Genomic DNA, 204,396 nt, shown 5'->3' with positions numbered 1-204,396 from the left:
GTTTAATGGTAAAACCTCAGCCTTCCAAGCTGATGACGAGGGTTCGATTCCCTTCACCCGCTTACCAAAAAAGAGCAATGTGTCGTTTTCGCTGACACCTTGCTCTTTTTGTTTAGGAAGGAATCTTAACAGGAAAGGAGTGAGTCGTGATGGATGGTGTACAATTGAAACTGGCTTTACAAGAGTACGCAGCAGAGATTGGGATCGATGAGCTGAAGGTGACGACGGCTGATCCATTTCTTGTCTTAAAACGTCGCTTGCAAGCGCAACAAGAAAAAGGATTCGCTTCTGGTTTTGAAGAGCCCGATCTCGATCTTCGAACGACACCGTCTCTACTCGTTGAAGATGCTGCTTCGATCATTGCCATTGCGGTAGCGTATCCAAGTACTCTCAAAAATGCACCTCGTGGTAAGGAAGGGGAGCGACGGGGAATCTTTTGTCGATCGTCCTGGGGACTCGATTATCACCAGGCGTTGCGACAACGCTTAACGTTACTTGAAGAAAAAATTCAAGAATTGAGTCCAGGTGCAAGGACGCGCTCGATGGTCGATACAGGAGAACTCGTCGATCGTGCAGTAGCAGAACGAGCAGGTATCGGATTCAGTGGGAAAAACTGCTCGATCATCAGTGAGGAGCACGGATCCTATCTCTATCTTGGTGAACTGATTACAGATATCGTCCTACCGCCGGATCAGCCAGTCGAAGAATTGTGTGGGACATGCAATAAGTGTATCGACGCTTGTCCGACGGATGCGCTTGTTGAACCTGGCGTCATCGACGCTAAACGGTGCATCTCGTTTTTGACGCAGACGAAAACATTACTGCCAGAACCATTCCGAATGGCGCTTGGGAACCGTCTATACGGTTGTGATACGTGTCAGCAAGTATGTCCGTATAACCGGAAGAAAAATGCGACACATCACGCTGAACTGCAGCCGGATCCAGAGCAAGTCAAACCGCTCTTAGTTCCACTCTTATCTATGAGTAACCGTGAGTTCAAGAGCCGGTTCGGGACGTTGTCTGGCGCATGGCGTGGAAAGAAGCCGATTCAGCGTAATGCGATTTGTGCGCTCGTCCATTACCGAGACAAGAGCGCGATTGAAGCGTTACGGTTAATGACAGAAACGGATGCCCGGGAAGACATGCGGGCACTGGCACTCTGGGCAGTCGGCCGGATTGGCGGAATCGATGAGAAGTCGTACATCGAATCACGTCTTTTAGCCGATATTGCAGTGGATGTGCAAACCGAAGGACAACGGTTACTTGAGGAGTGGGGGGAAGCAGATGCCATTTCAACAGCTCACTTATGAGTTTGGTACGTTGCTCGTCGCATGGGAAAAAGAGCACATCGTGTATCTCGATTTTGGATTGAATGAAGAGCGTGCTCGAACCTATTTGCAAAAAGAAACCGACGACGGTGAATTACCGAATGCTTGGCGCATGGCGTTTGATCGTTACGCAGTAGGCGATCGACAAGCGCTTGATGCACTTCCTTGTCATTTGCGTGTCACGCCTTTTGCAGAGCAAGTATTGCACGCTTTACGAACCGTTCCGTTTGGTCAGACGATCAGTTACGGTGAACTGGCTCGAATGATTGGGAAACCAAAGGCAGCACGAGCCGTTGGCGGTGCCTTGAACCGGAATCCGATCGCGCTAATTTATCCGTGTCACCGTGTCATCGGGGCGACTGGTAAACTGACGGGTTTTGCAAGTGGGATTGCCCATAAAGAAGCGCTTTTAGCGCATGAGATAGGAGAGAATTAAACCATGGCTATTCATGTCGTTATGTATCAACCGGAGATTCCTCAAAACACAGGAAATATTTCACGAACATGTGCAGCGACGCATTCCGTCCTTCACTTGATCCGACCGCTCGGCTTCTCGACGGACGATAAGCAGCTTAAACGTGCGGGTCTCGATTACTGGGAATTCGTCGATGTCCGTTATCATGATTCGTTAGAAGAACTGTGGGAGAAGCATCCGGAGGGGATTTTCTACTATATTACGAAATATGGAGAACAGTACCCGAGCCAGATCGACTTATCGGACGTCGAACAGGATTATTTCTTTGTCTTTGGTCGGGAAACAAAAGGATTGCCGCTTGAAGTCATCGATGCGAACGCGGAGCGTTGTATCCGTCTCCCTCAATCGAACCTCGTTCGTTCACTGAACGTCTCGAACACGGCAGCGATCATCGTCTATGAAGCATTGCGTCAGCAAGGATATGCAGGTCTTCTATAAAGCAAAAGCTCCATCCTGATTCAGGATGGAGCTTTTATGAATTATTCGTTACCTTCAGGTTTTTTGTTGTAGCCTGCAGTGAAGATTGCTGTCAAAAACGCAAGACTTACGCCGACCATTAAGATAAATGCCATTTTTGTTTCCCCCTTCAGTCTCTTGAACCGATATAATCTATTATAGTATACCTGTAAGTGAAATTGTGTGCTACATATGAATTTTCTATGAATGGAGACTCCACATGCGTACGAATGTTTACCTGTTAAGTTATGCCCCGCTGATCAGCATCTTGTTATTTAGTACATCCCTTGCAATTGCAACGACAGAACTCGCATTACATTGGCTCGATCAAGTTGGTGTGTACGATGAACTACTGCAACTCTTGACGGCACGCGATACGAAGCTCGTCGTTTGGCTCGGCTTTTTGATCGTCTACTTCATGATCTTCAGTTCATTGAAGTTATTATCGGATACGATCAATCAACTCGGTTTCGCCTTTTTCATCAAGGAACAAGAGGGAACGACACTCGGCATGTTACGTCCGGGTAGTATTCTGTTACTTATCGGAGGTTGTGTCAGCTTTGCCTTCATGACGTCCTTCTTACATGTCGGAATCGTGTTGCTTGCGTCCTTCCTCATCTATTTTATCTTTTATACAGTACAAATCAGTAAGATGACGAGTGCAGCAGGAGCCGTCGGATTGATCATCTTCTCCTTCTTGGCCTGGGGCGTTCTACTTGCTGGTCTATCATGGGTCGGTTTGACTTTATTTAATTCCTTCGGGGAAGCAATTTTATTTCCGAGTTGACTCAAGGGCGTAAAATCGTTGCCCACGTCTTAACCTGTAGCGTTGCATTCGCTTCGACAGGGAAAGGACGCGGGCGATCTGCCCCTAGCCAAATCCCTCCGATATGTTGATTTTTGATGCCAACGAACCACATATCCTTATTGTCGTTCGTTGTTCCTGTTTTTCCTCCAATATAACGAGCAGAGGAGTCAAATCCTTTGCGTCCCGTTCCATACGTCATGACATTTTTCAAACCAGCCCGTAATTCCCGGTTCGTCTGACTGGACCAAATCCGTTGTTCCTTTTCTTGTGGTCGTTCGACCGTTCCATTCTTAAGCGTAATACTTTTAATCATCGAAGCCGGTCGATAGATCCCGTCATTGACGAATACGGTATAGGCATTTGTCAGTTCATATGGACTGATCCCGTACTGTAAACCGCCTAGAGCACTCGTAAACGCATCATCTTCCCGTGTCCATTGACTGAACTGAAACGGACGGATGGACTTCAATCCTTCCCGGAAGGAGACCGCGAACGCGCGAATCGCTGGTGTGTTGTAGGAATAGGCAATTGCGTCGGCAATCGTCACTCGTCCAAGTATTCGATTTCCGCTATTTGAAGGGCAGTAGCCATCGATACAGACGGGACTACCGTCTAGCGTACTGGACAAGCGGGCTTTCGTCTTCTCGAGATAAGGACCGTAGACAAGTAACGGTTTGATTGCTGAACCAGGCTGTCGGTAGGATTGTACAGCCCGGTTGAATTGACCGGTCAATTCGGATTTATAGCCGACAAGAGCGGTGACTCCGTGTGTTTGTCCGTCGATGCCAACATAAGCACCCTCAATCGGGTTGGGTAGATTGCGAAGAGCTTCTTTAGCCCGTCGTTGTTCTGCTGAATCGAGATATGTCGAGATGACCGCCCCTTGTTGATGCAGATATTCTGCAGCATGCTTCTCACTCCAACCCTTTTTTTGAGCGGTCATCCGAACGGCAGCTTGAACGGTGGCATCGATATAGTCCGGATAAGGGACACTCGGTTTATAGGATCGAGGCGACACACGAGAAATAGCAAAATCTTTCGTCAGTACACGATCGCGTATTAACGCTTGAACGATTCGTTGCTGACGTTTTTTTGTGTTTTCAGGAAAGCGCAGCGGGTCATAAAGAGAAGGATTATTCGGAATTGCTGTCAAAAAGCTGACTTCTGACCAATTTAACTCGCGTGCCGGCTTATTGAAATACGATTTTGCGGCAAGTTCGATGCCATAAATATTATTCGCGAAATAGGCTTGATTGACATACGCTGTCATCAGTTCTTTTTTCGAATATTTTTGCTCCAAAGACACAGCAATTAACAACTCTTTTATTTTTCTAGTATATGTTTTTTCGTTTGTTAGATATGTCATTCTTGCTAGTTGTTGTGTGATCGTACTGCCACCTTGAGATTTAGAATCAGACTGGTTTTTCGTAAACGCGCGTAAGATTCCTGTGATGTCATATCCGTCATGTTGATAGAAACGCTGATCTTCGATTGCCACAAACGCTTGCTCGACTTTTTTCGGCAATGTTCGAGGTGTTAAGTCATCCCGTCGCAATCCGTCATAGAGCTCGACCCGTTTGTTTTCATAGGTTACGGTGATTGGTTGGTAGGAGGTCAGTGGATGTCGTGTCGTCTGTTCATCGGCCCAGAAAAAAAGTGTGCGTGCTGTTTTTAACTCATCTTTAATTGAAAATAAGGAAAACAGAAGCATCATTGTAAGACCAAGTAAGACGAGATATCCTGTCGTAATTCGCATGAGAACTCCTTTCAAAAAGCCATTTCATTCCTATTATCGGTCTTTTATGGAGAAATCAATAGATTTTTTTTCGATTTTTGTATTTTAATAAACCTATTTTGCAGGAATGTTATATTAAAAAGAGAAAAGATTGGGTATATAGAAGTATCTGTGGATTTTAGAACGCGAGTCATCTGAAAAAAAAGAGCATAAATGGAGGGGACGAAATGGCTAAAAAGAATGTCGTTGCGATGTTACTTGCAGGCGGAGAAGGGAAACGTCTGGGAGCTTTGACGAAACACACTGCGAAACCAGCTGTTGCATTTGGAGGAAAATACCGGATCATTGATTTCCCACTTTCGAACTGTACGAACTCAGGAATCGATACAGTTGGCGTGTTGACGCAATACGAACCATTAGAGTTGAATCGATACCTTGGCATCGGAAGTCCATGGGATTTGGATCGTCGTAATGGCGGATTAACGATTCTTCCACCATACCAAGCACAGAACGGCAAAAACTGGTATGAGGGCACAGCAAATGCTATTTATCGAAACATGAGTTATATCAATCAATTTGACCCTGAATATGTTCTTGTTCTATCAGGCGACCATATTTATAAAATGGACTACGAAAAGATGATTGAGGAGCACCGTGTGACAGGTTCTGATGTCACGATTTCCGTACGTGAAGTACCATGGGACGAGGCACCGCGATTTGGTATCCTCAATACGGACGATGACTTACGAATCAATGAATTCGAAGAAAAACCAAAAAATCCGAAATCAAATCTTGCATCGATGGGAATCTACGTCTTTAACTGGGATGTATTAAAACGCCATTTAATTCAAGATGCTGGCGATGCTGAATCAAGCTTTGACTTCGGTAAGAACATCATTCCGAACATGCTTTTTGAAAATCTCAATATCCGTGCGTATAAATTCAAAGGATACTGGAAAGACGTCGGGACGATTCAATCCCTTTGGGAAGCGAACATGGATCTATTGACGGCAGAGCCTGAATTCGATTTGTACGAACCGTCATGGAAAGTACATTCGGTCAACCCGAATCAGCAACCACAATACATTGGAAACGCTGCGACAGTCGAGACATCGATCATCAACGAAGGATGCCACATCGAAGGAGAAATCAATCATTCGGTTCTCTTCTATGGTGTCGATGTAGCAGAAGGATCACTCGTCAAAGACTCGGTCATCTTCCCGAACGTCAAAATCGGACGAGACGTCACGATTCACCGGGCGATCTTAGCAGATGGCGTGATCGTAGAAGATGGTGCAACGATTGGTTCTCCAGACGGAGAAGTTTTCGTCATCGAAGCAGACAGTATCGTCAAGAAGAACGAAGTCATCAAAGAAGCGATTCAATAAGGGGGATATTCGAATGAAGGTCGATTTATTAGGTGTCATCAATCTGAGTGGGGAAGAAGGCTTTTTCAAGGAATTGACGGAGCATCGTAACTTAGCGGCAGTTCCATTTGCAGGGCGTTATCGGTTGATCGATTTTACATTAACGAACATGGTACAAAACGATATCGCGAACATCGGGATTTTTACGCTCGAGAAATATCGTGGCATGATGGACCATCTTGGATCTGGTAAAGAGTGGGATCTTGACCGTTCAAACGGTGGACTCTATATCTTCCCACCTGCATTGTCACAAGATGCGAACGAGTTCCGTGGGGATCTATCGAACTTCCACCTTCACCGTGATTTTTTCCTTCGCAGTAAGGAAAACTATGTCGTCGTCTCTGGTTCAAACATCTTATCCGCGGTGGATTATCGCGATGTATTACGTGAACATAAAGAATCGAATGCGGATATTACGGTCGTCTATACGAAGCGTGAACTACCTTGTAAATACTGCCGCCCGATCCGTTTTGGTGAACAGAATCGCGTGACAGCGATTGGATCACGCGGATTCCAGCCGACGGATGAGACGTTCTACATGGAGACGGTCGTTCTATCGAAAAATCTCTTTGTTCGTTTAATTGATGAAGCGATTGCTCGTGGTGAGTACGATTTACTTCAGAGTATCATTCGTTCACAACTGAACCGTCTACACGTGCACGGTTATGAGTACAGTGGTACATCACAAGTCATTCACTCGCTTCGTTCATACTATCGTGAGAGCATGCTGTTGCTTGAACAATGGGGAGCAATCAATGACTTCCAGCACGTCTATACGAAAATCAAGCATGAGCCCCCGACACGTTATCTACCGGGCTCTGACATCAAGAACTCACTTGTCGCGAACGGCTGTAAATTAGAAGGAACGACAACGGACAGCATCTTGTTCCGTGGTGTCAAAGTCGGTAAACACGCTCGCATCAAGAATTCGATCATCATGCAAAAATCAGTCATTGAAGAAGGCGCGGTCGTTGAGTACGCGATTCTCGATAAAGAAGTCACCGTCAAACGCGGTCAAGTCATCCGCGGTACCGCTGAAGAACCAATCGTCATCAAAAAACAAACAATCGTTTAAAGGAGATGTCATTCATGAAGGTATGGTTTGCTGCCACGGAAGCGACACCCTTCATCAAGACAGGGGGGCTAGCTGACGTCGTCGGCTCGCTCCCTTTAGCGCTTGCTGAGGAAGGGGCAGACGTTTCGGTCGTCTTACCCAATTACGGTCAAATCAAGGAACAATACAAATCAGAGATGGAGTTTTTATTCGACTTCATCGTACCGGTCGGCTGGCGCCAGCAATTTGGTGCTGTCCTCCGATTGAAACAAGATGGTGTGACGTTCTATTTCATCGATAATGAGTACTACTTCAAACGGGATGGCGTCATTTATGGACATTACGATGATGCGGAACGGTTTGCGTATTTCTCACGTGCTGTCCTTGAAATGATCCAACATCTAGATCGAAAGGAAGTACCGGATGTTATCCATTGTCACGATTGGCAAACAGGTGTGATTCCAGCGTTCTTACGCATCCATTATCAGCATCTTGAGCGCTATCAAGATATTAAAACGGTCTTTACGATCCACAACTTACAGTACCAGGGAGTCTTCCCGGAAGAAGTGCTCGGTGACTTACTTGGTTTGAGTCATGAACATTTCACAGCGGATGGGATCGCTCATAACGGTCTCGTCAATTACATGAAGGCAGGACTTGTCCACTCCAATCAAATCACGACAGTCAGTCCATCGTACCGTGATGAAATCATGGATCCGTATTACGGTGAGACACTTGAGCCGGTCTTGCAACATCGCGCTGTCGACGTGCGTGGCATCTTGAACGGAATCGACTATCGTCAATTTGATCCTGCTCATGATACGCATCTCGTTGAGACGTATTCCGTTGATACCGTCACGGAAGGAAAAGCAAAAAACAAGGCTGCCTTACAAGAGGAATTAGGTCTCCCGATCAATCCGGACGTACCACTGTTCGGTTTCGTTTCTCGTCTTGTCGACCAAAAGGGAATCGATTTACTCGCGCATATCTTACCAGACTTGTTCGAACTCGATGCGCAGTTCATCATTCTCGGATCGGGTGAAGCGGAATATGAAGGGTTGTTCCATCATGCGACATCGATTCGTCCAGACAAAATCGCTTCTTATATCGGATTTGACGTTGGTCTCGCACAACGGATCTATGCAGGAAGTGATGCTTTCTTGATGCCTTCGCGTTTTGAACCGTGTGGTCTCAGTCAGTTGATTTCGATGAAGTATGGCTGTTTACCGGTCGTTCGGGAAACAGGTGGGCTCCGTGATACGGTTAAACCGTTCAATCAGTTCACGTTAGAAGGAAATGGATTCTCGTTCGCGAATTATAATGCACATGAGTTTTTAGAAGCGATTAAACGTACGATTGAGGTTTATCATGATCGACCAGTCTTTGAGCATTTGATTGAGACAGCGATGAATGAGGACTTCAGTTGGTTGCGTTCAGCCGACGAATACTTGGCTTTATATCGTTTGATTGCACCGTCCGCCACTTGATCGTATCACTGGGAAAAGGGGTTACGTCATGTTCAAAGATAAAGAGAAGTTCAAGGAGAGGTTTACGGAACGATTCGTTTCGATGCATGGCAAGGCAATAACGGAAGCAACAGAAAACGATATCTATCAGACACTTGCCTATCTGGTACGTGAGACGGTCACGACCGACTGGTTACGGACGAAGGAAACGTATATCCATAAAAAAAGTAAGCAAGTCTATTACTTTTCACTCGAGTTTTTACTCGGACGTTTCCTGCATAATAACTTATTAAGTCTTGATGTCTTAAAGGATGTGGAACGGGGACTTGACGAACTCGGATATCAGCTCAGTGATTTGACAGAAGAAGAGCCAGAACCTGGACTTGGGAACGGAGGGCTCGGTCGTCTCGCGGCGTGTTTCCTCGATTCCCTGGCTGCGCTGGGTCTGCCTGGACACGGGAACGGGATCCGGTATCAGTACGGTCTGTTTAAGCAAAAAATCATTGATGGTTATCAAGTCGAGTTACCGGATAACTGGCTGAAGAACGGGAACATGTGGGAAATCAGACGTTCTGATAAAGCGGTCGATGTTCCATTCGGTGGACATGTCTGGCTCGAAGAAGTCGGTGATGGATATCGTGTCCATCATGAGCCGGCTGAAATCGTCCGTGCTGTTCCGTACGATATGCCGATCGTCGGCTATCAAAACAAGGTCGTCAATAACCTGCGACTCTGGAGTGCTGAGTCTCCACTTGATGATGATGAATTACTTAGCCAATACCGTGGGAACTATAAAGATTTACTGGCACATAAACAATCGATTCAGACGATTTCAGAGTTTCTGTATCCGGATGATACGACGTATGAAGGAAAAGAGTTGCGTTTGAAGCAACAATACTTCTTTGTCTCTGCCGGATTACGGAGTATCTTGACGTCCTTTAAAAAGCGAAATCATTCATTGAAGCAACTCGGCAACCATATCGCTATCCATATCAACGATACACATCCGGTCGTCGCGATTCCGGAGTTGATGCGGATTCTTGTCGATGAAGAAGGATTTGGATGGGAAGAAGCATGGCGGATCACGAAGAGTGTCATGTCGTTTACGAACCACACGTTACTGTCAGAAGCACTCGAGCGCTGGCCGATCGATTTGTTCCGTCGCTTGTTACCGCGCATCTACCTCATCATCGAGGAAATCAACCGACGCTTCTGTAAGGATGTGCTTGCAAACTATCCACACATGGAAGCGCATATGCGAGATATCGCCATCATCGCGGATGACCGGATCAACATGGCGAATCTGGCTGTCGTCGGCACGCATTCGACGAATGGTGTCGCTCAGATTCATACTGAGATTCTGAAGCAGCGCGAGATGCGACTATTTTATGAGATGTTTCCGCTTCGCTTTAATAATAAGACGAACGGAATTACACATCGTCGCTGGTTCCTCTCATCGAATCCAGCACTGGCAAATCGTGTGACAGAAGCAATCGGGGATAGTTGGATTCAGCATCCGTCCGATTTGCAAAAGTTGACGAAATGGGCAGAAGATTCAGCATTACAGAAGGACATCGCCGAGATCAAACTTCAGCGTAAAGAAGAATTAGCGTTGCTCATTGAAAAAGAAACCGGGATCGTCGTGGACCCGACCTCGATTTTTGATGTTCAAGTCAAGCGATTGCATGCGTACAAACGTCAACTCTTGAATGCGTTACACATTCATTCACTTTACTATCGTCTGAAGGAAGACCGTTCCTTCACGATGACACCGCGGACATTCATCTTTGGTGCAAAGGCGGCGCCAGGCTATCATTATGCAAAAGAAGTCATTCGTTACATTAATGCATTGGCACGCTTGATTAACGATGATCCAGACGTCAGTCCATACTTGAAAGTCGTTTTCCTAGAAAACTATCGTGTATCGCTTGCTGAGAAAATCTTCCCGGCAAGTGACATCAGTGAACAGATTTCGACTGCAAGTTATGAAGCCTCTGGAACCGGCAACATGAAGTTCATGATGAATGGTGCACTGACAATCGGAACGCTCGACGGAGCGAACATCGAAATTCGAGACGAGGTCGGGGATGCGAACATCTTCATCTTCGGCTTAACACCGCAGGAAGTCATGAATTATAAGCAGTACGGTGGTTACAGTGCATACGATCAATACAGTGCCCAACCCGAGCTACGACGAATCATCGATAGTCTCGTTGATGGAACATTATTTGCTCCAGGTGAATTCCAAGCGATTTATGATTCATTATTGACGTATAATGATGAATATTTAATTTTAAAAGATTTCTTATCCTACCAACAAGCGCAGGAACGAATCGATCGGATGTATCAGCAACCAGAAGAATGGTATAAACGCGTCATTCTTAATATTGCACGGTCAGGTGTGTTCTCAAGTGACCGAACGATTAAAGAGTATGCGAATGCGATCTGGAACATCAAACCGATTCAACTCTGAACAAAAAGACACTGACAGATGTTTCTGTCAGTGTATGATGCTTACGAACGGGAGACATCTTCACCACGGCTGACCCAATCACTATAAGAGCCGGCGTAAAGCCGGACATCGGTTTTCCCGAGTGAATGGAGAGCGATGACATTGACACACGCTGTCACACCACTTCCACAATAGAGGATAGGGGCTTTGACCGGTAGGATGTCGGCGTACAGTTCTTTCAAATCTTCCGCGTCCCGTAAGCGACCATCTGGTGAGAGTGCTTGTTCGAAGAAACAATTCACGGCACCTGGAATGTGGCCGGCGACGTGATCGAGTGGTTCGATTTCTCCACGGTATCGATCGGGTGCACGGGAATCGATGACCATCGTTTCTGTCAGCTGATCTTTCAACTCTTCGAACGAGACAAGCATCTCATCTTGAAAACGAGGCGTGTACTGAGACGGTTCATAAGTAGGAACGTCGTCCGTGACCGGAAGATCGAACGCTAGGTAAGAGGAGAATCCGCCCTCAAGGACGACGACACGCTCATGTCCGATCCATTTAAATAACCACCAGGCACGAGCGGCATACGGAAAACCATCGTCGTACAAGACGACGAAGTCTTCTGGTGTTACACCATGCTGTTCCAGTGTGTGTTGCCACGCTTCTTTTGAAGGAAGCGGATGCCGACCACCGACCTCATCGATGGGACCGGAAAGGTCAGTCGTTAAATCCAGGTGCTGTGCACCTTCGACGTGTTGTTCCAAGAAAGCATTCCGTCCATATTCAGGTTGTTGCAAGTCATATCGGCAGTCAAACCAGCGAATCTGATCCGTTCGGACGAGCTGTTGAAGATCTGCCATTTGAATCGTAGGAAACATGCCTCATCACCTTACCCTTTCTAGTGTTAATCATATGAAAGGTATCGCTTCATCGCAAGTCTTACCCTCATTCAAAAAGGAGTCGATTTACCATGTCATGGAAAGAAACCTATCAAAAATGGGATCAGTTCGCTGATTTAGATAGCACATTAAAAGAAGAGTTAGTCACGTTAGCAACGGATGAAAAAGCAGCCGAAGAAGCATTTTATAAAGAACTCGAATTCGGAACAGGTGGTATGCGCGGGGAAATCGGTGTCGGAACGAACCGGATGAACGTATATACGGTCCGAAAAGCATCACAAGGGTTCGCAGCATTCATTAAGGCATCGGGGGAAGAAGCGGCAGCAAAAGGAATCGTCATCGCACACGATTCACGCCATTTCTCACCAGAATTTGCGTTAGAGGCGGCACGGACGCTCGCAAGTAACGGCATCAAAGCGTATCTGTTCGACGGTCTACGTCCGACACCGGAACTTTCGTTTGCGGTTCGGTCTTTACAAGCGGCGGGCGGGATCGTCATCACGGCGAGTCACAACCCACCAGAGTACAATGGCTATAAAGTATACGGGGATGACGGTGGACAACTTCCGCCAAAAGAAGCAGATGAACTCGTTTCGTACGTCAGCCAAATCGAAGATGAGCTATCGATTGAACTGGAGCAAGAAGAAGTCCTTCGCGCGAACGGTTTGATCGTCCGTGTCGGAGAAGAGCTCGACGAGGCGTATCAAGAAAAATTACAAACGATTCGTGTCTTACCTTCGATTCAATCGGAATTAGCGAATCCACTTAAAATCGTCTTCACACCACTTCACGGAACAGGTCTTGTGCCGGTAACAGAAGGCTTGAAACGGTATGGATTCGAACAGGTAACAGTCGTCAAGGAGCAAGCAGAACCAGACGGTGCGTTCCCGACCGTGACGTCACCGAACCCGGAAGAACATGCTGCCTTTAAACTGGCGATCGAATATGGTGACCGGACAGATGCCGACATCTTGATTGCGACGGATCCCGATGCTGACCGTGTCGGAGTCGCAACACGTGATGCAGACGGAGAATGGACAGTCCTGACAGGGAATCAGACGGGAGCGTTATTGCTCGACTACATCCTTTCACAAAAAGCGGCGCAAGGAACACTGCCAGCGAACGGATTCGTCGCGAAGACGATCGTTACGTCGGAACTCGGCGCGTTGATTGCACGTCATTATGATCTCCATGTCGAGAATACATTGACAGGCTTTAAGTTCATCGGGGAAAAAATCAAACAATATAACGCATCGGGTCAATATGAGTATCTCTTCGGATACGAGGAGAGCTATGGTTACCTTATCGGTGACTTCTGCCGAGACAAGGATGCCGTCCAAGCGTGCTTGTTAGCCGCTGAGATGGCTGCGTACCATAAGAAAGAAGGACGGACGCTCTATGAGGCATTACAGGCGATTTACGAGCAGTTCGGGTACTTTGAAGAGTCACTCCGCTCTCTGACACTCAAAGGGAAGGATGGCGTGGCACAGATCGGGCGTATCATGGATACGTTCCGTGAGAATCCGCCAAAACAAGTGGCTGGAGAACAGGTCGTCTTATTCGAGGACTATGATGCGAGCATCGCCCACGATTTGAAGACACATCAACCTTCACCGATCAACCTGCCAAAATCCAACGTACTGAAGTTTACGCTTAGCGATGGATCATGGTTCTGCCTTCGTCCATCGGGTACGGAACCAAAAATCAAATTCTACTTCAGCGTCACGTCACCCGATGCTGCTGAGACGACACGGAAACGTCAGCAGATCGAAGATGAAGTCATGCAAGAAGTCGAACAAATTCAATAAGTCCTATGCAGGATCACGTCATCGACGGGATCCTGTTTTTGTCTGAGAGCATCAAAAAGTGAAATCCGTGCAACCGGTACCATTTTGAGGTACAGTAAACGAGATAGAGTTTATACGATAGAGGAGTTGGAAGACAGATGGAACGGATTCAACTAACAGAAGATTTATCATTCTCACGCATTATTCATGGTTTATGGCGATTGAATGAATGGGAGATGACGAAAGAAGAGCGGCTTGAATTGATTGAAGCATGCCTTGCTTTAGGAATTACGACATTTGATCACGCGGATATCTATGGTGACTACACGAATGAACGCTTATTCGGAGAAGCGCTTGCTTTAAAACCGGAGTTACGTGACCGAATGGAGATCGTTACGAAGACGGGGATCAAGATGAAAGGGAACCATTTCTCGGATCAGTCGTTATCATTCTACGATACGACGAAAGAGCATATCATCAAACAGGTGAATCGTTCTCTTCAAGAACTCGGTGTCGAGTACGTGGATACGTTGTTGATTCACCGTCCAGATCCGTTGATGGACCCGAACGAGATTGCTGAAGCGTTCGTAGAGTTGAAGAACGCAGGAAAGGTACGGACATTCGGTCTCTCGAACCATACACCTGCGCAACAAAGTCTCATTCAGTCGCGCTTACCATTCATGCTCGTGACGAACCAACTCGAGTTGTCGGTTTCGGAACTGAAACATTTCGAGGATGGATCCGTTGATCTCTGTCATGAAAATGAGATGCCGTTGATGGCATGGAGTCCGCTTGCAGGCGGTCATCTCTTCAAGGAAGAGCAATATGCACCGTTACGCGAAAAATTAGCTGAGATCGCAGAGACGATCGGGGCAGAAGAAATCGATGAAGTCGCATATGCATGGTTGCTCAAACATCCAGCACGTATCATGCCAATCGTTGGTTCTGGTAAGATTGAACGTATCGAATCTGCTGTTCGTTCGACGAAATTGTCTTTGACACGCGAGCAATGGTTTGAGATTTTAAAGGCATCACGTGGTCGTGACGTCGATTAATTGGTTTCAAGATAGAAGCGGATCAATGCGCACGTTGTCCGTTAGCGAAATAAAGTGAGAGGATCGTTTCCGATATATCATCTGGAGGCGATCCTCTCTTTCGTTTACGAATAGAGTGTTCCTCTCATTTAAAAGTAAATAAAAAAAGCCCCATCTCAAGGGGGAGGAGAGATGGGGGATCTATGAGGTTAAGCTTCTAAGCGAAGCATCTCCTGACGATATTTATCTAAACGATCTTTACTTGCTGACATGGCAGCTTGGTCATTGGCTTGAATCGCATCGAAGAGCGTACTGAGCTCATAATCGATTTCGAGACGTAGCACTGGAATTCGCTGCTCTGCATCTTGTCTACGGAAAGCTTCAATTACTTGTTTCATCTAGGCCACGCTCCTTTGTAAGTTGTCAGATAATTCTGATTTTTATTAGTATACTTGATTATTCCCGGATTGCCTAGTGCTAAACCTAAAAAAATCTAAAAAAACACACTTGAAATCCTGACGGTTCCAAGTGTGGAAAATTCATTCTGGAATGCTGAATCGTGCCTCTAAGCGATGTTGAACACTTTGAATGAGTGTCGACATGATCCAGTAAATTGCAGCTGAGAATAGCAACAACGGCATGACGAGATACGTCGTTGCTGAAATCTGGTCAGAGACGTATGTCAATTCCTCAACAGCAACAATCGTACCGAGTGATGTCGATTTGATGATATCGATGACAGAGTTCGAAAGTGGTGGAATCGCCCGAGATAGTGCTTGCGGCAAGATGACGTCCTTGAATGTCTTACGGCGCGGAATACCGAGCGAGTCAGCGGCTTCCCATTGTCCACGATCGACAGAGGAGATGGCAGCCCGGAACGATTCAGAGATATACGCAGAAAAGTGAAGCGATAAGCCGAAGGCGAGAGCTTGGAATCCAGTCAATTGAAGGACAACGAGACCATTGTATAAAATCAGGATTTGTAACAGCAATGGTGTTCCTCGGAAGAAGGAGACGTATAAACGTGCAAAACCGCTAAAGACGGCAAGACGGCTATCACGCATGACGGCAAGAATCAACCCGAGAATAAGCGCAAAGACGATGGCGAGACCACTTGCTAGAAGGGTCGTACCAATCGCCTTTGCGTAGACGTCCGAGTTATCCCGGACGATCGTTAGTAATTCACTCACTTACTGATATCCTCGTTGAAATACTTCTCACCGATTTTTGCAAGAGTGCCGTCTTCTTGCATCTCAGAGAGTGCTTTATTGAAGTCTTCTGTATACTTGCTGTTTTTTGCCATCATGAAGCCTGATTCGTTCTTGTCGAACGTCTCACCGACCGCTTTGACTTTATAGCCTGCTTTCTTCAGCTCCGTCAAAACGAAGAGACGATCGTTCATAGCAGCATCAACACGACCTGCTTCAAGATCTTTTAAGACTTGGTTCGCACCTTTGTAGTATTTCACTTTCGCGCCAGCTTCTTCAGCCGTCTTCGCGTAAAGTGAACCTTGTGTCGAACCGACTGTCTTTCCTTTTAAGTCGTCGAGTGTTTTGATGTCGTTCGTTTTATTGTTGACGATGATCGTTGAACCAGAGACCGTATACGCATCAGAGAAAGCGTATTTTTCTTGGCGCTCAGGCGTGATTCCCATTTGGTTCGCGATGACATCGATTCGTTTTGAATCGAGTGCTGGGATGAGTCCTTTGAAGTCCATCGCTTTGTAATCGACTTTATAGCCGGCACGTTTTGCGACTTCGTTCATGACGTCTACGTCATAACCTGTCAATTTTCCTTTTTCTTTATACGTGAAAGGTGGGTACGTTGCTTCTGTACCGACTGTAATGACTTTTGACTCTTTATCAGAACCTGCGTTGTCGTTCGAAGCGCCGCATGCTGCAAGCACCCCCGCTGTCGATAATGCTGCTACAGCTAATTTCAAACCGTGTTTCATAGCGCTCTCTCCTTTATAAATGAATGATTTCAATTCCTAGTTTTCGAATAGGATTAATTTTAAGCTACAAGCAGTATCATACAAAGTTACAGGAACGTCTGTCAATAAAAAAGACTGCCCTTAAAAGGACAGTCTGAAACATCGTAACTGATCGATGATGCGATTAACGGATCGTTGCTTCCGTCGCAGAGTCGAAGAAGTGTGCTTTTGTCATATCGAAGAAGAGATCAAGCTGCGATCCCATCTCGACGTGTGAGCGTGAATCAACACGTGCCGTGAACGCTTGTTGTCCGACTTTTGAGTAGAGGTAAGACTCTGCACCCATCAATTCGGATACTTCGATATGTGCTGGGAAGCGGTGTGCTGTTTTCGTGTCTTGGTAGATCAATTCCGTATGGATGTCCTCTGGACGAATTCCGAGGACGAGATCCTTGTTCGTGTAACCACGGTCGCGGAGAACTTTCATTTTTCCTTCTGGTACTTCGAACTTCTCTTCTGTTCCTGAAACGTGGAAGAGACCGTCTTCCGCTAATTTACCTGTCAAGAAGTTCATCGATGGTGAACCGATGAATCCGGCAACGAACATGTTATCTGGGTGATCATAGACTTCTTTCGGCGTACCGACTTGTTGAATGATACCCGCTTTCATGATGACGATTCGTGTCGCAAGCGTCATCGCTTCCGTCTGATCGTGCGTAACGTAAATCGTCGTCGTCTCAAGACGTTTGTGTAGCTGAATGATTTCCTTACGCATTTGTACACGCAATTTAGCATCTAAGTTCGAGAGCGGCTCATCCATCAAGAAGACTTTAGCATCACGAACGATGGCGCGACCAATCGCTACCCGTTGACGCTGACCACCAGAGAGTGCTTTTGGCTTCCGCTCGAGGTATTCTTCAAGACCGAGGATACGAGCTGCGTTATCGACGCGTTGCTTGATTTCATCTTTTGGGAACTTCCGAAGCTTTAATCCGAACGCCATGTTATCGAAGACGTTCATGTGTGGATACAGCGCGTAGTTTTGGAAGACCATCGCGATATCGCGATCTTTTGGCGCTACATCGTTCATGCGTTTGCCGTCGATGATGAAATCCCCACCTGAGATTTCTTCAAGTCCAGCAATCATCCGGAGCGTCGTTGATTTACCGCAACCTGATGGTCCGACGAAGACGATGAATTCTTTATCTTTAATGTGAAGGTTGAAGTCATCAACCGCTTTTGCATCACCTGAGTAGATTTTATCGATATGTTCAAGACGAATTTCAGCCATGTGTAGTTCCCCCTAATGTAAATGATGAAATAATAACGCTTACAAGATTTAGTATAAAAGAAGTCAGGGAGTCTGCCTATGGACAACCTGACTAAATGCAAACGTTTTCAATTAGGCATCATGCTACAAGAAGTAAGGTATAGAGGAAAGTAGCGCCTTCAAATGAGCGAACATCGATTCCAGTCTGCTCCGTCAACCGGTCGAGTCGATACTGGAGGCTATTTCGATGTAAGAATAGATGTTTTGCTGTCAGGGAGACGTTCAAATTAGCTCGACAAAAAGCAAGGATCGTCTCACGAGACTCTGGCTCGAGTAAACGGATGAACTGATCGACGAGTGTCGCGCGGTGCCGGTCATCTAGACTTGCAAGACGGATCATGGCAGGCAAGAAACGTTCGATTTGCATCGAAGGAACGAAAGCAAGCGCTGCTTGTTCGAGTTGGAACTGAACGGCGATATCACCTGCAGCACGTTGTTGACCAAGCAATACCTTACCGTCGAGTACAAAATCAGATTGTAATGCAAAAAATAAATCGGATAGTTCGGACTCGATGACAAACTCTTCGCGTTCAACGACCGTGAAGCGGTGTGTGCTAAAAGGAATAAGGATGCTCGTCTGCGAAAAGAAAGAGGAGAGCAATTGTTGAATTTCTTCACTTGTCCGTTCATCGGTTGGATTGAACAAAAAATGGACAAGTCGGAACGACTGATCTTCGAGGGCATGAGCAGATTGGATACGCTCTCGCCATAGATCGATATCAGACCGCGACGTCGTGATGATGCGTTCAGCGAATACATCAAGCAGTTGTTGTTCGCGGTCAGAGATGGCAGTCGCCTTGATTCCAAAACAGAGTCCATCTTCAAGGCGATATACGCTATACTGTTCCTGGCAATAAACATTCGGATCGGTCGTAAGCTGGTCATTGAATACAGTCATCAGTTGTCGTAACACACGGCATCACTCCTAAATCGTACATAACTATCTCGACTTTACCATAAGTCGAAAATCGGAAGGAATGATAACTTATGTCAGATACGTTTTTACTCGTATTGAAACTTGTCGGAATCATTGTCATTGGGGCCCTGATTGGCGCAGTCACGAATCATCTAGCGATTCGGATGTTATTTCGACCACTTGAACCGAAATACATCGGAAAATTTCGCGTGCCGTTTACGCCGGGTCTGATTCCTAAACGGCGAGATGAACTAGCAGCGAATCTCGGACGGACGGTCGTCAAGCATCTCTTGACGCCAGAAGGGATCGGGAAACGTCTCGCATCACCAGCTGTTCGTGGAGCTGTCACACGGCTCGTCGAACATGAAGTCATGAAATGGACACGTTCAGAAGAGACGACGGAAGCGTGGATTAGTCGATTCATCGATGAACCCAAACAACGGATTCAAGGAAAAATCAGTTATCACTTGGAGCAGGAGTTTTCACTCCTCATGGGTAAATGGCGTGAGCAGTCCGTGCGCGAGTTGATCGGGGAAGCCGGAGAACAAAAAATCGAAGAGGTCATGCCAAGACTCGTCACATCCGTATTGCACCAAGCAGAGGAATATTTTGATGGACCAGAAGGACGTCTACAACTCGAGGAAACTGTTGCTCGTTTCATCCAACAGCGTCTCGGAGGTGGGATGTTCGGGATGTTGCTCGCGAACGTCAACGTCGTTGATATGATTCAGCCGGAGCTGAAACGGGTACTTCAATCAGAGTCGACGTCTCAGTTCATCCTTGCCTTATTACGTCAGGAATGGCAAAAGGGACTAGATCGTCCACTGTCGTCTTATATGACAGAAGAGACGGAGTCACGGATTCGACAGACCGTCAAAGAACAAGTCTTGGCGCGTTTACCGATTGAATCGATGCTTGCTACACCATTACGCGTCTGGTTGAATCCCCTCGAGTCACAATTACTCGAGCAACATGTCCCTGTCGTCATCGATCATCTATTCGAACGGACGACGAATCAAATCGGGCAAATTCTACAAACGCTTGATCTCGAAACGATTGTTCGAGAAGAGGTCGGTTTGCTGGATACTGCGTATCTCGAGGAAATCGTCTTATCGATTTCCAAGCGAGAATTCCGGGCTATCACTTGGCTTGGAGGGTTGTTAGGTGGTTTAATTGGATTGATACAGGCGGGGCTTTATCTCGTCTAAACAAATTGGAGGTTTTACTCATGGCAGAAACAAACTTATATGATCACGCGTACACACTGGAGCGTGCATTACGTGAGACTTCGGAGTACACGACATTAAAAGATTTGTACACGCAAGTTAACGCGGATCCGGAATCAAACGAATTGTTTGCATCGTTCCGTAACATCCAACTCGAATTACAACAAAAGCAGATGCAAGGTGAAGAAATCACACCAGACGATATGGCGTCTGCCCAAACAAAGATGCTTGAAGTCCAAAACAACCCACTAATCAGTCAGCTGATGCAAGAAGAGCAACGGATGCACACGATGCTGACGGAAGTCACACAAATCATCATGAAGCCGTTAGAAGAACTCTACGCGCCAATGATGGAGCAACAAGACGACGTTCAATAAGTCATCAAAAAGGAAGACGCGCCATTATGGCCGTCTTCCTTTTTTGTATAGCTCAAGATGAAGTAGGGACGATCCGTGGCAAGTAAGCGCGCTCGAAATGAATCAAACGACCTGAACGTGTGACACGAGCTGCATGATGAGCGTACCCACTCTCATTGAGACGCCGAATCCCTTCTTCTCGTGCCTGTCCATCTGCTTCTGCTTCAAAAACGTCATCGAGTAACGTTTCACCACGATCTGAAAAGACTGTAATCGTATACTGCATACTTGTTCCTCCCTTGTCTGATCGGTCTTGTACTTAGTATAATGAATAGCTATTCATTTTACAAGCGCAGGTCTAAGTCTTGCCACGTCAACTGTCGCGCAGCGGGAGGAGTAGTCAGGTGACTGACCGTCATACCAATCAAGCGGATCGGTCCGTCGAAGGTGATACCATTGAACAATTTCGTTGTTTCCTCAAGTAAGCGTTCTTCGTCCGCCGTTTCTTCTGAAAATGTATGCCGTTTCGAACGTGACTGGAATGTATCGGTCTTCCACTTGATCGTGATCGTCCGGCAAACGAGTTCTTTTTTTTGAAGACTCGCAATGACGGATTTTGATTCTCGAATCAACGTCTCGAATATCGTATCGATATCCTCCGTATCTTCTTCGAAGGTCGTCTCAGAACCAATCGATTTTCGCTCGCGTTCCGGACGAACCGGACGCTCGTCGATCCCGTGTGCCATCGCATGCAGTTCCGTTCCGCGATCGCGTCCGAGCAATGCTCGTAATTGTTCGACCGGCATTGCTTGGACATCTGCGACGGTTTCAATTCCTTGTTTTCGTAACGCTTGTTCCGTGACTTTTCCGACGCCGTGTAAATCTCCAATTTTTAATGGAGACAAGAAACTGAGGACGTCCTCTGGAGGAACTACCGTCATCCCGTTCGGTTTCTCGTATCCGGATGCGACCTTCGCGACGAGCTTAGAGTTCGAAACACCAGCAGAGGCCGTCAGACCTGTCCGTTCTTTAATTTGCTGAAGAACATATTGCGCGATATAGGTCGCACTTTTTTGATCAAAATAATTTTCCGTGACGTCAAGATACGCTTCATCAAGCGAGAGAGGCTCGACGAGCGGTGTCACTTCTCGAAAAAGCGCCATGATTTGCGCACTGACAGCTCGGTAGACGTCAAAGCGGGGACGAATGAAGACCGCACGGGGGCAGAGCTGGAAGGCACGTCTTGACGGCATCGCGCTATGGATACCGTATTTCCGTGCTTCATAGGAACAGGTCGCTACGACACCACGTGCATGAGGCGGTCCACCGACGACGACGGGAACACCTTTTAATCGAGGACGATCGCGTTGCTCGACGGAAGCGTAAAAGGCGTCCATATCAATATGAATGATTTTTCGTTCCATCGTACAAGCGTCTCCTTTCAGTAGATATGATACAATTAGTATAACGAACTTATGTTCTGATATCTATTTTTTTGGTCGACTGTTCTTTGGCATTCGAACAAGAGCGCCTAACCATCCACGCCAGCGCATCCAGTAGAAGATGCCACCGGTCGAGAGAAAAATTAGACCAAGGGATAGGGCGTAACCGTATTTCCATTCTAATTCCGGCATGATTTTAAAGTTCATCCCCCAAATCGCACCGAGAGCCATCGTTGGTGTCGCGACGGCAGTAAAGATTGTTAATGCCTTCATGATTTCGTTTCCACGGAAGTTCGAGACGGTCGTCGATAAGTCGAGCAGGACCTCAATGTCTTTTTGATAATGTTCAATGAGCATCAACAGACGGCGGACACGTTTCGTAGCTAGTTTCAACGAGAGATCCTCGAGATACGCGTCCTCGTCGAGAAATGATTCTTCACCAGCCATGACGAGCTCTTGAAACGGAACGATTAAATCGGACCAGTTCTCGATCGTGTCGCGTAAAGCGAAGATGCTATCGAGCGAATCTTCATTGATGCTGCCACGTAGTTCATCTTGTCTTGAGAATAGTTCCGTCTCAAACTGATCGATACCGGCAAAATACGTGTTCAGCTGTAAAGCAAGAATCGTATAAAAGGCTGCGAATGGATGCGCGGGAGAATAGGGAGCGACCAGGGACACGATTGAATCCGACAATCCAATCGTGATCAGTTTTTCTTTCGTTACATAAAAGCAAATCGAGCGGCGGTCACTTTTGTCGACAGGATTTTGCCAGGTGACGACAGCGCCATAGAGAACCCCTTTTTCCGAGCGGGTGAAGTTCATGTCTTTCGATCGCAGCTGCGTCACCCAGTCCATTTCGGATTGATCGACGGCAGCCGTCGGAAAGGTTTGTTCATAGTCAGCTAAATCGAGATAGCGAGACCAATTAAATTGAGGTTCCAGTTCCATGTTCATGACTCCCATATAGTAGAATGAAATAGTATATGCCTTAAGTGTAGTCAATGGAATATAAAAAAGACACCTATTTTACAGATAAAGGACGTGTTTCAAGTATGAAAGGAATTGGTAAATTAGCAGTTGGAGAAACGCTCGATCAACGAGCGATGATCAAGCAAGCGGTCAAAGGAATTGCAGCGAATGGGAAACCATACTTGACGCTCATCTTGACGGATAAGACAGGCGAAATCGAGACGAAGATGTGGGATACGAGTGATCTTGAAAAATATGCGCCGAAATCAATCGTCCATGCTGCTGGAGAAGTCATGGACTATCGAGGGCGGACACAACTCAAGCTCAAACAAATCACGGTTCTAGAGGAGACGAATGTCGAGGACTATGTCCAATCCGCACCGATTCCGCGAGAGCAAATCGAGACGGAAGTCCTCGCGTTCGTAGAATCGATTCAGAACAGTGATATGAAAAAGCTCGTTAAACATTTGATTACTTCGCGATTCGACGCTTACTTCACGCATCCGGCAGCGGTCAAGAACCATCATGCTTTTTACTCGGGGCTGTCATACCACGTCCTTTCGATGTTGCGTCTAGCGGATCAAATCGCTCAACTCTATCCGACCTTAAACCGTGACGTGCTAATCAGTGGCATCATTCTGCACGATTATGCGAAAATCAAGGAGTTATCCGATCCGGTTGCACCAGAATATACGTTGCCTGGTAAACTCGTCGGTCATATTACGATGATGGTAGCGGAACTTGAAAAAGTCGGAGCAGAATTACAAATTGACGCAGAAGTACTGACGGTCTTGCAACATCTCGTCTTAAGTCATCACGGACGACCGGAATGGGGTTCTGCTGTCGCACCACAGATGCGCGAGGCAGAAGTTTTGTTCTTGATCGATAACCTTGATGCACGGATGACGATGATGGATCGTCTCCTTGAATATGTCGAGCCAGGACAGTTCTCGGAACGATCATTCGCACTAGATAATCGTGCTTTTTACCGTCCGAAGCTATAAGGGGGAGAAAAGATGAAGACGAAGTTGTTTGATACGGTTCAACTCGGAACGTTGACATTCCGAAATCGGGTCATCATGGCGCCGATGTGTATGTACAGTGCAAAAGAAGATGGACTCGTTACGGATTGGCATGTCACGCACTATGCAACCCGTGCGATGGGTGGTGTCGGTGGCGTCATCTTAGAAGCGAGTGCTGTTACGCCAGACGGTCGCATTTCAGCCGGTGATCTTGGAATTTGGTCAGATGCTCATATCGAAGGCTTACAACGGATCGCAGAGCAAGTCAAAGCAGCGGGTGCAAAAGCAGGCATTCAACTGGCCCATGCCGGGCGCAAAAGTACGACGGCAGAACCACCCGTTGCACCGAGTGCTTTACCGTTTGATGATACGTATACACATCCACGAGCATTAACGCTTGAGGAAATCGCGACGATCAAACAACAGTTCATCGATGCAGCACTGCGTGCGGAACGAGCAGGGTATGATTTCATTGAAATTCATGGGGCTCATGGTTACTTACTGAACACGTTCCTCTCTCCGTTATCAAACGTTCGTGAGGACCAATACGGTGGATCGGTTGAAAATCGGATGCGCTTGTTGCTAGAGATCATTGATGGCATTCAAGCCGTTTCCAAGCTCTCGATCTGGGTCCGGATTTCAGCAGCCGATCACGCAACAGGGGGAATGACGGCGACGGATTATATTCCACTCGCGAAAGAACTAGCTGCACGTCACATCGATCTACTCGATTGCAGTTCAGGGGCTGTCGTCGCTAATGCCGTACCGGAAGTGTATCCAGGCTATCAAGTGAGCTATGCAGAAGAGTTGAAACGAGAGACGGGTATTGCAACAGGCGCGGTTGGATTGATTACGACAGCTGCCCATGCAGAAGAAATCGTCCGTAACGGTCGAGCAGATATCGTCCTGCTCGCACGTGAACTACTTCGCCAACCTTATTGGGTCTATCATGCGGCAGCCGAACTAGGAGATACGGTAGCCTTGCCGAAACAATACGAACGGGCACCAATCCGGACGGTTCGTTAACTATCGCTCATATGAATGAAAAACGACACGAAAAAAGGAAGCCTTCGCGGCTTCCTTTTTTGATTACTGCTGTTGTTGTTGCATCATTTGTTGTTGCATTTGTTGTTGTTCTTGTTTATCTAAATCAAAAGCATCCTTGAAGTCTTTGTTTTCGATTTTAACATCGTATTCTTTCATGAGTGAACGGTAGATATCGTTCGGGTTGACTTGTGCTGCTTTTTCTTCAGCAAGTGCTTTTTTGATGCGTGCTTTTTCTTTATCAAGCGTAAAGTCTTTCTTTTCTTTACGATCGACTACTTTGATGATGTGGTAACCGAATTGTGTTTTAATTGGATCGGAGATTTTACCTTCAACGCCATCCTTGAACGCATAATCTTCGAATTCCTTGACCATTTTACCTTTTGTGAAGTATCCAAGGTCTCCACCTTTTGCACCGCTACCTGTATCTGTTGATTTCTCTTTTGCCAGTTTCGCGAAGTCCGCGCCGTCATCCAATTGTTTTTTGATGTCTTTTGCTTCTGACTCTTTCGCAACGAGGATATGGCTTGCTTTGACTTCGACTTTTTCTTGGTCAAAACGCTCTTGGATTTCTTTATCTGTTACTTTTGATTTCGCAGATTTTGCTTCCGTTAAGAGCATTTGTGTGCGAAGAACTGTCTCGAATTCTTTTTCGTTCTTGATTCCAGCAGATTTCAATGTTGTATTGAACTGCTCTTTATCCGGGAACTGGTCTTTTGTCTTCTTGACTTCTGCTTCGACTTCTTTATCCGTGACTTCTTTGCCGTATTTCTTCTCAAGCAATTTGTTCATTGTTTGCTGGAAAGCGATTTGAGCACCAGCTTTTTCGTATGCTTCTTCTTGGACGTCAGCCTTGTTGACTTCGCCACCTTTGTAATTGATGACGGCTTCGTCATTTGATCCACATGCTGCTAACGTAAATACACTTGCGACTGCTGCTGCGCCTAACAATTTCTTTTTCATACATACACCCCTAATTTACCATTTATTTCAACCGTTTTATCATATCATATTCTCGTCTGGTTGACAGCTGTATCTTGTCATGCCAAGAGATACTTGCTCTTTTCCATGCTATCACATCCAAGTAGTCGGTTGAGGATAATTTTTATGGGAAATTGTGAGGGAAATAACGCTCTTGAGACATAGTAGTAATGTCCTTGTCATGAGGAAAAAAGACCTAAAAAAAGCATTCTAGCTAGAGGCTAAAACGCTTTTGGTAAGGTTATGCTTTTTTGATTGAGTCCATGACTGGATCTTGAGGGCGACGATCTGCTTCTTCTGTGATCATCTTTGATGTCTCAGCGAATATGTCCATGAAGCTGTCGCCATACAAGCGACGTACGATCGCAGAAATGTCCGTTAATTCCGGGAACTTCCCGTACAATTCCTGAAGAGGAAGTGATGCACGGAAGACACCGTTTTCTTCAGGGCGGAACGCTTGAATCGTCTCAAGCAAGAGTGATTCGCCCTCTGGTGTCAACTGGACGTAGGTATTTCGTTTATCTGTTTCCTTTTTCGAGAACGTCAACAATCCGCGGTCTTCTAACTTCTTCGAGAAGTTGAATGCCGTCGAGACGTGCATGACACCATATTTCGCGATCTCTGAAATCGAGGCACCGCCTAGCGCGTGCGAAATCCACAAGATATGATGTTCATTGATGTTCAGATCAAAGGGCTTGATCCAATTTTGCCAATCTTTTTCTACCGTTTTCCATAGTGCTTTGCTTAACTGGACAATCTTGTGGCTATACAACAAAGCCTCTTGTCCAGGATATAACTTTTCGTGTTCCATATCTGACTCATCCTTTCGAAAGGTGACAATGGCTCAAACGCGCAAAATGCAAACTATACAAAAACAAATCGAAGCAACGGATCTTACTTTTGTGGAGAAAGCTGGTCTGCTTCCTGTTTCGCTTCATCAGCGAGAGACTGGATCTTCGTGAGCGATGCTTGGACTTCCGTTTGGTATTCCGAGACGCTCTGCATGACTTCTTCTTTAAAGTGCATACCAGACGCTTTTGCTGTCTCTACTAAGTTCTTGCCCTCCTGGGTCAAATCCTGCACATTCGTTACGATTGTAGAATAAGAATTTCGACGTTGATGACCGTTCGAAGAGTCGCTTTTCGTACCTTGGCGAAGCGCCTTCAGACCGTAAAAAGTCACAAGTGTTAGCGTAGCACCAAAAGCGACCCAGTTACGGGCGGGACGCTTCGACATATTGAACCTCCTTTTTAATATTAAAATATTTGTTTCATATTATTTTACCGAAAATCGAATGAAAGAAACCTATTTCGGCAATATTTTTCTAAGAATAGAAGAAAAAGAACAGACTTAGATGCGAGAAGCGATCGAGTTAGCGAGTTCAGCTAATTCCTCTGCCGTGTAATCGTCATTATGAACTTCCCATTTTGCACCGAAACCGTCTTGTTTATCGTGACGCGGAATGAGGTGCAGGTGGAAGTGAGAGACCGATTGACCCGCTACTTTTCCTGTATTCGATAAGAGATTCATGCCAGCTGCCTCTGTCTCTTGTTGAAGCGCACGACTGATTTGCGGGATCGTCGCAAATACGTCTTGTGCTTGTTCAGGAGAGAGATCATACAAATTATCGGCATGTTGTTTTGGGATGACGAGCGTATGTCCTTTCGTCACTTGTGACAGGTCAAGGAAAGCGAGAACTTGTTCGTTCTCGAATACGATATGACCAGGGACTTCTTTGCGAGCAATTTTACAGAAGATACATGACTCTTTTTGCATGGAACGTTCACTCCCTTGGGTAAGATAATATTAGTATACGGAAAGTTTCCGACTTCCGCACGATTGACAGTCAAATTGAACCCGATACACTTAGAAACATACAGCTACTGAAGGAAGGAGCGAATTGCATGGCATCACGAGTAGCCTCGACGGCACAAAAAAAACGAAAACGGCGCCTGCTCGTCGGTAGCGTCATCATCGTCGGTCTTTTCTTATTCGTTGCCTTTTGGTTTGGACGTAACATGCAAGAAGCGGCGAGAATGGAGAAAACAGACGAGCGTCTTGCTACCTTGTTAAAGGAAAAGGATCAGCGTGGATTCCAACAACTCGTCACGATGAATGGTAAGTCACTACCGATGAGTGAAGCGACGCGACTCGTTAATTGGTTGACGGCTGACTCAGAACGGACGGACCGGGTCATCGCACAAGTCAAACAGGATCAAGGCGCAGGGAAGCAAGTGAAGACACATCTGTTTTCGCTTCAAGAAGAAGATGGATGGCTTTGGTATGACCGGTACTCTCTCGATGTGAATCCTCAGCGGTTAACCGTTTCAAGTGATTTACCGGGAACGAAGATTTCATTAGATGGAGAAGAAGTCGGGACGATTGATCAGAAATCCCTTGAACTCAAGCGATCTCCTGGAGAGTACGATGTTCAAGCAAGTGTGGAACAATCCGGACAGACCGTCCAGGAATCAAAGACTGTACAACTCGGAGATGAACCGAACGCGACAGTCGACTTTAAATTGGCTGATCGATTCAATACGATCGTTTCGAACGAATATGCAGTCGATATCAAAACGTTACTTGAGACGGAAGTGAAAGCCCGGACTGGAAAAAGTATCGATACGATGACTGGCTATCTCGGACGTTCGCGTGACTCGTTCGAGAATACGTTCGGCACGCCTGATTCGACCGTTGCCAATCGAGCACGATACGATGGATATGAAGTGACCTATCAATCGGGGCAGGTGGAAGAATTGCTAATCCGATTAAATAAGACTCCAGATGAGTTAGAAGCCATCGCTGGAAAACCAGAACGAAAGAAGCGCGAGCAAGTCGGTACCGTTTGGGAATATCCGTCTAGTTTTCTCGAAGGTGTGTTCGAATGGTTGAACTTACGAGCAGAAAAACGAGTCGTCGAGCGAGAGGACGGTATGTGGTTACAATTAAAAGACTAAAAAAATCCTCGGACTAGAACGTCCGAGGATTTTTGGTTATCGTTTATTCACCGCACGGAGAATGAACGATACGATAAGGATAAGAATGATAGCTCCGAGTAAAGCAGGAACGATTGCGAATCCGGCAACCATTGGACCCCAGTTTCCGAATAATGCTTGACCGATCAATGCACCAACAAAACCAGCGATGATGTTACCAATGATACCGCCTGGAACATCCTTACCTAAAATCAAGCTTGCTAGCCAACCAATAATACCACCGACGATTAACGCCCATAAGAATCCCATTTAAAACACTCCTTTTCAATTTAAGATCTATGATTACTTACGTACTGCCCGGAGAATAAGTGAGACGATGAAGATCAAGATGACTGCTCCGAGAATAGCCGGAATGACTGCGAAACCAGCAATTTTTGGTCCCATTGAACCAAAGATGGCTTGACCGATCATCGAACCGATGAAACCAGCGATAATGTTACCGATGATGCCACCCGGTACGTCTTTCCCGATAATTAAACTTGCGATCCAACCGATGAGACCACCAATGATGAGTGCCCATAAGAAACCCATTTCTAAACATCTCCTCTACATATTAGTTTTACCTGTTTTCAGGCAGTTATAAACACGTGCGAAAATGAAAAAATCTGAAATCGTTCATTCTTTAGTTCATTCTTTAAATGACTAGACGATTAGACCACTTGATAGAGAATGAATAGACGATTCATTGATTTCACTTTCAATTTACATGTAAATCGTTTTCATATATTGATGTAACGATTACACTTAGAGTAATTGCCGAAAAAACAAGTATTAAAACATTATATTTTAAAAAACTAGGCGTTACGCTAGAAAAACGAAGCGAGTCTACTTTACGATGAGCCTAAAGGGAGTGGCAGATATGTTATTAGACATTAAAGATTTGTCAGGAGGATACGGATCAAAAACCGTTCTGCATGACATCAATATCGAAGTCGACCGAGGTGAACTCGTCGGTCTAATTGGGTTGAACGGTGCCGGAAAATCAACGACGATCAAGCATATCCTTGGTCTTTTACCGGTCAAGACGGGATCGGTTCGAATCAATGGATTGGATTTAACGACGAACGAAACCGAGTATCGTCGCCAAGTGGCGTATATTCCGGAGCAGCCGATGTTATATGAACAACTGACGTTACGGGAGCACCTTCGTCTGATGGCGCAAGGATATGACGTCGAAGAAGCAATCGCGACAGAACGCGCGCAACATTATGCTGAACGACTTCGAATGACGAAGCAACTCGAATGGTTTCCAAGTGTCTTCTCAAAAGGGATGAAGCAAAAAGCGATGATTTTATGTGCACTCGTCACAGGCAGTGAACTGTTGATCGTCGATGAACCGTTCGTTGGACTTGATCCACTGGCAATCCGAGAGTTACTTCAGATTTTTAGTGAACTGAAGCAGGACGGTAAGGGGATCTTAATGTCGACGCATATTCTTGAGACAGCCGAGCGTCACTGTAACCGATTCGTGCTCTTACATGAGGGGCACATTGCAGCAGAGGGAACGACAGCTGCTTTACGCGCACGATATGGACTGCAAGATGGAACGCTGGATGATCTGTACGTTGCCGCGATCGAGGAGGCGGAACGATGAACAGCCAGTCCTTATGGAAGGAACGCTACCAGGCGGCGATGACGGAAACGGTGAAATATACAAGGTACATGGCGAATGGCGGACTGTTATTTACCGTTTACTTCGTTATTTTGTACGGTTTAGTCGTCTACGGACGTTTCCTCGACCAACTCGATCCATCGTTTCCAGGTCGATTCGTCATGGCAGCCTTGTTTCTGATTTTACCGCTCTATCGGACGAGTCGGACGTTTCTCGTTGAGGCGGACCAAGTGTTTCTATTACCGGTGTTAGCGAAGTTATCAAGTTTCATGCAACAAGTACGAGCGTACAATGCGGTCTTTGGTATCATCCGTGCCGTGATTCCGTTTTTAGCTGTCGTTGTTCTCTATGTTCGAACGGAACAGACGACACCACTTGAACTTGTTTTACTTGGGGTAGCGCTTGCTTTGTTCGGAGCTGCTGCGAATTTATCAAAGCTTGAAGGCATTGCACATCGGACGGTGTTACTGTATGCGTTCGGAGCGGCGCTACTCGTCATCATCGATATGGCGTGGATGACAATCGTCGTCGCACTTCTCTTAATGGTCGTACTCCATTTAAAGCGTCAGGACCATCTTCCTCTACGCGAATGGATTGCGCTCGAACAGGAATCGCGTGATCGTTTTTATCGATTAGCGAACTGGTTCGTCGATGTGCCGCATTTATCGGCAACATATAAACGCCGTCGTCTCTTGAGTAACATGGTCGAGCGGATTCCATATCGAGCGCAAACGACATTCGATTACTTGTATGTCAAACAGTTCATCCGGAGTGGAGACGGGATCGGATTGATTGTTCGTTTGACGCTGATCGGGGCTGTGTTCATGTGGTTAGCGAGTGGCAACGAGTTGTTCGTTGCGCTTGCAATCCCTGCGTTTGCAGGATTGACAAGCTTTCAACTAGCACCGTTCACGAAGGCAGTGGACCAACATCTATTGACTCGTCTATTACCGTTTGGAAATGCTGTACAGGCGAAACGAAAAATCATCCGCTTCGCAGCAATCAGTCAATGCATCGTCTTGACGCTACTTGGATTCTTTTTAAGCGGATCCATCTATGTCGTTGGTGGGGCAGCCTTGGCGCTTGTGATTGGTGAATACTACGCTCGAAAATAATAAACAAGAAAGAGCCTACGCGATGAATCCATCGTGTAGGCTCTTGTTCTTTTTATTAATTGACGCGTTCGTTTGAGAGATCTTCTTCTTCGACCATACGCAATTCTTTGCTGACAGGAGCAGGGAGATCGTAAGAAGATTGACCATGTTCCGCAACGTCCAGTCCGCGGAGTTCATCTTCGCGTGTGATCCGAAGACCAATCGTAAGGTCGAGAACTTTTAAGAATGCATAACTCAAGACACTGACGATGACGACGGCAAAGACCACACCAAGTGCTTGAACACCGAGTTGCGTAAAACCGCCACCATAGAAGAGACCAGCTTGTCCGATCCCTGTGATTTCAACGAGTCGTGGTGAAGCGAAGAATCCAGTTGCGAGTGTACCCCAGATACCAGCGACGCCATGAACGGAGAAGGCACATAATGGATCATCGACACGGCTTGCGAGAAGAATGCTCGTTCCATATGTGATCACACCAGCGAGGAAACCGATGACGACAGCTGCCCACGGTTCGACGAAGGCACAGGCTGCTGTGATGGCAACGAGTGCAGCTAAGACACCGTTGATGATCGAAGGGATATCTGCGACACGACGGTGCCAGAATGAGATGGCAAGAGCACCGAGGGCACCTGCTGCAGTCGCAAGTAACGTCGTCAAGGCAACGTAACTAAAGAATCCATCGGCAATCGTTAGTGTCGAACCAGCATTGAAGCCGAACCAACATAACCAGAGGATGAAGGCACCAACGACAGAATAGATGACGTTGTGTCCGAGTAACGGTGTTTTTTCAGCACCGATTCGTTTCTTGAGCAGTAAAGCAGCAACGAGTGCAGCAATCCCACCTTGTAAGTGAACGACCGTTGATCCAGCGAAGTCTTGCATCCCGAGCGAACCAAGGAATCCACCTGCCCAAACGGAACGTGCAATGATCGGATAGATGATAGCAACGAAAAACGTTCCGAACAACAGGTAGACGGATAATTTAGCACGTTCTGCGAATCCGCCCCAAGCGATCGCGAGGGAGACAGCGACGAATGAGAGTTGGAAGAGGAACTTCACATCAATCGTGATGTTCGACCAATCAAGACTGCTGAATCCTCCTTGTAAAAAGAATCCTTCCGTTCCGATGATAGAATTGCCATCACCAAACGTCAATCCGAATCCGATGGCCCAAAAGGCGAGAGCGGCAACCGAGAAGCTGATGATTTGTTTGACGGCGACGTGCCCCGCGTTCTTCGCCCGTAACATCCCTGTTTCTAGAAGTAAGAATCCGATTTGCATCGTAAAGACGAGCAGTGCTGCGAATAAGACATAAAACGTATCGACTGAGATAGCGAGTTGTTCCAGTTTCATTGTCGTTCCTCCTTTATCCATTTAAAGTATGTGTTTACTTTAGACGGAAATACTTTCAAAGAAACGTGTTGTGTCAGAAAATCTGACATGGTATTTTTGTGGAAAGGAGTGACGAAGATGAACTACCGTGAAAAAAAGGTGATGTCGATCGGAATCGTCTGTGAATTGACCGGCTTGTCAGAACGTCAGATTCGTTACTATGAGGAACGGAAGTTGATCTTTCCAGAACGGACAAATGGAAAAACACGAAAATATTCGTTTACGGATGTCGAGCGACTCGTCGAAGTCGCGGAAAAAATCGAGGATGGCTGGCGTACGCACGAAATTCGAGAAAAAGAACGTAAGGTAACGGAACAGCAACGTTCAGACTTGATCCGCGGTCAGTTAAACGCTGCGTTCGGTCTTTACAAGAAACAGTGAACATTTCATGAACTGGTAACAGAACTGTCATTTTGTAAACGATTTATTGGCACAGACTTCTTAATTTCAGATATAATGTTTCTGTGTTCACAAACTTATCGTACGTTTTTTTGGGGCGTTAGAACGAGTATAAAGGGGTAGTTATGATGAAGAAATTCAATGATACGTTTTTGCGGGCGATCCGTGGCGAGCAGATTGATCACGTTCCCGTCTGGTACATGCGACAAGCAGGTCGTTATCAAGCGGAATATCGTGAAATCAAGAAGACGCGGACGCTTTTCGAGATCACACATGACTCGGAACTAGGCGCATATGTGACAGAACTACCTGTAAAACAATTAGGGGTCGATGCAGCGATTCTGTATAAAGACATCATGACGCCACTTCCATCGATGGGCGTTGACGTCGAAATCAAGAGTGGTATCGGTCCAGTCATCGCGAACCCGATTCGCACGATGGCAGATGTCGAAGCATTACAACCATTCAACCGCGAAGATATTCCATATATCTATGAAACGATTCGTTTGTTACGAGAACGACTCGAAGTACCGTTGATTGGTTTTTCCGGGGCACCATTCACGCTTGCGAGCTATATGATTGAAGGTGGTCCTTCGAAGGGATACCATAAAACGAAAGCATTGATGTATGGACAACCTGAGGTATGGCATGCCTTAATGGAGAAACTAGGTGACATGGTCATCGATTACATCAAGTCACAAGTGGATGCAGGAATCCAAGCGTTCCAAATCTTTGATTCATGGGTCGGAACGACAAGCCGGAAAGATTATGTCCGTTACATCAAGCCAACGATGGAACGCATTTTCACGGAATTAAAAGATACAGGCGTGCCGATGATCATGTTCGGTGTAGGAGCGAGTCACTTGGCAGAAGAATGGCACAGTTTACCGTTAGACGTCGTCGGACTTGATTGGCGTTTGTCGATTGACGAAGCACGTGAGCGTGGATTGACGAAACCTGTCCAAGGAAACCTCGACCCGTCTTATCTGCTAGCACCGTGGGATATCCTTGAAGCAAAAACGAAGGAAATTCTCGACATGGGAATGAAGCAACCAGGATTTATCTTTAACCTCGGTCACGGCATCTTCCCGGAAGTCGATCCAGAAGTATTGAAACGTTTGACTGCATTTATCCATGATTATTCGAAAGAAAAAATGGAGGTAGGAAAATGAAGACGTTAGGACTACTTGTTATGGCGTACGGTACGCCATATAAACCAGAAGATATCGAGCGTTATTATACGCACATCCGTCGCGGGCGCAAACCGTCTCCAGAAGCATTGGCAGAGTTGACGGAACGTTACGAAGCCATCGGTGGTGTCTCACCACTCGCACAAGTCACGATTGATCAGGCTGAAGAGCTACACCGTCAACTGTCTGAGAAATATGCTGGTGAAATCGAGTTCAAACTCTATCTTGGTCTGAAACACATCGAGCCATTCGTTGAGGATGCTGTCGAGCAAATGGCAAAAGACGGCATTACGGAAGCGGTCACGGTCGTTTTAGCACCACACTATTCAACGTTCAGTATCCGTTCATATAACGGTCGTGCGAAGGAAGTCGCGGACCAACATGGTATTCGTCTCGCATCCGTCGAATCGTGGTACAAAGAAGAAGCGTTTCTCGATTGGTGGGGGAAAGAAATCCGCAAGACGTTCGACGCTTTACCAGTACCTGAAGAGAAAGCCGTTCTCGTCGTTTCAGCACACAGTCTACCTGAGAAAATCATTGCAAACGGTGATCCATACCCAGAGCAATTGAAGGAAACAGCCGAATTGATCGCGCAACGTGCTGGTGTACCGCATATGATCACAGGCTGGCAATCGGCTGGACAAACGCCAGAACCATGGCTTGGACCAGATGTTCAGGATTTGACACGTGACGTCTACGAAGAAAAAGGATATGAAGCATTCGTCTACGTACCCGTTGGTTTCGTTGCCGATCACCTAGAAGTATTGTTCGATAATGATTACGAGTGTAAAGTCGTCTGCGACGAACTCGGAATTCACTATGCGCGACCTGTCATGCCAAACGCGGATCCAGCTTTCATGAAAGCTGTCACGGAAGCCGTCGCGAAACAGGTGGGTAGTTATGTCCAGTAAACGTCTCGTCATCGTGGGCGGTGGTATATCAGGACTTGCAGCCGCCTATTATGCAGAGAAGCAGTTTCCAGAGATGAACATCACGTTACTCGAGGCAGAGGGTCGTCTCGGTGGTAAGGTGGCGACATATCGGGACGAAGGATTGACGATCGAGCGGGGACCGGATTCATACGTCGCACGGAAACACGTGTTGACGGATCTCATCGAAGAGATCGGATTAGGGGAGCAACTCGTTCGCAATAACACGTCGCAAGCGTATATCTTGGATGCGCGCGGTCTCCACCCGATTCCAAAAGGTGCCGTCATGGGCATCCCGACCGATTTAGAGTTATTCGCAGAGACGTCTCTACTGACGGAAGAAGAAAAGGCAGAGGTGACAGAACGCTTGCTTCACCCTGCTCCTGATTTGACGATTCCGGAAACAGACATCCCATTAGGGGAATACCTGCGTCCGCGTCTTGGAGATGCGCTCGTCGAGAAGTTGATCGAACCGCTTCTTTCAGGCATCTATGCGGGTGATATCGACCGGATGAGTACGTTCGCGACCTACCCGCAATTCGTTGCGAATGAGCAAAAGGCTGGAAGCTTGTTCGAAGGGATGCGCCTCATGCGTCCGCTTGATCAACAACAAGGTCCGACGCTCAAAGCGACAGGTCAATTCCTATCACTTGCTACTGGACTCGAGTCTCTCGTCGAGCGTTTAGAAGAGGTGCTCGAACGGACAGAGATTCGTCTAGAGACACCACTTCGTTCCATCGAACGGGAAGAAGACGGGCGGTATCGTCTCGAAACGGATCATGGTCCAGAATATGCTGATGATATTTTGTTGACGATTCCGCATCGCCAAGTCGTGTCCCTGTTACCAGATGCGACGCTTCCAGGGCTTGCGAACCTTTCAACACACTCGACGGCGACGGTCACGTTGATTTTCGATAAGGAAACAGCGTTACCGATTGATGGAACGGGATTCATCGTCAACCGTCGGGCGCCGTATTCAATTACAGCATGCACGGCGATTGATCAAAAGTGGAATCATGCAGCACCGAATCATACCGTGCTCCGTGCCTTCATCGGACGCCCCGGAAAAGATGCACTCGTTCGTGAATCTGACGAAATGATTGAACGCGTCGTCTTAGAAGATCTTGAAAACATCTGTGGTCGTCCCTTGCAACCGGAACGTGTCGTCATCAGTCGTCTCTTAGACGGCTTACCGGCCTATACGGTAGGACATGCACAGCGGATTCAAGAAGTGCGAGAAATCGTCGCTTCTCATTATCCGCACATTCATTTAGCCGGACTCGCCTATGATGGTGTTGGATTGCCAGACTGTGTAGCAGGTGTCAAAGCGACGCTTGAACAAATGGCGTTACAACAACCGGAACCATGTAAAGAATCATGACACACCTAAACCTTTTTGAAGCTAGCCGTGCTTCAAAAAGGTTTTTTTGTCTTCAGAAGAATGACACGGAAGGAAACGGGAATAAGAGACAGAGGAATCAAAATTGAAGAATACCGTTGAAGCGGGAGGGAATCGTATGGTGGAAGTATGGAGTACGTTCACGATCATCATCGTCTACGGATTGCTTATCATGAATATCTTGGCTGTCCTGACGGTTATTTTTCTTGAGCGGCGCGATATTGGTGCGACGTGGGCATGGGTATTCATCTTGTATTTCGTTCCGCTCGTTGGGTTTCTCGTCTATCTGTTTTTCGGAAGACTGTTGAAAAAAACGAATTTTTATCGTGTCACGGATGAAGAACAACTGGAACAGGATAGACGGATCGCCTTACAGAAAAAAGAACTTGTAACGATGGGACGGCACCCGATGATTCAAAAGCACCGGGATATGATTCGGATGAACCTGATGTCGAACGGTTCCCTGCTCAGTCTCTCGAATCAACTGCAGATTCTTTCGGATGGCGAGCAGAAGTTCAATCGGATGATTCAAGATATCCGCCAGGCAGAGCATGAAGTGAATATCCAATATTACATCATTCAGAAAGATCGTCTCGGGTTAGCGTTGATCGATACATTGACCGATTGTGCCCGTCGTGGGATCAAAGTACGTCTATTGTATGATGCTGTCGGATCACGAAGTCTCAAACGGACGGATTTTAAGGATTTACTCGCACACGGAGGAGAAGTGTTCGCCTTTTTCCCGTCGACGATTGGTTTCGTTAATTTTCGATTGAACAACCGGAATCACCGTAAATCCTGTATCATCGACGGTCGAATCGGCTACATTGGTGGGTTCAACGTTGGTACGGAATATCTCGGGATCGATGAAAAGTTCGGCTACTGGCGGGATACACATTTTCGCTTGGAAGGTGACGTCGTTCACGATCAACTCGACCGCTTCATTCTCGACTGGAACCAAGCAAGTGACGTCTATACGGAAAAATCTTTGTTTTACTATGGAACGCACAGGATTCAGGATATATTACCGATGCAAATCGTCACATCGGGTCCGGATTCCCGTTCAGAGTATTTGAAGCTTGCCTTGATCAAGATGATCAACGAAGCAAAACGGACAATTTATATCCAATCGCCTTATTTCATTCCAGACACGAGTTATTTAGATGCATGTAAGGCAGCCCTTCTGTCCGGAGTGGAAGTCCGTATCATGATTCCGAACAAACCGGACCACCCATTCGTTTACTGGGCAACGACTGCTGCTGTAGGAGAGTTGTTATCGTACGGAGCTAAAGTCTACACGTATGAACCTGGATTTTTACATGCGAAGACGATCGTCGTTGATGGCGAGATTGCTTCAGTCGGGACGACGAATATCGATGCGCGAAGTTTTCGGTTGAACTTTGAAATGAACACGATCGTCTATGATCAGGCAATAGCGATTGAACTAGAACGTCTTTTCCTCGCTGATTGTGAGGTATCAAAGCTCATGACGGTCGAGTCGTATGCCGCGCGTTCAAGAACGATCAAATTCAAGGAAAGTATTTCGCGTTTGTTGTCACCGATTTTGTAAACCGCGTTTACGACCAGTCAAAATGTGAAAAATGGTATAGTGGTATGGAAATAGAAAAAGAGGAGAGTGAAGACGATGGCAAATCCAATCAAGCTACTCGTATCAGACATGGATGGAACCGTTCTTTCGGGCAAGCAACGAATTGAACCGGAGACGATTCAGGCAATTGAAGCGGCACGCGAACAAGGTGTCGAATTTGCAATCGCGACAGGACGTAACTACTTAAATGCAAAAGAATTAACAGATGCAGCAGGAATCCACTGTCCGATCATTGCTTCAAACGGGGCACGTGTGATGACCGTAGATGGAGAAGAGTTGAGTGCGACGACGTTGACGACGGAACAAGCACAGCAAATTTACGGTATCATCAGTCAATATGAAGTTTTCTTCGAGATGTTCTGTGATCGAGGACTCGTGACAGCACAAGGAGCGACGATCGACGCAGCCTATGATTCGCTGAAAGAGTTGAGTGAAGAAAGTGATCGGGCGAAACAAGTGCTTGATTTCTTCCACGATCGTTATTATGTCCACGAAGACGTCAAGATGATTGATGGATTCCGGTCGTATATCCGTAACCAAGCGGGACAAGTATTTAAATTCATCTCATTCTCGTTTGATCAAGAATTAATGAAAAAAATCTGGCAGGAAATCGAGCAGAAGGTCGACGGTGTCTATGTCACGTCGTCAGGACACGATAACATCGAAGTCATGGCAGTCGGTGCCGATAAAGGAACGGCAGTTAAAATCCTCGCAGACCACCTCGGTGTGCCAATCGAACAGGTTGCTGTCATCGGTGATAACCTGAATGATCTTCCAATGTTCAAAGTTGCCGGCAAGGCGATCGCGATGGGGAATGGTCATGATGAGGCAAAAGCGATTGCCCATCACGTGACGAAATCAAATGACGAGCACGGCGTCGGATATGCGATTCAGCAGTTGGCGTCCCGCGCTTGGTAAGGGGGACGTTTCATGTTTAAGGCATTCAAGGAGTTTGCCTTTCGAGGGAATGTGATCGATTTAGCGGTCGGGGTTATTCTGGGTGCTGCGTTTAGTGGGATCATCAAATCCCTCGTCGACAGCGTCTTTATGCCACTGATCGGTATCATCATCGGGGGCATTGATGTCAAAGGATTATCGGTCATGGTCGGAAATGCAGAGTTGCAGTACGGTCAATTTCTTCAAGCGAGTATCGAGTTCTTGTTGATCGCCTTTGCACTGTTTATCTTTGTCAAAGGAATCACTTCATTCCGGAAGAAGGAAGAAATCATCGAAGAAGAAGCGGTACCAACGACAGAAGAAAAATTATTGACAGAAATCAGAGATGCCTTGATTCATCAAAATGAGTCATCGACGAAAAATTAACGGATACAACAAAGGCTGACTCAAAAGTCAGCCTCTACAAAGATAAAGGTGGCAGAATAAAAATCTGCCACCTTTATCTCGTAACAAAAAGAATGGCGCGTCACACGCCACTCCTACAGGAAAAAGCGCATTATGCGCTGTCAGAGACAAACAAGACCCGCTTTCCTGCTTGAATGAAGCAGGAAAACTGGCTTGTGTCTTGCCTGAGGAAAGGTCGTGAAAAGACACGTCATTCTTTTTTTGAGTCAGGTCCATTCTGAATCATAAAATTTCGAGTAACGCATTTTCAGAGCAGACTTGTAACGAAAGCTGTTTTTTCATTCCTTGATCAAATGAAATTTCCAGCACATCGTCAACCAGGTGCAAGACAGTTCCGGGACCAAATGCTGTATGCGAGACACGCATGTTCTCAGTGATCGGAAGTGGAGGAACGCTAGCTCGCGCTGTAACAGCAGTTCGCTTGCGCTCTACTTTTCGTTTTGCAGCATCAGGCGTGACGAGGCGATGGACGTCTTCGACGAATGGTGAGACATCAAATGATTTCGATTTAAAACGATAGGACAGGAGATGTAGTTCGTGTCGCGCCCGTGTCATGCCGACGTAAAACAAACGTGCAGCTTCTTCCATATCATCGAGTTGTCCATTCTTGTACGCCTTGATCGTATCAGCTGATGGAAGAATCCCAGAAACGAGATCAATCATGAAGACGCGATCGAATTCAAGTCCCTTCGCACTGTGAAAGGTCGAAAGGGTGACCGCATTTTGATTTTTATTTTGTTTCGCATCACGCATCAATTGTTCGAGATGCGTGATCCGTTCACGAAAGGCGAGTAGTGTCGGTACATCACTTGCGATGTTATCGATCGTATTCAATGTTTCAAGCAGGTGATCGAGACTAAAACCGAGACTCTCACTCATTTTTCGCAAATTCTTTTCGTAACCCAGTTCATGACGAATCAGAGAGAGGGCGGCAGAGGGGCGAACGGTTTGGATGGAAGCGAATGTGCGCTTCATTTGTTGAAGTTGTTTCTTTTGATAAAACTTCATCTCGATTTTGTTTATGAGTAGATCAAATACAGATTCACCCGTACCGAACTGTTGCAATTGAGAAAGTTGCGCTTTTGAGATATACCCGGCGAATTTCGTATGAATAGTTGCTAGCACATCGATATCTGTCGGATCTTGTGCGAATGTCATGAAGTTTAAGATATCCTTCAAAATCCAATGACTGAAGAATTTATGATCGACATCCTTAATATAAAACGGAATATTTGCTTGATCCAAAGCATTCATCACATTGATCGATGAGGCATTGTTGCGATATAAGATGGCTACTTCGCGGTAATTCGTCTCTGTCCGTAGTTGATTCAACAGATAGCGGGTCTGATCCTCGTAAGTTGGTAACGTCTCTAAGATAATCGGACGAACAGCAGCGTTCTCCGTGAACATCTGTTTCGGATAACGTGCTTTATTGCGCTGAATGAATTGGTTTGCGACGGATACGATGTCTTGAGACGAACGATAATTTTGTTCCATGTAAAGAATCGTCGCATTCGGATACGTATCTTTGAAGTGCAAAATTTTAGAGGCATCCGCGCCACGCCAACTGTATAGCGTCTGATCATCATCTGCAACGACACAAAGACGGTTATGCGGTAAGGCTAACTTCTCGACCAATTGATGCTGGACGAGCGACGTATCCTGACTTTCATCCGTTAGGATATAGTCGAAGCGTCGCTGATAATGTTGCAACAGACGACGGTCTTGCTCCAAAATCGTATTCGCATACGTCAACATATCATCAAAGTCGAGTAACGGATGTAAGGGATCACGCGACTTGAATTGTTCATATGCCACATAGATATCAGGGAAATGTTTGATCGTCGTCGGTACTGCCTTGATCTCCTTTAAAGAAAGAAGACGGTTCTTGACGAAGGAAATCATCCGCAATAACTCATCCATCTGGTCGTCTGTAATGACACTCCGATTAATTTCCTGGAAAATACGCCGGAGTAACATGCGTTTATGTGGCACATTCGGATGTTGTTGATCCATTGGTCCCTCAATGATCGTATAGGAGAGACGTTGCTGGGATGTATGATCCCGAACGACTTGAAAAGCAAAGCTATGAATCGTCGAGAATGCCGCTGTTGTTCCAATTAATTCGTGAAATAGATGATAAAAACGATCCGCCATCTCGCGAGCTGCTGCCTTACTGAAGGTCAGCCCTAAAATACGATGTGGTTCAATCTTTTTTTGTAAAATCAAATAGGCAATCTTAAAATTAAGCGTCGTTGTTTTTCCAGAGCCGGGTGAGGCGAGTAACAGCAACGGACCATGGTCATGTTCGATTGCCTGTTGTTGGACAGGATTCAGTTGAATGCCGGTCAATCGCTCCATCTGTTCGAAAAAATCTTCATGCATGATACAGTTCACCTCGAGCGTATTTATTTCGCGTTCAATAATCGAACTTTCCCTAGTGTATCATTTTTAGTGTCAGGATTGGATTACGGAAAGAAGAACCGTGGAATAAAGAGACAAGAGCCTATTGGATGTTATGTAAGACGAGTACCCTAAAAGACTAGGCAAATGGACACAAAAACATTAAAATGGGAATAGATGTAAGAGAGTACTCTCTTGTCCTGTACAAAGAGGGAAGGCGGAATGAGAATGTCTGTAGTGAAATTACACATGTATACGAATGAACATTATGAACAATGTGATGCGTTCATTCTTCCGGAAGAACAAGTCCAGTTTACTTCTTTTCCGACGGATGTCGTCACAGATGCAGTTGCCCATCCAGATAAATTCCCGGTTGTCATCAAAAAAGACGAGCTCGTCGTCGGATTTTTTATTCTTCATCTTAATCCCCCTAAAACACATCGAACACATGAACACAGTGTCCTGTTACGTGCCTTTTCCATTGATGTACGCCATCAACACCAAGGATATGCGAAAGAGGCAATGATGCAGTTGCCAGAGTTCGTGCATCATCATTTTCCAGAAGTCACAGCGATCACACTAGCGGTCAATAAAAAGAATATTGCTGCAAAATCACTGTATTTCAAAACGGGATACGTTGATACGTTACAGTCCGTCATGGGTCCAATTGGGGAGCAGCACATCCTTGCATTTGATCTAGAAAAAGAATCACGATTGAAGCATTGAAGCAAAAAAGCATTTTCCTGATTCTATTCAGGAAAATGCTTTTTTATTTAAGATAAATCGTAGAGTGATAAATGCGCACCTGCTTCACCAGAGAAGACAATACCTCGACTGGATGTTTTCGGGAAAATCCGTCCAGATGCAACGGCTTCTCCGTCATTTAGAAAAAGTTCAAACGAAGAACGATCCACGAACAGACGTAATGTATGCAAGTCCTTCGCAAGAATCGTCGATCGCGAAGTGCCGAATGATTCAGCAGGGACTTCTGCACCTGATCGGCTTCGATCGATCGTAAATTGACGTGATACAGCATCGTAATGGAATACGGTTTCTTCTGTGGCGTCTTGACGAATCGAGAAGCGGAACGAGTCCGACGACAGTTTTAAGTCTGTCATCACGAGCTCGAAAATCTCAGCTTCCGCAATTGTCACGTCTTGTTCGAAAAGAATCGTTTCGTCAAACAGCGTCTCTTTTCGTAGCTGTGTCAGTTCACGGACAGGTCGTTGACGAAGTCGTCCCTGTTCGATCGTTAATTCACGTGGCAATGTTAAAGCATGTGCCCAGTTATAGATGTCAGAAGGATAACTGATATCCGGTAGCCCCATCCAACCAACAAGAATCCGTCGACCATCTGCCGCCTCAGTTGTTTGTGGCGCGTAGAAGTCAAATCCGAAATCGAGTTCTTGGAACGATTCGTGTGTGAATGTTAAGTCGGGTAAAGCTAACGGTTCGCCGATGAAATAACCGGACTGGAAAATGTTTTGATAGTTCGGACCATCTGGTTCAATCCCTTGAGGGCTAAAGAGGAGGATCCCTTTTCCATCCAGCTCGAAATAATCAGGACATTCCCACATATAACCGAATGTCGAGTAATTCGTCTGTAACTCACCGAGGAATGTCCAGTGCTCTGCATCTTGAGACTGATAGATGACAGTACAACCCGTCAAGTCACTACGCTGTGCACCAATGATGCAGTACCAAATGCCCGATGCATCTTGGAAGACTTTCGGATCACGGAAATGTTCCGTATATCCTTCAGGAACGTTTGGAATAGCAGGTGGTAAATGTTTTTCGATTCGTCCATCCGAGCGGAGATGACCGACGATTTGGCTCGTATGGCGATTCCAATCCGCATCCCGTTTATTACCGGTGTACATGATGTGCACTTGATCATCTTTAATGAAGCCGCTACCGGAATAAGCACCGTGTGAATCAGGATCGTCATTTGGGATCAAGGCAGCTCCTTCATCGAACCAATGTACAAGATCTTTTGATGTCATGTGATACCAGTACTTCAGCCCGTGTACGGGTCCGAGTGGAAACCATTGATAAAACAAATGATAGAGACCGTCATGATAGACGAAGCCGTTCGGATCATTCAAAAGTCCGGTCGGAGGTTGAATATGGTAAGAAAATCGCCAAGGAGATGTTCGAACTTCTTCCTTCATCGCTTGGTAGACGCTCGGATCGACATCCGAGAGGGGACGGTATCGTGCTTCACGTGTCCATTGATTCATGTTGACAGCTCCTCGTTGAAAAATTATACGCTTCTCTCGTTCACCTTACGGAGGAGAGCTGCGCTTGTCAATCCTCCGTCCTGAATGGTCAATGAACGGACATACATCCTCTGCCATTTTGCTTCGAACGATAGAGCGCTAAATCAGCGCGATGCATGACTTGTTCGAGTGATTCTCCTGTCACCTGTTCGGCGACTCCGATACTCATCCCGATGTGGACGGTTTGTTCTTCTAAGTGATACGGCATCGAGACGTGAGCGATCCATTGTTCACCTAAGTATCGTGCTTCTGTTAAGGATTGAGTCGTCAAGACGATGATGAACTCATCGCCGCCCAGACGAGCTACGAATCCACCAGGTGGAAGCAACTGTTCGAGACGTTGACTGACCTCGATCAGCAGGAGATCACCTAGCGCGTGACCATACGTATCATTGACTGCTTTAAAGCCGTCTAAATCAAGGCAAAGATAGATAGAATGCGTTTCTGCAGGCAATTGTTCGATGTATTGAGCGAGACCGTTGCGGTTCGCGAGACCCGTCAGGCTATCGCGTTGTGACAAGCGTTCAAACGTTAATTTCTCTTGTTCGGTATGTAGCAAGCGATGAATCAGTCGTTGTAAGGCATCCGTCAGTGTCTCGATTTCTCGGATTCCACGATGATTCGGGAGTGATTTTGAGGGATCATCCTGCATCTGTTGGGCGGCATATGTGATTTTTAATAATGGTCGTGTCAATAACTTCGCTAACATCCATCCGAGTACGGCTGTGATGAAAGAGGCAATCAATCCGGCGATAAAAATCGTTTGACGTAAAGCGTCGGCATCAGCGAAGGCAATCGAAGTCGGTTGACGCACGAGAACCGTCCAACCTAATCCATCGTAATCCTTGTAACCTCGGCTTGTACTTTGACCAGAGACGAATTCTTTCCCTTGCCAAGAAGCGGTCGCAGAAGCATTCGAAGTCAGCGTTACGCTATCAGGTAATGTTTTACCGCTCCATCCGTTCGGTCCAAGCAAAATCGTCTTTCGATCTTGACTAATGATGAAGACATCGACTTGTTGGAGAGAGGACGTGGCGCTCTGAAAACTTTGTTCGATCGCTTTTGCCCATTCGAAGCTGAGATGTGTCGCAAGGACACCAGAAAATCGCCCCTTATCGTACAAAGGTGTACTAATATCGACGAATTGTAACGGTTCACCGCTTGGGTTTGGCAATAATTTTGCGAGTAGAACAGCTTCATGGACATCCCCGATGAATGGTTGTGATAAGGCTTGTTGGAAGACGGGGCGTTCCTTGATCGATGTTCCTTCAAGAATCTGATTCGTTGACGCAACGACTTTGCCTTTCGCATCTAAGCGACCAATCCAAGAAAAGTCAGGAATCTGTCGTTGTAACTCTTCGAGTGTCTGCCGTGTTTCTGCTTTTTGTTCTGTTTGTTGAATCGTTGATAAAGAACCCAGCAATTTTACTTCGGCATAACGTGACCACATGTAATGATCAAGCTTATCAGACAGTTGGTGAGCAGTCGTTGACAGATTCATCCCGACTTCCGATTGGAGTCGGTTTGTTGCATGTTGACTAATGAAAAAAGTTAATCCGAGCGTCATGCTAAAAAATAGCAGGGAAATCAATCCCGCTAACAAAACATCAAAGCGAAGTGAGAGTCTGAACATTGTGCGATACTCCATTCATGCGTTTTCATTTTTTTTACTTACATCATACACGTAGACGTCTACCTGTTGTTCGCGGTTCGAGATACTCGTTCGTACATATCGAAATTCGTGTTTTTCCCAAAAACGACGGGCTCTTAAATTATCGGGTAAGACCGCGAGATGAATGTGAGGTTCCTGACTTAGAAACTGATCACAAAAAGCAGATAGTAACCGACTGCTAGTTCCCGTACCGTGCTGAGAAGCATCCAGTAAAAATAGACCGATCCAAGGTGTACCGTCTTTTGGATGCTTCGGTAGGTAATCAATCAGTAAGACGGGTTCTCCGTCTACATACCCAATCAGCGATACGGTATCGGGATTTAAAAACTCTTCCTGTAAGGTCGAATCAGAGAGCGGAAGCACTCGTTCTTCTAAGAGCGCATATGCAGGAACGCTCGCGTACAACGATTGGATGATCGGAAAGTGATCATGTGTTACTTGTTCAAAGCGAATCATCTAGCGACTCCATTCTTTATTTTTAATATAAAATTTCTGTTGTTACGCCTTTTTAATTGGAATCAGATTACATATTTGTAAGAAATGAAACTTATCCTTTAAAATCACGTACACTAATAGCATAGACAAAATATGAATGAGGAGGAAGAGCAGATGTTAAAGATTGAAAATATCTCAAAGCGTCTCGGAAAAGAGCAAATTTTAAAAGACGTCAGTTTTGAGGTATCCCCAGGAGAAGTGTTCGGCTTCCTCGGACCGAATGGAGCAGGGAAGACGACGACGATTCGGATCATCACGGGACTACTCGAGCAGGATGCAGGGAAAGTCACAGTCAATGGATTTGATGTCGTAGAAGAGCGTTCGAAAGCGCTGACGCAAATCGGAGCAATCGTTGAAAATCCAGCGTTTTATCCTTATCTGACAGGAAAACAAAACTTAGTTCATGCAAAAAATCTCATTCCGGGACTCGGTCAAGTGGATTATGATGCACTAGCACGACTCGTTGGTCTTGAAGGAAAGCTTTCAAAAAAAGTCGGAGAGTACTCACTCGGAATGAAGCAACGACTCGGAATTGCTCGTGCCTTGCTACATAACCCGCGCGTCTTGATTTTAGATGAACCGACGAATGGTCTGGATCCATCCGGAATTGCAGAGCTTCGTGAATATTTACGCCAAATGGCGCGTGAGCAAGATATCGCGATTTTAATTTCAAGCCATATGTTGAGTGAGATGGAACAAATCAGTGATCGTTATGCGATCATCGATCAGGGTGTCATCAAGTCGGTCGAGTCCGTTCGTAATGAAACTGGAGCGAAAATCGCTCTTCGTGTCAATGCAGAAGCGATGACAGAGGTACTCGATGCCCTTCGCGTCGCGAACTACCCATCAGAAGTACTCGAGAATAAAATTATTATCACCGCACCGGAAAGTGAATGTCCAGCTATCGCTCGACTCGTCGTGCCGATTGCCGATTTACATGAACTGACCGTTAAACGTTTGACGCTTGAGGAACAATTCCTGCAAGTAACGAAAAAAGAGGGGGATTCACATGCTTTCGCTCATACAAAATGAATGGATGAAATGGTGGACGACTAAAAAAGCGAAAATCGTTTTAGCACTATATGTCGTTATTGCAGTTGGTATTATCATCGTTGCAAAGACGAATGATTTTGAGTTCACACGTTATGATTATTATTCATCAACGTTCCTTTTACTGACATCTCTATTAGGAATCATCACGATTGTCTTCACGGCAGAAGCCATCGGGAATGAAGTACGTTATGACACGATGAAACACTTATTAATGAGTCCGTATTCCCGAATGACGATTTATTTCTCGAAACTTATCTTTTCGATCTTGATCATGTTGTTCCAATTCGTGTTCATCGCTGCGATCGTCTACGCAGGCTCATTTGCGTTTTCAGAGGCAGGAGATCCAATTCTGTTCCGCGATACGATCGTCGAAGTTGTCAGTCCGATTTTTACAATATTCATGACGTTATTCTTCTCATTGTTGTTCCGTTCTGTTGGAATGATTATCGGCTTCACCGTACTAGCACAGTTCTTTACGAGCATTGCGGGTAACTTACTGGTTGGTTTCAAACCAGCAATCGCTAAGTGGATCGTATTCATGCATTTAGACTGGTCAATGTATTTCAAGGATTCTATGACCTATGGTACGAGTGAAGCGATGGGAACAACTTTGACGTTCTCCGCCTTGTTCGTATTGGCTCATATCATCGTCTTGTTAGGTGCATCGATTCTTGTCTTCCAAAGAAAATCATATACGTAAATGAAAGAGCTGCTATTGATAGATGAATTTGTCTATCAATAGCAGCTCTTTTACAGTATTCAAGAACTTGTCCGTTTAGGTGGACGTGCTGTAATCGGGAACAATCGCTGAAACCATTCGATCAGTGGACCGTTCAATAAGAGAAAAATGAAAGTTCCGACTCCGATGCCGATCAGTTCGCGTTCAATCAGTGAAAAGAGACAAGCAATCAAAAAAGGAATGCCGAGGCTGATCGTTGCCCCGAGCGAGGTACTTTTAAAGCGACTGATCAGTGACTTCATCAAGTAATCCGGTGGCATCAATACGAATCCGATTTGTAGATAGAGAGCGAGTCCAAGTGAAATCAATGGCATGCCGATCAACATGTACACAACGCGCATCCAAAGTCCCTGTGGTGTATAAATCAATTGATGGATCGATAAGAAGAAATCAATCGCAGCGCCGAACAGGACGACGAGTGCGAAACTGAGGACGATCGTCCACCAACTAAATCGACTCCCAAGAGAGAGTGCCGCAATCAAAGCGAGCACATGTAAGACGATGATCGCTAGTCCGACAGTTAAAGGGGAGATGGCCGCAACGGCTTCACTCGCTGATGTCCAAGGTGCACTCCCGATCGAGGCGGTCACCATGAAGCTGTTTCCTAAGGCGTTAATTAAAATAGAGAATAAATAGATGACAATCCGTTTTTGCTGACTCATTGACGTGCACAGACGGTAGGACTGCGCGTTCACCTCCTGAAAAGAAATCGTTTCGTTAAGCTATACCCTAATCGTAGCGCTCTTTTCACTTATTTTCATGAAAAGAGCATTGCCTATTCCTTATGTTTCACGACATACTTAGGACACATTACGAATCAGGGGGAGAACATATGACATATTTTGGACAGAAGATCCTGCCTTCCGTTAGAAAATTAGAAGACTTTGAAAAGATGCTGAAGAGTCCATATGAATATGGGGTCTTACTCGAAATGCATGTATCGCGTTTAAAAGCGGTCTATGAGATGGCGCATCGTTACGACAAAAAAATGTTTTTGCACATGGATCTCGTTCAAGGGTTAAAAAATGATGAATATGCCACAGAATACGTCTGCCAAGAATTGAAGCCGTATGGTGTCATTTCGACGAAGGCGAGCGTCATCTTGAAAGCACGTCAAAAAAAGGTCAAGACGATGCAACGCATGTTCTTACTTGATTCCAGTTCACTCGAAAAAAGTTATCAACTCATGGAACGGACGCAACCTGATTACATCGAAGTGTTACCAGGGTTAATGCCAAAGTACATTCAAGAAGTGAAAGAAAAGACAGGGCGTCTCGTATTCGCCGGTGGACTCATCGATACGGTCGAGGAAGTGGAACAAGCGATTGAAGCAGGTGCCTCAAGTATCACAACATCGAATAAGGACTTGTGGCGTCATTTTGAACCACGCTCTTAAGTTGATTGTGAGGAAAATCATTCGGATTATTTGACAGCGTTTTCACTGATTGTTATAGTGATATCAAGTTGATACAAAGTGACGGAGAAAAGGGAGATTCACGTGTGAGTCCTGCTTGAAGAACATTCAAGTATGAACTGACGTGGATCTCCTTTTTATGTTGCTTTTTTCACATAACCAAAAGGAGGAACACATATGTCACCCATTTTAGCGGAATTTTTAGGCACAGCTTTGCTTGTCGCGCTTGGGAACGGTGTTGGTGCAGGCGTTAGTTTGACGAAATCGTTTGCGAAGGATGCAGGTTGGATTGTCATCACGTTTGCATGGGGTTTTGCCGTGGCGATTGCAGCGTATGCCGTCGGTCAATTCAGTGGAGCACACCTTAACCCAGCAGTAACGCTTGGTTTAGCCTTTGACGGTTCATTTGCATGGGCAGACGTACCAGGCTATATCGTCGCTCAAATTGCCGGCGGGATACTTGGTGCAAGTCTTGTTTTCGTCCATTACTTACCACACTGGGCGGAGACGAAAGACCCAGCAACGAAACTCGGCGTCTTTGCGACGTCACCAGCGATTCCACATACATTTGCCAATCTAATGAGTGAAATGATCGCGACATTCTTGCTTGTCATTGGGTTGTTATCAATCGGAGCAAATAAGTTCTCAGATGGTCTAAATCCATTGATCGTCGGTTTCTTGATCGTCAGCCTCGGTATGTCATTCGGAGGAACGACAGGATATGCGATGAATCCGGCGCGGGACCTTGGTCCACGTATCGCCCACTTCATCCTACCGATTCATGGAAAAGGATCATCGAACTGGGGGTACTCTTGGATTCCGGTTCTCGGACCAGTTCTCGGTGGAAGTCTTGGCGGATTGTTTTATCGTTCGGTCTTCACAGGGAAAGATACACCGGCTTTTTGGATTGTAGGACTTGTGACAATCGTCATATTAGGCTTATGCTATAGATTCGGTGTTCGTCCGAACAAAACAACGTCAGTGGAGTCAAAGTCAGCTTAACTTATTTAGATACAAAAGGATGGGGAAGAGATGGAGAACTACATTTTGTCATTGGATCAGGGAACGACGAGTACACGTGCGATCCTGTTTAATCGTGCCGGCGAGATCGTCCATTCAGCACAACAGGAATTCACGCAGTATTTTCCGAAACCAGGTTGGGTCGAACACAACGCAAACGAGATTTGGGGAAGTGTCCTTGCTGTCGTGGCGACTTGTCTGACGGAGGCGAACGTAAAGCCGTCGCAGATTGCTGGTATTGGAATCACGAACCAACGTGAAACAGCTGTCGTCTGGGAAAAAGAAACAGGGAAACCGATTCACAATGCAGTCGTGTGGCAATCGAGACAAACGGCTGAAATCTGTGAAGCGCTTCGAGCAGCCGGTCATGCCGAGCTCTTCCGTGAGAAGACAGGTCTATTGATTGACGCTTATTTCTCTGGTACGAAAGTCAAATGGATTTTAGATCATGTCGAAGGAGCACGGGAACGTGCTGAACGTGGTGAACTGTTGTTCGGTACGATCGATACGTGGCTCATCTGGAAATTATCCGGCGGAAAAGCACATGTGACCGACTATTCGAATGCAAGTCGTACGTTGATGTATAACATTCATGAATTAAAATGGGATGACGAGTTACTCGACATCTTAGATGTCCCGAAAGCGATGCTTCCAGAAGTACGACCATCTTCTGAAGTGTACGCAGAGACAGCAGGGTATCACTTCTTCGGAGAATCAGTTCCGATTGCTGGAGCAGCGGGCGATCAGCAAGCCGCATTGTTTGGTCAAGCGTGTTTTGATACAGGAATGGCGAAGAACACATACGGTACAGGCTGCTTCATGTTGATGAACACAGGGGAAGAGGCTGTTAAATCAGATCACGGATTGCTGACGACGATCGCGTGGGGCGTCGATGGAAAAGTGGAGTATGCTTTAGAAGGAAGTATCTTCGTCGCAGGATCTGCGATTCAATGGTTACGTGACGGATTACGTCTCATTGATGATGCCAAAGAATCAGAAGGATACGCAACACGCGTCACGTCTTCAGACGGTGTCTACGTCGTACCAGCATTCGTTGGTCTTGGTACACCTTACTGGGATTCAGACGTTCGTGGTGCCGTCTTCGGTTTGACACGTGGTACGGAAAAAGAACACTTCATCCGCGCGACACTTGAATCACTCGCTTATCAGACACGCGACGTCCTATCTGCGATGGAGCAAGATTCAGGCATCGAGATCAAAACGCTCCGTGTTGATGGTGGAGCAGTTAAAAACGACTTCTTGATGCAGTTCCAAGGTGATATCATCCAAGCACCAGTTGAGCGTCCGGAAATCAATGAAACGACGGCATTAGGTGCAGCGTACCTCGCAGGTCTTGCTGTTGGATTCTTTGAGAACCGTGAACAAATTGCGACGCAATGGAAAAAAGAACGTCGCTTCGAGCCGAGCATGGCAAAAGAAGAGACGGATGCGCTCTACGGTGGATGGCAAAAAGCTGTTCAAGCTACGATGTTGTTCAAATGATGTGACGTATGTTATAGTAAGGTCAAGTTAATAAATCGGTCGGAGAATATGGAGAGACCACAGCAGCAGTTGACATAGTCAGCGTGTTTGTTGTGGTCTCTTTTTTTTCGAACCTAAACAGGAGGAACTATTCATGGCTAACCAACCATTCTCAAGCAAAAACCGTGCAGATGTCTATAATCGATTAACACGTGAAGAACTCGATCTACTCGTCGTAGGTGGCGGTATCACAGGTGCGGGGATTGCCCTCGATGCAGCGTCACGCGGTATGAAGATTGGCCTCGTCGAAATGCAGGATTTCGCGTCCGGTACGTCTAGTCGTTCAACGAAATTAGTCCATGGTGGTCTACGTTATTTAAAACAATTCGAAGTTCAAATGGTCGCGGAAGTCGGTAAAGAACGTGCGATCGTTTACGAAAACGGACCACACGTCACGACACCAGAGTGGATGTTGCTTCCGATGCACAAAGGCGGTACGTTCGGACCGTTCAGTACGTCAATCGGTCTTCGTGTTTATGACTTCTTAGCAGGTGTTAAACGTTCGGAATGGCGTACGATGTTATCTGCGAAAGAAACATTAGCGAAAGAACCACTCGTCAAACAACAAGGTCTCAAAGGTGGCGGTTATTACGTTGAGTACCGTACAGATGACGCCCGTCTAACAATCGAAGTTATGAAAGAAGCGGTTGAACACGGTGCACGCGTCGTCAACTATACAAAAGCGGAAGAAATCATCTACGATGCTGGAAAAGTCGTCGGCATGCGTGTGACAGACCTCTTGACAGGTGACGTACATGAAATCCGTGCGAAAAAAGTCGTCAACGCGACAGGTCCATGGGTTGATGAATTACGTGAAAAAGATGGCTCTAAAGTCGGGAAACAACTTCGTTTGACAAAAGGTGTCCACGTCGTCATCGATCAATCGAAATTCCCACTTAAACAAGCGGTCTATTTCGATACACCAGACGGTCGGATGATCTTCGCGATTCCACGTGATGGAAAAGCATACGTTGGTACGACAGATACGTTCTTCGATAAAGATACTGCACATCCGAAGTTCACAGTCGAAGACCAAGACTACGTCTTAGACGCGATTCACTATATGTTCCCAGAGGTTAAAGTGACAGCAGAAGACGTTGAATCAAGCTGGGCTGGTGTACGTCCATTGATTTATGAAGAAGGAAAAGACCCTTCTGAAATCTCTCGTAAAGATGAAGTATGGCAGTCTGAGTCAGGTCTCATCACGATTGCGGGTGGGAAATTGACTGGATACCGTAAAATGGGTGAGCACGTCGTTGATCTCGTCGCTAAACTTTTGAAAAAAGAAGAGAACGTCGCGTATGCACGTTGTTCGACGAAAAACATGCCAATGTCTGGTGGACACGTCGGCGGAGCAAAAGGATTTGCTGAATTCTTAAAAGCTCAAACAGCAACGAACGGTCTAACGACAGAAGAAGTTCAATTCCTAGCAAAACGCTACGGTTCGAACTTACCGAAAGTACTGGAATATGCAGCAGCATTCGATGCAGCAACGACAGCTCTTCCACGTTCTGTCTATGCACAACTCCATTACAGTATCGAACATGAAATGGTCGCTCGTCCAATCGACTTCTTCATCCGCCGTACAGGTGCTGTCTTCTTCGACATCGCTTGGGCTCGTGCGCACAAAGATGCCGTCATCGAAGAAATGAAATCTGTCTTGAACTGGACAGCAGAACAAACAGATGCTTATACGAAAGAACTCGATATCGAAATCGAAGATGCAGCACATGCACTCGTGACAGAATAAGCTCTCTAACTCATCAAGGAATCAAGATCAATATGATCTTGATTCCTTTTTTGCATATTCGTATTGGCGCGGGCGGAAAGATTGCAACTCTGTCTAGAGGCGACTATGCTTAATGTATGAAATTACACAAAAGGAGAGAACACAGATGAAAGTAGAAGTATGGTCGGATTACGCATGTCCGTTTTGTTATATTGGGAAGCGTCGCTTAGAACAAGCGATTGCGAACGAAAAGTTAGATGTCGAGGTCGAATTCAAGAGCTTTGAACTCGATCCAGATGCACCAGCAGTACCGACACAAGGCTTATACGAAATTCTTGCGTCAAAATATGGAACGACTCTCGAGCAAGCACGGAATATGTCGCAAGGTGTCGTTGATACGGCACGTCAGGAAGGTTTGCACTACGAGATGGATCGTGTCATCCCAGCCAATACATTCGAGGCTCATCGCTTGACTCAATTCGCTAAAAAACATGGTAAGATGAATGCAGTATCAGAAGCCTTGTTTACAGCGTATTTCATGAACGGAGAAGATTTGAATGATTCAGCCATTTTGACACGGATCGCAGTAGATGCTGGACTTACTGAAGCAGACGTCACAGCGTTTCTTGCGTCAGAAGAGCTGGCGACAGATGTTCGAGAAGAAGAAGCGATGGCACAACAACTCGGAGTTCGTGGTGTACCATTCTTCGTCTTCGACCGGAAATATGCGATTTCAGGCGCACAACCAGTAGAAGCATTCGAACAAGTCTTCGCGAAGATCCGCCAAGAACAAACACTTGAAGTCATCGCTGAAGGTGATGCGTGTGGTGTTGACGGCTGTAACTGATCACATTATGATTCCATCACAAAGGAGCACGAAACCCTTATGAAATTCATCTTCCATCCTGAGATTCGCGATGCGCGAATCAATCTCGCTGTCGAAGAATTCATCTTGAACAACCTGAACGTCAATGAAGAAGACTATTTCTTGTTTTATATCAACGGTCCATCGATCATCGTCGGAAAAAACCAGAACACGAACGAAGAAGTCAATTTGAAGTATGTTGAGGAAAACGGCATCCACGTCGTCCGTCGTCTTTCAGGTGGTGGCGCGGTGTATCATGACGAAGGAAACTTGAACTTCAGTTTCTTGACAAAAGATGACGGTGATTCGTTCAACAACTATAAAAAGTTCACGGAGCCAGTCGTACAAGCGCTGCATAAACTCGGTGTCGAAGCGGAGCTATCCGGACGAAACGATATTCATGTCGGAAGTCGGAAAATCAGTGGGAATGCCCAGTTCACGACGAAAGGACGGATGTTTAGTCACGGTACATTGATGCTCGATTCGAACATCGAAGAAGTCGTCAATGCGCTTGTCGTCAGTGAAGAAAAGATGCGCTCTAAAGGCATTAAATCGGTCCGAAGTCGTGTCGCGAATATCTCGGAATTCCTGTCAGAACCGTTGACGATGGAACAATTCGTCGATCATCTCCTTGCTTCGATCTATGAAGGAAAAGAGATTGAACGGTATATCTTAACCGAAGAGGACTGGGATAAAGTACGTGCCATCTCAGCAGAACGTTATGGCAACTGGGAGTGGAATTTCGGAAAATCGCCGAAATTTGATGTCATTCATAAAAAACGCTTCCCGATCGGTACGATTGATTTCCGGCTGAACGTCAAAAAAGGCATCATTGAAGAAGCGAAGATTTATGGCGACTTCTTTGGTGTCGAGGATGCAGAAGAAATTGCGCGGGCGCTCGAAGGTTCACGCTATGATCGCGCGTCTCTTCGCGAAGTGCTCGGTCGGTACGAATTGAAAAAATACTTCGGCGCTGTCGAACTAGATGAAGTGCTAGACGTTTTAGCGTAAGTCTTTATGGGAAAACTCCTTCTATCAACTGCATAGGGGGAGTTTTTTTCATGGGCTATAATAAAGATAATTTTTTAGAAGGTTCGTTAACGGACTTTATTGATTTTGAACGGATTTCAGAAGGATTACCAAAAACGGAGGATGAACAGCCGTTACCATATTATGAGCGTGATGATTATAAGGCAGCAGGAAAATTAGAAGGAAAAGTCGCGATCGTCACGGGCGGCAACTCTGGAATCGGGCGTGCTATCTCAATTGCTTATGTCCGTGAAGGAGCAAAAGTCGTCATCGCCTTCTACGGTGATCAAGAAGGAGCGGAAGAAACAAAAGCACGACTTGAGGAATTAGGCGGCGAAGTCCTACTTTCTAAAGGGGATATCGGAGATGCAGATTACTGTGAAACACTCGTCCAAAAAACAATCGATCGTTTCGGTCGCTTAGATATCATCGTCAACAATGCGAGTATGCAAAAACCAGAAGATAGTCTGAAGGACATCACAGACGAGTCGATGGAAAAGACGTTCAAGACGAATATCTTCGGAATGATGCGTCTTGCCCGTGCCGCGCTCCCGCACCTTTCACTCGGTTCTGCCATCATCAATACGACATCGTCGACGGCATACGAAGGAAACGCGCTTTTGATTGACTATTCTGCGACGAAGGGTGCAATCGTCAGCTTCACACGAAGTCTTTCGATGAACTTAGCGAAGGAAGGCATTCGTGTCAATGCTGTCGCACCGGGTCCGATCTGGACGCCGCTCATCACGGAAACGTTCCCGCATGAATCAGTCAAGACATTCGGGAAAAATACACCGATGGATCGCCCAGGGCAGCCGGCTGAGATGGCATCAGCATATGTTTTCCTCGCGTGTAACGATTCAAGTTATATGACAGGACAAGTCCTTCACTTAAACGGTGGCGTCATCGTCAACGGTTAAAAAGAAACTCTGTGAAAACGTTTCCAAAAAGTGTTACACTATCCATACGGTCGCTTTTGACTACGTATGGATTTTTTTTACGTAAAAAATGAATAGTCATTCATTCGAAAGGGGAATTTTGCTCATGCTTGGATTGATTCAATCCGTCGAAGAAACTGCTCGAACACATCCGGATTCAACGGCGTATGTGTTTGAGGACACGCAAGTCAGCTATCGTGAGTTTGTCGAGAAGTTTCACCGGGCAGCCGGTGCGCTTGAAGCGAACGGGATCCGAAAAGGCGATCATGTCGCGCTGATTTTAGGGAATAGCCCAGCATTCCTAGTGGCATATTACGCCATCATGAAACAAGGGGCAATCGCGATTCCGATCAACCCTACATACACACCGGATGAAATCGGGTATATCCTGATGAACGGTGATGTGAAGGGGATTTTAGGGATTGCACCGCTCGTCGAAGCTGCAAAAGATCGTCTCGTGCATTTACCGAATCTTAAGATTGTCGTCTCTGTTCCTTACGCGGATCAAGAAGGACCAAACGAAACACATCAACAAGTGACGTTCATCACGCTCGATCGCTGGCTCGAAATCGAACATCCCTTGACCGAAGTGACGAATGAACTGGACGACATCGCTGTCATTCTCTATACGAGTGGAACGACAGGAAAACCAAAAGGTGCGATGTTATCCCACCGTAATCTGACGTCGAATGCGCGCTCGATTGGGGATTATCTACATGTATCCAGTAACGACCGGACACTTGCCGTATTACCGATGTTCCATGTCTTTTGTTTGACGGTCGTCGTCAATGCGTCACTCGCACATGGAGCGTCAATCATCATTGCTTCACGTTTTTCACCACAAGAGACGTTTGAGTTAGCGAAAAAAGAACAGGTGACGATTTTTGCGGGTGTACCGACGATGTATAATTTCTTACTTCAAACCGTGAAGGCTCATCCGGAATATGCGACCTATTTTGAATCAACACGTTTGTTCGTCTCAGGGGGAGCGAGTCTTCCAGTGCCGCTTCTTGAATCATTTGATCGAACATTCCAATGTCATATCCTCGAAGGATATGGTTTATCGGAAGCATCACCCGTCACTTGTTTCAATCCGGTCAATGGTGTTCAAAAACCAGGCTCGATTGGAACATCGATCGTCGATGTCGAAAACAAAGTCGTCGATGAACTCGGACAAGAATTACCAGATGGTCAAGTCGGAGAATTGATCGTTCGGGGACCAAACGTCATGACCGGTTATTACAAGATGCCGGAAGAGTCGCAAGCGACGTTACGCGATGGCTGGTTATATACGGGTGATTTGGCTCGTCGAGATGAAGACGGGTATTTCTATATCGTCGATCGCAAAAAAGATATGATCATCGTCGGTGGGTACAACGTCTACCCGCGTGAAGTCGAAGAAGTCCTCTATCAGCATCCGAACGTCATCGAAGCCGCCGTCATCGGTATACCGGATGAGGAGATGGGCGAAGCCGTCAAAGCATTCGTTGTTGCTCGTGAGACGATGACGGAAGAGGAAACGCAGGCATTCTGTGCTACATCACTCGCGAAATATAAATGTCCGACACAGATTGAGTTCATCGATCAATTACCTCGTAATACGACCGGAAAGATTTTACGGACCGTGTTGAAGAAACAACCGACGAATTCATGACTGTCTCAAGAACTTCAGGTTTCTGAAGTTCTTTTTCTGTGCATAGACAAGAAGGAGGGGATACGAATGAATATCGCATTGATTGCACATGATGAGAAAAAGGATGAGATGATGGGCTTTACACGGGCTTACGCCGCATTCTTTAAGAAAAATACATTATACGCGACAGGAACGACCGGGCAACGGATCATGGAAGCAACCGATCTGCACGTCCATCGCTGTAAGTCAGGTCCACTCGGCGGGGATCAGGAAATCGGAGCGCTGGTAGCACAAGGAAAAATCGATATCGTGATTTTTTTACGCGATCCACTGACGGCCCAACCGCATGAGCCGGACGTCTCGGCACTCATTCGATTATGTGACGTATACGATTTGCCGCTTGCGACGAATGTCGGAACTGCTGAAATTTTAATTAATGGACTCGAACAAGGACAATTTGATTGGAAGGAAATCATTCGAAAACGCCATGAACTGGAACAACAAAAGTTTTTAGACGATTAATTTCATGAGAACGCTTCTCATTTTCGTTTGAGCATGATATAGTCAGTTTGAGGATGATACTGATTATCAATTGCGATGGAAAAGGTGGCGAAGAAAATGGAGATTCTATTAATGACGGGTGTAACGGTATTGCTAGGAGGCGGCGTTGGATTTTTGACGCACGTCGTAAAAATGGAACGTCGTCAACAGGCAACACCTGTGACTTCAAAGAACGAGCAAGTAGCTTATCCAGCGCTCCGTCTCGTCAAATAATAGAAAATTTATGACTTCGCCTTTCTTTTCTTTTGAAAAGAAAGGTTTTTTTGAATTATTATCCACTCTCCCATAATTTTGCGGAATTCCTTTGATACACTGAAACAAAGCACATTAGTCGAGGAGTGAGAGCCATGCATACAATCTATTTAGTTGATGATGAAGTGAACTTGAACCGTGTACTCGTGAAATATTTGGAGCAAGAAGGATGGCAAGTGAAATCATTTACGTCTGGTGAGGCAGCGGCCTCTGCCATCGTTGAAAAGCCTGACTTATGGATTTTAGACATCATGCTACCGGATATGGATGGTTTTCAATTGATTAAACGGATCAAGGCACATGATGAGACGACACCTGTCATCTTCATCTCGGCTCGGGATGAGGACATCGATAAAATCATTGGTCTTGAGATGGGATCAGACGATTACATCGCAAAACCATTCCTTCCGCGAGAACTCGTCATCCGCGTCAAAAAGATTTTGGCACGAACGTATGCGACACCAAAGAGTGGTGTCATCCAATACGGCGATTATATGATTTATCCAGAGAAACGAATCATCGAAGAGAATGGTCAAGAAATCGATTTGACGTCGAAAGAGTACGATTTGTTGATTTTATTCGCTACACAAATTGGGACGCCGATGTCACGCGAGCAGATTCTTGTCAGCGTCTGGGGTGACGATTATTTCGGTTCAGACCGAGTCGTCGATGATCTCGTTCGTCGCGTCCGTAAAAAATTATCGAAGCTTGAGCTCGAAACGATTTACGGCATCGGTTATCGCTTGGTGTCTGCATGAAAAACCGCAGTCTCGGATTCCAGATTTGGGCGATGTTTCTGCTCGTCATCGTCACGCTTTCTGCGGTCATTCTCCTGGTCATCCGTTCATCGATTGGAAATTTCATCGATGAACAGGTCTATGCGACACTTGAGAATAGTGAAGTCTTCTTCTCGAAAGATGCTTCTGTCATCGAGATGTTACAGGATAATCCGATCGAATTCGACCGCCGAAAACAGGAGTCTCGTTCTGTTAACATCTTACTCCTTTCTAAAAACGGCAAACTCTACTACGGTGGAGCGCCACAACAACTGATCAATCAGATGTACCGTGATGCAATTGATCAAAAGACCGTTACAGCAAAGTATACAACTCGTCTTGATAAAGAAGACGTCTATTACAGTATTCGAAAAATCGAGGTTAGCGGCGAAACCTATTATCGTGTCTCTTATGTTTGGGATGCGTATCGGCAAGAACTGATTACACAGTTGTTCTCGAAAATCGGATTCGTCGTCATCATTGGGAGTATCTTTACGTTATTCATTGCCTTTTGGTTAGCGCGACGTTTGACACATCCACTCGTTGAGATCGAGGGAGCGGTTGGGAAAATTGCGGCTCAAAAGTGGGATACACCACTTCCGCTTGACCGTGGGGATGAGATTGGACGACTCGCACGATCGGTCGATGCGATGCGAATGGATCTTGAAAAACAAGATAAGGCACAAAAATCATTACTTCAAAACATCTCCCATGATTTGAAGACGCCGATCATGGTCATCCGAAGTTATGCCCAGTCTATCTCAGACGGGATTTATCCTGATGGTGATTTGACCGGATCCGTATCCGTCATTGATGAAGAAGCGGAACGATTAGAGAAAAAAGTCGCGGCTTTACTCTACGTCACGAAGCTCGACTATTTCGAGCTCGATCGTTCGACGTGGGACAATGTTGACATCGACCGGATGGTGCATCTGTTGAAAAATCGCTTTTCCGGGACGAAGTCACTCGAGTGGCATGTCAGTGGGGAAGCAGGAATCGTTCTTGGTGAAGGAGAGCAGTTGCGTGTTGCGCTCGAAAATGTCATGGACAATGCGATTCGTTATGCCGAAACACGAATCGATATCCGATTGTCCGGAACATCGGATCATGTTCATATTGAAATCGAAAATGATGGACCACCGCTTGACGCCTCCTCACCACTGTTCCATCAATTCTCACGTGGTAAGGAAGGGAAGTTCGGTTTAGGTCTTTATATTGTCAAACGGATCGTCGAGCGTCATGACGGGACGGTCGCAATCGAGAATCGCTCTGCGGGAAATGGAGTCGGAAAAGTTTGTGTGATTTTTAATTTTCCAAGGCACTTCATCGAACAAATGGAGAATCAAAATGAAAGTAAGACAGAGAAATATTAAAAACGGGATCTTTGGATCTCGTTTTTTTCATTAGGAAATAACTAGCAGGACTAAACAACATAACTGATTATTTGATATAACCAATGTAGTCCAGGAAGGGAGCGAAGAATATGTCATACCCAGTTACGGAAGAAACGTTAGCCTTGATCCCGCAATATGGTCAGTACGGAGAGCCGCAGACACTCGTTATTAAGGAACATTCTGAGAGCATTTTAGATGGTCATCCGATTAAATTAATTGAAGAATCCTGTTTGTATTTTGGTTCGTCGATGCGTGGAAGAATTGAAGCAGCGCGGCATATTCTTGGTCCGAACCGAAAGACACCTGTTTTAGTGGATTGGCAAGCACAGACGATTTTCTTTCCAACGACCGCAAAAGAAAAGGCAGAATGTATTTGGATTAATTTTAAACAGATGAAGACTGTTCAGAAAAAATCGGGAAAAGTACAAGTCGAATTTCAGACCGGGCAATGTATCGATACGGATGCCTCGGCATACAGCATCGAGCGACAACGGATTAAAACGCTGGAACTGGCGTATGAAATGCAACGTCGTTTTCAATTGCCGGAGTTTAAGAATCGGTGAAAAGTGGAAACACATAACAGGAATCTTACTTACGTAAGGAGAAACAGTAGAGAGAGAAATCATAGGGAGGTGAAGCGGTAACTTTTACCGCGACACGATGAATGAATCATACGAATGGTTAAATCGCCGAAAACTACAGCCTGGATTTGGTGCGACTGGAGGCAGACGCTTTATCAGTTCCCGCATCGTACGTCCGGAAAATACACCGGGTAAACGAATCAAAGGAATTAAACGGGCACGACAATTGGTCGTCGATGATGCTGGAAATCGCCGTTGGGTCACGAAACGTATCGTTGTGACGGATGCTGCGAAACACGTCACGATGAACCGTCGGACATCTATCGCCTTGAAGGAGACGAATGAGTCGCGCCTAGAGCAAGTCAAACAAAAACTAGCATCTAACAAAAAGGTCTTATTACCGATCTTAGCGGCAACAGGGATCGCTGTCGCAGGTGGGGTCCTTGCTTACGTCCTTCGTCGGAAGAAAAAACAATCTGATCAATAAAAATAAGCCGTTCTCCAATCGGAGGACGGCTTATTTCATGCATTACAAGAATCGTTTTCGTAAAGAAGTCGAGAGTGCTTTTTCTGCGATTTCTTCTAGTTCCGTCAAGTTTGTCGGATCAAAGCTATCATTGTAGAAACGACCTACGAAGTCGACACGGTCGTAATCGAGTTCCTTGAAAATCAAGTGTTTATGGTCGTCATAAAAAACGACACGATAGTAATCAGATCCGCGTTCAAGGGTTACGAGACCTTTGATGTGATCCAATTTTTTTTGTTCTTCGGTTTGCTCTTCCTCGAGCGTGTCATCCTCGTTCGTCGATGCTTCGGCTTGCTCGATCGCATTCTTTACGAGTTCAGGTCGTTGTTCTTGTTCTTCCGTCATGTTTTATCGCCTCCATTTATTATTTTACATGGAAATGGACAGATGAGAAAGAAAAATCCCTCAGTCCATCTGGTGTGCTTCACAAACGCGTAGTACATTCATCGCGCCAATTCGTAATCGATCGAGTAGTTGAAGTCGTGCTTCTTCATTTGGAATTGTATCAAGAGCAGCTACTTCCATCAGTTCCAACCAACGGATGGCATGTTCTTTTTGAATCGGTAATAACCGGTGAATCATCGCTAAACTCGCCGGCGGTTGATCCGGGTCGCGCGGTCCCCCTGTCAATTGGGTCAAGAAGACGAGTTGTGCCTGTTCGACACGTTGTCGATCGTCAGGGAACAACGGTCGCAACAGTGAATCATGGTAGACTTGATGATAGAACGAGCGAACCAAGGATGTGAGTACATGCTCGCCTCCGATGGTTTCGTAAAGTGACAAGGAGCATCACCTGCCTTACATAGGATGTGTCCTGATTATAGCAAATTTATACGTAGAAGACATGCGCCAAAAACAGTACATTTGTTCTTGTTTGTGAGATACTAAGAGTAAAGAAAAACGAGGAGGAGGTTTTCTTGATGAACCATATGCATATTGGTCGTGCCGGTAGTGGGAAAACGACACAATTGATCGAGCGCGTCGTACAAGAACTCGAGCAACGACCATTAGGGGAGAAGATGTATTTCATCGTTCCAGATCAGATGTCATTTGAAATGGAGCGGCGGATTGCGACAGATGAACGGATAGCAGGTCTTGTTCGTCTTGAGGTCATGAGTCTACGGCGCTTTGCGTTTCATATTTTACGCGATTACGGGAATCAAGCGATTCCATTTCTTGATGAGACGGGGACACAGCTATTACTGCGACAGGTCGTTGAGGAATCAGAAGACGAACTGAAGATTTTTAAACGAACTAAAAACATGCCAGGATTTTTCCAAGGACTTGATGAGCTCATTGCGTCGTTTAAACGTTCGTTGATTGAGCCAGACATGTTGCGTCAAGTGAGTGATCGCTCTCTCGAACGGTCACCGAAATTAAACGACCTTGCGTTGATTTATGAGCGCTTTACGGAACGAATTGTCGATAAAGCACTCCATGCAGACGATTACTATACGACGTTACTCGAATTACTTCCCAAAGCGCGACTGGATCAAGCGACGATCATCGTCGACGGATTTTATGAATTTTCGCTCCAGGAACAACAAGTTTTACTCGCCTTGATGCAACAAGTGGCTGAAATGCATATTAGTTTTACAATGGACGCAACGGATCCTTATGCGAAACAAACTTCTTTTGGTGTGTCTCAGCGATGCTACATGCAGTTGATCGGTCAAATGCAGGAGCTGTCGATTCCATACGAAGAAATCTTGTATGATCAACCAATCAAGTTTCAATCAGAAGGGCTACGACATTTGGAGCAGGCCTTGTTGAAGCCGGGATATCCTCCTGTCGATCATGACATTGACGGCTTTCAGATGACAGCTGCAGTTAACCGTCAAGTTGAAGCAGAATCAGCCGTGCGGAAAGCGATTCAACTCGTTCGACAAAAAGGGTATCGCTTTCATGAGATGGCATTCGTCGTGCGACATCTTGAGCCGTATGCGGATCACTTGGAACGAGCCTTCCACATGTATGATGTTCCATATTTCTTGGATCAACGTGAGTCGATGGTTCATCATCCGCTTGTTGACTTGATTCAATCCGCTTTAGACATCGTGACATCGGGTTATCGGGAAGAAACAGTCTTTCGTTTACTGAAGACGGAGCTCTTGCCGATTCCAGCAGAAGATGCGCGTCTAGCGCTCGATCGTTTCGAGACGTTCGTGCTCGAACGCGGCATCAAAGGATCGATGTGGCAACAACCGTGGCAATTAAAGCGACGCTTAGCAGAGGAAGTTCGCTTAACGGAAGAGGAGTTTGCGCAAGAAGAAGAACTGAACCATTTACGAACATTCGTCGTCGACTTGATTGAACCGTTGCACCGTAGGTTAAAGCAGGCGAAGACGATGAGCGCGTATACGAAAGGTCTTTATCAATTCCTCGAAGAACAAAAAATTGCAGAGTGTTTAATGGAATGGCGTAAGCAGGCACTAGAGCAGGATCAATTACTTGTTGCGCGCGAGCATGATCAAGTATACGAAGCGATACTTCATCTATTCGAGCAGCTAGAAGCTGCTGCACCTGAGCATACGTTATCGACGGAGCTGTTCGTTCAGATGGTCGAGACAGGACTTGAGAGCCTTCGTTTTGCACTTGTTCCGCCATCGCTCGATCAAGTGATCGCGACGGACTATGTCCGTGGACGATTACAACGAGTAAAAGTCGTCTTTTTACTGGGAGCGAATGATGGTCTGATTCCGTTCGTTCAAGATCAATCAAAGTTACTGTCCGAAAATGATCATGACTTTTTACATGAACATGGTATTCCGGTTGGGAAAGCGTCTCTTGATGTGTTTGATGATGAGCTGTTTTACCTGTATCAAGGGATGATGGCTCCAAGTGAAGCCTTGTATGTCAGTTACGCACTTGTCGATGAAGAAGGAAAGGCGCTTCAGCCGGCAGCGATCACCAAACAATTAAAGCGACAACTGTTGCTCGATCGTCCGATCAAAACACACTTTGCAGAAGCTGGGGAACACGCACCGCAAGAACAACTTGATTTCGTGACGAGTCCAGATCGCGCGGCAGCAGCGACAGCGATTGAACTCCGGCGTCTTCAACGACGTTATCCGATTCAGCCGATTTGGTTCGAAGTGTACAACACGCTTCTCGAAAATGGACAGGGACGTGAACGGATGGGGTTATTCTCGAGTGCCTTGTTCTATCAAAATAAAGCGGAAGCCTTGCCGGAAGGGTTGGCGCATCGTTTATATGGTGATTCACTGCAAGCGAGCGTTTCGCGTTTTGAGACCTATAACGCCTGCTCGTATAAGCATTTTGCTCGATACGGACTTCGCTTACGCGAGCGAAAGCTGTATAAATTTGAAGCACCAGACATCGGAAATCTGTTCCACGGTGCATTAAATGATCTGTCGCTCAGTATTAAAGCTTCCGGACGACACTGGCGAGAGGTCGATGGCGAGACGTGCGGGACACTTGCGAAGGAAGCTGTCGAAAAGGTGACACCGGAAATTCAGAATGCGATTTTGATGAGTTCGAGTCGGTTCGGGTATATCAAGAAAAAATTGACGGATGTCGTGGAGCAAACAGCTAAAATGCTTGTGGAACAAGCAAAACGAACAGATTTTGAACCCGACTTATTTGAAATCAGTTTTGGGAACGCGACGTTCCCACCATTACGCTTTACGTTACCGGATGGAACAGAAATTGAATTCACGGGTCGCATCGACCGGATTGATCAGGCGACGATCGGTGATCAGCTATACGTTCGAATCATTGATTACAAATCGAGTGCTCGAGGACTGGATTTTGCGGAAATCTATTATGGGCTTGCGATTCAGATGTTGTTGTATTTGAAGACTGTCGTGGAGCAGTCGGAGTTGCTCTATCAACAGCAGGCGAAACCAGCTGGTGCGTTATATTTCCACGTCAAAAACCCGATGTTACGGGGCGATTTATCGGCTGACGAAGAAGAGCGCAATCAACTGTTACTCGAGTCCTATCAAATGCAAGGCGTCATTCTCGAGAATGACGAGGTACTACGAGCGATGGATCATATTGCGTACGATGAACGAAAAAAATCACCGCTTGTCAAAGTGACATTCACAAAAAACGGACTGCATAAGACGCAGACGAAAGGTGTCGTACAAGAGGAAGATTTATCAGCGCTGATGGATCATGCATGGGAGGCATTAAAAGACAGCAGTCAAGATATCTATGATGGGGATATCGCCATCAATCCATTCGATTATCAGGAACGGACACCGTGTAGTTTTTGTGAGTATCGTTCAGTCTGTCAGTTCGATGAATCGCTTGGGAATCAGTATCGCCCATTAAAACCGATGTCTGAAAAAGAGGTACTGGAACGGTTGAAGGAGGAAGAAGAATGAGCGTGCGTTGGACGGAAGAACAACAACAAGCCATTTCAGCTAGAGGTGGACATATCCTCGTCTCAGCGGCAGCGGGATCAGGGAAGACAGCGGTCCTCGTTGAACGGCTGACGCAACGATTGATTGATCCCGAAGATGAGCTGTCGGCTGATCGGATTCTCGTCGCTACCTTTACGAATGCGGCAGCACGTGAGATGAAGACGCGGGTCATCGAGGTCATGGACCAGCGCATCAAAGAGGCACCTGATGATTTGTATTTGAAAAAACAGCGTCAATTGATGAACCGGGCACAAATTACAACGATTCATTCGTTCTGTTTGTCGATTCTGCGCGAGAATTATTACCGGATTGGTTTAGATCCTGCGTTTCGAATTGCCGATGAATCTGAATTACTGTTGTTACAAGACGATGTCTTAGAAGCGGTCTTTGAGTCCTTTTATGCTTCTGAGGACCCGGGATTCTATGATTTGATTGATAGTTATACGTCAGATCGCGATGATCAAGCGATGCTGACACTGATTTCGAATCTCTATCGGTTTTCCCGTTCCTTACCGGATCCGGAAGCTTTTTATGCACATTTAATCAGTCAGTACGATCAGCCGATTGACCCGGATGATTCTCCACTCATGCAACGACTAGTCGAATTAGAGTGGGAAAGTCTCTCGAATGTATTAGGACGTTACCGAGAACTTGCTTTTGAGCTGGAGCAGTCTGGTTATACGGAAATGGGACAGATGATGCTTCAGGACATTGCTCCTTTTACCTCGCTTGAGACGTCGGCACGCCACTGGTCGATGGTTGCGCTTGCTTTTCAAGCAGTAGAGTTCGGTCGCTGGAAGAGTCCACGCGGGGATGAAGGAATCAAACCGTTTCAAGCAGAGCGGACGCGACTCGTAGCGGAGTTCAAGAAAATGAAAGAGCTGTTCGTCCAAAAGACTGGTGTTGATTACTTGGAGGACTTGCGGTCGCAGCTTCGACACGTGGAGACGATCGTGACACTCGTACGTCAATTTGCAAGCGATTATCTCGAAGCGAAACAACAACGTGGTATCGTCGATTTTTCGGATCTTGAACATTTTGCATTAGAGATTTTGACGGACGAAGGACAACCGTCAGACGTGGCAAAACTTCTGAAGGAACGCTTCGTTGAAGTACTGGTCGACGAATATCAAGATACGAACGAGGTTCAGGAACGCATCATCCAATTGGTCTCGAAAACGGATGAGGCGACAGGAAATCTATTCATGGTCGGTGATGTCAAACAATCCATCTATAAATTTCGTCATGCAGAGCCAGGATTGTTCCTTGAGAAATTCAAACGATTCCAACAGACCGACGTTGGAACACGGATCGATTTAACAAAAAACTTCCGGAGTCGTCTTGAGGTGCTGGATGGAACGAATCAAATCTTCCGCCAAGTGATGGATGAGACGGTCGGGGAGATTGATTACGATGAAGCCGCGCACCTTCGACTCGGGAATCTGAGTTATCTCGAATCGGAGCAAGTGGCGCCTGAATTACTCTTGATAGATCCACTTGATAGTGAAAAGGAAGAGGTTGAAGCACGAGCGATTGCGACGCGAATTTTAGAACTCGTTGATTCGAAGCATCCACATCTGATTTACGATGCGAAAGCGAACCGATTCCGAACGTGTGAATACCGCGATATCGTCGTCTTAGCACGGTCGCGTGGTAAGCGTGTCCAAGCGCTTGTCGAAGTGCTCGAACAGTATGAGATTCCGGTCTATGCGGATACGACGGGCGGATACTTCCAAGCGACGGAAATTCAAATCATGATGGCATTGCTCAAGACGATCGATAATCCGCTTCAAGACATCCCATTCGCGAGTCTGTTACGATCGCCGATTTTTGGGGTGGCGGATCGAGATTTAGGACGGATTCGAGCAAAACAAAAAGAAGGAAGCTTTTATGAGGCAGCGCTAGCAATGGCGGCAGAGGAATCATCACTCGGAATTCGAATGGATGAAATCATCCGTCAGATTCAATCATGGCGAACTGAAGCGCGTGGGAGTGCCCTACCTGCCTTCATTCGATCGCTCTTTGATCAGACCGGCTATTTTGAGTACGTCGGCTGTCTCGCCGGAGGAAAAAGTCGTCAAGCCAACTTGAACGCCTTATATGAGCGAGCGAAGCAATATGAGACGTCCGGTTATCGTGGACTCTATCGTTTCCTTCGTCTGATCAATCGATTAATTGAACGAGGAGAAGACTTCGCAGAAGCCCGTTCGCTTGGAGAAGACGAGGACGTCGTTCGCATCATGACGATCCACCAATCAAAAGGACTCGAGTTCCCCGTGACGATCGTCAGCCAATTGACGAAGCAATTCAACAAACAGGATCAAATGCAGGCGATTCAGTTGCATAAGACGTATGGTATTGCCCTGGATGCGATTGATCCGATTCGTCGTTTGCGATCTGGGACACTCTTAAAAGAAGTCATCCGCCGGGAAATGGATCGAGAGATGAAGGCAGAAGAGATGCGCGTCTTGTATGTTGCGATGACTCGAGCGAAGGAAAAGTTGATTCTCGTCGGGACAGTCAAGGATTTAGAAAATCAAATGGCGACCTGGCAGATGACGCCACCAGATGAAGTCTTACTTCCTGAAAATGACCGGCGCCAAGCGAAGAGTTATGCGGAATGGGTCGTTCCGGCAGTCTTACGCAGCAGTTTACTACGTCCGGATGAGACGGATTGGTCGATTCGCGTGATGTCTTTAGAGGAGTTAGCACCGTATCAAGAAATCTCAACACTCGTGGAGCAACTCGAACATGTTCAGAAGCTTGAAAAAATCGATGTGCCGGTTAATTCGCAAGTCAAAGAAATCGTCGAAGCGGCATTTTCGTATCAGTATCCGCATGCGCTTGCGACAGAGACGGCAGCAAAACAGACCGTCACGGAACTGAAGCGGGCGGAACAGCTAGAACGTGCAGCATTCGAAACGACATATCGCCAGACGACGTATTACCGTACGCCACAATTCCTCGGACCTGTTTTAAGTGGAGCGGAACGAGGGACGGTCTTACACTTAGCGATGCAATTGTATGAACCGGACGAATCAATTTCGCAACAAATCAATCAGTGGGAAGCAACGGAACGCATTACGCCGATTGAAGCGACGACGATGCGGGAAGCAACAGCACAGTTACAAGGGTTCCTCGACTCTGAAATCGGACAATTGTTTAGCGAACGATTACGGACGAACCACGTCTATCGGGAATTGCCGTTCACATATAAGATCGGGGCATCGCGTTTCCGGAAAGACTGGATAGGTCCAGTGGATGACGCAGTCATGCAAGGAATCGTCGACTGTTTGATTCAGGATGGGGAGTCATATATCTTGCTCGATTATAAATCGGATCAAATCGTCACGACAGAAGTCGGACAGACACCTGCTGATGTGTTACGGGATCGATACGCAACTCAGTTGAATCTGTATCAAGAAGCGTTAGAAGCGATTCTTCATATTCGAATTTCACGCAAGGTCATCTATGCGTTTGCTTTAGAAGAAACGATTGATTTAATTTAAATTACTGAGACCTTCCTCATCCTCCTACTTTAGGTAGAGATGAGGGAGGTTTTAGTATGGGTCGAAAGAGGGATGAAGAAGAAGGAGGTAAAATCAGTTTCTGAAGTGATTTCCGTTTCTTATTGTGAAGGAACTGTGTAAAATAAAGAAGATATGTCACTTTGATGATGGATAATTTTGGGAGGTTTTAATAGATGGCGCGTATTTTATTAGCAGAAGACGAAGATGTCTTACGCATGTTAGTACTCGATACACTAGAAGATGAAGGATATACGATTGACGAAGCGACGGACGGTGACGAAGCGTATCAAAAAATCATGAACGCTGAGTATGATCTCGTTTTACTCGATTACATGATGCCTGGAATGACAGGGATTGAAGTCATCGAAAAAGTCCGACAACATCCAGATAAGCAACACTTAAAAATCATGATGTTGACGGCTAAAAGTCAACAATCAGACCGCGAACGAGCAGAAGAAATCGGAGCGAATTACTTTTTCTCGAAGCCCTTTAGTCCGTTAGAACTGATTGATGTCGTGGGAGGAATACTGAGTGATCACCAAGTGGATTAATCGAAAAATCGGACGTCAACTCATGGCCTCCTTTTATGTCGTATTAGCTACATTGATGATTTCATCATTGATCGTCTACAACTACACCGATACGAAACTGCAGGCGACTCGGGCGAAATTAGAAGATATCCGTGACCGGAGTGCACGTGCGGGTGCTTTATGGGAAGAGTGGCAGGATGTCCAGTTCAACATGCGCGGTTATGCCTTGATGGGGAATGGTGATCTATACAATCAAGTCATGGCTCAACAAGATAAGATTGATCAGCAAACAGAATGGTTCGAAAAAAATGCGATTTATGATCAAGGAAAGGCATTCGCCCAGTCCTCGAGAGAATTGTATGGTTATTATTTCGATGCGATTTTGCCGCTTATTCAATCGTATGTCGAAGCGAAAGAATCTGGAGATGTCACGGAATCCTTCTTAAAAGGAACAACACTTGCTGAACTGCCACTTGGTCAGCGATTATTAGCTGAAGGTAAGATTCAATTAGATGCTCAAGGAAACATTGATGTACTCTCGGAAATCAATAAGAGCGAGCTAGCACTCGGCGGTTATCGTGAATTTTTAGAGGATTGGGCACAACGGACGAGTGACCAACTGGAACGGGAAATCCGGACGACACAGCTGATTTGGTTAGCGAATATCGTCGTCTTACTTGCCGTCTTGATTTTCTTTATTTATCCGTTTATCCGCCGCATCACGATGGAATTATTATCTCTCGTCAAGAACAGTCAACGGCTTGCGAACGGTGAAGATGTTTCGAGCGTCAAAGTACCGAATCGTAAAGATGAAATCGGAATTCTGGCGTTATCCTTCAATCAGATGGCAAGTTCGATTTCCGAGAACAAGCAGCATTTATTAGCGAAAAATGAAGAATTACAAGCGCAACAGGAAGAATTGCAAGCACAGCAGGAAGAATTACAAGCACAGCAAGAAGAACTCGAAGAAGCATTAGAGCTGACGATGCGGAATGAGCAACATCTGCAGTATCGGAATGATTTGACAGAAACGCTCGCGGCGCGTGAGTCGTTGACTGCTTATCCGGAAATCATCGAGAAGCTCGTCACGATCACGGATTCTGAGATTGGTGCATTAGTATTTGTTGATGAAGAAGATAGTTATTCTGTCGTTACGTATGGAATGACGGATGAATTGGCAGAACAGCTGCTTCAAAACGATGCGTCTCTCTTAAAACGAGCTGAGTCACTAAAGTCACCTGTTCATTCTTCTAAACAAGTCGCAAGCAATCATCCATTGCCATATCCGTACTATATGTACGAAACAGCTGTACCGATTCTCGACCCCACTGCAGATGACATCATTGCGTACATCTACCTTGTCCGTTACCGCGATCAGTTTACGAACGAACAGATGCGTGATGTCATGTCCTTCTCCCGCCAATTATCGCTATCGCTTTTACGGATGCGGCTGTTTGACGAGATGACGAAAGAGAAAACGAAGACGGAGCGGATTCTCGATTCGATTCGAGAGGCCGTCATCTATCTTGAACCGGGTAAAGAAGAGGTCTTCGTCAATCGACCATTATACGATTTATTCCCGGAGTTGCGTTACGATGTCCAGACTGAACAGGAGACATTGCAAACGTGCTTAGAAGTCATTCGATCCGTCGTCGACGAACCAGAAGTCTTTAGCCGTTATGTTGATGCAGTTCTGCGTGGAGAATTACCGACTGATAGTTTACAGTTCTCGATTCGAAACGAAACGGTATTCATTCAATTTTATGTCGAGGTGATCCACATCCATCACGTACATAAAGGAACGATGCTCGTCATGCGTGATGTGACGAAAGAGACTGAAATGGATCGTTTGAAATCAGAACTCGTTTCAACTGTCTCTCATGAACTTCGGACGCCACTCTCTTCGATTTACGGATTTACAGAACTCATGCTCAACCGAGACATCGAAGAGTCGCGCCAAGATCGATATTTGCGGACGATCCATTCCGAAACGGAACGTCTTGCGAATCTCGTCAATGATTTCTTAGATGTCCAGCGCATGGAGTCGGGCACACAATCGTATAAAAAAGCATCCGTGAACATCTATACGATTGCTGAAGAAACGACACAATTTTATGCGGCTTCGACACAGGCTCATCGGATTACGTTCCGTCACGAGGGAAATCAGTTGCCTGTCATTGAAGCAGACGAAGAAAAAATCAGACAGTTGCTCAATAATTTATTGAATAATGCGGTGAAATATTCACCATCTGGTGGTGCGATCGATGTCGTACTCACGACATCACTTGATCAAGTCATTCTTCAAGTTCGAGATGAGGGAATCGGGATTCCAGAACAATCGCTGAGTCGTCTATTCGAAAAGTTCTATCGCGTCGATAACTCGGATAGTCGAAAAATTGGTGGGACTGGTCTAGGACTAGCTATCTGTAAGGAAATCGTCACGGGTCATGGTGGAGAAATTCATGTCGAGTCAGTCGTGAAGGAAGGTAGTCTTTTTACCGTCAAATTCCCACTTGTCCAGTCTACACATGTGACAATCTCCTGAAAAAACCATATATCAACAAAATAACACTAGGTGTTCGTCCTGAAATCAGATACGATGAAATAGGAAAAGAAAGGAGGAAATGAAATGCCAATCACAGCATTCGTTCACACACACGTCTTACTTTGGGTACTTTTATTGGTTACGTTCTTCATCGCTTTTTCGATGTACAAGAACAACAAAAAAGCTGCAAAAGGGATTCATATGGCGTTCCGTCTGTTGCTCTTATTGACGTTCGCGACAGGTCTTTATCTGTACATCAAAATTATGGGGATGTCTGAAAATCCAGACCCACTCTACCATGCGAAGATTACACTTGGCTTATTGTCGCTCATCTTCGGAGAGTTGACACTTGTTCGACTTAAAAAAGGAAAAGCTTATTCCGGTTTCGTCATCGGATTCATCGTGCTCGTCCTTGTGACAGTATTCCTAGGCTATTCACTCCCATACGGTATGAAATTCTTCTAAGTTCATGCGGGATCAAAGAGTCCTTTTCGACCTCATAGGTTGAAAAGGACTCTTTTTGTCATGTTCGTTAGTAATTTTTGTTTACAAGTGGTTGTTATTTGGGAAAAGGGATGTATTAAACAGTAGAGAGGGGAACGCTTGTGGCACAGTTGAAGGAATGGACGAAAGTTTTCCGAGCACGAAAATGGATGAAACGCGCAGAACCGGTGTTACCACTTTGGCATGGGTATATCGGTTATAAATATGGATTATTCGATGCTCTTCAAACAGGAGCAACACAAGCAGAGGCACAGCTACGGATGCAGCGTCCGCTGACACAGGAAGCGTTATCCCGCTGGTTCGAAGTCGGCGTTGCAGTCGGTCACTTGAAGAAAAAAGATTTACGCTATACAGCGACTCGCCATGTTCTTCCGGAACTCTCTCAATCAGACGATCGGAGTATCGGATTCATGTTATCGGAAATGATGGAGTTGCACTTGCCAGCATTATTCTCTTATCCTCAATTTTTAGAAGAGGGTCAACAAAAGACTTTTAATGGAGAGGAACATGGAGACATCGTAGCTGAAACTTCAGCTCTCGTTGAGACTGTTGCTTTCCCAGCAGTACGCCATATCATTCGGAGTCGTAATCTGACCTCACTACTTGATATTGGTTGTGCTTATGGTGGGTATCTCCGTAAAATCCATGAGGCATTGCCGGACTTACGACTTGCCGGAATCGATATTGAAGAATCCGTCATCGCAGAAGCAAAACGACGAGATACGAGCGGAGAGATTGATTTTGTCGTTGGAGACATCAAAACGTTTGATGTGAAAGAGACATATGACGGTGTCATGATGAATAATATTTTGTATTACTTCCCGCAACCGGAACGCCTTGCACTATTAAAAGGAGTTCGTCGTTTCGTCAAGGATGATGGAACAGTCATTCTCGTCACACCATTACGTGACAGTTCACATGGTGCACCTTTCTCAGCAGCATTCAATGCCTTCATGACGTTGCATGAGAATCTGTATCCATTACCAAGTAAGGAAGAATTGAAAGAAGATCTAACGAAAGCTGGGTTTGAAAACATTTCGATCACACCATTCTTAAAAGAAGGTGCCTGGTATATCGTCACTGCAAACGCCACTTCCTAAGCGAAGTCTGGCGTTTTTACAGTTGGAAGACAGTTTAAATTTGTTGCTTTTACTATGTGCTTAGTATAATAGTTGAAACGATGAGAGATAAAAAGGAGAGATTTGGGTGAAGCGACGCGTAGCAGTGATTGGAGCAGGACCTGGGGGACTTGCATGTGCCTTGTTATTAGCAGGAAAAGGAGTAGACGTCACCGTTTACGAAAAACAAACGCAAGTCGGTGGACGAACTTCTGCCGTCAAGCTAGGTGACTATACGTTCGATCGAGGACCAACATTCCTTAATATGCCGCATATTTTAGAAAACGTTTTTCACGAAGCCGGTCTTCGGTTAGAAGATTATTTAGATTTAAAGGCACTTGATCCGATGTATACACTCTATTTCAAAGGAGGAACAGAGGAGTTTACGATGACGACGGATCGGGACCGGATGAAAGAGGCAATCGAACGACAATTTCCTGGAAACGGAGAAGGGTACGATCGATTCATGGCAGAGCAAGCACTTAAGCTTGGAAAACTCATGCCAATCTTACAGACACGTCACGATCGGCTGACGGATTACTTATCACCGCGTGTCTTAACGGCACTGCCACGCCTATCGCTCGGACGATCGCTTTATGATGTTTTATCCGATTACTTCACGAGCGAAGAATTGAAGTATTCCTTTACATTCCAAGCGAAATACTTAGGCATGTCAGCTTGGGAATGTCCGGGTGGTTTTTCGATCTTGTCTTACATGGAACATGCTTACGGTGTCCACCATCCGATTGGTGGGATGCATCAAGTACCGCTTGCAATGCAACGTGCGATTGAGGAGCTAGGCGGAACCGTACAGTTGGGTGCGGGCGTCGAACAATTGATTTTAAACGGAAAAGCTGTCGAAGGAGTCATCCTCGAGTCAGGTCAACATGAGTTATTCGATGAAGTCATCATCGGCGCCGATTTCGCACATGCGATGAATCATCTGGTGCCGGAAGGGGTTTTGAAAAAATGGTCCCGACCAAAAATTGACCGCAAAAAATTCTCGTGTTCGACGTTCATGTTATACCTTGGTGTCAACCGGACGTTCGATGCACCACACCATACGATTTACTTTGCAGAGGATTATGAGAAAAACGTTCGCGAGATGACGCAGACTTTAGAATTGTCGGATGACTTTTCATTCTATGTCCAAAATCCATCCGTGATTGATTCAACGCTAGCACCTGAAGGCAAGTCTGCTATGTATGTCCTAGTGCCGGTACCGAACAATTACTCGGAACTTGATTGGTCGATCGAAGGACCGAAGCTACGTCGCCGTGTTCTGGACGCTCTTGAAACGCGTTCACCATATCAAGGGATTGAAGCGGCAATCGAAGTCGAAGAGATGTTCACGCCAGACGACTGGGAAGCGATGGGGATTCATCAAGGCGCGACATTCAATCTCGGTCATCAGTTGACACAGATGATGTATTTCCGACCGCATAATCAATTTGAAGAGCTCGATCATCTGTATCTCGTCGGAGGTGGCACACATCCGGGTAGCGGATTACCGACGATTTTCGAATCCGCGCGTATTACGGCAGAACTCGTGCTCAAAAAAGAAGGGGTGCGGACATGAAGATAGGATTCGTAGGAGCCGGTGTCGGTACACTGCATGCAGCGCTTTTGCTGACAGCAAGACATCCTGGAGTCGAGATTACGATTTTTGAAAAAGAAGCGCATGTCGGTGGTCGATTACGATCCGTCGATTTTGAATCGGGTGGCCGCATCGATGAAGGTCCGACGATCGTTCTGATGCCAGGCAAGTTAAAAGAGCAGTTGGCAGAAGCCGGAGTTACGGGAGTAGAACTTGAACGGGTCGATCCATTGTATGACCTTCACTTCGACGATGGTACGGTCGTTACGAAAGTAGCCGATGTCGTGGATCAAGCGATCGCGATCGAACGTCAATTCGGTGAAGGTCGTGGATTTTATGAATTCATGCATCAAAAAGAAAAGGATTATGAGACGAGTGTATCGAAATTTTTAGAACGTGGTTATCGTCGGAAGACGGAGTTGTTGCACCCAGACATGATGCGTCCATTATTACAGATGCATGCTCTAGAGACTGCACATGACCATTTGAAGCGATACTTCAAGAGTAAATATTTGCGCATGGCATACAGTTTTCCGACATTTTATATCGGCGGAAACCCTTATACAACACCATCGATTTACGGTTTGATTCCGTACCGGGAACAAGCAGAAGGTGTCTGGTATGTAAAAGGTGGCTATTTCTCGCTTGCTGAACGCATGTACGACACATTAGTCGAACGTGGTGTCCGATTCGTCTTCGAAGCACCCGTTGAACGAATCGTCATCGACCAAGGACAGGCGAAGGAAATCGTCTTACAAGATGGCACACAGGAAGCATTCGATCAAATCGTATTAAACGGAGAGTTTCCATTGATGGAACGTCTTGTAGAAGGTAAACAACCTAAGACCTATACGCCTTCAGGCGGTACGCTACTGCTGTATTTCAAGATGAAAGGGAAAGTCGATTTACCGGTGCATCGCTTTTTGATGCCAAACGACTTGGAACCGCTCATGACGAATATCTTTAAAAAAGGACGATTACCAGAACATCCGGCAGTCTATCTGTTCCATCCGAGTCGGATTGACCGTAGTTTAACAGGAACAGACGATAGTGTCGTCTACTCATTAATTCCTTCTCCGCGAGGCTATGGTGTAGAAGATTATGAAGAAGTAGACTTCATTGAGACTGTACTTGAAAAAATCGAGCATCATCATCCGGGATTCCGGGAAAAGATACAAGAAATGAAGATTCGTACACCGAATGATGCACAGGCCTTTGGATTATATCAGGGAGGTAGTTTTGGGATTGCGCCGACGATTCGCCAATCGGCTGCCTTAAAGACACAGGCAAAACCGTATCCGGATATCGATCGATTATATGCCGTCGGTGCATCGGTGCATCCGTGTGGAGGAGTACCAGTCGTCATGATGGGCGCAACGATACTCGTAAACCGAATGGAACAAGAGATGGGGTGGAAACATGAATTCAGTGACGATCCAGAACGCGTATATCAAATGTGAGGAAGTCATTCAGTCCGGATCTAAGACGTTCTATAAAGCCTTTTCACTCTTACCAAAAGCAGATCGACAAGCTGTTTATGCCATCTATACATTTTGCCGGTTCCTCGATGATACCGTCGATGAGTCGGATACGCCGAAAGAGAGTTTACTAGCTTTCTTGAATGAATTCAAACGATTCCGTGATGGCGAAGTATTAGATAAACCGTTATGGATTGCGTTGGCAGACGTATTTGAACGTTATGAAATGGATGAGACACCATTCCTTGAGCTCGCGGAAGGGATGCGTTGGGATATCGAGAAAAATCGTTATCAGACGCTTGAAGAGACAGAGCAATACAGCTACTACGTAGCGAGTACGGTCGGTTTGATGCTGTTGCCCATCCTTGCACCGCAACAGCCTGATCTCCGTAAGTCTGCTATCGATCTTGGAATCGCGATGCAATTAACGAATATTTTACGAGATGTTGGTGAAGATGCAAAACGCGGCCGTATCTACTTGCCTCATTCATGGATGGAGACATACGGTGTCACAGCGGAGTCGTTACTCGCTGGTCGTCCTTCAGGAGACTTCATCGGTCTCTGGGAAGAGGTTGCACTTCGAGCAGAGCATCTGTATGACGCGGCGATTCCATCGTTTGAACGGTATCCACGAGAGAGTCGGCGTGCTCTTAAGGCTGCTGCCTTCCTGTACCGTGGTATACTCGATGCAGCGCGGGATAATCACTATGACGTCTTTACAAAACGGGCATACGTCAGCCGTTGGCAAAAAATGAAGTTACTTGCTACGATTTAATACATGACCATAGAAAAAAGACCTTGGCGGGGACCAAGGTCTTTTTTCTATGGTCTGAGACCGGGGAGTCTCAGATTACTTCTACACCAGAGCGAACATCTGGACTACGAGATAGGTCTGTTTCGACCACGGGGATGGTCTTTTCTTTATCGAGCTATCTGTGGACCAAACGGATGAGACGATCTAAGGGGGAACGTCGTAAGTCATGCGAATGGACACACGATGAGTCACGTGATGAAATGGGTGGGTCCCATTTGATTTCGCTGGTTAGAAAAAGTAAGTTCTTCAACGCTCTTGACTCGGGGAAGTCACCTTGCGCTTGATTGAGGATGTGGGGTCAATCACTACCTCTTGAACTCGAAGTAATCGTATCAAATCTTAGTTGTCCGTACAAGTGATTGATATGCAATTCACATAACGTTCACAGGGTAGCGGCGACAGCAGAGACGATTCGTTCACTTGCTAGTTTTCCTGAAAGCGTCACCATTGGACTACCACCACCAGGATGCGTTGATCCACCGGCAAAAAACAAATTGTGAACATTCTTTGAACGGTTGCTCGGACGGAGGAAAGACGACCGGATGCCATTGGATGACAAGCCGTACAATGAGCCGTGATAGGCAAAGAAGGTTTGTTCGATATCCTGTGGCGTGACCCGTTGCTCGAAGACGACATCGGACGAAATATCAATCCCAAAGGACTGCAATCGTTGATTGATCAGTTGATCATACGTATCAAAATCAATCGCATGTCCAGTATCCGTTGCAGGTGCATTGACGAGCACGAATAAGTTATCACCCGCTTGTCCCATTTCTGGTGCTGTGACGGAAGAATTCGAGATATAGATCGTCGGCTCCTCAGCGTAACGTTTTTCATCAAAGAGTGCCTTGAACTCAGCTTCGTAATCTGAAGAGAAGAAGACGTTATGATGAGCCAGCCCTTCGATCCGACGTGAGAGACCGATACATCGAACATAGGCAGAAATCGACGGTTCGACTTGAGCAGGTGTCGGATTTTTAAAATCAGGTCGTGCCGTTTCTGAGATCAGACGTGGATATTGTGTCAACAAATCACCGTTCATGACGACGAAGTCAACCGGTAGATATTCCAAGTGATTCAATTCAATTTCCGTTGCTTGTCCATCGACGACTTCGATCTGTGTCACTTCATCGCCAAGACGGAAGACGACACCTAGTTCTTTTGCACGTCGGGCGAACCCTTCTGCGATTGCTGTATTACCGCCATTTGTGAAGTAGACACCGTCATTTAGTTCTAAATGAGCGATTAAACTGAAGGTAGCGGGTGTTTGATACGGACTACTCCCGATATACGTCGCATAACGATCGAGTCCCTGAATTAACCCTTTATCCTTAAAGTAGTGCTTATGCAACCCATGAAGGTTTTGAAAGGGATGCACTTTCAACATGTCTCGCCAGAGGGAGGGGCGGATATACGAATCAATATTCGTAAAGAATTGTTGTTTTGCGATCGTATGCAACTTCGCCACTTCTTCTTGGTAACCTGTAATATCGTTCTTCGCCAACTGACCGTTCGTGAAACGATCTACTTCTGTCCGCATCGCTTCGCGTCCAGACGAGAATGTTAATGTTCTTCCGTCGGAAAAGTGATTGACCGTATGACGCTCAAGTTTCGTGAATGTAAAGTACTCATCGGGATCCGCACCGGATTCAAGAATGACAGACTGAAAAACTTCCGGCATCGTGATCGTGTTCGGACCAAAATCGAAGCGATGTCCTTCTGTGACGATCGGCATCATTTTGCCGCCGATATGTGTATTGCGCTCGATGACCGTGACGCGAAATCCTTTTGCTGCTAATGAGATAGCAGCGCTGAGTCCACCAAGACCGGCTCCGATGACAGCTATATGTTTCATGCTACTGATTCCTCCTTATGAATAGGTCCTACCCTTCCATGTGATTTCCCGTTTCCTAAAGCTTCGAATCATCGCACTTGCTAGCAAGATGACATAAAGGAATACCGCCAGTGGATGGAGCCACCAAACATGTCGGATTCGTGCCGCACGATCGATCCGGAATCGTGCTAAATAAAGAAGAATCAGTGCGAAACCCATCTGCCAGGATGGGTGGAGGATGAGATAAGGTAGGACACTTGCTTGAACCAAGTAAAAGAGTAGAAAGTATGATCCGACGATATAAGAATCGTTCATCCCACGAAAGACATTCTTTAGAAAACCTTGCCAGACTTCTTCGTTCGTGGCGTACATATCACAAGAGACTGCTGGGGCGACTTCGACGAGCGTCGTCGTCAACCCATGTCGTTTAAACGTACGACAAAGTTCTAAATCGTCAACGAGAGCCGATTGGATGCTTTCATGTCCACCGACTTGGTCATACGCGTGTCGTTCGACGAGAACGACCATGCCGTTGGCTGCAGCAAAAGCTGGATGCTTCACTTTGCGAAACGGAATCGGAAGATGTTGCGCGATAAGAACATGTTGCATTGGAATCAAACACTTTCCGAGAAACGTCGGTACAGGAAAGGACGGGAAACCGGAAAGGAAAACGGCTCGTTCTGTTCGTAACGTTCCGTATAAGCGACAAATCGCATCAGGTGTCAGTGTTACATCAGCATCGAGAAATAACAGATAGTCCTCTGTCGTTCGTTTCGCGAGTTGATGACATGCATGAACCTTTCCTGCCCAGCCTGCTGGTAAGGGAAGACCATCAATCACTGTAAAACGGTCGTCTTGACCAATCCGATCGAGCAATAACTCACGCGTCCGATCGGTCGAGCGGTCTTCATATAAGTAAACGTGCATCCCTGGTGTCAGAGCAGGTTCTAATGCGTCTAATAATTTTCGTACATTACGTTCCTCATTCCGTAACGGGATACAGATTGCTAGACTATCTGGTTGAACGGGATCCGTTAATCGTGGTAGAAAAGCTAAATTGATCCATGTATAGAGACAGACAGCTAGAGCGAAGAAGAGAAAGAACCAACTCATGAGCGGAGTGCCCGTAACCAGCGCTCCGTTCGTGCAGGAAGTGGTTCCCTTCGGGTAGAGATACAGCGATACAAATCAACACGTTCCGCAATTGCATCTGCTCGAATGTCGTCGTATAAATCAGTTAGTTCTGCTGTCAGTCGTTTTGCCTGAGCACTTGACCGTTCGTCAGGTAATGGATGAAAGCGACGCGTCCGGATATAGACGTCCGGTTGCTGTTCATGACCATATGAATAATAAAAGGCGACGAGAGACACGTGATCCGTATGACGCGTCAAATGTGTGGCACCACTTGCTAAGCGAAGCGGACGGTCCTCTTGATGACGTTCTTCGCCTTGAGGAAACATCCAGACGCTGCTGCCATTTTGAAGTCGTTCTTTTGCATAATGAAGACTTGTCTTGATATCAGCGAATGATGTCCGGTCAACAGAGAAAGCTCCGAGACGGGAGAAAAACGGGAAACGAGCAAGCCCTGCTTGATCAATCATGACATAGGGGTCGTGATGGAAGCAGGTCTGATCCAAATGAAAAAGAATCATACCGTCCCACCAAGAACTGTGTGTAGCAAGCATGAGACCCGGGACAGGTAAATCGTCTGCTCGATATAAGACACGGTGGAAATGACGTCGGATCAAAGCATGATCGACATACGTATGAAATACGGATTCAGCTAATTTGCTTTTGTTTGCTTCTTTCAACGATAACCCCTCGTTTCACAATGAAATAGACGATGAATGCACTTAAGCTGACCAAAGTGACGCCATAGAGACCAGCAACTCCTGCTGTTACACCGAATAAAGTGTGCAACATTAAAAAGAGATACTGATTGTTTTGTTCGAGTGCGGCATCCGTCGCCTTGACTTGATATCGATTGATGAAAAAGGAAAAGACGAGCGCCGTTCCATACCACCCGAAGAAATTCTGTGTCGGAATATCGTAATACCAGCCACCGTCTTGCCAAAGCCAATACGATTTCACGTTAGCAGCAACAGGATCGATCGCTAAATCGAGCCAGACGGCAAACAATGGAACGAGAATCAATGTACTATAGCGAAACGAGAACAAACGGGAGAAAGCGAGACTCGCCCCCATGACCGATAGCCATGCAGCCCCGATCGTAATCGGTACACCTAATAATTGGACACCGAAATCCGACTCGTAACGATATGTTCCGAACGGCCAACCGGTATGGACCCCAATCGACTCAATGATGATCGAACCAAAGAAGATGAAGGGGATGACAAGACGCCCCTTCGGTAAGACATGCCAAAAATAGAGAGCTGCGTATAAGCCGGAAGCGAATAAAAAGACGGCATTGGCCCACTCGAGCCAAGGGGGAAGTAACGAAAAACCGACTAAGATCAAGCCGATGGTGAACCAAATCGAAAAGAAAATCCAAAGACGTTTATGAAACTGCTCCATGCGTGACATTCCTCCATTTCCAAAATAGCTTCTGTCATAAGTATACCCATATATCTTGAAAACGAGCGAGGGAGAAGCGGTCTTATAAAAAAAGTGGTCCGGCTTCTCGTAAGAGAAACCGAACCACTTCCTATCATCATCCGTTTGAATGTTGTTTTTGCTTCTTCTTTTTGATGAACGAGAAAAGGAGAAACGCGATATACAACGGAACAGCAACGAACCAAAACGTCGACCACTCATTGCTACGCGCAATCATGACATACGTCACGTATAGCAACGTAAAGGTGATGACGAACGTATGGCGCGGAACGGGAATGTCTTTAAAACTTGGAATCTTGACACGACTGACCATCAAGAAGGCAAGACCTGTAAAGACGAGTGGGACCATCAAGTCGTTCATTCGTCCGCTAAACAACGTGACGACGGCCAAAATACCACCTGCCGCTGTAATCGGTACACCTGAAAAATAAGCAGATGCCACATTCGTTGCCGATAAATTAAAACGAGCAAGACGAAATGCGCCGAACAACGGGAACAGAGCAGAGATTAGTAAACCAACTTCTCCGAATTCATAGAAATACGTATAGTAGGCCATCATTGCAGGTGCGACACCGAATGTCACGATATCTGCTAATGAGTCCAGTTCTTTTCCGAAGTCGCCTGCTACACCAAGCATCCGAGCAAGACGTCCATCCAGACTATCAAGCATCATCGCGATGACGATTAGTAAGGTGGCATTTTGAAAATCACCTTTTGCTGCCATGACGATGGCTAAAAAACCACAATACAGATTTCCGAACGTAAATAGGTTGGGTATTGAATTACGAACACGATCTTTCCACAAAATGATTCCTCCTGCCACTTCATCGATACTACTCATCATACCATAATTAGGAGATGGAATTCAGCCGTTCGTAAAGAGAATCCCCTGAGTGAAAGATAAAAAATCATGAGGATTCAACCGAACTTGATGTCCACGTTTTCCAGCGGATATGATGATGAATGGTTCATGGATAGCACGATCCGATAAGAGAACCTGAAAATTCTTCTTAGCACCGATTGCAGAGACACCACCTCGAATATAGCCAGTCAGGTCTTCTAAGTCCTTCATCGGAACAAGCGCGACTTTTTTCGAATGCAATGCTTTGGCCGCTGCCTTTAGAGAGAGTTCTTCTTCCCCCGAAATGACGACGAAGACATATTTATTTTCGACCATTTTCAAAACAAGGGTTTTAAAAATGGTAGAAAGGGGGTAATTAATCTTTCTAGCGACGGCTTCAGCAGATAAATCATCAAGATCAACAGGATAATTGAGGGATTCGAAGTCAATCTTAGACTGCTTCAGAAGCCTCTCGACGTTCGTTTTGCTCATGTGTTTCTCCTTTGACGAGTGAGTATTGGACCCATTTCCGTCCATGCCAACGCTTCATGGCGAAAATGCCACGGAACCATTCGTCAGCAGAGAAGGCAATCCAGATTCCAAGTAATCCAAGACCGAAACCAAGACCAAGCGTATAACTGAGGACGACCGCGATTCCCCACATCGATAGAATACCGATGGCGACAGGGAAACGAACATCTCCTGCCGATTTAAGAGTTCCCATGAGCACGATGTTCATCGCGCGACCTGGTTCAAGAATGACGCTTGCCCAGAGTAGTGGGATACCGATTGCAATGATTTCAGGACTCGATGTGAACACTGATAGAATCGATGAACCGAATGAAGCAAGAGCGACAGCTGAGATGAAGCTTGCGAAAACAGCAATCTTCAATGTTTTCACAGCACGTCCATATGCTTGTTCAAATTGTTGCGCACCAACTTGGCGTGCGACGAGTAACTGCGTTCCTTGAGCGATGGCAAGCGTGAATAGGAAACAAAGCATCGTGATGTTTGATACATAAACACGAGCAGACAACGCTGCTTCACCAATTGTTGCGATGAATCCTGTGATGATGAGTTGTGAGAATTGATAGGAGATCCCTTCACCAGCAGATGGGATTCCGATGTTCATGATTCGTTTCACATCTTCACGATTAAAATGAATCAAGTCTTTTACTGTAAAACGTAAAGAAAGTTTGCGGTAAACGACAAAGAACAACACAAGGACAGCGATTGTCCGGGCGACGACAATCGACCAAGCGACACCAGCAACACCGAGAACGGGAATGCCGAAGAGTCCAAGAACAGCGATGACGTTACCAAAAGCACTAACGAAATTCATGAGTAGCGTGACGTACATAGCATTTTTAGTGAATCCATGACTCCGGAGAATCGCACCCAGTGTCAATGAGATGGCTTCTAAGAAAAGGAATAGACCAACGATCTTAATGAACGTTTCGCCATAGACGAGCGTCTCTCCTTCTAACGAGAAAAATCCAAGAAGTTGTCTTCCGAACAACACGACGGTCAGAGAAACGATGAGACCGGTATACAAGTTAATCGCAAAAGCAGAACGAGCCGTTTGACGAGCGTTTTGCGTCTTTCTTGCACCGAGGTACTGACCAATGATGATCGTTGCACCGACCGAGGTGATGTTAAAGAGAATAATGAAGATATTCAAAATTTGATTGGATACACCGACTGCTGCAGCAGCGCTATCCGAGTAATAACTTAAAATCAACGTTGCAATGATCCCGAGGCTCATATGCAATGCAATCTCAATGAATAATGGCCACGTAATGTGGAATAAGCTTGGTTGCTTGACTGTTTTCATAAATAAATCCCCTTTGTTTCATAAAACGAATAGTGTTTCTTTATCTTTTTGAAACTATACGCCTTCGATTTTCATAATGAAAGAGAGTTTTTTGTCTTTCATCGAAAAAAAAGAGATTTAAAAGGATTTTCATAAAATATCACGAATACATCATAATGAACAATCATTCATTTTTTAAAGGTAGGGGAATCCGATGAAACGAGAAATGCATTATGTCGTCAAGGATCAAATCGCAACGCTAACGCTAGCTCGACCCAAACAACTGAATGCATTAACGTCGAATTTACTAGAAGAGTTGGCAGACGCTCTAGAAGAAGCGAATCAGGATGAGGAAGTACGTGTCATCGTCTTGACTGGTGAAGGACGTGGTTTTTGTGCAGGACAAGATTTGAAAACCGTCTCGCCTGAGCTCGATCATGGTGAATATCTACAACAGTATTATCATCCTGTCGTTCGGGCACTCGCTAAATCGAAAAAACCGACGATCGCTGCCATCAATGGTGTAGCGGCAGGTGCCGGTTTGTCACTAACGCTCGCCTGCGATTTCCGGCTCGTCCACGCTGAAGCGAAATTATCGCTCGGATTTATCAATATCGGTCTTGTCCCGGATGCAGGAGCGCCGTATTTCTTACCCCGGCTAATCGGTGCGGCAAAAGCAACGGAGCTTGCGTTACTCGGTGACACGATTTCAGCAGAAGAAGCCGTTTCGCTCAACCTAGCAACACGAAGTATCGAATCAGAGAAATTTGTAGAAGAGGTCACAGCGTTTGCTCGTCAGCTGGCAGATCGTCCGACAAAAGTGATCGGGTACATCAAGCAGCTGCAAGCAGCGAGTTATGAAAATAACTTGGAGGAAATGCTTGCTCAAGAAATCATCTATCAGTCACGTGCTGGAAAAACGGAAGACCATCGCCATGCTGTTGAATCCTTCATCGAAAAAAAACGCCCTGTTTTTGTCGGACGATGAATCGAGCATACTTTATAGAAGAAAGACGTCGGAAACGCACGATGCGCCGACGTCTTTTTAATTCAATTTCTTTTTGATTTTTCGTGCGGTCGCATGTGTACGGTTCGTCAATCCTGTAGAGATACGGAATAGTAGAATTCCAAGAAAAGCAGAAACAAAAATGTATATCCCGGTCAACGTCACGAATGCACCACTAGCGAGCGTGATGAAAAGTATCGAAAATTCACCACGTGGACCCAGACAAAAGCCAGATTCGATCGCATGATAATTCGATAAACCAAAGGACCTTCCGCCGAGGTAACCGACTAAAAATTTAGAGACGACTCCCCAAATGACAAGAGCGAAGAAAAATAGATCAATCGGTAATCCGTCAGTCAACTCGAATGACATTCCGAACGTGATAAAGAACAATGGTAATAATAAGTCTTGGAACGGAGTGACTAGTCGTCTAAGATAACGCGTCTCATCCAGTTCGGTTAACAGAATACCGATGATGAAGGCGCCAAGTACTTCTGACAATCCGAATAAGATACCGATACCGGAAAATAACAAGATTAACCCGATGATTCCGATGCCGGCATCAGGATGACGGTAGAGTGAATCGACGAGACGTTTCCGTCTTCGGATGAATAACGTCATGATGATTAAAGCAATGAAGAAGAAGCCAAATCCGAGAAAGATGATGCTGATTTTTGCTACCGAGAACGTCTCAGTCCCTAAAACGAACGGGGCCGTCGTCAGTAGGATTGGTGCCATCAAATCTTCGAAGACGAGTAAGGACAGCACGAAGCGATTCACATCCTGATGTTTATCCGGTTCCCGATCGAGCAGCCGAGCAGAAATCGAAGAACTCGTCGCATATAAGACACAGCCAATCAAAAACGATTCGGCGACTGAAAAGCCAAACGATAGGGTCAACAGGATAGTCCCACCAAACGAAAGTAGAATATCGATGACTCCTGCTTTCCAAATGGAACGGAGCTGAATCAGCAAGTCCGCCACTGAAAATTTTAGACCAAGTAAAAAGAACAGGACGATGATGCCCGCTTCTCCTCCGAGTTTCAGCTCTTCGGGAGGGTCATAATAAAATCCAAGGACGATTCCGATCAAGATGAAGGCCAGAATACTCGGAACATGGAATCGTTCACTCAAATAACTGATCGTAAATAAGCCGATGAGGATGAGACCGGCGTAAAAGAAAATTTCCATGGAGGATGTCCTCCTTTCTGTACCCTATACCCTAATTCGCTGGCATTCATTAACTCGTTTCTCTCCTGGAGAACGGATACAGAAAAAAGCCTGGACACAAAACTTCTTTTTCAGAAGGTGAGTGTACAGGCTTTTAAATGGTTATAAGACTTGAACGATCGTTCCAGAATACGCAGGGAGAGAGACATCAAGCGTCTGCTGGTGCGTGTTCGTCAATAAATCAAGCCCCCGACCAGCTTGTGGAGCGGTCAACGAAACGGGAGCATCTGAATTGTTGAAGTAGATATAATATAATCCTTCCGGGCTCATGCGACGCATGATGATTGTATTCGTCTCATCATTCGCGTGAACGAAAGAGATATGTCCTTTGTTCGCAAGCGTCTTATGTTGCTTTCGAAGCTGTAGCAAGTGTCGTGTATAGGCGAATAACTCCTGATCCTGCTCCTCTGGATCCCACGGCATACATTTTCGGCAGCCTGGATCTTGATCGCCATCGAGACCGATCTCATCACCATAATAGATGACGGGACTACCCGAGAACGTCAACATCGATAACAAGAGAAGACGAAGCTTCTGTTTGTTATTCCCAGCACGTGTCAACGCACGCGGTGTATCGTGTGATCCGATTAGATTGAAGGTCACTTCATTGACATTCATCGTGTTTGAGAACAACACATGCGACATATCGTTCGCATACGAGCTTGCTTTAGTCTTATCTAAGGCAAAGAAGTTCAAAGCGGCATTCGTAAATGGATAGTTCATGACGGCGTCAAACTGGTCACCGAGCAACCATTCCTGTGAGTCATGCCAAATTTCACCAAGGATATACGTGTCAGGGTTGACTTCCTTGACGACTTGACGGAAATCACGCCAAAATGCGTGATCGACCTCGTTGGCGACGTCGAGTCGCCAGCCATCGATTCCGAATTCTTCGACCCAGTAGCGGGCGACATGGAGCAAGTAAGACTTTACTTCATCATTCTCGGTGTTGAATTTCGGCATTTCAGGTACAAAAGCAAACGTATCATAGTTCGGCAATGGTTCTGTCACGAGCGGGAAATCACGCAGATGGAACCATTCTTTATAGGTTGAATGACTACCATGTTCACGGATGTCAGCGAATGCTTTATGGTGGAAGCCGGCATGATTGAAAACGGCATCTAGCATGATACGAATGCCATGTGCGTGTAACAAATCGACCATTTCCTTGAATTTCTCTTTCGTACCGAACTGTGGATCAATTTCTAAGTAATCGATTGTGTCATATTTATGATTCGATTTCGCCAAGAAGATCGGGCAGAAGTAAATACCAGTGATACCAAGTTCAACGAGATAATCGATGTGGTCGATGACGCCTTGGAAATCTCCACCGAAAAGATTCGTCGTCGTCGGTGCTGTACTATTCCATGGGAGTGTACCAGCTGGATCATTCGTCGTATCGCCATTTGCGAAGCGATCTGGGAAGATTTGATACCAAACCGTATCCTGGACCCAATCTGGTGCAGTGAATACGTCGACTGCATTAAGAAAAGGAACGCAGAAATAGTAGCCAGTATCATCGAGCGGTTTTTCGTCGAACCATCCACGTTCCGTGAATACATGACTCGTTGAACCGTCATGGAGACGGAAACCATATCGTAGACGACGGAAGGGAGGTACGACATCGATGAACCAATAATCGTATAACTCATCTGATCCACTTCGCTTCATCGGTGTTTCAAATGTATTCCAGTAGTTTGATTTTGAGGGATCGAAGTTCCAATCGGCAGCATCCGGATTTTCAGTATGCCAATCGTATGGATCGCCCCATATCAAATCGACGCGATCAACGTCATTTTTTTTCGTTTGTAAACGGATGTGGATTGTTCGCTCATCATATTTATAGACGAACGGAGACATCGCACGGTGAAACACAGCTTCTTTGAACATGGCAGTCACTCCTTAACGCAATCGCTTGCATCATATTGATTATGTCTTCGACCTAAGAATAGTAAAGCGCTTTCTTAAAGTCAATTCCAATCCCGTGAAATCAAGGATTCCTGATAAAAGTCGAGAGTATGATGCAATCGTTTGCATCATGTTGTGCAAACAATAAAAATGAAAACGTTTTCTTTTTATGCACTTATTCTATCTAGCATTTGATTCAAATAATGAAATCAAAAATAAAAAGTTTTTGAAATGTAAGAAAATAATTGAATAAAAGGACTTGTCAAAAGGATTTTAGATTGTATAATAAAAATGTAAAGGTGATGCAAACGTTTTCATAAAACGCTTACAACCACTCGGTTGTTATCATGAGAAAATGGTTGTGCCTTTATGCAAACGTTGTGCATTAAAACTTATCATTCATAAGTTAACTTGGGGAGGAAATTTCAATCATGGAAATGAAAAAATTCGTAGCAGGTCTCTCTGTATCTGTCATGGCAATCGGTGCACTTGCAGCATGTGGCGGTGGATCAGACTCTGAATCATCATCTTCAGATTCAGGTAGTAAAAAACCAAGCAAGATCGTCATCTGGGAAGACACTGAAAAAGCTGAAACGACTAAAGCAGCAGCTAAAGCGTTCGAAGAAAAAGAAGGCGTCAAAGTCGAAGTCAAAGAAGTTAAGATGACAGATCAGCAGAAGAAAGTAGCACTTGACGGACCAGCAGGTAAAGGACCGGATATCATGCTTCTTCCACACGACCAAATCGGTACAGTCGTTGACCAAGGCTTGATCGCAGAGCTCAAGGATGGCGAAAAAGCACTTGAGCCATTCATCGATACAGCGAAATCAGCAGTAACGTTTGACGGTAAAGTCTACGGATATCCGAAAGCAGTTGAAACACCAATCCTCCTCTTCAATAAAGATGAATTAAAAGAAGCACCAGCTTCAATGGACGATCTGTACAAGATCTCAACAGAGCAAAAGAAAGACGGCAAATACGGATTCCTCGCGCTTTGGGATAACTTCTACTTCGCACACGGTCCAATTGGTGGCTACGGCGGATATGTCTTCAAAGACAACGGTGGCAAATTGGATCCAGCAGATATCGGCTTGAACAACAAAGGTGCTGTCGAAGGTATGGATTACATCGGCAAGTGGTACAAAGAAGGTCTCTTCCCGAAAGGTCTTATCGGTGGTGGCGGTGGTCAAGCACTTGACCAACTCTTCGGCGATAAAAAAGCTGTTGCTGTCATGAACGGTCCATGGGCAGTTGCGAGCTATAAAGAAAAAGGCATCAACCTCGGAGCTTCAGCTCTTCCGAAACTTCCAAACGGTGAGCCGATTAAAACATTCGTTGGTGTAAAAACATACGCGATTTCAGCATACTCGGAAAATGCAGAGTGGGCTGAGAAGTTCTTGGCATCACTCACTGGTGAAGAGAACGCGAAAGCAATGTTCGAAAAATACAATGAGATCCCACCAGTCACTGCGCTTCAAGAAGATGCAGCAATCAAGGATAACGAAGTCGCAGCAGCAGTCTTCGCACAATCACAAAACGGTGTGCCAATGCCGAACATCGCTGAGATGGGTCAAGTTTGGGAACCAATGGCAGCAGCACTTCAGCTTGTTGCAACAAACAAACAAGACGCACAAAAATCAGCTGATGATGCTGTCAAACAAATCAAGCAACAAATCGAAGCTAACAATCAATAAGCGTAAATGGAACGCGTGAATCCATGAAAAAGAGATAAAGAGAGGGGGATCTTGGATTCCCCCTCATCTTTATGGTTGGAAGAGAAGCCTGAGGTCAGACATGACCTTTGGAAAGGAGAACGGACGATGGCTGCGATTGCAACACCACACCCGACGAATCCAACGCCTGAAAAAAAGACGAACCACCGCACGATTGCGGCGCTGATGTCGATCATTCCAGGAGTAGGACAACTATACAATAAACAATTCCTTAAAGGCGCGACATTTTTTGTCGTCGTACTATCATATTTTCTCGTCAACTTTGAACTGTTCTTCAAAGGAGCCGGAAATGGTCCTGGCGATCGCGGAGCGATCTGGGGCTTGATTACACTCGGTGAGGTACCAGGCGTAAGGGGGGATCACTCGATCTTTCTAATGGTCGAGGGCATCATTGCCTTGATTTTACTTGTCTTTGGTATCGCCATTTACGTCTGGAACTTTATCGATGCGTATCGAATCGGTAAGTTGCGCGACATGAACCTCGAAGTACCTTCCTTGAAGATGCAACTACGGAACTTCCGCGATAATGGATTCCCGTATGCGATGTTGATTCCTTCATTAGTACTTTTAGTGTTCACAGTCGTCTTACCGTTGATTTTTACTTTCTTGATTGCTTTTACAAACTATAAGTTCAACAACTCTCCTCCAGCGAAATTGGTCGACTGGATCGGGATTCAAAACTTCTTGAATATCTTCACGGTTGATATTTTCCGCGACACATTCGTCAGCGTTCTTGGTTGGACGCTTGTCTGGACCGTCGCTTCGACGACAGGTGTCATCGCGATCGGTATCGGACTGGCAGTCTTACTGAACCAAAAGGGACTCAAAGGAAAACGGTTCTTCCGTTCCATCTTGATCCTGTCATGGGCAGTACCAGCCTTCATCACGATCTTGATCTTCCGCTCGATGTTCAATGAGACATTCGGTGTCTTCAATACGACGTTATTACCAGCAATCGGTCTTACTGACGGTGTCGACTGGATGACAGATCCGACGTATACGAAGCTTGCCTTGATCGGGATTCAGTGGTGGTTAGGTTTCCCATACATCATGACACTGACGACGGGAATCTTGCAGTCGATACCAGAAGATCTTTATGAGGCAGCAACAATCGACGGAGCGACAGCAGGAGAGAAGTTCCGCTTGATTACATTGCCGATGATTCTTTTCGCAACAGCACCGATCTTGATCACGCAGTATACGTTCAACTTCAATAACTTCAATATCATCTATCTCTTCAACAACGGTGGACCGGCAGTACCAGGTCAATCGGCTGGTGGAACGGATATCTTGATTTCGTGGATTTACAAATTGTCGCTTGGTGCGAACCCGCAGTATGGATTCGCAGCAGCGATCACGCTTGTGTTGTCGTTCTTCATCATGACGATTGCCGTCATTCAGTTCAAGCGTTCAAAATCATTCAAAGATGAGGATATGATCTAATATGAGAAAACAAAACCGAATCAACATGGCGTTGTCATATCTCATTTTGACGGTCGCCTCCATCATTATCGTCTATCCACTCCTTTGGGTCGTTGGTACTTCACTTAACCCAGGGAAAAGTATTACATCGGATATCTTCCCAAGTAATCCGACTTTGATTCACTACTTCGATTTGTTCGATCCATCAAAAACGGATTATGGCATGTGGTATTTAAACACAATCAAGATTGCCGTCATCACGATGGTCGTCTCCGTCGCTCTAATCACGTTAACAGGATACATTTTTTCACGCTATCGCTTCGTCGGTCGGAAAAATTCACTGATCTTGTTCCTCGTGTTGCAGATGGTACCGCAATTCGTTGCCATTATTGCGATTTATGTCTTGCTTAATATGTTAGAATTGTTTGATACGCATCTGGCGCTTATCCTACTCTACTCGGGTGGAGCGATTCCAATGAATACGTATCTTGCAAAAGGATATTTTGATACGATTCCAAAAGAACTCGATGAGGCGGCACGGATGGATGGTGCCGGTCACTTACGAATCTTCTGGCAAATCATCTTACCGCTCGCAAAACCGATGGTCGCCGTCATCGCGTTGTTCAACTTCATGGCACCATTCAACGACTTCATTTTAGCATCGCTCGTCCTGCGTTCTCCTGAGAAACAGACACTTGCGGTCGGGTTGTACAACATGGTGTCGGAGCAGTTCGACAATAACTTCACGTTATTTGCGGCAGGTGCCGTATTATCAGCAGTTCCAATCGTTCTTCTCTTCTTCGCATTCCAGCGCTTCTTCGTGTCTGGATTGACGGCTGGTGGAACAAAAGGATAATCATAAGGGGGAAATCAGCGGCATGAGACGAGGCATAATGCTTCTCCTCTTGCCGCTTCTCTTGTCTATCGGGCTTCAACCGATGACGGGTGAAGCAGCAGGTTGGGAAAAAGAACGAATGTATTTCATCATGGTCGACAGGTTCGAGAATGGCGATCCGAGTAATGATAAAGAGGCGGATCCTGAAAATCCAAAAGCGTTCCAAGGTGGCGATTTAGCAGGCGTGACGAAACGTCTCGATTACATCAAGGAAAAGGGATTCACTTCGATTTGGTTAACGCCGATCTTTAAGAACCGTCCGAACGGTTATCATGGATACTGGACGGATGATTATTACGAGATTGATCCGCACTTCGGAACAAAGGAAGAGTTTAAACGTCTCGTCAAAGAAGCGCATAAACGGGATATCAAGGTCGTCCTTGATCTTGTCGTCAATCATTTAGGACCAAATCATCCGATGGTGAAAGAAAAACCAGAGTGGTTCCATAAAAATCAACCGATCAAGAATTGGAATAACCCGTCGGAAGTCGAGAATAACTGGCTGTTCGATTTACCGGACTTCAATACGGAAAATCCAGAAGTCGTCGATTATTTAGTTGATGTCGCGAACTACTGGGTCGATGAAACGGGTATAGACGGATACCGGCTCGATACAGTTCGCCATGTGCCAGCCTCATTTTGGGAAACGTTTATCCCAGCAGTCAAAGAAAAGCATCCAGACTTATTCTTGTTGGCTGAAGTATTCGATGGAGATCCGCGAAAAATCGCGTCCTATTCGAAATTAGGTTTTGATTCCGTGACGAACTTCCCGTTTTATTATGGAGTCAAGGATCAGTTTGCCCGCAAAAATGGTTCAGCGGAAGAGCTCGATTCAGTTTATAATCGAGATACTACGTTTAATCCGAATGCCAAGGGACTTGCAACCTTCATTGATAATCATGATGTCAAACGCTTCATCACGGAAGCAAAGATTGGTGGAGCAGACGAAGAGGAGCGGCAGCTTCGGTTGGCGCTGTTCGCACTCTATGCTGCCCCGGGGATGCCAATCGTCTACCAAGGAACAGAGGTAGCGATGCCAGGTGGCGAGGATCCTGGAAACCGGATGATGATGACATTTGATCAAAACAAGAAGATGCAACAGTACGTAAAAACGTTGAACGAGATGCGTCAGGATTACCCAGCGTTTGCAACAGGGAAGCAACGCTTGATCGCAAAAACCGATCATATGGCAGTCTACTCACGGGAGACGAAACAACAACAAGTCGTTTACGCGATCAATCTTGGAGAAAAAAAGACGAGCTTACGCGTGTCTGCGAAAGAAATCGGTGATGACCAGCGTTTAAGAGGACTTTTATTCTCAGACTTGGTGCGTCAAGATGGTGACGCCTATGAGATCACACTTGATGCAAATAGTGCGAATAGCTATGTCATCGAAAAGTCACAAGTCAACTGGTGGTCGATCATTGCCATTGGTGCGATCGCTCCGATTTTAGCGCTCATACTTCTTCTCGTTCACCGTAAACGCATGCAACGTCAAACAAAATAAAATACTTAACTAGGGGAAATGTGAGGTGAAGGGGATGCAGGTAACAATCAAGGATGTAGCACGGGAAGCGAATGTCGCACCCTCGACGGTATCACGCGTCATTGCGAATAGTTCACGCATCAGTCAAAAGACGAAGGAACGGGTGCGCCAGGCGATGGATGAGCTCGGATATTATCCGAACGTTCATGCTCGCAGTCTAGCGAATCGAACGACACAAGCGATCGGTCTCGTCATGCCAAGTGCTGCAACAAAAACGCTACAAAACCCGTTCTTTTCGGAGGTCATTCGAGGAATCAGTACAAAAGCGCATCAAAATGGATATTCGCTCTATATGACGACAGGTGTCTCGGAAGAAGAAGTATATGAAGGTGTCGTCTCGATGGTTCAGGGCCGTCGTGTCGATGGTGTCGTCGTACTGTATTCCCGTACGGATGACAAAGTCGTTCAATTTCTACAAGACTCGAAGTTTCCGTTCGTTGTCGTCGGAAAACCATTCAGTGATTCATCACATGTCACGTATGTCGATACGGATAATTATCTAGCCGGTCGCGAAGTGACGAAGTACTTGCATCAACTTGGGCATGAGTGTATCGCATTCGTAGGAGGCGCACAGGACCTAGCTGTGACGCAAGAGCGTGTCGGTGGCTACAAGACGGCTCTCATGGAAGAGGGCATTCCGATTCAAGAATCCTACATCGTCAGTGCACCATTCATGACGACAGGAGGAGCTGAGGCAGTCAAGCGACTGATGTCGCTTGAACATCCGCCTACGGCTGTCGTCGTTAGTGACGATATGATGGCACTTGGTGTCATGAGTACACTGAATGAGATGGGTATCGGTGTGCCGGATCAAATGGCCGTCGTCAGTTTCAATAACTTGTTCATCGCAGAATTCTCAAGCCCACCGTTGACTTCTGTTGAAATCAATATTTTTGGACTTGGTTTTGAAGCGACGAATTGTTTGATTGAACAAATCAATGAAGATGCGACCCCTTATGGAAAACGCGTCATCGTTCCGCATTATCTCGTCGTCCGTCAGTCTTGTGGCGGAAAATCTGAAGCATGAAATGATAGTCTATTTTTAAGCCGATTGGTTTGAAAATAGACTTTTTTTGATTCAAATGGCTATCGATTTCTAGTAAAAGGAAGCGGTTGCAGAAAAAGAAATTTATTTTCGTGCAAACGATTGCATTGATGCTTTTTATGTGTACAATAAAGAATGTATAGTATAGATGAAACGCTTACATGATCAGGGTGACCGACATGCGTAGCATAAAAAGGAGCGACTTGACGATGAAACGACTTTTTGAGGTCAATGAGTGGAAAATTACAGAGCTTGGTTTTCATCCAGAAGATAATCGATTGGCAGAATCGATGACATCGATCGGAAACGGTCATATGGGAATGCGCGGGACGTTTGAAGAAGAATACACAGGGGACACGCATCAAGGCATGTATGTCGCAGGTGTTTACTATCCGGATAAGACACGTGTCGGCTGGTGGAAAAACGGTTATCCGGAGTACTTCGCGAAAGTACTCAATGCTGTCAATATCATGGGATTGAAAGTATCCGTCAACGGAAAAGCTGTTGACTTGAACACGTGGGAAGTCATCGACTTCAAACGCGAACTTGATATGCAACACGGTGTGTTGACACGGACGATGCTATTGAAGAATGGTGTAGAAGAGACCAAGATCGAATCCAAGCGTTTCTTCTCGATCGTCGATAAAGAAATCGCTGCCTTGCAATATACGGTGACGCCTGTCAATTTTGAAGCAGAAATCGTCATTGAATCGTATCTCGATGCAGATGTTGAAAATGAAGACTCGAACTATGACGAGAAGTTCTGGCTTCCTGTCGAACACGGAATTGAAGAACGGTTTGGTTATGTCACATCAAAAACGAAAAAGCTCGATTGGCATGTGACGGCAGCGATGATCACGGACGTCGAAGGCGCACGGTGTGAGGTCGTCGATGGCAATACGCAGTACGTCGCGAATCGTTTCACGAAACAAGCCGCAGTAGGTGAGGGTGTCACAGTCGAAAAATTCGTCGCACTCGTAACGAATCGTGACCATGACATCGATGCGTTACTGGAGCAAGCGATGAAACGGGTTCACGTCGCATTCGAATCAGGCTTTGAACCATTGCTTGCGACACATGAAGCAGCGTGGTTGCACCACTGGGAAGAAGCGGACGTGAAAATTGAAGGTGATGTCGAGGCACAGCAAGGGATTCGTTTCAACATCTTCCATATGTTCCAGACCTACACAGGTGAAGATTCACGCCTGAATATCGGACCAAAAGGATTCACGGGCGAGAAGTATGGTGGTGCGACGTATTGGGATACAGAAGCGTACTGCTTGAACTTCTACCTTGCGACGTCGAAACCGGAAGTGGCTTGGAATTTACTCAAGTATCGCCACAATCAATTACCGCAAGCAAAAGAAAATGCGGATAAGAATGTCGGCATGAAGGGTGCACTTTATCCGATGGTAACGATGAACGGAGAAGAGTGTCACAACGAGTGGGAAATCACACATGAAGAAATTCACCGGAACGGTGCAATCGCGCATGCGATTTATAATTACACGAATTACACGGGAGACACATCGTACCTCGGACAATACGGATTTGAAGTATTAGTCGAGATTTCTCGCTACTGGGCAAGCCGTGTCAATTACGTCGCGCATAAGGACGTCTATATGATTCTTGGCGTGACGGGACCAAACGAATACGAGAACAACGTCAACAACAACTGGTATACGAACCTGATTGCGGCATGGTGTCTCGAATATACGCAGACCGTCCACCGTCATTTGGCACAAGAAGAGCCAGAACGTCTGCAAGAACTTATGCATCAATTAGCGTTGACGGATGAGGAACTGGCGAAGTGGGCAGATATCGACGCGAAGATGTATTATCCAAAAGATGAGGCAGCACCAGGAATCTTCATGCAACAGGATGGTTTCATGGATAAGGAACAAATCTTGGTCGCTGACCTCGATCCAAAACATCTTCCGCTAAACCAGAATTGGTCATGGGACCGGATCCTTCGCTCTGTCTTCATTAAACAAGCAGATGTCTTACAAGGTCTTTACTTCTTGACGGATCGATTCAGTGTAGAAGAGAAAAAAGCGAACTTCGATTTCTATGAACCACGCACGGTTCATGAATCGTCATTATCACCATGTATCTACTCAATCATTGCGGCGGAAGTCGGTTATGAGGAAAAAGCGGTCGAACTGTACCAACGCTCAGCACGACTTGATCTTGACAACTACAACAATGATACGGAAGACGGGTTACACATCACGTCGATGGTTGGATCATGGATGTCGATCGTCCACGGATTCGCTGGATTACGGGTGGCGAACGATACGTTATCCTTCAAGCCGATGTTGCCAAAAGGCTGGACGAGCTATACGTTCCGGATGCAATGGCGCGGTCATCATATCCATGTCCATGTACAGCCAAATGCCGTCGAAATCGCCCAAACAGAAGGCGAAGCATTCAGCTTAAACGTTCATGGAACAACTGTTGAAGTTCCGGCAGGAGGACAGATTACAGTTCCTGCTTCGATGACAGTATAAGAGAGAAAAAAGAACCGATTTTTGAGTCGGTTCTTTTTTTTGTGTGTAACAAGAAGCAGGACACCTTTGTCACAAATGAAAACGCCATCATGAAAAAGAACATCAATCTTTGGAAATCTTGACTATCCGACGACATTTGAATGTGCTAAAGTGTTTCAAGATAGTTATGAATGAGAGGAGAACGGCGTGTGACAGCAGTAGTAAAGGAAAGTATGTTAAAAGTGATCGTGGCTTCGATTGGGGGATTCGTCATTGCCGTTGCCATGAACTGGTTTTTGATTCCGAGTGGTGTCTATTCGACTGGATTTACAGGACTTGCCCAAATCTTGACGCAAGTCCTTCAAAATACAGCATTTGCGTTTGGTGAAAACGTCTGGTTCTTGGCGTTGAACATCCCTTTGATCGTGCTCGCATGGATCATGTTAGGTCGGAGTTTTACAATCATTACGTTGGTTTCGGTATTGGCAACGACGATTTTCATTGGTCTTATTCCTCAATATGCTGTCATACCAGGTGATCAAACACTGAATGCAGTGTTTGGAGGGGTCTTGCTTGCGATCGGTACCGGTATAACGATTAAGTTCGGTGCTTCGACAGGTGGTTTCGATATCGTTGCCCTCATCTTTGCTCGTTTCTCCGATCGTAGTGTCGGCTTGTATCTGTTCGTCTTGAATTTCTTAATCGCATTATTAGCAGGCGCATTGTTCGGTTGGTCGACTGCTTTATACACGATCGTCTTCATCTACGTGACGTCTAAGGTCGTCGATGAGATTCATACGAGCAATCAGCGTCTGACGATCTTCATCGTCACGAATCATGCGGATGACATCACGACGGCTTTGCATCAGCATATCATCCGAGGAATCACGCAAATTCCTTCGATTGGAACGTATTCGCGAGCTGAAAAAGCGACGTTGATGATGGTCATCGAGCGTCACGAATTGCGGGACATTGAACGAATTTGCCGGGAAGCGGACGAGACAGTATTCATCAACGTCGTCGCAACGGACTCGGTCGTCGGATACTTCCGAAAAGGATAATGAAAAAGGCACTTGCTCTGCGATATGCAGCAAGTGCCTTTTATCTGTTATCATGCGAGTCCAAGAACGTGTCTCAAGTAATACGCGATCCCGTCATCCTCATTTCGCTTCGTCGTGCCGTTTGCCAGATGCTTCAGCGCGGGGATGGCATTACCCATCGCGACACCATGTCCAGCATACTCGATCATCTCTAAATCGTTTTCCTCATCACCGAACGCAACGATCTGTCGCGAATCAATTCCAAGGTGGTGTGCGATATGAGCAAGACCGACCGCTTTGCTTGTACCTTTTCGCATCACTTCGACCATGAATTCAGGCTTCACCCATTGACGATTGAGTACCGTCTCAGCATGGATACCAGATAGTTCGGAGCGGATCTCGTCGACGTGTTCTCCTTTGGCGTGAATCAAGAGAGACGTCGGTTCGTGAAGAAGCAGCTTTCGTAAATCTCCGGTCGTGACAGATAAGGCATGGTCGGTATAAAATTCGTAAATGCCGACTGGGTCATATTGAAAATAGACATGATCCGTGACTTCGCAGACAATATTTTGTGTTTTCGTCTCAGCGACGGATTCTAAAATATGTTGAACAGTTTTTAATGGAATCGGATGATGCTGGACTTCAAAGTGATTATCTTGCGGGTGATGAACGAGACCACCGTTAAAATTAACGATCGGTGTCGTCAAACCGAGCTGTTCGTAATATTTCCTGGCGTGACGAAATGGTCGTCCAGTTGCGATGACGACTTCGTGACCGTTCGCACGCGCACGCTGGAGCGCAGCGATATTCGCAGCGCTGATTGTCTTATCATCTTTTAAAAGGGTGCCGTCGAGATCGACAGCAATTAAGTGACGGGTCATAATGAAATCCTCCGCTTTCTTTTCGTTAATTCTACTGTAGCATATGAAGCGATTGTCCTTCGTATGAAACGATTAAGTTTTTCAAGGAAAAGAAAGCGCTTGAAAAAATTAGAGAAAAGCTGTTGCTTGGATTAAAAAATGGTATACTACAAATCGTAGGATAACTCTATAGTACGTTATGGAAACGGAGGGGAAATCATGCGTTTTCTCGTTACATTCTTTTGGTCATTCTTACTCGTGAACACGGCTGTGTTCATCGTATCGGCAGTTGATGCAGTAACGTATAGCTTCGGATTCGCGACAGCTATGTCTGTCGTCACTTCACTTGTCGTCTTCGCACTCGATGCCGTCAATGAAGATTTAGGTCTTGGTCAAGGGACTAAGGCAGAATAAGGAAAAGCGAGATGTCGTCATATGGGCGATAGGCTCGCTTTTTGTCTTAAGGAGGAATGATTGATGATCGTCATCGAACAGGTTCTGTGGCAAGAGATGCCGCAAAATGTCTACATCGCAGGAAACCAGATCATCGGAATCGGTTCCTACACCATAGATGAAGCACTGATTACGCACCGGATTGATGGTCGCAACAAACGGCTAGTCCCCGGATTCATCGACGGACACTTACATCCGATCGGTGGAGGAGGAGAAGGCGGATTTGCCACGCGAACGGCACCGTTGACTGTTCGCGACATATTCGAAGGTGGTGTCACGACGGTTGTCGGATTGCTCGGAACGGACGGCTGGACGCGAACTGGAATCGATCTACTGGCACATATACGGGGATATGCTGCATCTGGTATCCGTCCCTTTCTATTAAGCGGAAGTTATATGGTTCCGCCGGTCTTCCTGACGCAATCGACAGGACATGATATCGTCCTCATCAATGAAGTGATTGGCATCGGAGAGATTGCCATCAACGATCACCGATCGACACAACCGACGGCTCATGAACTCGCGCGATTAGCGTCAGAAGCCCGAATTGCCGGCATGGTCAAAGGAGTGTCGGGAACGATGAACGTCCATATCGGAGACGGGAAACAAGGGCTCGATCTGTTACATGAGGTGATTGATACGACGGACCTCCCCATCGGACAATTCCTTCCGACGCATATCAACCGAAGTGAACGAATCTTTGAAGCGGGACTTGCCTGGGCGAAACGAGGAGGACGGATCGATTTCACGACGTGTACGACGGAAACTTTCATTGCGGAAGGCGAGATTCCAGCAGGACAGGCTGTCGCCCGTGCTTTAGCAGCGGGAATTCCACTCGAGCAGATCACGATATCGAGCGATGCTGGCGCAAGTCTTCCGGCGTTTGATGAGGCAGGTCGATTAGTGCGAATTGATACAGGAAAACCCTCTTCCTTGATGCAAGCCGTACGCGATGCAGTGGAGCAGGGTGTTGCTTTTGATCAGGCAATCGCGACGATTACGCGGCATGTCGCGGATGCATATGGTATACCGGGCGGGCGAATCGCGGTTGGAGAACGAGCGGATCTGTTACTGATTGATGACGCTTTGCAAATCGATACGATTCTTGCGAATGGTCATGCTATAATGATTCAGAAAAAATGGCTAATACCAGAATGACGGAGGGATAGACGTGTCAAAGAAGTCGAAACGAAAAAACACGAAAAAACCGCAATCCAAGGCGAATTGGATTACAGCGGGAGTCATCGCCTTGATCGTATTGGTTGGGGGGTTACTGCTCGTCTTCACGGATCGAGAAGATTCTGCATCGAAGAATGGCAATCTAACGGCTACACAAGTCGCAGATAAAGTGAAATCCGGTGATGAATTCTATACGTATTTCTATCAAACGGGATGCGTCCACTGTGAAAAAGTAAAACCATATCTCGTTCCGCTTGGTGAAAAACAAGACATTCCATTCGAACAGATCGATCTTGCTGTCGAACAGTCGGCTTGGGACACGTTTGGCATCGAGGGTACACCGACGGTCGTTCACTTTAAAGACGGTAAGGAAGTCGGACGCGTAGCAGGTGAACAAACAGAAGACAGCTATAAAGAGTTCTTCGCTGGAAAAGACGTAAAGGACTCAAAAGAAGAATCATCTGGTGATCTCAATGATTAAAAAATGGTTTTACTCTCGCGTGTTCGAATTAAATGGACACCCGCTTGTTGCTAAACAACTGAAACGGTTTGCGATGAGCCGTATCAGTCGTCCGTTCATCCGTCCGTTCGTTCAGGCATACGATTTAAATATGACAGAAGCGACTCAGAATTTAGAAGCGTATTCGAGTTTACATGACGTTTTCATTCGTCATGTCAAACCGGAAATGCGACCGATCGATCAAGCAGAAGGTGCATTCGTCAGTCCGTGTGACGGTGTATTGTCTGTCGTTGACGATTTGACGGCTGATAGCCGCTTTACTGTCAAAGGACAATCGTATACGGTATCCGAGTTACTCGGTTCCCATCATGAAGCACAGCAATATGTTGGTGGACGTGTGATGATCTTTTACTTAAGTCCGCAAAACTATCACCGGGTTCATGTGCCGATGGATGGCACAGTCCGGACGAGCTATACGCTCGGTCGCGATTCGGCACCGGTGAATGAGATTGGTCTTACACATGCGCTTCGCCCGTTGACACGTAATTACCGTCGCGTGACGCGCATCGTCCAAGGGAAACATGCACTTGAACATGTCATGGTCGGTGCACTGAACGTTAACTCGATCGTTCGGACGAACGAGTCGAAGGACCTTCGTCGCGGGGATGAGTTTGGATACTTCTCATTCGGTTCGACGGTCGTCCTGATTTGTCCGAAAGATGCATTGACGTTAGACAGCCAAGCGATTGGACCGGTTTTAATGGGGCAACGCCTCGGACAATGGCATTCATGATAGCGAGGCGCCCGTTATGGGCGTCTCCTTACATTTAGGAGGAATGAATCATGCCGGCACTGGCATTAGCAGAAATCGGAAGTACGCAGGTCCAAACGTATATCGCACTCATTATTTTTTTAGTGACCTATGGCTTCATCATCAGTGAAAAAATTAGTCGAGCAATCGTTGCCTTACTTGGAGCGCTCGCGATGGTCATCATCGGCATTGTGGATCTCGAGACTGCATTGTTTGAATATATCGAGTGGGGAACAATCGTCTTATTGATTGGGATGATGATTCTCGTCACGATTGCCAATCAATCTGGCTTGTTCGAATACATCGCGATCCGCGCTGCGAAGACGACAAAAGGTGATCCGATCAAGGTATTGGTTTTACTGTCCGCATTGACAGCACTCGGATCTGCATTCCTTGATAACGTCACGACGGTTCTATTGATCGTTCCAATCACGTTTTCGATTACGAAGATACTGAAGATCGCGCCGTTTCCATTCTTGCTCGCAGAAGTCCTATTTGCGAATATCGGTGGAACAGCAACGTTGATCGGGGATCCACCGAACATCATGATTGGTGCTGCGAATCCACACTTGACGTTCAATGCCTTTTTAGTGAATCTCGCACCAATCATCCTCGTCATCACGGTCGTAACGATCGGCATTCTTTACTTCGTCTTCCGGAAGCAACTACATGTTGAAGCGGAAGATCGGCAGAAACTGATGGAAATCGATGAGAAGAGTTATATCGTCAGTCGAAAATTGGTCGCACGAAGCAGTATCGTCCTCGTCAGTACGATTGCGCTGTTCGTACTGCATCCGGTGCTTGATCGCATCGGACTCCATCTCGAAGCACCGGCGATCGCGATTCTTGGAGCGACAATCCTGATGTTGCTGACGATTGAAAACGATCATCAGCTAGAAGGAATCTTTGCTCGTGTTGAATGGACGACGATCTTCTTCTTCGCTGGACTATTCGTGCTCGTCGGCGGGATTCAAGAAGCAGGTATCATTCGCTACCTTGCTGAAAAGACGATTGATTTGACAGGCGGTGACATTCAGACGACAGCGACTGCTGTTCTTTGGTTGTCTGGTATCGCCAGTGCGACGATCGATAATATCCCGTTCGTTGCGACGATGATTCCACTCATCAATGATGTAGCTGCTGGAATTGGATTATCACCAGCAGATGCGAAAGTGGACGTATTATGGTGGTCCCTCGCACTCGGTGCCTGTCTCGGTGGTAACGGAACATTGATCGGTGCATCGGCGAACATCATCGTCGCGGGTCTCGCGACACGACAAGGTGAAAAATTCACCTATATGCGCTTTTTGATTTACGGAGCACCGATCACGATTGTGACGTTGATTCTATCCCAACTCTATTTGTGGATTCGGTATTACTAAGAAAACGGAAGGTCCGCCTTCCGTTTTCTTTTGTGCGTCGCTCTTACTACCTGATTGTGCTATAATCGAACGATAAGAGCATAACTGTTTCTTAAACTTAACTATAGAGCTAGACCATTATCTGGAGGTTTTATTCTTGTTCAAACGACTTTATCCGAAACATTTCGTGGCTTCGATCTACGATATCGACCTTGAAATGCTCAAACGAAACGGTGTCAAAGCGATTTTGACCGATCTTGATAATACGCTCGTCGCATGGAATATCGCAGATGCTCCAGACGAATTGGTTGCTTGGCTGGATATGGTGAATAATCAATATGGTTTCGACGTCATCATCGTATCGAACAATAACGGAGACCGCGTCAAGAAGTTTGCGGATCCACTCGGATTGCATTATATTGCGCCTGCTCGAAAACCGCTTCCTATCGGGTTTAAACGGGCATTGACGGAATTCGGTTATCACGCGAAGGAAGTTGTCTTCTTAGGAGACCAACTCTTCACGGATGTACTCGGTGCAAACTCCGTTGGAATCGAAGTCATCCACGTTCAACCTGTCGTTAAGACGGACGGTGTCGTCACGAAATTCAATCGCCTGATGGAACGTGTCATTTTCCGCCGGATGAAACGCAAAGGAATCTATAAATTGACACAACGCGTCAAGGAAGATCCTTCTGCACTGGAGCATCCGATCGAAACACTTCGTCAGGATAAGCAACAATAACCCTGTCAGATCGGTAGATGAAAGGGAAGGCAGCAGTCGCAACATGTACGGCGAGAGGTCGGAAGTTACGCTCTTGGAGTAGCGAGCAGGGCGCTACGGTGAAAAGAGAAGGGATATCGTTCCCGCATGCGGCTCAACATAATATGATCGAAGAAATCCACTGCGCTGGCTGTGGTGTCGCCATTCAAACGGAAGACACGAAAGCACCAGGATACGCACCTAAATCTGCACTTGATCGTGAAATGGTCATTTGCCAACGTTGCTTTAAATTAAAGCACTACAATCAAATTCAAGATGTATCGTTATCGGACGATGATTTCGTTAAAATCTTAGACGGAATCGGTCAAAAAGATGCACTTGTCGTTAAAATCGTTGATATCTTCGATTTTAATGGAAGTTGGTTACCGGGCTTACATCGGTTCGTCGGTAAAAACGATGTCTTACTCGTCGGGAACAAAGCCGATTTATTACCGAAGTCACTCAACCCGAACCGCCTCATGAACTGGATGCGTCAAGCATCGAAAGAACTTGGATTACGTCCAGTCGACGTTCATCTGATCAGTGCGAAAAAAGGGCACGGAGTCGATGAACTCGCTGAAAAAATCGATTATTATCGAAAAGGTCGCGACGTCTATGTCGTTGGTTGTACGAACGTCGGGAAATCGACACTGATCAACCAAGTCATCAAACGCTTCGGTGAAGAAGATGAAGCCGTCATCACGGTCAGTCACTTCCCAGGAACGACACTAGACTTGATCGACATTCCACTCGACGATAACTGTAACCTGTATGATACACCGGGGATCATCAATCATCACCAGATGGCTCACTATGTTGATGCAAAGGACTTGAAGCTGATCACACCGAAAAAAGAGATCAAGCCACAAGTCTTCCAAATCCATCCGCAACAGACACTCTTCTTCGGAGGTCTTGCACGATTGGACTATATGGAAGGGAACAAGCGTTCATTCGTCATCTACATGTCGAACGAATTGAAAGTTCACCGGACGAAGCTTGAAAAAGCAGACGATTTATACGCGAACCACAACGGTGAGCTGTTGTCTCCGCCAAACGAAAAGACGCGGGAGATGCTACCGCCGCTTGTCCGTCATGAATTCAGCCTCCGCGACAACATGAAGACGGATATCGTCTTCAGTGGACTCGGGTGGGTTGCGGTTCACGGAAAAGGTGGACGTGTCGCTGCTTATGCCCCGAAAGGTGTCGCTGTATCCTTACGTGAGGCGCTCGTCTGATGCGCTTTGCCGTCATCGGTCATCCGATTGCCCATTCACTTTCACCTGAGCTGCATACAGCTTGGCTGGAAGCGGCTGGGCTTTTCGGCTGTTATGACCTCATCGATGTAACGGAGCAGCAATTGCCGCAAATCATTACAAAATTACGCACACATCAGCTAGACGGAATCAATGTGACGATTCCACATAAAACAGCAATTATCCCGTATCTGGATCGGCTAGAGCCGGCAGCTCAAAAAGCAGGCGCCGTGAATACGGTATATCGGCAGGATGGGCAGTTGATTGGTGCGAATACAGATGGAATCGGATTCGTCCGCGCATTGATAGAACGTCGTCCGTCATTTCAAAAGACGCTCGTTCTTGGTGCGGGCGGTGCGGCGCGAGGCATCATTGCTGCGTTGCCCGGAGATGTGACGATCACGAATCGTACAGAAGAACGCTCTAAGGCAGTTGCCGATGAATTCGGAGCAACCGTTCTACCATGGCAAGAAACATTTGATTTAACGAGTTACGACGTCATCATCAATACGACTTCTGTCGGGATGGCGCCACATATCGAGGCACGTCCGATCGAATTGACGGAGACGCACGCCTTGATTTGTGATATTATTTATCGACCGACGCCGACCCGTCTATTGCGTGAAGCGACCGAAAAAGGTCTCGACACACTTGACGGCGTCCCGATGTTCGTCTTACAAGCGGCTGAAGCATTTGAACGCTTCACCGGACAAGCACCTGACCTTGCACTTGGCGAGCAGGTGATACGAAAGCAATTGGAGGAATTTTAATCATGTTAACAGGTAAACAAAAACGTTTTTTACGCGCGACAGCTCATGACTTAAACCCGATTTTCCAAGTCGGTAAAAATGGAGTCGGCGAAGCGATGTGCGCTGATTTGATGGATGCGCTCGAAAAACGGGAACTCTTGAAAGTACAAGTATTGCAAAATTGTGCGGACGCACCAAAGGATGTCGCACAAGAACTCGTCGCAGGAACGAATGCTGAACTCGTTCAAGTCATCGGAAAAGTCATCGTTCTCTATAAAGAATCAAAAGAGAACAAGACGCTCGAATTGCCACGATGAAAATCGGACTGATGGGCGGAACGTTCGATCCTCCGCATATCGGTCATCTCCTGATTGCCGAACAAGCGCAGGAACAACTCGAACTCGATGCGGTCTGGTTCGTACCAGCGAATGTGCCACCGCATAAACAACGTACAGTCACAGACGCAACCAAGCGTTTACGCCTTGTAGAAGAAGCAATTGCATTGAATCCTGCTTTTTCCGTCTCAGCAATCGAGTTTGAGCGCGAAGAGCCTTCTTATACGTATGATACGATTCGTGCACTCAAGCACCGGTACCCGGAGCATGAGTTTCTGTTTCTCGTTGGAGCAGACTCACTCGTGAGTCTCGATACGTGGTATCAAGCCGAACGGTTATACAAGGAAGTCGTCTTTGGTGCCGTCGCTCGACCGGGCAGTCGGTATCTGATTCCGCGTGGTGCCCGTGTGAAAGCGGTCGATATGCCATTGCTAGAAATTTCTTCGACGGATATCCGGCAACGGGTCGCGCGCGGACGGAGCATTCGCTACCTTGTACCGGAAGCCGTTCGACAACGGATTGAGGAGTGGAATCTATATGCGCCTTGAAGAAGCACGTCAAATCATTGAGCGTACGTTGCCTGAGCGACGCTATGTGCATACATTAGGTGTCGTCGAAACAGCGCGACACTTAGCTCTTAAATATGGTGTTGACGAAGAAGAAGCAACACTTGCTGCTATGCTTCATGATTATGCGAAATACCGCGATACGAATGAAATGCGTTCGATTGCCGTTGAATTGAATCAACGGGTTTTACTCGATTATGATGACGAACTGCTTCATGCGCCAGTAGGTGCGGAGCTTGTCCGTCGAGAACTTGGTCTTGATTCAGATGTAATTTATCAGGCCATCGCAAATCATACGACGGGGGCACCCGGTATGCCGTTGCTCGATCAAATCATCTTCGTCGCGGATGCGATTGAACCAAATCGCAGTTATCCAGGTGTCGAAGCGCTTCGTGAAGTAGCGGAGCAGGATTTGACGGACGCCGTCATTGCAACACTCAGTCAGACGATTCATTTTTTATGTAAAAAACAAGCCATCATCTTTCCGCGAACGATTGAGACTTATAATGCCTTCGTCGCGGCCAAACGAAAGGGGACCGTCCTATGACAGTCGAACAAGAATTACAATTAATCGTAAATGCCATCGACGATAAACGCGCTGAAGATATCGTCGTCCTGAATATGTCGAGCATCTCACCAGTTGCCGACTACTTCGTCATCTGTGAAGGGAATTCAGAAAAACAAGTACAGGCAATCGCACGTGAACTCAAAGAAGTCGCGCACGAACATAACCTGCCGATCAAACGTCTCGAAGGATTCGATGCGGCACGTTGGGTGTTAGCGGATCTTGAAAACGTCGTCGTTCACGTCTTCCACCGTGACGATCGTGATTACTATAATCTCGAAAAACTCTGGGCAGATGCTCCAAAGGTTGAAGTCGAGGTCAACTAATGGCATACGAACAGTTCGCCTACATCTATGATGAATTGATGCAAGACGTCCCATACGATCAATGGGTCGACTGGGTCAAAGCATACGTTCCGACTGGCAGTACGATTGCTGATATCGGATGTGGAACGGGTACGGCGACGCTTGCATTAGCGGCACACTATAAGATGCTCGGAATCGATTTATCGGAAGAGATGCTCGAAGTCGCGCAGGAAAAAGCGATGGAAGAGGGATTACACATTCAATTCTGGGCGCAAGACATGCGCGAAATCGAATTGCCGACACCTGTCGATGCCGCGACGATCCTATGCGACTCCTTGAACTATCTCCGGACGGAAGAGGATGTCAAACAGACGTTTACACATGTAGCAGCAATCCTCAAAGAGGGTGGACGTCTCTTATTTGATACACACTCTCCATACAAGATGGAAACATTGTTCAATGGAAAGACATATGCGACACATGCGGAGCAAAGTTCGTATATCTGGTTCGCGGATCCTGGTGAAGCACCGCTTTCTGTCGTCCATGAACTGACTTTCTTCATCGAGGAAGAGGACGGTCGCTATGAGCGTGTCGATGAAACGCATCATCAGCGGACGTATCCTCCAGCACAGTACGTGACGTGGTTACGCGACGCCGGATTCCGGGTTCTTGCGGTCACAGGCGATTTTGGACCGGATGCTCCTTCTGAGACAGCCGAGCGGATTTTCTTCGTTGCTGAAAAAATGTAAAAGTGATCTCATCCGTCTTCTTTAAGCGATACACGTTCGTGTTGCTTGAAGAAGACGGATTTTTTGTTCGTCAAACAGATGCTAATTCAAAGTAACGGTATGGATGATATGACCTTTATCCGACATAACACACCGTATCATGTTGTAAAAGAGTGGTTAGTACGTATTCCTTCGTTTCCTGAAGTCCGTAGCGACCTGTTAGAGTCGTGGAAAAAGGAGGGATTCGTCTTGACCGTTCCACGTTTGCAACAGATCGCAGGTCTCGTCGTCGTCCTGCTACTCATCATTTTATTGTTCGTACCATTACCCTCTTGTTCGAATGAAGCGATGGTCGATCAACCGTCCTTAACGGATAAACAACAAGAGGCAAAAGCAGAGCCAGCAGAAAAAGATACCTCGATTCGTGACAAACTCATCATGGTCGATGTGAAAGGGGCGGTAGAAGCACCTGGACCCTATCAATTTCACCTCGGTGATCGAGTGAAGGATGCAATCGAAAAAGCAAAGACGACTGAGAAAGCTGACATTCGACAAATGAATCTCGCGGCACGTCTCATTGATGGACAGGAAGTCATCGTGCCGGTAAAAAAGACGAAAGATCAGCCGAAACTAACGAAACGCTCAAAAGCAGAGATACCAAAAGGACTGATTGACCTCAATGCGGCAACGGCGGAACAGTTGATGGAGGTTCCGGGAATCGGTCCTGCCAAAGCAGAAGCGATCTTAGCCTATCGTGAGGAGAAGGGGGGATTTGCGACGTATGAATCACTCGGAGATGTGAAGGGCTTTGGGGAAAAGACGTTAGAATCGCTTAAATCCTACCTGATCGTCTACTGATGCCACTTCATGCGCTGTTCGTTCTCTTACTCATTGTCGCCATTAAAGAATCGATCTGGTGGTTAGTGACGCTGATGCTATTTACTGTCATGAAGTCATGGTCTTTTTCAATCGGTCGTCTTTTCTTTTTGTTCATTCTGAGTTGTCTATTCATCGGAATGGGTCATCTGTCACCTGAACCGCACGACGTCTCGTCTGTTGACATCTTATCAGGTAAGCGTAATGGGGATCGAATTCGCTATGAGGCGGAGAGCAACGGTCAATCGATTCTATTGACGGCAACGATTGCAGAAGATGAGACAGGATACGAACGAATCGGTTACTCCTGTCACGTCGATACGGAACCGCTCGATGTCCGTCAACAATCGAATGCGGGAGGTTTTGACGAACTGCAATTCATGCATACGAATCGTTACGCTGGAAAGTGGGAAGTACGTTCGTTTGATTCCTGTCATCCGACACTTGGATATGCGGCAGAAGGAAGACGGGTACGTGAAGCATGGTTGAAACGGATAGAAGACTTGTTACCACAAAAGCAAGCATTCTACGTCGAAGCACTTGTATTTGGTGAGGATCGATTAATGGATCAAGTGACGCTCGAACGGTTTAAGAAATTCGGCTTATTACATGCGATCGTCATCTCAGGATCACATATCGCTTTTTTAGTGTTTAGTCTGCTGTACGTCTTACGAAAAATCAGGATGACAAAAGAAAAACGACTTGATATCGTTCTGATTTTACTGCCGATGTACGGATGGTTGACGGAGTGGAGTCCTCCAGTCACTCGGGCTGTGCTCGTCGCGATCATTCTGTTGCTCGGTCGTCGTTTCCACAAACCGTTAGATCCGGTCGAGGTCATTGCGGGGGTCGCGGCTTTTCAATTAGCGATTCAACCAACTGTCATTTACGATATCGGATTTCAATTGACAGTCGGACTGACGCTGTTTCTTGTGCTGTCGAGACGACTCATGGGTTCGGTTCGTCGTCCTTGGAACTGGCTACTTATCAGTGCGTGGGCACAATTCGGAACCCTTTTGTTTTTACAGGGGATTGAACAAACAACGGTTTCAATCTGGTCTCCGTTGTTGAATTTATTAATTGGTAGCTGGATTGAGTGGGTGATTCTGCCAGGATCGTTCCTCCTTGCGACGCTTCCATTTTTACCGCTCAGTTCGACGTTTCAGATTGCGCATCAGTACGCGATTCAATGGATGGACCAAGCATTACAGCTAGCGGAACATCTGCCGTTAGCAATGGTTGCCGTTCCAACATTTTCTCCGATCGTCTTGACAATCGTCGTTGTCGGAACGGGAATCGCTTGGTTCATTGCTGAACGGAGATGGTGGGGGCATGCTCTCCCATTGGTTCTTTTGCTTACGGCATGGGGTTACACGGAGTGGCACGTACCTGAACAAATCACGTTTTTAGATGTCGGGCAAGGGGATAGTATCGTACTTGAGAAAGCAGGAGAGACGTTCGTCGTAGACACAGGTGGTGTTTATCAGCAAACGACGCATCCACTGCTTCGTCCGTTTGATCCGGGTGGTCATATCGTCGCGCCCTTTTTATTCACACGAGGAGAAGCAGAAATCGACGGTCTCATCGTGACACATGCTGATCACGATCACGTCGGTGGACTGCTAGGATTACTGCGTCAAGTTCGTGTGAAAACCATTTATTTAGGGGCGTATGACAACACGGATGAGAAGCGAAACGATTTGATTCATTCGATCGAAGCAACTGGAACGCATGTCAAGTTCGTTCAAAAGGGACAAACGATTCGTCCTTGGTTACATGTACTTGCACCGACTGGACGAGAAGAAGAAGAGAACGATCGGTCTATTATATTACTTGCACAGATTGCCAAACAACGTGTTTTACTGACGGGTGACGCTGGCCTAGCAATCGAGGACGAATTAACGATTGGTCCGATCGATATTCTAAAAGCAGGTCATCATGGTTCGAACACGTCGACCGGTGAAGAACTCTTGCAGAAGACAAATCCGAAGATTGTCATCTTATCAGTCGGACGAAAAAATCGATACGGGCATCCGCATCCGGACGTGCTTGAGCGGATCGGGACAGATCGGATCGTCTTTCGAACGGATGAGGACGGGAGTGTAACTTGTTCTTCAGCGGGCTGTGAACCTATGATAAAATAAAAAAACAGCAACCCCCCAAGGTTGCTGTTTTACTGATTATAGACTTAAGAACTTAATTGCGACACCGATGATGAACAAGACTGCGAAGAAGCCAAATGATGCACCAAAACCAACGGCAGAGTCGAGCGCATCGTTGCGTTTTGATTGAATATCGTTCTCGAACGCGTTTTCACTTGGTGGGCGTACTGAATGTGCCATGCTGCATTCCCCCTTAATAGATTCCGCTTCTAGTATAGCGGAATAAAAGAGGATTATCTATGATGAAGTTAAGAACAAACTGTGAAATGTGGTGGGAATGATGAAAACTCCTTGGCTCGTCAATGGAAAATTAGCGAATTTATACTTATTATATGGAACAGAACGACACTTGTTAGAAGAATGGGAACGTGAAATCGTAAAAGCGGCTCTTCCGGACGGAGAACGCTTTGATTATATGAAAATCGATTTGAACGACCAACCGCTTGATGCGGTACTCGATGAAGCGGAGACGGTACCCTTTTTAAGCGACTACCGTGTCGTCGTTGCAAAACCTGCAACGTTTCTGACAGGAGCGAAAGATAAAAAACAACATAATCTCGAACGGTTAGCAGATTATATCCTACAACCGGCAGACTACGCGGTGGTTGTCTTGATCGTCGAAGCAGAAAAGCTCGATGAACGAAAAACCGTCGTCAAACGATTGAAGGAGCGCGCGACTGTACTAGAGGCAAAAAAACCGACGACCGAAGAGTTGTTCCGCTTCGTTCTGGATGCTGTCAACGACAAAGGATATCGGATGGAACGTCCAGCAATCGAGCGACTCATTTTCTTGACTGCTGAGATGTGGGGGACATTAGCCCATGAACTTGAGAAGTTGATGTTGTTTGCAGGGGACCGACCAACAATCGAAATCGAGGATGTCGATTTGCTTGTTCCGCGGACATTAGAGGACAACGTCTTTCAATTAACGGACTACTTGATGAAGCGTCAACTCGAACCAGCGATCCGCTTGATTCGCGACCTTGAAAAACAAGGACAGGAAGTGTTGGCTCTCCTTGGACTGATGGCACGCCAATACCGGATGATGTTGCTGTCGAAACGATTAGCAGAACAAGGATACGGAGAACGACAAATCGCATCAAAAGTCGGAGCTCATCCGTATGCGATCAAATTGGCACTCCAGTCTGCCAAACGGTTTACGTTTGCGCAGCTCGAGCAAGCACTCATCGCCATCACGACGACAGATGAAGGTATGAAAACAGGACGCGGTGATAAGAAGATTCTATTCGATGCGTTGATTGTTCGCTTAGCGACGCTATAAGAGGAGGCAAACGATGATGGAAGTCCAGATCATTACAGCAGAAGAGGTCATCCCATTACGGCATGATGTGTTACGTCCCCATCAACCACGTGAAGCATGTATCTACCCAGACGATGCGCTTGCATCGACGTTTCATCTCGGCGGGATAAAAGCACAACAAATCGTCGCAATCGGTAGTTTCTCGGAACAATCTCATGCACAAGCGCCAGGAGCGACGTATCAGCTTCGTGGTATGGCGTCGAGTGAAGACGTGCGTGGTGAAGGGTATGGTCGGGCGCTGATTGAAGAAGCCCGTCGTCTATTGAAAGAACGACAAGTGACAGCATGGTGGTGTAACGCCCGCGTCACGGCACTTCCTTTTTATGAGCGCCTCGGACTGGAACGTGTTGGAGAACCGTTCCTCATTGAAGGGATCGGTCTTCACTATGTCATGATCGATCGTCTAGACGACAAGTAAGACAAGAAATGGCGGACGAAGGAATCGTTTTACACGAGTCCTTCGTCCGCCATTTTAGATCATATAAAAAATCGCCACTGGAGATACCTCCTAGTGGCGACCCATCACCGTATTCTTCGGAAAGAATTAAAGTGCGTTTACGAGTTTAGCGAGACGTGATTTGTCACGACCAGCTTTGTTGCTGTGGATGAGACCTTTAGCAGCAGCTTTGTCGATTTTTTTAGAAGCTGTAGCGAAAGCAAGGACCGCTTGGTCTTTGTTACCTTCAGCTGCGAAAGTTTCGACTGCTTTAATCGCTGAACGCATTGCCGATTTACGTTGTACGTTAGCGACGCGGCGTTTTTCAGCTGTTTTAACGCGTTTGATTGCTGATTTAATGTTAGCCATGGATGATTCACCTCCAATAAAACTCATTCGAGATTTATATTCGCATATCTGCAGTTATCGTTCAACAGAACAAACACAATTGTAGCAAACGTTTTTCTTAAAAGCAATACGACGTCTAGGGAATCTTCACATTTTGTTTTTCGGGTAAAACAAAACGAGATAGTACAGTGAAGCGCTTTTTGGTATAATGAACCGTATGTACGTTTGAAAATAAGGTAAGGTGACTCTAAACATGACGAATGAAGACCGTTTAAAGCGGCAGAAGAGTATTCGTAACTTCTCGATCATTGCCCATATCGATCACGGGAAGTCGACACTCGCTGACCGAATTTTAGAAAAAACTGGCGCGTTGACATCGCGCGAAATGAAAGATCAGACACTTGATGCCATGGATCTCGAACGTGAGCGTGGCATCACGATTAAACTCAACGCTGTTCAATTGAAGTATACAGCAAAAGATGGGGAAGATTACATTCTTCACCTCATTGATACACCTGGACACGTCGACTTCACATATGAAGTCTCGCGTTCACTTGCAGCTTGTGAAGGGGCTGTCCTCGTCGTCGATGCGGCGCAAGGAATCGAAGCGCAGACGCTTGCGAACGTTTACTTAGCACTCGACAACGATCTCGAAATCCTTCCGATCATTAACAAAATCGATTTACCTTCTGCGGATGTCGAACGCGTCCGTCAAGAAATCGAAGATGTCATCGGACTTGATGCATCTGAAGCCGTTCCGACTTCTGCGAAGGCAGGGATCGGTATTGAAGAAATTCTCGAACAAATCGTCGAGAAAGTACCAGCGCCGACGGGTGATCCGTCTGCACCACTCGAAGCATTGATCTTTGACTCCTATTATGACGCTTACCGTGGTGTCGTAGCATCGATTCGAATCGTCAACGGAACAGTTAAAGTCGGCGATAAGATTCGGATGATGTCGACAGGTAAGGACTTTGAGGTTCTGGAACTTGCCGTTGCGACACCAAAACCATTACGTCAGCAAGAATTGACGGTCGGTGATGTTGGGACGTTGTCTGCTTCGATCAAAACGGTCGGCGACGTACGTGTCGGGGATACGATTACGCTTGCGAAACAGCCAGCTACTGAAGCACTGCCAGGATACCGTAAGATGAATCCGATGGTATACTGTGGACTCTATCCAATCGATGCTGCGAAATACAACGATTTACGAGAAGCGCTTGAAAAACTACAACTTAGTGACGCGGCGCTTGAGTTCGAACCAGAGACATCACAAGCACTCGGATTCGGATTCCGTTGTGGATTCCTCGGGATGCTCCACATGGAAATCATCCAGGAGCGAATCGAACGTGAATTCAACATCGATATGATCACGACGGCACCATCGGTTATCTATCACGTGACGACGACAGCGGGTGAAGTCTTGCACGTCGATAACCCATCGAAGATGCCGGATCAGCAAAAAGTCGAATTCATCGAAGAGCCGTTCGTTAAGGCTGCTGTCATGACACCGAATGATTACGTCGGTGCGATCATGGAGTTGTGTCAAAAGAAGCGTGGGACATTCGTTGACATGCAATACATCGATACGACACGTGTCAAAATCACGTATGAGTTACCGTTATCTGAGATCGTCTACGACTTCTTCGATCAGTTGAAATCGAGTACGAAAGGGTATGCGTCACTTGATTATGAATTGATCGGCTACCAACAGTCGCGTCTCGTCAAGATGGACATCCTGCTCAACAACGAGAACGTCGATGCGCTCAGCTTCATCGTTCACCGTGACTTTGCGTACGAACGCGGGAAAGTCATCGTTGATAAGTTGAAAGAATTGATTCCGCGGATGCAGTTCGAAGTGCCGATACAGGCCGCTGTCGGAACGAAGATCGTTGCTCGTTCGACGATTAAGGCATTACGGAAGAACGTTCTCGCGAAATGTTACGGGGGAGATATCTCTCGGAAACGGAAGCTGCTCGAGAAGCAAAAAGAAGGTAAGAAACGCATGAAGATGGTAGGCTCAGTAGAGGTACCGCAAGAAGCCTTCATGTCCGTTCTATCCATGGACGAAGATTAAACAGGTGGGGGGCGCTTGCGTCCCCTTTTTGGTTTTTATAGAGAAAGGATGAGGCGAAATGGGAATACGCGCCGCATATGTCCACATCCCTTTTTGTGAACATATTTGTTATTACTGTGATTTCAATAAAGTCTTTTTAAAGAATCAGCCCGTCGATGAATACCTCGATGCGCTTGAACGCGAAATCGAACTGACGTTGAAACAATACCCGACGGATCATCTCGAGACGATCTTCATCGGTGGCGGAACACCAACCGCTTTAAATGAACCACAGATGCAACGGTTGATGGAAATCATCCAGAAACACTTGTTGCCCCTGACAGGCGATGATTTAGAGTATACAGTCGAGTCGAATCCGGACGGTGTATCAGAAGAGAAGCTCGATATCATGAAGGCGGGCAGTGTCAATCGCGTCAGTTTCGGTGTCCAATCGTTTGATGACGGTTTGCTCGAACGCATCGGTCGGACGCACCGGGAAGCAAAAGTCGCGCAGACGCTCGACGCAGCGGCAAAACGGTTTGATAACATCTCCGTCGACTTGATGTTCGGCTTACCGAATCAGACGCTCGATCAGGTCCGCTACGACGTCTCGCGTGCACTTCAATTACCGATCACGCATATCTCCTCCTATTCGTTGATCTTAGAACCGCACACGGTCTTTGCGATTCAAGAGCGAAAAGGAAAGTTACCGCTACCGACGCAAGATCTCGAGGCAGAGATGTATCAAGTGATGATCGATACGATCGAAGCAGGTGGATATGCGCAGTATGAGATCTCGAACTTCGCGCAAACAGGAAAAGAGAGTCGTCATAATCGCGTCTACTGGGAAAACGATGAGTACTACGGATTTGGTGCAGGCTCACATAGCTATATCAATCAGACGCGTCGTGCGAACATCGCACCGATTCCGCACTATATCAAGGCAGAAGGGTTACCGGTTCGAAAAGAGACGCCGTTGACGAACGTCGAGCGGATGGAAGAAGAGATGTTCCTTGGACTTCGAATGAAGGATGGCGTATCACTCGAACGTTTCCAGACGAAATATGGAGTAGCGTTTGAAGATGTGTTTGGTGATGTCATGAAACGTTTGTTGCCAAACGGTCTCGTCGAACAGACGGAGACACATATCCGTTTGACGCCAGCCGGTGTTCCGTTAGCGAACGAAGTCTTTGCAGAATTCATCGGTGAAGCGCAGGTTCAATGAGTCTTGAATAAATGAAAGGAAGCGGTGTTCCCTTAATAAAGAGGAATGCCGCTTCTTTTCATTTTTTGGATTTCCTTAAAAAATAAGCAGTCGTTCCGATGACCGCGATGAACAGCCAGACAAAGACTCCTGCCATTGCCAATAATTCAATCATCCGATTCATCCTTTCCATTCTTTGTTTCACTGTATCGCAGAATGGGAAACTGTTCAAAGGGTCACGCAATTCGGTTGACATCGGACGGACAATTCCTTATAGTAAAAGATGTAATTAGCACTCGTTAAAAGTGAGTGCTAACAAAATAAGGTGGTGAAGAAGGTGCTGACGGATCGTCAATTGTTGATTTTACGTGCAATCGTCGATGATTACATCAAGACTGCTCAACCCGTCGGCTCACGGACGCTCTCCAAGCGAGACGACGTGACGTTCAGTTCCGCGACCATTCGTAACGAGATGGCGGACCTCGAAGAGATGGGTCTGATTGAAAAGCCACACACTTCCGCAGGACGGATTCCTTCCGAACTCGGATATCGTTTTTATGTCGACCATCTGATTCGTCCGGAAAGCATCACACCAAAAGAAGCGCAGGCATTGAAATCACTCTTTGCCCATTCCGTGAATGAGAATGATCGGTTGATTCGGCACACAGCAGACCTGTTGAGCGATTTAACCCATTACACGACGCTTGTACTTGGACCAAAAGAAGAAGGACAACGCTTGCATCATCTGGAATTAATTCCTCTTGCCGAAGGTCGTGTCGTCATCGTTCTCGTCACCGAGACGGGACATGTCGAACACAAGACCCTGCAATTGAATCAAGCGTTGTCCCAAGAAGCAGCGAGCCGGCTGATGGAACGTCTGAATCAGACGTTACGCGGTACGCCGCTCTCAGCCTTGCGCAGTCGTCTGCTCGAGGAAATCCGTCGCTTCCGTTCAGAGCATTCTGAACAGACGGTGTTGCTTTCGAAGGCACTTGATCTCGTCTTGACGGATCAAGAGGAGCGACCGTTCATCTATCTAGGCGGGAAAGCCAACATGTTCGATCAGCCTGAATTTCAGGACGTCGCAAAACTACGACCTGTTCTCGAGTTGATCGAACAGCAAGAAGCCGTTCTCGATTTTCTCCGACCGAATCTCGATAATCAAATCCTGATTACGATCGGGAGTGAGAACAATGTGGATGCATTAAAAGATTGTAGCGTCATCCGGGCCCATTATTCGGTCGACGGTGTCTCGATCGGGACACTCGCTTTGATCGGACCGAAACGGATGGATTACAACCGGGGAATCAACTCGATCATCCATCTACTTCAAGCATTCCAAACCGAATTGCATAAGAACAATTTGGATTGAATATAGAAAGGGGCTCGATTCAGAGTGGAAGAAAAAGAACAGAATCAAAACCTCCAACAAGAAGAAAACGTGACAGAGCCGACTGAAACCGTCGAAGTCACAGAAGAAGAAGTCATCCAAGCGGATCTCGTCGAAGATGAGAAACCAGACTTCGAAGCACAACTCGCAGAAGCGAAAGCTTCAGAATTACGCCTCCGTGCGGATTTTGAGAACTTCAAACGTCGCAACCGTGTCGAAGCAGAGAATCGCGCGAAGTATTCTTCACAAGCCATCGTCGAAAAGCTATTGCCACTCGTCGATAACTTGGACCGTGCGCTCCAAATCGAGACAGAAAACGAAGAAACGAAATCCGTCTTGACGGGTGTCGAAATGGTGAAACGTCAACTCGTCGAAACGCTTCAAAATGAAGGCGTCGTCGAGATTCCAGCTGTCGGTGAAGCGTTCGATCCGAACTTACACCAAGCGGTCGTTCAAGAAGCGAGCGAAGAACACGAATCAGGCGTCGTCATCGCTGAATTCCAAAAAGGGTACAAATTGCACGATCGTGTGATTCGTCCGAGTATGGTTAAAGTAGCTGAGTAACCAGCTTGCACTTTATTATTCCAATCATTGAAAGCGAGGAAATAGATCATGGCAAAAATCATCGGTATTGACTTAGGTACAACGAACTCATGTGTTGCAGTAATGGAAGGTGGCGAACCTGTCGTCATCGCTAACGCAGAAGGAAACCGTACGACACCATCTGTCGTCGCATTCAAAAACGGCGAGCGTCAAGTAGGGGAAGTCGCAAAACGTCAAGCGATCACGAACCCGAACACGATCATGTCGATCAAGCGTCATATGGGTACGGACTATAAAGTAGAAGTCGAAGGCAAAGACTACACACCACAAGAAGTCTCTGCGATCATCCTTCAAAAACTAAAAGCGCAAGCAGAAGACTACCTCGGTGAAAAAGTCACAGAAGCTGTCATCACAGTACCTGCTTACTTCAACGATGCAGAACGCCAAGCGACAAAAGACGCTGGTACAATTGCTGGTCTTGATGTAAAACGGATCATCAACGAGCCTACAGCGGCAGCACTCGCATACGGTCTCGAAAAAGGCGAAGATCACACGATCCTCATCTATGACCTTGGTGGCGGTACGTTCGACGTGTCGATTCTTGAACTTGGTGATGGCGTCTTTGAAGTTGTTTCAACTGCTGGTGACAGCCGTCTTGGTGGAGATGATTTCGACCAAAAAATCATCGACCATCTCGTAGCAGAATTCAAAAAAGAAAACGGCATCGATCTTGCTCAAGATAAGATGGCGCTTCAACGTTTGAAAGATGCAGCTGAAAAAGCGAAAAAAGACCTTTCAGGTGTTTCTTCAACACAAATCAGCCTTCCGTTCATCACAGCTGGCGCATCAGGTCCACTTCACTTGGAAATGACGCTCTCACGCGCGAAATTCGACGATCTCACAGCAGATCTCGTTGAACGTACGATGGAACCAACACGCCGTGCTATGAACGATGCAGGTCTGACACCAGACAAAATCGACAAGATCATCCTCGTTGGTGGTTCGACTCGTATTCCTGCAGTTCAAAAAGCAATCCAAGACTTCACTGGTAAAGAGTCGTTCAAAGGGGTTAACCCGGATGAAGTCGTTGCCCTCGGTGCAGCGGTTCAAGGTGGCGTATTGACAGGAGACGTTAAAGACGTCGTTCTTCTCGACGTAACTCCACTCTCACTCGGTATCGAGACAATGGGTGGCGTGATGACGAAATTGATCGATCGTAACACAACGATCCCAACTTCGAAATCACAAGTCTTCTCGACTGCAGCAGACAGCCAACCAGCTGTTGACATCCACGTCCTCCAAGGGGAACGTCCAATGGCAGCAGATAACAAAACACTTGGTCGCTTCCAATTGACGGACATTCCGCCAGCACCACGTGGTGTGCCACAAATCGAAGTTAAATTCGACATCGACGCGAACGGTATCGTTAACGTTTCTGCGAAAGATCTCGGAACGAACAAAGAACAGTCGATCACGATCCAATCATCAAGCGGTTTGACTGAAGCGGACATCGAGCAAATGGTCAAAGATGCAGAAGCAAACGCGGACGCAGACAACAAGCGTAAAGAAGAAGTCGAATTACGCAACGAAGCAGACCAACTCGTCTTCGCAACAGATAAAGCAATCAAAGACCTCGGTGAGCAAGTCGCTGACGCTGATAAAGAAAAAGCAGAAGTTGCAAAAGAAAAAGTAACAAAAGCTCTCGAAGGAACAGACATCGAAGCAATCCGTTCTGCAAAAGACGAATTGTCGACAGTCGTCCAAGAGTTGACACAAAAAGTCTACGAGAACATGGCACAGCAACAAGCTGGCGCTGAAGGCGCACAAGCTGGTGGTCAAGACGACAACGTCATGGACGCTGAGTTCGAAGAAGTCGACGAGAAAGACAACAAGTAATTCATCCGACCGATTTTTCGGGCGCTAGAGAGAGCCAAAGCGTATCCGCGCTTTGGCTCTTTCCATGTCGCACGAAGTTCGGTAAAATCAAACAGTATGAAATGAATCGGAATAGAGAGAGGAAGACTGCACGTGGAAAAACGCGATTATTATGAAGTACTAGGCGTCGCGCGCGATGCCTCATCAGCGGAAATCAAACGCGCGTACCGTAAGCTTGCCCGGACGTATCACCCGGATGTCAACAAGGAAGCGGATGCGGATGCGAAATTCAAGGAATTATCGGAAGCGTATGAAGTGTTATCCGATGACAATAAACGAGCACGTTACGATCAATTCGGTCACCAAGATCCATCGCAAGGTGGCGGTGGATTCAGTGGAGCTGAAGGATTCGGAGACATCTTCGACATGTTCTTCGGTGGCGGACGTCGTCAAGATCCAAACGCACCACGTAAAGGACAGGATTTACAATACGTCGAGGAAATCGACTTCATGGAATCGGTCACAGGCGTCGAGAAGACGATCACGATCCCAGTCGAAGAAGATTGCGGTACATGTCATGGTTCGGGTGCCAAACCAGGAACACATCCGGAAACATGTAAACGATGTGGTGGTTCGGGGCATATCAACGTCGAACAAAACACGATGTTCGGTCGTGTCGTCAACCAAACGACATGTTCGACATGTCATGGCCGTGGACAAATCGTCAAGGAGCCATGTGAAACATGTCGTGGAGCCGGTCGCGTCCGTAAAAACAAAGATGTCCGTGTCAAAATTCCAGCAGGGATCGACAATGGGCAACAAATTCGTTTAGCAGGTAAAGGGGAAGCCGGTGTCAACGGTGGACCAGCAGGTGATTTGTATGTCGTCGTTCGTGTTGCAGCACACGAACTGTTCGAACGTGTCGACGATCATATCGTCATGGATATGCCACTGACATTCGCACAAGCAACACTCGGTGATGAGATTGAAGTACCAACCGTTCACGGTAAGGTCAGTCTGAAGATTCCAGCCGGCACACAGACAGGATCGCGATTCCGTCTCCGCGGAAAAGGGATGCCGAACGTTCGGTCCGGTCACCATGGCGACCAGTACGTCAACGTCGTCGTCATCACACCGAAGAACCTGACGGAACGTCAAAAAGAACTCTTACGGGAATTCAATGAAATCAGCGATGAAAAAGGTGTCGAAGAGCAACACGAAGGTGTCTTCAGCCGGATCAAGACATTCTTTACAGGGTGATCACTACAGAGGAGCGTGACAAGAAATGAAATGGTCAGAGATCTGTGTCCATACGACACAAGAAGCCATCGAAGCAGTTTCAAACATCTTACATGAAGCGGGAGCAAGCGGAGTCGTCATCGAGGACGTCGAAGATTTCGAGATGATGTCCCACCGCGAAGATAACTTCGGTGAAATTTGGGATGAGACGAAACGGGACGAGTACCCGACTCAAGGTGTACTCGTGAAGGCGTATCTTGCAGAAAGCAGCGATTTGACGGACACGATCAAAGGCATCGAACATGACATCCAACAGTTGACGAACTTCGGTCTGTCGATTGGCACGGGTGCTGTCACGCTGACTCAAGTAGATGAAGAAGACTGGGCACATTCATGGAAACAATTCTATAAGCCGGTCAAAATCAGTCGTCATCTGACGGTCGTCCCAATGTGGGAAGATTATACACCACAACCGGATGAAAAGATCATCGAGCTCGATCCAGGTATGGCGTTCGGAACAGGAACACACCCGACGACGGTCCTCTGCATTCAAGCGATTGAGAACTACTTGCAAGAGCAAGACCGTGTCGTCGATGTCGGAACGGGATCCGGTGTCTTAGCGATTGCAGCAGCGAAGCTTGGGGCAAAAGATGTCTTTGCACTGGATTTAGACGAAGTCGCTGTCAAATCAGCGACAGAAAACGTCGCTTTGAACGAAGTCAGTGAGCAGATCACGGTTCGTCAAGGCGACTTGATGAAGGAATTGAGTGAGCCGGTCGAGTTGATCGTCGCAAACATCTTAGCGGAAGTCATCCTCCTCTTCGTCAAGGATGCCTATACGTTGACGTTACCAGGCGGTCATTTCATCGCTTCCGGTATCATCAGTCAGAAGAAGGATATGGTCGTAAAAGCGATGCAAGAAGCAGGTTTCACAATCGTCGAGACGACGAAGCTTGAGGACTGGGTCGCGATCATCGCGAAACGGGAGGCGTAAACGCATGCAACGGTATTTCGTCGAGCCCTCGATGCGTCAGGGAGATGTCTTTCATCTCCCGAAAGACGACGCACACCATATGAAAAACGTCATGCGGATGGAAGTCGGCGGAGAGATTCTCGTACTCGACGGGACAGGTCTTTACCGGTGCCGTCTGGAAGCACTCGATAAACAAGCGGCTTCTGCCCGGATCGAAGAGACTTTACCGATCGAGACGGAGTTACCGATTCGTGTGACGATCGCCCATGGATTGCCAAAAGGCGATAAGATCGAACTCGTTGCCCAAAAAGCAACGGAACTCGGGATGCATCATCTACGGATTTTCGAAGCCGACCGTTCCGTCTCGAAATGGGATCAGAAGAAGGTTCCGAAAAAGATTGAACGCCTCGAAAAAATCGTCAAGGAAGCAGCGGAACAATCGTACCGTGCCCACTTGCCGACAGTCGACTTCGTGGCGTATGATGAAGTCTTACAGGATGCATCGAACTACACGGCTTGTCTGGTTGCCTATGAAGAATCAGCGAAACAAGGGGAGGCCTCCGTCCTCGCTATGACGCTTGCTGGACTGCAAGAAGGAGATTCCCTTCTTGTCGTCATCGGACCTGAAGGTGGGTTCGCTGAAGCAGAAATCGCACGTTTGACGGATGCCGGTTTTAAAAAAGCCGCTCTAGGGCGCCGCATCTTACGGACGGAAACGGCACCGTTGTATGTCCTTTCCGCCGTCTCGTATCATTTTGAATTGAAAGGGTGAACGAAATGGCAACTGTTGCCTTTCAAACGCTTGGCTGTAAAGTCAACCATTACGAAACAGAAGCTGTCTGGCAACTGTTCAAGGACGCTGGTTACGCACGCGTTGATTTTGCGGATCATGCGGACGTGTATGTCGTCAATACATGTACGGTCACGAATACCGGAGATAAGAAAAGTCGCCAAGTCATCCGACGGGCGATTCGCCAAAATCCGGATAGTGTCATCTGCGTAACGGGCTGTTATGCCCAAACGTCTCCTGCTGAAATCATGGCGATTCCTGGCGTCGATGTCGTCGTCGGAACGCAAGATCGGCATAAAATGATTGGATACATCGAACAATTCCGTGAAGAACGCATGCCAATCAATGCGGTCGGAAACATCATGAAAGCAAAAGTCTATGAAGAACTGGATGTACCGGCCTTTACGGACCGGACACGGGCTTCGCTGAAAATTCAAGAAGGTTGTAACAACTTCTGTACGTTCTGTATCATCCCATGGGCGCGTGGTCTCATGCGGTCTCGTCAACCGGAAGATGTCTTGAAGCAAGCACAACAGCTCGTTGATGCGGGTTACAAAGAAATCGTCTTGACGGGAATCCATACAGGTGGATACGGAGAAGACTTGAAAGACTACAACTTAGCAAAATTACTTAAAGCACTCGAATCCGTCAATGGACTTGAACGCTTGCGCATTTCGTCGATTGAAGCGAGTCAAATCACGGACGAGGTACTTGATGTCCTGAAGGATTCGCCGATCGTCGTTCGTCACTTGCACGTTCCGATCCAGTCTGCATCCGATACGGTCCTTCGCCGAATGCGCCGCAAGTATACGATGGCGGAATTCGGAGAACGGATCACGCGTCTGAAGGAAGTCCTGCCTGACTGTGCAATCACGTCGGATGTCATCGTTGGTTTCCCAGGTGAGACGGAAGAAGAGTTCATGGAAACGTTCAACTTCATCAATGATCATAAGTTCAGTGAATTGCATGTTTTCCCGTACTCGAAACGGACGGGAACACCAGCTGCGATGATGGACGATCAAGTCGAGGAATCAATCAAAGAAGAACGCGTCGCGCGCTTGATCGCCTTATCAGATCAACTCGCGAAGGAATATGCTTCGAAATACGAGGGAGAACTGCTTGAGATCATTCCGGAAGAATTTTCGGAAGAAGCAGGCGGTCGTCTCGTCGGTTACACGGATAACTATCTGCGTGTCGCAATCGAAGGCGATGAGTCAATGATCGGACAACTCGTTCGTGTCAAAATCACGAAAGCCGGCTATCCGATGAATGATGGTCAATTCGTCCGCATCATGCAGACATTAAAAGACGCTGCGGTCTAATCGAAAGGGCAAAGGAAACCTCTGGTTTTCTTTGCCACTTTTTTTGTTTTCATTTCAGGAATGCGCTACACTGAATACAGTTCAATTAAGGAAAGAGGATATCATTCATGCGAATCAACAAATTCATTAGCGAAACGGGTTTTTGCTCAAGACGTGCTGCCGATAAACTGATCGATGCAGGTCGTGTGACGATCAACGGTCTGACAGCAGAACTCGGCTCGCAAGCTGAAGAAACGGACGTCGTCGAAATCGACGGTCAGCCGCTTCAGACAAAACCAAAACCTGTCTACATCGTCTTAAATAAACCAGTCGGCATCACGTGTACGACAGAGCTTGATATCGAAGGAAACATCATCGATTTCGTCAATCATCCGAAGCGGATTTTCCCAATCGGTCGCCTCGATAAAGATTCAGACGGCTTGATTCTGTTGACGAATGACGGTGATGTCGTTAACCGGATCTTACGAGCAGAAAACAATCACGACAAAGAATATATCGTAACCGTCGATGCACCAATTACGGATACGTTCATTCAAGGGATGGCGAGTGGTGTTGACATTCTCGGTACGACAACGAAGGAATGCATCGTTGAACCACTTGAGACACGGACATTCCGGATCATTTTGACGCAAGGGTTAAATCGTCAGATTCGCCGTATGTGTAAAGAGTTCGGCTACCGAGTTAAGCGTCTCCAACGCGTCCGGATCATGAACATCGAGCTTGGCGATTTACCGATTGGTTCTTGGCGAGATTTGACAGAAGAGGAATTACGCGAGTTGTTTACGACGCTTGACGGGCAATAAGGTTCAATGAAAGTCGCCACTGGCGGCTTTCTTCATACATAAGGGGGATGACCGTGGATAAACGGGGTATGAGTGCGACATTTGTCGCCTACGTGATTGGTGGACTGTTGCCGATCTACAAAGTATTTGCTGCTGGTATTCCAGCATGGACGGTCGTTTCAATTCGGATATTGAGTGCGTTCATCTTCGTGACGTTGTTACTACGCCTGACGAAGAAATTCCAATTCGTTCGTCAATTATGGCAAAACAAACGCCAGCGCTATACCGTGCTTGCGGCAGGGCTCGTATTAGGTGGGAACTGGTCGCTCTATCTTTACGCCATCGGGGAAGGGTATATCGTTGAGTCGTCACTCGGGTATTACATCAATCCGCTCGTCAGCGTCTTGTTCGGTTTGATCTTTTTTAAGGAACGATTGACGCGTCCGCAAGTGATTGCGATTTTATCAGCAATCATCGGTGTGATGATTTTAACGCTCGGTTATGGTCAATTTCCGATTATCGCCTTTTCACTTGCCGTCTCGTTCGCATTTTACGGTGTACTAAAGAAAAAGGCAGCAGCCGAACCATTATCCGGATTATTTTTAGAGACACTGGTCACGCTCCCGTTCGCTCTCTTGACGCTTGGTGTGACAGATAGTCAACCGCTTGCGATGCCGACGAGTGCGCTGGTTGCGATCATCATGCTCGGGATCGCAACAGCAGTCCAATTGATGTTATTCGGATACGGAATGCCGAAAATCCCGTTTGTCTACGTCGGGATTCTCCAATACATTGCCCCGACCCTGACGCTACTCCTTGGAATTTATCTATTTAATGACGTCTTTACGACGATTCACTTCATCGCTTTCCTGTTCATTTGGATTGCTGTTGCTCTCTTTACGATCAGCGGTTTATCGGCAGGAAAAATGCGAATGAAGAAGGTATCATAATGAAAGAAGGGATTACGTGAATCTACCAGGATTCTTTGCGACACTTGTCGCGTATATCATTTGGGGACTCTTACCGCTCTACTGGAAGATGCTCGCCAACGTACCGAGTGAAGAGATACTGGCACACCGGATCATCTGGTCATTCTTATTTCTGCTCATCTTATTATCATTTCAAAAAGCACTTGGGAAGTGGAAAACGGCGTTACGCGATCCGTTCACGCGGCGACTCTTTTTCTTAAACGGACTGATCATCAGTCTGAACTGGTTCATCTATATCTGGGCCGTCAATCATCAATTCATTGTCGAAGCGTCGCTTGGTTATTACATCAATCCGCTTGTCAGCATCGTCTTTGGTGTCGTATTCTTTCGGGAAAAGCTTTCACGGATCGAGTGGATCTCGATTGTCCTTGCGACGATCGGTGTCTTGATTTTGACGATTGGCTACGGCGAGTTTCCATGGATTTCGATCGCACTTGCCTTAAGCTTCGGCTTTTACGGCGTCGTCAAAAAGCGGCGACCACTCGAATCAACGGTCAGTCTGACGCTCGAGACGATGGCGCCGCTTCCGCTGGCTTTGATTTTCCTAGGCTATTGGCAAGTACAAGGGACGTCTTCGATGACCGAATCTGTCGGTACGACGACCGGACTCATCTTGACCGGGATTGTCACCGCTGTTCCACTTTTGTTATTCGGATTCGGGGCACAACGGATTCCGTTCACGTGGGTCGGATTCCTGCAATTCGTCGCACCAACCTTGTCGCTTGGACTCGGTGTGTTGCTGTATCACGAACCATTTACTAAAACGCACATGGTGGCGTTTACATGTATTTGGACAGCAGCAATCGTCTTTACGCTCAATGGTGTCTGGATTCGGAAAAAACAGCTCCGAAAAGTCGCGTAAAAAGATAGAAGTCTGACCTCTTGCGTGATAGAATAAAAACAGAGTCTAAGGGATACCCTTAAGGAGGACAACAAACATGAATTTAGCAGGAATGATCGACCATACGGCACTGAAGCCAGAAACATCACGTGCTCAGATCGAAACACTCTGTAAAGAAGCATTAGAATACAAATTCGCAAGCGTCTGTGTTAACCCAACATACGTCGCGTTAGCAGCAGAACTCTTAAAATCAGATGATGACGTCAAAGTATGTACAGTCATCGGCTTCCCACTTGGAGCAAACACACCAGAAGTAAAAGCATTCGAAACAAAGGATGCGATCCAAAACGGTGCAACTGAAATCGATATGGTTCTCAACATCGGCGCATTAAAAGATGGCGATCTTGAGTTAGTAGAACGTGACATTCGTGCGGTTGTCGAAGCGGCAAACGGTACACTCGTTAAAGTCATCTTCGAAAACTGCCTTCTTACAAAAGAAGAAATCAAAACAGCTGCTGAACTTTCAGTTAAAGCAGGTGCTAACTTCGTGAAGACATCGACTGGTTTCTCAACAGGTGGTGCAACTGTCGAAGACATCCGTCTCATGCGTGAGACAGTTGGTCCTGACATCGGTGTTAAAGCATCTGGTGGCGTTCGTGACTTCGAAGGTGCAAAAGCAATGATCGATGCAGGTGCATCGCGCATTGGCGCATCAGCAGGAATCGCAATCGTTACAGGTGGTACTTCTGATAGCGACTACTAAGAATATCTCAAATGTCCCTCTTTTTTTGAGGGGCATTTTTTTGTTATGGAATTATTCTGAATTTAAATTTTGTATTAAGAAGTCAGACATCGCTTCCGATAATCAGATGTAGAATGTCGGAAGGATGTGGAATGAATGAAACGGTGGAGTGGAATCATACTGGCATCGACACTTAGCCTCGCAGGGTGCGGCAGTGTCATCGATGATCCAGAACGGGCAGTCAAGGAACGAAAGGAAATGGCAGTCGTCTTGTCGGATGTGGGTCTTGGCGATCAATCATTCAGCGATGCGGCGATGAGCGGTATGGCGTTGTTACGCGAGAAGGAAGGTTGGTCAATCGATTACCGAGAGTTGAACGAAACGAAGACCTATAAAGTAGCATTCGAAGCGTTAGCGAAGAAGAAGCCGACCGTCATCGTCGGACTCGGATTCATGGGACAGACGGATCTTGAGACCGTTGCTAAAAAATATCCGAAACAACAATTCGCCTTGATTGATGCTGTATCGACGTTACCGAACGTACTCTCGGTTACGTTCAAAGAGGACGAAGGAAGCTATTTAGCGGGTGCGGCTGCAGGTATCCAAACGAAGACGAATACGATTGGTTTCGTCGGTGGGATGAAGTCACCTCTGATCGAAAAATTCGAAAAAGGATACATAGCTGGCGCAAAAGCCGTCAATCCAAAAACAAAAGTACTCGTCGAATACGCAGAGGACTTTGCAGCGCCTGAAAAGGGACGGACGCTCGCAAACGAAATGATGCAGAAAAAGGCAGACGTGTTATACGCAGCAGCGGGGTTGACGGGAAGCGGTGTCCTTGAGGCAGCGCAAACGAAGGGGAAAAAAGCGATCGGTGTCGATAGCGATCAGACCCCGATCGCACCTGACGCTGTCATGACGTCAATGCTAAAACAAGTTGATCTTGCGATCACAAAAATCGGACAAGATGTGGCTGCGAAAGGTCTACAGTCCGGACAAGTCGTCCTGGGTGTCAAAGAAGGGGCAATCCAGTTGGCTCCAATCCGAAACACGAACTTTACGGACGGGGAACGAAAAAAATTAGAGCAGCTACAACAAGACGTGCTCGAAGGTAAGGTGACGATCCAATGACGTTACGGAAACGATTTTTACTCTCCACGTTAGTGACGATTTTGAGTGTCGTCATCTTGATGGGATGGACTTTGTTCCAACTCCGTCAAATTCAGTCCTATAACGAAGATTACGGGAAACAGCTCGTTGAGATCTCAGAGCTTGAAACGAAGCTCTTATATGAACAGGCAGCATGGAACCGACTGGCAAGCCAACCGTCTGAAAGTCAGGCGGAGCAAGTACAGGCACTTAGCAAAAAGAACGAACAAGCCTTGAACCAGTTACAAAAGACGTATTTGATTCCAGCATTTCAAGAAGAGTTGAACCGGGCGGATATGAAATATAAGACGCTTGCTGCGAAACGGACGGAACTGACGGACGCGATGAATCCGATTGAGATTCGCTCGCACGCTGCACGAATCGAAGGTGTGCTCAGTGATCTCTATACGTTACATACGAAAAATGGAGAGTTTTATGATGTCTTACAACGTGAAGCAAAAGACGAGACATTGAACCTGACGCGGACCGTCATGATTGCGACATTCATTCTCCTGATTGGTCTTGCGTTATACAACTGGTACTTCGCACGTAGCATCACGCGACCGATCAGCCGTGTCGTCCGGACAGCAGAACAGATTTCGGACGGAGACTTATCGCAGGAATTAGTCGTATCCGGTCGAAAAGATGAGATTGGTCGACTCGAGACAGCGGTTGCGCAGATGCAAGGAACATTGCATGAGGTCATCGGAACGATCAGTCGTTCGTCGAATACGATTCGTCAGATGAGTACGGAAGCGACGACGGAGAACGCGAACATCGTTGAAGTTTCTGGTAACATGACCCATGCGATCAATGAGATGGCGAGCGGGACACAAACGGTGTCGGACGATATCCAGACGACAGTCAGTACGATGTCCGATATGCAACAGCTCTTTGAAGAGAGTGAACAACGTGCACAAACGGCTTATGCAGAAGGACAGGCGGCCGATCACGTGATGGTTCAAAGTAGTTCTATCATGGAACAACAGGCCGCATCACTACGTGCATCAACAGAACAAAATCGCGAACTTGGTCAGAAACTGGAAGGTTTCTTAGAGCAGACGCAACAAATCGAACAGATGGCGCAACTCGTCGCTGGAGTTTCTGCACAGACGAATTTATTATCACTTAATGCGGCCATCGAGGCGGCGCGGGCTGGGGAAGCCGGTCGTGGATTTGCCGTCGTAGCAAGTGAAGTTAAAAAGTTAGCGGATGAGACAAATGAGGCGACGCGCTCAATCTTCTCACTCGTTCGTTCGATTCGTCAGGATGGTGCTGTCTTACAAGAAGCACTCGTGCAAGCGGAGCGGGAGCAGACGAATCAGGTCGAGAACTTCACACACGTTCAAGAAGCATTCGGTGAGACGCGTCAAAAGGTAGCAAGTGTGACGGAAACGCTCGATTACGTGACGAAACAACTCGTTCATTCGAAACAACAAGCCCGTCATGTCGTTGGTCAAGTCAGTACAGTCAGTGGCGTCATGGAAGAACTTGCAGCCGGAAACGAAGAAATTGCTGCTTCGATGCGTGATCAACAGGCATCGTTCGAACAGATTCATCAATTGATGCAAGAACTCGAATCGACGACGACGTCGCTTGACAGTCAGACACATCAATTCAAAATTTAATGAACACAGCAAAAAGTGCACGCTTTCTCAGGAAGAGAAGGCGTGCACTTTTTCTTGAATCGACTTATTAGACTTATTAGAAGAAGCTTTCTGGATCGAGCTCATTCGTCCGTCCATTCGCATCATACTGGTATCCACCATCGTGGATTTCAAAATGCAAGTGTGGACCAGTTGAGTTACCGGTGCTTCCGAGAACACCGATTTGCTGTCCTTGTTTGACTTGTTGTCCCTGTTTAACGTTTAAGGCATTCATATGAGCATACACGGTCGTATATGTTTTCCCGTCGATATTATGAGAGATATAGACGTGATTTCCGTAAGGACCACCTGAACTTGCTAAGATGACTGTTCCGCTTGCAGACGCAACGATTGGCGAGTTGAGTGGACCAGCGAAGTCTGTTCCGTTGTGGTACGCATAACCATTACTTCCGCTTGCTGCACCCATTCCTTGCGAAACAGAGCCTTGAGCAGGTTTGATGAATTTACCTTTTGCTTTTGAGATGACTTTCGTACTGGCCTTGCTAACAGATGCTGGCGCTGCCGATTGTTTCGCGGCTTTTGCGGCAGCTACTTTTGCAGCACGAGCTGCCGCTTTTTCAGCTGCTTCCTGTGCCTTCAGTTGGGCCGATGCCTCTTTCAGGCTGAGGATATTGGATTCTATTTTTTTCTTTTGTGACGTCAAGCGTTTCAAAAGGGCTGTTCGTTTTTGTTTCTCTTCTTTCAGTTCACGTTGTTTCTTTTTTAAAACATTACGATCTTCAATCAAGTCTTGGCGTGTCTGCTTCAATTCTTCTTTCGCAGCTGCCAGTTCTTTTTTGTTTGATTCGTAATCTTTTAACAAAGAAGCATCGCTTTCCGCAATCGTATTGAAGGCATTGAAGCGGCTAATCATATCACCGACATCTTTTGCGCCGAAGACGGCTTCAAGCAGCGGGGCATTATCGGCTTTAGACTGACGAACTGCCAGGCGATCACCGAGCATTTTTTCTTGCTTCTTGATTTTCTTTTGTAACTTTTCGATTTTATCTTCTAATCGAGCAATCTGTTTCGTGTTTTCGTCGATCTTCTTTTGATTTTCGACGACTTGTAATGTCAGCCCGTTAATCTGTTGATCCAGGGCGTAGACTTGTTGCTGTGCTTTAGATAATTGATTATTTTTTTGAGACAACGCCTCGCGTTGCTTCGATTGTTGTTGCTGGTTTTGTTGTTGCTTTTCTTTATATGAACTTGCCGCGTCGACTGGAGTTGTCGTCATGAGCGGACTTGCGAGTAAAGTGAGTGTCATGAGCGATAGCCCGAGTGACTTTCCGAAAGGTCGTTTCATAAACTAAGCGTCATTCCTTTCCCTTGTGAAGTGTTACCTATCCCACTCTAACAAGAAAATCGAAAAATCCACTTTACAATTCTTTTAAAAAAATACAAGAGAAACTAGCAGAAAGTATGAAGAATTTATGAAAATAACGATAGAGAAGTAAAAGGACATGCTTGAATCGTTGATATAGAAGGAAAAATTGAGGAACGATTGATTGATTTCCGAATGATGTCATAGGATATATTTTTGTAACATCATATAAATAGAACGTTTATTAATGTTTGAAAAAGGTATAAGTATAGTTTTTGTGAAATGAAAAAGTGCCCCGAAAGGCACTCAGCACGAATCATTCTTCATAAATCATCTTTCGTGTCATTCCACCGTCTAGGACCAATGTTTCGCCCGTCAAGAAATCGTTATCTGGGTGTGTCAGATAGAGAGCCGCACGAGCGACATCACTTGGTTTTCCGACGCGACCAGCTGGATGTTGACTATGATCTTCAGGTGATAATTCTTGATAGTCACCGGTTTCAATCCAACCAGGAGCAATCGCGTTGACGAGAATTCCGTCTTCTCCAAGTGAGACAGCAAGTGCATGGGTCAGAGCAAAAATACCACCTTTCGTCGACGCATAGGATTCCGTATGCGGTTCCGACATAAAGGCGCGGGTCGAAGCAAGGTTGATGATTCGACCACCACTTTTACTTTGTTTCAAATAGGGTGTAGCCGCCTTAGTTGTCAAGAAGATGCTACGCAGATTCGTATGATGAACTCGGTCCCATTCCTCAAGCGATAATTCGAGTAATGGTTTTCGAATCATAATACCAGCGTTGTTGATGACAATGTCGATGCGACCAGTATGTTCAATCGCTTTTTCAATCAACAGTTGAACGTCTTTTTCATGTTGGATATCGAGGTGATAGAAGTAAGCCGTACCACCATCTTCTTCAATTTGTTGGACCAATTCGTCTCCTGTCATCTGATCGATATCAGCAAGAACGACATTTGCGCCATGCGCAGCATAGGTGCGGGCGAGTTCTGCACCAATTCCATTCGCAGCTCCTGTAATGATGACGGTTTGATTAACATGATTCATAAAAATCATCCTTTCTGTAACGCTTCTCTCCCTTTTTTACCGTTCCATCATATCCTGAAACCTGACAGGATTATCATCCGTAGGAACAGGGAAATAGAAAAGCGTTGAAGTTACTTTCGAATGGGGGAAAATAGGAATGAAATTCTCGAATCAACAATTAGAAAAACAACAAAATCAATATGCCGAAGATGCAAAAGATTATATCGATCGTCCGAAAAAGACGAATTCGTTGTTACAACGAGCAACTGCAAAGGTAAACAGTAACTCTCGTTTGTCCGTCGTCTTCTCACCGTTGACGTTATTCGTCGATATGATTCGCGCGTACCAGTCAGGTGAATATCGCAACATTCGTCGTACGACGATCTTAAAAGTAATCGGAGCGTTGATTTACCTCGTGTCACCGATTGACCTCGTACCTGATTTCGTACTCGGATTTGGTTTCGCAGACGATATCGCGGTCATCCTTTTCGTCACGAAAACAGTCTTTGAAGAATTGACACGTTTCAGTGACTGGCAAGATGAACAACAAAAGCGCCGTACGCAACCAGTACAAAGTGAGGATGCGTATTAATCAAATAGATGATCCGAGCGACTTCACTATGAGAAGTCGCTCTTTCTGATGTAAAAAGAGCCGTTTCCTGTACGCCTTCTTGAAAGTTCGATACACTAGAAATAGTTGGTAAAGGGGGAGGAGGGACGAAGATGGGACATCACTGGATGGAGTCATACGGTTATATTGGCATCATGATGACGCTCATGTTTCCATTCATACCGAGCGAAGTGCCGCTAGCGTATGCCGGATATCTCGTCCACACGGCACAGGCGAATCTGCTATTCATGTTGTTCCTCGCTGTAGTGAGCTTCGTCATTAGTCAGAACCTCTTCTTTACGATTGGTCAGTTCGGGAGTGAACGGTTATTGAACCGTTTATTCAAATGGTTTCGGATTTCGGAAACAAAAATGCTTCAGTTTCAGACACAAATGGAGACGAAGGGACGCTATATTCTCCTTCTGTCCCCGATGTGGCGCATCGGATTTGCGATTGGTGCCGGTCTGACTGGTGTTTCACGCTGGACGTTTACCGTCGTGACGACGATTTCCTTTTTCCTTTGGTCGGCGATCTTCATTTGGGGCGGGAAAGCCGTCGGGCATGAATGGCGAAAATTGCACCATCTCAATCATCCAATAGTTTGGATTGGTTTAGGTGTGTTGATTACGGTTGGCTACTTGATTCAAAAAAAGAGAAAAGCAAAAAAAGAAATCTAAAAGGAGTGGGAACATGGCAATTATCTTATTCGATATTGACGGTACATTGATCGATTCAACGGAACAGATGACAGAAGCAATCCATCGGGCGATGGAGGACATGCCGCATCTTCCAAAACCTTCTAAAGCTAGTGTACAAGCAAGTTATGGTTTAGCAGGAAGTGCCTTTTGGCGTAAGGCGATTCCGGAAGCCTCAGAAGAGGATATTCGGTTGATTCGTAAAAAAAGACATGGTCATCTAGAAGCGACGATGGCAGAACAGAATGTCTTGTTTGATGGAATTCGATCCTTATTAGAAGCGCTAGTGTCTGCAGGACATACCATTTCAACAGCGAGTAATTGTGGCAACCACTATCTTAACCTTGTGCTGGATAGTCAAGACATTCGTTCGTTTTTCACGAGTCCGAAATGCTTAGAATCCGTCAACGGGAAAGAAAAGGCGGATATTTTACGAGCGCACCGTGAGGAGTTTGGGGAAGAGTCCTACTGGATGATCGGAGATCGGTCTTCCGATGTGGAAGCGGCTCGTAAGGAAAAGATGCCGGTCGTTTTATGCCAGTACGGTTTTGGGACACAATCCGAGTGGGATTCGGCAGACCATGTCATCGAGTCACCGCTTGACTTACTGACAGTGATCAAATAAATGCACCAAAAAGCCAAGCTCGATCCGTCGATTTTTTAGACGGTCGGCTTGGCTTTTTTTGTGATGAGAGAACGATAACGATGAACTTACTCGAAATCCAGTCGGTATGGTTCTGCACTCATCCATGGACGGAATCTCCGGAAGAGCAGGTGGAACACTAGACAAAGGATGACCGGCAAGAAGATGAATAATCCCAGAACAAATGTCATGTTGAACAATGTCCAGCCTCCTGACATCAGATGTAACGCATTGATCGGACCGATTAATCCAGACATTCCGAAGCCGGCACTAAACGGTGTACCTTGGATGCCGAGCATTCCTGCTAGTGCGCCAAGGATAGCAGCACTACACATGACAGGAAGAATCATCAAGGGATTACGGATGAAGTTCGCCATCTGGATTTTAGGAGAACCAAGAAAATGAGCAATCGACGTTCCGCGCGAATTGGCTTGCCACCCGGCAATCGCAAGACCGAATCCAGCGGCACAGACGCCTAGATTTGCAGCTCCGGCGGCAACACCCGATAGACTGATGGCGGTCGCAATACCGACCGTTGAAAGCGGAGAGACGATCAGTACGGAAAAAGTAATCGCAATCAGAATACCCATTAAGACGGGTTGAAGTGCCGTAAAGTCTGAGATGACATGTCCGATCGCTGTCGTGATCCGTGTCACGAACGGATACGTCAAAACACCAATCCCACCGGCACCGACAATCAAAATCGTTGGCATGACAAGCACCGTATACGTCTTGAAACGTTCACCGATCAATAAGACGATTGCCGTCGCAACAGCTGCCGTCAGTCCGGCATTGATGACGTCGCCCGTGCCGACGAAAACGAAGGTCGCATCTGCACGAGTTGCAACGCCTGAGCCAACGACCGTCGCGAGTCCAATCGACGTGGTCGCAATCGGTGTCACTTTAAATTGCATGGCTACGGCAACACCAATCACCATCGGCAAAAGGCGCATCGCGAGTGTAGTGGCATCTAAAACATGCTGGGCTCCGGATACGTATGGCAACAACGCCTTAGCGAGTTCACCGAGTAGTGCTCCCGGAATGAGGGCAACAAGAATTCCGATACTGAGTCCGTTTAAAACATGAACAGCGAATTGACGTGGCTGACGCAAAATAGATGAATCCATACAAATCCTCTCCTTATGTAATGCTTTTGTGCATAACAGTATAAAAGTTATGAATTGTGTTTTATCTTACGGTAAGAACAGAAGGACGTCAAGAAAAAGTTAGAAAATTCCAAACAAGCAAAGGATTCGTCTTTCAGAAACGGAATTGTTACAGTGAAGAAGTACATTGAATGAGGAGGTCATGAATCATGTCAGAACAACGTATCGTATTAGCAGCACGACCAAACGGAAAACCAACAGGGGAAACATTCCGCTATGAATCATTTGAGTTAACAGAGCTGAAGGAAGGACAAGTCGCACTGGAGTCACTCTATATCTCGGTCGATCCATATATGCGTGGTCGTATGAACGATGCGCGTTCTTATTCGCAACCATTTGAGATTGATGAACCGATTCACGGAGGTGTCGTAGCACGTGTCATCGAGTCTAAAAGTGAAGGGCTCAAGTCAGGTGATGTCGTTGTCGGGATGCTCGATTGGGCAACAAAAGTAGTCGTCGATGCGAAAACCGTTCGTAAAATCGATGAGCAAATCGCACCGATTTCAACAGCACTTGGTGTTCTCGGAATGACAGGGATGACAGCGTATTTCGGATTGCTTGATATCGGGAATCCACAACCAGGGGAAACGGTCGTCGTATCGGCAGTAGCAGGGGCTGTTGGATCGATCGTTGGTCAAATCGCTAAAATCAAAGGCGCACGTGTCGTCGGAATCGCAGGAAGTGACGAAAAGCTACAACACTTGAAAGCAGATCTTGGTTTTGATGAAGTCATCAATTATAAAACGGAAGACATCCGGGAAGCGTTAGACCGGACATGTCCAGACGGCATCGATGTCTATTTTGAAAACGTCGGTGGGGAAATCGGTGATGCAGTTCTTGATCGACTCAATCCATTCGCGCGGGTACCAGTCTGCGGTGCCATTTCTGGATATAACGCACAACAGGACATCGGTCCACGTGTTCAATCGAAATTAATCATCGCGCGTGCGCGCATGCAAGGTTTCTTAGTGGGCGATTATGGCAAACGATTCAAGGAGGCGGCTGAGCAACTCGGTCAATGGGTTAGTGAAGGAAAGTTACAATACGAAGAAACGATCTTTGAAGGATTCGATCGTGTACCAGATGCTTTCCTTGGCTTGTTCGATGGGTCGAACACGGGGAAACTATTAGTAAAAGTGAAGTAAATATGCCAAAAGAGGTTGCGGAATCATTTCCGCAACCTCTTTTTCAATGGCGTAAGATTCATGAATCTTTTCGATCGCGCTCGAGCTCTTCAGGATCAGGATCCGGATGTTGTGTTTCCGCAGGCTTGATTCCGGGATCGGATGTCTCAGCTGGATCAGGATCCGGGTGAAGACCAACGTCTGCCTTTTCATCTGGTAAATCATGATTTTTTTCGTTTAACATGTCCAGTCATCTCCTTTTATCAATACGTAGTAATGTTTCCCCGTTTTTTAAATCCAAAACAATCAGGGTGCATAGGATTCGTTTTTGAAAACATGTGAATGACTTCCACGGACAAGAAAGTGAAAGCGGTCGATTTCCTAGGAAATACAGGTTGACTGAACTGGAATGTAAGGAAAATCCAAAAAAGCTTCATGAAGTCTTTACAAAAACCTTGCAAGTCCTTCAAGTAGCCTTTGAACTGCTTCCGTAGACTAAGAAAGAGTTGAAAAGAGGAAGGGTGTTTACGTGTGAGTGATCAAAAATGGAAACGACAAATCATGCAACAACTGAACTGGGTCCGCGAAGAGAAAAAACGGCTGACGAGCGCGACGACCGCAAGTAAAGATGCACTCGAAAAACTCCGTCAGTTAGACGTCTTGCGACTGCCGACGGTTCGAACTTCTAATAACACGACGACACGTTACCGACAAAATAGCCAAGCGTCACTACTAGATCAATTGGATGTCTCACATATACCGATCCGGACGACGACGCGTTATTATGAAAAACGATCAATCGAAATAGCCATCGTCTGTTCGGAATTCATGTATGCCTACTATGAAGATGCGGCTCATCTTCATTACGTTAATTCTGATACGTTTGAGGATGTCTTCAAACGCCCAATTGATCTATTTTTAGTTATTTCGTCTTGGAAAGGACTCCAAAATGATGATTGGAAAGGTGTCGCCACACCGAATTCCAAGAAGCGAAACCGATTACTTGCGATGATGCAAGAAGTGAGAGATAAAGGCATTCCAGTCGTTTTTCAATCGACAGAAGATCCGAGCAATCATGAACGTTTTCAAGACGTGGCGCAAGCTGCGGATTACGTTCTGACTTCAGATGAGGCGATGATTCCTGAATACCGTGTCTTATGTGGACACGATCGGATCATGGCGATGCCGTTTGGTGTCAATCCACTGATTCATAATCCAATCGGGGCGACACGTAGCCGAAAGAAGGGCGTCTTATTTGCCGGTAGCTGGATGGCGAAATATCCGGAACGTGTGAAAGATACGGAAATGTTATTTGATGGGGTGATGCAATCCTCGCACGAACTCGATATCGTGGACCGAAATTATCATCTCGACTTACCAGCTTATCAGTTTCCGGAGCGCTATCAATCACGGGTCGCACCAGCGATTCCTTATGATGCCTTACAACAAGTCAGTAAATGTTATGACTGGGTTTTGAACTTGAACAGCATCAAATACAGCAAAACGATGTGTGCCCGTCGCGTTTATGAATCACAAGCACTCGGGAATTTGATTCTGTCGAATTACAGTATCGCCGTCAATAATGAATTTCCGAATATTTTTACCGTGCATGACGCACAAGAGGCGACGGCAATCGTGGAGCGCACGTCGCAAGAAGAAATCGAACGGTTACGAGCAGAAGGACTTCGTGCCGTCATGACGGGGCATACGGTCTTCGAGCGGATGGATCAGATTCTAGCGTTCATCGGGCGCATACCTGAGACACAAAAACATCGTTTACTAGTCGTCGTCGCTCAGGACGGAGAAGACATCCGTAACGTAATCGATCGCCAAAGCCTCACACCCGACGCAATCGTTTCTGTGGATGCATTAACGGAGCAACTTTACAATCAAGCAGATCTCGTTGCTTGGATGGATGGACAGGAATCCTATGGTGAGTATTATCTAGAGGATCTTGTGAATGGTTTTAAATACAGTGATGCCAGCATCGTTCGCAAAGGAAGTGAGTATCCGTATCATGTACAAGAGATGAGCGGTAGCCGAAACGGTGCGATTGTTTGGCGGTCAGCTATCGGATATGACATGTTCCAGGCAGATGAACTGAACGGAAAAACACTGTTGCTTGATCAATTGGAGTGGAACGAGCAGACGGTAGTTCCGACGAATCAGACTCCGCAACTGTCGGTCGTTGTTCCAATCTATAACAATGGAAAACACCTCACGTATAAATGTTTCGCCAGTCTCACGCGGATGGATCGATTCATGGAGTCAGAGATTTTACTCGTAGATGATGGATCGACGGACAGAGCGACACGTCAAGCCGTAGAGCGTCTCGCACGACGTCATGAAAATGTCAGAACCTATTTCTTTGAGACAGGTGGAAGCGGTAGTGCTTCACGTCCGCGTAACAAAGGAGTCGAGATGGCACGAGCTGACTACGTGACGTTCCTTGATCCGGATAACGAGGTGCTCAGTGATCGATATGCCTTTTTGCTTCAAGAACTAGAAAAAGATCCATCACTTGATTTTGTGGCAGGGCATATGAAAAAGCTTGCCGAGAAGACAAGTATCATCGCCTTACCGACGATTCGTAAACAAGGACGAACGGTTTGTGAGGATCCGAAAGCTTTTCTATTGAAACATCGGTTTGCGGTACAAAGCATTCAAGCACTCGTCGTCCGTCGCACCTTCTTGCTTGAACATCAATTGGAACAGGTCATCGGTGCGGTTGGTCAGGACTCCTTGTTCTTCCAAGAATTGATGCTTCGCGCGAACCGTGTCTTACTCGTCAATCGAGTTATCCACTATTACTACGCAGCTGTTGCGGGGTCGACCGTGAATGCATTGACGGTGAAGTTCTTCGAACGAAGTGTCGTCCGAGAGCGGGCACGTGCTGAGAAATTCGCTCGTTATGGAGTGCTAGAGGAATACAAGGAAACTCGATTCGAGCATTTCTTTGAGCATTGGTATCTTGTCAAATTACGCTACTGCAGTGATAAGGATTTTGCACCGAGTATCGCATTGTTGCGAACAATCATCGGATTCTATGAACCCATCACGTTGACGAACCCATTGATCCGTCAGTTCATAGAACTTGCGGATCGACAGGAGACGGATCGACTTCAACACTTATTACTCGAGGAGGTGCAGAAATGACGGCATCGATGAAAACAGCACGCCCCAAGGATCAAATCCGAGCTGCCTACTACGATCAGTTAGGTGGTGGATTCGGTAAAAAAGTTCGCGCACGTGTTCACTGGATCGTTCGACAAGCAAAAGGGGAGCACATTTTAGATATCGGGTGTTCGGGTGGAGTCGTTCCGATTTTACTTGGACGGGAAGGGAAACACGTCGTCGGAATCGATGTACTACCGGAAGCAATCATCGAGGCCAAACAAGCCTTACTGGAGGAACCAACATCCGTTAAAGAAAAGGTGGAATTACATGAAGCAAATGTTATGACATACACACCTGACATTCAATTCGATACAGTCTTGATGACGGAAGTACTGGAACATATCGGAGAGCCAGAGCGCTTTATCGCCCGTGCCGTCTCGTTCATCGCACCAGAAGGACGACTCGTCATCACAGTCCCATTCGGAGTAAACGATTATGCGGATCATAAACGGACATACTATTTAAATCAATTGCTTGAGCAGTTGACACCCTTCGGTAAAATCGAGACGATCGAGCGGATTGATAAGTGGCTCGGGGTCACGATCCAAGTCTATCCGGAACCTCGAGAGGGTCGAGCAATTTTACCAGCGGAAGTCGAATGGCTCGAGGATGCCTTTGAAGAGGTGGAACGATTGCATCTGGCAACGATCCTTGATTTAAAACGCAAGCAACAGAATCTAGAACGGAAAGTGCAACGGTTAGGAGAACAAACGGAAGAATTGGAGCATATTCGAGCAGAATCGCTACGTCATGAACAGCAACTGCAGGAACAGCATGAACAATACAAGATGCTTGAAGAACAATATGCCGCACTGCTTGATCGATTCGAAGGATCACTGGTGACAAATCTGGAATTGTTGGAGGCGAATGCATCATGGAAATCAAAATACCGCTCACTCGCGCGCTCAAAACTCGGAAAAGTCGTCGTCCGCTACTGGAAGTTCCGACGTCAACTCAAACAACACCGGAGTCGTCGATGAACGTCTTGATGATTTGTCAAAATTTCTATCCAGAAATCGGTAGTGCGGCAAACCGAATGAAGAATATCTTCAAGCGGATGGAACAAGCGGGAAATGATGTCCATGTGCTAACGTCAGAACCGCTCTATCCAACGGCAGAACTCTATACGGACTCGATGTTCTGGGATGAACCGAGCCTCGATACGGCTCATGTGACCCGTATTCAGCCGCGTGACGTCCGGGCAACGAATAATTTATGGCGACGTCTTCGCTTGTTCGTCGAACAATTCGTGCTCGCGATTAAAGAGGTGCGGCATGACCCGAAATCCTATGCCTACATCTATGCGACGACGCCATCCATCTTCATGGGACTCGTTGGGGTCGTCGCGAAACATGTCAAAAAGGCTCCTTTGATTCTCGATGTACGTGACTTATGGCCGGAATCGTTGATTGGCGTCGGCATCACGAAATCGCGTCTCTTATTGACTCCGCTCTACTGGCTTGAAAAGTGGATGTATCGTCAGGCCGATCAATTGGTCATCAACAGTGAGGGGTTTCGATCGTATATTGAAGGGCGGGGCATTGCACCGGAAAAAATTCATTACATCCCGAACTCCATCGAGGAAAATGAGTGGTTGATCAAACGCCGAAAAGTATCGGAACAAGTGCGCGTCGTGTATACAGGGAATATCGGACTCGCACAAGATGTGTTCTTGTTGCTTGACGTCGCACAGGAACTTCAACAAGAACAGGATATCTGCTTTCAAGTCGTCGGTTACGGCTATCACAAGCAAACGTTCGAACGACTCGTCAAGGAACGTGGATTGACGAATATCGAGTTTCTTGACGCGATGCCACGCTGGGATGCGTTGAAACAACTCGCGAAGAGTGACATCGCCTTTGCGACACTCGTCGAGAGTACAGCGTTCGATACAGTGACACCAGGCAAAATCATCGACTACATGGCGATGGGCTGTGCCATCGTCGGTGCGGTATCCGGTCATGCGGCGCATGTCATTGAAGAAGCAGGAGCCGGTTATGTGTCTGTCCAGCGGAAAAAAGAGGAGATCGTTGATCATATTCTCGAGTTATCACGAAATCCAGAGAAACGTGCAGCGATGGGACGGGCGGGTGTGGATTACGTCCAACGCCATTTCGATTGGGAACAAAATGAACAGCGCTTGTTTGAAGCCATCGAACAAACGCAGTCACGAAAGGCGGTCGCAGAATGAAGCGCATTGGAATGTTTGTTTGGAATCCGTTTACGAATGATGCCCGTGTCTTACGTGAATGTACGGCACTTGTCGAAGCAGGACACCGCGTAGACCTATACTGCTTAAATGACGGAACACTTCCAGAAGTCGAATACCCGATGTCTGGGTTTCGCGTCATTCGAATCGACCGGACGCCACCTTTTGCGAGGTGGCTCCCGTTCTTTCGCAAACGGAAAAAACGGACCCTTGTTATCGGATTGATGGGTGCGCTTCTTGCGCCATGGCTTATTCCCGTGATGCTCGTGCTCTTTTTACTCATGCGAAGTCGATTCATCCGTTACGCCCTATATAACAGTTTCGGCATTCTTCGTATGACACGTACTGCCCGGAAGCATGATTATGACGTCATGCATGCGAACGATGTCAATACGTTACCACAAGCGATTGGGGCGGCGCGTGGTGCCCAAATCGTCTATGACTCGCATGAAGTCCAAACCGATCGGACAGGATACGGAAGCATGCAAGGGAAATTAGAACGCTGGCTGCTTCGATTCGTCGACCAGACGATCGTTGAAAATGACACGCGTGCAGATTATCATCAAAAATTATATGGAACCCGACCATCCGTCTTGCACAATTATCCGTTTTACGAACCGATTGTTCCGCAACCGCGACCGTTACGCGAAGAGTTAGCACTCGTACCAGACGAGCCGATTTTGTTGTATCAGGGCGGGATCCAGGAAGGACGTGGACTGGAGCGACTCATTGAAGCGATGCCGTTCATCGATCGAGGAACACTTATTTTCGTTGGAGATGGAAAGTTAAAAGGGAAACTCATGCAACTGGCTACGCAATCATCGGAAAAGTCTCGTATCCGCTTCATTGATAAGGTTCCACTTGCTGAACTACCCAGTTACACGGCAGCGGCGACGGTCGGCTTTCAAGTCCTCCAGAACGTTTGCTTCAATCATTATTCCGCTTCTTCGAATAAACTATTCGAATACATGGCGGCGTTGATTCCTGTCATCGCGGCCGACTTACCAGAAATCCGTCGTGTCGTCGAAACAGAAGGAGTTGGATTAATCGTCGATGTCGAATCACCGCAGAGTATCGCCGAGGCGGTCAATCGTCTAGTGAAGGATGAGAACTTGCGACGGGCGATGCAGGAACGAGCAAGCGTAGCAAGGAGACAATACAACTGGGAGCAAGAAAAAGGTCGACTTCTTGCTGTCTATGACTCGATTTTCATGGAATCTAGCGCAAAATAAGAAAAATAGTCAACGACTCGAAGGGAAATCCACGTGCAATGAAGGAGGATTCCTGACGAGTCGTTTTGTTTCATTCGAATAGACACGAAGGATTCGCGAAAGCTTCATAAGATTTACAAAAACGATAGAAAACACTGGAAATGTAAGGTCTGTGAAGAATGGTTTAAGAGATGGTTAGAAGCATTGGAAAGCAAAGGAAATGTCGTTATGGTCTAGTTACAGCCAAGCCACAGACCGTTCGTTGGCTAGTATGACTAACTCGATGGAGGAATGACAAAATGAAACTTTGCACAATCGGACTAGGATATATTGGATTACCTTCTTCTGCGATGTTCGCGGATCATGGCACGGAAGTCGTAGGTGTCGACATCGATCCACAAATCGTCAATCTTCTGAACACGGGAACGATTCATATTGAAGAACCAGGACTCGAGGATGTCATCAAACGAGTCGTCGCGAACGGAAAATTCCGAGCGACACTTACGCCAGAACGAGCAGATGTCTTTTTAATCGCCGTTCCAACTCCTAACTTAAACGATACGTATAAATCGTGTGATTTGAAATATGTCATTTCAGCGGTTAACAACATGCTACCCTTCCTTGAAAAAGGGAACGTCGTCATCGTCGAATCGACGATTGCGCCACGAACGATGGATGATCATGTCCGTCCCTTAATCGAAGCAGCTGGATTTACGATCGGTGAGGACATTTATGTCGTCCATTGTCCCGAGCGTGTCTTGCCAGGACAAATCTTACATGAACTTATCCATAATAACCGAATCGTTGGTGGATTGACGCCAGCGTGTGCGGAGGCAGGTGCTGCCGTCTACGAAACATTCGTTCAAGGTGAAATCGTCCGGACAGATGCGAAGACAGCCGAAATGTCGAAGTTGATGGAGAATACGTTCCGCGATGTCAACATTGCTCTCGCAAATGAATTGACGCAAGTATGTCATCAGCTAGAGATCAACGTCTTAGATGTGATTGAGATGGCGAACATGCACCCACGGGTGAACTTGCATCATCCGGGACCGGGAGTGGGTGGTCACTGTCTCGCAGTGGATCCGTACTTCATCGTCGCAAAAGCCCCATCGCTTGCTCGCATCATTCATACGGCACGACAAACGAACGTTCAGATGCCACAATTCGTTGCCGAACAAGCAGCTCGTCTCGTCGGTTCGCGTGTCCGTCCAAAAATCGCCGTCTTTGGTGTCACGTATAAAGGAAACGTCGACGACATGCGCGAGAGTCCAGCTGTCGAAGTCATTGAACAATTACTCGACCGTGGACTTGACGTCGCTGTCTGTGATCCGCACGTCGAACGCTCGATTTCGACACGTTTCGAACTCGTCGATGAGCTGGAGGCGATTCAAGGCGCCGACCTAGCGCTTGTCTTAGTCGACCACGATGAATTCAAACAATTCGATTCACGTCGTCTCGCAAACTACATGCGGACACCGTTACTCTTTGATACGAAAGGGATCGTCAATGAGCTCGACGCTGTCAAAGTCCTGAACTTCGGTAATTTGCATACGCACCGCGTGACGGAAGTGGATGCGAAAGCGATATGAACGCGTTACGAACGATTGGGGGAGAGTTGAAGGATCATCTATATCTGATCTTTCGGCTCTCGCTTTATGAAACAAAGAGTCAATATAGCATGCAATACCTGGGTTGGTTTTGGGAGATCATGACGCCACTACTCCAAATCGGTGTCTACTGGGTCGTATTCGGCTTCGGGATTCGTGGTGGGCATCCAGTCGATGGAATTCCGTTCGTTTTTTGGCTCGTCAGCGGATTGATTGCTTGGTTCTTCATCGGCAGTACGATTCCAAGTGGTTCCCGGTCGATTTATGGTCGGGTCGCTCTCGTCTCGAAGATGCACTTTCCATTGAGTACGATTCCAGCGTATGTCATTTTGGCACAATTCTACCGTCATCTCGCGATGATTGCTTTGACGATCATTTTAGGGTGTGCCTTCGGTTATTTCCCGGGATGGCATACGCTTGAACTCCTTTATATCGTACCGGCAGGCGTCGTATTCCTATATGCGGTCTCCTTATTGTTATCCGCACTTGCGACGATGATTCGAGATGTACAAAACATGGTGACATCTGCGATCCGCATGCTGATGTATTTAACACCAATCATGTGGATTCCGCCAGATCACTCGTTATTTAAGATGTTGTTGATGTTAAACCCACTCGTTTATTTGATTGAGGGATATCGGTCCGCACTCATCGGAACGGGTTATCTGCTCGATCATATGTGGTACGGCGTGTATTTCTGGTGTATGACGCTCGCAATCTTACTTGTTGGAGCATCGATTCACATTCGATTCCGACGCTATTTCATCGATTACGTATAGGAGGGAGAACGATGGGTCATGTCGTGTTTGAGAATGTATCGAAACGGTACATGCTCTATGCCCGACCGATCGACAAGCTAAAGGAAGTGTTGTTCGGTAAGGTGAATGGAAAATCGTTCTATGCTCTGAAGAACGTCTCCTTTTCTGTGGAAGAGGGAGAAATCGTCGGTGTCGTTGGCATCAACGGAAGTGGGAAATCGACACTATCGCATCTGCTTGCTAACGTGACACCACCGACGTACGGTCGGGTCACATTGGGTGGAAAGTCAGCATTGATTGCCATCTCTAGTGGATTGAATAGTCAACTGACAGGGCGAGATAACATTGAATTAAAAGGGCTAATGATGGGCTTGACGAAACGACAAATCGAGACGATTACTCCAGAAATTCTAGAGTTCGCTGATATCGGGGAGTTTATCGATCAGCCGGTCAAGACATATTCGAGCGGCATGCGAGCTCGGATTGGTTTTGCGATCTCGATTCATATTAATCCAGATATCTTGATCATCGACGAAGCACTCTCAGTCGGAGACCAAACGTTTACCGAAAAGTGCCTCGATAAGATGCGTGAATTCCGCGATCAAGGGAAAACGATTTTTTTCGTCAGTCATTCGCTCAGCCAGGTAAAGAGTTTCTGTACAAAAATCCTTTGGTTGGAATACGGGGAAGTACGTCTATTTGGTCCGACGAACGAAACGTTGGCTGAATACAATAAATATCTATATTGGTACAAACAGTTATCAAAAAAGCAAGCCTCCCATTACGTAGCTAAGAAACGAACGGAACGGATCGGTTCCGTGGATCAGCAAATGATGGGCGAGACGATTGAACAATCGTCATGAAATGAGATAGGGGATGAAGTAAATGAAACGTGTCATGCTTGTATTCGGAACACGACCAGAGGCGATCAAAATGGCGCCGGTCGTCAAAGCACTTGAAAATCGTCAGGACGTCGAACCAATCGTCGTCGTTACAGCACAACACCGAGAGATGCTCGATCAGGTCCTTGAACTATTCGAAATCACTCCGGACCATGACTTGGATTTGATGCGTCCGCGTCAGACGTTAGAGGAAATGACGGCGCGTATTTTAAACGCGATGCGTCGCGTCCTCGAAAAGGAACAGCCGGATCTCGTCCTTGTCCATGGGGATACGACGACGACGTTCGCTGCTTCTTTAGCGGCGTTCTATCAACAGATTCCAGTCGGTCATGTGGAAGCAGGACTACGGACATATGAAAAGTATGCGCCGTTCCCAGAAGAGATGAATCGTCAATTGACAGGTGTGTTGGCGGATTATCATTTTGCACCGACTGAACAGGCTGCAATGAATTTACGTGCTGAGAACAAGCAGACACCAATCATCGTAACCGGTAATACGGTCATCGATGCGTTGAAGACGACTGTATCACCGACATATACGCATCCTGTCCTATCGCGCCTAGAGAAGTCGGGACGAAAACTCGTTCTTTTGACGGTTCATCGCCGTGAGAATCATTTACAACTGGCAACGATTTTTGAGGCGATCGAACGGTTAGCAAATGATCATCCAGAAATCGAAATCGTCTATCCGGTTCATCCGAATCCGGTCGTACTAGAAGCGGCAGCTCGCTTGGAGCATCATCCGCGGATTCAATTGATCGAACCGCTTGATGTCTTTGACTTCCATAATCTTGCGGCTAGGGCATCCTTCATTCTGACCGACTCAGGTGGGATTCAAGAGGAAGCACCTTCGCTCGGTGTGCCTGTCCTTGTCTTACGGGAGACGACAGAGCGTCCAGAAGGGGTCGAAGCTGGAACGTTGAAGCTCGTCGGGACGAATCCAGAGATGATTTATACGATGAGTCATCAATTGTTGACGGATCAGGTGTTCTATCAATCGATGGCACAAGCGGCGAATCCTTATGGCGATGCACAAGCGGCGGAGCGAATCGTCGATGCCATCATGAGTGAGGTACCTGTATGAGTCAACGTATTCCTCCAGCGATTTATCAATTCTTTCCATTCGGAACGCAGGAAAAAATCTTGCTTGAGGATGCTACAGATGGTGTCTATTTTGATTTTCAAGAAGCGACGACAGACGACAAATTGTACATTCAGTTGTTTGATCAAGGATTTCAACATCCGCCTTCAAAGTTATACCGGTCAGACGCCACGATTACAGGAGATCTCATCGAGGTGACCTGTCATTTCGAAGTCGATGCACCATGTGTCGTTCAGTTATTCAAGATGCAATATGGACAGAAAAAACGGATGGGATCGGAAACGGAAACCGTCACATTGACGAATGCGACAGTCGTTCATATACAGATGAAACGAGTACCAGGAGCCAAGTATTTCAAGGTGGCATGGAAGTTCTTGCAAGAGGGGAGCTTCCGGGTCCATCTCCGGGACATTCAGATTGTGCAACATGTCACGGCAGGGGAGGAAGCGACGTATGCTATTTAGTTCGACGATATTCTTATTTCTGTTCTTACCGACTGTGTTGATCGTCTATTACCTACTCCCACGCAGCTTCCGAAATGGCTGGTTATTAGTGACGAGTCTATTCTTTTATGCATTCGGAGAACCGCGTTTTGCATTGCTGATGCTACTGAGCGTCACAATCAACTACTTCTTCGCCTTGTTCGTCGATCTGTATCGACACCGAATTGGCGTCAAATGGATCATGTTCAGCATGATCGTAGTCAATCTGGGGTTACTCGGCTGGTTCAAGTACAGCGGATTTTTTGTTCGTTCAGTCAACGAGACATTCGGATTAGGATGGTTCGTACCAGAAGTCGTCTTGCCACTCGGGATCTCGTTCTATACGTTTCATGCGATGAGTTATGTCATCGACATCTACAAAGGGAAGGAAGCGGTGCAAAAGAATCCGCTTGACCTCGCCCTTTATATCGCGTTCTTTCCCCAACTCGTCGCGGGTCCGATCGTTCGCTATAACACGATTGCGAGCCAAATCGAGTCACGAGAAGAGACGGTTTCCGATTTTGCCCGAGGGGTTCGTCGGTTTACGATCGGCTTAGCTAAAAAACTGATTCTTGCCAATGGATGTGGTCAGGTCGCGGATGCCATCTTCAATATGAAAGATCTTTCGATGGGGCTTGCTTGGATCGGCATCATCGCCTACGCCTTACAAATCTATTTCGATTTTTCGGGATACAGTGATATGGCGATTGGACTAGCTTTGATGTTCGGATTTCATTTTCTTGAGAATTTTAACTATCCCTACATTTCAAAGTCAGTTTCTGAATTTTGGCGTCGTTGGCATATTTCGCTTGGATCGTGGTTCCGGGATTATGTCTACATCCCGCTTGGTGGAAATCGTGTCTCACCATGGTTACAGTATCGCAACTTAGCAATTGTCTGGATGCTGACAGGTCTTTGGCATGGTGCGAGTTGGACGTTTGTCGCGTGGGGAGCGTATTACGGAATCTGGATCATGCTCGAGAAAGCATTTCTCGGGAAATGGTTGGAGAAAATGCCAGTCTTCTCGACCGTTTGGACACTCGTACTCGTGTTGGTCGGTTGGGTATTCTTCCGTTCCGAGACGTTCCCAGAAGCCGTTACTTACATTCAAGCGATGTTCGTACCAGATGTAATCTGGGATGAACGCGCGAGCTACCAGCTTGTCCAAAATGGTGTTCTATTGCTTGTCGCGTGTATCGCAGCGACACCGATTCCGAAAATCATCGGAGAGCGATTAGTCGTGTCACTCGGAAGAATTGGTACGACGATGCAGTATGGGTATGCGATGTTGCTACTATTTTTGGCGACATCAGCACTTGTTGCAAGTACGTTTAACCCATTCATCTATTTCCGCTTCTAAAAAGGAGGTCTACTGATGGCACAGCCACTTGAAACAGAAAATAAGCAGGGACAAAAACGGACGACTTCTTTTGAACGGATCATGATGTGGGTGACGACGATTAGTTTTTTACTCATCTTGTTAACGATTGGTATCGGAACGATCGTCCGAGAGGATCGTGTGCGTTCCCAGTTAGAAAACCGTACACTCGCACAATCGGTCAATCCGACGATCGAAGGAATCGCGACTGGAAAAGACATGCTGAAGATGGAGACGTATTTCACGGATCAACTACTTTTGCGGGGAACGTTCGTTGAGATGCAAGCGCTACTATCGAAGGATGTCTTCAGACAGCCATTTCGTAATGGAATCTATACAGCTAAAAATGGCTATATGATCGAACCGAGTGCCTCGACTCAAGTCCAGATTCCAAACGCGTTTCAGCAATTCGTGCAAGAAGTCGATCGACCCGTATATATGGCGCTAGCTCCATCGAAGACGGTCATTGCTGAACGCGATCAGTTGATCCCATCGTATGTTGCTTCGAATGCACGGACACGTTACGTAGGAATGATTCGTGACTTCAAGGCTGCCGGGATGACGAATTTGTCACTTGATCAATTAAAACTAACGGACTACTTCAAGACGGATCATCACTGGAATATCGACGGGGCAGCGTCAGCATACCAGACGATTACGAAGGGGATGGGCTTGCAACCGGTCACACCATCAAAAGCAGATCGTAAAGAGGATGAGCATGCCTATTATGGTTCATTAGCGCGAAAGACGACGCTTGCGTACGCGACGTCCGGTGATCAGTTAGCTTATTATGGGCCAGCATTCTTTAAAGGGATCGATGTCTGTTACGACGGGGCATGCGATCGCCCAGTCATTGATGAATCCTTCGTTCAGCAGGAGGGAGATTACGTCGATCGGTATGAAGTATTCTTGCGCGGGAATCACGGCATCATGTCGATGAAGGAGCAGACGAAGAATGATCGCCCAACGATTCTCGTCTTAAAGGATTCATTCGCGAATCCCGTCTTACCGTTCCTTGCTAAAAGTGCCAATCTGGAAGTCGTCGACGTTCGTTATGTGCCAAAATCATTCGACGTCTCGCAGTTCGCTAAACAAAAACAAGTCGACTCCGTATTGTTCCTGCATAATTCGAACATTGCTGGATTGATGAAGACGTATGAAAACACACTATGAAGGAGTTCATGACATGAGATCCCGAATGGCGAAAAGAAAACCACGCCTTGTTTGGCGCGTATTGAGTGCGCTCCTACTAGGGTTCGTTCTGATTGCTAGTACATCAGCTGGTTTAGCTTTTTTAAAAGTGAAGCAAACGGCAGACGCGTTCTTAACACCGTTAGATGGAGAGCGGCCGAAACCACTCGAATCGATGAAGCCGGTCAATGTCTTATTACTGGGCGTGGATGAACGGAAAAACGATAAAGGACGTGCCGATGCCATCATGCTTCTTTCATTCAATCCAAAAACAAGACAAGCGACTTCCCTGTCCATTCCAAGAGATATGCAGGTAACCGTGCCGTCTGGCGAAAAGACTAAAATCAATCATACCTATGCCTATGGGGGGGTGAAAGAGACAGTCGAGACGGTGGAGCAGACGTTTGAGACCGATATTCCTTATTATGCGAAAATCAACATGGATGGATTGATTGAGTTGGTCGATGCTGTTGGGGGTGTCACGGTCGACAATCCATCTGCCTTCAGTTGGAACGACCGTCGTCTTCAAAAGGAGTATGAGAAAGGGAAAATTCATCTGACGGGTCTTGAAGCGAGTGGTTACGCTCGGATGCGAAAGCAAGATCCACTCGGCGATATGGGACGACAAATTCGTCAGCGTCAAGTGCTAGAAGCCGTCGGAATGAAGCTTGCTGGACCACAGTTGTTGACGCAACTCGAAAAGATTACGGACGTCATGAAAAACAACTTTACGACGAATATTGGACTCGATGTCGCAGCGCAACTAGCGCAGGAAAATCAGCGGGGGTTCGAACAATTAAAGCCGCTGAAAATCGAGGGAGAAGGATATATCGCAAGTGATGGTGTCTGGTATTTCTTTGCATCGGACGAATCAATGGAACAGACGAAGCAGACAATCGCTAAACTTCTTGCACGATCGTAAGCTATAACTAGTAGTACCATCAGACAAATCAGGATGAGCGTCTCTAGCACATGATTGTGGAGACGCTTTTTTTCTGTCTTCCTCTGATGTAACTCCCCATTCTTTTTGAAAAAAAGTGCTTGGTTCAAAAGTCTTATTTTCGACCAAACCGATGAAATAGGCTTTGACAGGACTTGTAAACGGATGCAAAATGAAAACGATTACATACCAAAAGGAGATGGCTACCGTATGAAACGCATGAGATTCGTTTGTATCGTTGCGCTAACGTTTGCACTGATATTTAGTGGACTCTCTTTATCTGGTCAAGCACTGGAAAAAGGGAAGTCGACATTGGTCATCATTCACTACAAGGCAGACCCGAATGCCACGAAGGATTGGAATCTGTGGTTATGGGCAAATGGACCGGATTATTTTCCGAATAAAGCTCATGCTTTTAACGGCGAGGATGCTTACGGAAAAATCGCAGCTTATGAATTCCCAGTTGATCAGCCGGAAAAAATCGGCTTTATCGTTCGAGATGATAACTGGAACAAAGATGGGGGATCTGAGAATGATCGCTTCATTACGAAAGACATGATTAAAAATGGTGTTGCTGAAATCTGGATCGAGTCGGGAAGTAAGAACATCTCGACAGTCAATCCAAGCAATGGAGCAGATGTCGAAAATATCGACACGAACATCCACTATTACCGGTATGACAATGATTATGAAAAGTATGGCGTTTGGTCTTGGCCGGAAGAGCAAGATGGCAAGCGATTCGAGTTTGACAAGCAAGATGAGTTCGGTGCCGTTGCCAAGGTAACACTCGATAATCCGACGAAAGCACGTCTTGCAGGCGTTATTCCTCATCTTGAAGGATGGTCGGAAAAAGACGGAGCTGATCGTTTCTTTTATGCAGGGGCGAAAGACATCTGGTTGATTGAAGGGGATCAGACGGTATACTACAGCAAACCGGAAATCGATCGCACACCGAAAATCACAAGCTTTTTAGCAGATGACTTCCGGACGATGACATTGAAAACGAATGCACCGTTGACGGAAGAAGACGTAAAGGCATTTACGTTTGAAGGCGTGACGAATCCAGCCGTGTCAGCAATCGATGCCAAAACGGTAAAAGTCGAAGTCATTTCAGATATCGATTTAGCAAAAGTCGTCCGAGCGTCTCATCCTGTTTTTGGAGAAGCAGTCCTTGAAGCGGGTAAAGTGCTCCGTTCGAAAGCATTCGACCAAAAGTATGCCTACGATGGAAAACTCGGTGTCGACTATCAAAAGTCAAAGACGACGTTTAAAGTTTGGGCACCGACAGCACAAGCGGTCGAGCTCGAATTGTATCGCTTACCAAAGCAACAAGCTGCTACGACAAAAGATATCACGCGCGAAATCAAGATGGAACGAACGGATCGTGGTGTGTATCAAGTGACGGTCAAGGGCGATCTTGACGGTGTCGGATACACATACGAAGTCAAACATGCCAAAGAATCGACGCGTGCGGTTGATCCGTATGCGACAGCAGTCGCCGTCAATGGCGACCAAGGTGTCGTCGTCGACTTACGCGAGACGGATCCAAAACGCTGGACAAATGGAAAAATGCCACTTCGCCATGCGACAGATGCGATCATCTATGAATCACACGTCCGTGATTTATCGATGTTTGATGTGACGAACTCGGGTTACGATTCAGGTATCAAACAAAAAGGGAAGTATCTCGGCGTCATCGAGCCAGGTACACGTTTAACGAAGGATGGTAAGAAAACGAAGACGAAGACGGGACTTGATCATCTGAAGGAACTTGGCATCACGCACGTTCAGTTCATTCCAGTCTATGATTTCAACACAGCTTCCGTCGATGAGACGAACCCGCTTAAATCGTATAACTGGGGTTATGATCCAAAGAACTATAACGCACCAGAAGGATCGTATGCGACAAACCCCTATGATCCAAAAGTCCGAATCAAGGAAATGAAGCAGATGATTCAAGGGCTACATGACAATGGACTTCGTGCTGTCATGGATGTCGTCTACAACCACATGTTTGACGCAAAGGCATCAAACCTTGATAAAATCGTTCCTGGTTATTACTACCGTTATACAGAAGGCGGCGATTTAGCGAACGGAACGGGTGTCGGAAACGATACAGCGTCTGAGCGTCAAATGATGCACAAATTGATCGTTGATTCTGTCTCTTACTGGGCGAAAGAATACCACTGGGACGGATTCCGATTTGACTTAATGGGCATTCATGACGTCAAGACGATGAATGCTGTCAAACAGGCGACAAAACGAATTGATCCGTCGATTCTCGTATTCGGAGAAGGGTGGAGCCTTGGAACACCGCTTCCAGATTCAGAGAAGGCCAACCAAACGAATACAAAACAAATGCCAGGAATCGGACATTTCAATGACAACCTACGCGATGCGCTCAAAGGTAGCGTCTTCATCGATTCAGATGCTGGTTTCATTAACGGAGCAACGGGTCTTGAAACGCGCATCAAACGCGGAATCGTCGGAGAGATTGCTTATGACAAAGAGATTCAAGGATTTACGCAAGAACCAGATCAAGCGATCACTTACGTTGAAGCACATGATAACCATACGCTCTGGGATAAGTTGAAGCTGACGAATCCACAAGACAATGACGCAACGAAGACAAAGATGCATCGTCTAGCTTCAAGTATCTTGTTGACGTCTCAAGGAACAACGTTCATCCATGCAGGACAGGATTTCATGCGGACGAAGGGCGGCGACCATAACTCATATAAATCACCGGATTCTGTCAACCAGCTCGACTGGAAACGGAAGATGGACCGTCAACAAGACGTTGATTATATGACAGGATTGATCGAGTTACGCAAAAAGAATCCAGTACTTCATTTAGCAACAGCAAAAGACATTCGTCGTTACCTGACGTTTGAAGCAGCACCGGCTCAAGTCATCGCGTATCGACTAGATGATGCTGCGCCGAAACAAAAAGAGGATCTCTATGTCATTCACAATGCAAATCGAAAAGCAGTCGACTTGAAGTTACCAAAAGGAAAATGGAAGCTGCTTGTAGACGGTAAACAAGCAGGAACCAAAGCAATCCGTAACGTATCAGGTGCGGTTCGTGTCGAAGGACTTAGCTCATTCGTCTTATCAAAATAAGTGAACAAATAAGAAAGGACGTTCCGCCGGTTGGCGGAACGTCCTTTTCGTCAGTCGAGAAACATGCAATCAAGCGTAACGCTCATCCGTTTCTTCGTTCTCTTCTTCTTTCAGATTACCTTCTTCCGATTTCGCGACGATGACGGCACATGCTGCGTCACCAGTGATGTTGACGGCTGTCCGCATCATATCAAGAAGACGATCGACACCGATGATTAAAGCGATCCCTTCGACCGGTAGATTGACCGATTGAAGAACCATCGTCAACATGACGAGACCGACACCTGGTACACCAGCTGTACCGACCGATGCAAGAACAGCTGTCAGGACGACCGTCGCAAGTTGACCTGGCGTCAAATCAACAGCGTAGACTTGCGCGATGAAGACAGTCGCGACACCTTGCATGATTGCTGTTCCATCCATGTTGATCGTCGCACCGAGAGGCTGGACGAAACTTGAGACGGAGCGCGGAACCTTCAACTCTTTTTGAGCCGTTTGCATCGCAACAGGGAGTGTTGCGTTCGACGAAGACGTCGAGAAAGCGAACAGCATGACAGGTGCGAACTTCTTAAAGAAGAAGAACGGGTTCATCTTCCCAAGAAGTGAAACAGTCGAACCATACGTCAATACGGAATGGACGAATAGTGACAAGATGACGACACCCATATAAAGTCCCATTGCTTTTAGCGAATCCCACCCTTGAGAACCGACGGCTGATGCGATCAAAGCAAATGCTCCAAGCGGTGCCATTTTCATGACGAGCGTGATCAAGTACGTCATTAAATCATTACCCTGCTCGATGAACGTCCGTAGTGTCGAGACTTTTTGACCGAGGAACGTGATCCCAAAACCGATAAAGACACTGAAGACGATGATTTGTAGCATATTTCCTTCCGCCATCGACGTGATCGGGTTCGTCGGGAACATACCAACGATTGTGTTGATTATGCTCGTATCTGGTAGATTTCCGTTATCATATTCCAGACCTTGCGTCTCGAAGTTACCAAACGTACCCGGTTTGATCAGTAATGACAAACCGAGAGCAATGACAATTGCGACAGCTGTCGTCGTCATGAAATAAGTGATGGCTTTACCACCAACACGACCAAGCTCTTTTGGATTTCCAAGTCCCATGACGCCAAGGGCGATTGAGAAGAAGACGATCGGTACGACGAGCATCTTAATTAAGTTCAGGAAGATCGTTCCGATGGGTTGTAAAGCATATTTATTCAATCCCTCATAAATCGACTTGTCCGGTAAGGAAGCGAGGACGATTCCGAGAATCACCCCGAGAATCAATCCCCAAATGATGCGCTTTGCTTCTTTCATAAGTAATGTCACACTCCTTTATTTGATAATTGTCTATATTTTGACACATCATCACCCTTTTTGACAAAACATTTTAAAAAATAGATGATAACGCTTACAAAAAAGTTTCTGGATTTTGATGCAGGAATGACTAGATTTTGTTGTCAAACGGATGCAACCATGAGAGGATAGATAAGAACAAAAAGGAACAGCGTAGGGTACAGAAAAGTCGCTAGAATCAACTGTTGACCAAATTGTATATTCCTACTATAATGTTGTATGACGTGTCTGACACGTTTCCTTTAGTCGGTAATATCGGAGGGAGGGAAAACTAGTGGAAACTCGTGTACGTAAAAATGAATCACTTGAAGACGCACTTCGTCGCTTCAAACGTGGTGTTTCAAAAGATGGTACGCTTGCAGAAGTTCGTAAACGTAAACACTACGAAAAGCCAAGTGTAAAACGTAAGCTTAAATCGGAGGCTGCGCGTAAGCGTAAGAAGTTCTAACGTTAGAGAGGGTGTATCCTCATGAGTCTTCAGGAGCGTTTGACAGCGGATATGAAAGAAGCCATGCGTCTACGTGAAAAAGATCGTCTTACGACGATTCGGATGGTGAAATCATCGCTGCAAAATGAAACGATCAAACTCGGTAAGCAAGAATTGACAGACGAGGAAGAATTAACAATTCTTTCACGTGAAATGAAGCAGCGCAACGACTCCCTCCGAGAATTCGAAAGCGCTGGTCGTCACGATCTCGTCGAGAAAATTCAAGCAGAGATTGTCGTGCTCGAAGCTTATATGCCAAAACAGCTTTCCGAGGAAGAAGTACAGGAAATCGTCGACGCAGCTATTGCGCAGACGGGTGCCTCTGCTCCTTCAGATATGGGGAAAGTAATGGGTATCGTCATGCCACAGCTTAAAGGCAAGGCAGACGGTGCGTTAATTAATCGACTCGTCAAACAACGGCTCGCTTAATACATGAAAAAGGTGTCCTTCGGGGCACCTTTTTTGTCGTTCCTGTCACAATTAAAAGTTTCTTAATGAATTCAGAATAGTCATGAAACCTTTTTGTTTTGAAAGCGTATATAATTATAGTAACGAATCAAAGTGCAAAAGAAGCAGCTTCTGACACGAATGAAAAGGGGTGAACGTACGCATGACGTTTAGCTTAGGAATGATTTTGGCGGTCTTCATGATTGGGGTCCTCATGTTACTGGTCGAAATATTCGTCACAGGGTTCGGAATCTTTGGAGTCCTCGGAATCGGTGCGGTCCTTGCTAGTCTGATCATGGCAGGCGCTACAGTTGGTCAAGTAGGTATCGCAATCGGACTTGCTGTATTTCTATCGCTTGCGGCCGGATACTGGGCGTATCGCAGAATTAAATCAAATCAGTCGTTACTATGGCGCGGTTTGATTTTGACGGATTCGACATCGTCTGAAAAAGGCTATCTCTCCCATCAAGACAAAGTACAACTGTTAGGACAAGAAGGAGTCAGTTTGACGCCTCTTCGTCCATCAGGAACGATTGAAATCGATGGGAATCGAATTGATGCCGTAACGGAAGGGACCTTCATTCAAGCGGGGGAAACAATCGTCGTAAAAGAAGTGACGCATGGACGCGTCATTGTTAGAGTCCAACATACGAAGGAGGAGTCCCACACATGACACCTGAACTATTGACCGTATTACTCATATCTGGAGGAATTTTAATTTTCCTCGCCATCTTCTTCACGCTCGTTCCGATCCCACTTTGGATCAGCTCGCTCGCAGCAGGCGTACGTGTATCGATCTTTACATTAGTCGGGATGCGACTACGTCGAGTGACACCATCTAAAATCGTCAATCCGTTGATTAAGGCAGTTAAAGCGGGATTGAACTTGAATACGAATCAACTGGAAAGTCACTTCCTTGCCGGTGGTAACGTTGACCGCGTCGTCAATGCCTTGATTGCAGCACACCGTGCGAATATCGAGTTGAGCTTCGAACGCGCAGCAGCGATTGATCTTGCTGGTCGTAACGTTCTGGAAGCTGTTCAAATGTCGGTTAACCCGAAAGTCATCGAAACACCATTTATCGCCGGTGTGGCAATGAACGGGATTGAAGTAAAAGCGAAAGCCCGGATCACGGTACGTGCGAACATTGATCGTCTCGTCGGTGGTGCTGGGGAAGAAACGGTCATCGCACGTGTTGGTGAGGGTGTCATCTCAACCATTGGTTCGTGTAATGACCAAAAAGAAGTACTTGAGAATCCAGAGATGATCTCACGGACGGTTCTTGCGAAAGGACTCGATTCGGGTACGGCGTTCGAGATTCTCTCGATTGATATCGCGGACATTGATATCGGTAAGAATATTGGTGCGGTTCTGCAGACGGATCAAGCAGAAGCAGATAAGAACATTGCGCAAGCAAAAGCGGAAGAACGTCGCGCAATGGCGATCGCAAGTGAACAAGAGATGAAATCACGTGTTGAAGAGATGCGTGCGAAGGTTGTCGCTGCTGAAGCGGAAGTGCCGCTTGCGATCGCTGAAGCGATGCGTGACGGTAACTTTGGCGTCATGGATTATGCAAACTACTTGAACGTGACGGCAGATACGAAAATGCGTCAAGCAATCGGTGGGCAATCATCACCAAATGACTCACAATAAAGGGTGAGACGGTATGGATATCATATGGGTCGGATTGATGATCGCATTCGGTGTCATCTCCGTCATCTCAAAAGCAGCGGATAAAAAACCGAAGCAGACGAACCGGACACCTTCAAAGGAGTTCGGCGACTATGTGAAACAAATAACCGAACAGGTCGATACGGCGCGACAAGAGATGGTACCTCCACCTGTCGTTCGTAAAAAAGCACCCGCGAAGAAACAACCGGGGGTAACGCAAACAAAAGCGCGACCCGTTCATGAACGAACGGAATTGCAACAACGTTTGGACCAGCGTCAGAAACAACATTCGAAAAAAGGGATGTCCTCTTCGACGATCGGTGAAATCAAAGATAGCGTCGCAGACGGTGCTATTGGAACGTCGAGTCGTTCAGCATCAGCGACGAGACTCTCACAGGATGAAATGCGTCGTGCCATCGTCTGGAGTGAGGTTCTGGGTGCACCCGTTTCAAAACGAAAACGATGATGATTAGACAGTGAGTCGATCCTACGAAACGCGTAGGATCGACTCTTTTTATTTCCCAAAAGGTGGGAACGGGTTTTTCTTTCCATCTTTTCGGCGGAAGTGCTAAAGTGGAAGAGATTAGATATGAAGCGATGACAACTTGTTATCCATGACTAGGAGGCCATTCACAACGTGATATTCAACGAAAGAATCCCATTTGCATTTTCGAATTCAGAACAGATTCAAGCATTCGTCGGTCCGAATGATGCAGTCTTACGTACGATGGAAGCAGAACTTGACGTTCAGCTTACGCATCGAGGAGATGAGCTGTTGGCACAATCCGAACAGGAGCAGTCTGTAATCTTAGCAGGACAGGTCGTAGGCGTCTTGAAACAACTTGTGAATCGTGGAGCTGTTTTGACGGAGCGTGACGCGACGAGCGCCATTCAACTGGCACGTCAAGATCGGGTGGATGAACTACTGGAACTTTACGATACGGTCATTCATACGAATCATAAAGGAAAACCACTTCGTGCAAAGACACTCGGTCAAGCACGTTACGTTCGGGGAATCGACCGCTGTGATTTGACATTTGGTATTGGACCAGCGGGAACCGGAAAAACGTATCTTGCTGTCGTGATGGCGGCAAAAGCGTTAAAGGAAGGTCACGTCAAACGACTTGTCCTGACGCGTCCAGCAGTAGAAGCAGGAGAAAATCTAGGATTCCTTCCAGGGGATCTGAAAGAAAAAGTCGATCCCTATCTACGTCCTCTATACGATGCGCTACATGACGTACTTGGTGTCGAACATACGGCTCGTCTGCTTGAGCGTGGCGTCATCGAGATCGCGCCGCTCGCTTACATGCGTGGACGGACACTTGAACATGCCTTCGTAATTCTTGATGAAGCGCAAAATACGACACGTGAACAAATGAAGATGTTCTTGACGCGTCTCGGATTCCATTCGAAGATGATCGTCACAGGCGATTTGACACAAGTCGATCTTCCGCGAGGAAAAACGTCTGGTCTACAAGAAGCGTTACATTTGCTCGGCAATGTCAAAGGGATTCATTTTGAGCACTTTGGCTCAGCGGATGTCGTGCGTCACCCACTTGTCCGAAAAATCGTTGATGCTTATAGTCAGGATTTGACCTAAGCCGTTACGAAAATAGATGGAAAAGGGGGAGATGATATGCGCAAGGTTGGGGTCTGGGTCGGGCTTTTGACAGTAGTATTCTATCTCGTCGTATCGACGATGATGTATGTCAGTGTTCGGCCAGAAGCCTTGTCCGCAGAACCATTCTCAATTGCAGAAGAAGATATCCGGTCACCCTTGACGATGGAGGACCGGGTTGCAACAAATCAAATCAAGGAAAATTCGGTTGCTGCAATCGAGAGTCAGTATACGATCAAACAAGAGTATGCAGCACAACAAATTGATAAAGTCGAACAACTTTTTGCGAGTTTGTCTGGTATCAAAAAAACAAATGAGATCGGTAAAATCAAACAGCGTCTGCGTGGAACGGAGGCGGCAACTCTTTTGAAGGATGATGAGTTACGCTTGCTTGTGACGTCGACGACAGCACTACGGAATACGACACGTGACGTCGTCATCACCGCGATTGAAGAAGCGATGCGTCAACGTATCTCGTCTGATGGTGGTGAAGTAGCGGAGGCACGTGAGAATGCGCGAACGGATATTGAACGTTCGCCACTGTCCTTTTCACTAAAAGCAGTCGCTAAAGCGATGACCGATCAACTGATCGTGACGAACTACGTCTATGATCCGGAAAAGACGGAACAGCTTCGTAAGCAGACGAGTGATAAAGTTGAACCAGTCATCATTTCAGAAGGCGAAGTGATCGTTAAACGAGGCGAAGTGATTTCACAAGATGCCTATCGTCAGCTACAATTAGTCGGCTTGATTTCTGATCGACAGTCGTTGAAACCGTTACTCGGGGCGATGCTTGTCAGTGCGTTGATGACTGCCTTTTTATTTGGATTCATTCACCGTTCAAAACTGCGATACGCTCAAATGGGGCGGATTCGATTATTCGGGCTTGTCTACCTCGTCGTCAGTCTACAATTACTCGTCATGTATGGTATGGCGTTCTTAGCAGACGACATCAATCCAGCATTTTACTTACTCACGCCGACCGCTTTTGCTGCGCTCGTCTTGCGCAATTTATTGAACGAACGGATTGCATTATCGAGTTCTCTGTTTACGGCGCTTGCCGGAACGTTCTTCTATAGTACGAACCAGAACTTCAGCTTCAATATCGCAATCTATTTATTGGTCGGTGGTTTAGTCGCAACGTTTTTCCTGCGCTCTAGTTTGTCACGACGTCGTATTTTCATGAGCAGTGTTTCGATTGCCGGAGCAAACATCGCGATTTTCTTAGCATTCGTCCTGTTACGAAGTGGTACGTTCGAACTACGAGAAACGCTGATTTTAATCGGTTTTGCGATTGCGAGTGGTATCTTGAGTGCCGTCCTAGCAATTGGACTATTGCCGTTTCTTGAAATGACGTTCGGTATTTTAGCACCGACCCGTCTACTCGAACTGTTGAACCCGACGCATCCGTTACTCAAAAAACTATTAGTTGAAGCACCGGGAACGTACCATCATAGTATGATGGTCGCGAACCTAGCAGAAACAGCCTGTGAAGCAATCGGAGCAGATGGCTTGCTTGCACGAGTCGGCGCCTACTATCATGATTTAGGGAAAACGCGACGACCGCTTTATTTCATTGAGAACCAGCATGGACGCAATCCCCATGATCGATTGACACCGGAAGAGTCGGCACGTGTCATCTTGGCACATACCGAGGATGGTGTTGAATTACTCGAAGACGCAAAACTGCCTGCAGCGATCATCGATATTTGCCGCCAGCATCATGGAACCTCTCTGCTGAGATACTTTTATGTCAAGGCAGCAGAACAAGGTGAGGTCGATGAGGAGACGTTCCGTTACACGGGTCCGAAACCACAAACTCGTGAAGCGGCGGTCATCATGATCGTTGACTCGATTGAAGCGGCAGTTCGTTCGATGAAAGCTCCTTCAGAAGAAGGAATTCGGGACTTGGTCGCGAAAATCATTCGTGAAAAGATGATGGATGATCAATTTGCGGAATGTGACATTACGACACGTGAGATTTATCGCGTTGGTGAAAGTGCGTGTCATACCTTATCCGGTTTGTTCCATGAACGAATCGAGTATCCAGAATTAAAGAAAGAGGCAACGACATGAATATTTATATGACAGACGAAAATAATCGTCTAACGGAAGAACAACGACAGCTTGTCGAATCGATTTTGATTTACACGGCGGAACAAGAAGAAGTCGATTCAAATAGTGAGTTGTCCGTGACTTTCGTCTCAAACGATGAGATTCAAGAAATCAATCGTGAATGGCGTGGAAAGGATCAGGCGACAGACGTCATTTCCTTTGCGATGGAAGAACTCGGAGAAGATGAAATCGATTTTGGATTGCTCGAAGACGAACCAATCGTCCTCGGCGATTTGATCATTTCCGTAGAACGGTGTCGTGAACAAGCGGCAGAGTATGGGAATCATTTTGAGCGAGAGCTCGGTTTCCTCGCTGTCCATGGTTTTCTCCATTTACTTGGATACGATCACATTGAAAAAGCAGATGAGGAAGTCATGACGAAGCGACAGGAGGAAATCCTGCATCACTTCGAGTTATATCGGGGCACATTGTGAAAAGCTGGTGGCAACCGTTTCGGCATGCCATGAACGGATTGTGCCAATCGATTCGAGAAGAACGGCATATGAAAGTTCACGTGACAGTTGGTGCCATCGTGTTACTTGTCGCTTTTCTATTACCATTGACGTCTGTCGAGCGAGCGATCCTCTTCTTGACGGTCGGGATCGTCATCAGTGCCGAGATGTTCAATACAGCGTTTGAGCGCGTCGTTGATCTCGTGACGCAGGAATGGCATCCGCTGGCAAAAGCAGTCAAGGATATTGCAAGTGGAGCTGTTCTCGTGTTGGCGCTTACATCTATTGCAATTGCACTATGCATCTTCATCCCATATTTGGTACAATAAGAATCCGGCCTTTTTGGCCAATACCGTTCCTAAGAAGGGGATATTCACATGAAAACAGAACAATTACTCGAACAAGCTAAACGTGCACGCGAAAAAGCGTATGTTCCATATTCGAAATTCCAAGTCGGTGCTGCTCTACTAACAAAAGACGGACAAGTCTTCCACGGCTGCAATATTGAAAACGCTGCATATGGTCTTTGTAACTGTGCAGAACGGACAGCAATCTTCTCTGCGTGGGCACAGGATGCGCGCGAGTATGCAGCGATGGCTGTCGTTGCGGACACGGAAGGACCGGTCGCACCGTGCGGACAATGCCGCCAAGTGTTATCAGAGATGTGTGACGCGGATATGCCAATCTATTTGACGAACCTTAAAGGGGATGTCACAGAAACAACAGTGGGTGCCCTCTTACCAGGAGCATTCACGAAAGGGGATTTACATGTTTAAAGAAGGATTCAAATCGGGCTTTGTCTCGATCATCGGACGCCCGAACGTCGGAAAATCGACATTCCTCAACCGTGTCATCGGACAAAAGATTGCCATCATGTCTGATAAGCCACAAACGACGCGAAACAAGATCCAAGGTGTCTATACGACAGAAGACGTTCAGACGATTTTCATCGATACACCAGGGATTCACAAACCAAAACATAAACTCGGCGACTTCATGATGAAGGTCGCGACGAACGCATTGCGTGAAGTTGATGCGATTTTATTCATGGTCAACGTGACGGAACCAAAAGGAAAAGGTGACGATTTCATCATTGAAAAATTGAAGGAACTCGATACACCCATCATCCTCGTCATGAATAAGGTCGATTTGATTCATCCGAATGATATTCCGCCAATCATCGAGTCATATAAAAATGAGCTTGAGTTTGCGGCAGTCGTTCCGATCTCTGCGCTTCAAGGTAACAACGTCGGACCGTTACTTGAAGAAATCGCGAAGATCTTACCGGAAGGACCGATGTATTATCCGGCGGATCAAGTCACTGACCACCCGGAGCGTTTCATCATCTCAGAGATGATCCGCGAGAAAGTCTTGCAAAAGACACGCGATGAAGTACCACACTCGATCGCGGTCGCGATTGATCAAATCAAGACGCGTGAGAATGGAAACATGGTCGATGTCCATGCGACGATCTTGATCGAGCGTGATTCCCAAAAAGGAATCATCATCGGTAAACGCGGAGCACTTCTAAAAGAAATTGGCTCCGAAGCACGAACGGACATCGAGATGTTACTCGGAACAAAAGTTTACCTGAACTTGTGGGTCAAAGTCCAAAAGGATTGGCGCAATAAGGCCGGTCAATTGCGTGAACTTGGCTTCCGCGATGACGAGTATTAAGCGATGATCGATAAGGCGGAAGGGCTTGTACTACGAACGGTCGTATACGGTGAATCGAATAAGATCGTCACGCTACTGACACGTGAATACGGCAAGCTCGCCGTCATGGCGCGAGGAGCGAAGAAGCCGGGCAGCCGCTTTAACGCGGCAAGCCAGCCTTTCGTTCGAGCCGTCTATATCTATCCACGGTCTCGTGGTCTCGGTCAGTTAAAATCGGCAGACGTCATCACGAGTCATGCGCATATCCGGCAAGATGTCGTCTTGATGGCATATGCGATGTATCTACTGGAGCTTGCAGATAAAGCGCTTGATGAACGAGTGCCGCAACCAGCGCTGTATGATTTGTTCGTCGAAGGACTGGAGGCGATGGATGAAGGACTCGATCCCGACGTCGTCTCCTTCATCATTGAGTTGCGCCTGTTGCGTCATCTAGGGATTGCGCCACACTTGAACGGCTGTACGATTTGCGGGAGTGCTGAAGCACCGTTTGCTTTTTCGTTACACCACGGCGGTCTACTCTGTCGCCGGCACCGTCATGAGGATGAACATGCCGTCTTTATGTCAGAGGCAGTCGCGAAGATGCTCTACGTGTTTTCCGTCTATGATTTTTCGCGAATCGGGACCGTGACGGTGAAGCCGGAAACGAAGCGTCTACTACGTCAAATCATGGATGCTTATATGGAACGTTACAGCGGGTTACGCCTACGTTCAAAACGTGTCCTCGACCAGTTGATTGATTTCGGCAACGATTGACAGCAACAAGCGGGTTCGGTAGAATAAATGCGGTAGAAGCAACTAAATGAACACGATGACGAAAAGGAGTACCGTCTTTTTCTCAATCAAGCGATTCCAGGTTGGTGCGAGCTGGGAGTGAGAGGGGCGCGAATGGCGTTTCGGAGTGTTCTTTGTCAAAAAGAGTGGCATGCGATGCATGCAAGTAGGGTGGAACCGCGGGCTTGTCTCGTCCCTATGTGCAACGATTGTTGTACATAGGGGCGTTTTTTGCGTTCCTTAATCATTTCGGAGGTGAAAGTCGTGAAGATGACAGTACAAGACATGATCTTGACATTACAAAAATTTTGGGCAGAACAAGGCTGCTTGACGATGCAAGCATACGACGTAGAAAAAGGAGCCGGTACGATGAATCCGATGACGTTCTTACGGAGTCTCGGACCAGAACCATGGAACGTTTGTTATACAGAACCATCACGCCGTCCGGCTGACGGTCGTTACGGGGAAAACCCGAACCGTCTGTATCAACACCATCAATTCCAAGTCATCATGAAACCATCACCTGACAACATTCAGGAATTGTACTTACAAAGTCTCGAGTTGCTCGGTATCAACCCACTCGAACATGATATCCGTTTCGTAGAGGATAACTGGGAGAACCCGACATTCGGTGCTGCAGGTCTCGGCTGGGAAGTATGGCTGAACGGAATGGAAATCACGCAATTCACGTATTTCCAACAAGTCGGTGGAATCGAGTGTAATCCGATCGCAGTCGAGATCACTTATGGAATCGAGCGTCTTGCGTCGTACATTCAAGACGTTGAGAGTGTCTTTGATCTCGTTTGGACGGATGGCTTCAAATACGGTGATATCTTCTATCAACCGGAGTTCGAACATTCGAAGTATACGTTTGAAACGTCAGATGTCGCCTTACTCTTCACGTTGTTCGATCAATATGAAAAAGAAGCGAATCGCGCCTTGGACGAGAACCTCGTTTTCCCAGCGTATGATTACATCTTAAAATGTTCACATACCTTTAACCTTCTCGACGCGAAGGGGGCGATTTCCGTCACGGAACGTACAGGATTCATCCATCGTGTCCGGAACATGTCGCGCCGTTGTGCGCAAAGTTTCATCGAAGAACGGGAACGTCTTGGCTTCCCATTGATCAAGTCGAAAGCAGGTGAGTCACATGCATGAATTATTATTTGAAATCGGTTTAGAAGAGATGCCGGCTCGATTCGTCCTTCAATCCGAAACACAACTCAAGGAACGCGTGACGCGTTTCCTTGAAGAAGCTCGGATTGAGTTCACAAGCGTCGAATCCTTCTCGACACCACGTCGTCTTGCAGTGTATGTCAAAGGTCTCGCAGCACGTCAAAGTGACCTCGAAGAGACATTAAAAGGACCAGCAAAACGTATCGCGATGGACGAAGCAGGGAACTGGACGAAAGCAGCCGAAGGGTTTGCGCGTGGTAAAGGGTTAACGACGGACGATCTCTTCCTTGGAGAAGAAAAAGGAGTCGAGTATCTCTATGCGACACGTAAGGAAGTCGGACAAGCGACAGCCGATCTACTTCCTGGACTAAAACAAGTCGTCGAAGCGATGACATTCCCGAAAAACATGCGTTGGAGCACACAATCGTTACGTTACATGCGTCCAATTCGTTGGTTGATTGCCCTGCTTGACGATCAAGTCATCCCGTTTGAAGTCGCATCCGTCGAAACGGGTCGGACATCACGTGGACATCGTTTCCTCGGGCAGGACATCACGATCCTGCGTCCGAACGCTTATGTTGAAGCGCTCGCAGGAGAAAACGTCATCGTCAGTTACGAAGCACGTCGTCAATTGATCGAAGAACAAATTGCAGCGCTTGCGACACGCGAACAATTCGAAGTGCCGATCGATGCGTCTTTACTTGAAGAAGTCACGAACCTCGTCGAGTATCCGACAGCCTTGTTCGGTGCATTCGATGAAGCGTATCTTGAGTTACCAGAAGAAGTCTTGATCACGACGATGAAAGAACACCAACGTTACTTCCCGGTCAAACGTGACGGTGCGTTGCTCCACTATTTCGTCACGGTACGAAACGGAAACGCAACACATCTTGAAAACGTCGCACGCGGAAACGAAAAAGTCATCCGTGCCCGTTTAGCCGATGCGCAGTTCTTCTATGAAGAAGATAAAAAAGCAGATATCGATGAACAGGCGAAACGTCTTGATAAAATCGTCTTCCATGAAAAATTAGGAACGACAGGCGAAAAAGTCCGTCGCGTCCGTCAGATGGCACTCGCACTTGCAGATCGTGTCGGTGCAGACAAAACACGTGTTGAACGTGCAGGACAAATCTATAAATTCGATCTCGTCAGTCAAATGGTCTATGAATTCACAGAATTGCAAGGTCTGATGGGTGAGCGGTATGCGAACATGAAGAATGAGGATCCGGAAGTCGCGGCTGCGATTCGTGAACATTACATGCCACGCTTCGCGGGGGATGCAAGTCCGGAAACACCGACAGGAACACTCTATGCGATTCTCGATAAGATGGACAGCGTCGCTGGATTCTTTGGTGTCGGTATGATTCCAAGTGGATCAGCGGATCCGTACGCATTGCGTCGTCAAGCACAAGGGATTGTTCAGATTTTATCAGATCGCAAGTTGAATCTGACATTGACTGAATTGATTGCCTTCGTCGTTTCAGAACAGGTGGCAGCAGGTCTTTTCGCGAAGGATGCCGAAGAAGTCCAATCTGCATTACAAGACTTCTTTGCACAACGCTTGAAATACCGTCTATCGGAAATGAACTTCCGTCATGATGTCGTCGAAGCCGCTCTTGATCATACGTTGACAGTCGAAGCGAATGAGCAACGTGCTGCAATGCTTGAAAGTGCGACGAAAAAAGAATCGTTCAAGAAAACGGTCGAACAACTCAGCCGTGTCTTAAACATCTCGAAAAAAGCAGAAGACGTCACAACTGTTAATCCAGCGCTCTTTGAAAATGATGCGGAACGCGCGTTGCATGAGGCGATTGAGAAGACCTTACCAGAGGTTGATCAAGCAATCGCGTCACTTGATTATGAACGAGCGCTTGAGGCACTTGATGCAACCGTTCCGTCGATTACAGCCTACTTCGACGGTACGATGATCATGACGGACGACGAAACAGTCCGTACGAACCGTCTTAGCGAAATGAAACGATTTGCGCAAGCCATCGAATCAGTCGCCCGGTTCAATGCACTTACTTTAGCGTAAAGAAAAAGGACGGATGAGCCGATGAAGTTAAATGAACGGCAAAAAAAGATACTCCAAATCGTCAAAGAGAATGGTCCGATCACGGGAGAGCAGATTGCTTCTGCACTCTCCCTGACACGGGCGACATTACGACCCGATTTGTCGATTTTAACGATGACCGGCATGCTAGAAGCGCGTCCACGTGTCGGCTATATGTACGTTGGAAAGAAAAATGCGTCCATGCTTCATGAGAAACTCGACACCTTGACCGTCGGCGAATTCATGTCGTCGGCAAAGGTCATTCATGAAGGGATGACCGTATACGATGCGATCGTTCACTTATTCCTTGAAGATGTGGGTTCGCTGTTCGTCGTCAGTAAGGACCATGCGTTAGTCGGTGTGTTGTCACGTAAGGATTTTCTACGTGCGGCAATCGGTAATCAAGAATTAGATACGTTACCGGTCAACATCATCATGACACGGATGCCGAATTTGACGGTCTGTGAAAAATCGGAAACGTTGATTGGTGCCGGCATGAAACTGATCGAAAAGCAGATTGATTCAATGCCAGTCGTCGAAGAGGAGAACGGCGTCTTGAAAGTCGTGGGTCGAATGACGAAGACGAACATGACGAAAGTGTTGGTCGCTTTAGCACGTGATGAAGAAATTTAAGGAGGGTTCCTGATGCGTCAACGGATTTATGTCGTGAGTGACTCTGTCGGAGAGACGTGTGAACTCGTCGTCCGCGCAGCTGCAATCCAATTCCCGGAACAAGCCATCGAAACGGTCCGCATTCCGTTCGTCGATGATGATCAAGTTATTTATGACTTGGTTCTTCATGCGAAAGAAGAACAAGCGACAATCGCTTTCACGATCGTTCATGCGACCCATCGTCGTCTGCTTGCAGACACAGCTCGCGCCCACGGTGTTAAAGCGATTGATCTACTTGGTCCATTGCTTGACACGATGGAAGATCGCTTGCAGATGCAACCGAAGGAAGAGCCAGGGTTAATCTATCGCCTAGATGAGGAGTATTTCCGAAAAATCGAAGCGGTTGAATTTGCTGTCAAGTATGACGATGGACGTGATCCAAAAGGTATCAAACGTGCGGATATCGTCTTGATCGGGGTGTCGCGTACATCAAAGACACCACTTTCGCAGTATCTGGCTTTGAAGCGATATAAAGTAGCGAACGTACCACTCGTACCTGAATCGATCCCGCCAGCGGAGCTATTCGATATTCCAAAAGAAAAATGTTTTGGACTACTCATCTCACCGGAAAAGTTGATCGACATCCGAATGGAACGCCTGCGTTCATTAGGACTCAAACCAGAAGCAGCATACGCGCAGATGGACCGAATCAACCGGGAACTCGAATACGCACGGAATTTATACGAACGAATCGGTTGCCAAGTCATCGACGTGACGAATAAAGCAGTCGAGGAAACGGCAAACCTGATTTTGACCGGAATTTCCGGGAAAGCGCATGACTAGTCAAGCAGTCAGGAACATAGTATACTTGTTTAGCTGATAAATGAGATAATGCCCTTTTTCTAATGAAACGGAACGAGTCATCGTTCCGTTTCATTGCGGGTATGGTCATGTAAGGATAAGTTCTCAAGGAAAGGGGAGAGGACGGAATGAAGCGAATTCCTGATGAAATCGTCGATCAGGTCCGCCAAGCAACGGACATCGTCGAATTGATTTCAGAACGTGTAGAATTAAAAAAACAAGGGAATCGATATTCAGGGCTTTGCCCGTTTCATTCTGAGAAATCACCTTCCTTTTCTGTTTCTCCTGATAAAGGGATGTACTACTGTTTTGGATGTGGTGCAGGTGGAAACGCAATCACTTTCGTCATGGAAACAGAAGGAATGAGTTTCAAGGAAGCCGTCTCTAAATTAGCTGATCGAAGCGATGTCACACTTCCGGAACTGGAGCCGGATCGATTCGAACAATCGGAATCGACACCCGAACAGGAAAAGAAGTTCCGGATGCGCGAGGCACATCGGATCGTCACCGAGTTGTATCATGAGGTGTTGATTCAAACGGAAGCAGGCGACGCGGGACGAATCTATTTAGAGAATCGTGGTATCCGTGAAGGTGCGATGCGTGAGTTCCGACTCGGGTATGCACCGGATCAAGATCGTTTTACAGTGGATTCCTTGGCACGACGTGGGTTTGATTTAGATGAGATGGTCGAAGCGGGATTGATTTCAATCGGACGCGATGGCGATTATCGAGATCGATTCAACGGTCGAGTCGTATTTCCTATCTCCGATCGTGATGGCACGATCGTCGGATTTAGTGGACGTTCGATTGATGGTCGTGATCCGAAGTATGTCAATACAGCGGAAACACCTTTGTTCAATAAAAGTGAACTGTTATTCGGATTCGCTCAAGCACGAGGAGCGATGCGCAAAATCAAACAAGTCGTCCTCGTTGAAGGGAATCTTGATGTTGTGCGTGTCGCTCAAGCGGGTATACCTTATACGGTAGCCTCTTTAGGAACAGCCTTAACACCGGTTCATGCCCAAAACCTAGCACGTATCGTCGATGAAGTCATTATTTGTTATGACGGAGACAAGGCAGGACGCGCTGCGACGTTAAAAGCCCTACAGTTGCTTGAAGCCGTTGCCGTCGACTGTTCCGTCATCCGTTTACCGGATGGCGAAGACCCGGATTCCTTCATTGGGAATCAGGGCGAAGAGACGTTTTTACACTGGATTGAACAAGAACGGGTTTCAAGTCTTGAATTCAAATCTTTTTATTTTCGACAAGGAAAAAACTTGCGATTAGAAGGAGAACGCGTTCGATATATTGAAACTATGCTTGAAGAGATTGGTCGAACATCCAATCCGTTGTTACGGGACATTTATTTAGGAAAACTTTCTGAGGAATTTAAACTCTCGAAAGACTCCTTGATCGCACAAGTGCGTCCAACCGTCCAACAACCGAAGAGAGAACAAATCGTTTCCGATCGCCCAGCTGCTCTACCGACAGCACCTCCTGACCGAACGTTCGCGAACTGGAAAAAGGCAGAACGCTTCTTGCTTGCCTACATGATCCGTTCAGAAGAAGTATGTCTTGAAGTGCGAGAGCAACTAGGTGTCCAATTCAATGATCCGGCACACCAATTGATTGCCGGCAAGCTATATGAATTTTACGGAGCAGGTACGCAAGGAAGTCCTGATCGTTTTTTGACGATGTTGCACGACGCCTCTTTGCAACGAATCGTAGCGGATTTAGAGTTCATGCTAATGCCTGAATATGATCCTGATTTACTCAGTCACTACATTCGTGCCGTCCAAAATGAACAGCAACGTCGGTTGTTAGAAGAAGAAAAGTCACGATTGAATCAACAAACAGATATCCGTGCTCAAGCGGAGCTGATGCAGGCGATCATAGAACGGAAGCGTCGTTTAAAAGATCGATGACCTGCTGCATGATGTGGAAGGAGTGTATGGTTCGATGGCAGAAAAAGCAAGATCAGAAGCTGAATTACTCCGTCTCGCGAAAGAGGAACTCATCGCGCTCGGACATAAAAATGGTGAATTGTCACACCAAAAGATCGAAGACAAACTAAGTTCGTTCGAATCAATGGATGCTCAGCAATTCGAGGAATTCCTTCAATTACTTGAAACAGAAGGTATCAAGGTCAACAATGACGGTACAGGGGACGAAAAAGAAGAGGCGGATCTAAACGATTTGTCTGTTCCTCCTGGTGTCAAGATCAATGACCCTGTCCGGATGTATTTAAAAGAAATTGGTCGCGTTGATTTGTTAAATGCAGAAGATGAAGTCGAACTTGCTAAACGAATCGAACAAAACGATGAAGAAGCAAAAAAACGATTGGCGGAAGCGAACTTACGTCTCGTCGTTTCGATTGCGAAGCGTTATGTCGGACGCGGTATGTTGTTCCTTGATTTGATTCAAGAAGGCAACATGGGTCTGATCAAAGCGGTCGAGAAATTCGACTATACGAAGGGATATAAATTCTCGACGTATGCAACATGGTGGATTCGTCAGGCAATCACACGTGCGATTGCTGACCAAGCACGGACAATCCGAATTCCAGTTCACATGGTTGAAACAATCAATAAATTGATTCGTGTCCAGCGTCAACTCTTGCAAGATCTCGGACGTGAACCATCACCGGAAGAGATTTCAAAAGAGATGGAAATCACGCCAGAAAAAGTCCGTGAAATCCTGAAGATTGCGCAAGAGCCGGTTTCTCTTGAAACTCCAATCGGGGAAGAGGACGATTCACATCTCGGAGATTTCATCGAGGACCAAGATGCGACGGCACCACAAGATGCTGCAGCATACGAACTCTTGAAAGAACAACTCGAAGATGTGTTAGATACACTGACGGATCGTGAAGAAAACGTCCTCCGTCTTCGTTTTGGTCTTGACGATGGTCGGACACGGACACTTGAAGAAGTCGGGAAAGTATTTGGCGTTACACGTGAACGAATTCGTCAAATCGAAGCAAAAGCACTTCGGAAATTACGTCATCCGAGTCGTTCGAAACGCCTGAAAGATTTCCTCGATTAATTCAAAGTGTGAAGAATATATGAAATTTTAGTGGGAAGGAAGAAAAAAGTTTCGTTTTTTTCTTCCTTCCCTGTTTTTTTTACAGTAGAATAGTAACGGGGAATACCATTCAGTCACCAACTTGGTTGGGTATAGAATATGGGGGGAATCCAAATGCGTAATCCATTAGTACCGTTCGCGGCGATCGCAGTCATCGCCATCATCGCTATGATTTCATTGTCTTACTTTGGGGTCGATCAGGTGAAGGAAGCTCGCAAAGGGCCGTCAACTGCAGAAATGAAGCCAGAAGACTTGTTTGCATCTAAAGGATGTACAGGATGTCACGGTGGAAACTTAGAAGGCGGAACAGGTCCGAACTTAACAAAGATCGGCGCGAAGCTGAAAGAAGATGAAATTAAGAACATCGCAATGAACGGTAAAGGGCAAATGCCTGGCGGTCTTGCGAATGACGAAGAAGCAGCTGTTCTAGCCAAATGGTTAGCTGCTAAGAAATAAGAACAAGGGCATCTATCTCGTTACGAGATGGATGTTTTTTTGTGGTGTATGGTATCTTTTTTAGCGTAAATCCGCTATTTTTAAAAGAGAGTTTTTCGGAAAATAGGAAGGATGAAGATGATGCAAATGAACGTCGTATTGGATCAACGACTCCAAAAAGTCGTGTCGTATATTCCACAAGGAGCGATCCTCGCAGATATTGGATCAGATCATGCATTCGTACCATGTTTTTGTATCCAGCAACAGAAAATCGAACGCGCGATCGCGGGAGAGGTAAACGAAGGACCGATGGAAGCGGCAAAAGGACAAGTGGCGCTTGTCGGGCTCGAGTCACAAATCGATGTCCGCCTTGGAAGTGGACTATCGGTTTTAAAGCCGGGCGAAGCAACAGCGATTACGATTGCAGGAATGGGCGGAACACTGATTGCCTCAATCCTTGAAGAGGGCAAAGATCGGCTGTCGGGGGAGGAACGTTTGATCCTTCAACCAAATGTTGATGCAGTTGATGTTCGGAAGTGGTTGCTGACGAATTCATATGCGTTATTGTCTGAAGCCATCGTCGAGGAGAACGGAAAGATCTATGAAATTCTCGTTGCAGAACGTGGAGATGAAACACTTTACTCAGAGGACGAAACAACACGTCAGTGGGAATTGTTCTTTGGACCACAGTTAATGCGGGAACGTGCACCAGAATTCATTGAAAAATGGCAGATTGAAAAACAAAAGCGAGAGTATATCCTAGCTCAGATGAAACAAGGACAAGCAACGGAGGTTTTATCTGAAAAAATCGAAGCCATCGAACGATTGATTCAAAAGATGGAAGAGGTGACGAACTAATGGCGAATGGGAACCATGTCATTGAGCAGTTTGAAGCATTTGCTCCGAAAAAATTTGCACTCGAAGGTGATCCGATTGGTCTACAAATCGGAACATTGAACAAGGACGTCAAACGTGTGCTCGTGACACTTGATGTCTTGGAGTCTGTCGTCGATGAAGCGATTGAAAAGAAGGTCGATCTCATCATCGCGCATCATCCACCGATTTTTAGTAAATTAGCAAATGTGACGGATCGTTCTGCAACAGGACGGATCGTCACAAAATGTATCAAACACGATATTGCGGTGTATGCTGCACATACGAACCTTGACGTAACACCAGGCGGGGTCAATGACTGGATGGCAGATGCGCTTGGTCTTGAGTCTTGTGAAGTACTAGCACCGACGTTTGAAAACACGCAATATAAACTAAGTGTCTATGTACCGACCGAGGCTGTAGAGCGCGTTTCAACAGCCCTTGCACAAGCGGGAGCAGGAAAAGAAGGAGACTACAGTGATTGTCAATTCCACGTCGATGGAACAGGTCAATTCCGACCGTTGACGGAAGCTACCCCGTATATCGGTGAAGCAGGGCGACTCGAACGCGTTTCAGAAGTCCGAATCGAAACAATCGTTACGGAACTGAATCAGAAACAAGTCATTCGAGCGATGAAACAGGCTCATCCATATGAGGAAGTCGCCTATGATCTCATTCGCCAAGAACGCCCGGCAACATCACTTGGTCTTGGACGGATTGGTCGGTTACCGGAAGCAATGACGTTACGAGAATTTGCAGAACATGTTCGAGATGCGTTTGGTGTACAAAACTTACGCTTCGTCGGAGACGAAGCGCGCCATATCCAAAAAGTAGCGGTCCTTGGTGGTGACGGCAATAAGTACGTCTCGACTGCAGCATTTGCAGGAGCAGATGTCCTTGTGACAGGAGATCTCTATTTCCATGTAGCGCATGATGCGATGGCACTTGGACTAGCAGTCGTCGATCCGGGACATCATGTGGAGTCGGTCATGAAAGAAGGCGTCGTCAACGAATTAAGCAAACGATTCAAAGAGAAGAAGATAGATGTGGAACTCATCGTCTCGACAGCCAATACGAATCCCTTTCATTTTTTGTGATATGTAAAGTAAAAAATGAGATAAAACACCGGACGGCGATGATTCGCTGTCCGGTGTTTGTTATTACTTCTATCATATTCAGGTTAAAGGATTTTTACTTTTGGTAAAATCCGTCGTAGTTCAAGGAATGGTGTCTTGTCATGTGTACTGATGTCTGATGGATCATATTGCTGTAAGAAATCAATGACCTTTTTCGTGATTGGTGTTGGTGTTGATGCACCTGATGTGACACCAACTTGCTGTACACCTTTAAGCCATGATAGATCGAGTTCTGTTAAATCACCAATCCGATGCGCTGGAGTTCCTGCGATATCGAATGATACTTGTGCCAATCGGTTCGAGTTGTTAGAACGTGGATCACCGACGACGATGACAAGGTCACAATCTCCTGCTTGATCAGCCACCGCTTCTTGCCGGACTTGTGTTGCGTTACAGATTTCATTGTGTACTTCTACATGCGGATACTTTTTACGCACGTGTTCCATCAAAGCTTGGACATCCCATTGGCTCATCGTCGTCTGATTCGTGACGATGATTTTTTTATGAGCGAGCTGAGGCGGGAGTTCATCGATATCTTCGACTTTTTCTATGAGGTGCACATGCTCTGGTGCTACACCGACTGCACCTTCAGGTTCCGGGTGTCCATGTTTGCCGACGTAGATGACTTCATAATCATCCGCGACGACTTGTCGAATCAAATCGTGTGTACGCGTCACGTCAGGACATGTTGCATCGACGACGTGCAGATTTTTTTCGGCGGCGCGTGCATAAACAGCAGGCGAAATACCATGCGCTGTAAAAATGACAGTTCCTTCTTGAATCGTCTCAAGTGCTTCGAGGCGATCGGGACCATCGACTGTGATGACACCCATACTTTCGAATTCACGTGTGACATGAGCATTGTGAACGATCATACCAAGAATATGAATCGGGCGTGGCAAGTCTTTATTCAATGCCGCTTGTTGTGCAAGTTTCATTGCATCGACGACACCGTAACAATAGCCGCGGGGGCTGATTTTTTTTACTAGCATAGTTGTAGATTCTCCCTTTGTGAAAAAGAATGATTAATTAGAGTGTACCATTGTTTAGACGGGAATGAAAATAGAGGAGTCTGTTTCAGAAACAGAACATGGTATACTAATGAAGTTGCAATTATTTAATAAGGGGGCGAAAGGGTGGAGTCTAAGAAAATGATGCGGTCGTATTTTTTTCAAATCACCGCCATCTTATTCATCCTGTTATGTCTTGTCATTTCAGCGCTTGCCTTTACTGCGGATCGAGTCACGATTTCACGAGTCGAACAGCAAACGGAAAAGCAGAGTGAGAAAAGTGTCGAAGTTTCTGGAAACGCGATTCGTGATAACATTGGGAATTTACATGAGGAAATCATGAGTTTGCAGTTAAACGTCAAAAATCCTGATAAGCTAAGTCGAAAAATTGAAGAATCAAATCTTCTTGATATTGATACTGGATTTAAAAGTCTTTTTTATTTTGACAGAAAGACGAAACAGATTACTTGGTTCTCAAGTGAAGATCGTCGCGTACCAGATAGTACGATAGTAAAGGATGATGATTTTCTACAAACTCTGACAAGTACGGATTTTCATATGAGTAAGCTGTACTCAATGGAATCAGATGCCGTCACATATATGTTCGTGCCAGTTCGAGATGGTAACGAACGTGTAGGTGTGTTTGGTGGTGGACTAAGTGCGATGAATTCAATCATTTTCCGGAAATCATTAGAATCTTTTGATGATCAAACGATTGCCTATTTATTTAATAGTAAAAAAGAATTGCTAGCAACGTCGAGTAATCTTGTGACAGACGAAGAACGACTATTGTCGAGAAGTGTGATCGATCGTGCATTTCAATCCGTCGAACCATCTGAAATCTTTAGTACGAATCAAGATATGTATTACTTTGCAAAAGATTTAAAGGTGACGGATTGGAAAATTCTCGTTCGAACGCCGCGAAACGTTTTTTATGAACCTGTCTACACGACACGGCAGCAGTATTTGATCATCGCCGCTTTGACGCTCGTCCTTAGTCTGATTGTTGGCTATTTAATGTCACGACAATTGACATCTCCTTTACTTGAGCTTGTTCATAAAATTGAGAAAAGTAGTTCCCCGAAACCGATCGTCCTTGAACGTGCCGGATCAAACGAAGTGAAGACATTGGTCGCTGCTTATAATGAATACTCACAGCGAATGGAACATGCGCGACTTGAGCAGTTAAGTCAACAGCAAACCATGTTGCAGCAAGAGAAGCTAGCGTCACTTGGTCAATTAGCGGCGGGCATTGCTCATGAGATACGTAATCCATTAACACCAGTCAAAATGACCTTACAGTTATTAGCCGCAGAAAAGGATCGAGATACAGAGATGTTGATGTTAGCTTTATCTGAGCTTGATCGAGCGAACGGCATGATTCAGACGATGCTTGATTTATCCAAAGGCGAGAACAATGCGCTTCAAAAAACGACGATTGATATGAATGATTTAATGAAGAAGCTGACATATATCTTAGAAGCGGAAGCTCATCTTTACGAAGCGGATTGTAAAATTTATACACCTTCCTTTATGCCAAAGATTCATGCATCAGAAGAGGGGATTTTGCAGATTTTAGCAAACTGTGTTCGAAATGCCCTTCAAGCTGTCGCGTTTAAAGGGCCAGATGGGATTTGTCATTTGCATGTGCATATCTATCCGGAAGAGGTTGTCTTCATCATCCAAGATAATGGTGTCGGAATGGACGGTGATCAGATTGATCATGTTGGTCAAGCATTCAAGACGTCAAAAGTGGATGGAAATGGTCTTGGACTGTTCATGTCAAAACAAATCGTACGCGATCACAAAGGGAAGATGATTTTTGACAGTAAACCTGGAGTTGGCACAACGATTCAAGTTCACTTACCTCGAAAGGAGCAAACGGAATGAAATTCAATAAAGCGTGGCTATTCGTCTTAGTCATTTGGATATCATCCGTTCTTCTTATATCCAATATGTTCGTGAATACGGATTCGAATCCGCGTCGTCATCTCATCGGTTTTACGATCGTCAATGATAAACATGAATTTGCGCAGCGGCTCGTTGATGCGTTCAAGACACAAGCGAAACTGAATAAATATGAAGCAGTCGTCGCGACGTCGCATAATTCACGCATTAATGAAAGAGAGCAGATTGAAGAATTCATTCGAATGAAAGTGGATGCAATTTTCGTTACCACACTCGACGATGTTTACATCGCTGAATCTTTAGAAAAAGCTGCCAAAGAAGATATCCCTGTTTTTGCGATCGATCGATTGATTCGCTCCGATGCAGTCGTCAGTTCGATTACCTCAAATAATCAATTGATTGGTGAACAACTTGCATCATTCATCAAACACGAACGCATCAAGCAGACGGGACGAGCCACCGCTAATATCATTGAAGTCGCAGGTACGGCAAACGTCAACACGACGAATGAACGACACCGGGGATTTTTGACTGGTCTTGAGCGGGAGTCGGATCTGAAAATCGTCGAATCCGTGAATGGAGATTACGACCCCGTCACTTCAGAACAGGTCATGACACAGGTGATTAAGTCGGGAATTCCGTTTGATGCAGTCTATTGTCACAATGATGATATCGCGCTAGGTGTCCTCGAAGCATTGAAAAAAGCAGGGATCAAAGGAAAAATAATTGTCGGCATAGACGGGAATCGTGCTATATTAGAAGCTGTTGACATGAAATCGATGGATGCGACGGTCGTCCAGAGTGCTGATGAGATGATGAAAGTCGCCTTCAGTGCATTGAAGCTTCATACGAAAAACAAAAAGATTCCAACTCGTTTTTATACGTACTCCTATCTGTATGACGGTAGTAGACCCATAACCATGTTGAACTAATCGAGAGGCAGAAGCCTCAGCAAATAAGGAAAGGACGGTGTCAATTCATGAATGGATTCAGCCATTATCAATTACACCCGTTCGTCATCGAAGCACTCGATGACGCCCGCATCACAAAACCGACCGACATTCAGTCGCGGATCATCCCAGCTGCAGTAAAGGGACGCGATATCATCGGTCAATCACAAACAGGAACAGGAAAAACGTTATCGTTCCTTCTTCCAATCGTTCAAAACGTCGATCCAAAGCTTCAAGAATTACAAGCCATCATCGTTGCTCCAACGCGCGAACTTGCATGGCAAATTCATGAAGAACTGAAATCGTTACTCGTGAAGGAACCAGACTTCATCAAGACGAGTCTTATTACAGGTGGAATGGATCGCGAACGTCAAATCGGTCGTGTGAAAGTCTCGCCCCAAATCGTCATCGGAACACCAGGACGTATTTTAGACCTATTCAAAGAACAGGCTTTAAAACCGCATTTCGTGAAGCACTATGTCATCGATGAAGCGGATCAAATGCTCGACATGGGCTTCTTGCCAGAAGTTGACCGGATTGCGCAAGCTCTTCCAGAACAGCTTCAGATGATGGTCTTCTCAGCAACGATTCCTGAGAAATTGCAACCGTTCTTGAAAAAATATATGAATAACCCGCGTTATGCGCATGTGGATCCAAAACAACAGACAGCGAAGAAAATCGTTCACCATACGATTCCGGTCAAACATCGTGAGCGCTCACAATTGACGTTGAAAGTCGCGAAAGCGTTAAACCCTTATATCTGTTTAATTTTTACGAATACAAAAGCAGAAGCAATCGAAGTCGAAGCTTTGTTCCTAGAAGCAGGACTGAACGTTGGTTCTCTTCACGGAGATCTTCCAGCACGTCGCCGTAAGCAAGCCATCAAAGAAATCAACGATGCGAAGTATCAATATGTCATCGTGACGGATCTTGCTGCACGCGGAATTGATATTTCAGGTGTCTCGCACGTCATTAACCACGGCATTCCAAAAGATTTAGACTTCTACGTCCACCGTGTCGGTCGGACAGGTCGTGTCGATCAAGATGGATTGGCATATACACTGTTTGAAGATCACGAGAACGGCATGATCAATCGTTTAGAGGACCGTGGCATTCAATTCACAAACGTTGATGTCAAAGGAACTCAAATCGTCGAAGTCAAAGAACGTCGCCGTGCGAAGCCGCACATGAAGACTGCCGTCTCGAAGACAGCACATAGCCGTCTTTCGGGTGAAGCAGCAAAAGCGAAAAAACGTGTTAAACCAGGTTATAAGAAGAAACATCAATACAAGCTGAAAGAAACAGCAAAACGTGAACGCATCAAAGAACAACGTGGTGTCGGTCGCGCGCAACGTAAAGAAAACGCACGCAAATCAAAATAATTCCATTGATGACACCCGTGAAATGAAAAAACATTTTTCGGGTGTCTTGTCGTTTTCAAGATTTGGTACACTGTAAAAAGAGAAAGGTGGAAAAGAACATGAAAATAGGTTCACACGTCTCCGTTTCGGGGAAAAAAATGCTATTAGGTGCAAGTGAGGAAGCGGCATCTTACGGTGCAACGACGATGATGGTCTATACAGGAGCACCTCAAAATACACGCCGTAAGCCGATGGAAGAGTTACGGATTCAAGAAGCATTGCAACATATGAGCGCTAATGGAATAGAGGAAATCGTCGTGCATGCGCCGTATATCATCAACTTAGGGAATACGACGAAACCCGAGACATTCGAACTCGCCGTTTCGTTTTTAGCAGCAGAAATCAAACGAGCAGAAGCGCTTGAAAAGGCGCAACACATCGTACTACATCCTGGTGCGCATGTCGGTGCTGGGGAAGAAGTCGGAATCAAACGGATCGTCGAGGGACTCAATGAAGTACTGACAGGTGACGAACAGGTCAAGATCGCGCTTGAGACAATGGCTGGAAAAGGATCGGAAATCGGAAAAACCTTTGAGGAACTTGCTCAAATCATCGAAGGCGTCACGCACCATGATCGTCTGTCCGTCTGTCTCGATACATGTCACGTGCATGATGCAGGATACGATATCGTGCACGACTTAGATGGTGTTCTTGAACAATTCGACCGGATCGTTGGACTGGATCGTCTTGGTGTCATCCATGTGAATGACTCAAAGAATATCCGTGGTGCTCGAAAGGACCGTCATGAAAATATTGGTTTTGGTGAGATTGGATTTGATGCCTTACATCGTGTCGTGCATCATCCTGCTCTGGCACATTTACCGAAAATCTTAGAGACGCCATACATTGGTCTCGATCCAAAGAAAAAAGTGGCACCGTATAAACAAGAAATCGATATGTTACGTTCGGGTGCGTTTGATGCAGACTGGCGTCTACCGATTCTAGGAGCACCAGTCGAATAACTCATAAAGGGGTGTCTGTGATGTGTCATATACTCGTCGTTGATGAGACTAGTTTTGCGATACGACAAGCTGTTGTCCACTACTATGAAACAAAGGAACCGTTTTATTTGCCGGCAGAACTGGCAGAGGGAGAAGAGGTGTTTCTTGCGACGACTGACGGTATCATGGCGTATGCTGAAGCCTTGTTCACCGAGTATACGACACGTCCAGAAGATCCATTTTGGTTGACGAATGCTGACGACTCAGAAGGGTCATATGTGTGCCTTGATCTCATCAGTGTGGATTTACGTCATCCCTTACTTGGACGACCACTCGATCAACTTGGTCTTAAAACTGGACCGGTCGAAGGAGTGTTTCGCACGCGTCTGCTTGATTCATGGCAGTATGGGTATTTCGAAACGGATGTACTGACACTCGAACAATCTAAACAACGTCGAATCGAGCGCTTCAAGGAGCGAAATCATCTGGAACAAGTCGCGCGTCAATGTATGCATTGTGAGGAGTCTAGGCAGTCGTTACTGGAATGGCATTTGACACCAGAAGGATATCAGACGGTTTGCCCGACCTGTCACCGATGGTTACATCAACAGATGCTTCATGCGGTGGATACGGCAGCAGCAACGGAAGAGAGTGAGTAAAATCTTTTCCTATTCAAGCAGAGCTCCCACGATCGACATTTAATCATTAAAACCTTAAAAAGAATCAAAAAAACAGTTCTCTTTTCTGCGCTGGCAGCAAAGAGAACTGTTTTTGTTTGGATTAGAAAAAGCGTTCTACTAAAAATAGATAGATTTTCATCCCAAGGAAGACACCGAAGATTCCGACGACGGCTGGAAAAACAGGTGGAGCAGGAATCGGCAGTTTCAGTGCGGTGAACACAACGCCGCAGATGACGCCGGCGAGAAGAGATAATAAGATTTGCTGAAGCATACATTTCGTCCTTTCTGCTGTAAATCAGCATGTGAAGTAGAGTACGTGGTAAAACATGACCAACATCATGTAGCATTTTGATCAAGAATGACTTTGTCCTCTTTCTTTTCAATCGTGATCCACTTGTGTGTCAATGGAGCTGTAAAACTAGGTTTTTGTTTTAGTTTGCTGCTCGTATAGTCTTGAATCAGCAGCTGGGATTCACAGCTCTGTTTTCCATCCTTCACGTAATGATAAGATCCATCGGCTGCCTGCTCACGCGACTTTACATTATCAGCAAGGGCGAGGGCGAGACAATCCTTTAAATACTCCTTATGTTCTTCGTCCATGATCGGGAACAAGATTTCAATCCGTTTTCGCATGTTGCGTGTCATCCAGTCCGCGCTTGACCCATACATCAAATCCTGTCCATTGTGGTGGAAGTAGAAGATGCGTGAATGCTCCAAGTAACGGTCGACGATCGAGATGACGCGAATATTCTCCGAAACATCTGGAATGCCAGGACGCAGACAACAGACGCCCCGAACGATAAGTTCGACTTGGACACCGGCGCGCGATGCCTTGTAGAGCCGTAAAATGATGTCTTTTTCCGTTAAACTATTCATCTTAGCAACGATTCGACCATTTCCGTGTTTTTTATGATGATGAATCTCTTCATCGATTAATGACAGGAACTTCTCAAGCATCGCGTTCGGTGAAGTTTGGATAACGTTCCATTCCGGCTGTTCCCCGTACCCGGATAACCAATTGAAGAAGTTCGTCGCATCTTCGGCGATCTCTTCCCGAGCGGTTAATAATCCGACGTCCGTGTATAGTTTCGCCGTCGAATCATTATAGTTGCCGGTACCAAGGTGGACAAAACGCTGAATTTTGCCTTCGTGGAGTCGGACGACGAGCGTGATCTTCGAGTGTGTCTTTAAATCACTATATCCGTAGATGACATGGGCGCCGACCTTTTCTAGTTGCTTTGCCCATTCGATGTTTTTCGCCTCGTCGAATCGAGCCTTGAGTTCAACGAGGACGGTGACCTGTTTCCCGTTTTCGGCAGCCGTTTTTAAGGCCTTGATGATCGGTGAATCACCAGATACGCGATAAAGTGTTTGTTTGATGGCAAGGACGTTCGGATCATTTGCCGCTTGGACGATGAACCGGACGATAGGATCAAACGTATGATACGGATGATGCAAGAGATAATCGCGTTCGAGTAATTGATTGAACAGATTTTTTGAACTATCGAGTGCTGGTGGGTCGACTGGCATGATCGTCTGATAAATCAAATGATCATATTCAATACCGATTTGACTGTAAAAGGCAAAGGAGAACGTTAAATCAATCGGACCATCCACGGCAAAGATGTCGCGTTCCTGTAAATCAAGCACATCGCGCAACATGTTGAGCAGTTCGGTATTGATGGCAGCTTTTTGAACTTCGAGTCGAATCGCGACTCCCCAACGCCGCTTTTTTAATTCTTTCTCAATCAGCTTTAATAAGTCATGCGTACCTTCCTCGTGAAACGGAAGGTCGGCATTACGCGTAATTCGAAACGGCATCGCAGACAACACACGATAGCCTTTGAATAGACTATCGATGAAGGCGATGATGACGTCTTCGAGTAAGATGACAGCGGTCGTCTCATCATCTTCTACCGGTAAATCGACGAATCGTGGCAAGACAGCAGGTACTTGTACGAGCGCCAAATTCCGTTTTGTCCCGTCTTCTGCCTCGAGTACCGTCGCGATGTTGAGTGACTTTGACGAGAGCATCGGGAATGGACGATAGGCATCGACGGCGACAGGCGTGAGTACCGGAAAGACTTGTTCACGGAAAAAGGATTTTACATAGGTCGTCTGATCCGAAGTCAGGGCATCATATTTTAAGAATGTAATGCCTTCATCGGATAACGTCTGATTGATTGATTGAAATGCTTCGTATTGCCGATCGACTAACTCCTTTGTTTTCGCTGCGATCGCACGTAACTGCTGTTTGGGTGTCATTTGTTGTTTATTTTCCGGTTTATTGAATCCGGCGAGTACTTCATCCTTTAAACCACCGACCCGTACCATATAGAACTCGTCTAGATTGGAACTAAAGATACCGAGAAACTTAAAACGTTCCATTAACGGATTGCGTGTGTCAAACGCTTCATCCAGTACACGTTTGTTGAATTGGAGCCAGCTAAGCTCACGATTATTGAAATGTTCCGGTATGTCGAGCTTCATGAAGGAAGATCTCCTTTCGTTTCGAAGGTAATCGTACAATCAATGATTCGTTCCAGGTGTTTCTTTTGTTTTTCCGCTTTTTCGACTTCGAATCCATAATCATGATCCCCTGTATCGAGGACGAATTGGAGTTGATCTTTTTGAAGGAATAGCTCCAAATGATCGACAGCTTTTCGCTCCGTCACGTCGAGCGCATGACTTAATTTGAGGAGAGAACCAAGTAGATCGAAGCGATCCAGCGATTTTTCCGTAAACCAGTCCTTGAAAGGTTTCGCAAGCTGGTTCATCCGTTTGGCAGAAGAATAGGAGCTGACAAGCGAGAGAGCAACGCGATCCTTGTGCGTCATGCCATTCAATTCGGTATTCGTCAACAGGTAGAACGTCTGGTCCGATCGTGTATCTGGATTAATGTATTGTCCACAATAAAATAAGCGACTTGCTGAATCGAGCAGTCGTAGATCAGACGCGCGTTCTGAAATCAAGTCGAGCGTGACGAGCTGCCGGTACATCGATTTGGCGAGAGTTCCAATATATGACGCACGATCTCGATTGACCTTATAGTCGCTTTCGAGCTGATAGAGACTTTGCTCACGTACGTTTTCAATCCGACGGTATGCTTCGTCCTGCACATCGAACTCGTAAACAAGACCTTCGCGAAGACCGAGATTACTCATGACGAATTCTTCCGCTTCGATGTGATGAGCTAACTCTTGAATCGCAATCAATGCCGGCAGGAAGATATCAATTCGATCCTTTGAGAGTCCTTCGATTTTCGATAGTTGTTTCGCCGACTTGCCTTCGAGATCGTCCACCATCTTCGCGAGTTCCTTCGCTTTGATTTGATATTGGTGAACACTTCGTAGGGGATAGTCCTGATTCGACTGATGGATCCGAACGAAATTTCGGGCAGAACCACCGACACCGATTAAAGGAAGCTTTTTATCACTCAGCCATGGAATCGATTCGAATTGCTCCCGTAGGAATTTCACCAATTTTTTCTTATCGCTGGCACTTAGTGTCTCGTCCGAAACGAATTGCCGTGTCAAAGTGACGGCACCAAATGGAAAGCTGTGATACGCCACCATTTCGCGATTTTCAATCAAGGTGACTTCCATGGAACCACCACCGATATCGACAGAAAAGCCATCAGTCAGGAAGGTCGAATTGATGATGGCAAAATAGCCATAGTATGCTTCTTGTTCATCTGTCAGAACCTGAATGGAAAAAGGCGTGTTTTCTGTAACGGATTCAACGATGGCATCTCGGTTCGTTGCATTACGGATGGCTGCTGTCGCGACACAGATCGTTTCTTCGACTTCATGGGTGACACCAACTTCATAAAAACGATGTAACGTTTCTTCGAGTAAGGAGATGCCTTCATCATCGAGTGCTCCATCCTCGTTGATGTGAGCAGATAACCGGGCGACGACTTTAATATTAATCTTCTCGATATAGCGACCAGAAGCGATCGGATGGAAGATGACATAACGAATCGAGTTGGAACCGATATCGATGACTGCAAGTTCTTGTTTCAAATGACTCCGACTCCTCTCTGCGATGCGTGCACTAAAAGAATTCCCTCTCTGAACAAGCCGGAAACAGCTAGCTTCTTTCTTTATTGTACCTTGAATGTTTTCTAAGGAGGATAGGAAGTTGCTAGAGTTGCACCAATAATTGGCGGGCGCTATAATAAGACAGTTGATTAAGGCGTAATTATTCCGTTTTACGAAAACGGAAGGAGTGAAAATACATGGAAACACCAATCATCGAGATTGATCAAGTCAGCTATGATTACCCGGATCGTCGGGTGTTGAATCAAGTCTCGTTTCAGGTCGAGCAAGGGCAATTTTTAGCCATCGTCGGTGAAAATGGATCCGGAAAATCGACGCTGATCAAATGTATATTAGGGTTATTGCAACCGAAAGGAACGATTCGTTTATTTGGACAATCCCAATCACAATTCAATGAATGGTGGCGGATCAGCTATGTTTCGCAAAAAGCGGCAGCGTTCAACTCCGGTTTTCCGGTGACTGTCGCAGAAGTCGTTGAGATGGGACTGTACGCTAAAAAAGGACTCTTTCGTCGCTTGTCTCGCGACGATCGAGACAAAGTACGAACGGCCCTCGAAACGGTCGGCATGTGGGAGCGACGCGATTCAAAAGTCGGCGACCTATCCGGTGGTCAACAACAACGTGTTTTCATCGCACGTGCGCTCGTCAACGATCCTGATTTAATGATCTTGGATGAACCAACCGTTGGTGTCGATCAGCGATACGTGAAAGAATTTTATGAGATCTTAGAAGAACTTCGTCGAGATAAGCGCCGGACATTCGTTCTTGTCACGCATGATATTCATTTCGTCAGTAAACTTGTCACGGATGTGATTCATCTGGTCGATGGACGTTTAGGATGTAACTGTGGCATCAAGGAATACTGGGAACTAGATGAACAGACGATTCGCTCCCTCTATCCGGTTCCGGGACGTGTCCTCGTTCATGAAGGGAAGAGTGTCCAATGATTGAAGCGTTCATGACGTTAAAGTTTTTACAGTACGCTTTGGTGGCTGCCATTCTGATCGGATTCACGGCACCATTGATCGGTTCGTTCGTCGTCGTCCGGCGGATGAGCTTAATCGCAGATGCACTATCACACGTCACGCTAGCTGGGATTGCGCTCAGTCTATTGATTTCTGGAATGGTCGCACAATTAGCGGACTTGAATCCACTGTATTTAGGAATCGTGACGTCGGTCATCGCGGCACTGACGATCGATTGGTTGCGTGCGAAGTACAAGCACTTCCAAGAACTCGCAATCCCGATCATCATGGCGACGGGAATGGGGCTTGGGGCAACATTCATCAGTCTCGCGAACGGCTTTTCAATGGATCTCGTCTCCTTCTTATTTGGAACGGTCTCGGCTGTCGCCTTGACGGATGTGTACACGATTCTTATCGTGACGATCGTCGTCGTCATCTTCGTCTTTGCTTTTTACAAGGAATTGTTGTTCCTCTCCTTTGACGAGGAGCAGGCGCGCGTTTCCGGGATTCGCCTTCGCTTAGTGCATATTCTCTTTATGATCGTCGTTGCGCTTGTCATTGCGATCAGTATGCGAATCGTTGGGATTTTGCTTGTCTCAAGCTTAATCACGTTACCGGTTGCGGCAGCACTTCGAATTGCGAAGAGTTTTAAGATGACAATCTTTTTAGCAATCATCTTCGGCGAAATCGCTACAGTACTTGGACTCATCCTGGCTTATCAGTTCGATTTGGCACCCGGCGGAATGATCGTCTTGATTGCGGTACTTGAGCTGATCATCGTGATGCTGTTGGAACGTTTTTGGATAGGAGGGAAAACACATGAAGACGAACATCGAACAAGCGCGTGAACGCATGAAGGCTTCTGGGTTTAAAATGACACCGAAGCGTCTCGATTTGCTATCGTATCTGTTTGAAGTGAATCGTTATGTCAGTGCGCGGGAAGTAGCAGAAGCTCTTCGAACGTCTCATCCTTCGTTAAGTTATGATACAATCTATCGAAACTTGAATGACTTTTCGGAAATCGACTTATTAGAAGTGACGGAATTAGACGGTGAGATGAAATACCGAGCAGCTTGTGCTTCAGGACACCATCATCATCATTTGATATGCCGAATCTGCGGGAAGACGGAAACATTGAATGTCTGTCCGATGGAATGGGTTTCTCCGGTCCAAGAGACTGGCTTTGAAGTTGAGGATCATAAGTTCGAAATTTATGGACGCTGTGCGAATTGTCAACGCATGACATCTTAAATGAAAGAGGATACCCGGTCGGGCGTCCTCTTTTTGCGTTTTAAAAGACTAGTCCTGTTCAAAACGGGAATAGTCGAACAGAGGTGATGAGAAGATGATTTATGATACACAAGAAGCGCGACAAATCGATGAGTGGGCACGGACATCCGGACTGCCACTTGAAGTGCTGATGGAACGAGCTGGAAGTCACATCGCAACACGTATCAAAGAGCGTCATAGGAAGACGGAGCGAATCTTGATTTTATGTGGGACAGGCAATAACGGTGGGGATGGGTATGTCATTGGACGCGAATTGATACGCGACGGATTTGATGTCACACTACATGCACCATTTGGAGAAAATCGTTCGGATACATCCATCGTTCATGTTCATTATGCAGAAGCGTTTGGACTCGTGACCGAACAACCGTGTGGTCAATATGATGTCATTCTAGATGCCTTATATGGAACGGGATTTGATCCAAAGCGGATGAATCAGGTGTTCGAAGCGCAATGTGAATTCGTATCGGAACAAAAGCGACAAGGGGCACGTATCTATGCAGTGGATGTACCGAGCGGAGTACCGACGGATCATGCAACGGAATTTAAGGAGACAGCGATTCGCGCAGACGTGACATTCCAATTACATGCAATGAAACGATCTGCCTTTTTAATACGAACAGCACCGTTTTATGGCGAATTAGAAACGATTGATATCGGATTACCGACATTCGGTGAATGGCGCGTATCACCTAAGGGTGTGACCGCCTTGTTCAAGCGGGAACCATACGGTCATAAAGGAACGTACGGGACGGCGCTATTGATTGGTGGAAGTGAGACGATGCCGGGTTCCATCCAACTCGCTACACGGGCAGCCTTACGAACAGGAGTCGGTAAACTACAAGTGGCAACGACGGCACTTGCGAAACATGGAATCATCGCCCAAGCGCCGGAAGCGATGGTCATTGATCAGACGTTACTAGCAATTCAGGAGATGATTCCCTCCGTCTCAGCAGTTGGAATCGGTCCCGGATTATCGCAAGAGGCAGTCGAAACATGGGTGGACTATCTGCTTGAGAGTGATTTGCCGGTTGTACTAGATGCTGCAGCTCTAGTAAAAGAAAGTTATCCCGAACGAACCGCGCCAATCATCGTCACACCGCATATCGGTGAATTCGCCCGAATGACGAATCAGAGTGTCGAAAGTATTCAAGATGATCTTTTTGGTCAGGCAACCGACTATGCCATCTTGCATCAAGTAACTGTCGTTTTGAAGTCTCATGTCATCTTAATCGCGAAACCAGATGGAGGCGGATTCGTCGTCTCTGGTGCATCAAGTGGTCTCGCCAAAGGAGGAAGTGGGGATACGCTGTTTGGCATATTAACCAGCCTTCTTGCACAACATCCAACAGGAGATATCGAAAGAACACTAGCGCAAGGAGCGGAGTGGTATGCACGTGCTTCAAAACAAGTTGAACGACGGTTACATCCCAGTAGTTTGTTAGCAACGGATGTCATCGAAGAGTTAGGACGACTTGAGTTATAGAACACTGGATGTGAGAGAAAAGTCTTCCGCAGCAAGTATAAGGGAAGACTTTTCTTTTTAGGGAATAATTGCCACATTCTATATGACAGGAGTATCATCAAGCGATGTCGAAACCTATATACGGAAAATCTACTGGAAAGGAGGGGGATACATGGAGGACATTGTCCGGAAACAACAATGGTGGATTGGAAACTTTGCTCTTTTCATGATGCTTGTTGGTGCTCTAATCATTTATACGACGACGGAAGAGACAATCAAGAATGCATATTTGAGTCGTTCTGTCATTATTTCATTTTTAGTCATCATGGGAATTTTTATTTTTTATATCAGTCGTCGTAAGATGGAAATCGTTTTGCAAACGCACTTATTGTCCTTGATGTTGCTCGTCGTTCCGATTACATCGATTAGCTTTTTACCTTACGCGGCAGTTACCGTTTGGGCAAGTAGCTTTTTGTTTTTGATGATCGCTTTAATCTCCTATCAACGCATCATGATGTGGTACGCCATCATTGTTACCATCGCAACTAGTTTGTACGTCATGGGGAATGTCGATACCGTAACGGTGGAAATTGATCCGACCGACCATTATGGGCGGATTGGTATGATTGTGATTGGCGTATCGATTGCACTTGTCATCAATCACTTGCATATTCGCAATTTAAATCGTTTGAATGACCTTGCGATACAATTACACGATACGGCGCGACGTGATGAAGAAACAGGTGTCTTGAATCGCCAAGGATTAAACGAAATTGATTTTCCAAGATCCGAACAACAGCTCATTTTTGTCGGGATTCATTTAGAAAACTACTATGAGCTGGCACGTTATTTTGGAGAAGATATTCAGTTACAAGTACTACGCGCCTGTATCGAGCGACTCAAGAGACAACTACCTCCTTATCAAGCGTTTGCTCGGATTGAAGCAGGGACGTTATTGATTGTCATGGAAAAGCCGGACGAGGTGGCATGTAAGGAAGCGATGGAAGAATTGAGCCAAGAAATTTCCGTACCATACGAAATCGAGGGGCATCATGTCTATGTCAACATATCCATCGTCATTGATAATGGCGATGGGGCGACCGACAATCGAAAGCGTCGGGTGCAGCAATTATTGACTGCCTTACAAGAAGCAGCGCAACAAAACGAACGTGTGATGTGTATTGACCAAGAATGGCGTAAGGATCAAGAATTACGAGTCAAAGCAGCACAATCGTTAGCACAGGCTAATATTGAAACGGATTTTCACCTCGTCTATCAACTGCAATACGATGTTCGATCAGAGCAATTCATCGGTCTCGAAGCATTGGTTCGATGGAAGACCCCGCTACAGGGAGCCGATCGACCATCCGTGTTCATCCCGATTGCTGAAAAAAGTGACTTGATCATTCGTCTAGGTGAGTGGATCTTTGAGGAAGGATGTAAGACGCGTAAAGCATTGGTCGGTCTGGTTCCGGATGAGTTTACGCTGTCAGTCAATGTATCACCACGACAGTTGACGAGTGAGTCGTTCATGCCATTCATTGAACGAACGTTACTCAAGTATGCATTAAAGCCGCAACAGATTAAGATTGAGATTACGGAAAGTCAGTCGCTCGATTTTGAGAGTCAGTCGATTCATCGAGCGCTCAAGCGCATCAAAACGCTTGATTTCCCAGTTTCGCTTGATGATTTCGGTACTGGTCATGCGTCTTATCACGTCCTCGAACGTTTATTACCGTTACGTCAATTAAAGATTCCGAAGCAATTCATTGAACAAATTGGAGCATCGGAGAAACGACAATCGATTCTTGAGTCGATTTTTCAATTGAGTGAGTCGATGCATGTCGAATGTATCGTTGAAGGAGTAGAGACAGGAGAGGAAGTACGCATTGCCAAAGAAATCGGGATTCATTTGTTCCAAGGCTATTTCTTCGCTAAACCCGTACCACTCGAAGAAATCATCTGTCTGCTACAAAAAACGAATGAAGGAACGATTCATTAATCAAAAAAAGCCACTTCAGTCCGAATTTTTCGGAGAGAAGTGGCTTTTTCATACAATACTTATGATTGGTACAGTCGATATTGATTTCGACCTTGCGTTTTTGCCTCATATAAAGCGGCATCTGCTTGCTTAAAGACCATTTCAGCAGGCTGATGATGAGCGTAAGCAATTCCAGCGGATACGGTGATTGATACGGCATGATCCTGCATCACGAACGGTGTTTGCTGAACGGCTGTTACGATCGTTTCCGCTATGATAACAGGAGAGTATTGTTCGCTATCCGGAATGATGATGATGAATTCTTCGCCTCCATATCGACCGACCGTGACTGGTACAGGACAATATTCATTCAATATAATCGAAAAATGGCGTAAGACGGCGTCACCGATGGCGTGACCGTGTGTATCGTTCACAGTCTTGAAATGATCCAAATCGAATAGAATCACACTCCAAGAGGCGTTACTTTTTTCGAGCGTCGTTACTTTTTCTAAAATGACATGTCGATTCGCAAGCCGTGTCAATTGATCGGTCGATGCGAGGTAGGATTGATAGGAGTACAGAACAAAGTGCTGTTGAAGGAGCGAGGATAACCGATAAAACAAAATCGCTCCACCAATCGTTAGGATAAAATAGGGAATATAGATCGTTTCCCATGCATCGACAGGAGAATTGCTAATGATCAGTCGCCAAAGAACAAGTAATGAACCGACCGTGACGATGGCGGAAAAGAAGTACCCTTGTCGTGTGATAAATCGGCGACAAATAAACGAAAGAATTAAAAAACCAAGTAGTGTGATGACAGAACTAAGTAGAACATTCAGTGAAGCGCCGTCATGAATCAAGAACCGATAAAATAGAAGCATCGTTCCTGTCACTGCGATACTGACATTACCGCCAAATAGGGCGGATAAAGCGAGAGGTAACAATCGTAAATCGATCAGTGCCCCATTTAAATCGATGGCGTGGTGCATAAGGAGAATTCCTGTTACTCCATTCGCGAGTCCGAAATACAGGCGAGTGGACATCATCGAGTCCGGGTGAATCGGTAAGCGATCACGCAACAGATAAAAAGTGAATGTAGAGACAAGAAAGATAATACAGATATTGACGAAAAAGATATTCACTGTCGTAAGCATCATGAAACCCTTTCTATTAGAAAATCTAAATCTAATGCCATTGTATGCTATCTCATCGGATAATGGCATAGAAAATGGAAAAAACAGCCTAATCGGCTGTTTTAACGAATTGGTGCAAATTTTTGAATCTCTTGAACGGCCTCATTCCAGGAAGCGACACGAATGACATTATTCGGTACGGCTTTACGGTTATAAGGTGCATCGAACAAGATTACAGGAATAGAGGTGTCTTCTGCGATTTGTACAGCATTCTCTAATCGATCTTCCATGAATAAATCGAGTGATAAATCACGGACGACTTGTACTTTGTCGTGTGATCCCGTCATGATCAAGGAATCAAGAGGAAGTTCGTGTTGTTTGATCCACTCTTCTGTTACAGGACGAACGAGCTCCGATCGTGCTGTTACGTAATGGAGATCATATTGCTTCCGCAAATTCCATAAGTGATGACGAACATGTTCTTGAGGGATGGATTCACGATAAATGCCTGTCTCGTGACCAGAGTTCACCATGTAGTCCCAAAATTCGATTTGATTCATATCGGTATACGTATGCAATTCATACTCGGACGCCTGATTGAAGTCAATCGACGTTCCGAGATGTTTATTCATGTAAGTGAAGCAAGAGGATGGATGTGTGATCGTTCCATCAATGTCGATTCCAATTTTCATTTACAGTCACCCACGTTCTAAAAATTTTTCTTCACTTAGTATAACATAGTCGAAATCGAGATAGGAAAAAAGACTCCTCGCGAGGGAGGAGTCTTCCACTTATGCGTGATTTGCTTTTTCGGCTTCTTTTTCAGCCTGTTTTTCGAGAACGATTGCATCAATCTCTTTCTTCAATTCTTCGACCATCGTTGCTTCCGGTACTTTACGGATGATTTCTCCGTGACGGAACAATAATCCTTCGTTGCGTGCGCCAGCGATACCGATATCAGCTTCACGTGCTTCACCAGGACCGTTGACCGCACATCCGAGAACCGCGACTTTGATGTTCGCTTGGATGTTTTCGATATAGTCTTCGATTTCTGCAGCGATCGACATCAAATCGATTTCGATCCGACCACATGTTGGGCATGAGATCAATGTCGCCGCATTCGCCGCGAGACCAAATGATTTCAAGACTTCTTTTGCGACTTTTACTTCTTCGACAGGATCCGCTGAAAGAGATACACGAACCGTGTTTCCGATTCCGCGTGACAAGATCGCGCCAAGTCCCGCTGCTGATTTTAATGAACCAGAGCGAAGTGGACCAGATTCCGTGATCCCGACGTGAAGTGGATAGTCGAACGATTCAGAAGCAAGTTGATACGCTTCAAGCGCCAACTGTACGTCTGATGCCTTAAGCGAGACGATGATGTCATGGAAGTCGAGATCTTCGAGGATCTTAATGTGGTGCAACGCACTCTCGACCATACCACGTGCTGTCGGGTAGCCGTATTTTTCAAGAATGTGCTTTTCAAGTGAACCGGCGTTTACCCCGATCCGGATTGGGATGTTTTTCGCTTTGGCTGCTGTCACGACGGCTTCGACCTTTTCGCGGCGACCGATGTTACCCGGGTTGATCCGGATTTTATCGACGCCAGCTTCGATTGCCATGAGCGCAAGTTTATAGTTGAAGTGGATGTCTACGACAAGCGGAATGTTGATTCGGCTTTTGATTTCTGCAAGTGCGAGCGCATCACGTTCTTCTGGACAAGCGACGCGGACGATTTGGCAACCAGCTTCTTCAAGACGTAGAATTTCAGCGACTGTCGCTTCGACGTCGTGTGTTTTAGTTGTCGTCATACTTTGGATGATGACTTCATTATTTCCACCAATGACAAGGTCCCCTACACGAACAGGACGAGTCTTAGAGCGATGGACCATTTTCGGCATATCGAAAATCTCCTTTTGTGGCATACCGCCATATTGTTTATGTTTACCCTTCCTATCATATCGAACTATTCCCTAAAAATCGAGAAACAAGAACGAAAATCGAACATTTACAATTGTTTAATGAAAGAAGGACGTCCGTCAATCCGTCGGACGCCTGATTTTGATACTCATTGAGGTTTGCGTGAAGCGCGTGGCTTCGCGGAACGGGCAATCCATAATGGAACTAATGTGTAGACGAGGTGTCCGATTACGAGTATCCCGATTCCGAAGCGAGGATAATCGAGTTGGTATAGAAGCATACCGAGTGGGAAAGACCAGAGATTCGTCGCAACTGTGTAAGGAAACGTTTGGCGATACGCCCACGGACGGGGAAGTAACAATCGGACAAATCCCTTCGTTAGATACGCCATAAACAATACGTAAAGTAATACAGCGATTGCGATAAAGATGAAATGAAGGATGAACCAGACGACGATTGGGATGTTTTTTTGTAAAAAGAAGGAATCAATGACCGTCGTCCAAAATGAAATCCAAGCTAATCCACAAAAATAAAGGGAAACATCTGCCAAACGAAGACGCAAAAACGGACGATTTGGAATTAAAGAAGTTTGTAAGTAATTAATTAGTTGACGTAAAAATGACAAGAAAATCACTCTTTCTAATGTTTTATAACAGATTTTATTTATTCGATTTTGATTGGTAATAAAGGTTTTTTGTGTAATGGTACAGATTAATAAAACCTTAACAAACGGATGTCTCAAAAACTATTTACAAGTTCAAAAGACCTTTACATAATGGGGGAGTTGAGAAAATAAACTTTACAAACACATCAATCCACATGAAATAAAGGAGCTGGCAAGATGAACTATGATTTGCAGGAAATGATTTTCACCTTCATCGGTGGACTCGGGATTTTCCTATTCGGTATTAAGTATATGGGAGATGGGCTCCAAAAAACAGCAGGAGACCGATTACGTTATATCCTCGATAAATATACGACGAACCCACTGTTAGGTATCCTAGCAGGTATCGTCGTCACGATTTTGATACAGTCGTCGTCAGGGACGACCGTCATCGTCGTCGGACTCGTTAGTGCAGGTCTGATGAATTTACGACAGGCGATTGGAGTCGTCATGGGGGCTAACATCGGAACAACGATTACGGCCTTCATCATCGGCTTTAACGTCAAGGAAGCTGCGCTTCCAGCAATCGCAATTGGTGCTTTCTTGATCTTCTTCTTCAATAAAGAACGGGTTCAATACATCGGACAGATTTTCTTTGGCTTCGGTGCATTGTTCTATGGTTTGACATTGATGGGCGACGGAATGGCTCCACTTGAGTCAAGTGTCTGGTTCCGTGAGTTGACGGTATCGATGTCGGATAACCCATTGCTTGGTGTATTCGTCGGAACGATCTTTACCGTTCTTGTTCAGTCGTCGTCAGCAACGATCGGTATCTTACAAGAGCTATACGCTGGTGGCATGATCGATATCAAAGCAGCACTTCCCGTCTTGTTCGGTGATAACATCGGAACGACAATCACAGCAGTACTCGCAGCACTTGGTGCGTCGATTGCAGCTAAACGAACAGCAGCAGCACACGTCATCTTCAATATCATCGGAACAGTATTGTTCCTGATTGCATTACCAATCTTCTCAAGCTTCATTACTTGGATCACAGGCGCGCTTGATTTAGGTCCAAAAATGCAAATCGCCTTTGCACATGGAACATTCAACGTCGTCAATACGTTGATTCAGTGTTGGTTCATTGCGCAAATCGCATGGCTTGTACAAAAAATCGTACCGGGTACGGATACGACGATTGATTCAAAACCGCGTCATCTGGATCAAAATATCTTGAACCAATCTTCAGCACTCGCATTAAACCAAGCAAAGCTCGAAGTATTGCGTATGGGTGAATTCTCGAAAGACGCACTTGCAAAAGCACAGCGTTACACACAATCGCATGATAAGAAAGATGTATCGGAATCACAACAGATTGAATATGCGATCAACCATTTAAATACAGAAGTCACGAGTTATCTCGTTAAAGTAGCGGCACATGATTTATCAGAACGTGAATCAAATGAGCACTCGTTACTGATGCATGCCGTCAATGATTTTGAACGGATTGGTGACCACGTTGAAAACATCGTCGAATTGGTTGACTTCCAAATCGTCAACCGGATTCAGTTCACATCATCAGCGAAGCAAGAACTTGATGACATGTACGCTTTGACACAAGAAATCGTCGATTGTGCCGTTCGCGCTGTCGAAGAGGATGATGTCACACGGGCTCGAAAAGTTCTTGAACTCGAAGGTAAACTCGATGCACTCGAACGTTCATTCCGTAAGCATCATGTCCTTCGTGTTAACGCTGGCGAATGTACGGGACAAGCAGGGATGATCTTCGTCGATCTCTTGTCGAACCTCGAACGAATTGGCGATCACGCTGTCAACATCACGGATCTCGTCCTTGAACAGCGGACCGCATTAACGAACTAAGTGAAATACGATTTATCTATGACAGCTGATTTCAAAAAATGAAATCAGCTGTTTATTTTTTTGAAATAGCATATTGACAAGTTTCGCCACATCTCGTAATCTAGTAAGAGTAAGAAACATACATCATGGCGGTGTAGCTCAGCTGGCTAGAGCGTACGGTTCATACCCGTGAGGTCGTGGGTTCGACTCCCTCCGCCGCTACTATTACTTAAGGACCCTTAGCTCAGCTGGTCAGAGCAGACGGCTCATAACCGTCCGGTCGCAGGTTCGAGCCCTGCAGGGTCCATTCAGTAGAACGCTTCTCGTTGAAAAACGAGGAGCGTTTATTTTTGTTCCCCCGGGGAATAGTAAAGATATTGTAATAATATTCATACTATAGTAACTAAGGGAGAGCGAAGAGAGATGGAACGTAACCATACGATGATGCAGTTTTTTGAGTGGCATGTAGAGAATGATGGGAAGCACTGGCAACGCTTGAAAGAGCGGGCGCCTGAATTACGTGCTGCCGGCATCACGTCCGTGTGGATTCCACCGGCGTCAAAAGGTCAATCGGATGAAGATACAGGATATGGCATCTATGACGTCTATGATTTAGGCGAATTTGATCAAAAAGGAACGGTCCGTACGAAATACGGTACGAAAGATGAACTCGTCGAAGCGATCCAGGTTGCTCGTGAGAACGATATCGCTGTTTACGCGGATGTCGTCATGAACCATAAAGCAGCAGCCGATGAACTCGAGACAATCAATGTCGTCGAAGTCCATCCGGAAGATCGTTCGAAAGAAATTTCAGAAGAGTTTGAAATCGAAGCTTGGACGAAGTTTACGTTCCCGGGACGTAACGGAAAATATTCAGATTTCATCTGGACACATGAATTTTTCAATGGAACGGATTTTGATGCTCGTGAAGAAAAGACGGGTGTCTTTAAAATTTCCGGTAAAAATAAAGATTGGAATGATCAAGTCGATGATGAATTCGGAAACTATGACTATTTGATGTTCGCGAACATCGATTATAATCACCCTGAAGTCCGAGAAGAAATGATCCGCTGGGGACATTGGTTCCAAGAAACAATTGATTGCCAAGGTTTCCGACTCGATGCCATCAAACATATCAACTATGAATTCGTTCATGAATTCGCAAAATCAATGATTGAAAAAAGTGAAGGTGACTTCTATATGGTCGGTGAGTTCTGGAAATCAGATCTCGATGATTGTCGTCATTTCCTCGATAGCGTCGACTATACGATCGATTTATTCGATGTTCCGCTTCATTACAAGTTCCATGAAGCTTCGAAGCAGGGGCAAGACTTTGATATGACGACGTTGTTTGCGGATACCCTTGTCGAATCACACCCGACGAATGCCGTCACGTTCGTCGATAATCACGATTCACAACCGGGCGAATCACTGGAGTCGTGGGTGGATGACTGGTTTAAACAACATGCTTACGCGGCGATTTTACTTCGTAAAGATGGTTATCCATGTGTCTTCTACGGTGACTATTATGGTGTGCAAGGACCACATCCGGTAGAAGGAAAAAAAGAAATGATTGATGCCTTACTCTATGCACGGTATCACAAAGCGTATGGTGAACAAGAAGATTATCTCGATGATCCACATTGTGTCGGTTGGGTTCGTCGTGGAGTTGAGGAAATTGAGAACTCCGGCTGTGCGGTCTTATTGTCGAATGCCGATATGTGTGAAAAACGGATGTTTGTCGGTGAAGAACGTGCAGGTCAAGAATGGTTTGACTATACGAACCATCAAGATCACCCTGTTGTGATCGACGATGAAGGATTTGGTGTCTTCCCAGTTCCGGGTGGTGGTGTATCAGTTTTTGCTCCACGAGAAGTCGAGTAAATCCGAGGGTCTTGACTTGCGTCAACACAGGTTCTTTTGCTAGTCTTAAAGGGTATTGAAGTTTTCGAAAATAGTACAAAGGGGGACATGAACATGTCAAAATTTGAATTACCAGAACTCGGCTACGCTTATGATGCGCTTGAGCCACATATCGATGCTCGTACGATGGAGATTCACCACACGAAACACCACAACACGTATGTCACGAACGTGAATGCGGCGCTTGAGGGTACAGAACATGAAGGAAAGTCACTTGAAGAACTTCTTCAAAACTTGGATGCTCTCCCAGCAAACATTCAAACTGCAGTCCGTAACAACGGTGGCGGTCACTGGAACCACTCATTCTTCTGGAAACTGTTGAAGAAGAACGATGGTGCTGCTCCAACAGGGGAACTCGCGGCAGCAATCGACGAAGCATTCGGATCATTCGATGCATTCAAAGATGCATTCGCGAAAGCAGCAACAACTCGTTTTGGTTCAGGTTGGGCTTGGTTAATCGTTGATGGTGGGAAATTGGCAGTCGTTTCGACACCAAACCAAGATACACCAGTCATGGAAGGCAAAACACCAATCCTCGGTCTTGATGTTTGGGAACATGCATACTATCTCAACTACCAAAACCGCCGTCCTGATTACATCAATGCGTTCTTCAACGTCGTTGATTGGGATCACGTAGCGAAGCTTTACGCTGACGCGAAGTAATGTGAAAACGAGCGTATCGTTCAATTGTGAACGATACGCTTTTTTTAATGCGGAAAATGATGGGATAGGTTGTTATGGAAAGTTTC

Annotated in this window: 189 protein-coding genes, 2 tRNA genes and 1 pseudogene; 143 read left to right on the top strand and 49 right to left on the bottom strand. The window is 46.3% G+C overall.

Annotation, left to right across the window (positions count from 1 at the left end; translation table 11 throughout):
• Positions 1 to 149: 149 nt before the first annotated feature.
• The 4 genes from queG (at position 150) to ASF99_RS03900 (ending at position 3,046) form a co-directional block, all read left to right on the top strand.
• Complete coding sequence (queG, locus tag ASF99_RS03915; protein WP_023467317.1) at positions 150 to 1,310, top strand: tRNA epoxyqueuosine(34) reductase QueG; 1,161 nt, start codon at positions 150 to 152, stop codon at positions 1,308 to 1,310.
• Positions 1,285 to 1,764 (top strand): methylated-DNA--[protein]-cysteine S-methyltransferase, encoded by a 480-nt coding sequence (locus ASF99_RS17745; RefSeq protein WP_055967038.1) that lies wholly within the window; start codon positions 1,285 to 1,287, stop codon positions 1,762 to 1,764. The genes queG and ASF99_RS17745 overlap by 26 nt, the downstream gene beginning before the upstream one ends.
• 3 nt (positions 1,765 to 1,767) lie before the next feature.
• Positions 1,768 to 2,241: a tRNA (uridine(34)/cytosine(34)/5-carboxymethylaminomethyluridine(34)-2'-O)-methyltransferase TrmL gene (trmL, locus tag ASF99_RS03905; RefSeq protein WP_023467320.1), complete on the top strand. Its 474-nt coding sequence runs from the start codon at positions 1,768 to 1,770 to the stop codon at positions 2,239 to 2,241.
• Between the two features lie 238 nt (positions 2,242 to 2,479).
• Positions 2,480 to 3,046 (top strand): DUF5366 family protein, encoded by a 567-nt coding sequence (locus ASF99_RS03900; protein ID WP_023467322.1) that lies wholly within the window; start codon positions 2,480 to 2,482, stop codon positions 3,044 to 3,046.
• Between the two features lies 1 nt (position 3,047).
• Here ASF99_RS03900 and ASF99_RS03895 read toward each other — a convergent pair whose 3' ends face one another.
• Complete coding sequence (locus tag ASF99_RS03895) at positions 3,048 to 4,823, bottom strand: transglycosylase domain-containing protein (RefSeq protein ID WP_023467323.1); 1,776 nt, start codon at positions 4,821 to 4,823, stop codon at positions 3,048 to 3,050.
• 206 nt (positions 4,824 to 5,029) lie between these two features.
• Here ASF99_RS03895 and ASF99_RS03890 point away from each other — a divergent pair, with 206 nt between their 5' ends.
• From ASF99_RS03890 to ASF99_RS03875, 4 genes are read left to right on the top strand one after another with little or no spacing between them, the layout of a single operon-like run.
• On the top strand, positions 5,030 to 6,190 hold the full coding sequence (locus ASF99_RS03890; protein WP_055967036.1) for a glucose-1-phosphate adenylyltransferase: 1,161 nt from the start codon (positions 5,030 to 5,032) through the stop codon (positions 6,188 to 6,190).
• 13 nt (positions 6,191 to 6,203) lie between these two features.
• Entirely contained in the window at positions 6,204 to 7,304 is a 1,101-nt protein-coding gene (gene glgD, locus ASF99_RS03885) for a glucose-1-phosphate adenylyltransferase subunit GlgD (RefSeq protein WP_055967033.1), read from the top strand.
• Between the two features lie 14 nt (positions 7,305 to 7,318).
• Positions 7,319 to 8,770 carry a glycogen synthase GlgA gene (gene glgA, locus ASF99_RS03880; RefSeq protein ID WP_029340919.1) on the top strand — a complete coding sequence of 484 codons (1,452 nt, stop codon included), beginning with the start codon at positions 7,319 to 7,321 and terminating at the stop codon, positions 8,768 to 8,770.
• 28 nt (positions 8,771 to 8,798) lie between these two features.
• Positions 8,799 to 11,222: a glycogen/starch/alpha-glucan phosphorylase gene (locus ASF99_RS03875; protein ID WP_055967030.1), complete on the top strand. Its 2,424-nt coding sequence runs from the start codon at positions 8,799 to 8,801 to the stop codon at positions 11,220 to 11,222.
• Between the two features lie 41 nt (positions 11,223 to 11,263).
• Here the strand turns inward: ASF99_RS03875 and ASF99_RS03870 are convergent, their stop codons facing one another.
• Entirely contained in the window at positions 11,264 to 12,082 is an 819-nt protein-coding gene (locus ASF99_RS03870) for a sulfurtransferase (RefSeq protein WP_035398489.1), read from the bottom strand.
• 92 nt (positions 12,083 to 12,174) lie between these two features.
• Here ASF99_RS03870 and ASF99_RS03865 point away from each other — a divergent pair, with 92 nt between their 5' ends.
• A complete protein-coding gene (locus ASF99_RS03865) occupies positions 12,175 to 13,911 on the top strand; it encodes a phospho-sugar mutase (RefSeq protein WP_023467329.1) in 1,737 nt (578 codons plus the stop codon).
• Between the two features lie 137 nt (positions 13,912 to 14,048).
• Positions 14,049 to 14,945: an aldo/keto reductase gene (locus tag ASF99_RS03860; protein ID WP_055967028.1), complete on the top strand. Its 897-nt coding sequence runs from the start codon at positions 14,049 to 14,051 to the stop codon at positions 14,943 to 14,945.
• 188 nt (positions 14,946 to 15,133) lie between these two features.
• Here ASF99_RS03860 and ASF99_RS03855 read toward each other — a convergent pair whose 3' ends face one another.
• The 5 genes from ASF99_RS03855 to ASF99_RS03835 all read right to left on the bottom strand — a co-directional run bounded on the left by ASF99_RS03855 (position 15,134) and on the right by ASF99_RS03835 (position 19,100).
• Positions 15,134 to 15,322: a hypothetical protein gene (locus tag ASF99_RS03855; protein WP_023467331.1), complete on the bottom strand. Its 189-nt coding sequence runs from the start codon at positions 15,320 to 15,322 to the stop codon at positions 15,134 to 15,136.
• 141 nt (positions 15,323 to 15,463) lie between these two features.
• Positions 15,464 to 16,114, bottom strand: coding sequence for an amino acid ABC transporter permease (locus tag ASF99_RS03850; protein WP_023467332.1), 651 nt, complete (start codon positions 16,112 to 16,114; stop codon positions 15,464 to 15,466).
• Complete coding sequence (locus ASF99_RS03845) at positions 16,111 to 16,878, bottom strand: transporter substrate-binding domain-containing protein (RefSeq protein ID WP_023467333.1); 768 nt, start codon at positions 16,876 to 16,878, stop codon at positions 16,111 to 16,113. Before ASF99_RS03845 ends, ASF99_RS03850 begins: the two co-directional genes overlap by 4 nt.
• Before the next feature lie 163 nt (positions 16,879 to 17,041).
• On the bottom strand, positions 17,042 to 18,148 hold the full coding sequence (locus ASF99_RS03840; protein WP_055967026.1) for an ABC transporter ATP-binding protein: 1,107 nt from the start codon (positions 18,146 to 18,148) through the stop codon (positions 17,042 to 17,044).
• 118 nt (positions 18,149 to 18,266) lie between these two features.
• Positions 18,267 to 19,100, bottom strand: coding sequence for a PucR family transcriptional regulator (locus ASF99_RS03835; RefSeq protein WP_023467335.1), 834 nt, complete (start codon positions 19,098 to 19,100; stop codon positions 18,267 to 18,269).
• Between the two features lie 74 nt (positions 19,101 to 19,174).
• Between ASF99_RS03835 and ASF99_RS03830 the strand changes: the two genes are divergently transcribed.
• Together ASF99_RS03830 and ASF99_RS03825 are read left to right on the top strand one after the other, a co-directional pair.
• Positions 19,175 to 20,311 carry a DUF445 domain-containing protein gene (locus ASF99_RS03830; protein WP_035398483.1) on the top strand — a complete coding sequence of 379 codons (1,137 nt, stop codon included), beginning with the start codon at positions 19,175 to 19,177 and terminating at the stop codon, positions 20,309 to 20,311.
• A gap of 20 nt (positions 20,312 to 20,331) precedes the next feature.
• Complete coding sequence (locus tag ASF99_RS03825; protein WP_023467337.1) at positions 20,332 to 20,706, top strand: YlbF family regulator; 375 nt, start codon at positions 20,332 to 20,334, stop codon at positions 20,704 to 20,706.
• A 52-nt stretch (positions 20,707 to 20,758) separates the two neighbouring features.
• Here the strand turns inward: ASF99_RS03825 and ASF99_RS03820 are convergent, their stop codons facing one another.
• From ASF99_RS03820 to ASF99_RS03810, 3 genes are all read right to left on the bottom strand, one after another.
• Positions 20,759 to 20,971 (bottom strand): YhzD family protein, encoded by a 213-nt coding sequence (locus ASF99_RS03820; protein ID WP_023467338.1) that lies wholly within the window; start codon positions 20,969 to 20,971, stop codon positions 20,759 to 20,761.
• 58 nt (positions 20,972 to 21,029) lie between these two features.
• Positions 21,030 to 22,109 carry a DNA polymerase IV gene (gene dinB, locus ASF99_RS03815; protein ID WP_023467339.1) on the bottom strand — a complete coding sequence of 360 codons (1,080 nt, stop codon included), beginning with the start codon at positions 22,107 to 22,109 and terminating at the stop codon, positions 21,030 to 21,032.
• Positions 22,110 to 22,172: 63 nt separating this feature from the next.
• On the bottom strand, positions 22,173 to 23,078 hold the full coding sequence (locus tag ASF99_RS03810; RefSeq protein ID WP_023467340.1) for a magnesium transporter CorA family protein: 906 nt from the start codon (positions 23,076 to 23,078) through the stop codon (positions 22,173 to 22,175).
• A 104-nt stretch (positions 23,079 to 23,182) separates the two neighbouring features.
• Between ASF99_RS03810 and ASF99_RS03805 the strand changes: the two genes are divergently transcribed.
• Both ASF99_RS03805 and namA read left to right on the top strand, forming a co-directional pair.
• Positions 23,183 to 24,103 (top strand): HD domain-containing protein, encoded by a 921-nt coding sequence (locus tag ASF99_RS03805; protein ID WP_029340932.1) that lies wholly within the window; start codon positions 23,183 to 23,185, stop codon positions 24,101 to 24,103.
• A 12-nt stretch (positions 24,104 to 24,115) separates the two neighbouring features.
• Complete coding sequence (namA, locus tag ASF99_RS03800; RefSeq protein ID WP_055967023.1) at positions 24,116 to 25,147, top strand: NADPH dehydrogenase NamA; 1,032 nt, start codon at positions 24,116 to 24,118, stop codon at positions 25,145 to 25,147.
• A 63-nt stretch (positions 25,148 to 25,210) separates the two neighbouring features.
• Here the strand turns inward: namA and ASF99_RS03795 are convergent, their stop codons facing one another.
• The 4 genes from ASF99_RS03795 to ASF99_RS03780 form a co-directional block, all read right to left on the bottom strand.
• Positions 25,211 to 26,128 (bottom strand): peptidylprolyl isomerase, encoded by a 918-nt coding sequence (locus ASF99_RS03795; RefSeq protein WP_023467343.1) that lies wholly within the window; start codon positions 26,126 to 26,128, stop codon positions 25,211 to 25,213.
• 259 nt (positions 26,129 to 26,387) lie between these two features.
• A complete protein-coding gene (locus ASF99_RS03790) occupies positions 26,388 to 26,957 on the bottom strand; it encodes an HTH-type transcriptional regulator Hpr (RefSeq protein WP_023467344.1) in 570 nt (189 codons plus the stop codon).
• Positions 26,958 to 27,040: 83 nt separating this feature from the next.
• Positions 27,041 to 27,382 (bottom strand): hypothetical protein, encoded by a 342-nt coding sequence (locus tag ASF99_RS03785; RefSeq protein ID WP_023467345.1) that lies wholly within the window; start codon positions 27,380 to 27,382, stop codon positions 27,041 to 27,043.
• Between the two features lie 114 nt (positions 27,383 to 27,496).
• Positions 27,497 to 27,922 carry an HIT family protein gene (locus ASF99_RS03780; protein WP_023467346.1) on the bottom strand — a complete coding sequence of 142 codons (426 nt, stop codon included), beginning with the start codon at positions 27,920 to 27,922 and terminating at the stop codon, positions 27,497 to 27,499.
• A 128-nt stretch (positions 27,923 to 28,050) separates the two neighbouring features.
• Here ASF99_RS03780 and ASF99_RS03775 point away from each other — a divergent pair, with 128 nt between their 5' ends.
• Complete coding sequence (locus tag ASF99_RS03775; RefSeq protein WP_055967020.1) at positions 28,051 to 29,103, top strand: TcaA second domain-containing protein; 1,053 nt, start codon at positions 28,051 to 28,053, stop codon at positions 29,101 to 29,103.
• A 36-nt stretch (positions 29,104 to 29,139) separates the two neighbouring features.
• Here the strand turns inward: ASF99_RS03775 and ASF99_RS03770 are convergent, their stop codons facing one another.
• Both ASF99_RS03770 and ASF99_RS03765 read right to left on the bottom strand, forming a co-directional pair.
• Positions 29,140 to 29,391 (bottom strand): GlsB/YeaQ/YmgE family stress response membrane protein, encoded by a 252-nt coding sequence (locus ASF99_RS03770; protein WP_023467348.1) that lies wholly within the window; start codon positions 29,389 to 29,391, stop codon positions 29,140 to 29,142.
• A gap of 33 nt (positions 29,392 to 29,424) precedes the next feature.
• Positions 29,425 to 29,673, bottom strand: a complete 249-nt coding sequence (locus tag ASF99_RS03765; protein ID WP_023467349.1) for a GlsB/YeaQ/YmgE family stress response membrane protein — start codon at positions 29,671 to 29,673, stop codon at positions 29,425 to 29,427.
• A gap of 328 nt (positions 29,674 to 30,001) precedes the next feature.
• Here ASF99_RS03765 and ASF99_RS03760 point away from each other — a divergent pair, with 328 nt between their 5' ends.
• Together ASF99_RS03760 and ASF99_RS03755 are read left to right on the top strand one after the other, a co-directional pair.
• Positions 30,002 to 30,736, top strand: coding sequence for an ABC transporter ATP-binding protein (locus ASF99_RS03760; RefSeq protein WP_023467350.1), 735 nt, complete (start codon positions 30,002 to 30,004; stop codon positions 30,734 to 30,736).
• A complete protein-coding gene (locus tag ASF99_RS03755; protein WP_035398479.1) occupies positions 30,733 to 31,869 on the top strand; it encodes an ABC transporter permease in 1,137 nt (378 codons plus the stop codon). The genes ASF99_RS03760 and ASF99_RS03755 overlap by 4 nt, the downstream gene beginning before the upstream one ends.
• A 55-nt stretch (positions 31,870 to 31,924) precedes the next feature.
• On the opposite strand, the gene ASF99_RS03750 is transcribed toward ASF99_RS03755, so the two are convergent.
• Positions 31,925 to 33,223 (bottom strand): ammonium transporter, encoded by a 1,299-nt coding sequence (locus ASF99_RS03750; protein WP_023467352.1) that lies wholly within the window; start codon positions 33,221 to 33,223, stop codon positions 31,925 to 31,927.
• A gap of 117 nt (positions 33,224 to 33,340) precedes the next feature.
• Between ASF99_RS03750 and ASF99_RS03745 the strand changes: the two genes are divergently transcribed.
• The 7 genes from ASF99_RS03745 (at position 33,341) to mscL (ending at position 40,111) form a co-directional block, all read left to right on the top strand.
• A complete protein-coding gene (locus ASF99_RS03745; protein ID WP_023467353.1) occupies positions 33,341 to 33,643 on the top strand; it encodes a MerR family transcriptional regulator in 303 nt (100 codons plus the stop codon).
• A gap of 143 nt (positions 33,644 to 33,786) precedes the next feature.
• The gene (gene hemE / locus ASF99_RS03740) at positions 33,787 to 34,833 is read left to right on the top strand and encodes a uroporphyrinogen decarboxylase (protein WP_023467354.1); all 1,047 of its coding nucleotides are present in this window, start codon (positions 33,787 to 33,789) and stop codon (positions 34,831 to 34,833) included.
• Entirely contained in the window at positions 34,830 to 35,762 is a 933-nt protein-coding gene (gene hemH, locus ASF99_RS03735) for a ferrochelatase (protein WP_023467355.1), read from the top strand. The genes hemE and hemH overlap by 4 nt, the downstream gene beginning before the upstream one ends.
• Positions 35,752 to 37,161, top strand: a complete 1,410-nt coding sequence (gene hemG / locus ASF99_RS03730) for a protoporphyrinogen oxidase (protein ID WP_055967016.1) — start codon at positions 35,752 to 35,754, stop codon at positions 37,159 to 37,161. The genes hemH and hemG overlap by 11 nt, the downstream gene beginning before the upstream one ends.
• 136 nt (positions 37,162 to 37,297) lie before the next feature.
• On the top strand, positions 37,298 to 38,749 hold the full coding sequence (gene cls / locus ASF99_RS03725) for a cardiolipin synthase (protein WP_023467357.1): 1,452 nt from the start codon (positions 37,298 to 37,300) through the stop codon (positions 38,747 to 38,749).
• 75 nt (positions 38,750 to 38,824) lie between these two features.
• Positions 38,825 to 39,706 carry a Cof-type HAD-IIB family hydrolase gene (locus tag ASF99_RS03720; RefSeq protein ID WP_023467358.1) on the top strand — a complete coding sequence of 294 codons (882 nt, stop codon included), beginning with the start codon at positions 38,825 to 38,827 and terminating at the stop codon, positions 39,704 to 39,706.
• Positions 39,707 to 39,718: 12 nt separating this feature from the next.
• Positions 39,719 to 40,111, top strand: a complete 393-nt coding sequence (gene mscL / locus ASF99_RS03715; RefSeq protein ID WP_055967014.1) for a large conductance mechanosensitive channel protein MscL — start codon at positions 39,719 to 39,721, stop codon at positions 40,109 to 40,111.
• 261 nt (positions 40,112 to 40,372) lie between these two features.
• On the opposite strand, the gene ASF99_RS03710 is transcribed toward mscL, so the two are convergent.
• Positions 40,373 to 42,535 (bottom strand): ATP-dependent helicase, encoded by a 2,163-nt coding sequence (locus ASF99_RS03710; protein ID WP_023467360.1) that lies wholly within the window; start codon positions 42,533 to 42,535, stop codon positions 40,373 to 40,375.
• A 246-nt stretch (positions 42,536 to 42,781) separates the two neighbouring features.
• Between ASF99_RS03710 and ASF99_RS03705 the strand changes: the two genes are divergently transcribed.
• On the top strand, positions 42,782 to 43,279 hold the full coding sequence (locus tag ASF99_RS03705; RefSeq protein ID WP_055967053.1) for a GNAT family N-acetyltransferase: 498 nt from the start codon (positions 42,782 to 42,784) through the stop codon (positions 43,277 to 43,279).
• A 47-nt stretch (positions 43,280 to 43,326) separates the two neighbouring features.
• On the opposite strand, the gene ASF99_RS03700 is transcribed toward ASF99_RS03705, so the two are convergent.
• The 3 genes from ASF99_RS03700 to ASF99_RS03690 all read right to left on the bottom strand — a co-directional run bounded on the left by ASF99_RS03700 (position 43,327) and on the right by ASF99_RS03690 (position 46,960).
• Positions 43,327 to 44,793: a glycoside hydrolase family 32 protein gene (locus tag ASF99_RS03700; protein ID WP_035398465.1), complete on the bottom strand. Its 1,467-nt coding sequence runs from the start codon at positions 44,791 to 44,793 to the stop codon at positions 43,327 to 43,329.
• A gap of 88 nt (positions 44,794 to 44,881) precedes the next feature.
• A complete protein-coding gene (locus ASF99_RS03695) occupies positions 44,882 to 46,465 on the bottom strand; it encodes a diguanylate cyclase domain-containing protein (RefSeq protein ID WP_023467365.1) in 1,584 nt (527 codons plus the stop codon).
• A gap of 15 nt (positions 46,466 to 46,480) precedes the next feature.
• Positions 46,481 to 46,960 (bottom strand): GNAT family N-acetyltransferase, encoded by a 480-nt coding sequence (locus ASF99_RS03690; protein ID WP_055967011.1) that lies wholly within the window; start codon positions 46,958 to 46,960, stop codon positions 46,481 to 46,483.
• Between the two features lie 153 nt (positions 46,961 to 47,113).
• Here ASF99_RS03690 and ASF99_RS03685 point away from each other — a divergent pair, with 153 nt between their 5' ends.
• Both ASF99_RS03685 and ASF99_RS03680 read left to right on the top strand, forming a co-directional pair.
• Positions 47,114 to 48,031 (top strand): ABC transporter ATP-binding protein, encoded by a 918-nt coding sequence (locus ASF99_RS03685; RefSeq protein WP_023467367.1) that lies wholly within the window; start codon positions 47,114 to 47,116, stop codon positions 48,029 to 48,031.
• Positions 48,009 to 48,752 (top strand): ABC transporter permease, encoded by a 744-nt coding sequence (locus ASF99_RS03680; protein ID WP_023467368.1) that lies wholly within the window; start codon positions 48,009 to 48,011, stop codon positions 48,750 to 48,752. The genes ASF99_RS03685 and ASF99_RS03680 overlap by 23 nt, the downstream gene beginning before the upstream one ends.
• 59 nt (positions 48,753 to 48,811) lie before the next feature.
• Here ASF99_RS03680 and ASF99_RS03675 read toward each other — a convergent pair whose 3' ends face one another.
• Positions 48,812 to 49,384 carry a YczE/YyaS/YitT family protein gene (locus ASF99_RS03675; RefSeq protein ID WP_235515863.1) on the bottom strand — a complete coding sequence of 191 codons (573 nt, stop codon included), beginning with the start codon at positions 49,382 to 49,384 and terminating at the stop codon, positions 48,812 to 48,814.
• Between the two features lie 239 nt (positions 49,385 to 49,623).
• Here ASF99_RS03675 and ASF99_RS03670 point away from each other — a divergent pair, with 239 nt between their 5' ends.
• The 14 genes from ASF99_RS03670 to ASF99_RS03610 all read left to right on the top strand — a co-directional run bounded on the left by ASF99_RS03670 (position 49,624) and on the right by ASF99_RS03610 (position 63,012).
• Positions 49,624 to 50,187 (top strand): glycerol-3-phosphate responsive antiterminator, encoded by a 564-nt coding sequence (locus tag ASF99_RS03670; RefSeq protein ID WP_023467370.1) that lies wholly within the window; start codon positions 49,624 to 49,626, stop codon positions 50,185 to 50,187.
• Between the two features lie 195 nt (positions 50,188 to 50,382).
• Complete coding sequence (locus tag ASF99_RS03665; RefSeq protein ID WP_023467371.1) at positions 50,383 to 51,207, top strand: MIP/aquaporin family protein; 825 nt, start codon at positions 50,383 to 50,385, stop codon at positions 51,205 to 51,207.
• A gap of 30 nt (positions 51,208 to 51,237) precedes the next feature.
• Complete coding sequence (gene glpK, locus ASF99_RS03660; protein WP_055967009.1) at positions 51,238 to 52,728, top strand: glycerol kinase GlpK; 1,491 nt, start codon at positions 51,238 to 51,240, stop codon at positions 52,726 to 52,728.
• 133 nt (positions 52,729 to 52,861) lie between these two features.
• Positions 52,862 to 54,517: a glycerol-3-phosphate dehydrogenase/oxidase gene (locus ASF99_RS03655; RefSeq protein WP_023467373.1), complete on the top strand. Its 1,656-nt coding sequence runs from the start codon at positions 52,862 to 52,864 to the stop codon at positions 54,515 to 54,517.
• A gap of 145 nt (positions 54,518 to 54,662) precedes the next feature.
• Positions 54,663 to 55,343: a DsbA family oxidoreductase gene (locus tag ASF99_RS03650; RefSeq protein WP_055967006.1), complete on the top strand. Its 681-nt coding sequence runs from the start codon at positions 54,663 to 54,665 to the stop codon at positions 55,341 to 55,343.
• 39 nt (positions 55,344 to 55,382) lie between these two features.
• A complete protein-coding gene (locus ASF99_RS03645; RefSeq protein WP_023467375.1) occupies positions 55,383 to 56,372 on the top strand; it encodes a lipoate--protein ligase in 990 nt (329 codons plus the stop codon).
• 50 nt (positions 56,373 to 56,422) lie between these two features.
• Entirely contained in the window at positions 56,423 to 57,310 is an 888-nt protein-coding gene (locus tag ASF99_RS03640; protein ID WP_055967003.1) for a glucose 1-dehydrogenase, read from the top strand.
• Between the two features lie 124 nt (positions 57,311 to 57,434).
• A complete protein-coding gene (locus ASF99_RS03635; RefSeq protein WP_055967000.1) occupies positions 57,435 to 58,982 on the top strand; it encodes a fatty acid--CoA ligase family protein in 1,548 nt (515 codons plus the stop codon).
• Positions 58,983 to 59,048: 66 nt separating this feature from the next.
• Positions 59,049 to 59,483, top strand: coding sequence for a methylglyoxal synthase (gene mgsA, locus ASF99_RS03630; protein ID WP_023467379.1), 435 nt, complete (start codon positions 59,049 to 59,051; stop codon positions 59,481 to 59,483).
• A gap of 96 nt (positions 59,484 to 59,579) precedes the next feature.
• Positions 59,580 to 59,735 (top strand): hypothetical protein, encoded by a 156-nt coding sequence (locus tag ASF99_RS17415; RefSeq protein WP_023467380.1) that lies wholly within the window; start codon positions 59,580 to 59,582, stop codon positions 59,733 to 59,735.
• Positions 59,736 to 59,869: 134 nt separating this feature from the next.
• On the top strand, positions 59,870 to 60,532 hold the full coding sequence (locus ASF99_RS03625; RefSeq protein ID WP_023467381.1) for a response regulator transcription factor: 663 nt from the start codon (positions 59,870 to 59,872) through the stop codon (positions 60,530 to 60,532).
• On the top strand, positions 60,529 to 61,923 hold the full coding sequence (locus ASF99_RS03620) for a HAMP domain-containing sensor histidine kinase (protein WP_023467382.1): 1,395 nt from the start codon (positions 60,529 to 60,531) through the stop codon (positions 61,921 to 61,923). The genes ASF99_RS03625 and ASF99_RS03620 overlap by 4 nt, the downstream gene beginning before the upstream one ends.
• Before the next feature lie 110 nt (positions 61,924 to 62,033).
• The gene (locus tag ASF99_RS03615; protein WP_035398461.1) at positions 62,034 to 62,507 is read left to right on the top strand and encodes a competence protein ComK; all 474 of its coding nucleotides are present in this window, start codon (positions 62,034 to 62,036) and stop codon (positions 62,505 to 62,507) included.
• A 97-nt stretch (positions 62,508 to 62,604) separates the two neighbouring features.
• Positions 62,605 to 63,012: a hypothetical protein gene (locus ASF99_RS03610; RefSeq protein ID WP_023467385.1), complete on the top strand. Its 408-nt coding sequence runs from the start codon at positions 62,605 to 62,607 to the stop codon at positions 63,010 to 63,012.
• Between the two features lie 42 nt (positions 63,013 to 63,054).
• Here ASF99_RS03610 and ASF99_RS03605 read toward each other — a convergent pair whose 3' ends face one another.
• Both ASF99_RS03605 and ASF99_RS03600 read right to left on the bottom strand, forming a co-directional pair.
• Positions 63,055 to 63,396, bottom strand: coding sequence for a hypothetical protein (locus ASF99_RS03605; RefSeq protein WP_023467386.1), 342 nt, complete (start codon positions 63,394 to 63,396; stop codon positions 63,055 to 63,057).
• A 60-nt stretch (positions 63,397 to 63,456) separates the two neighbouring features.
• Positions 63,457 to 63,834 carry a truncated hemoglobin gene (locus ASF99_RS03600; RefSeq protein WP_035398458.1) on the bottom strand — a complete coding sequence of 126 codons (378 nt, stop codon included), beginning with the start codon at positions 63,832 to 63,834 and terminating at the stop codon, positions 63,457 to 63,459.
• Between the two features lie 137 nt (positions 63,835 to 63,971).
• On the opposite strand from ASF99_RS03600, the gene addB reads away from it, so the two are divergent.
• The 9 genes from addB to ASF99_RS03555 all read left to right on the top strand — a co-directional run bounded on the left by addB (position 63,972) and on the right by ASF99_RS03555 (position 79,519).
• Positions 63,972 to 67,403, top strand: coding sequence for a helicase-exonuclease AddAB subunit AddB (gene addB / locus ASF99_RS03595; RefSeq protein WP_055966997.1), 3,432 nt, complete (start codon positions 63,972 to 63,974; stop codon positions 67,401 to 67,403).
• A complete protein-coding gene (gene addA, locus ASF99_RS03590; RefSeq protein ID WP_055966993.1) occupies positions 67,400 to 70,951 on the top strand; it encodes a helicase-exonuclease AddAB subunit AddA in 3,552 nt (1,183 codons plus the stop codon). The genes addB and addA overlap by 4 nt, the downstream gene beginning before the upstream one ends.
• 194 nt (positions 70,952 to 71,145) lie before the next feature.
• On the top strand, positions 71,146 to 71,523 hold the full coding sequence (locus ASF99_RS03585) for a response regulator (protein ID WP_023467390.1): 378 nt from the start codon (positions 71,146 to 71,148) through the stop codon (positions 71,521 to 71,523).
• A complete protein-coding gene (locus tag ASF99_RS03580; RefSeq protein WP_035398451.1) occupies positions 71,504 to 74,047 on the top strand; it encodes a HAMP domain-containing sensor histidine kinase in 2,544 nt (847 codons plus the stop codon). The genes ASF99_RS03585 and ASF99_RS03580 overlap by 20 nt, the downstream gene beginning before the upstream one ends.
• 84 nt (positions 74,048 to 74,131) lie before the next feature.
• Positions 74,132 to 74,512 carry a DUF1516 family protein gene (locus tag ASF99_RS03575; RefSeq protein WP_055966990.1) on the top strand — a complete coding sequence of 127 codons (381 nt, stop codon included), beginning with the start codon at positions 74,132 to 74,134 and terminating at the stop codon, positions 74,510 to 74,512.
• A 140-nt stretch (positions 74,513 to 74,652) separates the two neighbouring features.
• Positions 74,653 to 75,651 carry a class I SAM-dependent methyltransferase gene (locus tag ASF99_RS03570; protein WP_023467393.1) on the top strand — a complete coding sequence of 333 codons (999 nt, stop codon included), beginning with the start codon at positions 74,653 to 74,655 and terminating at the stop codon, positions 75,649 to 75,651.
• Positions 75,652 to 75,757: 106 nt separating this feature from the next.
• Positions 75,758 to 77,248: a phytoene desaturase family protein gene (locus ASF99_RS03565; protein WP_035398449.1), complete on the top strand. Its 1,491-nt coding sequence runs from the start codon at positions 75,758 to 75,760 to the stop codon at positions 77,246 to 77,248.
• On the top strand, positions 77,245 to 78,726 hold the full coding sequence (locus ASF99_RS03560) for a phytoene desaturase family protein (protein ID WP_023467395.1): 1,482 nt from the start codon (positions 77,245 to 77,247) through the stop codon (positions 78,724 to 78,726). Before ASF99_RS03565 ends, ASF99_RS03560 begins: the two co-directional genes overlap by 4 nt.
• Complete coding sequence (locus ASF99_RS03555) at positions 78,686 to 79,519, top strand: phytoene/squalene synthase family protein (RefSeq protein WP_055966987.1); 834 nt, start codon at positions 78,686 to 78,688, stop codon at positions 79,517 to 79,519. Before ASF99_RS03560 ends, ASF99_RS03555 begins: the two co-directional genes overlap by 41 nt.
• Before the next feature lie 421 nt (positions 79,520 to 79,940).
• Here ASF99_RS03555 and ASF99_RS03550 read toward each other — a convergent pair whose 3' ends face one another.
• The 7 genes from ASF99_RS03550 to ASF99_RS03520 form a co-directional block, all read right to left on the bottom strand.
• Positions 79,941 to 81,413 carry a phytoene desaturase family protein gene (locus ASF99_RS03550; protein WP_055966984.1) on the bottom strand — a complete coding sequence of 491 codons (1,473 nt, stop codon included), beginning with the start codon at positions 81,411 to 81,413 and terminating at the stop codon, positions 79,941 to 79,943.
• 15 nt (positions 81,414 to 81,428) lie between these two features.
• The gene (locus ASF99_RS03545) at positions 81,429 to 82,505 is read right to left on the bottom strand and encodes a glycosyltransferase (protein ID WP_055966981.1); all 1,077 of its coding nucleotides are present in this window, start codon (positions 82,503 to 82,505) and stop codon (positions 81,429 to 81,431) included.
• The gene (locus ASF99_RS03540; protein WP_023467399.1) at positions 82,502 to 83,203 is read right to left on the bottom strand and encodes a lysophospholipid acyltransferase family protein; all 702 of its coding nucleotides are present in this window, start codon (positions 83,201 to 83,203) and stop codon (positions 82,502 to 82,504) included. Before ASF99_RS03540 ends, ASF99_RS03545 begins: the two co-directional genes overlap by 4 nt.
• Entirely contained in the window at positions 83,172 to 83,927 is a 756-nt protein-coding gene (locus ASF99_RS03535) for a carotenoid biosynthesis protein (protein WP_023467400.1), read from the bottom strand. The genes ASF99_RS03540 and ASF99_RS03535 overlap by 32 nt, the downstream gene beginning before the upstream one ends.
• Before the next feature lie 136 nt (positions 83,928 to 84,063).
• Positions 84,064 to 84,810 (bottom strand): CDP-diacylglycerol--serine O-phosphatidyltransferase, encoded by a 747-nt coding sequence (gene pssA / locus ASF99_RS03530; protein WP_174316042.1) that lies wholly within the window; start codon positions 84,808 to 84,810, stop codon positions 84,064 to 84,066.
• 21 nt (positions 84,811 to 84,831) lie between these two features.
• Positions 84,832 to 85,299 carry a Cys-tRNA(Pro) deacylase gene (ybaK, locus tag ASF99_RS03525; protein ID WP_055966978.1) on the bottom strand — a complete coding sequence of 156 codons (468 nt, stop codon included), beginning with the start codon at positions 85,297 to 85,299 and terminating at the stop codon, positions 84,832 to 84,834.
• Entirely contained in the window at positions 85,259 to 86,641 is a 1,383-nt protein-coding gene (locus ASF99_RS03520; protein ID WP_055966974.1) for an MATE family efflux transporter, read from the bottom strand. Before ASF99_RS03520 ends, ybaK begins: the two co-directional genes overlap by 41 nt.
• 193 nt (positions 86,642 to 86,834) lie before the next feature.
• On the opposite strand from ASF99_RS03520, the gene ASF99_RS03515 reads away from it, so the two are divergent.
• A complete protein-coding gene (locus tag ASF99_RS03515) occupies positions 86,835 to 87,608 on the top strand; it encodes an enoyl-CoA hydratase/isomerase family protein (RefSeq protein ID WP_035398437.1) in 774 nt (257 codons plus the stop codon).
• A gap of 57 nt (positions 87,609 to 87,665) precedes the next feature.
• On the opposite strand, the gene ASF99_RS03510 is transcribed toward ASF99_RS03515, so the two are convergent.
• Complete coding sequence (locus ASF99_RS03510) at positions 87,666 to 88,817, bottom strand: cation:proton antiporter (protein ID WP_055966971.1); 1,152 nt, start codon at positions 88,815 to 88,817, stop codon at positions 87,666 to 87,668.
• A gap of 141 nt (positions 88,818 to 88,958) precedes the next feature.
• A complete protein-coding gene (locus tag ASF99_RS03505; protein WP_023467406.1) occupies positions 88,959 to 90,746 on the bottom strand; it encodes a glycoside hydrolase family 13 protein in 1,788 nt (595 codons plus the stop codon).
• Positions 90,747 to 91,201: 455 nt separating this feature from the next.
• On the opposite strand from ASF99_RS03505, the gene ASF99_RS03500 reads away from it, so the two are divergent.
• The 7 genes from ASF99_RS03500 to ASF99_RS03470 all read left to right on the top strand — a co-directional run bounded on the left by ASF99_RS03500 (position 91,202) and on the right by ASF99_RS03470 (position 100,955).
• Complete coding sequence (locus ASF99_RS03500; protein WP_174316741.1) at positions 91,202 to 92,458, top strand: extracellular solute-binding protein; 1,257 nt, start codon at positions 91,202 to 91,204, stop codon at positions 92,456 to 92,458.
• Between the two features lie 126 nt (positions 92,459 to 92,584).
• Positions 92,585 to 93,940, top strand: a complete 1,356-nt coding sequence (locus ASF99_RS03495; RefSeq protein ID WP_023467408.1) for a carbohydrate ABC transporter permease — start codon at positions 92,585 to 92,587, stop codon at positions 93,938 to 93,940.
• Position 93,941: 1 nt separating this feature from the next.
• Positions 93,942 to 94,775, top strand: a complete 834-nt coding sequence (locus ASF99_RS03490) for a sugar ABC transporter permease (RefSeq protein WP_023467409.1) — start codon at positions 93,942 to 93,944, stop codon at positions 94,773 to 94,775.
• A gap of 22 nt (positions 94,776 to 94,797) precedes the next feature.
• Positions 94,798 to 96,321 (top strand): alpha-amylase family glycosyl hydrolase, encoded by a 1,524-nt coding sequence (locus ASF99_RS03485; RefSeq protein ID WP_055966968.1) that lies wholly within the window; start codon positions 94,798 to 94,800, stop codon positions 96,319 to 96,321.
• 34 nt (positions 96,322 to 96,355) lie between these two features.
• The gene (locus tag ASF99_RS03480) at positions 96,356 to 97,387 is read left to right on the top strand and encodes a LacI family DNA-binding transcriptional regulator (protein ID WP_035398727.1); all 1,032 of its coding nucleotides are present in this window, start codon (positions 96,356 to 96,358) and stop codon (positions 97,385 to 97,387) included.
• A gap of 227 nt (positions 97,388 to 97,614) precedes the next feature.
• Complete coding sequence (locus tag ASF99_RS03475) at positions 97,615 to 99,915, top strand: glycoside hydrolase family 65 protein (protein WP_055966965.1); 2,301 nt, start codon at positions 97,615 to 97,617, stop codon at positions 99,913 to 99,915.
• Positions 99,916 to 100,103: 188 nt separating this feature from the next.
• Entirely contained in the window at positions 100,104 to 100,955 is an 852-nt protein-coding gene (locus ASF99_RS03470) for a YitT family protein (RefSeq protein WP_023467413.1), read from the top strand.
• 50 nt (positions 100,956 to 101,005) lie between these two features.
• On the opposite strand, the gene ASF99_RS03465 is transcribed toward ASF99_RS03470, so the two are convergent.
• Positions 101,006 to 101,815 (bottom strand): Cof-type HAD-IIB family hydrolase, encoded by an 810-nt coding sequence (locus ASF99_RS03465; RefSeq protein WP_023467414.1) that lies wholly within the window; start codon positions 101,813 to 101,815, stop codon positions 101,006 to 101,008.
• Positions 101,816 to 102,013: 198 nt separating this feature from the next.
• Here ASF99_RS03465 and ASF99_RS03460 point away from each other — a divergent pair, with 198 nt between their 5' ends.
• From ASF99_RS03460 to ASF99_RS03390, 15 genes are all read left to right on the top strand, one after another.
• Positions 102,014 to 102,208 carry a YjzD family protein gene (locus ASF99_RS03460; RefSeq protein ID WP_023467415.1) on the top strand — a complete coding sequence of 65 codons (195 nt, stop codon included), beginning with the start codon at positions 102,014 to 102,016 and terminating at the stop codon, positions 102,206 to 102,208.
• Positions 102,209 to 102,271: 63 nt separating this feature from the next.
• Positions 102,272 to 103,405 (top strand): beta-aspartyl-peptidase, encoded by a 1,134-nt coding sequence (gene iadA, locus ASF99_RS03455; protein ID WP_055966962.1) that lies wholly within the window; start codon positions 102,272 to 102,274, stop codon positions 103,403 to 103,405.
• Between the two features lie 13 nt (positions 103,406 to 103,418).
• Complete coding sequence (locus tag ASF99_RS03450; RefSeq protein WP_023467417.1) at positions 103,419 to 103,907, top strand: thioredoxin family protein; 489 nt, start codon at positions 103,419 to 103,421, stop codon at positions 103,905 to 103,907.
• Entirely contained in the window at positions 103,900 to 104,679 is a 780-nt protein-coding gene (locus ASF99_RS03445) for a phosphatidylserine decarboxylase (RefSeq protein WP_051353617.1), read from the top strand. The genes ASF99_RS03450 and ASF99_RS03445 overlap by 8 nt, the downstream gene beginning before the upstream one ends.
• Positions 104,680 to 104,729: 50 nt before the next feature.
• A complete protein-coding gene (locus tag ASF99_RS03440) occupies positions 104,730 to 106,079 on the top strand; it encodes an ArsB/NhaD family transporter (RefSeq protein ID WP_055966959.1) in 1,350 nt (449 codons plus the stop codon).
• A gap of 136 nt (positions 106,080 to 106,215) precedes the next feature.
• On the top strand, positions 106,216 to 106,800 hold the full coding sequence (locus ASF99_RS03435; RefSeq protein WP_023467420.1) for a YqeG family HAD IIIA-type phosphatase: 585 nt from the start codon (positions 106,216 to 106,218) through the stop codon (positions 106,798 to 106,800).
• Positions 106,801 to 106,943: 143 nt separating this feature from the next.
• Complete coding sequence (gene yqeH / locus ASF99_RS03430) at positions 106,944 to 108,053, top strand: ribosome biogenesis GTPase YqeH (protein ID WP_023467421.1); 1,110 nt, start codon at positions 106,944 to 106,946, stop codon at positions 108,051 to 108,053.
• Positions 108,053 to 108,841, top strand: coding sequence for a shikimate dehydrogenase (gene aroE, locus ASF99_RS03425; protein ID WP_035398421.1), 789 nt, complete (start codon positions 108,053 to 108,055; stop codon positions 108,839 to 108,841). The genes yqeH and aroE overlap by 1 nt, the downstream gene beginning before the upstream one ends.
• A gap of 2 nt (positions 108,842 to 108,843) precedes the next feature.
• A complete protein-coding gene (gene yhbY, locus ASF99_RS03420; protein WP_023467424.1) occupies positions 108,844 to 109,137 on the top strand; it encodes a ribosome assembly RNA-binding protein YhbY in 294 nt (97 codons plus the stop codon).
• Positions 109,134 to 109,703, top strand: coding sequence for a nicotinate-nucleotide adenylyltransferase (gene nadD, locus ASF99_RS03415; RefSeq protein ID WP_023467425.1), 570 nt, complete (start codon positions 109,134 to 109,136; stop codon positions 109,701 to 109,703). Before yhbY ends, nadD begins: the two co-directional genes overlap by 4 nt.
• Positions 109,693 to 110,268, top strand: coding sequence for a bis(5'-nucleosyl)-tetraphosphatase (symmetrical) YqeK (gene yqeK / locus ASF99_RS03410; RefSeq protein WP_023467426.1), 576 nt, complete (start codon positions 109,693 to 109,695; stop codon positions 110,266 to 110,268). The genes nadD and yqeK overlap by 11 nt, the downstream gene beginning before the upstream one ends.
• A complete protein-coding gene (rsfS, locus tag ASF99_RS03405) occupies positions 110,265 to 110,612 on the top strand; it encodes a ribosome silencing factor (protein ID WP_023467427.1) in 348 nt (115 codons plus the stop codon). The genes yqeK and rsfS overlap by 4 nt, the downstream gene beginning before the upstream one ends.
• Positions 110,612 to 111,340, top strand: coding sequence for a class I SAM-dependent DNA methyltransferase (locus ASF99_RS03400; protein ID WP_055966955.1), 729 nt, complete (start codon positions 110,612 to 110,614; stop codon positions 111,338 to 111,340). The genes rsfS and ASF99_RS03400 overlap by 1 nt, the downstream gene beginning before the upstream one ends.
• Positions 111,341 to 111,568: 228 nt before the next feature.
• Entirely contained in the window at positions 111,569 to 112,177 is a 609-nt protein-coding gene (locus ASF99_RS03395; RefSeq protein ID WP_055967050.1) for a helix-hairpin-helix domain-containing protein, read from the top strand.
• Complete coding sequence (locus tag ASF99_RS03390; RefSeq protein ID WP_055966952.1) at positions 112,177 to 114,339, top strand: DNA internalization-related competence protein ComEC/Rec2; 2,163 nt, start codon at positions 112,177 to 112,179, stop codon at positions 114,337 to 114,339. Before ASF99_RS03395 ends, ASF99_RS03390 begins: the two co-directional genes overlap by 1 nt.
• 36 nt (positions 114,340 to 114,375) lie before the next feature.
• On the opposite strand, the gene ASF99_RS17045 is transcribed toward ASF99_RS03390, so the two are convergent.
• On the bottom strand, positions 114,376 to 114,537 hold the full coding sequence (locus ASF99_RS17045) for a YqzM family protein (RefSeq protein ID WP_023467431.1): 162 nt from the start codon (positions 114,535 to 114,537) through the stop codon (positions 114,376 to 114,378).
• 100 nt (positions 114,538 to 114,637) lie between these two features.
• Between ASF99_RS17045 and holA the strand changes: the two genes are divergently transcribed.
• Positions 114,638 to 115,639: a DNA polymerase III subunit delta gene (gene holA / locus ASF99_RS03385; RefSeq protein WP_023467432.1), complete on the top strand. Its 1,002-nt coding sequence runs from the start codon at positions 114,638 to 114,640 to the stop codon at positions 115,637 to 115,639.
• A 13-nt stretch (positions 115,640 to 115,652) separates the two neighbouring features.
• Positions 115,653 to 116,096, top strand: a complete 444-nt coding sequence (locus ASF99_RS03380; protein WP_041255011.1) for a GNAT family N-acetyltransferase — start codon at positions 115,653 to 115,655, stop codon at positions 116,094 to 116,096.
• Between the two features lie 126 nt (positions 116,097 to 116,222).
• Here the strand turns inward: ASF99_RS03380 and rpsT are convergent, their stop codons facing one another.
• The gene (gene rpsT, locus ASF99_RS03375) at positions 116,223 to 116,483 is read right to left on the bottom strand and encodes a 30S ribosomal protein S20 (protein WP_023467434.1); all 261 of its coding nucleotides are present in this window, start codon (positions 116,481 to 116,483) and stop codon (positions 116,223 to 116,225) included.
• A 232-nt stretch (positions 116,484 to 116,715) separates the two neighbouring features.
• Here rpsT and lepA point away from each other — a divergent pair, with 232 nt between their 5' ends.
• The 15 genes from lepA (at position 116,716) to ASF99_RS03300 (ending at position 133,985) form a co-directional block, all read left to right on the top strand.
• On the top strand, positions 116,716 to 118,539 hold the full coding sequence (lepA, locus tag ASF99_RS03370; RefSeq protein ID WP_023467435.1) for a translation elongation factor 4: 1,824 nt from the start codon (positions 116,716 to 116,718) through the stop codon (positions 118,537 to 118,539).
• 58 nt (positions 118,540 to 118,597) lie between these two features.
• Positions 118,598 to 119,743 (top strand): radical SAM family heme chaperone HemW, encoded by a 1,146-nt coding sequence (hemW, locus tag ASF99_RS03365; RefSeq protein WP_055966950.1) that lies wholly within the window; start codon positions 118,598 to 118,600, stop codon positions 119,741 to 119,743.
• A gap of 316 nt (positions 119,744 to 120,059) precedes the next feature.
• Positions 120,060 to 121,094, top strand: a complete 1,035-nt coding sequence (hrcA, locus tag ASF99_RS03360) for a heat-inducible transcriptional repressor HrcA (RefSeq protein ID WP_023467439.1) — start codon at positions 120,060 to 120,062, stop codon at positions 121,092 to 121,094.
• A 24-nt stretch (positions 121,095 to 121,118) separates the two neighbouring features.
• Positions 121,119 to 121,676, top strand: coding sequence for a nucleotide exchange factor GrpE (gene grpE / locus ASF99_RS03355; protein ID WP_023467440.1), 558 nt, complete (start codon positions 121,119 to 121,121; stop codon positions 121,674 to 121,676).
• Positions 121,677 to 121,724: 48 nt separating this feature from the next.
• A complete protein-coding gene (gene dnaK, locus ASF99_RS03350) occupies positions 121,725 to 123,551 on the top strand; it encodes a molecular chaperone DnaK (RefSeq protein ID WP_023467441.1) in 1,827 nt (608 codons plus the stop codon).
• A 132-nt stretch (positions 123,552 to 123,683) separates the two neighbouring features.
• On the top strand, positions 123,684 to 124,790 hold the full coding sequence (gene dnaJ / locus ASF99_RS03345) for a molecular chaperone DnaJ (protein ID WP_023467442.1): 1,107 nt from the start codon (positions 123,684 to 123,686) through the stop codon (positions 124,788 to 124,790).
• A gap of 25 nt (positions 124,791 to 124,815) precedes the next feature.
• Positions 124,816 to 125,763 carry a 50S ribosomal protein L11 methyltransferase gene (gene prmA, locus ASF99_RS03340; RefSeq protein ID WP_055966948.1) on the top strand — a complete coding sequence of 316 codons (948 nt, stop codon included), beginning with the start codon at positions 124,816 to 124,818 and terminating at the stop codon, positions 125,761 to 125,763.
• A gap of 4 nt (positions 125,764 to 125,767) precedes the next feature.
• Positions 125,768 to 126,514, top strand: coding sequence for a 16S rRNA (uracil(1498)-N(3))-methyltransferase (locus ASF99_RS03335; protein ID WP_050676935.1), 747 nt, complete (start codon positions 125,768 to 125,770; stop codon positions 126,512 to 126,514).
• Between the two features lie 5 nt (positions 126,515 to 126,519).
• Complete coding sequence (mtaB, locus tag ASF99_RS03330; protein WP_023467445.1) at positions 126,520 to 127,854, top strand: tRNA (N(6)-L-threonylcarbamoyladenosine(37)-C(2))-methylthiotransferase MtaB; 1,335 nt, start codon at positions 126,520 to 126,522, stop codon at positions 127,852 to 127,854.
• A gap of 107 nt (positions 127,855 to 127,961) precedes the next feature.
• Entirely contained in the window at positions 127,962 to 128,657 is a 696-nt protein-coding gene (rluF, locus tag ASF99_RS03325; RefSeq protein ID WP_023467446.1) for a 23S rRNA pseudouridine(2604) synthase RluF, read from the top strand.
• A gap of 53 nt (positions 128,658 to 128,710) precedes the next feature.
• Positions 128,711 to 129,586 carry an EamA family transporter RarD gene (gene rarD, locus ASF99_RS03320; protein WP_023467447.1) on the top strand — a complete coding sequence of 292 codons (876 nt, stop codon included), beginning with the start codon at positions 128,711 to 128,713 and terminating at the stop codon, positions 129,584 to 129,586.
• Positions 129,587 to 129,602: 16 nt separating this feature from the next.
• Positions 129,603 to 130,487, top strand: coding sequence for an EamA family transporter RarD (rarD, locus tag ASF99_RS03315; RefSeq protein WP_023467448.1), 885 nt, complete (start codon positions 129,603 to 129,605; stop codon positions 130,485 to 130,487).
• A 76-nt stretch (positions 130,488 to 130,563) separates the two neighbouring features.
• Positions 130,564 to 131,229, top strand: a complete 666-nt coding sequence (gene deoC / locus ASF99_RS03310; protein WP_023467449.1) for a deoxyribose-phosphate aldolase — start codon at positions 130,564 to 130,566, stop codon at positions 131,227 to 131,229.
• A 135-nt stretch (positions 131,230 to 131,364) separates the two neighbouring features.
• A complete protein-coding gene (locus ASF99_RS03305; RefSeq protein ID WP_023467450.1) occupies positions 131,365 to 132,339 on the top strand; it encodes a BMP family lipoprotein in 975 nt (324 codons plus the stop codon).
• Complete coding sequence (locus ASF99_RS03300) at positions 132,336 to 133,985, top strand: methyl-accepting chemotaxis protein (protein WP_023467451.1); 1,650 nt, start codon at positions 132,336 to 132,338, stop codon at positions 133,983 to 133,985. The genes ASF99_RS03305 and ASF99_RS03300 overlap by 4 nt, the downstream gene beginning before the upstream one ends.
• A gap of 76 nt (positions 133,986 to 134,061) precedes the next feature.
• On the opposite strand, the gene ASF99_RS03295 is transcribed toward ASF99_RS03300, so the two are convergent.
• Both ASF99_RS03295 and ASF99_RS03290 read right to left on the bottom strand, forming a co-directional pair.
• Positions 134,062 to 135,309 (bottom strand): murein hydrolase activator EnvC family protein, encoded by a 1,248-nt coding sequence (locus tag ASF99_RS03295; RefSeq protein WP_023467452.1) that lies wholly within the window; start codon positions 135,307 to 135,309, stop codon positions 134,062 to 134,064.
• A gap of 334 nt (positions 135,310 to 135,643) precedes the next feature.
• On the bottom strand, positions 135,644 to 136,393 hold the full coding sequence (locus ASF99_RS03290) for an SDR family NAD(P)-dependent oxidoreductase (protein ID WP_023467453.1): 750 nt from the start codon (positions 136,391 to 136,393) through the stop codon (positions 135,644 to 135,646).
• 136 nt (positions 136,394 to 136,529) lie between these two features.
• Here ASF99_RS03290 and ASF99_RS03285 point away from each other — a divergent pair, with 136 nt between their 5' ends.
• The 3 genes from ASF99_RS03285 (at position 136,530) to ASF99_RS03275 (ending at position 138,302) form a co-directional block, all read left to right on the top strand.
• Positions 136,530 to 136,964, top strand: a complete 435-nt coding sequence (locus ASF99_RS03285; RefSeq protein WP_023467454.1) for a YkvA family protein — start codon at positions 136,530 to 136,532, stop codon at positions 136,962 to 136,964.
• A 131-nt stretch (positions 136,965 to 137,095) separates the two neighbouring features.
• Positions 137,096 to 137,659: a DedA family protein gene (locus ASF99_RS03280; protein WP_035398399.1), complete on the top strand. Its 564-nt coding sequence runs from the start codon at positions 137,096 to 137,098 to the stop codon at positions 137,657 to 137,659.
• Between the two features lie 13 nt (positions 137,660 to 137,672).
• Positions 137,673 to 138,302, top strand: a complete 630-nt coding sequence (locus ASF99_RS03275; protein ID WP_035398397.1) for an HAD family hydrolase — start codon at positions 137,673 to 137,675, stop codon at positions 138,300 to 138,302.
• An 86-nt stretch (positions 138,303 to 138,388) separates the two neighbouring features.
• Here the strand turns inward: ASF99_RS03275 and ASF99_RS03270 are convergent, their stop codons facing one another.
• Positions 138,389 to 139,447: a PTS transporter subunit IIC gene (locus ASF99_RS03270; protein ID WP_055966945.1), complete on the bottom strand. Its 1,059-nt coding sequence runs from the start codon at positions 139,445 to 139,447 to the stop codon at positions 138,389 to 138,391.
• Positions 139,448 to 139,635: 188 nt separating this feature from the next.
• Between ASF99_RS03270 and ASF99_RS03265 the strand changes: the two genes are divergently transcribed.
• On the top strand, positions 139,636 to 140,631 hold the full coding sequence (locus ASF99_RS03265; protein WP_055966942.1) for an NADP-dependent oxidoreductase: 996 nt from the start codon (positions 139,636 to 139,638) through the stop codon (positions 140,629 to 140,631).
• Between the two features lie 58 nt (positions 140,632 to 140,689).
• Here ASF99_RS03265 and ASF99_RS17410 read toward each other — a convergent pair whose 3' ends face one another.
• Positions 140,690 to 140,854 (bottom strand): hypothetical protein, encoded by a 165-nt coding sequence (locus tag ASF99_RS17410; RefSeq protein WP_023467459.1) that lies wholly within the window; start codon positions 140,852 to 140,854, stop codon positions 140,690 to 140,692.
• A gap of 287 nt (positions 140,855 to 141,141) precedes the next feature.
• Here ASF99_RS17410 and ASF99_RS03260 point away from each other — a divergent pair, with 287 nt between their 5' ends.
• The 13 genes and pseudogenes from ASF99_RS03260 (at position 141,142) to pulA (ending at position 158,693) form a co-directional block, all read left to right on the top strand.
• Positions 141,142 to 143,766, top strand: coding sequence for a glycosyltransferase (locus ASF99_RS03260; RefSeq protein WP_055966940.1), 2,625 nt, complete (start codon positions 141,142 to 141,144; stop codon positions 143,764 to 143,766).
• Positions 143,763 to 144,767 carry a class I SAM-dependent methyltransferase gene (locus ASF99_RS03255; protein WP_035398389.1) on the top strand — a complete coding sequence of 335 codons (1,005 nt, stop codon included), beginning with the start codon at positions 143,763 to 143,765 and terminating at the stop codon, positions 144,765 to 144,767. Before ASF99_RS03260 ends, ASF99_RS03255 begins: the two co-directional genes overlap by 4 nt.
• Positions 144,662 to 145,978: a glycosyltransferase family 4 protein gene (locus ASF99_RS03250; RefSeq protein ID WP_235147622.1), complete on the top strand. Its 1,317-nt coding sequence runs from the start codon at positions 144,662 to 144,664 to the stop codon at positions 145,976 to 145,978. The genes ASF99_RS03255 and ASF99_RS03250 overlap by 106 nt, the downstream gene beginning before the upstream one ends.
• The gene (locus tag ASF99_RS03245) at positions 145,975 to 147,228 is read left to right on the top strand and encodes a glycosyltransferase family 4 protein (protein ID WP_035398386.1); all 1,254 of its coding nucleotides are present in this window, start codon (positions 145,975 to 145,977) and stop codon (positions 147,226 to 147,228) included. The genes ASF99_RS03250 and ASF99_RS03245 overlap by 4 nt, the downstream gene beginning before the upstream one ends.
• Before the next feature lie 278 nt (positions 147,229 to 147,506).
• Entirely contained in the window at positions 147,507 to 148,799 is a 1,293-nt protein-coding gene (locus ASF99_RS03240; RefSeq protein WP_023467466.1) for a nucleotide sugar dehydrogenase, read from the top strand.
• Positions 148,796 to 149,596 carry an ABC transporter permease gene (locus tag ASF99_RS03235; RefSeq protein ID WP_029341022.1) on the top strand — a complete coding sequence of 267 codons (801 nt, stop codon included), beginning with the start codon at positions 148,796 to 148,798 and terminating at the stop codon, positions 149,594 to 149,596. Before ASF99_RS03240 ends, ASF99_RS03235 begins: the two co-directional genes overlap by 4 nt.
• Before the next feature lie 11 nt (positions 149,597 to 149,607).
• Positions 149,608 to 150,348: pseudogene (gene tagH / locus ASF99_RS03230) on the top strand (teichoic acids export ABC transporter ATP-binding subunit TagH); the annotation flags it as partial.
• Positions 150,349 to 150,460: 112 nt separating this feature from the next.
• Positions 150,461 to 151,561: a non-hydrolyzing UDP-N-acetylglucosamine 2-epimerase gene (wecB, locus tag ASF99_RS03225; protein WP_055966936.1), complete on the top strand. Its 1,101-nt coding sequence runs from the start codon at positions 150,461 to 150,463 to the stop codon at positions 151,559 to 151,561.
• Positions 151,558 to 152,043 carry a hypothetical protein gene (locus ASF99_RS03220; protein ID WP_055966933.1) on the top strand — a complete coding sequence of 162 codons (486 nt, stop codon included), beginning with the start codon at positions 151,558 to 151,560 and terminating at the stop codon, positions 152,041 to 152,043. The genes wecB and ASF99_RS03220 overlap by 4 nt, the downstream gene beginning before the upstream one ends.
• Positions 152,033 to 153,421: an MBOAT family O-acyltransferase gene (locus tag ASF99_RS03215; RefSeq protein ID WP_023467476.1), complete on the top strand. Its 1,389-nt coding sequence runs from the start codon at positions 152,033 to 152,035 to the stop codon at positions 153,419 to 153,421. The genes ASF99_RS03220 and ASF99_RS03215 overlap by 11 nt, the downstream gene beginning before the upstream one ends.
• Positions 153,422 to 153,436: 15 nt before the next feature.
• A complete protein-coding gene (locus ASF99_RS03210) occupies positions 153,437 to 154,612 on the top strand; it encodes a DHHW family protein (protein WP_055966931.1) in 1,176 nt (391 codons plus the stop codon).
• Positions 154,613 to 154,625: 13 nt separating this feature from the next.
• Positions 154,626 to 155,552 carry an LCP family protein gene (locus ASF99_RS03205; protein ID WP_023467480.1) on the top strand — a complete coding sequence of 309 codons (927 nt, stop codon included), beginning with the start codon at positions 154,626 to 154,628 and terminating at the stop codon, positions 155,550 to 155,552.
• A 228-nt stretch (positions 155,553 to 155,780) separates the two neighbouring features.
• The gene (gene pulA, locus ASF99_RS03200) at positions 155,781 to 158,693 is read left to right on the top strand and encodes a type I pullulanase (protein WP_055966929.1); all 2,913 of its coding nucleotides are present in this window, start codon (positions 155,781 to 155,783) and stop codon (positions 158,691 to 158,693) included.
• A 69-nt stretch (positions 158,694 to 158,762) separates the two neighbouring features.
• Here pulA and ASF99_RS03195 read toward each other — a convergent pair whose 3' ends face one another.
• Positions 158,763 to 160,022 (bottom strand): dicarboxylate/amino acid:cation symporter, encoded by a 1,260-nt coding sequence (locus ASF99_RS03195; RefSeq protein ID WP_055966926.1) that lies wholly within the window; start codon positions 160,020 to 160,022, stop codon positions 158,763 to 158,765.
• Positions 160,023 to 160,335: 313 nt separating this feature from the next.
• On the opposite strand from ASF99_RS03195, the gene rpsU reads away from it, so the two are divergent.
• From rpsU to ASF99_RS03090, 21 genes are all read left to right on the top strand, one after another.
• Complete coding sequence (gene rpsU / locus ASF99_RS03190; protein ID WP_012369719.1) at positions 160,336 to 160,509, top strand: 30S ribosomal protein S21; 174 nt, start codon at positions 160,336 to 160,338, stop codon at positions 160,507 to 160,509.
• A 21-nt stretch (positions 160,510 to 160,530) separates the two neighbouring features.
• Complete coding sequence (locus ASF99_RS03185; protein ID WP_023467485.1) at positions 160,531 to 160,977, top strand: GatB/YqeY domain-containing protein; 447 nt, start codon at positions 160,531 to 160,533, stop codon at positions 160,975 to 160,977.
• 181 nt (positions 160,978 to 161,158) lie between these two features.
• Positions 161,159 to 161,668, top strand: coding sequence for an NfeD family protein (locus tag ASF99_RS03180; RefSeq protein WP_023467487.1), 510 nt, complete (start codon positions 161,159 to 161,161; stop codon positions 161,666 to 161,668).
• Positions 161,665 to 162,648: a flotillin-like protein FloA gene (floA, locus tag ASF99_RS03175; RefSeq protein WP_023467489.1), complete on the top strand. Its 984-nt coding sequence runs from the start codon at positions 161,665 to 161,667 to the stop codon at positions 162,646 to 162,648. The genes ASF99_RS03180 and floA overlap by 4 nt, the downstream gene beginning before the upstream one ends.
• A 13-nt stretch (positions 162,649 to 162,661) precedes the next feature.
• Positions 162,662 to 163,132, top strand: coding sequence for a hypothetical protein (locus tag ASF99_RS03170; protein ID WP_023467490.1), 471 nt, complete (start codon positions 162,662 to 162,664; stop codon positions 163,130 to 163,132).
• A gap of 171 nt (positions 163,133 to 163,303) precedes the next feature.
• Complete coding sequence (locus tag ASF99_RS03165; protein ID WP_023467492.1) at positions 163,304 to 164,266, top strand: PhoH family protein; 963 nt, start codon at positions 163,304 to 163,306, stop codon at positions 164,264 to 164,266.
• 36 nt (positions 164,267 to 164,302) lie between these two features.
• Positions 164,303 to 166,360, top strand: a complete 2,058-nt coding sequence (locus ASF99_RS03160; protein WP_055966923.1) for an HD family phosphohydrolase — start codon at positions 164,303 to 164,305, stop codon at positions 166,358 to 166,360.
• Positions 166,357 to 166,833, top strand: coding sequence for an rRNA maturation RNase YbeY (ybeY, locus tag ASF99_RS03155; RefSeq protein WP_029341033.1), 477 nt, complete (start codon positions 166,357 to 166,359; stop codon positions 166,831 to 166,833). The genes ASF99_RS03160 and ybeY overlap by 4 nt, the downstream gene beginning before the upstream one ends.
• Positions 166,830 to 167,180, top strand: coding sequence for a diacylglycerol kinase (locus tag ASF99_RS03150; RefSeq protein WP_023467497.1), 351 nt, complete (start codon positions 166,830 to 166,832; stop codon positions 167,178 to 167,180). Before ybeY ends, ASF99_RS03150 begins: the two co-directional genes overlap by 4 nt.
• A gap of 48 nt (positions 167,181 to 167,228) precedes the next feature.
• Positions 167,229 to 167,627: a cytidine deaminase gene (locus ASF99_RS03145; protein WP_023467498.1), complete on the top strand. Its 399-nt coding sequence runs from the start codon at positions 167,229 to 167,231 to the stop codon at positions 167,625 to 167,627.
• On the top strand, positions 167,620 to 168,528 hold the full coding sequence (era, locus tag ASF99_RS03140; RefSeq protein ID WP_023467500.1) for a GTPase Era: 909 nt from the start codon (positions 167,620 to 167,622) through the stop codon (positions 168,526 to 168,528). The genes ASF99_RS03145 and era overlap by 8 nt, the downstream gene beginning before the upstream one ends.
• Positions 168,529 to 168,531: 3 nt before the next feature.
• On the top strand, positions 168,532 to 169,281 hold the full coding sequence (gene recO / locus ASF99_RS03135) for a DNA repair protein RecO (RefSeq protein WP_023467502.1): 750 nt from the start codon (positions 168,532 to 168,534) through the stop codon (positions 169,279 to 169,281).
• A gap of 288 nt (positions 169,282 to 169,569) precedes the next feature.
• Positions 169,570 to 170,460, top strand: a complete 891-nt coding sequence (gene glyQ, locus ASF99_RS03130; RefSeq protein WP_029341034.1) for a glycine--tRNA ligase subunit alpha — start codon at positions 169,570 to 169,572, stop codon at positions 170,458 to 170,460.
• Positions 170,453 to 172,513, top strand: a complete 2,061-nt coding sequence (glyS, locus tag ASF99_RS03125; protein WP_055966920.1) for a glycine--tRNA ligase subunit beta — start codon at positions 170,453 to 170,455, stop codon at positions 172,511 to 172,513. The genes glyQ and glyS overlap by 8 nt, the downstream gene beginning before the upstream one ends.
• Positions 172,514 to 172,534: 21 nt before the next feature.
• Positions 172,535 to 173,164, top strand: coding sequence for a helix-turn-helix transcriptional regulator (locus ASF99_RS03120; RefSeq protein WP_023467507.1), 630 nt, complete (start codon positions 172,535 to 172,537; stop codon positions 173,162 to 173,164).
• 12 nt (positions 173,165 to 173,176) lie between these two features.
• The gene (locus ASF99_RS03115; RefSeq protein ID WP_047396410.1) at positions 173,177 to 173,986 is read left to right on the top strand and encodes a pyruvate, water dikinase regulatory protein; all 810 of its coding nucleotides are present in this window, start codon (positions 173,177 to 173,179) and stop codon (positions 173,984 to 173,986) included.
• Positions 173,987 to 174,132: 146 nt separating this feature from the next.
• Complete coding sequence (gene dnaG, locus ASF99_RS03110) at positions 174,133 to 175,929, top strand: DNA primase (RefSeq protein WP_023467510.1); 1,797 nt, start codon at positions 174,133 to 174,135, stop codon at positions 175,927 to 175,929.
• A gap of 34 nt (positions 175,930 to 175,963) precedes the next feature.
• Entirely contained in the window at positions 175,964 to 177,049 is a 1,086-nt protein-coding gene (rpoD, locus tag ASF99_RS03105) for an RNA polymerase sigma factor RpoD (protein WP_023467512.1), read from the top strand.
• 153 nt (positions 177,050 to 177,202) lie between these two features.
• Positions 177,203 to 177,544, top strand: a complete 342-nt coding sequence (cccA, locus tag ASF99_RS03100) for a cytochrome c550 (RefSeq protein WP_023467513.1) — start codon at positions 177,203 to 177,205, stop codon at positions 177,542 to 177,544.
• A gap of 117 nt (positions 177,545 to 177,661) precedes the next feature.
• Positions 177,662 to 178,381: a tRNA (adenine(22)-N(1))-methyltransferase gene (locus ASF99_RS03095; protein WP_326937793.1), complete on the top strand. Its 720-nt coding sequence runs from the start codon at positions 177,662 to 177,664 to the stop codon at positions 178,379 to 178,381.
• On the top strand, positions 178,381 to 179,493 hold the full coding sequence (locus ASF99_RS03090; RefSeq protein WP_055966916.1) for a Nif3-like dinuclear metal center hexameric protein: 1,113 nt from the start codon (positions 178,381 to 178,383) through the stop codon (positions 179,491 to 179,493). Before ASF99_RS03095 ends, ASF99_RS03090 begins: the two co-directional genes overlap by 1 nt.
• A gap of 83 nt (positions 179,494 to 179,576) precedes the next feature.
• Here the strand turns inward: ASF99_RS03090 and ASF99_RS03085 are convergent, their stop codons facing one another.
• The gene (locus ASF99_RS03085; protein ID WP_023467517.1) at positions 179,577 to 180,524 is read right to left on the bottom strand and encodes a 4-hydroxy-3-methylbut-2-enyl diphosphate reductase; all 948 of its coding nucleotides are present in this window, start codon (positions 180,522 to 180,524) and stop codon (positions 179,577 to 179,579) included.
• 144 nt (positions 180,525 to 180,668) lie between these two features.
• Between ASF99_RS03085 and ASF99_RS03080 the strand changes: the two genes are divergently transcribed.
• The 5 genes from ASF99_RS03080 (at position 180,669) to ASF99_RS03060 (ending at position 186,421) form a co-directional block, all read left to right on the top strand.
• Positions 180,669 to 182,432 carry a sensor histidine kinase gene (locus tag ASF99_RS03080; RefSeq protein WP_055966913.1) on the top strand — a complete coding sequence of 588 codons (1,764 nt, stop codon included), beginning with the start codon at positions 180,669 to 180,671 and terminating at the stop codon, positions 182,430 to 182,432.
• Positions 182,429 to 183,382 (top strand): sugar ABC transporter substrate-binding protein, encoded by a 954-nt coding sequence (locus ASF99_RS03075; RefSeq protein ID WP_055966910.1) that lies wholly within the window; start codon positions 182,429 to 182,431, stop codon positions 183,380 to 183,382. Before ASF99_RS03080 ends, ASF99_RS03075 begins: the two co-directional genes overlap by 4 nt.
• 47 nt (positions 183,383 to 183,429) lie before the next feature.
• Entirely contained in the window at positions 183,430 to 184,782 is a 1,353-nt protein-coding gene (locus tag ASF99_RS03070; protein ID WP_023467520.1) for a DEAD/DEAH box helicase, read from the top strand.
• Positions 184,783 to 184,880: 98 nt separating this feature from the next.
• A complete protein-coding gene (locus ASF99_RS03065; protein WP_050678376.1) occupies positions 184,881 to 185,783 on the top strand; it encodes a deoxyribonuclease IV in 903 nt (300 codons plus the stop codon).
• A gap of 20 nt (positions 185,784 to 185,803) precedes the next feature.
• Entirely contained in the window at positions 185,804 to 186,421 is a 618-nt protein-coding gene (locus ASF99_RS03060; protein ID WP_055966907.1) for a hypothetical protein, read from the top strand.
• A 121-nt stretch (positions 186,422 to 186,542) separates the two neighbouring features.
• Here ASF99_RS03060 and ASF99_RS03055 read toward each other — a convergent pair whose 3' ends face one another.
• The 3 genes from ASF99_RS03055 to ASF99_RS03045 form a co-directional block, all read right to left on the bottom strand.
• Positions 186,543 to 186,713: a XapX domain-containing protein gene (locus tag ASF99_RS03055; RefSeq protein ID WP_023467523.1), complete on the bottom strand. Its 171-nt coding sequence runs from the start codon at positions 186,711 to 186,713 to the stop codon at positions 186,543 to 186,545.
• A gap of 65 nt (positions 186,714 to 186,778) precedes the next feature.
• Positions 186,779 to 188,932: an RNA degradosome polyphosphate kinase gene (locus ASF99_RS03050; protein ID WP_055966906.1), complete on the bottom strand. Its 2,154-nt coding sequence runs from the start codon at positions 188,930 to 188,932 to the stop codon at positions 186,779 to 186,781.
• Positions 188,929 to 190,467, bottom strand: a complete 1,539-nt coding sequence (locus ASF99_RS03045) for a Ppx/GppA family phosphatase (protein ID WP_055966903.1) — start codon at positions 190,465 to 190,467, stop codon at positions 188,929 to 188,931. The genes ASF99_RS03050 and ASF99_RS03045 overlap by 4 nt, the downstream gene beginning before the upstream one ends.
• A gap of 215 nt (positions 190,468 to 190,682) precedes the next feature.
• Between ASF99_RS03045 and ASF99_RS03040 the strand changes: the two genes are divergently transcribed.
• The 5 genes from ASF99_RS03040 to ASF99_RS03020 all read left to right on the top strand — a co-directional run bounded on the left by ASF99_RS03040 (position 190,683) and on the right by ASF99_RS03020 (position 196,225).
• Positions 190,683 to 191,450: a metal ABC transporter ATP-binding protein gene (locus ASF99_RS03040; RefSeq protein ID WP_023467526.1), complete on the top strand. Its 768-nt coding sequence runs from the start codon at positions 190,683 to 190,685 to the stop codon at positions 191,448 to 191,450.
• On the top strand, positions 191,447 to 192,316 hold the full coding sequence (locus ASF99_RS03035; protein WP_023467527.1) for a metal ABC transporter permease: 870 nt from the start codon (positions 191,447 to 191,449) through the stop codon (positions 192,314 to 192,316). Before ASF99_RS03040 ends, ASF99_RS03035 begins: the two co-directional genes overlap by 4 nt.
• Positions 192,288 to 192,719: a Fur family transcriptional regulator gene (locus tag ASF99_RS03030; RefSeq protein WP_023467528.1), complete on the top strand. Its 432-nt coding sequence runs from the start codon at positions 192,288 to 192,290 to the stop codon at positions 192,717 to 192,719. Before ASF99_RS03035 ends, ASF99_RS03030 begins: the two co-directional genes overlap by 29 nt.
• 94 nt (positions 192,720 to 192,813) lie before the next feature.
• Positions 192,814 to 194,244 carry a bifunctional ADP-dependent NAD(P)H-hydrate dehydratase/NAD(P)H-hydrate epimerase gene (locus ASF99_RS03025; RefSeq protein ID WP_055966901.1) on the top strand — a complete coding sequence of 477 codons (1,431 nt, stop codon included), beginning with the start codon at positions 192,814 to 192,816 and terminating at the stop codon, positions 194,242 to 194,244.
• Positions 194,245 to 194,395: 151 nt separating this feature from the next.
• On the top strand, positions 194,396 to 196,225 hold the full coding sequence (locus ASF99_RS03020; protein WP_055966898.1) for a GGDEF domain-containing phosphodiesterase: 1,830 nt from the start codon (positions 194,396 to 194,398) through the stop codon (positions 196,223 to 196,225).
• A 59-nt stretch (positions 196,226 to 196,284) separates the two neighbouring features.
• Here the strand turns inward: ASF99_RS03020 and ASF99_RS03015 are convergent, their stop codons facing one another.
• The 4 genes from ASF99_RS03015 to ASF99_RS03000 all read right to left on the bottom strand — a co-directional run bounded on the left by ASF99_RS03015 (position 196,285) and on the right by ASF99_RS03000 (position 199,894).
• Positions 196,285 to 197,364: a GGDEF domain-containing protein gene (locus ASF99_RS03015; protein ID WP_052017187.1), complete on the bottom strand. Its 1,080-nt coding sequence runs from the start codon at positions 197,362 to 197,364 to the stop codon at positions 196,285 to 196,287.
• A 98-nt stretch (positions 197,365 to 197,462) separates the two neighbouring features.
• Positions 197,463 to 198,032, bottom strand: coding sequence for a 5' nucleotidase, NT5C type (locus ASF99_RS03010; protein ID WP_023467532.1), 570 nt, complete (start codon positions 198,030 to 198,032; stop codon positions 197,463 to 197,465).
• 99 nt (positions 198,033 to 198,131) lie between these two features.
• Complete coding sequence (gene ispG / locus ASF99_RS03005; protein ID WP_023467533.1) at positions 198,132 to 199,241, bottom strand: flavodoxin-dependent (E)-4-hydroxy-3-methylbut-2-enyl-diphosphate synthase; 1,110 nt, start codon at positions 199,239 to 199,241, stop codon at positions 198,132 to 198,134.
• 167 nt (positions 199,242 to 199,408) lie between these two features.
• Positions 199,409 to 199,894, bottom strand: a complete 486-nt coding sequence (locus tag ASF99_RS03000) for a hypothetical protein (RefSeq protein ID WP_055966894.1) — start codon at positions 199,892 to 199,894, stop codon at positions 199,409 to 199,411.
• 207 nt (positions 199,895 to 200,101) lie between these two features.
• On the opposite strand from ASF99_RS03000, the gene ASF99_RS02995 reads away from it, so the two are divergent.
• From ASF99_RS02995 to ASF99_RS02975, 5 genes are all read left to right on the top strand, one after another.
• Complete coding sequence (locus tag ASF99_RS02995; RefSeq protein WP_055966890.1) at positions 200,102 to 201,745, top strand: Na/Pi cotransporter family protein; 1,644 nt, start codon at positions 200,102 to 200,104, stop codon at positions 201,743 to 201,745.
• A gap of 127 nt (positions 201,746 to 201,872) precedes the next feature.
• A tRNA-Met gene (locus ASF99_RS02990) sits at positions 201,873 to 201,946 on the top strand.
• A gap of 11 nt (positions 201,947 to 201,957) precedes the next feature.
• Positions 201,958 to 202,031 (top strand) — tRNA-Ile (locus tag ASF99_RS02985).
• Between the two features lie 116 nt (positions 202,032 to 202,147).
• Complete coding sequence (locus ASF99_RS02980) at positions 202,148 to 203,608, top strand: alpha-amylase (protein ID WP_023467536.1); 1,461 nt, start codon at positions 202,148 to 202,150, stop codon at positions 203,606 to 203,608.
• Positions 203,609 to 203,701: 93 nt separating this feature from the next.
• Complete coding sequence (locus tag ASF99_RS02975; RefSeq protein WP_016404085.1) at positions 203,702 to 204,310, top strand: superoxide dismutase; 609 nt, start codon at positions 203,702 to 203,704, stop codon at positions 204,308 to 204,310.
• Positions 204,311 to 204,396 lie beyond the last annotated feature (86 nt).

Source organism: Exiguobacterium sp. Leaf187 (genome assembly GCF_001423925.1).
GTDB lineage: Bacteria > Bacillota > Bacilli > Exiguobacteriales > Exiguobacteriaceae > Exiguobacterium_A > Exiguobacterium_A indicum.
This window is presented reverse-complemented; position numbering and strand designations above follow the sequence as displayed.

Bases quoted from the DNA above. Each gene is read 5' to 3' on its own strand.
- queG (WP_023467317.1), top strand. From the start codon at position 150: ATGGATGGTGTACAATTGAAACTGGCTTTACAAGAGTACGCAGCAGAG.
- ASF99_RS17745 (WP_055967038.1), top strand. From the start codon at position 1,285: ATGCCATTTCAACAGCTCACTTATGAGTTTGGTACGTTGCTCGTCGCA.
- trmL (WP_023467320.1), top strand. From the start codon at position 1,768: ATGGCTATTCATGTCGTTATGTATCAACCGGAGATTCCTCAAAACACA.
- ASF99_RS03900 (WP_023467322.1), top strand. From the start codon at position 2,480: ATGCGTACGAATGTTTACCTGTTAAGTTATGCCCCGCTGATCAGCATC.
- ASF99_RS03895 (WP_023467323.1), bottom strand. From the start codon at position 4,823: ATGCGAATTACGACAGGATATCTCGTCTTACTTGGTCTTACAATGATG.
- ASF99_RS03890 (WP_055967036.1), top strand. From the start codon at position 5,030: ATGGCTAAAAAGAATGTCGTTGCGATGTTACTTGCAGGCGGAGAAGGG.
- glgD (WP_055967033.1), top strand. From the start codon at position 6,204: ATGAAGGTCGATTTATTAGGTGTCATCAATCTGAGTGGGGAAGAAGGC.
- glgA (WP_029340919.1), top strand. From the start codon at position 7,319: ATGAAGGTATGGTTTGCTGCCACGGAAGCGACACCCTTCATCAAGACA.
- ASF99_RS03875 (WP_055967030.1), top strand. From the start codon at position 8,799: ATGTTCAAAGATAAAGAGAAGTTCAAGGAGAGGTTTACGGAACGATTC.
- ASF99_RS03870 (WP_035398489.1), bottom strand. From the start codon at position 12,082: ATGTTTCCTACGATTCAAATGGCAGATCTTCAACAGCTCGTCCGAACG.
- ASF99_RS03865 (WP_023467329.1), top strand. From the start codon at position 12,175: ATGTCATGGAAAGAAACCTATCAAAAATGGGATCAGTTCGCTGATTTA.
- ASF99_RS03860 (WP_055967028.1), top strand. From the start codon at position 14,049: ATGGAACGGATTCAACTAACAGAAGATTTATCATTCTCACGCATTATT.
- ASF99_RS03855 (WP_023467331.1), bottom strand. From the start codon at position 15,322: ATGAAACAAGTAATTGAAGCTTTCCGTAGACAAGATGCAGAGCAGCGA.
- ASF99_RS03845 (WP_023467333.1), bottom strand. From the start codon at position 16,878: ATGAAACACGGTTTGAAATTAGCTGTAGCAGCATTATCGACAGCGGGG.
- ASF99_RS03840 (WP_055967026.1), bottom strand. From the start codon at position 18,148: ATGGCTGAAATTCGTCTTGAACATATCGATAAAATCTACTCAGGTGAT.
- ASF99_RS03830 (WP_035398483.1), top strand. From the start codon at position 19,175: ATGTCAGATACGTTTTTACTCGTATTGAAACTTGTCGGAATCATTGTC.
- ASF99_RS03825 (WP_023467337.1), top strand. From the start codon at position 20,332: ATGGCAGAAACAAACTTATATGATCACGCGTACACACTGGAGCGTGCA.
- ASF99_RS03820 (WP_023467338.1), bottom strand. From the start codon at position 20,971: ATGCAGTATACGATTACAGTCTTTTCAGATCGTGGTGAAACGTTACTC.
- dinB (WP_023467339.1), bottom strand. From the start codon at position 22,109: ATGGAACGAAAAATCATTCATATTGATATGGACGCCTTTTACGCTTCC.
- ASF99_RS03810 (WP_023467340.1), bottom strand. From the start codon at position 23,078: ATGGAACTGGAACCTCAATTTAATTGGTCTCGCTATCTCGATTTAGCT.
- ASF99_RS03805 (WP_029340932.1), top strand. From the start codon at position 23,183: ATGAAAGGAATTGGTAAATTAGCAGTTGGAGAAACGCTCGATCAACGA.
- namA (WP_055967023.1), top strand. From the start codon at position 24,116: ATGAAGACGAAGTTGTTTGATACGGTTCAACTCGGAACGTTGACATTC.
- ASF99_RS03795 (WP_023467343.1), bottom strand. From the start codon at position 26,128: ATGAAAAAGAAATTGTTAGGCGCAGCAGCAGTCGCAAGTGTATTTACG.
- ASF99_RS03790 (WP_023467344.1), bottom strand. From the start codon at position 26,957: ATGGAACACGAAAAGTTATATCCTGGACAAGAGGCTTTGTTGTATAGC.
- ASF99_RS03785 (WP_023467345.1), bottom strand. From the start codon at position 27,382: ATGTCGAAGCGTCCCGCCCGTAACTGGGTCGCTTTTGGTGCTACGCTA.
- ASF99_RS03780 (WP_023467346.1), bottom strand. From the start codon at position 27,922: ATGCAAAAAGAGTCATGTATCTTCTGTAAAATTGCTCGCAAAGAAGTC.
- ASF99_RS03775 (WP_055967020.1), top strand. From the start codon at position 28,051: ATGGCATCACGAGTAGCCTCGACGGCACAAAAAAAACGAAAACGGCGC.
- ASF99_RS03770 (WP_023467348.1), bottom strand. From the start codon at position 29,391: ATGGGATTCTTATGGGCGTTAATCGTCGGTGGTATTATTGGTTGGCTA.
- ASF99_RS03765 (WP_023467349.1), bottom strand. From the start codon at position 29,673: ATGGGTTTCTTATGGGCACTCATCATTGGTGGTCTCATCGGTTGGATC.
- ASF99_RS03760 (WP_023467350.1), top strand. From the start codon at position 30,002: ATGTTATTAGACATTAAAGATTTGTCAGGAGGATACGGATCAAAAACC.
- ASF99_RS03755 (WP_035398479.1), top strand. From the start codon at position 30,733: ATGAACAGCCAGTCCTTATGGAAGGAACGCTACCAGGCGGCGATGACG.
- ASF99_RS03750 (WP_023467352.1), bottom strand. From the start codon at position 33,223: ATGAAACTGGAACAACTCGCTATCTCAGTCGATACGTTTTATGTCTTA.
- ASF99_RS03745 (WP_023467353.1), top strand. From the start codon at position 33,341: ATGAACTACCGTGAAAAAAAGGTGATGTCGATCGGAATCGTCTGTGAA.
- hemE (WP_023467354.1), top strand. From the start codon at position 33,787: ATGATGAAGAAATTCAATGATACGTTTTTGCGGGCGATCCGTGGCGAG.
- hemH (WP_023467355.1), top strand. From the start codon at position 34,830: ATGAAGACGTTAGGACTACTTGTTATGGCGTACGGTACGCCATATAAA.
- hemG (WP_055967016.1), top strand. From the start codon at position 35,752: ATGTCCAGTAAACGTCTCGTCATCGTGGGCGGTGGTATATCAGGACTT.
- cls (WP_023467357.1), top strand. From the start codon at position 37,298: ATGGTGGAAGTATGGAGTACGTTCACGATCATCATCGTCTACGGATTG.
- ASF99_RS03720 (WP_023467358.1), top strand. From the start codon at position 38,825: ATGGCAAATCCAATCAAGCTACTCGTATCAGACATGGATGGAACCGTT.
- mscL (WP_055967014.1), top strand. From the start codon at position 39,719: ATGTTTAAGGCATTCAAGGAGTTTGCCTTTCGAGGGAATGTGATCGAT.
- ASF99_RS03710 (WP_023467360.1), bottom strand. From the start codon at position 42,535: ATGCATGAAGATTTTTTCGAACAGATGGAGCGATTGACCGGCATTCAA.
- ASF99_RS03705 (WP_055967053.1), top strand. From the start codon at position 42,782: ATGTCTGTAGTGAAATTACACATGTATACGAATGAACATTATGAACAA.
- ASF99_RS03700 (WP_035398465.1), bottom strand. From the start codon at position 44,793: ATGAATCAATGGACACGTGAAGCACGATACCGTCCCCTCTCGGATGTC.
- ASF99_RS03695 (WP_023467365.1), bottom strand. From the start codon at position 46,465: ATGTTCAGACTCTCACTTCGCTTTGATGTTTTGTTAGCGGGATTGATT.
- ASF99_RS03690 (WP_055967011.1), bottom strand. From the start codon at position 46,960: ATGATTCGCTTTGAACAAGTAACACATGATCACTTTCCGATCATCCAA.
- ASF99_RS03685 (WP_023467367.1), top strand. From the start codon at position 47,114: ATGTTAAAGATTGAAAATATCTCAAAGCGTCTCGGAAAAGAGCAAATT.
- ASF99_RS03680 (WP_023467368.1), top strand. From the start codon at position 48,009: ATGCTTTCGCTCATACAAAATGAATGGATGAAATGGTGGACGACTAAA.
- ASF99_RS03675 (WP_235515863.1), bottom strand. From the start codon at position 49,384: ATGGTGACCGCCTCGATCGGGAGTGCACCTTGGACATCAGCGAGTGAA.
- ASF99_RS03670 (WP_023467370.1), top strand. From the start codon at position 49,624: ATGACATATTTTGGACAGAAGATCCTGCCTTCCGTTAGAAAATTAGAA.
- ASF99_RS03665 (WP_023467371.1), top strand. From the start codon at position 50,383: ATGTCACCCATTTTAGCGGAATTTTTAGGCACAGCTTTGCTTGTCGCG.
- glpK (WP_055967009.1), top strand. From the start codon at position 51,238: ATGGAGAACTACATTTTGTCATTGGATCAGGGAACGACGAGTACACGT.
- ASF99_RS03655 (WP_023467373.1), top strand. From the start codon at position 52,862: ATGGCTAACCAACCATTCTCAAGCAAAAACCGTGCAGATGTCTATAAT.
- ASF99_RS03650 (WP_055967006.1), top strand. From the start codon at position 54,663: ATGAAAGTAGAAGTATGGTCGGATTACGCATGTCCGTTTTGTTATATT.
- ASF99_RS03645 (WP_023467375.1), top strand. From the start codon at position 55,383: ATGAAATTCATCTTCCATCCTGAGATTCGCGATGCGCGAATCAATCTC.
- ASF99_RS03640 (WP_055967003.1), top strand. From the start codon at position 56,423: ATGGGCTATAATAAAGATAATTTTTTAGAAGGTTCGTTAACGGACTTT.
- ASF99_RS03635 (WP_055967000.1), top strand. From the start codon at position 57,435: ATGCTTGGATTGATTCAATCCGTCGAAGAAACTGCTCGAACACATCCG.
- mgsA (WP_023467379.1), top strand. From the start codon at position 59,049: ATGAATATCGCATTGATTGCACATGATGAGAAAAAGGATGAGATGATG.
- ASF99_RS17415 (WP_023467380.1), top strand. From the start codon at position 59,580: ATGGAGATTCTATTAATGACGGGTGTAACGGTATTGCTAGGAGGCGGC.
- ASF99_RS03625 (WP_023467381.1), top strand. From the start codon at position 59,870: ATGCATACAATCTATTTAGTTGATGATGAAGTGAACTTGAACCGTGTA.
- ASF99_RS03620 (WP_023467382.1), top strand. From the start codon at position 60,529: ATGAAAAACCGCAGTCTCGGATTCCAGATTTGGGCGATGTTTCTGCTC.
- ASF99_RS03615 (WP_035398461.1), top strand. From the start codon at position 62,034: ATGTCATACCCAGTTACGGAAGAAACGTTAGCCTTGATCCCGCAATAT.
- ASF99_RS03610 (WP_023467385.1), top strand. From the start codon at position 62,605: ATGAATGAATCATACGAATGGTTAAATCGCCGAAAACTACAGCCTGGA.
- ASF99_RS03605 (WP_023467386.1), bottom strand. From the start codon at position 63,396: ATGACGGAAGAACAAGAACAACGACCTGAACTCGTAAAGAATGCGATC.
- addB (WP_055966997.1), top strand. From the start codon at position 63,972: ATGAACCATATGCATATTGGTCGTGCCGGTAGTGGGAAAACGACACAA.
- addA (WP_055966993.1), top strand. From the start codon at position 67,400: ATGAGCGTGCGTTGGACGGAAGAACAACAACAAGCCATTTCAGCTAGA.
- ASF99_RS03585 (WP_023467390.1), top strand. From the start codon at position 71,146: ATGGCGCGTATTTTATTAGCAGAAGACGAAGATGTCTTACGCATGTTA.
- ASF99_RS03575 (WP_055966990.1), top strand. From the start codon at position 74,132: ATGCCAATCACAGCATTCGTTCACACACACGTCTTACTTTGGGTACTT.
- ASF99_RS03560 (WP_023467395.1), top strand. From the start codon at position 77,245: ATGAAGATAGGATTCGTAGGAGCCGGTGTCGGTACACTGCATGCAGCG.
- ASF99_RS03555 (WP_055966987.1), top strand. From the start codon at position 78,686: ATGAATTCAGTGACGATCCAGAACGCGTATATCAAATGTGAGGAAGTC.
- ASF99_RS03550 (WP_055966984.1), bottom strand. From the start codon at position 81,413: ATGAAACATATAGCTGTCATCGGAGCCGGTCTTGGTGGACTCAGCGCT.
- ASF99_RS03545 (WP_055966981.1), bottom strand. From the start codon at position 82,505: ATGAGTTGGTTCTTTCTCTTCTTCGCTCTAGCTGTCTGTCTCTATACA.
- ASF99_RS03535 (WP_023467400.1), bottom strand. From the start codon at position 83,927: ATGGAGCAGTTTCATAAACGTCTTTGGATTTTCTTTTCGATTTGGTTC.
- pssA (WP_174316042.1), bottom strand. From the start codon at position 84,810: ATGATGAGTAGTATCGATGAAGTGGCAGGAGGAATCATTTTGTGGAAA.
- ybaK (WP_055966978.1), bottom strand. From the start codon at position 85,299: ATGAGCAAAACGAACGTCGAGAGGCTTCTGAAGCAGTCTAAGATTGAC.
- ASF99_RS03520 (WP_055966974.1), bottom strand. From the start codon at position 86,641: ATGAAAACAGTCAAGCAACCAAGCTTATTCCACATTACGTGGCCATTA.
- ASF99_RS03515 (WP_035398437.1), top strand. From the start codon at position 86,835: ATGAAACGAGAAATGCATTATGTCGTCAAGGATCAAATCGCAACGCTA.
- ASF99_RS03510 (WP_055966971.1), bottom strand. From the start codon at position 88,817: ATGGAAATTTTCTTTTACGCCGGTCTCATCCTCATCGGCTTATTTACG.
- ASF99_RS03505 (WP_023467406.1), bottom strand. From the start codon at position 90,746: ATGTTCAAAGAAGCTGTGTTTCACCGTGCGATGTCTCCGTTCGTCTAT.
- ASF99_RS03500 (WP_174316741.1), top strand. From the start codon at position 91,202: ATGAAAAAATTCGTAGCAGGTCTCTCTGTATCTGTCATGGCAATCGGT.
- ASF99_RS03495 (WP_023467408.1), top strand. From the start codon at position 92,585: ATGGCTGCGATTGCAACACCACACCCGACGAATCCAACGCCTGAAAAA.
- ASF99_RS03490 (WP_023467409.1), top strand. From the start codon at position 93,942: ATGAGAAAACAAAACCGAATCAACATGGCGTTGTCATATCTCATTTTG.
- ASF99_RS03485 (WP_055966968.1), top strand. From the start codon at position 94,798: ATGAGACGAGGCATAATGCTTCTCCTCTTGCCGCTTCTCTTGTCTATC.
- ASF99_RS03480 (WP_035398727.1), top strand. From the start codon at position 96,356: ATGCAGGTAACAATCAAGGATGTAGCACGGGAAGCGAATGTCGCACCC.
- ASF99_RS03475 (WP_055966965.1), top strand. From the start codon at position 97,615: ATGAAACGACTTTTTGAGGTCAATGAGTGGAAAATTACAGAGCTTGGT.
- ASF99_RS03465 (WP_023467414.1), bottom strand. From the start codon at position 101,815: ATGACCCGTCACTTAATTGCTGTCGATCTCGACGGCACCCTTTTAAAA.
- ASF99_RS03460 (WP_023467415.1), top strand. From the start codon at position 102,014: ATGCGTTTTCTCGTTACATTCTTTTGGTCATTCTTACTCGTGAACACG.
- iadA (WP_055966962.1), top strand. From the start codon at position 102,272: ATGATCGTCATCGAACAGGTTCTGTGGCAAGAGATGCCGCAAAATGTC.
- ASF99_RS03445 (WP_051353617.1), top strand. From the start codon at position 103,900: ATGATTAAAAAATGGTTTTACTCTCGCGTGTTCGAATTAAATGGACAC.
- ASF99_RS03440 (WP_055966959.1), top strand. From the start codon at position 104,730: ATGCCGGCACTGGCATTAGCAGAAATCGGAAGTACGCAGGTCCAAACG.
- yqeH (WP_023467421.1), top strand. From the start codon at position 106,944: ATGATCGAAGAAATCCACTGCGCTGGCTGTGGTGTCGCCATTCAAACG.
- aroE (WP_035398421.1), top strand. From the start codon at position 108,053: ATGCGCTTTGCCGTCATCGGTCATCCGATTGCCCATTCACTTTCACCT.
- yhbY (WP_023467424.1), top strand. From the start codon at position 108,844: ATGTTAACAGGTAAACAAAAACGTTTTTTACGCGCGACAGCTCATGAC.
- nadD (WP_023467425.1), top strand. From the start codon at position 109,134: ATGAAAATCGGACTGATGGGCGGAACGTTCGATCCTCCGCATATCGGT.
- yqeK (WP_023467426.1), top strand. From the start codon at position 109,693: ATGCGCCTTGAAGAAGCACGTCAAATCATTGAGCGTACGTTGCCTGAG.
- rsfS (WP_023467427.1), top strand. From the start codon at position 110,265: ATGACAGTCGAACAAGAATTACAATTAATCGTAAATGCCATCGACGAT.
- ASF99_RS03400 (WP_055966955.1), top strand. From the start codon at position 110,612: ATGGCATACGAACAGTTCGCCTACATCTATGATGAATTGATGCAAGAC.
- ASF99_RS03390 (WP_055966952.1), top strand. From the start codon at position 112,177: ATGCCACTTCATGCGCTGTTCGTTCTCTTACTCATTGTCGCCATTAAA.
- ASF99_RS17045 (WP_023467431.1), bottom strand. From the start codon at position 114,537: ATGGCACATTCAGTACGCCCACCAAGTGAAAACGCGTTCGAGAACGAT.
- holA (WP_023467432.1), top strand. From the start codon at position 114,638: ATGAAAACTCCTTGGCTCGTCAATGGAAAATTAGCGAATTTATACTTA.
- ASF99_RS03380 (WP_041255011.1), top strand. From the start codon at position 115,653: ATGATGGAAGTCCAGATCATTACAGCAGAAGAGGTCATCCCATTACGG.
- rpsT (WP_023467434.1), bottom strand. From the start codon at position 116,483: ATGGCTAACATTAAATCAGCAATCAAACGCGTTAAAACAGCTGAAAAA.
- lepA (WP_023467435.1), top strand. From the start codon at position 116,716: ATGACGAATGAAGACCGTTTAAAGCGGCAGAAGAGTATTCGTAACTTC.
- hemW (WP_055966950.1), top strand. From the start codon at position 118,598: ATGGGAATACGCGCCGCATATGTCCACATCCCTTTTTGTGAACATATT.
- dnaK (WP_023467441.1), top strand. From the start codon at position 121,725: ATGGCAAAAATCATCGGTATTGACTTAGGTACAACGAACTCATGTGTT.
- prmA (WP_055966948.1), top strand. From the start codon at position 124,816: ATGAAATGGTCAGAGATCTGTGTCCATACGACACAAGAAGCCATCGAA.
- ASF99_RS03335 (WP_050676935.1), top strand. From the start codon at position 125,768: ATGCAACGGTATTTCGTCGAGCCCTCGATGCGTCAGGGAGATGTCTTT.
- mtaB (WP_023467445.1), top strand. From the start codon at position 126,520: ATGGCAACTGTTGCCTTTCAAACGCTTGGCTGTAAAGTCAACCATTAC.
- rluF (WP_023467446.1), top strand. From the start codon at position 127,962: ATGCGAATCAACAAATTCATTAGCGAAACGGGTTTTTGCTCAAGACGT.
- deoC (WP_023467449.1), top strand. From the start codon at position 130,564: ATGAATTTAGCAGGAATGATCGACCATACGGCACTGAAGCCAGAAACA.
- ASF99_RS03305 (WP_023467450.1), top strand. From the start codon at position 131,365: ATGAAACGGTGGAGTGGAATCATACTGGCATCGACACTTAGCCTCGCA.
- ASF99_RS03300 (WP_023467451.1), top strand. From the start codon at position 132,336: ATGACGTTACGGAAACGATTTTTACTCTCCACGTTAGTGACGATTTTG.
- ASF99_RS03295 (WP_023467452.1), bottom strand. From the start codon at position 135,309: ATGAAACGACCTTTCGGAAAGTCACTCGGGCTATCGCTCATGACACTC.
- ASF99_RS03290 (WP_023467453.1), bottom strand. From the start codon at position 136,393: ATGAATCATGTTAATCAAACCGTCATCATTACAGGAGCTGCGAATGGA.
- ASF99_RS03285 (WP_023467454.1), top strand. From the start codon at position 136,530: ATGAAATTCTCGAATCAACAATTAGAAAAACAACAAAATCAATATGCC.
- ASF99_RS03280 (WP_035398399.1), top strand. From the start codon at position 137,096: ATGGGACATCACTGGATGGAGTCATACGGTTATATTGGCATCATGATG.
- ASF99_RS03275 (WP_035398397.1), top strand. From the start codon at position 137,673: ATGGCAATTATCTTATTCGATATTGACGGTACATTGATCGATTCAACG.
- ASF99_RS03270 (WP_055966945.1), bottom strand. From the start codon at position 139,447: ATGGATTCATCTATTTTGCGTCAGCCACGTCAATTCGCTGTTCATGTT.
- ASF99_RS03265 (WP_055966942.1), top strand. From the start codon at position 139,636: ATGTCAGAACAACGTATCGTATTAGCAGCACGACCAAACGGAAAACCA.
- ASF99_RS17410 (WP_023467459.1), bottom strand. From the start codon at position 140,854: ATGTTAAACGAAAAAAATCATGATTTACCAGATGAAAAGGCAGACGTT.
- ASF99_RS03255 (WP_035398389.1), top strand. From the start codon at position 143,763: ATGACGGCATCGATGAAAACAGCACGCCCCAAGGATCAAATCCGAGCT.
- ASF99_RS03250 (WP_235147622.1), top strand. From the start codon at position 144,662: ATGGAAATCAAAATACCGCTCACTCGCGCGCTCAAAACTCGGAAAAGT.
- ASF99_RS03245 (WP_035398386.1), top strand. From the start codon at position 145,975: ATGAAGCGCATTGGAATGTTTGTTTGGAATCCGTTTACGAATGATGCC.
- ASF99_RS03240 (WP_023467466.1), top strand. From the start codon at position 147,507: ATGAAACTTTGCACAATCGGACTAGGATATATTGGATTACCTTCTTCT.
- ASF99_RS03235 (WP_029341022.1), top strand. From the start codon at position 148,796: ATGAACGCGTTACGAACGATTGGGGGAGAGTTGAAGGATCATCTATAT.
- wecB (WP_055966936.1), top strand. From the start codon at position 150,461: ATGAAACGTGTCATGCTTGTATTCGGAACACGACCAGAGGCGATCAAA.
- ASF99_RS03220 (WP_055966933.1), top strand. From the start codon at position 151,558: ATGAGTCAACGTATTCCTCCAGCGATTTATCAATTCTTTCCATTCGGA.
- ASF99_RS03215 (WP_023467476.1), top strand. From the start codon at position 152,033: ATGCTATTTAGTTCGACGATATTCTTATTTCTGTTCTTACCGACTGTG.
- ASF99_RS03210 (WP_055966931.1), top strand. From the start codon at position 153,437: ATGGCACAGCCACTTGAAACAGAAAATAAGCAGGGACAAAAACGGACG.
- ASF99_RS03205 (WP_023467480.1), top strand. From the start codon at position 154,626: ATGAGATCCCGAATGGCGAAAAGAAAACCACGCCTTGTTTGGCGCGTA.
- pulA (WP_055966929.1), top strand. From the start codon at position 155,781: ATGAAACGCATGAGATTCGTTTGTATCGTTGCGCTAACGTTTGCACTG.
- ASF99_RS03195 (WP_055966926.1), bottom strand. From the start codon at position 160,022: ATGAAAGAAGCAAAGCGCATCATTTGGGGATTGATTCTCGGGGTGATT.
- ASF99_RS03185 (WP_023467485.1), top strand. From the start codon at position 160,531: ATGAGTCTTCAGGAGCGTTTGACAGCGGATATGAAAGAAGCCATGCGT.
- ASF99_RS03180 (WP_023467487.1), top strand. From the start codon at position 161,159: ATGACGTTTAGCTTAGGAATGATTTTGGCGGTCTTCATGATTGGGGTC.
- floA (WP_023467489.1), top strand. From the start codon at position 161,665: ATGACACCTGAACTATTGACCGTATTACTCATATCTGGAGGAATTTTA.
- ASF99_RS03170 (WP_023467490.1), top strand. From the start codon at position 162,662: ATGGATATCATATGGGTCGGATTGATGATCGCATTCGGTGTCATCTCC.
- ASF99_RS03160 (WP_055966923.1), top strand. From the start codon at position 164,303: ATGCGCAAGGTTGGGGTCTGGGTCGGGCTTTTGACAGTAGTATTCTAT.
- ybeY (WP_029341033.1), top strand. From the start codon at position 166,357: ATGAATATTTATATGACAGACGAAAATAATCGTCTAACGGAAGAACAA.
- ASF99_RS03145 (WP_023467498.1), top strand. From the start codon at position 167,229: ATGAAAACAGAACAATTACTCGAACAAGCTAAACGTGCACGCGAAAAA.
- era (WP_023467500.1), top strand. From the start codon at position 167,620: ATGTTTAAAGAAGGATTCAAATCGGGCTTTGTCTCGATCATCGGACGC.
- recO (WP_023467502.1), top strand. From the start codon at position 168,532: ATGATCGATAAGGCGGAAGGGCTTGTACTACGAACGGTCGTATACGGT.
- glyQ (WP_029341034.1), top strand. From the start codon at position 169,570: ATGACAGTACAAGACATGATCTTGACATTACAAAAATTTTGGGCAGAA.
- glyS (WP_055966920.1), top strand. From the start codon at position 170,453: ATGCATGAATTATTATTTGAAATCGGTTTAGAAGAGATGCCGGCTCGA.
- ASF99_RS03120 (WP_023467507.1), top strand. From the start codon at position 172,535: ATGAAGTTAAATGAACGGCAAAAAAAGATACTCCAAATCGTCAAAGAG.
- ASF99_RS03115 (WP_047396410.1), top strand. From the start codon at position 173,177: ATGCGTCAACGGATTTATGTCGTGAGTGACTCTGTCGGAGAGACGTGT.
- dnaG (WP_023467510.1), top strand. From the start codon at position 174,133: ATGAAGCGAATTCCTGATGAAATCGTCGATCAGGTCCGCCAAGCAACG.
- rpoD (WP_023467512.1), top strand. From the start codon at position 175,964: ATGGCAGAAAAAGCAAGATCAGAAGCTGAATTACTCCGTCTCGCGAAA.
- cccA (WP_023467513.1), top strand. From the start codon at position 177,203: ATGCGTAATCCATTAGTACCGTTCGCGGCGATCGCAGTCATCGCCATC.
- ASF99_RS03095 (WP_326937793.1), top strand. From the start codon at position 177,662: ATGATGCAAATGAACGTCGTATTGGATCAACGACTCCAAAAAGTCGTG.
- ASF99_RS03090 (WP_055966916.1), top strand. From the start codon at position 178,381: ATGGCGAATGGGAACCATGTCATTGAGCAGTTTGAAGCATTTGCTCCG.
- ASF99_RS03085 (WP_023467517.1), bottom strand. From the start codon at position 180,524: ATGCTAGTAAAAAAAATCAGCCCCCGCGGCTATTGTTACGGTGTCGTC.
- ASF99_RS03075 (WP_055966910.1), top strand. From the start codon at position 182,429: ATGAAATTCAATAAAGCGTGGCTATTCGTCTTAGTCATTTGGATATCA.
- ASF99_RS03070 (WP_023467520.1), top strand. From the start codon at position 183,430: ATGAATGGATTCAGCCATTATCAATTACACCCGTTCGTCATCGAAGCA.
- ASF99_RS03065 (WP_050678376.1), top strand. From the start codon at position 184,881: ATGAAAATAGGTTCACACGTCTCCGTTTCGGGGAAAAAAATGCTATTA.
- ASF99_RS03060 (WP_055966907.1), top strand. From the start codon at position 185,804: ATGTGTCATATACTCGTCGTTGATGAGACTAGTTTTGCGATACGACAA.
- ASF99_RS03055 (WP_023467523.1), bottom strand. From the start codon at position 186,713: ATGCTTCAGCAAATCTTATTATCTCTTCTCGCCGGCGTCATCTGCGGC.
- ASF99_RS03050 (WP_055966906.1), bottom strand. From the start codon at position 188,932: ATGAAGCTCGACATACCGGAACATTTCAATAATCGTGAGCTTAGCTGG.
- ASF99_RS03040 (WP_023467526.1), top strand. From the start codon at position 190,683: ATGGAAACACCAATCATCGAGATTGATCAAGTCAGCTATGATTACCCG.
- ASF99_RS03035 (WP_023467527.1), top strand. From the start codon at position 191,447: ATGATTGAAGCGTTCATGACGTTAAAGTTTTTACAGTACGCTTTGGTG.
- ASF99_RS03030 (WP_023467528.1), top strand. From the start codon at position 192,288: ATGAAGACGAACATCGAACAAGCGCGTGAACGCATGAAGGCTTCTGGG.
- ASF99_RS03025 (WP_055966901.1), top strand. From the start codon at position 192,814: ATGATTTATGATACACAAGAAGCGCGACAAATCGATGAGTGGGCACGG.
- ASF99_RS03020 (WP_055966898.1), top strand. From the start codon at position 194,396: ATGGAGGACATTGTCCGGAAACAACAATGGTGGATTGGAAACTTTGCT.
- ASF99_RS03015 (WP_052017187.1), bottom strand. From the start codon at position 197,364: ATGATGCTTACGACAGTGAATATCTTTTTCGTCAATATCTGTATTATC.
- ASF99_RS03010 (WP_023467532.1), bottom strand. From the start codon at position 198,032: ATGAAAATTGGAATCGACATTGATGGAACGATCACACATCCATCCTCT.
- ispG (WP_023467533.1), bottom strand. From the start codon at position 199,241: ATGCCGAAAATGGTCCATCGCTCTAAGACTCGTCCTGTTCGTGTAGGG.
- ASF99_RS02995 (WP_055966890.1), top strand. From the start codon at position 200,102: ATGAACTATGATTTGCAGGAAATGATTTTCACCTTCATCGGTGGACTC.
- ASF99_RS02980 (WP_023467536.1), top strand. From the start codon at position 202,148: ATGGAACGTAACCATACGATGATGCAGTTTTTTGAGTGGCATGTAGAG.
- ASF99_RS02975 (WP_016404085.1), top strand. From the start codon at position 203,702: ATGTCAAAATTTGAATTACCAGAACTCGGCTACGCTTATGATGCGCTT.